Origin of the sequence: Psychrobacillus sp. NPDC058041 (assembly GCF_042885655.1) — a bacterium.
Classification (GTDB): Bacteria; Bacillota; Bacilli; order Bacillales_A; family Planococcaceae; genus Psychrobacillus.
On the sequence record NZ_JBHVRO010000001.1, the window covers coordinates 306,022 to 536,707 of the forward strand.

General features: G+C 35.2%; 213 protein-coding genes, 2 pseudogenes, 1 riboswitch and 1 other annotated feature (1 of these 217 cut by a window edge). Of the genes and pseudogenes, 179 read left to right on the top strand and 36 right to left on the bottom strand.

The annotated features are described in order from the left end of the window. From ACFVR1_RS01390 to ACFVR1_RS01545, 32 genes and pseudogenes are all read left to right on the top strand, one after another. Positions 1 to 348 (top strand): annotated as a pseudogene (locus ACFVR1_RS01390) (hypothetical protein); the annotation flags it as partial. Position 349: 1 nt separating this feature from the next. Continuing rightward, positions 350 to 1,705, top strand: coding sequence for a UDP-N-acetylmuramoyl-L-alanine--D-glutamate ligase (gene murD, locus ACFVR1_RS01395; protein ID WP_387579367.1), 1,356 nt, complete (start codon positions 350 to 352; stop codon positions 1,703 to 1,705). 46 nt (positions 1,706 to 1,751) lie between these two features. Next, entirely contained in the window at positions 1,752 to 2,819 is a 1,068-nt protein-coding gene (locus ACFVR1_RS01400) for an FtsW/RodA/SpoVE family cell cycle protein (protein ID WP_387579370.1), read from the top strand. A gap of 1 nt (position 2,820) precedes the next feature. Beyond that, the gene (locus ACFVR1_RS01405; RefSeq protein ID WP_387579372.1) at positions 2,821 to 3,618 is read left to right on the top strand and encodes a cell division protein FtsQ/DivIB; all 798 of its coding nucleotides are present in this window, start codon (positions 2,821 to 2,823) and stop codon (positions 3,616 to 3,618) included. After that, complete coding sequence (locus ACFVR1_RS01410) at positions 3,563 to 4,318, top strand: DUF881 domain-containing protein (RefSeq protein WP_387579374.1); 756 nt, start codon at positions 3,563 to 3,565, stop codon at positions 4,316 to 4,318. The genes ACFVR1_RS01405 and ACFVR1_RS01410 overlap by 56 nt, the downstream gene beginning before the upstream one ends. Before the next feature lie 22 nt (positions 4,319 to 4,340). After that, on the top strand, positions 4,341 to 5,063 hold the full coding sequence (locus ACFVR1_RS01415; RefSeq protein WP_387579377.1) for a DUF881 domain-containing protein: 723 nt from the start codon (positions 4,341 to 4,343) through the stop codon (positions 5,061 to 5,063). Position 5,064: 1 nt separating this feature from the next. Beyond that, on the top strand, positions 5,065 to 5,415 hold the full coding sequence (locus ACFVR1_RS01420; protein ID WP_387579379.1) for a small basic family protein: 351 nt from the start codon (positions 5,065 to 5,067) through the stop codon (positions 5,413 to 5,415). Between the two features lie 111 nt (positions 5,416 to 5,526). Beyond that, entirely contained in the window at positions 5,527 to 6,819 is a 1,293-nt protein-coding gene (gene ftsA, locus ACFVR1_RS01425) for a cell division protein FtsA (protein WP_387579382.1), read from the top strand. Between the two features lie 42 nt (positions 6,820 to 6,861). Further along, positions 6,862 to 8,013 (top strand): cell division protein FtsZ, encoded by a 1,152-nt coding sequence (gene ftsZ, locus ACFVR1_RS01430; RefSeq protein ID WP_387579385.1) that lies wholly within the window; start codon positions 6,862 to 6,864, stop codon positions 8,011 to 8,013. A gap of 276 nt (positions 8,014 to 8,289) precedes the next feature. Continuing rightward, positions 8,290 to 9,132, top strand: coding sequence for a sigma-E processing peptidase SpoIIGA (locus tag ACFVR1_RS01435; RefSeq protein ID WP_387579387.1), 843 nt, complete (start codon positions 8,290 to 8,292; stop codon positions 9,130 to 9,132). Then, the gene (gene sigE, locus ACFVR1_RS01440; RefSeq protein ID WP_387579389.1) at positions 9,132 to 9,839 is read left to right on the top strand and encodes an RNA polymerase sporulation sigma factor SigE; all 708 of its coding nucleotides are present in this window, start codon (positions 9,132 to 9,134) and stop codon (positions 9,837 to 9,839) included. The genes ACFVR1_RS01435 and sigE overlap by 1 nt, the downstream gene beginning before the upstream one ends. Positions 9,840 to 9,929: 90 nt before the next feature. Further along, entirely contained in the window at positions 9,930 to 10,718 is a 789-nt protein-coding gene (gene sigG / locus ACFVR1_RS01445) for an RNA polymerase sporulation sigma factor SigG (RefSeq protein ID WP_387579392.1), read from the top strand. Between the two features lie 83 nt (positions 10,719 to 10,801). Continuing rightward, positions 10,802 to 11,047, top strand: coding sequence for a YlmC/YmxH family sporulation protein (locus ACFVR1_RS01450; protein ID WP_387579394.1), 246 nt, complete (start codon positions 10,802 to 10,804; stop codon positions 11,045 to 11,047). Positions 11,048 to 11,117: 70 nt separating this feature from the next. After that, positions 11,118 to 11,810, top strand: a complete 693-nt coding sequence (locus ACFVR1_RS01455; protein WP_387579397.1) for a YggS family pyridoxal phosphate-dependent enzyme — start codon at positions 11,118 to 11,120, stop codon at positions 11,808 to 11,810. Further along, entirely contained in the window at positions 11,807 to 12,286 is a 480-nt protein-coding gene (locus ACFVR1_RS01460) for a cell division protein SepF (protein WP_387579400.1), read from the top strand. Before ACFVR1_RS01455 ends, ACFVR1_RS01460 begins: the two co-directional genes overlap by 4 nt. A gap of 19 nt (positions 12,287 to 12,305) precedes the next feature. Then, positions 12,306 to 12,566 carry a YggT family protein gene (locus tag ACFVR1_RS01465; RefSeq protein ID WP_387579402.1) on the top strand — a complete coding sequence of 87 codons (261 nt, stop codon included), beginning with the start codon at positions 12,306 to 12,308 and terminating at the stop codon, positions 12,564 to 12,566. A 367-nt stretch (positions 12,567 to 12,933) separates the two neighbouring features. Beyond that, on the top strand, positions 12,934 to 13,725 hold the full coding sequence (locus tag ACFVR1_RS01470) for a YlmH family RNA-binding protein (protein WP_387579405.1): 792 nt from the start codon (positions 12,934 to 12,936) through the stop codon (positions 13,723 to 13,725). A gap of 97 nt (positions 13,726 to 13,822) precedes the next feature. After that, on the top strand, positions 13,823 to 14,332 hold the full coding sequence (locus ACFVR1_RS01475; RefSeq protein WP_387579407.1) for a DivIVA domain-containing protein: 510 nt from the start codon (positions 13,823 to 13,825) through the stop codon (positions 14,330 to 14,332). A gap of 51 nt (positions 14,333 to 14,383) precedes the next feature. Then, positions 14,384 to 14,611: a binding site (T-box leader), on the top strand. Between the two features lie 266 nt (positions 14,612 to 14,877). Beyond that, positions 14,878 to 17,640: an isoleucine--tRNA ligase gene (gene ileS, locus ACFVR1_RS01480; protein ID WP_387579410.1), complete on the top strand. Its 2,763-nt coding sequence runs from the start codon at positions 14,878 to 14,880 to the stop codon at positions 17,638 to 17,640. Between the two features lie 303 nt (positions 17,641 to 17,943). Beyond that, on the top strand, positions 17,944 to 18,420 hold the full coding sequence (lspA, locus tag ACFVR1_RS01485) for a signal peptidase II (protein WP_387579412.1): 477 nt from the start codon (positions 17,944 to 17,946) through the stop codon (positions 18,418 to 18,420). Further along, complete coding sequence (locus ACFVR1_RS01490; protein WP_387579415.1) at positions 18,420 to 19,346, top strand: RluA family pseudouridine synthase; 927 nt, start codon at positions 18,420 to 18,422, stop codon at positions 19,344 to 19,346. The genes lspA and ACFVR1_RS01490 overlap by 1 nt, the downstream gene beginning before the upstream one ends. Before the next feature lie 198 nt (positions 19,347 to 19,544). Then, the gene (gene pyrR, locus ACFVR1_RS01495) at positions 19,545 to 20,084 is read left to right on the top strand and encodes a bifunctional pyr operon transcriptional regulator/uracil phosphoribosyltransferase PyrR (RefSeq protein WP_387579418.1); all 540 of its coding nucleotides are present in this window, start codon (positions 19,545 to 19,547) and stop codon (positions 20,082 to 20,084) included. Positions 20,085 to 20,114: 30 nt separating this feature from the next. Next, complete coding sequence (locus ACFVR1_RS01500) at positions 20,115 to 21,395, top strand: uracil-xanthine permease family protein (RefSeq protein ID WP_387579421.1); 1,281 nt, start codon at positions 20,115 to 20,117, stop codon at positions 21,393 to 21,395. A 157-nt stretch (positions 21,396 to 21,552) separates the two neighbouring features. Continuing rightward, positions 21,553 to 22,431: an aspartate carbamoyltransferase catalytic subunit gene (locus ACFVR1_RS01505; RefSeq protein WP_387579423.1), complete on the top strand. Its 879-nt coding sequence runs from the start codon at positions 21,553 to 21,555 to the stop codon at positions 22,429 to 22,431. A gap of 1 nt (position 22,432) precedes the next feature. After that, positions 22,433 to 23,713, top strand: a complete 1,281-nt coding sequence (locus ACFVR1_RS01510; RefSeq protein ID WP_387579426.1) for a dihydroorotase — start codon at positions 22,433 to 22,435, stop codon at positions 23,711 to 23,713. After that, on the top strand, positions 23,710 to 24,810 hold the full coding sequence (locus ACFVR1_RS01515; RefSeq protein ID WP_387579429.1) for a carbamoyl phosphate synthase small subunit: 1,101 nt from the start codon (positions 23,710 to 23,712) through the stop codon (positions 24,808 to 24,810). The genes ACFVR1_RS01510 and ACFVR1_RS01515 overlap by 4 nt, the downstream gene beginning before the upstream one ends. Next, the gene (gene carB, locus ACFVR1_RS01520; RefSeq protein ID WP_387579431.1) at positions 24,803 to 28,000 is read left to right on the top strand and encodes a carbamoyl-phosphate synthase large subunit; all 3,198 of its coding nucleotides are present in this window, start codon (positions 24,803 to 24,805) and stop codon (positions 27,998 to 28,000) included. Before ACFVR1_RS01515 ends, carB begins: the two co-directional genes overlap by 8 nt. Further along, complete coding sequence (locus ACFVR1_RS01525) at positions 27,997 to 28,773, top strand: dihydroorotate dehydrogenase electron transfer subunit (RefSeq protein WP_387579434.1); 777 nt, start codon at positions 27,997 to 27,999, stop codon at positions 28,771 to 28,773. The genes carB and ACFVR1_RS01525 overlap by 4 nt, the downstream gene beginning before the upstream one ends. Next, positions 28,770 to 29,684, top strand: coding sequence for a dihydroorotate dehydrogenase (locus ACFVR1_RS01530; protein WP_387579436.1), 915 nt, complete (start codon positions 28,770 to 28,772; stop codon positions 29,682 to 29,684). Before ACFVR1_RS01525 ends, ACFVR1_RS01530 begins: the two co-directional genes overlap by 4 nt. After that, the gene (gene pyrF, locus ACFVR1_RS01535) at positions 29,681 to 30,391 is read left to right on the top strand and encodes an orotidine-5'-phosphate decarboxylase (RefSeq protein ID WP_387579438.1); all 711 of its coding nucleotides are present in this window, start codon (positions 29,681 to 29,683) and stop codon (positions 30,389 to 30,391) included. Before ACFVR1_RS01530 ends, pyrF begins: the two co-directional genes overlap by 4 nt. Next, on the top strand, positions 30,388 to 31,020 hold the full coding sequence (pyrE, locus tag ACFVR1_RS01540) for an orotate phosphoribosyltransferase (protein WP_387579441.1): 633 nt from the start codon (positions 30,388 to 30,390) through the stop codon (positions 31,018 to 31,020). Before pyrF ends, pyrE begins: the two co-directional genes overlap by 4 nt. 234 nt (positions 31,021 to 31,254) lie before the next feature. Further along, entirely contained in the window at positions 31,255 to 32,061 is an 807-nt protein-coding gene (locus tag ACFVR1_RS01545; RefSeq protein WP_387579444.1) for a DODA-type extradiol aromatic ring-opening family dioxygenase, read from the top strand. A 148-nt stretch (positions 32,062 to 32,209) separates the two neighbouring features. Here the strand turns inward: ACFVR1_RS01545 and ACFVR1_RS01550 are convergent, their stop codons facing one another. Next, positions 32,210 to 32,530, bottom strand: coding sequence for a hypothetical protein (locus tag ACFVR1_RS01550; RefSeq protein ID WP_387579446.1), 321 nt, complete (start codon positions 32,528 to 32,530; stop codon positions 32,210 to 32,212). Between the two features lie 411 nt (positions 32,531 to 32,941). On the opposite strand from ACFVR1_RS01550, the gene ACFVR1_RS01555 reads away from it, so the two are divergent. Then, entirely contained in the window at positions 32,942 to 33,916 is a 975-nt protein-coding gene (locus ACFVR1_RS01555; protein ID WP_387579449.1) for an alpha/beta fold hydrolase, read from the top strand. A 64-nt stretch (positions 33,917 to 33,980) separates the two neighbouring features. Here ACFVR1_RS01555 and ACFVR1_RS01560 read toward each other — a convergent pair whose 3' ends face one another. Continuing rightward, positions 33,981 to 35,171: a coenzyme F420-0:L-glutamate ligase gene (locus ACFVR1_RS01560; protein ID WP_387579452.1), complete on the bottom strand. Its 1,191-nt coding sequence runs from the start codon at positions 35,169 to 35,171 to the stop codon at positions 33,981 to 33,983. Positions 35,172 to 35,291: 120 nt separating this feature from the next. Here ACFVR1_RS01560 and ACFVR1_RS01565 point away from each other — a divergent pair, with 120 nt between their 5' ends. The 5 genes from ACFVR1_RS01565 (at position 35,292) to tatC (ending at position 40,065) form a co-directional block, all read left to right on the top strand. Then, entirely contained in the window at positions 35,292 to 36,176 is an 885-nt protein-coding gene (locus ACFVR1_RS01565) for a LysR family transcriptional regulator (RefSeq protein ID WP_387579454.1), read from the top strand. A gap of 285 nt (positions 36,177 to 36,461) precedes the next feature. Next, entirely contained in the window at positions 36,462 to 37,226 is a 765-nt protein-coding gene (locus ACFVR1_RS01570) for a gluconate 2-dehydrogenase subunit 3 family protein (RefSeq protein ID WP_387579457.1), read from the top strand. 14 nt (positions 37,227 to 37,240) lie between these two features. After that, a complete protein-coding gene (locus ACFVR1_RS01575) occupies positions 37,241 to 38,953 on the top strand; it encodes a GMC family oxidoreductase (RefSeq protein WP_387579460.1) in 1,713 nt (570 codons plus the stop codon). Between the two features lie 17 nt (positions 38,954 to 38,970). After that, positions 38,971 to 39,177 carry a twin-arginine translocase TatA/TatE family subunit gene (gene tatA / locus ACFVR1_RS01580; protein WP_387579462.1) on the top strand — a complete coding sequence of 69 codons (207 nt, stop codon included), beginning with the start codon at positions 38,971 to 38,973 and terminating at the stop codon, positions 39,175 to 39,177. 15 nt (positions 39,178 to 39,192) lie between these two features. Beyond that, positions 39,193 to 40,065 carry a twin-arginine translocase subunit TatC gene (tatC, locus tag ACFVR1_RS01585; protein ID WP_387579465.1) on the top strand — a complete coding sequence of 291 codons (873 nt, stop codon included), beginning with the start codon at positions 39,193 to 39,195 and terminating at the stop codon, positions 40,063 to 40,065. 719 nt (positions 40,066 to 40,784) lie between these two features. Here the strand turns inward: tatC and ACFVR1_RS01590 are convergent. The 3 genes from ACFVR1_RS01590 to ACFVR1_RS01600 are packed head-to-tail and all read right to left on the bottom strand — an operon-like array spanning position 40,785 to position 43,185. Next, positions 40,785 to 41,045 (bottom strand): FeoB-associated Cys-rich membrane protein, encoded by a 261-nt coding sequence (locus ACFVR1_RS01590; protein WP_387579467.1) that lies wholly within the window; start codon positions 41,043 to 41,045, stop codon positions 40,785 to 40,787. Then, on the bottom strand, positions 40,955 to 42,961 hold the full coding sequence (gene feoB, locus ACFVR1_RS01595) for a ferrous iron transport protein B (protein WP_387579470.1): 2,007 nt from the start codon (positions 42,959 to 42,961) through the stop codon (positions 40,955 to 40,957). Before feoB ends, ACFVR1_RS01590 begins: the two co-directional genes overlap by 91 nt. Continuing rightward, a complete protein-coding gene (locus tag ACFVR1_RS01600) occupies positions 42,958 to 43,185 on the bottom strand; it encodes a FeoA family protein (RefSeq protein ID WP_387579472.1) in 228 nt (75 codons plus the stop codon). The genes feoB and ACFVR1_RS01600 overlap by 4 nt, the downstream gene beginning before the upstream one ends. Positions 43,186 to 43,395: 210 nt before the next feature. Here ACFVR1_RS01600 and ACFVR1_RS01605 point away from each other — a divergent pair, with 210 nt between their 5' ends. The 3 genes from ACFVR1_RS01605 (at position 43,396) to ACFVR1_RS01615 (ending at position 46,333) form a co-directional block, all read left to right on the top strand. Then, entirely contained in the window at positions 43,396 to 44,070 is a 675-nt protein-coding gene (locus ACFVR1_RS01605; RefSeq protein ID WP_387579475.1) for a response regulator transcription factor, read from the top strand. Further along, positions 44,060 to 45,400 carry a sensor histidine kinase gene (locus ACFVR1_RS01610; protein WP_387579478.1) on the top strand — a complete coding sequence of 447 codons (1,341 nt, stop codon included), beginning with the start codon at positions 44,060 to 44,062 and terminating at the stop codon, positions 45,398 to 45,400. Before ACFVR1_RS01605 ends, ACFVR1_RS01610 begins: the two co-directional genes overlap by 11 nt. A gap of 108 nt (positions 45,401 to 45,508) precedes the next feature. Next, positions 45,509 to 46,333 (top strand): COG4705 family protein, encoded by an 825-nt coding sequence (locus ACFVR1_RS01615; RefSeq protein WP_387579480.1) that lies wholly within the window; start codon positions 45,509 to 45,511, stop codon positions 46,331 to 46,333. 357 nt (positions 46,334 to 46,690) lie between these two features. On the opposite strand, the gene ACFVR1_RS01620 is transcribed toward ACFVR1_RS01615, so the two are convergent. From ACFVR1_RS01620 to ACFVR1_RS01630, 3 genes are all read right to left on the bottom strand, one after another. Further along, entirely contained in the window at positions 46,691 to 47,362 is a 672-nt protein-coding gene (locus ACFVR1_RS01620; RefSeq protein WP_387579483.1) for a DUF421 domain-containing protein, read from the bottom strand. Between the two features lie 370 nt (positions 47,363 to 47,732). After that, complete coding sequence (locus tag ACFVR1_RS01625; RefSeq protein ID WP_387579486.1) at positions 47,733 to 48,932, bottom strand: polysaccharide deacetylase family protein; 1,200 nt, start codon at positions 48,930 to 48,932, stop codon at positions 47,733 to 47,735. 38 nt (positions 48,933 to 48,970) lie between these two features. After that, positions 48,971 to 49,693: a hypothetical protein gene (locus tag ACFVR1_RS01630; protein ID WP_387579489.1), complete on the bottom strand. Its 723-nt coding sequence runs from the start codon at positions 49,691 to 49,693 to the stop codon at positions 48,971 to 48,973. A gap of 487 nt (positions 49,694 to 50,180) precedes the next feature. On the opposite strand from ACFVR1_RS01630, the gene hprK reads away from it, so the two are divergent. The 4 genes from hprK (at position 50,181) to ACFVR1_RS01650 (ending at position 54,963) form a co-directional block, all read left to right on the top strand. Further along, entirely contained in the window at positions 50,181 to 51,110 is a 930-nt protein-coding gene (hprK, locus tag ACFVR1_RS01635) for an HPr(Ser) kinase/phosphatase (RefSeq protein WP_387579491.1), read from the top strand. Positions 51,111 to 51,458: 348 nt separating this feature from the next. Beyond that, the gene (locus tag ACFVR1_RS01640; protein ID WP_387579494.1) at positions 51,459 to 53,210 is read left to right on the top strand and encodes an ABC transporter ATP-binding protein; all 1,752 of its coding nucleotides are present in this window, start codon (positions 51,459 to 51,461) and stop codon (positions 53,208 to 53,210) included. Between the two features lie 14 nt (positions 53,211 to 53,224). Further along, complete coding sequence (locus ACFVR1_RS01645) at positions 53,225 to 53,902, top strand: response regulator transcription factor (RefSeq protein WP_387579497.1); 678 nt, start codon at positions 53,225 to 53,227, stop codon at positions 53,900 to 53,902. Beyond that, positions 53,899 to 54,963 (top strand): sensor histidine kinase, encoded by a 1,065-nt coding sequence (locus tag ACFVR1_RS01650; protein WP_387579499.1) that lies wholly within the window; start codon positions 53,899 to 53,901, stop codon positions 54,961 to 54,963. Before ACFVR1_RS01645 ends, ACFVR1_RS01650 begins: the two co-directional genes overlap by 4 nt. Before the next feature lie 237 nt (positions 54,964 to 55,200). On the opposite strand, the gene ACFVR1_RS01655 is transcribed toward ACFVR1_RS01650, so the two are convergent. The 3 genes from ACFVR1_RS01655 to ACFVR1_RS01665 form a co-directional block, all read right to left on the bottom strand. Then, positions 55,201 to 56,547 (bottom strand): TldD/PmbA family protein, encoded by a 1,347-nt coding sequence (locus ACFVR1_RS01655; RefSeq protein ID WP_387579500.1) that lies wholly within the window; start codon positions 56,545 to 56,547, stop codon positions 55,201 to 55,203. A 3-nt stretch (positions 56,548 to 56,550) separates the two neighbouring features. Continuing rightward, entirely contained in the window at positions 56,551 to 57,939 is a 1,389-nt protein-coding gene (locus ACFVR1_RS01660) for a TldD/PmbA family protein (protein WP_387579502.1), read from the bottom strand. A gap of 398 nt (positions 57,940 to 58,337) precedes the next feature. Continuing rightward, a complete protein-coding gene (locus tag ACFVR1_RS01665; protein WP_387579505.1) occupies positions 58,338 to 58,766 on the bottom strand; it encodes a MarR family winged helix-turn-helix transcriptional regulator in 429 nt (142 codons plus the stop codon). A gap of 120 nt (positions 58,767 to 58,886) precedes the next feature. On the opposite strand from ACFVR1_RS01665, the gene ACFVR1_RS01670 reads away from it, so the two are divergent. From ACFVR1_RS01670 to ACFVR1_RS01680, 3 genes are all read left to right on the top strand, one after another. Beyond that, positions 58,887 to 59,474 (top strand): NAD(P)H-dependent oxidoreductase, encoded by a 588-nt coding sequence (locus ACFVR1_RS01670; RefSeq protein ID WP_387579508.1) that lies wholly within the window; start codon positions 58,887 to 58,889, stop codon positions 59,472 to 59,474. A gap of 101 nt (positions 59,475 to 59,575) precedes the next feature. After that, entirely contained in the window at positions 59,576 to 60,529 is a 954-nt protein-coding gene (locus ACFVR1_RS01675) for an MBL fold metallo-hydrolase (RefSeq protein ID WP_387579511.1), read from the top strand. 574 nt (positions 60,530 to 61,103) lie between these two features. Continuing rightward, the gene (locus ACFVR1_RS01680; RefSeq protein WP_387579514.1) at positions 61,104 to 62,291 is read left to right on the top strand and encodes a NupC/NupG family nucleoside CNT transporter; all 1,188 of its coding nucleotides are present in this window, start codon (positions 61,104 to 61,106) and stop codon (positions 62,289 to 62,291) included. A 121-nt stretch (positions 62,292 to 62,412) separates the two neighbouring features. On the opposite strand, the gene ACFVR1_RS01685 is transcribed toward ACFVR1_RS01680, so the two are convergent. Next, positions 62,413 to 63,132 carry a tryptophan-rich sensory protein gene (locus tag ACFVR1_RS01685; RefSeq protein ID WP_387579517.1) on the bottom strand — a complete coding sequence of 240 codons (720 nt, stop codon included), beginning with the start codon at positions 63,130 to 63,132 and terminating at the stop codon, positions 62,413 to 62,415. A gap of 115 nt (positions 63,133 to 63,247) precedes the next feature. Between ACFVR1_RS01685 and ACFVR1_RS01690 the strand changes: the two genes are divergently transcribed. The 6 genes from ACFVR1_RS01690 (at position 63,248) to ACFVR1_RS01715 (ending at position 69,193) form a co-directional block, all read left to right on the top strand. Continuing rightward, positions 63,248 to 64,615: a DUF1254 domain-containing protein gene (locus ACFVR1_RS01690; RefSeq protein ID WP_387579519.1), complete on the top strand. Its 1,368-nt coding sequence runs from the start codon at positions 63,248 to 63,250 to the stop codon at positions 64,613 to 64,615. A 206-nt stretch (positions 64,616 to 64,821) separates the two neighbouring features. Continuing rightward, positions 64,822 to 65,055, top strand: a complete 234-nt coding sequence (locus ACFVR1_RS01695) for a DUF5316 family protein (protein WP_387579522.1) — start codon at positions 64,822 to 64,824, stop codon at positions 65,053 to 65,055. A gap of 428 nt (positions 65,056 to 65,483) precedes the next feature. Then, positions 65,484 to 65,996: a GNAT family N-acetyltransferase gene (locus ACFVR1_RS01700; protein ID WP_387579525.1), complete on the top strand. Its 513-nt coding sequence runs from the start codon at positions 65,484 to 65,486 to the stop codon at positions 65,994 to 65,996. A 160-nt stretch (positions 65,997 to 66,156) separates the two neighbouring features. Further along, the gene (locus ACFVR1_RS01705; RefSeq protein ID WP_387579527.1) at positions 66,157 to 66,645 is read left to right on the top strand and encodes a DUF4358 domain-containing protein; all 489 of its coding nucleotides are present in this window, start codon (positions 66,157 to 66,159) and stop codon (positions 66,643 to 66,645) included. Positions 66,646 to 66,651: 6 nt separating this feature from the next. After that, positions 66,652 to 68,037: an MBOAT family O-acyltransferase gene (locus ACFVR1_RS01710; protein ID WP_387579530.1), complete on the top strand. Its 1,386-nt coding sequence runs from the start codon at positions 66,652 to 66,654 to the stop codon at positions 68,035 to 68,037. 13 nt (positions 68,038 to 68,050) lie between these two features. Continuing rightward, entirely contained in the window at positions 68,051 to 69,193 is a 1,143-nt protein-coding gene (locus ACFVR1_RS01715; protein ID WP_387579533.1) for a DHHW family protein, read from the top strand. A gap of 168 nt (positions 69,194 to 69,361) precedes the next feature. On the opposite strand, the gene ACFVR1_RS01720 is transcribed toward ACFVR1_RS01715, so the two are convergent. The 5 genes from ACFVR1_RS01720 to ACFVR1_RS01740 all read right to left on the bottom strand — a co-directional run bounded on the left by ACFVR1_RS01720 (position 69,362) and on the right by ACFVR1_RS01740 (position 73,463). Beyond that, positions 69,362 to 69,664: a YciI family protein gene (locus ACFVR1_RS01720; RefSeq protein ID WP_387579536.1), complete on the bottom strand. Its 303-nt coding sequence runs from the start codon at positions 69,662 to 69,664 to the stop codon at positions 69,362 to 69,364. A 570-nt stretch (positions 69,665 to 70,234) separates the two neighbouring features. Next, positions 70,235 to 70,996 (bottom strand): serine hydrolase, encoded by a 762-nt coding sequence (locus tag ACFVR1_RS01725; RefSeq protein WP_387579538.1) that lies wholly within the window; start codon positions 70,994 to 70,996, stop codon positions 70,235 to 70,237. Between the two features lie 179 nt (positions 70,997 to 71,175). Further along, entirely contained in the window at positions 71,176 to 72,054 is an 879-nt protein-coding gene (locus tag ACFVR1_RS01730) for a hypothetical protein (protein WP_387579540.1), read from the bottom strand. Positions 72,055 to 72,312: 258 nt separating this feature from the next. Beyond that, positions 72,313 to 72,585: an alpha/beta-type small acid-soluble spore protein gene (locus ACFVR1_RS01735; RefSeq protein WP_387579542.1), complete on the bottom strand. Its 273-nt coding sequence runs from the start codon at positions 72,583 to 72,585 to the stop codon at positions 72,313 to 72,315. A gap of 320 nt (positions 72,586 to 72,905) precedes the next feature. After that, positions 72,906 to 73,463, bottom strand: a complete 558-nt coding sequence (locus tag ACFVR1_RS01740) for a cysteine hydrolase family protein (protein ID WP_387579544.1) — start codon at positions 73,461 to 73,463, stop codon at positions 72,906 to 72,908. A 651-nt stretch (positions 73,464 to 74,114) separates the two neighbouring features. On the opposite strand from ACFVR1_RS01740, the gene ACFVR1_RS01745 reads away from it, so the two are divergent. From ACFVR1_RS01745 to splB, 3 genes are all read left to right on the top strand, one after another. Then, the gene (locus ACFVR1_RS01745) at positions 74,115 to 74,738 is read left to right on the top strand and encodes a DUF6944 family repetitive protein (RefSeq protein ID WP_387579547.1); all 624 of its coding nucleotides are present in this window, start codon (positions 74,115 to 74,117) and stop codon (positions 74,736 to 74,738) included. 149 nt (positions 74,739 to 74,887) lie between these two features. Beyond that, a complete protein-coding gene (locus tag ACFVR1_RS01750) occupies positions 74,888 to 75,112 on the top strand; it encodes a transcriptional regulator SplA domain-containing protein (RefSeq protein ID WP_387579550.1) in 225 nt (74 codons plus the stop codon). A gap of 14 nt (positions 75,113 to 75,126) precedes the next feature. After that, the gene (gene splB, locus ACFVR1_RS01755; protein ID WP_387579553.1) at positions 75,127 to 76,155 is read left to right on the top strand and encodes a spore photoproduct lyase; all 1,029 of its coding nucleotides are present in this window, start codon (positions 75,127 to 75,129) and stop codon (positions 76,153 to 76,155) included. A gap of 47 nt (positions 76,156 to 76,202) precedes the next feature. On the opposite strand, the gene ACFVR1_RS01760 is transcribed toward splB, so the two are convergent. Next, positions 76,203 to 76,679 (bottom strand): DUF4188 domain-containing protein, encoded by a 477-nt coding sequence (locus tag ACFVR1_RS01760; protein ID WP_387579556.1) that lies wholly within the window; start codon positions 76,677 to 76,679, stop codon positions 76,203 to 76,205. Between the two features lie 12 nt (positions 76,680 to 76,691). Next, complete coding sequence (gene pgeF / locus ACFVR1_RS01765) at positions 76,692 to 77,456, bottom strand: peptidoglycan editing factor PgeF (RefSeq protein WP_387579558.1); 765 nt, start codon at positions 77,454 to 77,456, stop codon at positions 76,692 to 76,694. A 200-nt stretch (positions 77,457 to 77,656) separates the two neighbouring features. Between pgeF and ACFVR1_RS01770 the strand changes: the two genes are divergently transcribed. Further along, positions 77,657 to 78,595, top strand: coding sequence for a Gfo/Idh/MocA family protein (locus ACFVR1_RS01770; protein ID WP_387579560.1), 939 nt, complete (start codon positions 77,657 to 77,659; stop codon positions 78,593 to 78,595). Positions 78,596 to 79,535: 940 nt separating this feature from the next. On the opposite strand, the gene ACFVR1_RS01775 is transcribed toward ACFVR1_RS01770, so the two are convergent. Next, entirely contained in the window at positions 79,536 to 79,667 is a 132-nt protein-coding gene (locus ACFVR1_RS01775; RefSeq protein ID WP_387579562.1) for a YjcZ family sporulation protein, read from the bottom strand. Positions 79,668 to 80,100: 433 nt separating this feature from the next. Between ACFVR1_RS01775 and ACFVR1_RS01780 the strand changes: the two genes are divergently transcribed. From ACFVR1_RS01780 to ACFVR1_RS01805, 6 genes are all read left to right on the top strand, one after another. After that, complete coding sequence (locus ACFVR1_RS01780) at positions 80,101 to 80,997, top strand: LysR family transcriptional regulator (protein WP_387579565.1); 897 nt, start codon at positions 80,101 to 80,103, stop codon at positions 80,995 to 80,997. An 89-nt stretch (positions 80,998 to 81,086) separates the two neighbouring features. Further along, complete coding sequence (locus tag ACFVR1_RS01785) at positions 81,087 to 81,923, top strand: YitT family protein (protein ID WP_387579568.1); 837 nt, start codon at positions 81,087 to 81,089, stop codon at positions 81,921 to 81,923. Positions 81,924 to 82,492: 569 nt separating this feature from the next. Beyond that, complete coding sequence (locus ACFVR1_RS01790) at positions 82,493 to 85,501, top strand: ATP-binding protein (RefSeq protein WP_387579571.1); 3,009 nt, start codon at positions 82,493 to 82,495, stop codon at positions 85,499 to 85,501. Then, entirely contained in the window at positions 85,502 to 86,593 is a 1,092-nt protein-coding gene (locus tag ACFVR1_RS01795) for a response regulator (RefSeq protein WP_387579574.1), read from the top strand. 141 nt (positions 86,594 to 86,734) lie between these two features. Then, entirely contained in the window at positions 86,735 to 89,296 is a 2,562-nt protein-coding gene (locus ACFVR1_RS01800; protein WP_387579577.1) for a DUF4073 domain-containing protein, read from the top strand. 88 nt (positions 89,297 to 89,384) lie between these two features. Then, positions 89,385 to 92,036 (top strand): hypothetical protein, encoded by a 2,652-nt coding sequence (locus ACFVR1_RS01805; RefSeq protein WP_387579580.1) that lies wholly within the window; start codon positions 89,385 to 89,387, stop codon positions 92,034 to 92,036. A 341-nt stretch (positions 92,037 to 92,377) separates the two neighbouring features. Here ACFVR1_RS01805 and ACFVR1_RS01810 read toward each other — a convergent pair whose 3' ends face one another. Then, on the bottom strand, positions 92,378 to 94,174 hold the full coding sequence (locus tag ACFVR1_RS01810) for a M28 family metallopeptidase (protein WP_387579582.1): 1,797 nt from the start codon (positions 94,172 to 94,174) through the stop codon (positions 92,378 to 92,380). Between the two features lie 613 nt (positions 94,175 to 94,787). Between ACFVR1_RS01810 and ACFVR1_RS01815 the strand changes: the two genes are divergently transcribed. Both ACFVR1_RS01815 and ACFVR1_RS01820 read left to right on the top strand, forming a co-directional pair. Continuing rightward, a complete protein-coding gene (locus tag ACFVR1_RS01815; protein WP_387579585.1) occupies positions 94,788 to 95,207 on the top strand; it encodes a hypothetical protein in 420 nt (139 codons plus the stop codon). A 181-nt stretch (positions 95,208 to 95,388) separates the two neighbouring features. Then, positions 95,389 to 95,610 (top strand): hypothetical protein, encoded by a 222-nt coding sequence (locus ACFVR1_RS01820; RefSeq protein ID WP_387579587.1) that lies wholly within the window; start codon positions 95,389 to 95,391, stop codon positions 95,608 to 95,610. 84 nt (positions 95,611 to 95,694) lie between these two features. Here the strand turns inward: ACFVR1_RS01820 and ACFVR1_RS01825 are convergent, their stop codons facing one another. After that, positions 95,695 to 96,771 carry a hypothetical protein gene (locus tag ACFVR1_RS01825; RefSeq protein ID WP_387579589.1) on the bottom strand — a complete coding sequence of 359 codons (1,077 nt, stop codon included), beginning with the start codon at positions 96,769 to 96,771 and terminating at the stop codon, positions 95,695 to 95,697. A gap of 297 nt (positions 96,772 to 97,068) precedes the next feature. On the opposite strand from ACFVR1_RS01825, the gene ACFVR1_RS01830 reads away from it, so the two are divergent. Next, a complete protein-coding gene (locus ACFVR1_RS01830; protein ID WP_387579592.1) occupies positions 97,069 to 98,652 on the top strand; it encodes a glycoside hydrolase family 10-like protein in 1,584 nt (527 codons plus the stop codon). A 132-nt stretch (positions 98,653 to 98,784) separates the two neighbouring features. Here the strand turns inward: ACFVR1_RS01830 and ACFVR1_RS01835 are convergent, their stop codons facing one another. Next, positions 98,785 to 99,984 carry a C40 family peptidase gene (locus tag ACFVR1_RS01835; protein ID WP_387579594.1) on the bottom strand — a complete coding sequence of 400 codons (1,200 nt, stop codon included), beginning with the start codon at positions 99,982 to 99,984 and terminating at the stop codon, positions 98,785 to 98,787. A 767-nt stretch (positions 99,985 to 100,751) separates the two neighbouring features. Between ACFVR1_RS01835 and ACFVR1_RS01840 the strand changes: the two genes are divergently transcribed. Continuing rightward, on the top strand, positions 100,752 to 102,485 hold the full coding sequence (locus ACFVR1_RS01840) for a methyl-accepting chemotaxis protein (protein WP_387579596.1): 1,734 nt from the start codon (positions 100,752 to 100,754) through the stop codon (positions 102,483 to 102,485). A 518-nt stretch (positions 102,486 to 103,003) separates the two neighbouring features. Beyond that, positions 103,004 to 103,816, top strand: a complete 813-nt coding sequence (locus tag ACFVR1_RS01845) for an alpha/beta hydrolase family protein (RefSeq protein ID WP_387579599.1) — start codon at positions 103,004 to 103,006, stop codon at positions 103,814 to 103,816. Between the two features lie 242 nt (positions 103,817 to 104,058). Here ACFVR1_RS01845 and ACFVR1_RS01850 read toward each other — a convergent pair. After that, positions 104,059 to 104,154: pseudogene (locus ACFVR1_RS01850) on the bottom strand (YjzC family protein); the annotation flags it as partial. A 228-nt stretch (positions 104,155 to 104,382) separates the two neighbouring features. Here ACFVR1_RS01850 and ACFVR1_RS01855 point away from each other — a divergent pair. The 11 genes from ACFVR1_RS01855 to ACFVR1_RS01905 all read left to right on the top strand — a co-directional run bounded on the left by ACFVR1_RS01855 (position 104,383) and on the right by ACFVR1_RS01905 (position 119,214). Next, the gene (locus ACFVR1_RS01855) at positions 104,383 to 104,970 is read left to right on the top strand and encodes a hypothetical protein (RefSeq protein ID WP_387579601.1); all 588 of its coding nucleotides are present in this window, start codon (positions 104,383 to 104,385) and stop codon (positions 104,968 to 104,970) included. A 17-nt stretch (positions 104,971 to 104,987) separates the two neighbouring features. Further along, complete coding sequence (locus ACFVR1_RS01860; protein WP_387579603.1) at positions 104,988 to 106,100, top strand: SPFH domain-containing protein; 1,113 nt, start codon at positions 104,988 to 104,990, stop codon at positions 106,098 to 106,100. Between the two features lie 421 nt (positions 106,101 to 106,521). Next, positions 106,522 to 106,827 (top strand): hypothetical protein, encoded by a 306-nt coding sequence (locus ACFVR1_RS01865; protein ID WP_387579605.1) that lies wholly within the window; start codon positions 106,522 to 106,524, stop codon positions 106,825 to 106,827. A gap of 558 nt (positions 106,828 to 107,385) precedes the next feature. Further along, a complete protein-coding gene (locus ACFVR1_RS01870) occupies positions 107,386 to 109,491 on the top strand; it encodes an AAA family ATPase (protein WP_387579607.1) in 2,106 nt (701 codons plus the stop codon). Further along, positions 109,478 to 110,524, top strand: a complete 1,047-nt coding sequence (locus tag ACFVR1_RS01875; protein ID WP_387579610.1) for a 5-methylcytosine restriction system specificity protein McrC — start codon at positions 109,478 to 109,480, stop codon at positions 110,522 to 110,524. Before ACFVR1_RS01870 ends, ACFVR1_RS01875 begins: the two co-directional genes overlap by 14 nt. Before the next feature lie 377 nt (positions 110,525 to 110,901). Continuing rightward, a riboswitch (purine riboswitch) is annotated at positions 110,902 to 111,003 on the top strand. 237 nt (positions 111,004 to 111,240) lie between these two features. Next, positions 111,241 to 112,176, top strand: coding sequence for a nucleoside hydrolase (locus ACFVR1_RS01880; RefSeq protein ID WP_387579612.1), 936 nt, complete (start codon positions 111,241 to 111,243; stop codon positions 112,174 to 112,176). A 251-nt stretch (positions 112,177 to 112,427) separates the two neighbouring features. Then, positions 112,428 to 113,684 carry a nucleoside permease gene (locus ACFVR1_RS01885; protein WP_387579615.1) on the top strand — a complete coding sequence of 419 codons (1,257 nt, stop codon included), beginning with the start codon at positions 112,428 to 112,430 and terminating at the stop codon, positions 113,682 to 113,684. Between the two features lie 585 nt (positions 113,685 to 114,269). Continuing rightward, on the top strand, positions 114,270 to 114,851 hold the full coding sequence (locus ACFVR1_RS01890; RefSeq protein ID WP_387579618.1) for a helix-turn-helix domain-containing protein: 582 nt from the start codon (positions 114,270 to 114,272) through the stop codon (positions 114,849 to 114,851). A gap of 39 nt (positions 114,852 to 114,890) precedes the next feature. Then, the gene (gene eutH, locus ACFVR1_RS01895; RefSeq protein WP_387579621.1) at positions 114,891 to 116,012 is read left to right on the top strand and encodes an ethanolamine utilization protein EutH; all 1,122 of its coding nucleotides are present in this window, start codon (positions 114,891 to 114,893) and stop codon (positions 116,010 to 116,012) included. After that, positions 115,996 to 117,774, top strand: a complete 1,779-nt coding sequence (locus ACFVR1_RS01900) for an aminopeptidase P family protein (protein ID WP_387579624.1) — start codon at positions 115,996 to 115,998, stop codon at positions 117,772 to 117,774. Before eutH ends, ACFVR1_RS01900 begins: the two co-directional genes overlap by 17 nt. Positions 117,775 to 118,572: 798 nt before the next feature. Next, positions 118,573 to 119,214 (top strand): GDSL-type esterase/lipase family protein, encoded by a 642-nt coding sequence (locus ACFVR1_RS01905; protein ID WP_387579626.1) that lies wholly within the window; start codon positions 118,573 to 118,575, stop codon positions 119,212 to 119,214. 431 nt (positions 119,215 to 119,645) lie between these two features. On the opposite strand, the gene ACFVR1_RS01910 is transcribed toward ACFVR1_RS01905, so the two are convergent. Together ACFVR1_RS01910 and ACFVR1_RS01915 are read right to left on the bottom strand one after the other, a co-directional pair. Further along, positions 119,646 to 120,488 (bottom strand): aldo/keto reductase, encoded by an 843-nt coding sequence (locus ACFVR1_RS01910; protein ID WP_387579629.1) that lies wholly within the window; start codon positions 120,486 to 120,488, stop codon positions 119,646 to 119,648. A 74-nt stretch (positions 120,489 to 120,562) separates the two neighbouring features. After that, the gene (locus ACFVR1_RS01915; protein ID WP_387579631.1) at positions 120,563 to 121,774 is read right to left on the bottom strand and encodes an MFS transporter; all 1,212 of its coding nucleotides are present in this window, start codon (positions 121,772 to 121,774) and stop codon (positions 120,563 to 120,565) included. A gap of 200 nt (positions 121,775 to 121,974) precedes the next feature. Here ACFVR1_RS01915 and ACFVR1_RS01920 point away from each other — a divergent pair, with 200 nt between their 5' ends. Beyond that, positions 121,975 to 122,346 (top strand): winged helix-turn-helix transcriptional regulator, encoded by a 372-nt coding sequence (locus ACFVR1_RS01920; RefSeq protein WP_387579634.1) that lies wholly within the window; start codon positions 121,975 to 121,977, stop codon positions 122,344 to 122,346. Positions 122,347 to 122,810: 464 nt separating this feature from the next. Here the strand turns inward: ACFVR1_RS01920 and ACFVR1_RS01925 are convergent, their stop codons facing one another. From ACFVR1_RS01925 to ACFVR1_RS01940, 4 genes are all read right to left on the bottom strand, one after another. Then, entirely contained in the window at positions 122,811 to 123,602 is a 792-nt protein-coding gene (locus ACFVR1_RS01925) for an ABC transporter permease (protein WP_387579636.1), read from the bottom strand. Continuing rightward, complete coding sequence (locus ACFVR1_RS01930) at positions 123,603 to 124,388, bottom strand: ABC transporter permease (protein ID WP_387579639.1); 786 nt, start codon at positions 124,386 to 124,388, stop codon at positions 123,603 to 123,605. 1 nt (position 124,389) lies between these two features. Further along, positions 124,390 to 125,364: an ABC transporter ATP-binding protein gene (locus tag ACFVR1_RS01935; RefSeq protein ID WP_387579642.1), complete on the bottom strand. Its 975-nt coding sequence runs from the start codon at positions 125,362 to 125,364 to the stop codon at positions 124,390 to 124,392. A 122-nt stretch (positions 125,365 to 125,486) separates the two neighbouring features. After that, the gene (locus ACFVR1_RS01940; protein ID WP_387579644.1) at positions 125,487 to 126,524 is read right to left on the bottom strand and encodes an ArsR/SmtB family transcription factor; all 1,038 of its coding nucleotides are present in this window, start codon (positions 126,522 to 126,524) and stop codon (positions 125,487 to 125,489) included. Between the two features lie 513 nt (positions 126,525 to 127,037). Between ACFVR1_RS01940 and ACFVR1_RS01945 the strand changes: the two genes are divergently transcribed. Next, the gene (locus ACFVR1_RS01945; RefSeq protein WP_387579646.1) at positions 127,038 to 128,147 is read left to right on the top strand and encodes a lactonase family protein; all 1,110 of its coding nucleotides are present in this window, start codon (positions 127,038 to 127,040) and stop codon (positions 128,145 to 128,147) included. A 194-nt stretch (positions 128,148 to 128,341) separates the two neighbouring features. Here ACFVR1_RS01945 and ACFVR1_RS01950 read toward each other — a convergent pair whose 3' ends face one another. The 3 genes from ACFVR1_RS01950 to ACFVR1_RS01960 all read right to left on the bottom strand — a co-directional run bounded on the left by ACFVR1_RS01950 (position 128,342) and on the right by ACFVR1_RS01960 (position 129,834). Next, a complete protein-coding gene (locus ACFVR1_RS01950; RefSeq protein WP_387579948.1) occupies positions 128,342 to 128,446 on the bottom strand; it encodes a diguanylate cyclase domain-containing protein in 105 nt (34 codons plus the stop codon). A gap of 415 nt (positions 128,447 to 128,861) precedes the next feature. Then, positions 128,862 to 129,332, bottom strand: coding sequence for a phage tail protein (locus ACFVR1_RS01955; protein ID WP_387579649.1), 471 nt, complete (start codon positions 129,330 to 129,332; stop codon positions 128,862 to 128,864). A 22-nt stretch (positions 129,333 to 129,354) separates the two neighbouring features. Further along, positions 129,355 to 129,834, bottom strand: coding sequence for a GyrI-like domain-containing protein (locus ACFVR1_RS01960; RefSeq protein WP_387579652.1), 480 nt, complete (start codon positions 129,832 to 129,834; stop codon positions 129,355 to 129,357). A gap of 110 nt (positions 129,835 to 129,944) precedes the next feature. Here ACFVR1_RS01960 and ACFVR1_RS01965 point away from each other — a divergent pair, with 110 nt between their 5' ends. From ACFVR1_RS01965 to aspA, 4 genes are all read left to right on the top strand, one after another. Then, positions 129,945 to 130,907 carry a helix-turn-helix transcriptional regulator gene (locus ACFVR1_RS01965; RefSeq protein WP_387579655.1) on the top strand — a complete coding sequence of 321 codons (963 nt, stop codon included), beginning with the start codon at positions 129,945 to 129,947 and terminating at the stop codon, positions 130,905 to 130,907. Between the two features lie 846 nt (positions 130,908 to 131,753). Continuing rightward, entirely contained in the window at positions 131,754 to 131,906 is a 153-nt protein-coding gene (locus tag ACFVR1_RS01970) for a hypothetical protein (protein WP_387579657.1), read from the top strand. Positions 131,907 to 132,460: 554 nt separating this feature from the next. Then, the gene (locus ACFVR1_RS01975) at positions 132,461 to 133,567 is read left to right on the top strand and encodes an HD-GYP domain-containing protein (RefSeq protein ID WP_387579659.1); all 1,107 of its coding nucleotides are present in this window, start codon (positions 132,461 to 132,463) and stop codon (positions 133,565 to 133,567) included. A 172-nt stretch (positions 133,568 to 133,739) separates the two neighbouring features. Beyond that, the gene (gene aspA, locus ACFVR1_RS01980) at positions 133,740 to 135,164 is read left to right on the top strand and encodes an aspartate ammonia-lyase (protein WP_387579662.1); all 1,425 of its coding nucleotides are present in this window, start codon (positions 133,740 to 133,742) and stop codon (positions 135,162 to 135,164) included. A 350-nt stretch (positions 135,165 to 135,514) separates the two neighbouring features. Here the strand turns inward: aspA and ACFVR1_RS01985 are convergent, their stop codons facing one another. Next, a complete protein-coding gene (locus ACFVR1_RS01985) occupies positions 135,515 to 137,200 on the bottom strand; it encodes an Rqc2 family fibronectin-binding protein (protein ID WP_387579665.1) in 1,686 nt (561 codons plus the stop codon). Positions 137,201 to 137,647: 447 nt separating this feature from the next. On the opposite strand from ACFVR1_RS01985, the gene gmk reads away from it, so the two are divergent. The 13 genes from gmk (at position 137,648) to spoVM (ending at position 150,485) form a co-directional block, all read left to right on the top strand. After that, positions 137,648 to 138,268 carry a guanylate kinase gene (gene gmk / locus ACFVR1_RS01990; protein ID WP_387579668.1) on the top strand — a complete coding sequence of 207 codons (621 nt, stop codon included), beginning with the start codon at positions 137,648 to 137,650 and terminating at the stop codon, positions 138,266 to 138,268. Continuing rightward, entirely contained in the window at positions 138,269 to 138,493 is a 225-nt protein-coding gene (gene rpoZ / locus ACFVR1_RS01995) for a DNA-directed RNA polymerase subunit omega (RefSeq protein WP_387579671.1), read from the top strand. It abuts the gene before it with no gap. A gap of 178 nt (positions 138,494 to 138,671) precedes the next feature. Continuing rightward, a complete protein-coding gene (coaBC, locus tag ACFVR1_RS02000) occupies positions 138,672 to 139,880 on the top strand; it encodes a bifunctional phosphopantothenoylcysteine decarboxylase/phosphopantothenate--cysteine ligase CoaBC (RefSeq protein WP_387579673.1) in 1,209 nt (402 codons plus the stop codon). Next, entirely contained in the window at positions 139,877 to 142,288 is a 2,412-nt protein-coding gene (gene priA / locus ACFVR1_RS02005) for a primosomal protein N' (RefSeq protein WP_387579676.1), read from the top strand. Before coaBC ends, priA begins: the two co-directional genes overlap by 4 nt. A 268-nt stretch (positions 142,289 to 142,556) precedes the next feature. Further along, the gene (gene def / locus ACFVR1_RS02010; RefSeq protein ID WP_387579679.1) at positions 142,557 to 143,045 is read left to right on the top strand and encodes a peptide deformylase; all 489 of its coding nucleotides are present in this window, start codon (positions 142,557 to 142,559) and stop codon (positions 143,043 to 143,045) included. Next, the gene (gene fmt, locus ACFVR1_RS02015) at positions 143,042 to 143,983 is read left to right on the top strand and encodes a methionyl-tRNA formyltransferase (protein WP_387579681.1); all 942 of its coding nucleotides are present in this window, start codon (positions 143,042 to 143,044) and stop codon (positions 143,981 to 143,983) included. Before def ends, fmt begins: the two co-directional genes overlap by 4 nt. Next, entirely contained in the window at positions 143,980 to 145,329 is a 1,350-nt protein-coding gene (rsmB, locus tag ACFVR1_RS02020) for a 16S rRNA (cytosine(967)-C(5))-methyltransferase RsmB (protein ID WP_387579684.1), read from the top strand. The genes fmt and rsmB overlap by 4 nt, the downstream gene beginning before the upstream one ends. 118 nt (positions 145,330 to 145,447) lie before the next feature. Further along, positions 145,448 to 146,185 (top strand): Stp1/IreP family PP2C-type Ser/Thr phosphatase, encoded by a 738-nt coding sequence (locus ACFVR1_RS02025; protein WP_387579686.1) that lies wholly within the window; start codon positions 145,448 to 145,450, stop codon positions 146,183 to 146,185. A 2-nt stretch (positions 146,186 to 146,187) separates the two neighbouring features. Further along, a complete protein-coding gene (gene pknB / locus ACFVR1_RS02030) occupies positions 146,188 to 148,158 on the top strand; it encodes a Stk1 family PASTA domain-containing Ser/Thr kinase (protein WP_387579688.1) in 1,971 nt (656 codons plus the stop codon). Between the two features lie 11 nt (positions 148,159 to 148,169). Then, a complete protein-coding gene (gene rsgA / locus ACFVR1_RS02035) occupies positions 148,170 to 149,051 on the top strand; it encodes a ribosome small subunit-dependent GTPase A (RefSeq protein WP_387579691.1) in 882 nt (293 codons plus the stop codon). Positions 149,052 to 149,053: 2 nt separating this feature from the next. Further along, the gene (gene rpe / locus ACFVR1_RS02040; RefSeq protein WP_387579694.1) at positions 149,054 to 149,722 is read left to right on the top strand and encodes a ribulose-phosphate 3-epimerase; all 669 of its coding nucleotides are present in this window, start codon (positions 149,054 to 149,056) and stop codon (positions 149,720 to 149,722) included. Then, positions 149,719 to 150,375: a thiamine diphosphokinase gene (locus tag ACFVR1_RS02045; protein ID WP_387579697.1), complete on the top strand. Its 657-nt coding sequence runs from the start codon at positions 149,719 to 149,721 to the stop codon at positions 150,373 to 150,375. Before rpe ends, ACFVR1_RS02045 begins: the two co-directional genes overlap by 4 nt. A 14-nt stretch (positions 150,376 to 150,389) precedes the next feature. Further along, on the top strand, positions 150,390 to 150,485 hold the full coding sequence (spoVM, locus tag ACFVR1_RS02050; RefSeq protein WP_387579700.1) for a stage V sporulation protein SpoVM: 96 nt from the start codon (positions 150,390 to 150,392) through the stop codon (positions 150,483 to 150,485). Positions 150,486 to 150,777: 292 nt separating this feature from the next. Here spoVM and rpmB read toward each other — a convergent pair whose 3' ends face one another. Continuing rightward, complete coding sequence (gene rpmB, locus ACFVR1_RS02055; protein WP_387579702.1) at positions 150,778 to 150,966, bottom strand: 50S ribosomal protein L28; 189 nt, start codon at positions 150,964 to 150,966, stop codon at positions 150,778 to 150,780. 427 nt (positions 150,967 to 151,393) lie between these two features. Here rpmB and ACFVR1_RS02060 point away from each other — a divergent pair, with 427 nt between their 5' ends. Beyond that, entirely contained in the window at positions 151,394 to 151,756 is a 363-nt protein-coding gene (locus tag ACFVR1_RS02060; protein ID WP_387579704.1) for an Asp23/Gls24 family envelope stress response protein, read from the top strand. Between the two features lie 16 nt (positions 151,757 to 151,772). After that, entirely contained in the window at positions 151,773 to 153,428 is a 1,656-nt protein-coding gene (locus ACFVR1_RS02065; RefSeq protein WP_387579707.1) for a DAK2 domain-containing protein, read from the top strand. A 226-nt stretch (positions 153,429 to 153,654) separates the two neighbouring features. Here the strand turns inward: ACFVR1_RS02065 and ACFVR1_RS02070 are convergent, their stop codons facing one another. After that, complete coding sequence (locus ACFVR1_RS02070) at positions 153,655 to 153,903, bottom strand: hypothetical protein (RefSeq protein WP_387579709.1); 249 nt, start codon at positions 153,901 to 153,903, stop codon at positions 153,655 to 153,657. A 135-nt stretch (positions 153,904 to 154,038) separates the two neighbouring features. Between ACFVR1_RS02070 and sdaAB the strand changes: the two genes are divergently transcribed. The 78 genes from sdaAB to nusA all read left to right on the top strand — a co-directional run. Next, entirely contained in the window at positions 154,039 to 154,701 is a 663-nt protein-coding gene (gene sdaAB, locus ACFVR1_RS02075) for an L-serine ammonia-lyase, iron-sulfur-dependent subunit beta (RefSeq protein ID WP_387579712.1), read from the top strand. Positions 154,702 to 154,713: 12 nt separating this feature from the next. Beyond that, the gene (gene sdaAA, locus ACFVR1_RS02080) at positions 154,714 to 155,613 is read left to right on the top strand and encodes an L-serine ammonia-lyase, iron-sulfur-dependent, subunit alpha (RefSeq protein ID WP_387579715.1); all 900 of its coding nucleotides are present in this window, start codon (positions 154,714 to 154,716) and stop codon (positions 155,611 to 155,613) included. After that, positions 155,603 to 157,651 (top strand): ATP-dependent DNA helicase RecG, encoded by a 2,049-nt coding sequence (gene recG / locus ACFVR1_RS02085; RefSeq protein WP_387579718.1) that lies wholly within the window; start codon positions 155,603 to 155,605, stop codon positions 157,649 to 157,651. The genes sdaAA and recG overlap by 11 nt, the downstream gene beginning before the upstream one ends. Positions 157,652 to 157,809: 158 nt before the next feature. Further along, entirely contained in the window at positions 157,810 to 158,376 is a 567-nt protein-coding gene (gene fapR / locus ACFVR1_RS02090) for a transcription factor FapR (RefSeq protein ID WP_387579721.1), read from the top strand. Between the two features lie 15 nt (positions 158,377 to 158,391). Then, positions 158,392 to 159,387 carry a phosphate acyltransferase PlsX gene (gene plsX, locus ACFVR1_RS02095; protein ID WP_387579723.1) on the top strand — a complete coding sequence of 332 codons (996 nt, stop codon included), beginning with the start codon at positions 158,392 to 158,394 and terminating at the stop codon, positions 159,385 to 159,387. After that, the gene (gene fabD, locus ACFVR1_RS02100; protein WP_387579725.1) at positions 159,380 to 160,330 is read left to right on the top strand and encodes an ACP S-malonyltransferase; all 951 of its coding nucleotides are present in this window, start codon (positions 159,380 to 159,382) and stop codon (positions 160,328 to 160,330) included. Before plsX ends, fabD begins: the two co-directional genes overlap by 8 nt. Next, positions 160,323 to 161,069, top strand: a complete 747-nt coding sequence (gene fabG / locus ACFVR1_RS02105; protein ID WP_387579728.1) for a 3-oxoacyl-[acyl-carrier-protein] reductase — start codon at positions 160,323 to 160,325, stop codon at positions 161,067 to 161,069. The genes fabD and fabG overlap by 8 nt, the downstream gene beginning before the upstream one ends. A 152-nt stretch (positions 161,070 to 161,221) precedes the next feature. Further along, on the top strand, positions 161,222 to 161,458 hold the full coding sequence (gene acpP, locus ACFVR1_RS02110) for an acyl carrier protein (protein ID WP_387579730.1): 237 nt from the start codon (positions 161,222 to 161,224) through the stop codon (positions 161,456 to 161,458). A gap of 257 nt (positions 161,459 to 161,715) precedes the next feature. Continuing rightward, the gene (gene rnc, locus ACFVR1_RS02115) at positions 161,716 to 162,474 is read left to right on the top strand and encodes a ribonuclease III (protein WP_387579733.1); all 759 of its coding nucleotides are present in this window, start codon (positions 161,716 to 161,718) and stop codon (positions 162,472 to 162,474) included. A gap of 2 nt (positions 162,475 to 162,476) precedes the next feature. Further along, positions 162,477 to 166,031, top strand: coding sequence for a chromosome segregation protein SMC (smc, locus tag ACFVR1_RS02120; RefSeq protein ID WP_387579736.1), 3,555 nt, complete (start codon positions 162,477 to 162,479; stop codon positions 166,029 to 166,031). A gap of 22 nt (positions 166,032 to 166,053) precedes the next feature. After that, complete coding sequence (ftsY, locus tag ACFVR1_RS02125; protein ID WP_387579738.1) at positions 166,054 to 167,076, top strand: signal recognition particle-docking protein FtsY; 1,023 nt, start codon at positions 166,054 to 166,056, stop codon at positions 167,074 to 167,076. A 196-nt stretch (positions 167,077 to 167,272) separates the two neighbouring features. Further along, positions 167,273 to 167,602 carry a putative DNA-binding protein gene (locus ACFVR1_RS02130; RefSeq protein WP_387579741.1) on the top strand — a complete coding sequence of 110 codons (330 nt, stop codon included), beginning with the start codon at positions 167,273 to 167,275 and terminating at the stop codon, positions 167,600 to 167,602. 12 nt (positions 167,603 to 167,614) lie between these two features. Next, positions 167,615 to 168,970 (top strand): signal recognition particle protein, encoded by a 1,356-nt coding sequence (gene ffh / locus ACFVR1_RS02135; RefSeq protein ID WP_387579743.1) that lies wholly within the window; start codon positions 167,615 to 167,617, stop codon positions 168,968 to 168,970. Between the two features lie 103 nt (positions 168,971 to 169,073). Then, the gene (gene rpsP, locus ACFVR1_RS02140; RefSeq protein WP_053590001.1) at positions 169,074 to 169,346 is read left to right on the top strand and encodes a 30S ribosomal protein S16; all 273 of its coding nucleotides are present in this window, start codon (positions 169,074 to 169,076) and stop codon (positions 169,344 to 169,346) included. 14 nt (positions 169,347 to 169,360) lie between these two features. Further along, entirely contained in the window at positions 169,361 to 169,594 is a 234-nt protein-coding gene (locus tag ACFVR1_RS02145; protein WP_387579746.1) for a KH domain-containing protein, read from the top strand. Between the two features lie 54 nt (positions 169,595 to 169,648). Then, positions 169,649 to 170,164, top strand: a complete 516-nt coding sequence (gene rimM / locus ACFVR1_RS02150) for a ribosome maturation factor RimM (RefSeq protein ID WP_387579748.1) — start codon at positions 169,649 to 169,651, stop codon at positions 170,162 to 170,164. Beyond that, positions 170,164 to 170,889 carry a tRNA (guanosine(37)-N1)-methyltransferase TrmD gene (gene trmD, locus ACFVR1_RS02155; protein WP_387579951.1) on the top strand — a complete coding sequence of 242 codons (726 nt, stop codon included), beginning with the start codon at positions 170,164 to 170,166 and terminating at the stop codon, positions 170,887 to 170,889. Before rimM ends, trmD begins: the two co-directional genes overlap by 1 nt. Before the next feature lie 142 nt (positions 170,890 to 171,031). Then, positions 171,032 to 171,376 carry a 50S ribosomal protein L19 gene (gene rplS, locus ACFVR1_RS02160; RefSeq protein WP_387579750.1) on the top strand — a complete coding sequence of 115 codons (345 nt, stop codon included), beginning with the start codon at positions 171,032 to 171,034 and terminating at the stop codon, positions 171,374 to 171,376. 877 nt (positions 171,377 to 172,253) lie between these two features. Continuing rightward, a complete protein-coding gene (gene lepB / locus ACFVR1_RS02165) occupies positions 172,254 to 172,817 on the top strand; it encodes a signal peptidase I (protein ID WP_387579752.1) in 564 nt (187 codons plus the stop codon). A gap of 84 nt (positions 172,818 to 172,901) precedes the next feature. After that, positions 172,902 to 173,750, top strand: a complete 849-nt coding sequence (gene ylqF / locus ACFVR1_RS02170) for a ribosome biogenesis GTPase YlqF (RefSeq protein WP_387579754.1) — start codon at positions 172,902 to 172,904, stop codon at positions 173,748 to 173,750. A gap of 103 nt (positions 173,751 to 173,853) precedes the next feature. Then, positions 173,854 to 174,621, top strand: a complete 768-nt coding sequence (locus ACFVR1_RS02175; protein ID WP_387579757.1) for a ribonuclease HII — start codon at positions 173,854 to 173,856, stop codon at positions 174,619 to 174,621. Positions 174,622 to 174,630: 9 nt separating this feature from the next. Next, positions 174,631 to 176,487: a hypothetical protein gene (locus tag ACFVR1_RS02180; RefSeq protein ID WP_387579760.1), complete on the top strand. Its 1,857-nt coding sequence runs from the start codon at positions 174,631 to 174,633 to the stop codon at positions 176,485 to 176,487. Beyond that, positions 176,484 to 176,780 carry an EscU/YscU/HrcU family type III secretion system export apparatus switch protein gene (locus ACFVR1_RS02185; RefSeq protein WP_387579762.1) on the top strand — a complete coding sequence of 99 codons (297 nt, stop codon included), beginning with the start codon at positions 176,484 to 176,486 and terminating at the stop codon, positions 176,778 to 176,780. Before ACFVR1_RS02180 ends, ACFVR1_RS02185 begins: the two co-directional genes overlap by 4 nt. Positions 176,781 to 177,271: 491 nt before the next feature. Then, positions 177,272 to 178,432 (top strand): ADP-forming succinate--CoA ligase subunit beta, encoded by a 1,161-nt coding sequence (sucC, locus tag ACFVR1_RS02190; RefSeq protein ID WP_387579764.1) that lies wholly within the window; start codon positions 177,272 to 177,274, stop codon positions 178,430 to 178,432. An 18-nt stretch (positions 178,433 to 178,450) separates the two neighbouring features. Beyond that, positions 178,451 to 179,353, top strand: a complete 903-nt coding sequence (gene sucD / locus ACFVR1_RS02195; protein ID WP_387579766.1) for a succinate--CoA ligase subunit alpha — start codon at positions 178,451 to 178,453, stop codon at positions 179,351 to 179,353. Positions 179,354 to 179,413: 60 nt separating this feature from the next. After that, positions 179,414 to 180,319, top strand: a complete 906-nt coding sequence (gene dprA / locus ACFVR1_RS02200) for a DNA-processing protein DprA (RefSeq protein WP_387579769.1) — start codon at positions 179,414 to 179,416, stop codon at positions 180,317 to 180,319. A gap of 103 nt (positions 180,320 to 180,422) precedes the next feature. Then, positions 180,423 to 182,498, top strand: a complete 2,076-nt coding sequence (gene topA, locus ACFVR1_RS02205) for a type I DNA topoisomerase (protein WP_387579772.1) — start codon at positions 180,423 to 180,425, stop codon at positions 182,496 to 182,498. A gap of 18 nt (positions 182,499 to 182,516) precedes the next feature. Then, the gene (gene trmFO, locus ACFVR1_RS02210) at positions 182,517 to 183,827 is read left to right on the top strand and encodes an FADH(2)-oxidizing methylenetetrahydrofolate--tRNA-(uracil(54)-C(5))-methyltransferase TrmFO (RefSeq protein ID WP_387579774.1); all 1,311 of its coding nucleotides are present in this window, start codon (positions 182,517 to 182,519) and stop codon (positions 183,825 to 183,827) included. Between the two features lie 72 nt (positions 183,828 to 183,899). Then, positions 183,900 to 184,793, top strand: a complete 894-nt coding sequence (gene xerC, locus ACFVR1_RS02215; protein ID WP_387579777.1) for a tyrosine recombinase XerC — start codon at positions 183,900 to 183,902, stop codon at positions 184,791 to 184,793. Positions 184,794 to 184,990: 197 nt separating this feature from the next. Continuing rightward, positions 184,991 to 185,545 carry an ATP-dependent protease subunit HslV gene (gene hslV / locus ACFVR1_RS02220; RefSeq protein WP_387579779.1) on the top strand — a complete coding sequence of 185 codons (555 nt, stop codon included), beginning with the start codon at positions 184,991 to 184,993 and terminating at the stop codon, positions 185,543 to 185,545. Further along, positions 185,542 to 186,936: an ATP-dependent protease ATPase subunit HslU gene (gene hslU, locus ACFVR1_RS02225; protein ID WP_387579781.1), complete on the top strand. Its 1,395-nt coding sequence runs from the start codon at positions 185,542 to 185,544 to the stop codon at positions 186,934 to 186,936. Before hslV ends, hslU begins: the two co-directional genes overlap by 4 nt. Before the next feature lie 82 nt (positions 186,937 to 187,018). Beyond that, positions 187,019 to 187,798, top strand: a complete 780-nt coding sequence (codY, locus tag ACFVR1_RS02230) for a GTP-sensing pleiotropic transcriptional regulator CodY (protein WP_387579783.1) — start codon at positions 187,019 to 187,021, stop codon at positions 187,796 to 187,798. A gap of 1,501 nt (positions 187,799 to 189,299) precedes the next feature. Then, positions 189,300 to 189,692: a flagellar basal body rod protein FlgB gene (flgB, locus tag ACFVR1_RS02235; RefSeq protein WP_387579785.1), complete on the top strand. Its 393-nt coding sequence runs from the start codon at positions 189,300 to 189,302 to the stop codon at positions 189,690 to 189,692. A gap of 2 nt (positions 189,693 to 189,694) precedes the next feature. Then, positions 189,695 to 190,156, top strand: coding sequence for a flagellar basal body rod protein FlgC (flgC, locus tag ACFVR1_RS02240; protein ID WP_387579787.1), 462 nt, complete (start codon positions 189,695 to 189,697; stop codon positions 190,154 to 190,156). A 24-nt stretch (positions 190,157 to 190,180) separates the two neighbouring features. Continuing rightward, positions 190,181 to 190,486, top strand: a complete 306-nt coding sequence (gene fliE / locus ACFVR1_RS02245) for a flagellar hook-basal body complex protein FliE (protein WP_387579790.1) — start codon at positions 190,181 to 190,183, stop codon at positions 190,484 to 190,486. A gap of 57 nt (positions 190,487 to 190,543) precedes the next feature. Beyond that, positions 190,544 to 192,133 carry a flagellar basal-body MS-ring/collar protein FliF gene (gene fliF, locus ACFVR1_RS02250; RefSeq protein WP_387579792.1) on the top strand — a complete coding sequence of 530 codons (1,590 nt, stop codon included), beginning with the start codon at positions 190,544 to 190,546 and terminating at the stop codon, positions 192,131 to 192,133. A 12-nt stretch (positions 192,134 to 192,145) separates the two neighbouring features. After that, positions 192,146 to 193,159 carry a flagellar motor switch protein FliG gene (fliG, locus tag ACFVR1_RS02255; protein ID WP_387579794.1) on the top strand — a complete coding sequence of 338 codons (1,014 nt, stop codon included), beginning with the start codon at positions 192,146 to 192,148 and terminating at the stop codon, positions 193,157 to 193,159. Continuing rightward, a complete protein-coding gene (gene fliH, locus ACFVR1_RS02260; protein ID WP_387579797.1) occupies positions 193,143 to 193,922 on the top strand; it encodes a flagellar assembly protein FliH in 780 nt (259 codons plus the stop codon). The genes fliG and fliH overlap by 17 nt, the downstream gene beginning before the upstream one ends. 5 nt (positions 193,923 to 193,927) lie before the next feature. Next, entirely contained in the window at positions 193,928 to 195,250 is a 1,323-nt protein-coding gene (fliI, locus tag ACFVR1_RS02265; protein WP_387579800.1) for a flagellar protein export ATPase FliI, read from the top strand. A 2-nt stretch (positions 195,251 to 195,252) separates the two neighbouring features. Next, positions 195,253 to 195,702 (top strand): flagellar export protein FliJ, encoded by a 450-nt coding sequence (gene fliJ / locus ACFVR1_RS02270; RefSeq protein WP_387579802.1) that lies wholly within the window; start codon positions 195,253 to 195,255, stop codon positions 195,700 to 195,702. Positions 195,703 to 195,710: 8 nt separating this feature from the next. Further along, a complete protein-coding gene (locus tag ACFVR1_RS02275) occupies positions 195,711 to 196,307 on the top strand; it encodes a MotE family protein (RefSeq protein WP_387579805.1) in 597 nt (198 codons plus the stop codon). A gap of 30 nt (positions 196,308 to 196,337) precedes the next feature. Beyond that, positions 196,338 to 197,546, top strand: a complete 1,209-nt coding sequence (locus tag ACFVR1_RS02280; protein ID WP_387579807.1) for a flagellar hook-length control protein FliK — start codon at positions 196,338 to 196,340, stop codon at positions 197,544 to 197,546. A gap of 3 nt (positions 197,547 to 197,549) precedes the next feature. Then, entirely contained in the window at positions 197,550 to 198,233 is a 684-nt protein-coding gene (gene flgD, locus ACFVR1_RS02285) for a flagellar hook assembly protein FlgD (protein WP_387579810.1), read from the top strand. A 19-nt stretch (positions 198,234 to 198,252) separates the two neighbouring features. Further along, positions 198,253 to 198,633 (top strand): TIGR02530 family flagellar biosynthesis protein, encoded by a 381-nt coding sequence (locus ACFVR1_RS02290; RefSeq protein ID WP_387579813.1) that lies wholly within the window; start codon positions 198,253 to 198,255, stop codon positions 198,631 to 198,633. Between the two features lie 93 nt (positions 198,634 to 198,726). Next, positions 198,727 to 199,659, top strand: coding sequence for a flagellar basal body rod protein FlgG (gene flgG / locus ACFVR1_RS02295; RefSeq protein ID WP_387579816.1), 933 nt, complete (start codon positions 198,727 to 198,729; stop codon positions 199,657 to 199,659). Positions 199,660 to 199,888: 229 nt separating this feature from the next. Beyond that, complete coding sequence (locus ACFVR1_RS02300; RefSeq protein WP_387579818.1) at positions 199,889 to 200,110, top strand: flagellar FlbD family protein; 222 nt, start codon at positions 199,889 to 199,891, stop codon at positions 200,108 to 200,110. Next, the gene (gene fliL / locus ACFVR1_RS02305) at positions 200,100 to 200,531 is read left to right on the top strand and encodes a flagellar basal body-associated protein FliL (protein WP_387579820.1); all 432 of its coding nucleotides are present in this window, start codon (positions 200,100 to 200,102) and stop codon (positions 200,529 to 200,531) included. The genes ACFVR1_RS02300 and fliL overlap by 11 nt, the downstream gene beginning before the upstream one ends. 29 nt (positions 200,532 to 200,560) lie before the next feature. Beyond that, positions 200,561 to 201,559, top strand: a complete 999-nt coding sequence (gene fliM, locus ACFVR1_RS02310) for a flagellar motor switch protein FliM (RefSeq protein WP_387579823.1) — start codon at positions 200,561 to 200,563, stop codon at positions 201,557 to 201,559. Then, a complete protein-coding gene (fliY, locus tag ACFVR1_RS02315; RefSeq protein WP_387579954.1) occupies positions 201,552 to 202,706 on the top strand; it encodes a flagellar motor switch phosphatase FliY in 1,155 nt (384 codons plus the stop codon). The genes fliM and fliY overlap by 8 nt, the downstream gene beginning before the upstream one ends. Positions 202,707 to 202,725: 19 nt before the next feature. Beyond that, complete coding sequence (locus ACFVR1_RS02320; protein WP_387579826.1) at positions 202,726 to 203,088, top strand: response regulator; 363 nt, start codon at positions 202,726 to 202,728, stop codon at positions 203,086 to 203,088. A 4-nt stretch (positions 203,089 to 203,092) separates the two neighbouring features. Then, the gene (locus ACFVR1_RS02325; protein ID WP_387579829.1) at positions 203,093 to 203,782 is read left to right on the top strand and encodes a flagellar biosynthetic protein FliO; all 690 of its coding nucleotides are present in this window, start codon (positions 203,093 to 203,095) and stop codon (positions 203,780 to 203,782) included. After that, positions 203,775 to 204,440, top strand: a complete 666-nt coding sequence (gene fliP / locus ACFVR1_RS02330) for a flagellar type III secretion system pore protein FliP (protein ID WP_387579832.1) — start codon at positions 203,775 to 203,777, stop codon at positions 204,438 to 204,440. The genes ACFVR1_RS02325 and fliP overlap by 8 nt, the downstream gene beginning before the upstream one ends. Positions 204,441 to 204,452: 12 nt before the next feature. Further along, positions 204,453 to 204,722 carry a flagellar biosynthesis protein FliQ gene (gene fliQ / locus ACFVR1_RS02335; RefSeq protein ID WP_151699484.1) on the top strand — a complete coding sequence of 90 codons (270 nt, stop codon included), beginning with the start codon at positions 204,453 to 204,455 and terminating at the stop codon, positions 204,720 to 204,722. A 4-nt stretch (positions 204,723 to 204,726) separates the two neighbouring features. Continuing rightward, entirely contained in the window at positions 204,727 to 205,503 is a 777-nt protein-coding gene (gene fliR, locus ACFVR1_RS02340) for a flagellar biosynthetic protein FliR (RefSeq protein ID WP_387579835.1), read from the top strand. A gap of 1 nt (position 205,504) precedes the next feature. Then, positions 205,505 to 206,590 carry a flagellar biosynthesis protein FlhB gene (gene flhB / locus ACFVR1_RS02345; RefSeq protein WP_387579837.1) on the top strand — a complete coding sequence of 362 codons (1,086 nt, stop codon included), beginning with the start codon at positions 205,505 to 205,507 and terminating at the stop codon, positions 206,588 to 206,590. Positions 206,591 to 206,614: 24 nt separating this feature from the next. After that, positions 206,615 to 208,648: a flagellar biosynthesis protein FlhA gene (flhA, locus tag ACFVR1_RS02350; protein WP_387579839.1), complete on the top strand. Its 2,034-nt coding sequence runs from the start codon at positions 206,615 to 206,617 to the stop codon at positions 208,646 to 208,648. After that, complete coding sequence (locus ACFVR1_RS02355; protein WP_387579841.1) at positions 208,645 to 209,751, top strand: flagellar biosynthesis protein FlhF; 1,107 nt, start codon at positions 208,645 to 208,647, stop codon at positions 209,749 to 209,751. The genes flhA and ACFVR1_RS02355 overlap by 4 nt, the downstream gene beginning before the upstream one ends. Then, positions 209,744 to 210,610 (top strand): MinD/ParA family protein, encoded by an 867-nt coding sequence (locus ACFVR1_RS02360; protein ID WP_387579844.1) that lies wholly within the window; start codon positions 209,744 to 209,746, stop codon positions 210,608 to 210,610. The genes ACFVR1_RS02355 and ACFVR1_RS02360 overlap by 8 nt, the downstream gene beginning before the upstream one ends. 4 nt (positions 210,611 to 210,614) lie before the next feature. Then, a complete protein-coding gene (locus ACFVR1_RS02365) occupies positions 210,615 to 211,721 on the top strand; it encodes a protein-glutamate methylesterase/protein-glutamine glutaminase (protein WP_387579847.1) in 1,107 nt (368 codons plus the stop codon). Between the two features lie 14 nt (positions 211,722 to 211,735). Further along, positions 211,736 to 213,790 (top strand): chemotaxis protein CheW, encoded by a 2,055-nt coding sequence (locus ACFVR1_RS02370; RefSeq protein WP_387579849.1) that lies wholly within the window; start codon positions 211,736 to 211,738, stop codon positions 213,788 to 213,790. 32 nt (positions 213,791 to 213,822) lie between these two features. Beyond that, a complete protein-coding gene (locus ACFVR1_RS02375; protein ID WP_387579852.1) occupies positions 213,823 to 214,278 on the top strand; it encodes a chemotaxis protein CheW in 456 nt (151 codons plus the stop codon). 3 nt (positions 214,279 to 214,281) lie between these two features. Beyond that, positions 214,282 to 214,911, top strand: coding sequence for a chemotaxis protein CheC (locus ACFVR1_RS02380; RefSeq protein WP_387579854.1), 630 nt, complete (start codon positions 214,282 to 214,284; stop codon positions 214,909 to 214,911). A 1-nt stretch (position 214,912) separates the two neighbouring features. Then, a complete protein-coding gene (locus tag ACFVR1_RS02385) occupies positions 214,913 to 215,410 on the top strand; it encodes a chemotaxis protein CheD (protein WP_387579856.1) in 498 nt (165 codons plus the stop codon). Further along, entirely contained in the window at positions 215,410 to 215,706 is a 297-nt protein-coding gene (locus ACFVR1_RS02390; RefSeq protein ID WP_387579860.1) for a hypothetical protein, read from the top strand. Before ACFVR1_RS02385 ends, ACFVR1_RS02390 begins: the two co-directional genes overlap by 1 nt. Positions 215,707 to 215,797: 91 nt before the next feature. Then, positions 215,798 to 216,571, top strand: a complete 774-nt coding sequence (locus ACFVR1_RS02395) for a FliA/WhiG family RNA polymerase sigma factor (protein ID WP_387579863.1) — start codon at positions 215,798 to 215,800, stop codon at positions 216,569 to 216,571. A 17-nt stretch (positions 216,572 to 216,588) separates the two neighbouring features. Next, positions 216,589 to 216,885, top strand: coding sequence for an RNA polymerase subunit sigma (locus tag ACFVR1_RS02400; RefSeq protein WP_387579865.1), 297 nt, complete (start codon positions 216,589 to 216,591; stop codon positions 216,883 to 216,885). A gap of 8 nt (positions 216,886 to 216,893) precedes the next feature. Then, complete coding sequence (locus tag ACFVR1_RS02405) at positions 216,894 to 217,361, top strand: DUF6115 domain-containing protein (RefSeq protein ID WP_387579870.1); 468 nt, start codon at positions 216,894 to 216,896, stop codon at positions 217,359 to 217,361. A 152-nt stretch (positions 217,362 to 217,513) separates the two neighbouring features. Then, entirely contained in the window at positions 217,514 to 218,236 is a 723-nt protein-coding gene (rpsB, locus tag ACFVR1_RS02410) for a 30S ribosomal protein S2 (RefSeq protein ID WP_387579872.1), read from the top strand. Between the two features lie 90 nt (positions 218,237 to 218,326). Further along, positions 218,327 to 219,211, top strand: coding sequence for a translation elongation factor Ts (gene tsf, locus ACFVR1_RS02415; RefSeq protein ID WP_387579874.1), 885 nt, complete (start codon positions 218,327 to 218,329; stop codon positions 219,209 to 219,211). Positions 219,212 to 219,322: 111 nt separating this feature from the next. Continuing rightward, positions 219,323 to 220,048 carry a UMP kinase gene (pyrH, locus tag ACFVR1_RS02420; RefSeq protein WP_387579877.1) on the top strand — a complete coding sequence of 242 codons (726 nt, stop codon included), beginning with the start codon at positions 219,323 to 219,325 and terminating at the stop codon, positions 220,046 to 220,048. Then, positions 220,048 to 220,605 (top strand): ribosome recycling factor, encoded by a 558-nt coding sequence (frr, locus tag ACFVR1_RS02425; protein WP_387579880.1) that lies wholly within the window; start codon positions 220,048 to 220,050, stop codon positions 220,603 to 220,605. Before pyrH ends, frr begins: the two co-directional genes overlap by 1 nt. Before the next feature lie 436 nt (positions 220,606 to 221,041). Then, the gene (locus tag ACFVR1_RS02430; RefSeq protein WP_387579882.1) at positions 221,042 to 221,836 is read left to right on the top strand and encodes an undecaprenyl pyrophosphate synthase; all 795 of its coding nucleotides are present in this window, start codon (positions 221,042 to 221,044) and stop codon (positions 221,834 to 221,836) included. Continuing rightward, positions 221,833 to 222,624: a phosphatidate cytidylyltransferase gene (locus tag ACFVR1_RS02435; RefSeq protein ID WP_387579884.1), complete on the top strand. Its 792-nt coding sequence runs from the start codon at positions 221,833 to 221,835 to the stop codon at positions 222,622 to 222,624. The genes ACFVR1_RS02430 and ACFVR1_RS02435 overlap by 4 nt, the downstream gene beginning before the upstream one ends. A 17-nt stretch (positions 222,625 to 222,641) precedes the next feature. After that, entirely contained in the window at positions 222,642 to 223,790 is a 1,149-nt protein-coding gene (locus ACFVR1_RS02440; RefSeq protein ID WP_387579886.1) for a 1-deoxy-D-xylulose-5-phosphate reductoisomerase, read from the top strand. Positions 223,791 to 224,003: 213 nt separating this feature from the next. Further along, positions 224,004 to 225,263: an RIP metalloprotease RseP gene (rseP, locus tag ACFVR1_RS02445; RefSeq protein ID WP_387579889.1), complete on the top strand. Its 1,260-nt coding sequence runs from the start codon at positions 224,004 to 224,006 to the stop codon at positions 225,261 to 225,263. Between the two features lie 81 nt (positions 225,264 to 225,344). Then, entirely contained in the window at positions 225,345 to 229,664 is a 4,320-nt protein-coding gene (locus ACFVR1_RS02450; RefSeq protein ID WP_387579891.1) for a PolC-type DNA polymerase III, read from the top strand. Positions 229,665 to 230,041: 377 nt separating this feature from the next. After that, positions 230,042 to 230,521 carry a ribosome maturation factor RimP gene (gene rimP, locus ACFVR1_RS02455; protein WP_387579893.1) on the top strand — a complete coding sequence of 160 codons (480 nt, stop codon included), beginning with the start codon at positions 230,042 to 230,044 and terminating at the stop codon, positions 230,519 to 230,521. 22 nt (positions 230,522 to 230,543) lie between these two features. Then, a protein-coding gene (nusA, locus tag ACFVR1_RS02460; RefSeq protein ID WP_387579895.1) for a transcription termination factor NusA crosses the window boundary here: on the top strand, positions 230,544 to 230,686 show its 5' end (the start). 988 nt of this gene lie beyond the right edge of the window; the window shows 143 of its 1,131 coding nt (coding positions 1-143); it begins with the start codon at positions 230,544 to 230,546; the stop codon falls past the right edge of the window.

Sequence of the window (230,686 nt, forward strand, 5' to 3'; positions counted from 1 at the left end):
TTTCTCAAAAATGCTATCTATTTCTTGTTTCGCATTTTGTAATGCAGAATCATTATTATCGACTAGGTCCCTTTTCGAACGACAAGATGACGGGCATTAGCAATGGTGTCAATCCTTGTTAAGCAAGAGCTTATCCTACTATTGGTAGGTAGCATTTTTGTTATTGAAACATTGTCTGTTATTCTACAAGTTATTAGTTTTAAAACAACAGGCAAGCGCATTTTTAAAATGAGTCCTATCCATCATCATTTTGAGCTTTCTGGATGGTCTGAAAGAAAAGTAGTAACAGTATTTTGGGCAATTGGCTTTATCTCGGCAATGATTGTTGTATTCTTGGAGGTTTTATAAAATGAAGCAATTACCATTAGTCTATCATAAGAAAATTCTTGTATTAGGTCTCGCAAAAAGTGGTACAGCTGCTGCAGAGATTTTACATGAATTAGGTGCATTTGTAACAGTGAATGACTCAAAACCTTTTGAACAAAATGAGAATGCTCAATATTTACTTTCAAAAGGGATGACTGTTATTTGTGGTAGTCATCCAGAAAACCTTTTAGACGAGGGTTTTAGTCTTATAGTAAAGAATCCAGGTATACCATACAAGAATCCAGTTATAGCAGAAGCTATAAAAAGAGGCATTCCTGTTTGGACGGAAGTCGAGCTAGCATATCGTATTAGTGATGCACCGATGATTGGAATAACTGGTTCCAATGGGAAAACAACCACAACTACATTAATATTTGAAATGCTAGAAGTAGGAAGGAAGCAACCACTGATAGCTGGTAATATTGGTACAGCTGCAAGTGCTGTAGCATCAAAAGCAACAGAAGAGAATACTATTGTAACGGAATTATCCTCCTTTCAGTTAATGGGTACAGTAGAACTTAAACCAAAAGTTGCCGTTTTGATGAATTTATATGAGGCGCATTTAGATTATCATACCGATTTTAAAGAATATACAGATGCAAAATTTAATGTTACGAAAAAACAGGATGCATCCGACTGGTTTATATACAATGGCGAACAAAAAAATGTGACAGATTATGCATCTAAAAGTAAAGCACGTAAGGTTCCTTTTTACGTAAGTGGAAAAATGAAAGAGGGCATAAGTGCCGATGATTTATATGTATATTGGAACGGTGAAAAGCTATTTGAACGATCCATTATTGCACTTCGTGGAAAACATAATTTAGAAAATGTATTAGCTGCGACGGCTGCTGCCCTTATATTTGATTGTTCCATTGAAAATATTAAAGAAGTCCTCTCCACTTTTCATGGAGTAAAACATCGTACTCAATTTGTTCGTGAGTGGAAAAATAGAAAGTTCTATAATGATTCTAAGGCAACAAATGCACTGGCAACGAAAAGTGCTTTAGAAGGTTTTTCGGAGCAAGTTATTCTAATTGCTGGCGGTGTGGATAGGGGCCATTCTTTTGATGAATTAATCCCGCATTTACAAAATGTGAAGGCTTTAATTCACTATGGTGAAACAACAAAACGCTTACAGGAATTTGGAGAAAAACAATCAATTCCTTCTGTTGTATCAGTAAATACCCTAAAAGAAGCTATTGAAGAAGCTGTAAAAATATCGAAAGAAGGGGACATAGTTTTACTGTCTCCAGCATGTGCAAGTTGGGATCAATATGAAAGCTTTGAGATTCGTGGTGATGAATTTATAGAGCAAGTGTTAGATTTAAACGAATAACGAAGGGATGAAGTAATCGAAAGTAGATAAAAGAATAATCTTATTTTTGACGTCTGTACTTTTCCTATCCATTATAGGTATTCTTTTTGTTCATTCTGCCGGTTCATACTGGAGTGAAGTGCATTATAAGGATCAATTGCCATTTGCTTTTAAACAAGCCAGCTATTTAGTTGTCGGCATTTTTGGAGCCTTTTTTATAAGAAATAAAAGCTTTGTAAGACTGCCTATATTTTGGATGGGGACGTACGTACTATCTATCTTATTTTTAATAGGTGTCTTGATCCCTGGAATAGGAGTTGTGCGTAATGGCTCGCAAAGCTGGATTTCACTAGGTATTATGAACTTTCAGCCAGCAGAACTAGCCAAGATTGCAGTATTAGGGATGCTCTCTTTTTCACTGTCGAATGAAAAAAAGACGAAGCTAAAACTGTATACACAGACTGCTGTAATATTATTACTACCAATTTCACTTATAATGCTACAACCAGATTTTGGTTCTGCTTTTGTTTTAATTGTTGCATCATTTATATTGCTATTTGCGGCAGGTTTGCCTTTGAAGTTTTTCATTACGATTGGAATGACAGGAATCATTGCTCTAATCGGATTAATCGCTTCTGCACCATACCGTCTTGCTCGAATTCAATCATACCTGGATCCATGGAAAGACCCTTTAGGAACAGGGTTTCAAGCAATTCAATCGTTACTTGCTGTAGGACCTGCGGGTTTGTTTGGATTCGGATACGGGAATAGTAGGCAAAAGTTCTTATACTTGCCAGAGCCGCAAAATGACTTTATTTTCTCGATTTTACTAGAAGAAACAGGTTTTATCGGTGGTTTCATCATTATTTCTGCGTTTATTGTGTTTTTTACAACCGGCTTTTCTCTGGCTTCTCGAGTGAAAACAAGATCTTCTCAATTAACGATAATAGGATTTACTTCTTTACTAGCTATACAGACGTTTTTAAATATGGGAGTTGTAACGGGTTTACTTCCTGTTACAGGAGTTACATTGCCATTTATTAGTTATGGTGGGTCTTCTTTAGTAACTACTTGGGGGATAATCGGAATCATATTAAATTTGGCAAATGATTCTACAAAAGAAGGGAGGCGGTAGAATGGAAAAAATCATAGATATTGAAGATAGAATACCCACTTTAAAAGAACGTAGGCGAAGAAGGACAAATAAAAAGTTTTCCATTCTACTTTTTCTCTTTGTCACAACTTTACTTGTAGTACTTTATTTTCAATCTAGCTATAGTCAAATTCAAACGATCAAAGTTTTTGGGGCAGTTCTTGTACCAAAAGAACAGTACATAAAGCAAAGTACTTTAAATTTAGGGGATTCGATGTGGAGCTTTAGAGAAAATCATATTTCTAAGTTGCTAGAACAAAACGAATGGATAGCTTCTGCAGAAGTTCATCGAAATTGGTTAACGGGAGTAAATATACAAGTCAAGGAATATAAAAAAATTGGATATGAAGAAAATGGGAATCGTCTTGACATAATTTTAGAAAATGGAAAAAAGATTGAAACAGATGGACAACTTGTTCCAATGGATGGACCAATTTTATCGGGATTTGAAGATGAGAAAATTAGACTGCGACTCTTAAAAGAATTGAAAAGTCTAAACTCAGAAGTATTAATGACAATTTCACAAATCAATTATACTCCTTCTGAGAATGATGCTTATTCTATCCAAGTATTCATGAATGATGGTAATGAAGTACAAGCAATCATTCCATCCTTCTCTAAAAAAATGAATTTTTATCCATCCATTGTGGCACAGCTTAACCCAGATGTTAAAGGAATTATTGATTTAGAAGTTGGATCTTATTTTCAACCATTTAAAGATATGAATGAAAAAGTTGGCGAAGAGGAGGCGACGGAGATTGAAGAAGAGCAAACTCCTTAGAATTCCTTCCAGAGGTCTAGTATTAATTTCATTAGTTAGTTTAGTCTTGGGATTTATACTCGCTTACTCTTATAGTATTTCCTCAGCAAATAAAGAACAGAATTCTTCAAACTCGGAAGGATTTAACGAACAAGAAAAATATAAAAAAGAATTGATTCACCAAAAAGAGAGAAACAAAGAGCTAACGGAAGAAATAAATGCAAAACAGCAAGATATTAGAAAGTATGAAAAATCATTTGCTAGTAGTGAAACAAGTGTAGAGGAGTTAGTGAAAGAAGCTGAAATGCTGCGATTATTAATTGGCGATATACCTTCCCAGGGAAAAGGGGTATCAGTTTCTTTACAGGATGGTGCATATAATCCTTCACAAGAAAATCCCAATGACTATATTGTTCATGAAAGTCATCTATTTAAGGTTATTAATGAGCTGAAAATATCGGGTGCAGAAGCTATTTCTATAAATGGCCAAAGGCTTCATGCGAATTCTTATATCCGTTGTACCGGTCCGGTTATTACAGTTGATGGAAAAACCTTTCCCGCTCCTTTTACAGTTGAAGCAGTTGGTGATCCAAATGTATTACTAGCTTCTGTTAATCTTAGTGGAGGAGTAGTAGATCAATTAACAAGCGATAATATTGTAGTTACAGTTGAAGAAAAAGGGAGAATAGCAATGCCTGCTTTAAGGGACGAGAAGAACTAAACAAAGTGAAGGAGGCCGAATAATGAAAAAAACCGTCTATATTCGGTTTACATTAATTTTGTTAATTGTTGGGTTTATGCTAGCAGTCCAATATAATACTGTTCAAAATCCAGAGACACGGGATACGAGAGACATTTGGGCAATTCGACAAGAGCTAGCTAAAGAAACAGAATTACACTCAGAGTTATTGTCTGAAGTGCGTGGCCTCGACCAAACCCTTGGTAAATATGAGAATATGGTAAATGAAAGTCCAGAAATCGCTTTAAAAGACACAGTAAAGCTTTTAAAAAAAGAAATTGGCTTAGAAGATTTTAATGGACCTGGTCTCACGATAAAGGTCGAACCATCTTTAGAAAGTATTGCTGTGGGACAACCTATCGAAGGAATAACTCCAGACTTACTTGTCCGATTAATTAACGAAATAAATCGATTCAAAGCTAAAGCAATTGAAGTGGATGGGAAAAGAATGATTTATTCATCAGCAATTAGAGATGTTAATGGCAAAACAACTGTTAATAATCTTGCTATTAAAAAAGCACCATTTTTAATAAGAATAGGCACATCCACCTTCGAGGATGCTAAAAAAATGTATAATCAACTAGAAGCTTCGTCTATTGGAGATGATTTTTACATTGATAATTTAAAATTAGATATTGGACAACCTGAAAATAATATTAAAATAGCCGCATATGATCAATCGATCAGTAAACAATTTTTATTAGAAATTCCAGGGGGAGAAAAATGAGATGTGGTTACCTTTATTAGGTCTAATACTTGGAATTTCTTTGGGTCTCTTAACAGATATTCAAATTCCTGAATTATATGAAAGTTATTTATCTATAGCTGTATTGGCCGCGTTAGATACTTTGTTTGGCGGTATTCGAGCACAATTACAACATGTATATAATGATAAAGTATTTGTCTCAGGATTTTTCTTTAATATAGCTTTAGCAGCCGCTTTAGCATTTTTAGGAGTACATCTAGGAGTAGATTTATATTTAGCCGCAATTTTTGCTTTTGGAGTTCGTTTATTTCAAAATATAGCAGTAATTCGTCGATTGTTATTAACTAAATGGTCCGAAAGAAAAAATGAATAGGAAGTTTTGAGTAAAGCAATGAAAAATTAACTATTTGTTTAGAAAATTTTAGACTTTATACGTTTTTTACAATAGAATAATAAATAAAGAGTAATTAGGAGGTGCCACGGGTTGAATCAATCAGAATTATACGTTTCATTAGATATTGGGTCGTCTTCGATAAAAGTATTAATCGGAGAAATGAGTGAAGACTCGCTGCATGTAATAGGTGTAGGAAATGTTAAATCAAATGGTATCCGGAAAGGATCTATTGTCGATATAGACGCAACAGTACAGTCCATTAAGAAAGCCGTGAGTGAGGCAGAACGAATGATCGGGATGTCTATTCATGAAATTGTACTTGGTATCCCAGCCAATCTAGCAAACATACAGAACGTTAAAGGTGTAGTAGCCGTTAATAGGGAAGATCGTGAAATTACAGATACAGATTTAGATAGAGTCATAGAATCTGCACAAGTAATGTCTATTCCTCCTGAACGAGAGCTTATCAATATTGCTCCAAAGCAGTTTATCGTTGATCATTTAGATGAAATCAAAGATCCACGAGGAATGATTGGAACTCGACTTGAATTGGACGGAATTATGATGACTACATCGAAAACAATTTTACATAATGTGTTAAGATGTGTGGAACGTGCAGGACTTCAAATTAGAGAAATCTATTTACAACCACTAGCTGGTGGTCATTTCGCACTTACCGAAGATGAAAAAAACCATGGTACCGCTTATATTGATATAGGTGGAGGATCAACAACGATTGCTATATTCAGCGAGGGCCATTTAATCAATACTTCTGTAATCCCTGTAGGAGGCGAACATATTACAAAGGACTTATCAATCGTATTGAAAACACCTACTGAACAAGCAGAAATGATTAAACTTAAATATGGACATGCCTTCTACGATGATGCATCTGATGATGAACTTTTCGAAGTTCCTGTTATTGGTGCAGACATGAAAGAACAATATTCTCAGCGATATATTGCCGAAATAATTGGCGTTCGATTAGAAGAACTATTTGAACTAGTTTTAGAAGAGTTTTATCGTATGGGTCTTCAAGACTTACCAGGTGGAGTTGTAATTACTGGAGGAGTTGCCAAACTAGAAGGTATTGGACAACTTGCAAGACATATATTACAAACGAGAGTTCGCTTATATACGCCTGATTATATTGGAGTACGTGAACCTCAGTATACGACAGCTGTCGGTCTTATAAGATATGCCTATAAAGAAGACCTTTTTTATGGTAAAATTGGAAGCAGCCATGCTTTATCACAAATGGCGCCAAGTGAGGCCGTTTCTATACCTAAGAAACAAAAACAAGCTTCTCAAACTTCAAATAATGAAAACAAAGAAAGTGCAATGACAAAAGCTAAAAAGTTTTTCGACAAGTTTTTTGAATAAAAATACATTTAACATAGTTGAAAGAATATAGGAGGCAATATCATGCTAGAATTTGAAACGAACGAAGACCAACTAGCCATCATCAAAGTTATTGGAGTTGGTGGCGGCGGAAATAACGCAGTAAATCGGATGATCGAACATGGAGTTCAAGGCGTGGATTTTATTGCAGTTAATACAGATGCTCAAGCACTTAATATGTCCAAAGCAGAAGTAAAACTTCAAATAGGTGGAAAACTAACTAGAGGGCTTGGAGCAGGTGCAAATCCAGAGGTTGGTAAAAAAGCAGCCGAGGAAAGCAAAGAACAAATCGAAGAAGCTTTAAGAGGAGCTGATATGGTTTTCGTTACTGCTGGTATGGGCGGTGGAACAGGAACAGGAGCAGCTCCTGTTATTGCACAAATTGCGCGTGATATTGGTGCACTTACAGTTGGAGTTGTAACTCGTCCATTTACATTCGAAGGTCGCAAACGTTCAACACAAGCAATTGGTGGTATTGGAATGATGAAGGAAGCTGTAGATACACTGATTGTTATTCCAAACGATCGTCTTCTTGAAATTGTTGACAAAAATACACCAATGCTCGAAGCATTTAGAGAAGCAGATAATGTACTACGTCAAGGGGTTCAAGGTATCTCAGATCTTATCGCAGTACCTGGACTTATCAACTTAGACTTTGCTGACGTAAAAACAATTATGTCAAACAAAGGTGCTGCACTTATGGGTATCGGAATCTCTGGTGGAGATAATCGCGCTGCAGAAGCCGCGAAAAAAGCAATTTCAAGTCCACTTCTTGAAACATCGATTGATGGTGCAACTGGTGTGCTTATGAATATTACAGGTGGTTCAAATTTAAGTTTATTTGAAGTTCAAGAAGCAGCAGATATCGTTGCATCCGCTTCAGATGAAGAAGTAAACATGATTTTCGGTTCCGTTATTAACGATAATTTAAAAGATGAAATTATTGTTACTGTAATTGCAACAGGTTTTAATGAAGAATTAATTACGCAAAATAAACCAAGAAACGCTGGTTTTGGAGCAGCAAGAGCACAACAAGCAGCTACAACTCCAATACGTGAGCAACGAAAAGAAGAGCAACAACCTATCCAAGAGCGTCCAACTTCACACACACATCACCAACAAGAGGATGCCTTAGATATTCCGACTTTCTTAAGAAATCGTCAAAGAAGAAACTAATACTGTTTAGAAAGCAATCACCAATTTGGTGATTGCTTTTTTTGTAGAAAGTAAATAATTTTTTATCTAGCTGATGAGCGAAGATGATCGGATGATACTGAAACCTAAATTGATGACACTTTTCAAATGCTATTCTTCATAAGCTATTTTCTAAAGAAGACCTAAACTAAAAAAACCTTATGCAATTAATGTCGTAAAAAAAGAATCAATTGGTATGCTCATTTGACAATTTTCTTACAAAATGCATGTTACGATTTAGTCAAAAGGAGGGAAGCTATGTACGCAGAAGTAATGATTGCAACCAATACTTTTTTTAATTATACCGTATTAGCATTTGCAAATAGAATTGGCTGGATTGAAAATAAAAAAAGATATTTGTTTCTTGCTGCTTTGGTTGCAGGAATTTTAACCGTTACATTTTCCAACTATTTCATTACTGTTTTTTTATCATTCTTTTTAATGATTGGAATAGCATTTTGGCGTAAAAGAAATCAAATCATTAAAGCCATTTCGTTAACATTACTAGCAAGTCTTTTTGCTGGAGGATTATTAACTGCAATTTCTTCTTTCTATCGTAATAGTAGCTATCTCTTCATGTTGATCAATTTTGCTTTAATAGTTACTGGAGGCTTGTATTTATTAACGAAACATTTACTGAATATTAATATTGCTCAAACAGAAAGAGGGCTATTGTATTCTTCTAGTGTCACGTTATTCGGCAAAGCAAAAGAACTTACTCTTTTTATTGACTCAGGTAATGTTTGCAAAGAGCCACTTTCAAATGATCCGGTTCATTTTGTTGCTGCTGAAGTGTTACAAGAGATACTTCCCGAAACTCTGTTTCGAGCGATTAGCGATTGGGAATTTGATCGAAAAGTAGGTTTGGATAATCTGCCAAAAGAGTTCGTAACTAAATTGAGATTAATACCTATTGCAACGATTCAACAAGAAAAAACGTGGGTAATCGGGATAAAATACGAGAATTGGAAAGTAGACGGACAGGATTTGCCAAAAGGATATATTGTTATGACAAAGCTACGTGATAAATTTCCACATGGAGTTGAAGGAATATTACATAGCTCAGCATATTACCATCTAAAGAAAAGGAGTTTAGGATGATGATATTAAAATTTTTTCGTAGATTTTATTTTTGGTTCCTCTCTTTAAGAAGAAGTGGAGTACATTATATTGGCGGTAATGAATCGTTGCCTAAACCATTATCCAGAGATGAAGAGAGAGAAATGCTTCTTGCTTTTATGGATGGAAATGAATATGCGAGAGATGTATTAATTGAGCGAAATTTAAGACTTGTAGTATATATTGCAAGGAGATTCGACCAAACTAATACGAATATAGAAGATTTAATAAGTATTGGCTCAATCGGACTTATTAAAGCAGTAGAGACATTTAATTTGGATAAGGGAATAAAACTTGCAACGTATGCTTCAAGATGTATTGAAAATGAGATTTTAATGCATTTACGCAAAACGAATCGAATGAAATCAGAGGTATCTTTTGATGAACCATTAAATTCTGATTCAGATGGAAATGAACTTCTCTTGTCAGATATTTTAGGGACAAGTGAAGACTTAATTATTGAAGATGTAGAAAAGAAATTAGAACGGCAGCATGTTTTTGAAGCAATTAATTTACTTGGTAATCGAGAAAAGTATATTATGCAATGTCGTTTTGGACTGAATGGAAAGGAAGAAATGACTCAAAAAGAAGTGGCAGATCATCTAGGAATATCACAATCGTATATTTCTCGTTTAGAGAAAAAAATAATTTTAGATTTAAAAGAGCTGTTAAATGAACCAATTGCATAATGGGTGAAATTGGATGCCGCACCTTCCGAATAAAGTTCAACCTACCGGACAAACTGATTAAGAACAATTAAAAAGTCCGGAGGAAGATCTATGACGAGAACAAAAGTAGAATTATGCGGCATTGATACATCTAAGCTTCCTTTACTTTCCCACGAACAAATGAAGGCACTCTTTATCCGTTTACAAGCAGGAGAAGATTCAGTAAAAGATGAACTGGTCATGTGTAACCTACGATTAGTATTAAGTCTTGTTCAACGATTTGCATATCGAGGTGAACAAGCAGATGACTTATTTCAAGTCGGGTGTATAGGGCTTATCAAGTCAATTGAAAACTTCGATTTAAAGCATAATGTTCGGTTTTCAACATATGCTGTTCCTATGATAATTGGTGAAATAAAAAGGCATTTAAGAGACCATCACTCCGTACGAGTTTCTAGATCATTAAGAGATATTGCATATAAAGCGATGAAAGCAAAAGAACAATATATTAACGAACATTTGCAGGAACCGACTTTGGAAGATCTCTCCAAAGTATTAGAAATACCTGTGGAAGATATATTATTGTCATTAGATGCTATACAAGACCCTGTTTCCTTACAAGAACCCATTTTTAGCGATGGAGGAGATGCTATCTATATGATGGATCAATTATGTGATAATGATGTATCGGAAGAGCAATGGGTTACTTATTTTACAGTGAAAGAAACTTTTCAAAAATTAGATAACAGGCAAAAGAAGATATTGACAAAACGTATTTACTATGGGGCTACTCAAACAGAAATTGCGATGGACCTAGGATTATCACAAGCACAAATATCGAGACTTGAAAAAAGTGCTCTATCTATTATTCAAGGTCAGTTGAACCCAAAAGAATCTTAATACTAGTATTTCGCTTTTTCTTAAAAGAAAAAGCGTTTTTTTTTTATTTTTCATTCATATAATAAGATAAAGGGGGAGTTGGGTTGAAATTTTCTGATGCGCAACAAAAAGAAGTAATTGAAGCGAATAGTGGCCAATTACTAGGATATATAGTTGACGCGGAAATTGATAAAGAAACAGGTTTCATCCTATCGTTCATAGTAGAAGCGCAAGGAGCATATCCAAATTTTTTTAACAAAAAGAATGAAACGAAAAAAATTGCTGTTCAAAATATATCGATAATTGGTAAAGATGTAATAATTGTATCAAAAAATATGTTACTAGATTGATTCATAATTGATAAAACGGTATATCATTGATACAATAAACAAAAACAATTGATGAAAAGTTGGTTTTTACATGACAAATGTTCAACAAAATTTAGAAAAGATAATTGATAATATGGAAGCTGCTAGTTTACATAGTAATCGAAACCTTTCAGATGTGACTATTATTGCTGTTACTAAAGAAGTTTCTGTAGAAAGAACTGAACAGGTAATTCAAGCTGGAGTGAAACATCTAGGTGAGAACCGTCCTGAAGGACTAAAAAATAAATTAGATGCCATTAAAGAAAATGTCAAATGGCATTACATAGGAACTTTGCAAACAAGAAAAGTAAAATCGGTCATTAATAATATAGATTTTTTACATTCATTAGATCGAATAAGTTTGGCGGAGGAAATAGAAAAAAGAGCTACTTCGGTTAAGGATTGCTTTGTACAAGTGAATGTAGCTGAAGAAGAATCCAAACATGGTTTAGCAATGGATGATGTAGAATCTTTTATAAAAGAACTAGAAAGTTATTCCCGAATACGAGTAATAGGTTTAATGACAATGGCTCCAAATACTGAGGATGAGTCAGTTATTAGAAAGGTCTTTCATAACTTAAGACAACTACAGGAGAAAATTTCTAAACAAAGCTTTGCACATGCACCTTGTACGGAATTATCAATGGGTATGTCAGGTGACTATGAGATTGCTATAGAAGAAGGCGCAACATATGTTAGAATAGGTACAGCTTTAGTCGGTAAAGAGAGGGAGGAAACTAAATGAGTATGAAAGACTGGATGAAAAATTTCTTCTACTTGGAAGAAGATGAAGAAACTTCAACAGATCAGCAACTAAGAACTCAACAACAAAAGCCAGTGGAAAGTAATATAAAACAGCAGCCGGTTAGACCCTCCACTAAAGAAAGAAAATATAACGCAGCACCTAAAGAAACAGCCGCAACTAATCTTGTAAGTCTTCAAAATGTACAAAAGTCATCTAAAGTGATTCTAATCGAACCACGCGTGTATGCAGAAGCTCAAGATATCTCCGAACATTTAAAAAGCAAAAAGGCTGTTATAGTAAATTTACAACGCATTGATAAAGAACAAGGAATAAGAATCATCGACTTTTTAAGTGGGACAGTGTACGCTTTAGGAGGAGACATACAACGGATAGGTACGGATATTTTCCTGTGCGCACCAGATTCTGTTGAAGTGGCAGGCGCAATATCGGATTATTATTATAACGACCTAGATTGAAAGAGGAGTAAATAATATCATGACCTTAGTATTATTCTTGTTAAGTAAACTTGTACAATATTATACCTATGCATTATTCATATATATATTCATGTCTTGGGTACCAAGTATTCAACAATCGAGTTTTGGACGTGTGTTAGGAAGAATATGCGAACCATATTTAGAACCTTTTAGAAAGATTATTCCTCCAATCGGTATGATTGATATTTCTCCAATTGTTGCAATTTTTGTATTAAATATTGCACTTAGAGGGATAATATCATTAATATACTTTTTCTAAAAGCTTAGATTCATCTCAGTGCACTTTTGGATTAATAGATAGAGAAAAAATGTGAGATTTATGCCTAACCACACGATCATAGTGATGAAAAACTCGGTAGTTCGTTTGATAAAAGCGTGTATCTTTTTCCTTGTTCTATTTTTAATCCTTTATAAAAAAATGTAGTCAACTCCCTCATTCTGTGAGGTCTTAAGGTGTTGACAAAGTCATTTTTGGTGGTATCACTTCTGACTGTCTTGAAAACGCTTGCCAGTCAAGTTCGTTTTTTCTTGCACGGGAGAAAGCAATGAAGAATTCGAGCGTTTGTCAACAGTCTGAAACCTCACTTCTGTGAGGTTTTTTACTATATTCGAGAGGGAATATTATAATGGAAAATGTATTACAGCATTTTAGAAAAGAAGAGCAGCCATTCATTGAACAAGTAATGAATATTATGCGTGAAGTAGAAGATCGATATGCTCCGAAGTTAACTGATTTTTTAGATCCTAGGCAGCAATTTATTGTAGATTCTATACGAAGACAATACGGAGATATTGAATCTGCTACAGATGGAGCATTGGAGGATGTAGAACGAAAGAGAGTTCTTTTATATCCTTCGTATTATATACCTACCAATGAAGACTTTGCTATGACCGTTGTCGAGGTTCATTACCCAAATAAGTTTGTTACATTACGTCATAAGGATGTATTAGGTTCTATGATGTCCTTAGGAATTGATCGCAGTAAATTTGGAGATATTCGTGTCGAAGACGGTGCAATTCAATTTGTTGTTGCAACCGAAGTAATAGATTATGTCAGAGCAAATTTTGTTGGGATTGGAAAAGTAAAAGTTCATATTGAAATAGTTGAAGACCGATTAAATTATTTTCCACAGCGAGAGGAATGGACATCAGAATCTCTAACAGTAAGTTCCTTAAGGTTAGATAGTGTTATTTCAGCTATCTTTAATATTTCTCGCCAAAAGTCTTCTGCCCTCATTCAAAGTGGTAAAGTAAAAGTGAACTGGTCTGAAAAAGATCAAATTTCCATGGAACTTCAAGAATCAGATTTAATATCTATTAGAGGTTTAGGTAGAGTAAAAATATTAATGATTGAAGGAAGAACAAAAAAAGACAAAATTAGACTACAAATAGGTCGATTAGAACAAAAAATTAAATAATCAATAAATATATTCGAATTTTGATGTATTCGCTAGCTCCTAAATGTATAATAGAAGATAAGAATGCTAGGAAAGTAAAGTAAAGGAGATGGAATATATGCCATTAACACCACTTGATATACATAACAAGGAATTCGGTAAAGGATTCAGAGGGTACAATGAGGATGAAGTTAATGAATTCTTAGATCAAATTATGAAAGATCTTGAAATTCTATTAAAAGAAAAAAAAGAACTGGAAACAAAACTTAAATCATCAAGCGAAAGAGTTGGGCATTTTACATCGATTGAAGAAACTTTACATAAATCTATCGTTGTAGCACAGGAAGCAGCAGAAGAAGTCCGCCGCAACTCTCAAAAAGAAGCAAAGCTGATTGTAAAAGAGGCAGAAAAAAATGCCGACCGAATTGTGAATGAAGCACTTACAAAAGCTAGAAGAATAGCACTTGAAATTGAAGAACTGAAAAAGCAATCTAAAGTTTTTAGGAATCGTTTCAAAATGCTTATCGAGGCACAATTAGACTTGATTAATACCGATGACTGGAATCATTTAATGGAATATGATGTAGATACAACAGAAATAGATCGCATTTCTATAACAGAGGACTAATACATTCTTGACTGATGCACTTACTTTTCCTATAATAATTTCATATCATATAATTATGCGTTGATAAAGACGTCTAAATGAGTTTAGAAATAGCGACTTGAGGATGGTGGAAGCTCAAGCAACAAAACTTTTTAGATTATCACTTTGGAGCAAAGACACTGAACTTTAAGAATGTTGCTAAGTGTTTTCGGTTTATGCCCCGTTATGGCATACTAAGAGGCGATTTTTTGTAAATCGCAAGTAGGGTGGTACCGCGAGCAATAACTTCTCGTCCCTTTTTGGGATGAGGAGTTTTTTTATTTTATCAAGTATGTGGAATATCGGCGCTCGCCCACGGAAAGCATACTAATTTTCGTGATTAACGAAAATATCGTTTAACAGAGCCAATTGATAAAATTGAAGCTTGCTGTGAAGCGGAAGCAAATGTTTTCTGCGGAGCTGAACTAAAGTGAAGCGGAAGCAAATGTTTTCTGCGGAGCTGAACGAAAGTGAAGCGGAAGCAAATAAGCCTAGGTGTATTGATTAAATTAAGGAGGAATTATTAGATGGAGTACAAAGACACGTTATTAATGCCAAAAACAGATTTCCCAATGCGTGGAAATTTACCAGTGAAGGAATTAGATGTTCAAGAAAAATGGAATGAAATGGACATATATAGAAAAGTACAAGAAAGAACAGCAGGACGTCCTTTCTTCGTATTACATGATGGCCCTCCTTATGCAAATGGTGATCTGCATATGGGACACGCATTAAACAAAGTTTTAAAAGATATGATTGTTCGATATAAATCAATGAGTGGTTTCAATGCCCCTTATGTTCCAGGCTGGGATACACATGGTTTACCGATTGAACAAGCACTTACAAATAAAGGAGTAAAACGCAAAGAAATGTCTTTAGCAGAGTTCAGAAAGCTTTGTGAAGAATATGCGTATGAACAAATTAATAACCAACGCTCTCAATTTAAGCGTCTAGGTGTGCGAGGAGATTGGGAAAATCCATATGTAACGCTAACTCCAGCTTTTGAATCTCGTCAAATCGAGGTTTTCGGTGCAATGGCGAAAAAAGGATACATTTATAAGGGTCTAAAACCGGTCTATTGGTCACCTTCAAGTGAATCTGCACTTGCTGAAGCAGAAATTGAATACCAAGATAAAAAGTCACCTTCTATCTATGTTAGCTTTGCTATAACAGAGGGAAAAGGTGTTCTTGAAGAGGGTACAAAAATAATTATTTGGACGACAACTCCTTGGACAATTCCAGCTAACTTGGCTATCTCATTGCATCCAAATGTAGAATATGCTGTAGTTAGTGCAAAAGCTTCTAAATTTGTGGTGGCAAAAGATTTAGTGGAATCTGTAGCTACAGAGCTTGGTTGGGAAGAATACTCGATAGAACGTACTGTAGTCGGGAAAGATATGGATCGACTTGTTGCCAAACATCCTTTATATGATCGAGATTCGCTTGTTATACTTGGAGAGCATGTTACAACTGAATCAGGGACAGGATGTGTTCACACAGCTCCTGGACATGGGGAAGATGACTTCTACGTTGGTAAAGCTTATGGACTAGATGTACTTTGCCCAGTAGATGATCGTGGAGTAATGACTTCAGAAGCACCAGGATTCGAAGGATTATTCTATGACACAGCAAACAAAGCAATCACAGAAGCGCTTGATGAAGTAGGGGCTCTTGAAAAACTTACATTCTTTACACATTCATATCCACATGATTGGCGTACAAAAAAACCAGTTATTTATCGTGCAACTGCACAATGGTTTGCATCAATTGAATCATTTAGAGATGAGTTATTACAAGCAATCCGTGATACATCCTTCACACCGGCTTGGGGTGAAACTAGACTTTTTAACATGATCCGCGATCGTGGAGACTGGTGTATTTCTCGTCAGCGTGTATGGGGAGTTCCTATTCCAGTATTTTACGCGGAGGATGGGGAACCAATTCTGACAGAAGAAACAATTTCTCATGTATCAAAGTTATTCCGTGAAAATGGTTCTAATATTTGGTTCCAAAAAGAAGCAAAAGAATTATTACCAGAAGGATTTACTCATCCTAGAAGTCCAAATGGTATCTTTACGAAGGAAACTGATATTATGGACGTTTGGTTTGATTCTGGTTCAACACATCAAGGTGTGTTAGAAGAACGTGATGATTTAGTTTTCCCAGCAGATTTGTATTTAGAAGGTTCTGACCAATATCGTGGTTGGTTTAACTCTTCCTTAATCACAAGCACTGCAATGTTTGGGCACGCTCCGTACAAAGGTTTACTAAGTCATGGATTTACGTTAGATGGAAATGGACGTAAAATGAGTAAATCACTTGGAAACGTTATCGTACCTGCCAAAGTTATTAACCAACTTGGAGCAGATATCGTTCGATTATGGGTTGCTTCTGTGGATTATACTGCTGACGTACGTGTATCTGATGCTATATTTAAACAAGTATCTGAAGTATATCGTAAAATTCGTAATACATTCCGATTCTTGCACGGTAATGTTAGTGATTTCCATCCTGTTAATGACCGTGTCGAATTTAAAGATCTTCGTGAAGTAGATCAATATATGTACATGAAATTACAAGAAGTTATTAAAACAGTAGAAGCAGCATATGAGCGTTATGATTTTGCAAGCGTTTATCATATTGTTAATAATTTTGTTTCGAGCGAGCTAAGTTCCTTCTACTTAGATATTGCAAAAGATGTTGTATATATTTATGGACAAGATCATACAGATCGTCGTGCTATGCAAACGGTAATGTATGATACACTTCTCGCATTATTGAAGTTGATGACACCGATTTTACCTCATACTACAGATGAGCTATGGGCTTATTTAGAAAATGAAACAGAAGAAAGCATTCAGCTTACAGATATGCCAGAAGCTGTCGAGTATCCGGAGTTCGAAGCATTGTCTGCTAAATGGGATAAAATTATGGAATTACGTGATGATGTGTTAAAAGCACTTGAGGAAGCTCGAAATGCAAAAACAATCGGTAAATCATTAGAAGCAAAAGTAACATTGTTTGTAAAAGATGAATTTAAACCGTTGTTTGACACAGATGCTATTGATTTTGCTCAATTATTCATTGTTTCTCAATTTACACTTGGTGGTGTTAAACAAGATGCACCAGAAAATAGTTTAGCTCTTGAAAATGCTTCCGTATTAGTTGAAAAAGCTAATGGTGAGAAATGTGAGCGTTGCTGGACAATTTCTGAAACAGTTGGAGCGAATGAAAAACATTCAACTTTATGTACTCGCTGTGCGGATGTAATAGAAAAACATTATATCTAATTTAGTGAATGTGGTCCGAATTAAGTAGGGCCACATTTTTTGTTCCTGCTCTTTTACTTAGGATTACTTTGTATGGTAAACTAGTGTAGATTCTGATAACTATTTTTAGTAGGGTTTCAAACACTCGAATAAATATTGTTACTGCCTTTGGAAGAAGTCAAAGATTATTTTGAGGAATATATTGAGCGAACTCATGTCTGCTTGATGAATGCCAGTTAGTCATAATCGAAGCTATTAGGCTAGTTTCCTTAACTCATCTTGACGAAGATACGCCAAGGTGAATTTGATATTGGGGGAAATAATGTGTGGAAATTTTATGGACTTGCTGCATTTGTTATTGCGCTTGATCAGTGGACAAAATGGCTGATTGTAAAAAATATGGTTCTTCATGACCGAATCTCTATATTAGATCCTTATTTTGAATTACTTTCTCATCGAAATCGTGGTGCCGCATGGGGAATGTTACAAGGACAAATGGGTTTATTTACAATAATCACGATTATCGTAATTATTGCGATTATTTATTATTTTCATAAAGAAGCTAAAGGAAAGCCAATGTTTCAGGTTGGTTTAATGTTGTTACTAGGTGGAGCGATTGGGAATTTTATCGATCGTGTTTGGAGAAACGAAGTAGTTGATTTTGTCCATGTGTTAATACCAATTATTAATTATGATTTCCCTATTTTTAATATCGCTGATGCTTCATTAACAATAGGTGTTGTAATTATTATATTATTCATTTTAAAAGAAGAACGAGCTGGAAAGAAAAAGGTGAAGTAATGGAAGATTTAACTTTTATAATAGAAAAAGAACAAGCAAAAGAGCGTATTGATAAAGCTATTGCATCTTATGAAACAGAATGGTCACGTACACAGATTCAAAACTTTATAAAAGAAGGACATGTACTCGTAAATAACGAAGCAGCCAAATCAAATTATAAAGTGAAGGAAGGCGACGTTATTGTCGTTGCACCTCCCGAAGCAATTGAGCTTGATATTGTTGCGGAGGACCTGAATTTAGAAGTTGTATATGAAGATGAAGATGTGCTTGTTGTTTATAAGCCACGTGGAATGGTTGTTCATCCAGCACCAGGACATATTAGTGGTACGCTTGTAAATGGTCTAATGCATCAAATAAAAGATTTATCCGGTATCAATGGCGTTATGCGTCCTGGGATTGTGCACAGGATTGATAAAGATACAACGGGATTATTAATGGTTGCGAAAAATGACGTAGCTCATGTTTCGTTAGTTGATCAATTAGTGAAGAAAACAGTTACTCGAAAATATATTGCCCTCGTGCATGGTCGTATTCCACATGATAAAGGGACAATTGATGCACCTATCGGTAGAGATAAAAAGGAACGACAAAGTATGGCAGTAGTGGACAATGGTAAACATGCTGTTACACATTTTCGGGTATTAGAACGTTTTGATAAATTTACATTGGTCGAGTGCCAATTAGAAACTGGAAGAACACATCAAATTCGTGTGCATATGAAGTATATTGGTTATCCTCTAGCAGGAGATCCAAAGTACGGACCAAAGAAGACAATCGATTTTAATGGTCAAGTTTTACATGCTGGATTACTAGGATTTATTCAACCTAAAACTGGTGAATATTTAGAGTTTTCTTATCCACTTCCAGAGGATTTCTCAAATTTATTACAAGATTTAAGAAAACAATCATTGATTAAAGAAGATTAATGCTTTATACTAATTTCAAATGAATAGTTTCACCTTTAATAACGGTCCAGAGAGGCTGAGAAGGTACATGTGAAAGTGATTAACACTAGAAGTTTGCGGACTTTTTTGGTGTAATTACTATAATTTATTGCGCACATACAACCTCTTGGGCATCTCTGCTCAAGAGGTTTTTTATTTTGTCAATATAGGAGGGAAATAATGGCGGAGAAAGCTAGTATTTTAGATGAACAATCAATTAATAGAGCACTCACACGAATTGCACACGAAATTATTGAACGCAACAAAGGAATTGAGGAATGTATATTAGTTGGAATAAAAACTAGAGGTGCTTTTTTAGCAGAGAGATTAGCGAAGAAAATTGAAATTATTGAAGGTAAAGCTATTAAAACGGGAGAGCTTGATATTACGCTATATAGGGATGATTTATCTCTAAAAAATGACTCAAATGAGCCACTCGTCCAACAAGTAGATATTACGCATGATGTAACAAATAAAAAAGTTATTTTAGTAGATGATGTGTTATACACGGGAAGAACGGTTCGCGCAGCTATGGATGCTGTTATGGATTTAGGTAGGCCAGCTCAAATTCAACTTGCTGTTTTAATAGATAGAGGACACCGAGAGTTGCCGATAAGAGCGGATTATGTTGGAAAAAATATTCCAACATCAAGCAATGAACGTATTGTTGTAAAAGTAATAGAAACAGATGAAATGGATGCAGTTACAATTTTTGAATAAGAAATCTTTTGGAAAAGGTAGGAATAATCCATGTCAAATGCAGTTTTAGATGTTCATGAAAAGCCATCAGGTGGCCAGTTAATTACATTAAGCTTCCAGCATATGTTTGCGATGTTCGGCTCCACTATACTAGTTCCACAGTTAGTCGGATTAAGTCCAGCAATTGCTTTACTTACAAGTGGTATTGCAACAATTTTCTTCTTAATGATTACAAAGTTTCAAGTACCCGCATATTTGGGTTCATCCTTTGCTTTTATTGCTCCAATTATATTAGCTACAAAAGTAGGTGGTGTTGGTAGTGCAATGATAGGCGGAATGTTCGTCGGTATCACTTACGGTATTGTTGCACTCATTATTTGGAAGAGTGGTTATAAGTGGATTATGAAGCTATTACCACCGATCGTTGTAGGTCCGGTTATTATGGTAATTGGTCTTGGTATTGCTGGTGTAGCGGTTGATATGGCAATGAATGTAGATGGTGTCTATAACTTTAAGCACTTCTCAGCAGCTCTAGTAACTTTATTCACTGCAATCTTCTGTACAATTTACTTTAAAAATATTCTAAGTACAATGCCGATCTTAATCGGTTTAATCGTTGGTTACATATACTCTGCAGCAATCGGAATAATAGATTACACAGCAGTAAGTAAACATGATTGGATTGAAATCCCACCATTCTTAATTCCCGGTGTAGATTATGATTTCGTTATTACTTCAAAATTACTATTAGTCATGGTGCCAATTGTTATCGTAACAATCTCTGAGCATATCGGACATCAATTAGTACTTGGGAAAGTAGTAAATCGTGATTTTATTAAAGAGCCTGGTTTACATCGTTCTTTATTAGGTGATGGTTTCGGTACATTTATCAGTTCTTTAATCGGTGGTCCTCCAAAAACAACATACGGTGAAAACATTGGTGTGTTAGCTATTACTCGCGTATATAGTGTATATGTAATTTTTGGTGCTGCAGTAGTCGCAATTGCAATTTCATTTTTAGGGAAAGTGATGGCAGTCATCGCTACTATCCCAACAGCAGTACTTGGTGGAGTGTCCATTCTCCTTTTCGGAATAATCGCATCAAGTGGTCTTCGTATGTTAGTTGAAAACAATATTGACTTTGGAAATAATCGTAATTTAGTAATTGCTTCAGTTATATTAGTAATCGGAATCGGCGGAGCAAAGTTTGTTGTATCTGAATCATTAAGTATCGAAGGTATGGCTTTAGCCGCAATCATTGGGGTTATATTAAACCTAGTATTGCCAGGAAGAAAAGATGGAAAAATAGCAGGTATGGATCAAACTGAATAAATGACCTTTTAAATAGTTGTCCAGAGAGTCAACGAAAGGTTCGGCAAGATGAGTAAATGGTACTTAGAAAAGTAACCTTTACTTGTGCATGCAAAAAACGGACCTTTTCGAGAATTATCGATAAGGTCCATTTTTTTGCAGAAAGAGGGGGATATAGATGAAAAACTTAGTATCAATGAAAGATTTATCTGTAGAACAAATAATGGCTATTTTAAAACAAGCACAATTATTCCAAGAGGGTGCGAGTTCGCAATTAGAACAAAATTATACAATGGCGAATATGTTCTTTGAACCTAGCACTCGAACTAAAATGAGCTTTGAAATGGCAGAAAGAAAGTTAAATTTAAATGTACTCCCCTTCGAAGCTGGATTTTCCAGTACATTAAAAGGCGAAACACTATATGACACCGTGAAAGTTTTAGAATCAATCGGAATAGATGCATTAGTGATAAGACATGAACAAAATAACTATTTTGAATCGCTGATTGGAAAAGTAAAACCTGCCATCATTAATGGCGGTGACGGAACAGGAAATCATCCAACTCAAAGCCTCCTTGATATTTATACAATATGGCAAGAGTTTGGAACGTTAGAAAATATAGTGATAAGTATTGTTGGTGATATTGGACATAGCCGTGTTGCAAGATCCAATGCCGATGCACTTACAAGACTTGGAGCGAAAGTACATTTTGTATGTCCTCCTAAATGGCAAGGGGAGTTTGAAGCAAATAACGACTTTGACGAAGTAATTGATGCGAGTGACGTCATTATGATGTTAAGAGTTCAACATGAAAGACATGATGGAGTATCTACCTTCTCAAAGGCAGAATATCACAATGCCTTTGGATTGACAGAAGAAAGAGAAAAAAGAATGAAGGATAATGCAATTATCATGCATCCTGGTCCTTTTAATAGAGACGTTGAAATTGCGAGCGAATTAATAGAATGCGATCGTTCAAGAATTTTCAAGCAAATGGAAAATGGTGTTTACATCCGTATGGCAATCATTGAAATGATTTTGAAAGGGAGAGAATAGAATGACAAAAATTATTCATAACGTTCAAATAGTTAACAATGTAGGAGAACTTGAGATTACTTCCGTTGTCATACAAGAAGGAAAAATTACTAAAATTGATGCGAATGCATCAGTAGTTGGAGCACAGGCAATTGACGGGAAAGGAATGCTTCTTTCTCCAGGATTTATTGATGTGCACGTACATTTACGCGAGCCAGGTGGCGAACAAAAAGAAACAATCGAAACTGGAACAAAAGCTGCAGCAAAAGGTGGATATACGACAATCTGTGCAATGCCAAATACAAGACCGGTACCCGATACAGCTGAAAATTTCTCCCATGTTTTAGATTTAATAAAGGAAAATGCACTTATTCGAGTACTTCCATATGCATCGATTACAATTCGCCAAGCTGGAAAAGAAAGAACAAATATTGAAGCGCTAAAACAATTAGGGGCATTTGCTCTAACAGATGATGGGGTAGGAGTACAAGCTGCCGGCACTATGTTAGAAGCAATGGAAGAAGCAGCAAAACTTAGTATACCAGTTGTTGCTCATTGTGAAGACAATACGTTAATTTATGGTGGTGTAATGCATAAGGGAAAAAGAAACGAGGAGCTTGGTTTAAAGGGTATCCCTTCTGTTTCAGAATCAGTACATATTGCCCGAGATATTTTACTCGCAGAAGCTGCTGGAGCTCATTACCATGTTTGTCATGTAAGTACGAAAGAATCTGTCCGTGTAATACGAGATGCAAAAAAAGCAGGAATACATGTAACAGCAGAGGTAAGTCCCCATCACTTATTGCTTTGTGAAGATGATATACCATCCAATGATGCAAACTGGAAAATGAATCCTCCGCTCAGAGGAAAAGAAGATATGCTTGCTTTACGTGAAGGATTATTAGACGGAACTTTAGATTTCATTGCAACGGATCATGCGCCACATACAGAGGAAGAAAAAGCAACAGGATTTGAAAAGGCACCATTTGGAATTGTCGGTTTAGAAACAGCGTTCCCACTTTTATATACACACTTCGTGAAAAGTGGTAAGTGGACTTTAAAACAACTATTAGAATATTTAACGACTAAACCATCTGAAGTTTTCGGATTTGAATTTGGAAAATTAGAAATCGGAGCACCGGCAGACCTAGTTTTAATTGATTTAGAAAAAGAACAAGCAATCGAAAAAGGAGCATTTTTATCAAAAGGTAAAAACACACCATTTAACGGTTGGGTTTGCTCAGGCTGGCCGCAAGTTACCATTTATAACGGAGAAATCGTATGGCAGGAGGAAAAAGCATGAAAACGAGATATTTAATATTAGAAGACGGCACTGTATTTAAGGGTAATGCATTTGGAAGTGAAGAAGGAACAATCGGTGAGGTTATCTTCACTACCGCAATGACCGGCTATCAGGAATCGATCTCGGACCCTTCCAACTGTGGTCAAATATTAACGTTTACGTATCCAATGGTGGGTAACTATGGGGTGAATCCTGATGATTTTGAAGCAATTCAAATTGGTCTATCTGGAGTAATTGTAAGAGAGCTTGCGGAGCAACCTTCTAATTTCAGAAGTACTAGTACATTAAGTGAATTTTTAGAAGCAAAAAATGTACCTGGAATTGAAGGAATTGATACGAGAAAGTTAACACGTATTATACGCAAACACGGATCTTTAAAAGGTCGACTTACAAAAGCTGGAGAAGAAGTGAATGTGGATGAAGCAATCGAAACATTGAAAGCTACCGAAATTGCAAAAAACGTAGTTGAACAGGTTTCCATCACTCGTCCATATCCAAGTCCTGGGCGCGGAAAAAGAGTTGTACTTGTAGACTTTGGTATGAAGCACGGTATTTTAAGAGAATTAAATAAGCGTGATTGTGATATCATCGTCGTACCTTATAATACATCAGCAAAAGATATTTTAGGAATGGTCCCAGATGGTGTAATGCTTTCAAATGGACCAGGAGATCCAACAGATATCCCAGAAGTAGTAGAAATGGTCAAAGGAATTATCGGAAAGGTTCCGATTTTTGGGGTATGTCTTGGTCATCAGCTTATTTCACTAGCAAGTGGTGCTAAATCTTTTAAGTTGAAATTTGGCCATCGTGGAGGCAATCATCCAGTGAAGGATTTAACTACTGGGAGAACAGAACTAACTTCTCAAAATCATGGATATGCAATTGATGCAGATTCCATTGCAAATACAGACTTGGAAATTACACATATTGCTTTAAATGACGGTACTGTGGAAGGGGTACGACATAAGAAATTCCCTGTATTTTGTGTTCAATTCCATCCAGAGGGGTCTTCAGGTCCAGAAGATTCTACCCACTTATTTGATCAGTTTATCGAATTAATGATGCTAGAAAGCAAAAAGGAGAATTCACATGCCTAAACGTAAAGATATAGAAACAATATTAGTAATTGGTTCAGGTCCGATTATCATAGGTCAAGCTGCTGAATTTGATTATGCTGGTACGCAAGCATGTATTTCATTAAGAGAAGAAGGATATCGCGTCATTCTTGTGAACTCTAATCCCGCAACGATTATGACTGATACTGAAATCGCAGATAAAGTATATATTGAACCAATCACATTACCATTCGTGAGTAAGATTATTCGAAAAGAACGTCCAGATGCCATTCTACCAACCCTAGGTGGGCAAACTGGCTTGAATATGGCGATTGCCCTTGATGAATCAGGTATATTAGATGAATTAGGAATCGAAATTTTAGGTACGAAACTAGAAGCAATTCATAAGGCAGAGGATCGTGATTTATTTCGAACATTAATGAACGAATTAGGTGAACCCGTCCCGGAAAGTGATATCATTCATAATTTGGATGAAGCGAAAGTTTTTGTTGAACGAATTGGATATCCTGTAATCGTGCGACCTGCTTTCACACTTGGAGGAACTGGCGGTGGTATTTGCCACAACGATACAGAATTAGTGGAAATCGTTACAAGTGGTTTAAAATACAGTCCTGTAACCCAGTGTTTACTTGAAAAATCCATTGCAGGCTTTAAGGAAATTGAATACGAGGTAATGAGAGATTCTGCGGATAACGCAATCGTAGTATGTAATATGGAAAACGTTGATGCAGTTGGTATTCATACTGGTGACTCTATTGTTGTTGCACCAACTCAAACATTATCTGATCGTGAAAACCAAATGCTTCGAAATGTTTCCCTTAAAATAATTCGTGCGTTAAAAATTGAAGGTGGTTGTAATGTGCAATTAGCACTCGATCCACATAGCTTCAACTATTATATTATCGAAGTTAACCCACGTGTAAGCCGATCTTCAGCGCTTGCATCTAAAGCAACTGGTTATCCAATTGCTAAACTTGCAGCGAAAATAGCAGTAGGTTTAACGCTAGATGAAATGATGAACCCTGTAACAGAAAAAACTTATGCATGCTTTGAGCCAGCACTAGACTATATTGTTGCTAAAATTCCAAGATGGCCATTTGATAAATTTGAATCTGCCAAACGTAATCTGGGCACTCAAATGAAAGCAACTGGTGAGGTAATGTCTTTAGGACGAACATTCGAAGAAGCTATACTAAAATCAGTGCGATCCCTTGAAACTGGACATTTCCATTTAGAAATGAAAAACAGTGAGTCTATAACGGATGAATGGATGAAAAAGCGTATTCGCCGCGCAGGAGATGAGCGTTTATTCTTCATAGGAGAAGCGCTTCGTCGCGGTGTATCAGTGGAGCAAATTCACGAATGGAGCCAAATAGATGTATTTTTCTTAAACAAACTTCAAAACATCGTTCAATTCGAGAAAGTAATCCAATCAAATCCATTTGACCGGGATGTATTATACAAAGCGAAACGAATGGGCTTTGCAGACAAAACAATTGCAAAATATTGGGATGTAAAAGAAATCGACGTATATAATTTGAAGAAAGAACACGGAATAGTACCAGTGTACAAAATGGTAGATACTTGTGCAGGAGAGTTTGAATCAGAAACTCCTTATTTTTATGGAACATATGAAGAAGAAAATGAATCTATCCGAACAGATAAAGAAAGTGTCATCGTGTTAGGCTCTGGTCCAATTCGTATTGGCCAAGGGGTGGAATTTGACTATGCAACGGTGCATTCTGTTTGGGCGATTAAAGAAGCGGGATATGAAGCGATTATTATCAATAATAATCCAGAGACAGTTTCAACAGATTTCTCTATCTCGGACAAATTATACTTCGAACCATTAACTATAGAAGACGTTATGCATATTATAGATTTGGAGCAGCCAAAAGGGGTAGTTGTCCAGTTTGGTGGACAAACTGCAATAAATCTAGCGGAAGCGCTAGAAGAAAGAGGAGTAAAAATTCTAGGTACAACTCTAGAAGATATTGACCGTGCTGAAAATCGTAACAAGTTTGAAGCTGCTCTTCACGAAATAGGTATTCCTCAACCACTTGGAAAAACTGCAGTTTCAGTAGAAGAAGCAGTAGTGATTGCTGAAGAAATTGGGTACCCAGTATTAGTAAGACCATCTTACGTACTTGGCGGTCGTGCAATGCAAATCGTCTATAACGAGGATGAAATTAAACATTATATGGAACATGCAGTAGAAGCAAGTCCTGAAAAACCCGTGTTAATCGACCGTTACTTAACTGGAACAGAAGTGGAAGTTGATGCAATTTGTGATGGTGAAAATGTATTAATTCCAGGAATTATGGAGCATATTGAACGCGCAGGAGTTCACTCTGGAGACTCAATCGCAGTATATCCACCACAAAAATTATCGCAAAAACATATCGATATTTTAGTGGATTACACAACTCGTCTCGCGAAAGGTTTAAAAATTGTTGGGTTGATGAACATTCAATATGTCATTTCAAAAGATGAAGTATACGTGATTGAAGTAAACCCACGCTCCAGCCGTACAGTTCCATTCTTGAGTAAGATTACGTCGATTCCAATGGCGAATATTGCAACAAAAGCAGTATTAGGGCAATCGATAATAGAACAAGGATACACACCAGGACTTGCTCCAAATAGTCCAGGTGTATATGTAAAAGTTCCTGTCTTCAGTTTTGCAAAATTACGCAGAGTAGATATTACGCTTGGACCAGAAATGAAATCTACTGGGGAAGTAATGGGGAAAGATATTACCTTAGAAAAAGCTTTGTATAAAGGTCTAGTAGCTGCAGGAATGGAAATTAAAGATCATGGTTCCGTTTTAATGACTATTTCAGATAAAGATAAGGAAGAAGCAACGGAGATAGCAAAACGATTCAATAACATTGGCTTCCGCATCATTGCTACACAAGGAACGGCAGAAGCAATTCAAAAAGTTGGTATCCCAGTTGACGTCGTTGATAAAATTGGATCTAAAGGAACTACCTTGTTAGAAGTTATTCAAAAAGGAAATGCCCAATTTGTTATTAACACTCTAACAAAAGGCATGCAACCGGAACGAGACGGCTTCCGTATCAGAAGAGAGTCTGTGGAAAATGGCATTCCATGTTTAACTTCTTTAGATACTGCTGAGGCGATGCTACGAGTGATTGAATCCATGACTTTTTCTACAGAGACGATGAAACATCAGGAGGTTCGTGCATGATTAGACAAGGACAAATGCAAGTAGTGAAACAGAGTGAAATTGCTACGAACATTTTTGAACTAACATTAAATGGACAGCATGTACTCGATATGAATCAGCCTGGGCAATTTGTCCATATACGTGTGTCTGATCAAATGGAACCTTTACTAAGAAGACCAATTAGTATTTCCTCTATTAATAAAGAAACATTGGAATTTACAATGATTTACCGTGCAGATGGAAGAGGAACAACCCTCCTATCTGAAAAAAAACTAGGGGACCAAGTAGATGTACTTGGACCCCTTGGTAACGGTTTTCCTATTGATAGAGTAGAGGCTGGCCAAAAAGCTCTTCTCGTTGGGGGAGGAATTGGAGTACCACCATTATATGAGCTTTCGAAGAGACTTGTTGGAAAAGGAGTAAAGCCAATTCACGTTCTAGGCTTTCAATCGAAAGATGTTGTCTTTTACGAAAAGCAATTTAATGAACTAGGTGAAACGGTCATTGTAACAGCAGATGGCAGTTATGGTCATGCAGGATTTGTTACAAGTGTGTTAGAAAATTTGGAAGAAGATTTCTCTGTATATTATAGCTGTGGTCCAACACCAATGCTTACAGCACTTGAAAAAATGTATCCGGAAAAAGAAGGATATTTATCTTTTGAACAACGAATGGGTTGTGGAATTGGTGCTTGCTTTGCGTGTGTTTGTGAAACAACAAAAAGTACAGAAGCTGATTATGTGAAAGTGTGTTCAGATGGTCCAGTTTTCAAGTCAGGAGTGGTTCGCGTATGAATAGATTAGCAGTTGAATTGCCAGGACTTTCATTGAAAAACCCAATTATGCCAGCTTCCGGTTGTTTTGGATTTGGGAAAGAGTATGCACAATTGTATGAATTGTCTAAGCTTGGAGCGATTATGATTAAAGCAACAACGCTTGAGACAAGACTAGGAAATCCAACTCCACGAGTGGCTGAAACACCTGCTGGAATGCTAAATGCCATTGGGTTACAAAATCCAGGGCTTTCAAAAGTGATGCAAAATGAACTTCCATGGTTAGAGCAATTTGATGTACCAATAATTGCAAATGTTGCTGGCACATTAACGGAAGATTATGTTGCTGTTGCAGAGGCAATTTCAAAAGCACCTAATGTACATGCTCTTGAGTTAAATATCTCGTGTCCAAATGTGAAGCAAGGTGGAATTACTTTTGGTACAGATTCAATAGTTGCAGAAGAATTAACTAAAGCTGTTAAGGCAGTTTCTTCCGTCCCTGTTTATGTAAAGTTATCACCAAATGTTACTAACGTAAATGACATTGCAAAAGCAGTAGAAGCAGGTGGAGCTGATGGTATTACGATGATTAATACATTACTTGGTATGCGATTAGATACGAAAACAGGGAGACCTGTCATTGCAAATATTACTGGCGGATTATCCGGTCCAGCTATTAAACCAGTTGCTCTTCGAATGGTATACGATGTTGCAAAACAAGTATCGATTCCAATTATCGGAATGGGCGGAATCTCTACAATCGATGATGTAATAGATTTCCTATCAGCAGGTGCTAGTGCAGTAGCAGTGGGAACTGCAAACTTTGTTGATCCATTTATATGTCCGAATTTAATTGATCAGCTGCCAAAAAGATTAGATGAACTTGGAATTAACACTGTGTCAGATTTAGTTGGAAGGAGCCATCGATTATGAAAAACAGTCCAATTATCGCATTAGATTTTGCTTCTTCAGAAGATGTATATCAATTTTTATCACCATTCGAACAGTCACTATTTGTAAAAGTTGGTATGGAGCTTTATTTACAAGAAGGGCCTTCTATTGTTTATAAACTGAAAGAAATGGGACATGATGTATTCCTTGATTTGAAATTGCATGATATACCAAATACGGTAGGTCAAGCGATGAAAGGGTTAGCACGGTTAGGAGCAGACTTAGTAAATGTGCATGCAGCTGGTGGAAAAGAAATGATGATTGCTGCTAAAGAAGGTTTAGAAGCAGGAACAGCAGCTGGCAAGAAAAGACCTTCTATTATTGCTGTAACACAACTAACATCTACCTCCGAACAACAAATGCAAAAAGAACAACTTATTCATAAGACGATTGAAGAGTCCGTCATTCACTATGCAAATTTAGCAAAAAGTGCTCGCTTAGACGGAGTCGTTTGCTCGGTACTAGAAGCGAAAAAAATTGCGGAAGTATGTGGTAATGAATTCTTACGTGTAACTCCAGGAATTCGATTAGCAGAAGGAGATGCACACGATCAAGTCCGAGTTGCTACTCCAGTAAACGCTAGGAAACTAGGCTCATCTCATATTGTCGTAGGTCGTGCAATCACAAAAGCCGAAAATCCAGTTCAAGCTTATGAAAATATTTTAAAAATGTGGGAGGAACACGCATGACTTTAGAAAATAAAATAGCAAAAGCTCTACTTCAAGTAGGAGCGGTTGAATTAAAACCAAATGATCTTTTCACATGGGCTTCCGGTATTAAATCACCAATTTACTGTGATAATAGAATTACGATGTCATCTCCTGCCATTCGTAAAGAAATTGCACAAGGATTAGCAGAAGCAATCGAGAAAAACTTTCCAGGTACAGAAGCTGTAGCAGGAACTGCAACAGCAGGAATTCCACACGCTGCATGGGTAAGTGATGTACTAGAACTGCCAATGATGTATGTTCGTTCGAAAGCCAAAGAACATGGTCGTGGCAATCAAATCGAAGGTAAGGTTATCGCTGGACAAAAAGTAGTTGTTATTGAAGATTTAATTTCTACTGGCGGAAGCAGTTTGATTGCAGTAGAAGCACTTCAAAAAGAAGGATTAGAAGTACTTGGCGTAGTGAGCATATTTACATACGGACTTCCAAAAGCTGAAGAGTCATTCAAAGAAGCGGGCATCTCATTTGTGAGCTTAACGAATTACGATGCTTTAACGAATGCAGCAAAAGAGGTAGGAACAATTACAGAAGCAGATCTTCCAATGCTATCTAAATGGCATAATGATTTGAAAGAAGGATTATTGAAATAATAGATGAGAAAAGGCATTCACTAGTCAACAAGTGAATGTCTTTTTTAAAAGATAAGAAAGTATATGGTGTATCATCCGGTGAACCCAATATTTAGATTTTCTGAGAAACTCAGAAGTTTTCTTTGAGCACCTATAGCGTTATTAGATTATTTTTAAACATTTAAAGGAATATACATATAATTTGGCGAAGGAAAGTAGTAGTTTCAAATAGTTTATTTTGAGGAGAGTGTACAATTGAATCCATTTGTTTTTGCATGTATTTCGCCTCATGGAGGGGAATTAATACCAGAATTAAAGGGAAGCAATCCTAACAGAATGTCGGCAACACGCAACAGTTTGATAAGGATAGGCGAAGGGATGGAGAAGGCTAAGCCAGATGTTCTAATTGTTCTTACTCCACATGGTACTCGAATTAATGGTCAATTTTCAATTTCAGACTCTGAAAGAATGGAGGGAACAGTTGAAGAGAATGATTCCTCGTTTATGATGATGAGGGGTGTTGATAGACATCTTGCAAAGTGCATTTCGGAGGAGGCTACTTTAGCAGGAATTCCAACAGGTACTATAAACTACGGAACTGCATCAGGACCAATCTCATGCTTACCTTTAGACTGGGGAGCGATTGTACCTCTTCGATTTATGCCAAATGTTCCAATCGTAGTCATTACTCCTTCTAGAGATATTTCCTATGAAACGCATTTGGAGTTTGGTAAAGTACTAGGAAAAGTTGTCCATGCATCAAAAAAGAGGATAGGGCTAATTGCAAGTTGTGACTGGTCACATGCACATGATGAAGCAGGTCCATATGGATATGATCCTGCAGCAAAAATGTTAGATGAAGATGTTGTAACATTGATGAAACAAAACCAACTTGAAAAAATGGTTGAGTTTGATGCTGACTTTGTAGAAGCGGCAAAACCGGACGGTATTTGGCAAACTCTAATTTTAGCAGGTGCTATACCGCAAGAAGAACGTAAGATAGAATTTTTATCATATGAGGCTCCGACATATTTTGGATTGATATGTGCCATAATAATTTGATGTTTTAATACACAATTCGAATATGTATTGGTAACCCTTATTTTTATTGGTATAACTGTATTTGTACATTAAATACTCCTTTTGCAAAAAGAGCCTGGAAATCCTTGCTCTTTTTATTTTTCTATTTACAACCTTCTCATAGTAACTTTTAGAAATAACTTCTGTAATAATAAAGCACTGCTGCAATTGCTATGATGGTGTAAGCCAAGGATGTAAAGAAAGCAATATTAGGTGAAAACTCAAACTTTTGGCTCTCCATTCTAATACCTGTGGAACCTTGAATGGACATATGCAAGTGGCGAGAACCAAAACCACCCTTAGAAGTAAAAAACCTAATAATAATGGTAACTGCTAATCCGATAAAAAATGAATAGTCCAAGAATTTTGTATGTGTGAAAAACGATATTCCAAAACTCAAACTTAATAGTACTAATAAAGTTATAACGATGTTTATTAATCTTCGTTTCATATTGACTAGTTCTCCTTTTTGATTCTAGTAATTTATCTAAATATATATACGGATAAATACACAATTAGTTTCGCGAATATTCTGTTCTTTTGTTCAACTTATCTGTCCAAGTTGTTGAATGTAAAAATAAACCTTCCTTTGCAAAGGTCGCCTCATTTATGCTTATACTACTTTAATGTGTTATTACAAAATGGAACCCACTACGCTCCCATTGTTTATACAATGATTGTCTGCAACTCGCCGCTCCCTCGAACTTCTTTTTCTATCTTCATCTAAAAAAACAACGATCATACTTAAGACACATAAAATTACTGTTTCGAGATTGCCAAGAGCATTTTAGGGTAATATATGAAGACATTGAATAAAATAAGATATAATCGGTATTTTATACATAGCAAAAGGGGAAATAACATGTTTAGACGTAAAACAGCTCGCATCAAAACTGAAAATGGTATTGCTGAACTTAAAGCAATTGCAATAGGTGGTGTGCAGCAGTGGATTTCTATTAGAGGAGAAGATAAAAGGATGCCAGTCTTGCTCTTTTTACATGGGGGTCCAGGAACAAGTCAGATGGCACTTATTGGTGATTATCAGGAGGAGTTAGAAAAACATTTCATCGTTGTCAACTGGGATCAAAGGGGAGCAGGTTTGTCCTATACAAAACAAGTCACCAAAGAATCAATGACAATTAAGCAATTTTTAAATGACACTATTGAATTAACCAACTATTTGAGAAAAGAGTTCCAGCAGGAGAAAATATATATAGTAGGGCACTCATGGGGAACAATATTAGGATTACTCGCGATAAACGAACATCCTGAATTATATCATCATTATTTTGGGGTATCTCAAGTATTAAGTATGAGCAAGGTAGAAGAACTCTCCTATCGATTGATATTAGAAAAAGCAAGAAAACACAATCATCGGAAAGCAATTATCCAGCTAACAGAGATGGGAAAACCACCTTGGACTAGCTTGAAATACAATAGAATCCACCAAAAGTATTTAGAAATATTTAAAAGTGGAATTTCTCGTGATGGAATACTGTTGAAAACCTTTGTGAAAAAAATGTTCAAAAGCAGTGAATATACATTTTTAGATATGATTCGTTTCATTAAAGGGCAATATTTTAGCAATAAAAATCTTATGGATGAAGTGAGAAGTCTAGATTTAAGTGAAATAATCCGAATTGTGAAAGTTCCAATTACGCTTATGGTAGGAAGACATGATTTAACTACACCCGCTGAACCAACGAAAATTTGGTTTGATTTACTTCAAGCGAAAGATAAAGAATGGGTTTGGTTTGAGCATTCCGCTCACTCTCCACTGTTTGAGGAGAATCAAAAGTTCATTGATTTAGTATTAGCAAAAGCAGGAAGTCAATAGAAGAAAATGAATGAAATTGTCAAAAAAATAAGCAATGCTCGTATTAACAAGCATTGCTTACTTATTATTTCGTATAGTTATCAAAATACCCTTGTATAAAGATAATAGGTGTTCCTTTATCTCCACTTCCAGAAGTTAAATCAGATAGAGAGCCGATTAAATCTGTAAGCTTTCTAGGTGTTGTTCCTTGTGCTTCCATTGCTCCAACAAGGTCTTCATTTTTATTCGTAATGTATTGCGCCACTGCTTGTTGAAGTTCTTCGCCTCTTAAATGAGCAAAGTTATTATCAGCTAGATATTTTAATTTTATTTCATTTGGTGTGCCATCAAGACCAGCTGTATATGCTGGTGAAACTACAGGATCTGCAAGTTCCCAAATTTTCCCTACAGGATCTTTGAATGCTCCATCTCCATAAATCATCACTTCTATATTTTTGCCTGTTTTTTCTTTTAACATCTGCTGAATATTATCTACGATAGGTTGACAATTACGTGGGAAAAGTTTCACACTATCTTCAGTAGATTTATTTGAACCTAATAGACCGTATGCTTCATTAAATCCACTGCCATCAATTGACTCTGATAATATGTTATCAAGGCTGAAGATTTTATCTCCACCATTTGCTTTTAATATTCTCTTCGTTCTAAATCTTGTATGTATATCACATGTAAGAACGTTTTTTGTATAATCTAAAATAGTTTTAGGGTTATTGGAGAATATAACTTCACATTCCACACCATATTCTTCAATTAGTGATTTATAATAATCGATATAGTCAACACCAGTGAATGGATGATTGTTATATCCAAAATGATCACGGAATTGTTTTTCTGTTAACACATCTGTCCAAGGATTAACTCCTTTTTCATCAAGCATATCTAAATCCACTAAGTGATTACCAACTTCATCAGATGGATAGCTAAGCATTAAAACGATTTTTTTAGCGCCTTTTGCAATACCACGTAGACAAATTGCAAAACGATTACGACTTAAAATAGGGAAAATGACGCCAATTGTATCTTCTCCGAATTTAGCGCTCACGTCTTTCGCAATATTATCAATTGTAGCGTAATTCCCTTGCGCACGAGCAACGATTGACTCAGTTACTGTAACGATGTTTTGATCTTGAAAATGGAAACCTTCTACTTCTGCTGCTTTTAATACGCTATCTACTACGATTTCTTCAATTTTGTCTCCTTGATTGATGATTGGACAACGAAGACCTCTTACAACTGTTCCAACTACTCTTTCCAATATAATCGCTCCTTACAAGCTTAAAAGTGTATATATATTTCGTAACTACTTGTACTATACATTGTTTTAGTGGTATAAGTAAAATGAATATACATAATGGTGGGTATAAGGAGAGCTTATATGATAAGTAAATTAGATTTGTATAAAGTATTTTGTAAGGTAGGTAAAAGTGAAAGTTTTTCTAAGGCCGCAAAAGAGCTCTATATGACACAGCCTGCTGTCAGTCAAGCAATCATGCAATTAGAAAGAGAACTAGATATACGTCTCTTTAATAGAACACCTAAAGGAGTATCTTTAACCAATGAAGGGAAACTATTATTTGAGTATGCTAATTCTGCATTAAATTTAATCCATGTAGGAGAAGAGAAAATTTTAGAGTCTAAGAATTTAACTACGGGTGAATTAACGATAGGAGTAGGGGATACGATATCAAAATACTTTCTTCTACCATATTTAGAAGCATTTCATAACAAGTATCCTAATATAAAATTCAAGATTGTGAACGGTACTACATTAGAGTTGTGTGCTATCTTAAAATCCGGAACTGTAGATATTGCTATCTGTAATTTTCCCATTGATGACCCAACATTAGAACTAATTCCGTGTATTGAAGTTCAAGACATTTTTGTTTGCGGAGAAAAATATAAACATTTTTTATCATGGCCAATAAAATTAGATGAATTAGTTAAACTTCCATTAATTTTATTAGAACAAAAATCAATTTCTAGAAAATATGTCGATGAATATTTATTAGATAGAGGCATTAAAATCGCACCGGAATTTGAATTAGGCTCTCATGACCTTTTGTTGGAATTTGCTAAAATAAATTTAGGGATAGCATGTGTGACGAAAGAATTTTCTCAAGATTATCTAAATAAAGGATTACTATATGAAGTAAAAATGGTAGAAGAAATACCGAGTAGAAATATTGGTGTGTGTTTTTTGAAAAGTGTTTCTCTATCCCCAGCTTCCACGAAATTTGTAGAAATAATAGAAAATAAATAGCTATGACAATAAAATCTTATGACATTAATATGAAAAAGCTTGAACTGGTTACCTTTCAAAATGGTACTAGTTCAAGTTTTTTTTAGACTATCTACTTGATAAACACATATTTTTCAACATCTATTTCTCTAACTTCATAAAAGCGAATCAGTAAAATGAATCTTTTCTTTCTTTTGAAATTGCAATAGAGAAAATTATTCCAGTGATTCTGTTTTATTGAATAAAAAAAATAAAAAAAGAACATGCTTGGTTCAGATGGGATTACCTACTAAAGGAGGAATGAATATGGCAGTTAATAAAAACGGATTATCACGGCGCGACTTTCTGAAGACGACAGGTATTGCCACAGGTGCTCTTGTTGGTGGGGGGATTATTGGTGGCCTTGTCGGGTACAACGTCAACAAGCCAGGAGGGAAAGTTGAACATACCGAGACGCACGGTGGCGGTGGTGGAAACGCTGCAACACAAGATATAAACCGAGGATTAATGTTTTTCACAAATCAAAACGAATTCCATGTACTTTCACAGGCAGTAGAAAGAATTTTTCCAGAAGATGATCTTGGTCCAGGTGCGATTGGTTTAGGAGTTCCTTATTTTATAGATAACCAGTTAGCTGGAAATTACGGAAGCAATGCAAAAGAGTATATGCAAGGACCTTTTTTTCCTGGTGAACCTACACAAGGCTATCAAAGTCGATTAACACGTGCACAAATATTTAGACAAGGAATTGCAAAAATGGATGAAGAAGCACAAAAACGATTTAAAAAAGGATTTGGTGAATTGGATGGGAAGCAAATGGATCAAATTTTAACTTCTTTCCAAAAAAATGAAATAAATATGAAAGGTGTTACATCGCAGTTTTTCTTTAAACTCCTTCGCTCATCAACGCTTGAAGGCGCCTACGCAGATCCAATATATAACGGCAATGTGAATATGGATGGATGGCGCATGAAGGGATTTCCGGGTCATCAAATGGCGTATATTAATGTAATTGAAGATGAGAAGTATCAAAAAATTGAACCACAATCGATTAGTAGCATGCAGCACTAAGGAGGGAAATATGAATGGCAAAGACATTAAATAAAGTGGACGTTGTTACAGTTGGTGTCGGATGGGCTGGAGGTATCATCGGTGCTGAATGTGCAAAGGCTGGCTTGAAAGTGCTTGGTCTTGAAAGAGGAAAGAAAAGAGGTACAGAGGACTTTTTGTTAGTGCACGATGAGTATCGTTATGCTATAAGATATGATTTGATGCAGGATTTGTCCAAAGAGACGATTACGTTTAGAAACACTCGAAAACAAAGAGCTCTTCCGATGAGACAAATGGGATCGTTTCTATTAGGTGAAGGTCTTGGTGGGTCGGGTACGCATTGGAATGGAATGACATATCGTTTCCTTCCTTATGATTTTCAAATAAAAACACAAACAGAAAAGAAATACGGAAAGAATAAGTTACCTCCGGAGTATCTAATACAAGATTGGGGGATAACTTATGACGAGTTGGAACCTTATTTTGACAAATTTGAAAAGACAGCAGGAATATCAGGGGATGATAAAAACCCGTTTGCGGGAAAACGTACCTCTGCTTTTCCAACACCTCCAATGAAACGAACACCAATATTAAAAAAATTTGAAGCAGCGGCAACAAAACTTGGGTATCACCCTTTTATGGTCCCTTCTGCAAATTTGTCAGAGGCTTACGTAAATCCTGATGGCTCATCAATTGCTCAATGCCAATATTGTGGTTTTTGTGAAAGATTTGGTTGCGAGTATGGTGCTAAATCATCTCCTGAAGTTACTGTTATACCGACTGCTATGAAAACAGGTAAATATGATGTTCAATTTCATGCGAATGTTATCGAAATAATGAAATCAGGAAACAAAGTAACTGGCGTAAAATATGTAGATACTCAAACTGGCGAAGAATTTATCCAGCCAGCAGATGTTGTTGTATTAACTAGTTATGTCCTGAATAATGCTAAGCTTTTGATGGTTTCAAAAATTGGAGAGCAATATAATCCGGACACTGGGAAAGGTACACTTGGGAAAAATTATGGATACCAAATTGAACCAGGTACTTCTGGGTTTTTTGATGAACAAATGAACGTATTTATGGGTGCAGGTGCTTTAGGAATGACAATAGACGATTTTAATGGTGATAACTTCGATCATTCTAACCTTGATTTTATTCACGGAGCAAGTATATCCCTCACGCAATCTGGGAGTCGTCCTATATTAACAAATCCAGTTCCATCAGATGTTCCGGTATGGGGTGCAGAATTTAAAAAAGCATCTATCGAAAATTACTCTCGAACATTATCTGTTTTTGGACAAGGGGCATCAATGCCTCACAAAGAAAACTATATGACTCTAGATTCAAGTTACAAAGATGTTTATGGTGTTCCTCTTCTTCAGTTGACATACAACTTTACTGAACAAGACCGTAAACTTCATGAATACATTACGAAAAGAACAGCAGAAATAATGAAGGATATGGGTGCTAAAAAGGTGGAAGCTGGAAGTCCCATTACTAATTATGATATCGTTCCGTATCAATCGACGCATAATACAGGTGGAACGATAATGGGTGCTAGTCCAGACAATAGTGTTGTGAATAATTATTTACAACACTGGGATGCCGAAAACCTTTTTGTAGTTGGTGCTGGTAACTTTGCACACAATGGTGGTTATAACCCAACTGCAACTGTTGGGGCACTTGCATATCGCGCTGCTGAAGGTATTGTGAAGTACAGAAAAAGTGGAGGTTCGCTCGTTTAATTAGAAAAGGAGGCATTTTGATGGGTTTATCAAGTATCGGTATACCTGGTTTAATCATTATATTGGTTATTATTTTAGTATTATTCGGCCCAAGGAAACTCCCCGAAATTGGATCAGCTGTAGGTAAAACACTCGCTGAATTTAAGAAATCAACTCGGGAGATCATGGAAGATGAAACAGTCACTAAGAACATAGAGAAAATTGAGAAGAAAGAGATTGAATAGATAGCAGGTGATGAAATGGATCCATACGGAGATCATAATCGTAAAATCTTAAGTCCTCTAGATAAAGTTATAGAGGAACAGGGAGAAACACTTAAAATAGATGTATTAAAAGATAATGACTTTCAACCAAAGGATATAATAGATACAAAGGTGCCAGTGATTGATTTTAACGTCACGTCCCTTGTTGAGCATCTTACGGATTTAAGAAAACAGCTTATTAAAGGATCTGCTGTGTTTCTAGTATTTTTCTTAGCCGTATTTGCATCCATTAATTTATGGTTCCCTTACGTCACACGTGGTCATCAGTTAATGATTCTAGGTCCACTGGAAGTCGTTAAATTTTATATGTCCATTTCAGTGGCATTAGCATTTGGATTGTCCTTGCCTTTTCTTTGTCATTTTCTATGGCAATTTGTGAAGCCTGGTTTAAATGAAAGGGAAAGTCGTTTTCTTAGTTTTTTTTCTCCTATTATGCTACTGCTATTTATAGGTGGAGTATCATTTGGATACTTTATTGTTAACCCACTTAGTTATCACTTTCTTGTCTCCCTTGGAGCTATGAATTTTACAATTATGGTGTCCGCTCAAGAATATGTTAAATTTTTGCTGATGACAACAATGCCTATTGGTATAATTTTTGAATTGCCAATTGTTACGCTATTTTTAGCGACGATTGGATTGTTAACTGCAGAGTCGATGAGAAAAGTGAGGAAATGGTCGTATCTTGCTATCGGTATTATTTCAGCTTTAATTACACCTCCAGATTTTGTGAGTCAGCTAATCGTATTGATACCAATGGCTTTGCTTTATGAAGCAAGTATTCATGTGGTTATTTATGCGGAAAAAAGAAGTATTACTACAAAACAAAAAACCGAAACCCAACAATAGGGTTTCGGTTTCAAACTGTAGACAAACGCTAAAGTATTTTGCTTTTAAAAAATACTTTCTTTCCGCTGGGAGCAATGAGCCACCTCCAACTCTATCGCTTAAGGATATTGAAAAAATGATCATCCGATTCCCCAAAAGAATAAGAAAGTATATATATTTTTCTGCCATGAACAGGTTGATCTCCGCTGCAGGCGGACGCTTTCCAGGGGGCAAGCATCAAGCCGCTTCGGGCCAACACGACGTTGGTCACAAAGGCGTTGCCACACGATGTGGCGCTCTTAGCCTTTGAACAATTGAACGCTCAGTCCAGGGTCTTGATTTGCTTGCTAATCCCCTAGGAGTCGCCGCCTTCCGCTCCAATCAATAGGGCAAGTGGAAGTAAAGAAAAATAGGCAGTGTCGATTGATAAAGAAGCGATGCCGCGGACGAAATTGTATCTTCGTCCGCTTTTAAAAGAGTAGGACAGGATATTATCTTTAATTATCCAAACCAAAAGCACCTTGACTTTAAATAATTCAAGAGGGCGACGGACAAACATCCACCGCAAGATGACCAAAAAAATGGATTGTGAAGTGACTGCGTCACTTCACAATCCATAATTCTAACGGTAATAGTGTAGCCAATGTTTTGTCCAAAACACGTTGGAATTGGCAAAAGACATGTTGCTCTTAAATCGCAGTTGCCATTTTCTTATTCTAAAAGATACTTCTCAAACCATTTTACTTATTTGTTGAACAGGAAGTTGAACATTTTTCGCTTAATGCACAACCTGCACATTTGCCCATTTTGCTTTTTTTAACAAAACGCATGAGTGTAAAAATAGCATAGCCGAAAATGAGTACGCCAAGAATGACGCTTACTAACATTTTGTTTTCCTTCTTTCTGATTATTAGAATCCTAGAAGACGCCCACCTTGATAAATGATGATTGATACAATATAGGCAATGATTAGTGCATAAATAATGGAAAACCAAGTCCATTTCGTTGAACCTGTTTCTTTTTTAATTGCTGCAACAGTTGCTAAACATGGAACATACAGCAATATGAATGCTAAAAAACTGTAGGCAGAAAGTGGAGAAAAGAAATCAGCCATAACGCCTTGTAATGTATGCATGTCAGGAGCAACGTAAATAATGTTCATGGTTGAAACGACAACTTCTTTTGCAAGAAAACCGGTTAATAACGCCGCTCCTGCTTGCCAGTTCCCAAATCCAATCGGATCAAGAATTGGAGCAATTGCGCCACCGATTAGAGCTAGAAAACTTTTATCCATTGGAACATTTAATCCGTGAGGTCCAGAATACGTTAATAACCAAATCACAACGGATCCACCAAAAATAAATGTACCAGCTTTGCGTATAAATCCTTTTCCTTTTTCCCATGTACTTTGTAATAAAGTCTTAAGTTGCGGGATTCTATAAGGTGGTAGTTCAATAACAAAAAACGAACTTGCTTGTTTTAATATAGTAGCTGAGAAAATCTTTGCTAATGTTAATGCTAGAATAATACCTAACAAATATAGTGACAACACAATTAATGCTTGATTATGCTTAAAAAAGGCACCGACGAACAAACTATATACAGTTAATCGGGCAGAACAAGACATAAGCGGTGTTAAAATAATAGTGAGTAGTCTTTCTTTAGGTTGCTCAATGGTTCTTGCAGCCATAATTCCAGGTACATTGCATCCAAACCCTATAATCATCGGAATGAATGCTTTACCATTTAGTCCTATGCTCTCCATTATTTTATCCATAACCATAGCAACTCGAGCCATATACCCTGAATCCTCAATGAACGAAATGAGAAAGAAAAGCATAAAGATTTGCGGGACAAAAACAATAACTCCTCCAACACCTGCTACAATTCCTTGGAGAATTAACGCTCGAATAAAGTCGGTTGCTCCTACCACGTTAAGTAAGCTATTCAATGTATCTGTAAGTGGTCCGGTTATAAAATAGTCTAAACCATCTGAGAGTGGCGTTCCTGCCCAATCAAAAGTTAGTTTAAAGATGAGATACGAAAATAGTAAAAAGATTGGTAGTCCGAGCACTTTATTTGTCACTATACGATCAATTCGATCAGTAAGTGTCGTTTCATTTTGTTTGGTTTGAAGCATACAGCAAATTAATAACGATTGAATATAGTTACCACGAATTACACGAATATGATGAGCAATTGAAGTTGCTTTTGTTTCTGTCTGAATATCTCTTTCCGTCTTATTAAACAATTCATTCAAAGTCGAAACAGAAATATATTTCGTAAGTAAATCTCGAACCAAGTTGTTTCCTTCAAAAAACTGAATGGCTAACCATCTGCTTGGTGGTAATTCTTGATTTGTTGGAATCAACGAAATTACTTGCTCAATCGCTTCTTCAAGTGTTCTTCCATAATCAATATCAAGTGGGGATTGTTGTGAGACTGATGAAGAAAGCATGGTAGCCAGTTCATCACAACCTACACCTGAACGCGCGATAATTGGAGCTACCTGACAACCGAGTCGCTCTGATAAGAGACGGACGTCAATTTCCATACCTCTTGCTTTCGCAACATCTATCATATTTAATCCTATAGTGAGCGGTTTTCCATATTCTAAAAGTTGCAAAGTTAAATATAAATTTCGTTCTAATTGGGAAGCATCCACAATGTTTAATATCATAGAAACATCATCATAAAGAAGATAGTTAGTAGCAACACCTTCGTCTTTAGATAATGGATTAAGTGAGTAAACGCCTGGTAAGTCAACTAAGTTTCCTAAATTATTTTTTAAGACACCGACTTTTTTTTCAACTGTCACTCCTGTCCAGTTTCCCACATATTCATAGGAGCCTGTGAGTCTGTTGAATAAGGAAGTTTTTCCTGTGTTCGGGTTACCAGCCAATGCAACTGTGTTCATACACTCTCCACCCGAATCATTTTAGCTTCACGTCGGCGAATTCCTATTAATTGTCCTTTTGCTTCAATTGCAATTGGACCTCCTAACGGTAATATTCGTTTAATCATTACAACAGTACCCTGCATAATTCCTAAATCTAATAAACGACGCTGAACAAGTTCATTCATATGATTAGTATTCGTAATACGTACTCTTTCACCTGCGTGTATGTCTGTTAAAAGCATTCCATTCACCTCTATTAGGATGACAATATAAATCATTTTTACTTTACAAGTATATGAGAATGATAATCACTTGTAAATACTTAAAATTGCGGTTAATATCAACTGTCTTTTCAACAGAATTTTGTGTATATTATCATTATATAAACTATAGTTGCGTTAAAAATAGATGAGAATCTAGTTGGAAAAATTCTTGAAGACAGGTGGACGATCATGAAGATTCTATTGGCAGAAGACGATCATCGTTTAGGCAAGTTGTTAGAACATATGCTAAAAAGAAAAGAAGGATACACGGTGGAATGGTATACGAATGGAAGAGAAGCGTATGAATATGCTATAGAATCTCATTATGATGTATTAATTTTAGATTGGATGTTACCTGAATTGGATGGAATAACGGTTTGCCAAAGATTAAGACAAAATGGATATATAGGCGCGATTTTAATCTTAACAGCGAAAGACGATGTGCTAGATCGAGTAAAAGGTCTCGACTCTGGCGCTGACGATTACCTAACAAAACCATTTGAGTTTGAAGAACTCTTTGCGAGAATCCGTGTTCTTTCCAGAAGAAACTATGCTCCCATACAAGAGGATGTGGTTATTTTTGGTGATTTAACTATTGATCGGACCAAACATACTTTACACCGAAATGGGATCGAAATATCTTTAACTCCAAAAGAGTTCCAATTACTAGATTTATTAATTCGGAATAAAGGAAAGGTTTTAACTCGAGAAGTAATTCTCGACCGAGTATGGGGTTATAATGCAGAGGTTACAAGCAATTCGGTGGATGCTTATATCAGACTTCTTCGAAAAAAAGTGGACCAAGAAGGCGAAAAAACAATTATTTGTAATATTCGAGGAGTAGGATATTCCGTTGAAACATAATGTAAATGTATTTTCTACAACTAGAAAAAATTTAGCCCAATATAACAGTAGGATGCTAATTGTATTTTTATTACTTTTTAATATTGTGATTAGTATTTTTCTTTTTATCAATATGTACAATGAACAAAAAGTAACGATGTTCGATATAGCCAAACAAGAGATAAAAGAGTTACAAACGGATGGTAAGGAATTATCAAGTGTTCTAAATCAGAATACTGGAACAGAATCTAACAGTACTAAAACGCAAGGAGTATTCCTAACCTATTTTCTAAAATCAAATAATGAATTAGTGATAATTGATGAGTTTTCAATAAAAATGAGAGCTCTTTTTTTAAAAACGGTGGAGAATTGGAAACCCTCTGACATGGAGGCTAAATATCAAAAGATACAACTTTCCAAAAATAACTCTATATATCTTCTTATCGTTTCACAAAATGTTTATGAAAAGGGTAGCCTAAAAGGAACTATTTATATCGGAAAGGATATTACTTTTTTAAGAAATATGTTTATCCATTTTTTGTTGATCCTTCTTGGAATATCTCTCATCTTTTTTGTCATTGCTCTTATAGTAGGACAAGCTATGACAAAACGAGCGATGGAACCAATACTAAAAACCTATAATCTACAATCAGAATTCATTGCGGATGCTTCCCATGAGTTAAGGACACCCTTAAGTGTTTTAAAGTCTGGTTTAGAAGTTATTGAATATGAAGAGGGCAATAAATTTTCATCATTTTCTAAAAGTATATTATCTGATTTAAAAGAAGAAATAAGAAGCACAACACAACTAGTAAGTAATTTATTATTTTTAATACGGTCAGATTCAAGGGAACAATCGTCTGTAGCTGAGGAGTTTGACTTGCAAGAGTTAATGCAACAAATTTTAAGGTCATTCCATCATTTGTCTGAAACTAAGAAGATATTATTGGATTTACAAATATTAACTCCACAAATTCTGTTTACTGATAGAGAAAAATTAAAGCAATTGCTGTACATCCTTTTTGATAATGCAATAAAGTACACACCAAGTGGAGGAAAGATAAGCATCTCCTATGAACTGAAGACAGATTATCAAAATGAAAAGCTATATATAGTTGTTAGCGACAATGGTATTGGTATTCCTTTAGAACAGCAAGAGCGTATATTTGACCGTTTTTACCGTGTCGATAAAAGTCGTTCACGTCAAAGTGGTAGTTCAGGTCTTGGATTACCTATTGGTAAATCTATTGTAGAATCATTAAATGGCACTATTAATGTTACGAGCGATTTGAATAAAGGAAGCGAGTTTACAATAACAATACCACTTACAAAAGCAATTAGTAGAGATTGAAAAAATGTTTAACATTCAAAAAAAACCATTAATTTTCATTTGTTTTTCATTCTTGTATTTTATAGTTTTCTCTAGGGAATAATATTAAAAAATGAGGAGGATTAATAAATGGGGAATTATAGAAACGATCAAGCAGCTGTTTCTAGGGAAGTCTTAAATTCAAAATCACAAGGTAGACAATTGTTAAATAAGGTTCCGGTAATCATAACAATCTATTTCTGGATTATAAAAATCATGGCGACCACGGTGGGAGAGACGGCAGCAGACTTTATAAACGAAAAGTTTAACTTAGGCCTTACTATCACTACCCTTATAATGAGCGTACTTTTGATCATTACTTTGTTCTTTCAGTTCAAAGCTAGTAAGTACGTACCAAGTTTATACTGGTTAACGGTTGTATTAATCAGTGTGGTTGGTACGCTAGGTTCCGATAATTTAGTTGATAATTTAGGAATACCTCTTGTTACAACTACCATCATCTTTACAATAGCAGTGCTAATCAGTTTTGCGATTTGGTATGCTAGTGAGAAAACGTTGTCCATACATTCAATCTACACGACTAAGCGAGAAGTTTTTTACTGGGTTGCTATCCTGTTCACCTTTGCTTTGGGGACTTCTGCGGGTGACCTTATAGCAGAAGGGCTAAACATTGGCTACTTGAATTCAGCTATTATGTTCGCTGTATTGATAGGTTTAGTAGTTATTGCTTACTATCGTTTTAAAATGAACGCAGTGTTGGCATTTTGGATCGCCTACATCTTAACTCGTCCATTTGGTGCTTCTCTTGGTGACTTCTTATCACAATCTCACCATGCAGGTGGTCTAGGCTTAGGAACAATGGGGACAAGTATAATCTTTCTGCTAATAATTTTGGGCTTGGTGATTTACTTAACAAAGTCAAAAATTGATAATCCGATCCATGCAGATGAGTAAAAATCAAAAGTCAAATACGAACTACTAGCCGATGTCGTATTATGGACATCGGTGAGGCCACGCATTAACGCAGTGACGGCACTGAAAAAGTCCATATTATTCAACTTTGCTAGTCCAATTATTAAGAAAATCGTTGAAACGGCTCCCTTTCCGCGGGTGTTGTTTCAGCCTCCTCGCTTCGCTGTGGGGTCTTCAACTAACGCTATTCCCGCAGGAGTGTCGCCTTTTTCAACGATTTTCTAGAAATAAAAAGTAGAGTGTGGATTGTTGGATCCCCTCTACTTTTTTAGTTTTTTAGACTGCCTCATCTAGCTTTTTTCATTTATAAGGACCAGGCGTCTTTTTGTCCGGTTTTTCTTAATAAGTTTTAATAAAAAAACCTTCCGTTTTCGACCATTCGCAATAAGCAATTCTTTTTGTATTAGTATAACCAAGTTGTGAAAGCTTGGTTAATAACCAGACGCGATCTTTTCCAGCCACATTCAATATATCATCTTTTATCTTTCCATCATCTACAAATAGTAAGGATGGTTCTTGATCGTCTTTCTTTAAGTGAATATCTTCATTTGTTACTGGGTCATAACGAGAGTACTTATTGATAGTTATATCACCGCCAGGCTCCAAATATAAATCCCGTACTTCACGAATGGAAAATATACCTTGCTTCCGAAGTGCCGAACGAAGTTGTTCCATTTCAAGATGATGTTTATTAAACTTATTCATGTCAAGTTTTCCATCACTTATCAGTTTTACTGGCTCACCTTTTAATAATATACGGATAGGATCCCAATACTTTGTCGCTATTTCAATTAATAATATTAATATTGCCCAAACTGAGATGGCAGCTAAAAAATGGGTGATTTGTACATTCTGGTCAAATAAACTTTCTTCAAGAACACCTCCAATAACAAGAGTATAGATAAAATCATATGGTGTGAGTTGGGCAAGTTCTTTTTTGCCAAGAAGACGAATGACAATTAAAAGAGCCGTAAGACCAACAATAAGTTTCACTATTGTATCCATATACATTCGTGTACTCCTCCGTTCGGAATTGATACAAGAATATACCCCGTTCTTAGTAGAAATAAGCATTATTGTTTATGTATGCGATGGTCGACATATCTTCTGACACTAAAGAAAATCCATTTGTTTTTTCATAACAAATGGATTCAGGTTGAAGACAAAGTCATATTTGATTGGTATTTCAACAAACTGTTTGAAACGCTTATCAATCGAGTCGGACCAACATAAGGAGGGAAGCGAATAGAACTAAAGTTCATGAGCTTACAACCTAGTGCAAACGTTTTTGTCTGCGACTAGCTTCCGCAGGAACAAGACGAAGAATGCGAGCGTTTGTAAACAATCTGAATCCTTTGGATCTTCAAAATAAATGGGTTTTCTAATATAAAGTTACGATTTCTAAATCTTGATCCTTTAAGTATTCAATTATCTTAGGTAATACATCTACAACTACTTGTGATTCATGAAGGAGGATAATAGATCCAGATGTTTTAGATTCTTGTATATATTTAAAGATTTCATCAGAATCTTGGCTTTTCCAATCTTCTGTGTCTGTATTCCAAAGTACTATCTTGTTATGTGTTTCGTTCATTAATTTCATTGTTAGGTCATTTTTAGAGCCATAAGGTGGTCTAAAAAGAACCACTTCTTCTTGAGTAATTTCCTCTATCAATTGATTAGTATGTAAAAGTTCCTCTTTTTGCATTTCATAGGATATTCTTTTAAAATCTGGATGAGTCATAGAATGTCCACCAATAGAATATCCATGTGATTGGACATATTGAACGGATTCAGGGAATTTTTTTACATTACTTCCAATGAAGAAGAAAGTACCGCCAACCTGGTAATCCATTAATATATCAGTAATTTCTTTTGAAAATTTTGATGGCCCATCATCGAAAGTAAGTGCTACTTTTCCTTTAGGAATACTAAAGGTTACAGGGTCTTCAAGTTTAACAAATGGGGAAATTACTTCATTATCTACAAAGTCATTAGCAGAATCAGTTTCAACTCTGTCATCTATACTTGCTATTAGATTTTCTTTGTCTGAAATTACTTTTGCATTTCCAGTAGCTTCTCCTCTATTAAGAAGAGAAGTGCTTAGGACAATAATGAATACTATGCTTATCAAGGCTACAATCTTCCAAGTAAAATTACGACTAACTTGGTTATAACTTGTTTGGTCTGTTTCTGAAAAAGTAACTGAATCTGGAGCATCTTTCAAGACCTTAAAATCATTTATATAAGTTATATCTTCGTTGTACTTTAAAGCATTTAATCCACTTATATAAGCCTCTGAGCATGAAAAATAAATTCTACTACTTTGATCCCTGTACGTCCTTGTTATAAAACTTGTATATTTGTTTGTTGTGGAATCTCCAATGCTCTGAAAGGATAACCGATATTTATACAGTCCACCAAGCTCTGTAACTGTTCTTAGATTTTCTGCAGTATCACTGTCGATTTCCCATAGTAAATCTATTTCCTGCTTAGATAATACTCTTATTCGTAAAAAAGATTGATTGGTTGTGGTATCGATTGATATTAGTTCTAGTAGTTTCCCTTGATAGCCTGACATAGTTGTCTCCTTTCTCTTCTAGTGAAAAGAAAAAAATTTTATTCTTTGTTAGTCAAAGCTTTTGAAGAGAAAGAAAAAGACATTCTATCAGTAAAATCATTAATTGTTTGCATCAACTCGGATTTTTCTTCTAGTATTTTTGCATATTGTTGTGCAGACTTTTGATTTTCAATTTCAAGTTCTCTCATTTTTTCTTCGAGTTCTCTTATGCTAAGTAGGTTTTGATATTGAATATTATTCGATTCCTCTTTAAGCAAATTATATTTATTAATTTGTTTATCTAGTTGGTTGGAAACTTTTTCAAAGTCATTACTTGAGTTATTTTGATAGTCTTTATAATCTTCCAAAAGTTGTTCATATACCATTTGCTTATTAGTTAGATTGCCTTCGAGTAATCGTATCTCTTTATGGTTATCTTGAATAATTTGTTCTTTCTTCACTAATTCTTGTTTTATGCGAGTAATTGTTTCATTTGCTATTTGCAACTGATCTTCAAGACCTTCCTTCTTATAAAGAATGAGTTGCCTGTCGTGTAGTAGGTTTTCTAAAGAAACTATCAAATCTAATGATACTTTGTCTTGATTTTCTTTAGAAAGTATGTATTTATCAGTTGTATAATGCTGGTCTTGATGCACAAGCTCGTTCTCTTCTATGGCAATAACGCTTTCTTCCTCGTAATTGTTAGTGTGAGAAAATTGATTTTGATTCGAACGGACGCTTTTAAACCAATTTATTGATTTATTCTTGTTATCCTTAGTCATAGTTCCATCTCCTAAATAATTTATGTGTTAAAACTACTATCAAATGATGAAGATAAAAAAAGAGTGATACAAAAGTAATTATTTTTTTGGTTAAAAATAAGTTTCAAAAATACTAGATTCTTAATTCTATTGTATGATTAAGTAGAATAATGTCAACATAATCCTGTTAAAACGATTAATTTATTAATAAGCTATTTCTGGTTACAAAGGATATTTTAAGTATAAATAGTCTTAAAAAGTTTTAATTAACTCATTTGATAATTGGACTATAATTGATTAATTGTCGCAATTGCTCCCGCTATTGTAAGAACATTTCTTCTGTTTATACGAAACAAGATGAAAGTTCGAAACACTTATTATTTAAACGTCGTAGATTAATTGGTGAACTTTTTGTAAAAATTACTAATAGGTACTTGCACGGAATACATTATTGAGGTAGCATTACAAATAATTTATGGTGTAATCGAGAAGGCGAGTGGAAGTAAATATGAAAATAGTAACAGTAGAGGATATTGTCCGTAGGTTTTCTTTTGAGGTACTAACAGGAAATGATCAACTAGAACGATCATTAAAGAAAACAAAGGTACGTCGACCAGGGCTTGAATTTATGGATAAATTCGATTTCATTGCGACAGAGCATGTGCAGATTTTAGGAAAGAACGAAATTAATTACTTGCACACACTTTCAGAAGAAGAATGTAAGCTTCGCATTGGAAATATTGTTCAATATGATCCTCCGTGCATTGTTATAACATCAAACCAAGAAGAACCACTAGGATTAATAGATTACTGTGTGGAAAAGAAAATCCCTATATTACGTACACATGACTCAATGAGTGAAGTATGTGAGAAGTTGGATGCTTTTGTAGTGAAAGCGATGGCACCTGAAAGTGCGATTCATGGAGTGTGTGTAAATGTTTCGGGTATTGGGATTCTGTTAAGAGGCAAATCTGGAGTTGGAAAAAGTGAAACTGCACATACTTTGATTGGTAGAGGGCACCGACTGGTGGCGGATGATATTGTTGTCTTAAAAAAGTTAAGTCCCCAAACATTACTTGGATCACATAATGATAAGAACAAAGAATTTCTGGCGTTGCGAAGTATTGGATTATTGAATGTTGTTCGCCTCTACGGAAGAGCAGCTTTTCAGGAAGAAACACGAATAGCACTTGATATTGAATTAACCAAATGGGAGCATAATGCATTAAATAATGAGCTAGAGTTAGAATCAAAGTTTACGGAATATATGGGCGTTCAAATTCCTCATATACAAATCCAATTACAGCCTGGTCGTGATGTTGCAGGCTTAATAGAAGCAGCGGCAAATAACTGGTACTTGAAGCAGCAAGGGTATAGTGCCGCAGAGGATTTTGTGAAACGACTAGAACAAGACTTTGATAATTCTAAATCTAACTAAATTATAACAATAGAGAAGACTTCCACAATTAAGCTTTTTAAGAATACGAGAGTTTCTCATAGGCAGTGTAAAATAAATAATAGAAAAAACATGTGCAAATAGTCTATATGTCAGATTTTTAGGCAAAAGGTTTCGGGAGTATATAAACTCTCGAGACCTTTTGTTTTTTATTTATTTTTCGCAATGATTGTTTGGGAAATAACGGAAGAAATTTTTTGAGTTCCATTTTTCTTGCTTTAATAATGAACAAATCTACTTGATTTTATCTCATTTCATATTCAGTTCATAAAGGCATGTTAAAGTAACTTTTGTAAGCTTGCAAAGTTGTATCAAGGAGGAACATGAACTATGAAAGAAACAATAAACGAAAGTAAAAGAGTAAACTGGCGACAGTTTTTTCAACTAATAAAAGATACTGACCCACCGAAGCTTTTATTAATAATTGCACTTTGTATGAGTTTTGCAACAACAGGAGTAGGATTTGTCGTTCCGTTATTCACGAAAGAATTAGTGGACGGTTTTTCAATAGAGTCACTCAATTATTGGCAAATTATTTTGTTAGTAATCGCATTTATCGCACAGGCAGTTGCGAGCGGACTTTCGATATATTTATTAAACCGGGTTGGGCACCATGTAGTAGCTAGTTTGAGAGATCGATTATGGCGAAAACTACTGCATTTACCAATAGCTTATTATGATAATAATGATACGGGCGAGACATTAAGTCGAGTAACTAATGACACAGCTGTTGTGAAAGAACTTATTACTGAACATCTCGCCAATTGTTTAACGGGTATTATTGCAATTATCGGATCCGTTACAATTCTATTATTTTTAGATTGGAAAATGACGTTAGTGATGTTAATTGCTGTTCCTATTGCAATGGTTATTTTAATGTCACTTGGTAAACGTATGTTTGTTATTTCAAAAGGAATGCAAGATGAAACTGCAAAATTTACAGCTGTGCTGAATCAAGTATTACCAGAAACACGTTTAGTAAAAGCATCAAATGCAGAGGAACTGGAATATAGTCGCGGAAAAAAAGGCATTAAAAATCTTTTCAAATTTGGATTGAAAGAAGCGAAAATACATGCTCTAATAACACCTTTGATATCTTTTGTTTTAATGATAGTACTCGTTGCTATTATTGGATATGGTGGTGTTCGAGTCTCTTCTGGAGAACTTACAGCTGGTGACATGGTTGCTTTTATTTTATATTTAATACAAATTATTATTCCAATGACTCAACTAACGATGTTCTTTACTCAGTTGCAAAAAGCAATGGGAGCAACTGAACGAATTAGTACGGTACTTGAGCATATGGAAGAAGATGTTCATATGGGTAAAGAGTTAGAGTTAGTTTCGGAACCGATTCATGTGAAGCATGTAGATTTTGCATATGGTAATGAACTTATATTATCTGACATTGATTTTACAATTGAACCTGGTAAAGTAACTGCAATTGTTGGACCAAGTGGTGGTGGGAAGACAACTACATTTTCACTGTTAGAACGTTTTTATCAACCTACAAAAGGAACTATTTCACTTGGAGATACATCGATTGATACGTTTTCTTTACATTCATGGAGAAGTAATATCGGATATGTCGCTCAGGAAAGTGCTCTTCTTTCTGGAACGGTACGTGATAATATTTGTTATGGAATTGAAAGAGAAGTGAGCGATGAAGAACTTGAACGGGTTGCTAAGATGGCGTATGCCGATCAATTTATTCTAGCACTGCCTCAAAAGTTTGAAACAGAAGTAGGAGAACGAGGGATTAAGCTTTCTGGTGGACAACGACAACGTATTGCAATCGCACGGGCATTACTACGTGATCCTCAAATTTTAATGCTTGATGAAGCAACTTCTAGTCTCGATAGTAAATCGGAAATCTATGTTCAAAAAGCATTGGATAATTTGATGAAAGGAAGAACGACACTTGTTATTGCGCATCGACTATCTACTATTGTAGATGCAGACAATATTTTATTTATGGAAAAGGGACATATTACAGGAAGTGGAACGCATAATACTCTATTTCAATCCCATGAAATGTACAGAGAGTTTGCAAAACAACAATTACGTATTCAAGAAGAGTGAGGTGGAATATTGGTATGACAAAACTATTAGTGGTGGATGATGATAGTCATATTAGAGAGCTGGTAAAAGTATTTTTAGAAAATGAGGGTCTAGATATACTGGAAGCAGTGGACGGTGTAGATGCAATGTCCAAGCTCGATTCAGAAAAAATAGATATGGTCATTATGGATATTATGATGCCGAATATGGATGGGTGGGAATTATGCAGGGAAGTCCGAAAGTTTTACAATGACTTGCCAATTCTTATGTTAACTGCAAAAGGAGAAACTGCTCAAAAAGTAAAGGGTTTTAATCTTGGTACAGATGATTATCTTGTTAAGCCATTTGAACCTGCAGAATTAATTGTTCGAGTCAAATCCATTCTAAAAAGGTATCGTATTTCTTTGTCTCAAACAGTGGAAGTTGGTAATGTTCGGATGAATCGTAATACGTATGAGTTAGAGTATATGGGAGAAAACAGTACACTTCGATTAAAGGAATTTGACTTATTATTTACTTTGGCAAGTTACCAAGGAAAAACATTCTCACGTGAACAATTAATAGAAGAAATTTGGGGATTTGATTATGAGGGGGATGAACGAACAGTAGATGTTCATATAAAAAGGTTACGTGAACGATTCCCTAAAGAAAATAGCGGATTTTCCATAAGAACCATTCGGGGTCTTGGATATCGTTTGGAGTTGGGTTCATGAAGAAAAGGAAGTTCATTGGAAAGATTCTATCTGTGATTTCACTTTTTCTTATAGCTACTATCATTTTTGCGTTCCTTTCTTTTCATCTAACCTCTTTTCTTTATGATTGGATAGGGAAGTATCCTCAAGGATATTGGCAACAACTTATTACAGTAATAGGTGTAATATTTTTCTTTTGGTGTACGGCTGTCATTATTTTTTTATTTGGTTCCAAGAGACAGCGGGTTTATTGGGATACGATTGTAGCTGCTTTACGACAAATTGCAACTGGAGATTTTAATGTAAAATTAGACCTTAAAGCAAATGGAGAAGATCAATTTGGACAGTTGATTAGCGGGATAAACAATATGGCTGTAGAATTAGGAGAAATGGAGAAAATGCGTCAAGAATTTATTTCCAATGTTTCGCATGAAATCCAATCTCCGCTTACATCTATTAACGGATTTGCAAAAGCATTGAAAAACATTGACTTGACGGATGAGAAACGGCTTCATTATTTAACAATTATTGAGATGGAAAGTGATCGATTGTCCAAAATCAGTGACAATTTATTAAAGCTAACATCTTTGGAATCACAGCATCATCCTTTTGAACCGAAGCAATATAGGCTCGATAAACAGTTGCGAAGCGTTGTCCTAGCTTGTGAACCAAGATGGTTAGAGAAAAATATTGAAATGGACATTCAATTTGATACCATTTCAATAGAAGCAGATGAAGATCTGATGAATCAGGTATGGATGAACATACTTATTAATAGTATAAAGTTTACACCAAATGAAGGTACGATTAGCCTTCGTTTATGGAAACAAGAGGATGCGGTGAGTATTTCCATCACTGATACTGGAATAGGAATAACGGAAGAAGATCAAATGCATATTTTTGAACGGTTCTTCAAATCTGACCAATCGAGAACGATATCAAATGGAGGAAGTGGTTTAGGTCTTTCTATTGTGAAGAAGATTGTAGAAATGCATCACGGCACCATCTCTGTCCAAAGTAAGCTTGGGGTGAAAACTACATTTCTTACAACGTTGCCTTTACAGCGAGGTGAAGTATTCTAAAAATAACTTATTTAAGCAGACTGAACTGTTTTTGTTGAGGTTATTCATGTTTTCTATGGTGAACAAATAAGGGTGGAAGGAAAGTCATACCGGTCTAGCCCATGTCATTAAATTTATTTTGTAACATTTCTTATTTGAATAAACGAAAGAAGAAAAATGTACACTACTAAAATTACTTAGTAATGTACATTCTTTTGAAATTATGTCCAATATTGTAAACAAGTCAATAACTTTTCTTTAATCAACTGTAACGGAAAGTTCTTTTACTCGCAAAGAGGGTGAACCGAAACCACCTGGAAGGAAATGTAGATCTGCACCTACTTCTTCAATATCTTTCATATAGTCGAAGAAGTTACCGGCGATTGTCATTTGTTTAACAGGTGATGAAATTTTGCCGTCTTTTATATGAAAACCCTTTGCAGCAAGGGAGAAATCTCCAGAAATCGTATTCGTACCGGAATGAAGTCCTGATAACTCTGTAATGAGCACTCCTTCTGATACTGAAGAGATTAAGTTTTCCTTAGTCCTTTCTCCTTGCGCGATGTAAATGTTTTGCGGTGAGATGGAAAGAGTGCTTTTATAGGAAGTTTTATGTGCATGACCGGTAGTTTCTACTCCCTCAATTTTTGCAGTTTTTCGGTTATGAAGAAGCGTTTCAAGTTTGCCGTTTGATATGATAGCAAGTTTTTTTGTTGCTACCCCTTCTCCGTCAAAATTTGAACCTGCAACCGCATCTGGATGAAAAGGATCATCTAGCAGAGTGAAAATATCCGATGCGACTTTTAATCCCACTTTGCCTTTTAAAAGTGACTGATCCTTTTGTGTATTTTCAGCTGAAAAGATAGGTGTGTATGTTGCAAGTAATGATGCTGCAGCATCATATCGCATGATGATTGGGTATTTTCCAGCAGGAATTGATTTTTCACCGAGATTTGACAACGCTTCTTCAGCAGCTTCTTTCGCGATTTCGTCGGCATTTAGAGAGTTAAAATCACGTGTCATTTTGATGAAGTTTCCTGTCTTCATTTCTTCTCCGTATTTCACTACTGTGGATATGAAGATAATTAACCCATTCTTTTTTTCATCCAATAAAAGACCTTTATTGTTCGAAATTATTCTTTCACCGGAAAAATCTTGCAGTACACAATAATTAAGAGCGACAATTCGTGGATCATACTCCATTACTTTCTTTTCAATCGACTTAATAAGATCTATTTTCACCGGAATTTGGACATTTGCGAGTTCTTGACTGTAAAACTCGTGCCCAGTATACTCTTCTTTACTTCCTTCGAAAATATTAGTCCCATCATCCTCATCGAGTACATCTGCATTCGCTTTCGCATTATTGATTAAAAATAATACAGAATCATCATCAATTTTTTCCGTAAATGCATAACCCATTTTACCATTATACCGTCCTCGTAGACTGAAACCACCGTCCTCAGAAGTCTCGTAGCTATCAATTTCGCCTTTAAAAATCACGCATTGGAATGATTCGGTATGCTCGTAATACACTTCTGCTTCTTCGAAACCGGCCTCCATAGCCTTGCTGATTAGTTCTTGTTGAAATTCTGTGATATTCATCCTTTATTCCCCCTTTGTCCCACCGACTGTAATTTCACTTATCCTAATCATCGGCTGACCTACATTTACTGGTAGGCTTCCACTTAACGATCCACACATTCCAGCACCATGGCCAAGATTATTTCCTACTCGATCTACAAGTTGCAATGATTTAGCCCCATTACCAATAAGGGTGGCACCTCGAACAGGGCTACCAATTTTTCCATCCTTCACTAGATATGCTTCCATAACAGAAAAGTTGTAATCCCCTGTAGCTGGATCTACTGAGCCTCCACCCATATATTTTGCATATATTCCGTTTTCGGTGGAAGCAATAATTTCTTCAGGTTTTGATGTTCCAGGTGCAATATACGTATTTGTCATACGCGAAGTAGGATTAAAACGGTATGACTCGCGGCGTGAGGAACCAGTTGCTTCTGTATCCATACGACGAGCATTAAATTTATCAACAAGATAACCTTTCAAAATTCCATTTTCAATTAATACATTTTTACGTGTTTTTTCGCCTTCATCATCAATAGAAAGTGAACCCCATTCGTTTGGAAGTGTACCGTCATCAATGTATGTCACAATATCTGGTGCAACCTTCTCTCCAATACGATTCGCGAACACGGAATTATTTTTAGCAACAGAAGTCGCTTCAAGACCATGCCCACACGCTTCATGGAAAATAACTCCGCCAAATTCATTGTCTATTATTACAGGAAACTTTCCGCTCGGACATTCTTCCGCTCCGAGCATTGTAACTGCGATTCGTGCCGCCTCACCTGCGTAATGTTCGAGATTTAGGTTTTCGATAAATTCAAACCCAGCATGTGCACCTGGTCCATAAAAACCAGTTTGCATTTCAACTCCATCTGTTGCGATTGCTTGAATGGACAGTCTGCTGTGAACACGTGTGTCTTCTACGAATTTACCTTCCGAGTTGGCAATTAGAACATTCTGTTCTTCATCCATATAGCGAAGTTTAACTTGCTGGATGCGCTCATCATAACTTTTCGCAATATCATTAGCCTTTCTCATAATGGCAACTTTTCTAGCTTGTTCTACTGTTTGTGGCATTTGGTGAATATGGTGAATTGGAATAATCGTTTCTTTTTGGAGCGGATGAATGATGCCTTGCGCTCCTCCTTTAATTGCAAGTGCAGCACGTTTTGCAGCTAGTAATAAGCCTTCTTCGGAGAAATCAGTTGTATATGTGTAAATACTTTGGAGACCCGAAAAAATACGGATACCAATTCCAAATTCACGACCAGATATGCTTTTCTCTATTTTTCCACTTTGCAATTCCATAGTGCTTACATATTTATCTTCAATGAACACTTCTGAAAAATCGCCGCCAGTAAAAAGTGCGGCTTCCAACACGTTTTCAATTATAGATTGTTTAATCATATTTTCTTCCCCCTTATTCTAAAATTATAGCTTAATATTTTGTGGAATTCACTAAATAAACTGACTATTTCGTGATTTGTGTGAATTAGTCACTAAATATTTATATGAAACACTTATGAGAAATTATTAATAAAAGAAATTTTTTATTTTGTAATGAAAATGAGGAGAAGTAGAAAGATGAAAAAATAGATATGCGAATAGGAGGGAAAACTTAGGGACATTAGATACCAAACTAGGAGTAGTTTTTTCTGTAGTTTAGTAACAGAAGTAAAGTTATAGATTGAACAAAGTTCGATTATAAAAGGGATGTGATTAAATTAGAGAACCATAAAAAAGCTCAATCACATAAATTGTAATTGGGCTAATTTTCGACTATACAATCAACTAGGAAAGGATTACTAATAAAACAGTTTTGTCTGAAGTATATCAAGAGCGCGATCAATATCAATCAAGTCTTCTTGGGAAGCATTTCTTATTCTATTTAGGAAATGTAATTCTACAGTAGCAAAAGATTCGCTCATCATGGTTTCTCCTTCTTTAGAGAGACGAATGTAATGTTTTCGACGATCTTCCAAATCACTCAATTTTTCAATTAAATTTTTTTCACTTAATTTTTTCAACTCACGACTTGTATTGGACAAAGTGATATGCTGACAATCACTAATTTCACTAGGGGTCACAGGTTGACTAACAGTTATATATTCAAGAATTTTATATTGAACTGGTGTGATAGAATCTGATTTAGCATTCTGAGTTAATTCGTGTGTTACTCGATGAACAGAAGTTAGTAATGCAATACATTTGTTAAATAGAGCGTTTTTGTCCACACCTTTTCACCTCTTACTAATAAGATAACAAATATGTTATCAAAAAACAATTATCATTTGACAACTAAAAATGCAATGTTAATATTTAGTTATCAAATGATAATTAAAAGGAGAGGGAATATGAATACGCTTGTGATTTACACATACCCTAATCATAAAAGTTTAAATTATGCATTTTTACAAAAGGTAATTGAAGGAAGTTTGGAGAACCCTAATATTAATGAGGTGCAAGTATTAGATTTATATGAAGAGGGATTTAATCCAGTTCTAGTATTCAATGAGCATAAACGAAGACGTGATATGCATCGTGATCCTTATATCGAAAAATATAGAAAGCAAATTACCTGGGCTGATAAAATTGTGTTTGTATATCCAATTTGGTGGGGAAGGCCACCAGCTATGCTTATGGGATACATTGATCAATTATTTGCTGCTAATTTTGCTTACAAGGATAAGAAGGGGTTACTACCAGAAGGACTTTTGAAAGGAAAATCAGTAGTATGTATATCGACCATGAAGGGACCTACAAATTATCTGCGTTTTTGGTTGAATAATGCTCATCAAGTTTTAATGAAAAGAGCTCTACTTAATTTTGTAGGTATCAAAAAAGTAAAATTTTTTGAGTTCGGACATATGGAAAACGTAAATGGAAAACAAACAAAAAAACTAGAAAAAATCTATCATTATTTTAAAGAACTAAACCGCTAGCAATATTTTTTAATAGTAGGAGATTTCAAAGTCTCTCAGAAAATCTCAAAGGCAACTCATATTCATAAACTATCCATATCAAATGGTGGAGTAGAACGGAGATGGATAAGGTGACGACAGAAACTAAATATTTCACATTAAATAGGCTTGCTGAAGGAGTGTATGCAGCAATAGCAAAACCTGGTCAAGGAGCATGGAGCAATGCAGGTATTGTGGACCTTGGGGATGATTTGCTTGTTTTTGATTCATTTAGTACCCCGTCAGCAGCAAGCGAGTTAAAGAAACAAGCAGAAATGATTACTGGAAAAAAGGTGAAGTATCTTGTTAATAGCCATTACCATGGAGACCATGTTTTTGGGAATCAAATATTTAAAGATGTTACGATTATTTCTACTTCCTTAACGAATAAATGGTTCATGGAACAAAATACTATTCAAGATGTAGAGAAAGAGATAGAAGAAACAAAACAATATCTACTTAATCTAAGGAGTCAAATAGAAGCAACAGAAGACAATATATTAAAGAACAGTCTATTAAATCAATTTGGAGAAATGTCCAAAGTGTTAGAGGAACTGCCTCAGTTGAAAATGGTTTTGCCTACTGTTATTTTTGAAAAACATTTAGTCATTCAAGGTTCGAAACGAACAGTAGAATTACATTGCCTAGGTGGAGGGCACTCACCAAGCGATACATTTTTGTATTTACCTGATGAGAAGATTGCATTCATGGGGGATATCATTACAAAAGATCTTCATTTGCCAATTTATAATCCAGAAGACTTTTTGAGTATTTTGGAGAGTGTGAGGAAAATGGATATTAAAATAGTTGTACCTGGACATGGAGAGGTAGGGACATTAAAGCTATGTGTTATTTTAGTTAACTATTTGTCATATTTAATTGAAAAAGCTAAAGAAGCACATCAACATAACATTTCAATGAACGATTTCATATCAGAGTTTGTGGTTCCAATTGAATATGCCAACTGGAGTGGTGTAAATGGTATAAAACGTAACCTTACCGCGTTATATAATTATTACGTTAAAGGTAAAGGTTGATTTTGAGTGAAATAATATGAAGACAATTATTTTACATCTAACATACTTTAATAATATGTTCCGCTCTTAATTTGATAATTACTTTAAAATTTGAAAAAGATTGTGAAGAAATTTACTGAAATTAAAAGGGAATTTAGTTTAATAACAAATATCTAAAGAAAGTTAGTAAGATCAACCGGTATTTTCAGATAAAAAAATTTTGATGATGTTACTGTAAGAGCGATGGAATGAGTAAATCACATGCTGCAATAGAACGTACCAAACCGCATGTGAAATAAGAAAGTGGATATTAGAAAAGGAGATACAACAAAATTTCGCTTTCAAAAAGTCAACATAAAGGAGAAGTTTTTTTTTCAAATGTTTTCTTTTATATAGTTTCCGTACGTTAAGCAGTCTAATATATTTTAATAAAGACACCGCCAAAATCTAACTGATAAATGGCTGTGTCTTTTTTTATTAGTAATAGAAGAACTAACTTGAAATTTCTAAATTAACTAATATGTATTCATCATAAAGCTTTGGATATGCTATTTAAATATGCAATTAGAAACGGATGAATTGGAGAGAAAATAACATGACAGGAGTTTTTACAGCAATCTTATCAATTATTGTATTAACAGGCACGGCATTTTTCTTGTCCAATGACAAGAAAAACATTAACTATAGAGCAGTTGTAATACTATTTATAGCTCAGCTAATTACGGCTTATGCAATGCTTAATACGGCAATTGGTGGAAATATAGTAATAGCAGTTACGAACTTCTTCTCCAAGTTGATGGAATTTGGAAAAGAGGGTATAGCTTTTGTATTTGGAGGGTTTGTGTATACAAATGACTCGCCTGTATTCTTTATCTCTGTTCTACTGCTAATTGTATTTACCTCTACTCTACTTAGTGTACTGACATACCTAAGAGTTTTACCTCTTATGATAAAGTATCTTGGAGGTGCAATTTCAAAGATAACAGGACTACCAGTCATCGAATCTTTTTCAACTGTTGCATCCTCCATCTTTGGTGATACCGGAGCTTTACTTGCCGTTAAGACTCATATTCCTAAAATGAATAGAAATAGGTTATTTATTGCTACTACAGCATCCATGACAAGTGTATCTGCATCTATTGTCGGCGCGTATATGACAATGATTCCTCCTAAATATGTATTGATAGCTTTACCTCTTAATGTAATGTCAGGGTTATTACTGGCCTCTATGGTAGCTCCTGCTCAATACGTTGAAGGCGAACAGATTAAAGTGAAAGATATGATCCATGATGAGTCTCTTTTTGAGGCGATTGGCAATGGTGCTATTGATGGGATGAAAGTTGCTGGAATTGTGGGAGCTATGCTTATAGCTTACATCTCTTTAATTGCTATGATTAACTTTGTTCTTACAGCGACTATTGGAACTGATTTGACTACTATTTTGGGGTATATATTATCTCCAGTAGCTTGGTTGATGGGTGTTCCAGCAAACGAAATGATTCGAGCAGGAGGGATAATGGGAACCAAAATTATCTCAAATGAATTTGTGGCGATGTTGGGATTTAAAGAGATTATACCCAACATGTCTGCTAAGACAGTTGGAGTCGTATCCGCATTCCTAGTATCGTTTGCAAACTTTAGTACAATTGGAATCATCTTAGGAACAGTTAAGGCAATAGATGAAAAACAATCTGCAATGGTTGCGAAGTTTGGCCTTAAAATGTTATTTGTTGCTACAATGGCATCTGTGTTAACAGCTACAGTCGTTGGACTATTCATCTAAATGAGTACAGCCTCTCCTAGATTTAGGAGAGGTTGTATTTTTGGTGACATTGAAGGATGAAAATGCAACTTATGATAGTTAACGAAATAGACTATAGGGTGTTTCTTTTTTGTAATATATATTAATTTTCAGCTTTTACTTTTGAAATTGAAATGAATAAAACAAAGATACTAATAAGAATAATGTTACTCATTATGATCTTGTTTATTGCAACTTCTTGATTATTAATATAAATAGCTATGTAGGACCAAATAATGACAGTAGGGTATAAAATATCTCGATTAATAAGTATAAATACTACAGTAAGTAAGGATGCGAATAGGAGCATAACAACAGTCCATCCAAGCTCATCTATCCCTAAAAACGTGATAACATTATTACGAACAAAAAACGTAAATACATTTACAATACTCGCTATCGACACCCAACCCAAATAAATCGAGAATGGAATAAGATCAAAGAGTGCTTTATTTGCGTTTCGTTTAATTTTATTATAAATCCGAATTAGTGAGATCAATAATAGAAAAATAATAATGGTAGACATAAGAATCCTTTGTTGAGCAAATGCTAAAATCCACGCTCCGTTTAATATAAAATTTATAGGAATTAATAATTGATTTTCCCTATAAACACTCCCTTTTTTACCACGAACAAAAAAACCTTTTACAATCCAAATAAACAGTAAAAAATAAATAAGGAGCCAGATTGAAAAAGCATAATTTGCTGGTTGTATTAGTGGTATTTGCTCATTAGCAATATATCCTACACTTGATCTTTGGTAATAATTAATTACTAACATCACAATAAAAAAGAACAGATTAAGAATTGATATACGTATCAATGGATTCAGTATTCTTCCTCCTTTGTGAGCTTTTGGATTAAATGTTGCACAATAACTCTATTCTACATAAACTACAATGGCTTCTTTTAAGTATTATGGAGATAGGAGGAATCAAATGTACACCCCTTGTTCTAACAATATGTGGTTGCGCCCATTAATAGACTGGGAAAGGCAAATTGCTCTTTTTGCAATGGATGCATATGTGTATGGCTTTCCTCTTTTACTGATGGACTTAACGAGAAGGAAAGGTTTACTAAGCTTGGCACAGAAGAATAAATTTTATCACCAAAAGGAATTATCTACACCACAGTTTACCGAAGTGGTCAGACCTAATGTAGATACTCTATATTCTTCAGCATGGCTTAATCTGAATGATGGGCCTTTATTGTTGCAAATTCCGAACACAAATAATAGGTATTATCTCTTACCAATGCTAGATGCATATTCGAATGTCTTTGCTTCCATAGGTGCACGTACGACAGAGACTGCTGAACAACAATTCATTATTGTAGGGCCAAGATGGCACGGTTTCCTTCCTTTGAACACTCCTATCATTGCTGCTCCTACGAATACTGTTTGGATTACTGGAAGAACGCAAACAAATGGTCCACAGGACTACTCAGCAGTGCATGATATTCAAAACAAATATAAGTTAAGAAGGCTTTATCTTACCAAAAATATCAATCCACTTTCGGACAATGAAATTGTAATAAGTGATCAAACCCCGACAGAAATACTTGCTTCTATGGATGCACCTACGTTTTTCCAATTAATGATGAAACTTATGTATAAGAATCCTCCATACCCTGCTATTCAATCCTCGGACATAACTTTCAAGCTTTATACATTAGGACTTATTCCAACTAATGAATTTAATTTTTATAAGCTTCATCCAAGTATACAAAAGGCGTTGTCCAATGCTATTAGAAATGGACCAAACTATATCCAAGATTCTAGTAAACAATTTCTGAATAATATAAACATTAATGGATGGAGCATGCCGATAAATGATATCGGTTATTACGGATCGGATTATTGGAAAAGAGCTGTTGTTGCGATGAACTTATTTGGAGCAAATATCCCGCAGGATAGCGTTTACGCTTATAACTTTGTCGATAATAATAACCATTACTTAGATGGAAGGTTTAATTATAAAATCCGTTTTGATTCAAGTAATTTACCACCAACGAATGCTTTTTGGTCTATAACACTCTACAATTCCAATGGTTTCTTAGTCGAAAACCAATTAAATCGTTATGCAATTAGTCCACATTTAGGAAATTTAAAATGGAACGAAGACGGCTCCCTTCATTTATTTGTTCAACATACTTCTCCTGGAAGAGAAAAGGAGTCCAATTGGTTGCCATCACCCCTGGGTTCATACAATCTTTTACTGAGAATATATTGGCCAAAAACGAATGTACTAAATGGGCAATGGCATCCACCGATGGTTATACGTGGTGATTCTAATTTATTGAATTAAGCAGTAAAATCTAACGTATTTTCTTCAGATGTAGACTTTTCTATTTGTTCATAAATGAAATGATTTAATAGTTAGATAATTACGGACTTCATATGATAAAATTTATTTGAAATGGATTAATTTTCTAATGAAGTGGTGATAAGACTTAATATGGGGGGAGCTTGATGAATTAATTACTTATTGGGATTGGTATTTCATTCATTAGTATGATTGTTGCTCTAATTACAGGTGATTGGTCTTTACTCTATAAGATTACTGGAATTGTAGGAGCTGTTTGTTTAGGAATAGCAGGTTTGCTGTCAGGTTCGTTTGTAAGTGGAGATCAATTTGCAAGAAATTACAATTCTGACCGATTCAATCGAATTTCTAACGTGAGTAAGATACTAATGATTGGTGCGCCAAATATTATAACTGCAATTACTGTTCTCTATTTAAGATAAATGAATATTGGTCGCACTTTATAATAGAGTGGCGATTCAATCAATAGAAGAAGGTGAATAAATGAGATTAATATTACCGAAAGAATATAATAAGTTCTTTTATACTGTATTTCCCATTATTCTGATCTCGGTAGTTATCTATAACATATTCTATGATTGGAAATTACAATTGTATCATTTCTATATACTAGAAGATTTTGGGTCGCTCTTATTTGTCCTGTTCGTAAGTTTTTTTCAGAGCGCTTTATATACATTCTTTTTATGGATATTAATTATTTTCCTAAATAAATTGAAGGAAATGATGAAGTTAAATAGGAGAAAACTTTAAGGTCTATGTAAACTAATATCTGATTAACGAAGCTTTGGTAGATGGTTTTATCACTACTCTGCCAAAGCTGTAGATACTTATTTTTAAGGGAGTTAAGATAATGTATATCGAAACAGGAAGAGTATTAATACGCAAATTTGAATTAAAAGATTGGCAAGCTGTACATGAGTATACATCTGACATTAATGTGATGAAATATTTATCGGAAGGGGCTTTTTCTGAAAAAGATGTAGTGGAATTTATCAATAAAAACATCTTCGAAAATGCCGAGAAATTTCCCGTAGTATTAAAGGATGAAAATATTCTAATTGGTCATATCGCATTTCATAAATGGTCTGGTGAACATACATACGAGATTGGTTGGGTGTTTAACCCGAAATATTACAATAGAGGATATGCAACAGAAGCAGCATATGCTGTAATGAAATATGGATTTGAGAAAATGAAACTACATAGGATAATTGCAACATGCCAGCCTGAGAACACTCCATCATTTAGGATAATGGAGAAAATAGGAATGAGAAAAGAAGGTTACTTTAAGAAGTGTATACCAATGGGTAATCAGTGGTGGGACGAGTATTTTTACGCTATTTTAGAAGAGGAATGGAAGTAAGAGAAGTGGCATTTTTTCTTTCTAAGTAGATTGGAATGGGGAATATTTTTCAATTAGAAATATATTCAATTGGTTATTGGATTAATTTTGTAACATTACTAGACTTCATCCGTCTAAGTAATTTGAAGTACAGTAACCAGTAAAAGGAGAATACATAGAAATGAAAAAAAGAATGATATTTCTAATGGTAACAATCGTAATAGGCTTAGTGATGATCGCAGGGTGTTCTAAAGATAAGCCATCTACAATCGAGTCGAAGTTAACTGCAAAAGAAATGGTAGATCAAATGGTGAAGGAAGTTGAACAACCTGCACTAATGGAATTGAAATCAGATCAAGTGAAGGATTTTTACAATCTAGACCCTGAGAAGCTTGAAGAATATTCGATTAGAATACCAATGATGAACGTGAAAACAAATGAAATAGCTATTTTGAAGGTGAAAGATGTTAAAGATGTTCCAGCTGTTGAATCAGCAGTAAAAGAAAGAGCGGAAAATGTGAAGAAGCAATTTGAGCATTATCTTCCTGATCAATATGAGAATGCAAAAAATTATAAACTCGTAACGAAAGGCAACTATGTGTTATTGGTCATTTCTGATAAAGCAGACGAGCTTGTCAAAGTTTACGATAATTTCTTCAATCAAAAATAAGCGGCTATGGTATTCAGTAGCCTTCTTTTTCTATTTTTGTTTCTACCGGCAGTTCTAATTTTATATTATTGTTCTCCAAGGCGGATTAGAAACCTAATTTTATTTTTAACGAGTCTTATCTTTTATGCTTGGGGAGAACCGATTTACATCATTATTATGTTAGTTTCCACTGTCACGGATTTTAGCTTTGGTTTGTTGCTTGATAGACCTAAGCTAACTCCTATAAAACGAAAGTGGATTGTCGCATTTTCTATTATCATTAATCTCGCATTGTTATCTTATTTTAAATACGCAGATTTTCTCATTGAAAATGTCAATATGTTGCTAGGTACGAAGATTCCTTTAACTGAACTTCCATTACCCATTGGGATATCATTTTACACGTTTCAATCTATGTCCTACATTATAGACGTGTATAGAGGAACAGCTAAAGCACAGCGGAATTGGATTGACTTTGGAACGTTTGTTGCATTGTTTCCTCAATTAGTTGCGGGACCTATCGTAAAATATAATACGATTGCAGAACAGCTTCACAAACGATTGGAAACTATCAAGATGTTCGCAGAGGGTGTTCGACGATTTACTATCGGTATGGCTAAGAAGGTGCTACTTGCCAACAATATCGGTTTACTTTGGCACACCATCTCAAACTCAAATCCAGATACGATGCCTGCTTTAACAGCTTGGCTTGGCATCATAGCATTTGCTTTCCAAATCTATTTTGATTTTAGCGGTTATTCGGACATGGCTATTGGGCTTGGCCTTATGTTTGGCTTTCGGTTTAATGAGAATTTCAACAAGCCATATATTGCAGAGAGTATTACCGACTTCTGGAGGAGATGGCATATCTCGCTCAGTAGTTGGTTTCGAGAATACGTCTATATTCCGCTTGGTGGCAACCGACGGGGACTAGCCATTCAAATGCGAAATATACTCATTGTTTGGTTTTTAACGGGATTTTGGCATGGAGCAAGTTGGAATTTCATATTTTGGGGATTGTATTTTGGCGTCATACTCGTTATAGAAAAGTGGTGGGGGTTAAAACTACTACTTTATCTACCACGTTGGGTAAGGCATCTTTATGCAATCATAATTATTCTAATCGGTTGGGTATTGTTCGCATTTGATGAGCCATCCTTAATCGTTCATTATTTTGGTGCGATGGCAGGATTCAATCACCAACCGCTTTGGAATAATGATACAGTTTACTTTTTTTATACGAACGGGCTTTTGCTCTTAGTTTTGATTATAGCCTCTTTACCTATAAAGAAATCGTCAAGAATGAATGAATTGTCTCTTTTTCATCTTGTTTGGTATGGATTTCTATTTTTTCTTTCCATCGGATATTTGGTAGATGCAACTTTTAACCCGTTTTTATATTTTCGTTTTTAGGGGGTAGAAAATCATGAAACAGTATGCAGAGCGATTATTGGTGTTTGGGTTTGTTGGAACGCTGTTTCTACTCTCTTTATTCTTTTTCATTTTGCCTCATCAACGATTCTCCGATTTAGAAAATAGATATTTACAAGGTGTACCACAACTAACCTGGGATACCTTATTGTCCAATAAATATTCTAAAGATGGGGAGCGTTTTGTAACGGACCATTTTCCTTTTAGGAACAAGTGGCTGTCGATAAAATCAGCGGCTGAAAAATATAGGCTACAGCAAGAGAATAACGGAATCTATTATGGGAAAGACGGGTATTTATTTGAAAAGTTTTTAGAACCTGATTATACAAAGATTCAGCAATATACAGACTCGGTAAATCAATTTTCAAGCAACCATCTGGAAGTGAATATAACTTTTATGCTTGCGCCGACCTCGATAGGTCTTTATCCTGAAAGGCTACCGTGGTTAGCGCCTACTTATTCTCAAAAGAAAGTCAATCAATTTATCGGTGATCACTTGCAGAACCGGTTAACATTTATTGATGGCTTTGATTTCCTCGGTCCCCATGCTTCTGAGTCGATTTATTATCGGACCGATCATCATTGGACGACATATGGAGCTTATTTGGCATATGTTGCTTATGCGGAGCAGAAAGGGTGGCATGCTCTTTCTCAGAAAGATTTTCTAATTCAAACAGTGAGTAATTCGTTTCTAGGGAGCTATCAGACAAGGAGTCAGTTTAGTGGGTTAACCCCCGATACCATCCAGGTCTATGTCCCTAGAAAACCAAGCCCTACAGATATATATTTAGCTGATACAAATCAAACGATGAAGAGCATGTATAATCCGAGTTTCCTTGCTAAGAAGGATCAATATTCCTATTTCCTTGGCGGTGTTCATGCATTAATGAAGCTTACAACCAAGCTTGAGTCGGCTCAGATCGACCAAGATAAAATGTTAGTTATTAAAGACTCTTATGCACATAGCGTAATTCCTTTCCTTACAAGACATGTACCAGAAATTCACGTTATTGACATTCGGTATTATAACGGCAGCATCTCAGAGTATATTTCTAAAAATGGGATAAAAAATGTTTTATTTTTATTTAACACATCTACTTTGGTAGGCGATACTTCTCTCTTGAAACTAAATAATTAGAAATAGGTTGATTCGGCAATAATTAGAATTTCAAACTTTCGAAATGCTCGTCACATGGAATTGGACATATGATAACAATTTATATGAAACCATAGGTTTACAAAAAAGGTTATCAAATAGGGCGGTGTATTGCCAATTTGATAACCTTTTTATTATTAATACATTAATTTATTTTTTGTATAAAGCAACTCTGTATGGAAATAATTGAGCTTCCATCATTCCATTTTTTACAGCAGGGTCATTATTCATAAGTTCAATAGCTTCTTCCTCAGTATCTACTTCTAAAATGACGATTCCCATTGGATCCGTGTTCAAAGTTCTACCTGCTAAAAGAAGCTTTCCTTCTTCTTGTAAAGTTTGTAATACTTCGAAATGATGTTGGATGATTGCATTTTCTTTTTCTGTCCAGTTAGTTTGATCTAACATAGAAGGGATGAGTTTAAGTTGGTATAAGAACTGTAATTTTTCCATTAGAAGTCTCCTTAAAAGTAATGTAATAAGGTTTTTCATTACTATTGTATCAAAAAATTAAATTAATAGTTTTATTTAAAGAGTATAGATATATATTAATGTGAGAAGGTTAAAAATTCAGTTTATTAATTAGATACCTCAAATGAAATAATAGAGTTTACTAAGATTGGGGATTGTGTTGGAGCAATCTGTAGGATGGTTGAATAATTTGTTGTATAGTTCTCCAATCATTAGTGTTGGTGTGTTATTTTCTATTATGACTCATTTTATGCAATTTAAATTAGTCAAAGATATGGTGAACCGACTATTTTAAGGGGAAAGTCTGAAGCAGACAAAGCGATGTCTGTAGCATTATCAGATTTGTGGGAACGAACAGTGAACTGCGACAGCTATCGCATTTGAGTAGAGGACGAGTAATTGGTGCATCAATACAAATTTGATGCACTAATTTCTTTTTTCCCTCAAATATTGTTTCCTACTTTTAAAAATGAAATGTGTGCCCAGATCTTATTACAACTAAAGGTATTCGCAGTAAATGATAGAGAAAAGAAACTAATCTTTTTATTATTTCTATTTTTCGTCCAGGTATTCTTCATAAAGTAATCTTATAGCATCCATAATTTTTTGGTCAGAAAACAAATTAACATTTCTTTTTGGTAAATTATTTGCCCCCAATACATACAAAAACGGGTTATGATTTAAATCTCCTAAAATACCAATTTCAACAACAACATTATCTAATCCACCCGACATATGATTTAATAAATGAGTAGGTATACCATCAATATCCCCTTTTTGTCTAACCAATCCTTTTATAATTGGAGCCCATAATTCAGGGTTTGCTTGGTAACCGTAATAGACTAATAACATTAATTCAAACATCTCACTCAAGTAACCATTGTTTTCTTTGTCACGTGGATTTTGAGTAATATTTATATTTAGAAAGTAGGACTTAACTTTTTTATTAACTTCTTCCCAGCCTCCACACATTTGTACTATTCTATCTGCTACAAAACTATCATGGCAGGCAATCATAATTTCAACTGCGTCTTGAAGTAAAAGAGTCTTCCTATGTTGAAAGTGAGGATAAAGTTCCTTACTATCTTCTTTCGGATTAAAACAAATGTCCTCAACAATGTCGTTCCAATTTAATAATTTCTCCTCAACCCATTTAGTAATACAAAAACCCACTGCTACTTTAGCTGCAGAAGCAAGCGGCACTAACAAGTTACTATTGTATTCAGTAACCTTTTTCCGTTTTTCGCTTGAGTAAATAATAATTCCTACATCACTTGAATCTATTTCTTTTAATTTTTCTATTACGTTCTGCACTATGAGCCTCCTATTAATTAATATTATTTAACGCATAGATAACTGTAAAACTCTATAATGTTATCCTAACATATGTTGTATTTGTTAGGGAAAAACAACTTTAAAAGTGTTTATATCTTAATTGGAATAAATAAGGGAAAAAAACATGCCATCGTAATTTCCGATGACATGTTTTACTGTTATTGTAGAATATTTGTTGTTGGTGCGTTTTTTTGAGCTGTTTTTGAAGATGCATTTATTACCGAAGCATCTACATTAGATTTATTTGCGGCACCGTCCATAAGTGGTTTCGTTGCATCTGCTTTTGGAGTGTTGTTCCCACTTGCCGAAGAAGCTTGCTTGTTCCCGCTATTTTTAGAAGCTGAAGCTGAAGCTGATTTCATAGTCCCGTTATTTGTACCATTTGACGTTCCGCTTGAAGTATTTTTCGTATTTCCATTCGTATTCGATGCTCCATTTGTTGCTGAGGCTTGTTGTGATCCGGTCAAGCCCGCTACATCGTTTACTATTTGACCAACTTGTGGTGAAATGGTTTGGGCGATGTTTCCAACTATTTGTGCTGTATTTCCGTTTGTCATTTGTTGTGCAGCATTACCAAAGGTCTGAGCGCCAGTCGCTCCAGCACCGCCGCTCATGCTTTGCGTACCAGCCATAGCATTTTGAGGTGCATCTTTTCCGTATATCATTTGTACGATTTTTCCGACCATTTGCATAATGTTTCCACTAGTTTGTCTATTGCCACTCGAAGCACTTTGTCCAGATTGAGACGCATTATTCATTGTAGCTCCAGCACCAGCTGATGCGCCTCGAGTAGCGTCTCCGCTCTTTATTTTTTGCATCATGTTACTATTCATTATTGATGCATTCATTGCTTTTCTTGGACAAAACTTTGTTGCGCCTTCCGCTGCTTTCATTGACCCTAACAAGACGAGCATTTGTCCACTTTTGCTTTTCGTATCACGCATAAGCCGTACTGTACCATATGCAGTCATTATTGATCCCAACATGAAACGAGTGTATGCACTTCTTGAGCTAATATTTTGTTGTGTTTGTGCCATCTTTATAGAACCTCCTGTCGAATTTTCAACTGCTGCGCCTAATACAACTATTGAGTAAAGACAACATATTAACACGGATGAAAGGGGAAAATTGGATTTTCCTTGAAACGAATTCTTTGTACAAGATTGGAAATACTTAAATAGAAATTATGATGTAATGGGCAATATTGAGCCACATGTTCATCTATTTCAGCTTTATAATCCCCAATTCAAGGTTGTTTATGCGTCTCAACCTAAATCGACTACGGAGTGGCTATATTATTTTTTTAACAATTGTTCTTGTGCCATTCTTATCATTTCTTTCACCATATTACCGCCTATCGGTCCGCCAATTTTTCCAGCATTTTCTGCGGTAATTTTGCCATTATATCCTTTATTTAATGGAATATTTAGTTCATCGGCAATTTCGTATTTTACATTATCAGGATTGTTAATATCCACATTGTAACCAATATCCTTCATCACTCTTGCCTTGAGTTTATCTAATTCTTCGCGAGCGGAAGGTACTAATATTTTATTTTTATTTGCCATATTTTTTCACTCCTTCTGTAATCATTCTTTGCTGAAAATGAAAATTTACTCATTTAAGTACTATGTAACAATTTCCAAAGGAAGGTGTTTTGTAATTTTTGGTTGTTTTTAGTAAATGGGGGTATTAAAAATCCTTTGCAGTAACTTTTGCAGTAGGTGCTGTGGGGATAAAAATTTTAAAAAGTATTGAATAAAAAAATCCCCTATAAAGGGAAGTTTAGTAGAGTGATAATATAATCGTCATTCTGCGAAATGGAAATACTAAGGGGTGATAAATAGTAAGGCGACACTTGACTAGTGCCGCCGCTTTTGGATTAATTTTACCTATAAGAGTCATGAATTGGACAAAATAAGTCTTCATCGGAATTTCTGACTACAGAAAAGTTTTCGACATTATAATGGCCATGAAGAGTACTATTATGATGCTCAATGATCTGTTCTGCACTTAAAACATTATTGTCCGTTGTAGAATGACCATTACCGACTAAGGTTACATCTAAGCCACTAATAGTAGCTGTTCTGACTGCACTATCTATGCAGTGTTGTGTTTTGCAGCCCATAATAATGACATGTTCAATCTGTTGCGTTTTTAAATGATTTAGAAGCCCTGTACCGTGAAATGAATTGGTAGCTGACTTATCAAAAATTTTTGCTTCCGTTGGGACATTGATTTCTCTGTGAACTTGAAAACCGTCACCTTTACCCTCAGCAACATCGAGATCCCTAACAAAAATAACTGGTACGTCTGCTTTCCTTGCTTTGTTAATCACTTCATTAATATTTCTAACAAGTTGTTCTTTGTTAAAAACCGCGCTTTCTTCTTGATTTCCTTCTATTAAATCTTGTTGAGCATCGATGATTAATAATGTTTGATTCAAATAAATTTCCCCTTTCAAAATGTGGGGAAACGCTAAACAGCTTTCTTAGTTAGACGTTATCCCCTTATAATTTCTCACAACAATATTTTTTGGGTTTGTCATAATATCTACCTCCTAAGCAAAGATTGTCTATGAATAATTAAAACATTTAGACTATAATATTTTATCATATTATTTTTATCTTTTAATAGAAAAGGTGAATGAAATAATATAAACGTTTATAGGAATAGGAGATAAAAGATATTAAGAAATCTATATTTCGATTTCGATATTGGACTCCCACCAAGATTAAAAAAACATTTTGATGAAATCACACTGGACTATTTTCCGGGAAATATTAATTTTTGAATTTTACATAAACAATTGCTTATGTATGTTATTATTCTCACTACTTTTTCTAGAACATCCATATATCACATTACGCATATTTGAAAAAAATTATTCGAGGTGATGTTAGTAATTGTCCTTATCACTAAGCGAGAGTTTGAGGCTCTAGCTAAGGAGAGAAGGTATATAACTAAGATAGTTGTCTTAACTATGATTGAAAATTCCTAAATACTTTAACAGAGCTCTATATAAGATGTACCACCAATAATGCATTTTCTTGAATAAGATATAGTAACTTCTTCTATGGAATGGTGGGGTGATGTAATGAAACATGGAGATGAGCTAATTTATTCTGGAGCATGGTTAATTTTAATTGGAGCAATTATCAGTGCCCTAGGAGTAACGAGAGAAGCTACTACAGAAAGTCTAATGGGTGCAAAGTTAGTTGGTCAGGGAAATGCCATCGGAGCTTTTGGAAATACCCTTCAAGCTTTAGGAAATACAGAATTATTTCAGGAAGATAAGGAGCAATTCCGAAATGACATCATTATAGGATGTTGGCTTCAAGCTGCAGGGAACTCTACAAATACAGTTGCAACAGAGATTGAAATTAACACTTCAGAGGAAGAAGGACATAGATTAAATGTCGTTGGGAGTGGTGTCCTAGGTCTTGGAGCGGCTTATGAGGCTGTGGGAGCTGCAGAGGGAAATTCACCAACAAAAAATCTTGAGGTAACTGGAAATAGCTTAATAGCTTTGGGAGCATTTTTAGATGCGGCTGGCAATGTTTTTTTATTAAAAAAACTGGAAACCTTAGGAGATAGATTGGCATTGATTGGTGGTTGGACGCAAGTCGCTGGGGCAAGTGTAAATGTTATTGCAATAACAAGTGCATCGAATATCGAAGAGACACACCAAAAAAATATGGAGTACTATTGGTACGAGTAGAATTCTTATTGAATAGTATAGCCAAAGCAATTAGTAGTATTTTGACAGATGAGTGTTTCACCATTTTTTGCGACTAATAAATTAAACTGCCAAGACATAATTTTCTAGTGCTTAGCCAAACTAATCAAAACTCTAAGGAGTGAGATGACGTGCATAGCGATTACAATGCGGGAGATATTGTGTATATTTTTTATCGAAATCCACATATCCAAAATGTAGCCAATATACAGGAAGCAGCTGTTGTAAATAACCCTGATAAGCCGAACGAATTAGCACTTTTTATTTATGAGACTTACTATCCTTTAACAAATGAGCTGGCGATATATACAAATGAAACAGATGCAGAACAGGCGTATCAACAGTATTTTCATTAAGAGGGAGGTAGGACATGAAAAAACCATTTACACCTCAACTTGTATATTTTGAACCCAAAGCGTTGGACTATCCCCTTGGCCAAGAACTAAAAGAAAAATTTGAAAAGATGGGTGTAGAAATTAGGTATACAACTTCCCATAATCAAGTTCGAGATCTTCCTGGGGAAAATGATTTTCAAAAATATCGAATTGCAAAGTCAACACTTGTAGTCGGAATTCGGAAAACTCTTAAGTTTGATACGTCCAAGCCTTCTGCTGAATATGCTATTCCATTTGCTACAGGTTGTATGGGGCATTGTCATTATTGCTACTTACAAACAACAATGGGAAGCAAGCCATACATTCGTACATATGTGAATGTGGATGAAATTCTAGAAGCTGCTGATCACTATATGGAGGACCGTGCGCCTGACATCACTCGATTTGAAGCATCTTGTACTTCTGATATTGTAGGAATTGATCATTTAACCCATACATTAAAAAAAGCAATCGAACACTTTGGTCAAAGCGAACTTGGTAGGTTGAGATTTGTAACAAAATTTCATTATGTCGATCATCTACTGGATGCCAAGCATAACGGAAAGACCAGATTTCGATTCAGTGTGAATGCAGATTATGTCATTAAAAACTTTGAACCTGGAACATCTCCTTTAGCCAATCGAATAGAAGCAGCAGGGAAAGTAGCGAGAGCTGGATATCCCCTTGGTTTTATCGTAGCTCCAATCTACCTCCATGAAGGGTGGGAGGAAGAGTACTATCATATGTTTAAACGTCTTGATGCGGAACTACCTATGGATGCAAGAGATGATATTACATTTGAATTCATTCAACACCGTTTTACGAAACCCGCTAAAAAAGTGATTGAAAAGAATTATCCGATGACTAAATTGGAATTGGATGAATCCGCAAGAAGATATAAATGGGGAAAGTATGGAATAGGTAAGTACATTTATCAAAAAGGGGAAGAAGAAGATATAAAAGAACATCTTTACGGCTATATGGAAAAATTTTTTCCTAATGCTAAACTAGAGTATTTTACGTAATTCGAACAAAAGCACATCAAGTTATGTAATTTGATGTGCTTTTGTTATCAATTTTTTGCTAGCCGTTTTCGAGCAGAGTTGCGTTCAGCTGTAATAGGTACATGTTTCATGGCTTTTCCCAAACCATATAGAGGCATATTTCCATACACCGTTTCGTAGTTTCCCTTTTTAAGATTATAGGTTTCGTGATAAATTCCGACTGCGTCATTGTTACCAATTTTTTTATTGAAATTTTTCCATGCTGCCAAATGTTTCTCGCCATTAGCATAGGAAAGCAAATCTTCAGTCGAACGCCAATATTGAATCATTACCGTGGTTCTAAGGCCAAAATAGCTTTCCATGGACAAAAATCCTAACGCTTCTTTGTTCATATATAGCTCTTTTATCATTCCAGGCATTGCATTAAATACCGGAAGCCACTTGTTCACGGCTAGTCGCTTGTTAATCCTCATCCCAATAATAAAAACTACAACATCTTCGTTATTCTCCGTTGTGTAACGCCCAGTGAAAATATGTTTAGCCATTCAATGCTCCTCTCAATCACTTTTTTTCATAATAAAACTCAGATGTCTTCCACTTTGTTTGTTTTGACGATAAGAGAATCCATCTGAGTTCAAATACGTACAGGTCGAATCAATTCTAATTCGATCAGAAGGGATGCCTGCTAACTCACATTGTTTTTTCACGGTTTGCTGATTGTCAATGTGATACTTGCGGGTTTGGTCATTGTAGTAAATAAAATCATCTGCATAGCCAAGAAGTTTGAATTTAACATACACATCTTCATCAACCTCAAATTTTTCCTGGCTCAGCGCAGTGCCAATCTGGACATACATATCGCTTGGATTGCAATGTTCGACTTGTTTTAAATGCTCAAATAGTTTCAAAGTAATTTCTTTAATAGTACCTTGCCATCCTGAATGAATTACGCCAATAAGGTCATTTACTTCACTGTAAAAAATTACTGGTACACAATCGGCAGTAAAGCTGCATAATAATAGATTTGGCTCATAAGTATACATGGCGTCTGTATCCTCAATCGCGGAATCCATTCGATCGGCACCTCTACCTTTGTCATCCAGAGTAACTCGATGAAAATTTGAGCTATGTGTTTGATTTGAGCAAACAAATGTGTCTAATCCAATGTTTAAGAAAGTAGCTAGTTTTTTGCGATTTTCTATTACATTTTCAATAGTTTCACAGACATGAAGAGCCATGTTATTATTTTCAGATTCCGTTTCATCTTTCATGGTTATTCCCGATAAAAATTTCTCGTTATTTAAGTATATGTTTGTTTTCATTTCATCACCTAATATTAATATATATTAGTGAAATGAGGGTGTATAGGTCAGTATAAGATTATGTGAGTAAATTTTTGAATAAAATAGAAAATTTAATAGAGGAACACAAATTATATATGGTAAAATTAGTTGAGGGATACCAGAATTTTTCTAAAGTGACTGGTTACATTTATATAAATACTTATGAGAGAGTGTGTGTTATGACTAAAACTACTTTTGCGTTAATTGGAACAGGTGTTGTTGGGGAGCGAATTATTAATCAAATTTTGGCTCATCCTAACTGCGAAATTGTGTCCGTTTATGATGAAAATAAAACAAGACTTAAGGAAATTTCAACTAAATATCAAATTACTGCTTCTGAAACGTTAGATGAGCTATTTAAATTACAACCTAATTGGGTTTATATTGGGACACCACCAGTAAGTCACGCTCCTTTGGCAGAACAAATAGCTGCACACGGTTTGAATATTCTTTCTGAAAAGCCACTTGCACATGATTCTCAAGATGGCATCCGTATGGTAAAAGCGGCATCTGAAGCTAAAGTTCATACCGCAATGCATTTTCCATTAATGTATAGTCCTATTGTACATAGTCTAAAAAAAGCAGTGACTACAGATTCACTTGGCGATATTGTTCGTATTGAGCTACAAACATACTTTCCACACTGGCCAAGAAAATGGCAACAAAATCCATGGATAGCCTCAAGAGAACAAGGAGGGTTCATAAGAGAAATATTTCCACATTATCTTCAAGTACTGTATCATCTATTTGGTGATTTTACTATATCTACACATGAGACGAACTATCCAAAAAATGAAGAACTATGTGAAACAGGTGTTACAGCTTTGGCTAAAACTGAAAGTGGTATACCAATTGTTTTAAATAGCTTGTCAGGTATTGGACAGGAAGAACTTCTAGAATTTAAGGTTTTTGGAACAAAAAAAGTTATGACAATCCGAAATTGGTCAGAACTTTGGGAAAGCGAAGCGGATCAAAAAGCTACTCAATATATTCCAAAAAGTAAGCAAGAAAGTCTTTTGGATGCATGCCATAGTTTAATAAATGGTAAGGAGTCACTAATCGTTTCGTTTGAAGAAGGTTTGAAGGTACAGAAATGGATAGATCAGTTGCTAAAATAGGAACTTTATAAAATTTATGAAAATGATCTTTAAAGAAGACTATATTTCATAGATTAATTTCAATTTCTAAGTAACTTGGTTGCGTATCTACAGATAGATTGAGAGCCAATGGGGTGACTTGGCCACCTCTATTGGCTCTATTTTTGACGTCTAACGATTACTATCCACATTTCTAGCCAGCGCAAAAAAGTTTTAAATCCGGTTTTTAAAGCAAGTACAATTTCAGGTCTAAAAGGTGACGGAAATTGGGAAGAAGAACAATAAAAGATAATTCACATGAGTTAGTGGAAAGGGTACTGCCAATGGTAGTGCTATTTTTTATGGTAGTAAAAAAATATACTGCCATGAACAGGCTGATTTCAGCTGCATGCGGACGCTTGCAAGTCGGGCAAGAATTAAGCCGAAAGCCGATTCCCTCGTTATTCTTTAGTCCTGGGTCTTGATTTACTTGTTAATCTCCAAGGAGTACCTAGGGCAATTGGATGTAGAGAAAAATAGGCAGTATCGATTGATAAAGAAGCGATGCCGCGGTGAAATTGTATCTTCGTCTACTTTTAAAAGAGTAGGACAGGATATTAGCTTTCATTATCCAAATTAAAAGAATCTTGATTTCAAATAACTAAAGAAGGCGACGGACAAGCATCCTCCGCAAGATGACCAAAAAAATGGATCGTGAAGTAACGAAGTCACTTCACGATCCATAACTATAACGGTAATATTGTAGCCAAAAGAACTCTGGAAAAGGTTATGCTTCGATTATTAGAGCAAGAATGAGGACGAAATGAATGGGGGAAGAATTACTGAAATCTTTGTTTGGAGAATCTAAATGCTAAGTGTAAGTACAAGGAAAAAAGAATATTACAAACAGTTCAAGGAAATAAGACAGGTATTTTGACCTGTCTTGAATGTACTTAAAATGTTGGTATTAACCATATTATTATTAACAATAACCGCCATATCCACCGCCATATCCATTAAATGCAGCGGCTGCAATAATTATTAAAAGTATAAACAGAACAATAATTAATGCGAATCCGTTCCCTGTACCATATCCACCAACTGTTCCACTCATATCGTACACCTCCTATATATGGGATAATACATTTTATGTTCATAAAAGATGTTCGTCTAATTCATTTGCTTAGTATTAAGAAAATAATTTATTTCACCTTGGGTGGGATGCCCTTCAGTTATAAATAGGGTATTCAAGTATTTACCTATTACAAGTGCATTTATCACGGTAATAGATTATTTGTACTAAAAAATTTTTCTGTAGAAAATTGATTATTTTGAGAAAGGGCTACCCCAAAAAATAAGACCACTTAAAATCATTTTTTAGTATATAGTCAACTAACCCTAATATTTTGAATGATATTAATTAGAATAATTCATTTCATTAATTTCGTTTAAGAGATTATAATATCCGTTGGAAGTAAATAATCTCGTCTTTCTGTTCTGATTCCTATACAATATGAGGAATATTACTCGTATAGGAGGAAATGAAAATGGAGCTTCGCAATCTAAAAACCTTTTTGGTAGTTGCCGAATTTGGAGGATTTACCCGGGCAGGCGAACAGTTGGGCTATACTCAGTCGACAGTAACTAATCATATTAGAGCGCTGGAGGAAGCTGTTGGGAACCGCCTCTTTGAACGCCTAGGAAAAACGGTTGTCTTAACAGATGCCGGCACACATTTAGCGTCGTACGCAAAGGAAATATTACAACTTTACCAGGAAGCAGTCGATTCTTCCCGGTTAAGCAAAGAGCCTTCAGGTACGGTCTTAATTGGTGCAAATGAATCCCTAATGGTATATAGGTTGCCAACTATCCTGTATGAGTTTAAGAGGATGTACCCGAATGTACATCTTATTTTGCAACCGTCTGAAAGCCAAGAACTTAACAATGAGCTAAAATCCGGGAAATTTGATTTGGCATTATTTACGAACCCTGAAAAACTAGGGCCAGATATTTTAACGACTGATTTAGTGAAAGAGACGTTAGTAATGATCGCCCCACCAGGTCACCATTTAAGTGACAAAACCGTTATCACTCCAGCCGATTTAGAGGGTGAAGTGTTGCTGTTGACGGAGTCTGGTAGTTATCGTGATTTGCTAGAAAGATGGATTAAAGAAGAGGGCATAGGATGTTCCCGAATCGCATTTTGGAACATCGAGGCCATTAAACAATCAGTAAAGTGTGGCTTAGGACTTTCTTATCTTCCATTGATGACGGTGAGGGATGAACTCGAGCGAGGAAGTTTAATAGCATTACCTTGGGTTCATAGCGAGGAATTTGTGACTACCCAACTTGCATATCACAAAGATAAGTGGCTTACGCCTGCAATGAATAAACTAATTGAAATAATCGAGAAACACGCAAAGAAATGGGAGTCGGAAGACTGACAGTATAGTACATAAAGTGGCGTTAGGCCGAATTGTGGCCGAACGCTCTATTTTTTGAGCGGTTCAACTTGTAGGAGGAATTACAATTTATGGCACCACAACGTTTCAAAGAAATATTATTAATCATCGTAGGTTCTTTATTGTTTGCGATCGGTATTAACTACTTTGCAATTCCATATCGTTTATCTGAAGGTGGCGTCATTGGGGTCACTGTAATTACATACTATTTATTCCACTGGTCTCCGGGTGTCGTGAACCTAATTATCAATGCTATCCTTTTGGTGATAGGCTATAAGTTTTTTGATAAAAAGACGATGATTTATACAGTACTCGGAATAATCTCTTCCTCATTTTTTCTGTTCATAACAGAGGACGTGGGACATCGATTGAATGGAGATACTTTGCTGGCTGCTCTATTCTCAGGCGTATTTGTAGGCCTTGGTCTAGGCCTAATGTTTAGGGCAGGTGGAACTTCAGGCGGATCGGCGATTCTAGCACGTTTAGCCAATCAATATTTAGGCTGGAGTTTAGGAAAAGGCGTCCTCGTCATTGATATTATCGTTATTGGGGGGTCGGTATTTATCATCGGCCAAGAAAAAGCCATGTACACACTTGTTGCCGTGTTCCTAGGATCAAAAGTAATTGATTATGTAATTGAAGGACTAAATAATCGGACAGCTGTGACTATCATTTCTGAACACTCAGAAGCAATACGTTCGTTTATCGTTAAAAACATGACACGAGGTGTTACCATTCTAGAAGGGCGCGGCGGCTATAGTCAGGATCAAAAAGAAGTACTCTATATTGTCATCAACCAACAGGAATTGGTTCAATTGAAACAAACCATAAGTAGCGTAGACGAACAAGCATTTGTCGTGGTACATGATGTCCGCGATGTATTAGGAAGCGGGTTTAGTGTAAGCTGATTTTTGGGAAATTATGATCATTTAATAAATGATGCTTTCAAACAAAGTGGCCCACAATGTCTATTAGGACTTGTGGGCTTTTTAAGTTTATTTGCTAGGTAAAGGTATTAAAACCCAAGTATACTTACTGTTTTAGAATTTCATGTGTTAATGAAATATATTATTCTACTCTAAGGGAGTAGTTTATTTTTTTGAGCATTTTTAATGGCCAAGTTAATGTCTTAGCACAAGAATTACAATATGAAAATGAAGCGAACATTGTTAACGAAAGTTAGATAAGTGAATCAAATTAGGGAGACAAAAGTTTATTTGAGATCCTACTTTAAATTCCTATTATCTGGTATTCAAACTGAATTCCTCCAATATAAAATCCATTATTAATGGAGGGTCTTTCTTTATGTGAAAAAAGTTTTTTAGAAAAAATCAAATGTAGTCATTTATATTATAAGACCTGGTTCATTTCAAAAAATATTGTACAATGCAGTTCTTCCACTTACAATCAATTTATCAAATAAGAAATTTTATTTAAAATGAGATTTAGAAATATATAAATATAAGGACATAACAACATGAAAAAAAACTATGTAAAAATTATTGTCATTATTGGAGTTTTACTTATAAGTGCATTCGCCTTGAATACCATCCTAGGAAAAGAAAAATCGGTTGCACCAAAAGTTGTGAATGGTGTTTTAGATTTAGGTAATTATGAGTTTAACGGAGCCGAACCAGTTGAAATGAATGGTGAATGGGAGTTTGTTCCTAATAAGCTGTTAAACTCTGAGGAATTTGATAAACAACAATCATCACTTGTTCAAGTCCCATCGCTATGGACGAAATACGAACTAGATGGTGAAGAGATACCCAAATATACTAGTGGTACCTATCGATTAAGAATCTTATTGAATGATCCGACAGAAGTGTTAGGGATAAAAACAACTAATATTCGTATGTCGAATGCTATTTATATAGATGGCAAGCTGTTAGGTAAAAGTGGAATTCCGGCAGAGAATTCTACTTACACACCTCATAATACCCCGTATGTCTCTTACTTTTCTCCTAACGAGGACGAGGTAGAATTGATCGTACATGTTGCTAATTTTGACTATGCATCAGGGGGAGGAATTTTAGGTTCTATTTTAATAGGTGATCAAAATAGTATAGGAAAACTTCGGGATAGTTCTCTTGCATATGACTGGATAACCATTGCCGCCTTTTCCACCATGTTCATATACTTTTTAGGTACTTATCTGCATGCAAGGATTGGAATGGAACAGCTTTTCTTTTCACTTTTTTGTTTTGCCAATGTCTTATATGCAATTTCTCATGGAGAGAAGGTATTTTTACAACTATTCCCATCGACACCTTATGCATTATTTGAAAGATTTCAATCCTTATCAAGTATTTGGATAGGTTTGTTTATGCTATGCTTTTTTCACACTTCTTTAAAACAACTTGCAAATAAAGGGATAGTGAAATTTCTCTATGTAGTGGGTATTTTGTTAACGGGATCTGCACTACTACCCGTCAAGATGAACTCAGGATTTCAAATCTATTATTCTCTTTATATATTTATCATTTTAGTGTATATCCTCTATTTACAAATTATTGCTATATCCAAAAAGGCTGTCGGTGCTTCTTATTTAATCTTTAGCACTATCACCATTTTCATCTATTTTACTGTCGGAACATTAAATGTTATGACAAATTATGCACTCAATATAATACCTCCTTTATTTCCTTTTATTTGTTTAACGATGCTCTCACTCTATATTTCTCATCGTTTCATGGATTCCTTCTTAAAAAAGGAAGAGTTGTCTAAGGCTCTATTACGAGTGGATAAGTTGAAGGATGAGTTTCTAGCAAAGACTTCTCATGAATTTCGCACTCCATTGCATGGAATTATTGCAATTTCTCAGTCTATGCTGGAGGACAGAAAATCTACATTAAAAGTAGAGGAAGAAGAAAAAATGGGGTTAATTGTAGGTACTGCTCAGCGTTTGTCTAATCTAGTAAATGATATTTTGGATTTTTCGAAACTGAAAGAAGGAGATTTAAGCGTCAACATTTCCCCAGTGGATTTATATGCTATTACACATGTCGTAGTGGAAACTTTTACATATATGATAGACAAAGATGTGAAGATTGTTAATCATATACAGCGGGGACAATTCGTAATGGCAGACGAGGAAAGACTTCGTCAAATTTTATATAATTTAATAGATAATGCTGTTAAGTATACGATTCGCGGGCAAGTGGAAATTAATTGCTACGAACAGGAAGAAAATTTAGTTATAGAAGTTATTGATACTGGCATTGGAGTTGCTCCGGAGAATTTAAAACACGTATTTGAGCCTTTTCGCCAATACAGCAATTCAAGTGGAGGAACTGGTCTAGGTTTAAGTGTTACGAAAGAGCTTGTTCATATTCAAGGAGGGACTATCACTGTAGATTCAACCGTTAATAAGGGAACTACCTTTTCTGTTACTTTGCCTAAAGCAACCAGTTTGAAAGAGGCAATGCAGCATCCTTTTTCTATTTCTATGCCTTATATCGTAGAAAATAAGGAAAGAAAAAAAGTGATTATTGCAGATGATGATCATGTGAATTTGAAAGTATTAATAGATATGCTTATGGCAGAGGACTATTTCATCATTGCGGTTGATAGTGGAAAGGCAGTTTTGGAGCAGATGAAAAAGCATACGGATGTAGATCTTGTAATTTTAGACATAATGATGCCAGAAGTTTCCGGGTATGAAGTTTGTCTACAATTGAGGAAGTCTTACTTACCATCTGAGCTGCCTATTTTAATGCTAACGGCTGCTGTTCGACCAGAAGATATGGTTGCAGCTTTTCAGTCGGGTGCGAATGATTTTTTACATAAACCATTCGATACATCGGAGTTAAAGACTAGAATAAGAAATTTATTATTAATGAAGGAATCGTCCGAAAATGCTGTGAAAATGGAGGTAGCTTTTTTACAGGCGCAAATTAAACCTCATTTTATTTACAATGTATTAAACTCGATTCTCTCCCTTAGTTATTTAGATTTGGATAAAGCACGTGCCATGATTACAGATTTCGCAAACTTCATGAGAGGAAGCTTTTCCTTTGAAAATACACATAGTTCAGTACCATTAGAAAAGGAACTTTCCCTTATTCAATCCTATGTGAATATACATCGCACTAGGTTTCCTGAGCAGCTAGTATGGCAGGTACAAATGGATGATTCACTCCATTGTCTTATTCCTCCATTACTACTGCAGCCTATCGTTGAAAATGCAATTGTTCATGGCTTAAAAATGAAGGATGGCCAAGGAACTGTCAGGCTCATAGTTAAAAGGGAAAATGACCGGATTGTCTTCCGAATAACAGATAATGGTCTAGGGATGTCTGAGCAACGACTACAACAAATTTGGAATGTAGAAAAGGAAAAAGGTCAAGGTGTTGGACTTCAAAATATAGAAAAACGTCTAAAATATTTTGAAGATGCATCCATTCAAATAACTAGTGAGGAACATAAAGGAACTACAGTGGAAATAAGATTCCCACTAATACAAAGTGAAAAGGGGGGACGTTAAATGTTAAAAGCCATTTTGGTGGATGATGAAATTTTATCAATCGAATTATTAGAAGCGATGCTAAAAGAAATTGGAGGAATCGAAATTATAGGCAAGTTTGCCAATCCATTAGAAGGGTTGGGAAGTTTTGAAGCACTGCAACCCGATATTCTATTTCTTGATATCGAGATGAAAGAGTTGAATGGAATAAAAGTGGCAGAAAAAATCGAGGAGATGACTTCACAAGTGGATGTCGTATTTGTTACGGCTTACGATGAATATGCGCTAGAAGCATTTAATGTCCATGCTGTTGACTACATTCTAAAGCCAATTGAAAAAAGACGTTTAGAAAAAACTGTTCGGAGAATTGGTCAGCGTAGAAAACTGCCAAATCCGCCTTCTAATCTTGCGCCATTACTTCATGCAAGTTTTCTTGGCGGCTTCCGAGTAGACCATCAAAATGAACCGATTAAGTGGAGGACAAAAAAGGTAAAAGAGTTTTGTGCATATCTCATCCATCAAGGTAAACCTGTACAACGGGAAATGATTATGGAAGAACTATGGCCAGAACGAACTGTAGATAAGGCAGCTGCAATGTTGCACACGAGTGTATATCATTTACGGAAAGAATTGAAAAGTCACGGGTTTCACGATTCAGTTAAATTTGTAGATGAGCGTTATTCTTTATCCATTGAGTTTAATAGTGACGTACAAGATCTCCAAAAGGTGTTAAATAAAACACAAAATAAAACCGAAGATGTAAAGAAGCTGATAGATTTATATAAGAACCATTATTTAGCCGAAGAATATTATGACTGGGCGATGGAAGAACGAGAACAGCTACAAAAAAAAGTCACACAGTTTTTAGAGAAGTTTATCGCAGCTAATAACATTGAAACAAAAACAGATAGTGTTATAAAAGAAGCCATTGAAAAGCTAATTGAAATCGATCCTTGGGAAGAAGGATACACAATCCAACTGGTTCAGTATTATATCCAACAAGGTAGTAATCGAACGGCAATACAAGTCTACAATAACTATAAAACGATTCTATGGCAACAGTTAGGAGTAAAGCCACAGAAAAAACTAGAAGATTTGATGAAAAGTATATAAAAATGACTGAATCCACCTAATTTCTATTAATAAGGTGGATTTTTTGTCGTTTACTGGCAGTATTGTTCAGAAAATGTCTAGTCTAAAGTGCTAGAATAACTATAGTAAAAATTACCCTATATAGGAGGACAAATGATATTGATGTTCAGAAATAGATTTTTAAAAATACTTTCTAGTTTTCTAGTTTTCTTATTAGTGTTTAACCTTTTTTCTTTTGCGGGAATGGTGAAACTTAATGCCTCTGCTAAATCTGATGATATAGCTGGAGTAACTGTAACTATTGGAGATGTTACGGTTGGAAAAGGACTAGTCGAAGAAATTCCAGTTACTATTAATACTCCTGTGTCAGGAATTGCAGCATATGGCTTAAAAATCAATTATGATTCGAATGTTCTAGAAGTGTTAGACATAATTCCAAATGACTCAATTGGTGATTATTTTGTTTCTAATACTAGTGAGCAAGAAGATAGGCTAGCAGTAGTATGGGTTGATATGACTGGAGGAGATTCTCCTATATCAACAGCAACAGAATTATTCAAGATAAAAGTAAAAGTAAAAAGCGATGCTGAATTAGGAAACAGTGCATTGACTATTGATAAAAATAATATAGAAAACTTTAACTTTTATGATTCGGAGTTACAAGACATTCAAGCTGATTTAGTGAATGGAAAGATAAATGTTGTTAATAGTTATAATGTGAAATTTGAAGTTGTTAATGGAAGTGAAGTAGACTCTCAAATTATTATGGAAAATGGAAAAGTGGGAAAACCTGCAAATCCAACAAGAGATGGTTATACATTCGCTGGATGGTATACAACTGAATCTTTTACAACAGAATTTGATTTTACTACCGTTATAAATGAACCGAAAATATTATATGCAAGATGGATTTCGGACTTACCGAATGCAAATATTAATCTAAGCAATTTAGAATTATCAGCTGGTTCGTTAAGCCCAACGTTCGCTATGGACACTGAAATCTATACAGTAAATGTAGAAAATAGCTTATCTAGCATAAAAGTTACTCCTACTGTTGCAGACAACAAGGCAACAGTAACAGTGAATGGTCTATTAGTTGAAAGTGGTAAAGCAAGTAGGGATATCAACTTAAATGTCGGGGAAAATAACATCACTATTGTAGTGACAGCAGAGGATGGAAGTACCAAGACATATGGGATTACAGTAATGAGAGCACCGGCACAAACAAGCCCAGTTGCCCCAAATGTAACGAAAGACGATTTAACAAACAAGCTACTTGGAGCAGACAGCACAATGGAATATTCGACAGACGGTGGCGGTATGTGGACGGGTTATGATCCGGACGATACCCCAACATTTAATGGAAACGTAACCGTTCAAATCCGAGTGAGAGCAAGCGGAAGTATACCAGCCGGAGCAATTACAACGTTAACATTTACAAAAAATCCAACTTCAAGCAGTGACAATAACAATGGAGGACAATCAACATCATCTTCTAACATAGAAAAAATTGTAGTCGACGTAGATGGAAAAAATGGAACTAATTTAACGAAAACACCAATAACACGTACAACAGATTCAAATGGTAAGGTGAAAGACCACGTTTCCATGTCCGAAGATATTGCCAAGGAAACAGTTCAAAAAGCGAAGCAACAAGGGACTGACACTGCACGAATTATCATTCCGGACACGAATGATAAGGTTTCCGAAGTAGTAGTAGAAATTCCGAAATCAGCTTTAAAACAATTGAATGATGGGCAGCTGAAATTAGAAATTGCAACAGATAATGCGATTATTTCGATACCAACTAAATCCTTATCCACGTTTAGTGAGGATCTATATTTCCGAGTTGTACCTATCAAAATGAAGGAACTACAAAAGCAAGTGGAAGAACGTGCAAAAAAAGAACAAGTAATTCAAGAAATCGCAAAAAATCAGAACGTTCAAATTATCGGGCGTCCAATGGAAATAGATACCAATATGCAAAGCAGAGAAGTTTCCATTTTGCTTCCTTTAAAAGAAGACTTACCAAAGGATTCAAAAGCACGAGATGAACTGTTAAAAAATCTCGTCATTTTTGTTGAACATAGTGATGGCACCAAGGAAGTAGTTAGAGGAAAGGTGGTTCCTTACAAAAACAACTCCGATTTGGGGCTAGAATTTACTATTTCTAAGTTCAGTACTTTCTCCATTGTATATATGGATGGTGCTAAAGCATTTTTTGATGGTAAAGTTTGTGGTTCTGACAAACTTCCAGCAAGTGCAATTGGCTGCCTAAGCATAAAAAAATCTTTACCTGTTTATGAACTTGTAAACAATCGACTGAAGAAAGTGGATAGTTTGAAAAAAGGACAAGCAGCTCCTGCATATGAAAATATTTCACCTATGCTTGGATTAGGCGGAGAAATTTGGGTAGAACGAACAAATTCTATTCGATATGAGACACCTTCTAGAACAATGCTAGACAAAAATTCCCTAACAGGATCGAGCCGAACAAAGCAAATATGGAAAGGCCTTGAGCTACATCCTGGACAAATCGGTAAAATTAAGGTTATGGAAGATACGGTCGTATGGGAAAAAATCAACAAAACTATAAAACTTGCACGAGTATTGAAAAAAGGCGAACAATACCGTGTATATCGAAACGTTCCTAGTTTGTATAGTATCGGAGATGGCAAATATATCGTGCAAAACGAACAAGTCATTCTGCAAAATGCTAAATAACATTTAAATTATATAGTGAAAAGTTCGTATCTATCGAACTTTTCATTTCATTTGAAATACGAAATTTTAAAAAGAAAGGATAAAAAGAATGAATAAAAAAATAATCAAACAAACTGTTGCTTCTGCCTTGCTCACTTCATTTATCTTCTCTTTTTCTACTATCACTTACGGTAAAGAGAATACTATCCAACAATCGATAGATACAGTTAAATTAGAGATGAAAAGAGCACCTCTCTATTATGTAGACTCAGCATTAAAGAACGTAATAGAACCAAGTAAAGATCTATACCCAGTACTGAACAATGTGAAAAAGCATTATAACGAAGTCAAGAAACTAATTGATTCATCTAATCTTTCTTCTAAAGAAAAGAAAGATAAGATAAAAGAATTAGATTCATTGTATGAAGAAAAAATAACGAAAGGATTAATCCCATATATAGACGCTTACAATTACGCTGTAAAATATTTAGACCCGATTTTAAAAGAAATGTTAGTTGCTCATGCAGCAGGGAACTTAGATGGTGTAGAGGAGGCATACCATAAATTATCGTACCAATTAGACTCCCGCACATCGATTTTGTATCGCTTCACAGGAAAAGCACCACGCGACCTAATATTAGAAAAATATAAAAAGCCATCTGATGCAAAACGAGAAGAACTACGAATTCCTGTTACGATCTATATGAAAAACAATGAGGTCTTAAGATTATGGAATGAGGGGAAAAAAGAAGAAGCAAGAAAAGTGATGGATGAGGTTTTAGCTCTTACTTCGAAAACCTCCAACAACGCTGGAACAAATTATTCCAATCTCTTATCAAAAGAAGTAAAGGAAGCAGAAGCACTCTTCGCTTCTAATCCAATACAACAGCCAGAAGTTCCAAGCAATCCGCCTACAAGTGGTGGAGGTAGCGAAACACCGTCTGAAAACTCAGCACAAAGAGCATTACGCTTAGCAAAAAGTAACTCTATTACAGAGTTGATGAATTATAAAAACGAAACAGACTACAGCCCGGAAAATTGGTTGAGCATTCAATCATTGAAAACTACCGGTACAAACGCGATTTCTACAGCGTTAACTACTACTGAGGTTGTCCAAGCATTAGCCAATGCAAAAGCGGATATCGATGCAGTAAAAACAATTGCGCAAGAGGAAGCAGACCAACAAAATGCATTAGCTTCTGCTAAAACATTAGCAATCAATGAGTTAACGAGTTACAAAAACGAAACAGACTACAGCCCGGAAAATTGGTTGATCATTCAATCATTGAAAACTACTGGTATGAATGCGATTTCGACATCGTTAACCACTGCTGAGGCTTTCCAAGCATTAGCCAATGCAAAAGCAGATATTGATGCAGTAAAAACAATTGCGCAAGAGGAATTAGACCAACAAAATGCATTAGCTTCTGCTAAAACATTAGCAATCAATGAGTTAACGAGTTACAAAAACGAAGCAGACTACAGCCCTGAAAATTGGTTGATCATTCAATCATTGAAAACAACAGGATCAAACGCAATTTCGACATCGTTAACTACTGCTGAGGTTGCCCAAGCATTAGCCAATGCAAAAGCGGATATTGATGCAGTAAAAACAATTGCGCAAGAGGAATTAGACCAACAAAATGCATTAGCTTCTGCTAAAACATTAGCAATCAATGAGTTAACTATTTACAAAAACGAAGCAGACTACAGCCCTGAAAATTGGTTGATTATTCAATCATTGAAAACTACCGGTATGAATGCGATTTCGACATCGTTAACTACTGCTGAGGCTGCCCAAGCATTAGCAAATGCAAAAGCAGATATTGATGCAGTAAAAACAATTGCGCAAGAGGAATTAGACCAACAAAATGCATTAGTTTCTGCTAAAACATTAGCAATCAATGAGTTAATGAATTATAAAAAAATAGCAGACTACAGTCCGATGAATTGGTTTATCATTCAATCAATGAAAACTACAGGTACGAACGCAATTTCGACAGCGTTAACTACTACTGAGGTTGCCCAAGCATTAGCCAATGCAAAAGCGGATATCGATGCAGTACAAACAATTGCGCAAGAACTACCAGTTGCTATTCTTGTGAATCAAACTGTAGCTCCAGGAGCAAGCGTTTCTTTTAGTAGTAGTAAGGCAGGAGTTGGCTATTTAGTAGACGCATCACTAGATTCGACAGATATAGATAGTGAAGAAAAATTAGAAGAATTGGTAAATAGAGGTTTAGCATCTAAAGCTTCCATTACCATCGCAAATGCAAATACTACAATAAATGCACCTGCTACTTATGGAGAATATAACTTAATTGTCGTGGATAATTTCGGAAACCTATCTACAAGAAATTTGAATAATATTGTAACAGTAGGAACCTTCATTCTTTCTGATAATAATGGAAGCCGCTATCCATATCAATTCAAGACAAATCAGCAATTTAGTAGCATTACACCTATGGTGATGGCAACGGAAAAAATAACAAACGCAACTTTAACGTTTAAATTTATTGGGGTACAAGTTCCTAAAGTAACTGATTATTATAATGAAAACAATAATGGATGGAAACAAGTCACATCAGGAAGAATTAATGGTAATATTGTTACATTTCAAAATGTTAATTTAGATGTTGGTGAATGGTTTATGATCGAAATTAGAAGTTTCATAGCTCCAAGCTTACCAGGAATGTATTTTATTGAGGTACAAGTCAATTCCAATCCTGTACAAAAGATGAAAATTAATATTACAGAATAATAATTTATTCCAGGGAAAGATGCGACTATACAACTTAGAATATTAATTAAATTGTATTTAGCACAAGATACTTATTTAGAAACTCCTTCATCAAGAAATTGAATGAGGTGAGTTTTTTCTTGGGCTTTCTAACAATTAAAAGATTATGAAACCAAAGTAGATTCCCGAAAAAATAGTGGCAATCATCATTCTTAACTCCTGTTAGCTGTTTTTACAAGTCAGGTATCGCCTTAGTGAAATCCAATCTACCAAGTAAATTTAATAGAGTTATGTCATTGATTATCAGCAAAATATAAAACACCTGTTGTAGACCAACAGGTGTTGTTTAGTATGAACTCTATTTAATTAGTCATTTTTATTATCTGTTGAATAGCTAGTTCGTGGTTGAACCCATTTATAAGGCTTTCAAGCTCATCTTTTGTATAGGTATCTAGTGCTTTTTGAACTTTCTCATCGTAGTTTTGAATCACTACACTGTACACTTCATTATTAACATTAATGATAGAAATAGCAGTGGTATATATTTTTTCTTTTGTCGATTCATTCGTATAGGAAAGTAATTTCCAATCCCCGACTTGTTCAATGTCTTTAGGATCTATTGCTATTCCAACTTCTCCACTAGAGAAGTTTATAAAATGTTTTTTATTCTCTTTTTGGACAGTAATAAGAGTAGAATGATATTCATAATCACTTTCTTTTAGCTTGTACACCTCACCAGTCTCCGTACTACTCGATAAAGTGTTGTAATATTCTGGATTTTTTAAACCATATTTAAATTGAGAGTCAACTAGATCATAAGAGATATCTGTAAATGTAGCTAGAATGTCTTCACTTTCTTTTTGAGTCATTTCACGATCCAAGTTTATAACCAATCTATCAACGCCGGAAGCAGAAACCTTTTTATATTCTCCAAAATTCATTCCATTTTTGTACATGTCTTCATCGAAATTGTTGTAGGATGTAACGTAATTATCGAGTTTTTCAAATTTGGTATTGTGATGATTATTTACAAAAGTTTGTACAAGTTCAATGGCTGCTTTCAGTGGCTTGCTGTCCGTATAGGCTGGAGTGTCTTCCGTCGTATGAATTTTATCAAACCTTTCTTGTGAAATGTTGATAGCCTGAAAGTTATTTCTTAGGAAGGATACATGATCGCTTGTCATAATTGCAAAATCCTCAAGAATACTTGTACTTTCTACTTCTTGATTGCCAGCAATCTCCTCAAACAATTCGTTTAGATTACTACTACTCGATGATTCTCCCACAAAACTAATGTTGCCTCCATCCTTGATACCGATGCAGTCTAAATTGATATTAATGATGGAATCATATTCGGAAGCAATTTCTTCTACAAAGGCAGCGCTTCCTATCAAGTTGTTTTCTTCCGCATTGAAAGCAACGAAGAGGATATCAGAGGAGAAGGGTTTAACCTTTGAGTTATCCTTAAGGATTTTAGCTAGATTCATCACTCCCGTTAGTCCTGTTGCATTATCTACACTCCCCAAGAAAATTGATTTACCTGCAGTACCAACGTGGTCAAAGTGAGCGGAGATGACAATTGCCTGTTTTCCAACGCTATCCCCATTACCTGGAATTTTGCCAACTACATTATGAGCGGTTATTTGTTCAAAAGGTGCTTTGTAATAGATTAGATGAATATAATCGATATCATTTTCATTCTTTTTTAAATAAGTATAAAAGGACTCAGAAATTTGGAAAGCTGAACTTTTTGAGCTATACTCGGTTAGTGTTTTTTTGAATGCATCTGTTTTTATAAATTGAATTCGTATATCATCCAAGGGCATGACTACTTCTTCTGTTACGATAATATGTTGATCACTTTCTATAGGGCTTATTTCTTTGTTAGGTTCCGCTAAAAGTATTGGGAGATCAACATTTATACCACTAGAAATTCTTTTCATCCAGTCTTCTCCGTATAAGAACTCTTTTGTTTCTCCATCTTTTAGATGAACTACTAGTTTTGTTTGTACTGCATCTGAATCCCAAAAAATCATAGGAAACGGCATGAAGTAATCTTGTGAGTGTAACGGCTCCAATCCGATTTTTTTAAATTCTTTCGCTATATCGTCTCTCGCTTTAAAGTTCCCCTTCGTCCCAGCTTCTCTTCCTTCATACATTTCTGACGACCAACGAGCAATGTCTGCATCCAGTTTATCTAGTGAAAATACCTCTACAGATCCATCCTGACAGCCACTTTAGATGATGGAGCTAATAAAAATTAGCAAATAGCATTTTACATACTTCAATTGATTTACCCCCTTATAACTCCCATCTTACAATAAAATGGAAAAACAATATACAGAATTTATATATTTTTAATAATTTTTAGGAATTAACAAAGCCTTTCTCACTTTATTTTTGCTGTAATCCAGCCAGGGATAACCCTATCAAAATGGTTATTTGTGAGGGAGCCGTAAATTTAAGGTAAAGGTTTTAGTGTTTTTTTCTTATGAATCGATTTCCTAATAAATATCAGTGATTTTAACGACTGTTGTGATAATTATCTTGATAAATATGCTAAGTAATTTAAAATTGGTTTAATTTTCTCTGATTTGGGTAAAGTTTGATATAGAGGTTAAACTCAACCATATGATGCATTCCCATTCAGGTCTTCTCCTATCATAAATCTGTAGGATGCAGTGTTTATTCTACAACGCAAAGAATATAGTAATGTAATGATTTCAGGTGACCCAAAGAACTAAAAGAATTTAAGGTGAAAGAGGTGGACAAATGAGCTTTAAGATTGGCATACTTATTTGTTTAATTTTAATGGGAGTCATAGCATGTATTACCTACTATCTAGGAAAAAAGGTATTCAATCGCCTAATTAAATATATTCCAGTCTTTTCTTTTGCTGTTGGTGTGCTTTTTCTATATATCAAACTCAACTTTATTTCCTATAAACCAAATTCTATAGACAACATTCTCGACATGATTGCAATTATTATCCTTATAATTTTATGCAGTATTGCTCTCGTAGAAGCAGTCATAGTTGATATTGTTGATAGTAGAAAATTATTTAGGGAAAGCTATATGGCTATCCGAAATGCAATAAAATTAGTAGATGTTAATAAAGCATTTAGATTTAAAATGCCGAGTGGTATTGTTAAAAAAGTTAAAGGTTTATATAGAGCCGATCAGATAAAATAATTAGATAAGCTATTCATGGAAGGCTATAAAAGCTTAAGTTTTTTGATGGATATAATACACATTCCGCTCATACATTATTTATGATTTGCTTTTCAGTTACAACAATATGTAGATAAAAACCTTGATTGGCTAACCGCTAATCAAGGTTTTTTAGAGATGGAATTACAAATATGTTACTTAATTGGATGCTAGATGTTTTCTGTTCAATAGAACTATTGGATTTCGTACAATTTCTAAAATTAGTGGGGATTCAGGGAAACTTGAAAAAGTATTTCCTTACTACGAACGATGGGCAGCTAATGAGAAGGGGATTAGCAAGAAAATTACAACTATTACAAATAACTCAGTATATATAATGGCGGCTATTCGTTATAAAACAGCAATAGTTAGTATTACACCTTAAAAATAGGCCATAAAAAAACTGCTGCGGCTCGTATATATACAAGTATTGCAGCAGTTTATTTGTTATTAACAATGCAAAAGAGATTTATTCAAATCCAATTAAATCGAGATATTTCCAGTTCCCATATTTATCCTTTTTTAATAGATAAGTTAGAGTATATTCAAAGCTTTCATTTTGTTCTGTTTCAACTTCATCAAGAATAACAACTGCCATACCATCAATGATATATTGAACTTCTACACCAAGAGTCTCATATTTTAATTCAAATTCATTAAATGTAGTTTCGAGGTCACCTTTTAGAGTCAAGTAATCCGGGTACTCTTCGCTATATAGACCAAAAAGTGATTCAACATCTTCTTTATTTGTGTATTCTGTTGATTTTTTAAAGAACTCGATTATTTCTTTTTCTTGTGCTAAGAAGTTCGAATCTTTTCTAATAATATCATAGTAGGTTGAATATAGGTCATAAGCAATTTCCTCGTTTTGAATTACATCAAGCATGTCTAAAAATTTAGCTACATTTACCTCTACTGTTTTTTGATTCGCTTTTTTAGCAATCAAGTTATCTAAATTATTTAAATGGATCTTTGTAGAAATTACATGTTTAGAAGATTGAAGAGCCTTTTCACCAGGCTTTTTATATTTTGTTAAAATTGCCTCACGTGTTGATTTTCCATAAACGTTATAAAGGATTTGGGCTTGTTTACGAATTTCAGTCGATAAATCATGGTATTTTTGTACTGTTAGATTGGATGTTGGCTTTGAAGCATATAAGTTGTTGTATTGGTTTGTTAAATCCACTATTTTCTTTCCAGAAGTAATTGCATCGATATATGAAGTAGTTCGGGCAAGATGAATGCCAACATTATCATGTAATCTTTTTTCGAATTTTGCCTTTTCTTTCCCGTTTAATTTCTCAATTTCATAATAAGCACTCCAGTAAGCATTTTTTGTTAGGTTAAAAACTTTCATATCTGGATATTTTATTTCCTTCGTAATTTCATACGAACTTTGCCACTTTAGAGCACCTGCATGTTGCTCTGCTGTTTTCAATAAAGATTCAACTTTAGAAGTCGAAGCAGCGTCGGCTTTGGTAAAAGGCACTAGTAAATTAGTGCCTATTATTACAACTGCCAATAAGATAGATAATAATTTCTTCATAATAGTCTCCCATTTTGGTAAATAGTCTTATATAAATATATTATGTATAAGCTTTTTTTAGTATATTATATAACAATATTCTCTGCTACTATTTATTGGTAAAAAACGTTAAAATTGTTTTGTCCCTGTGTTAGAAACAATTCAGAATTGTTTCTAACACAGGGAACACTCAATATATAGTGCATTTTTTCCAGGAGGTTAGTACCAATACATGATATAATTGGATAAAGAAGATACCCTTACCAAACAAATATGCTACAAAAGGAGGCACTGATAAGATTCTAGAAGGGAATTACAATGAAAAGGAAGTTATCTATGATGAAAAAAAATCTCTTTAAAACCATGTTATCAGTTGCCATATCACTCATATTACTCATTTCAATACTACCATTACCAGTTAAAGGAGAAAGCGTGATAACTCCTAAGAATGAAATGCGTGCAGCTTGGATTGCAACTGTACAAAATATTGATATGAAACCTGGAATGAATGTAGCTCAATATACTGCTTGGGTTCGGCAAACATTAGATCAATTGAAAGCCAATAAATTCAATGCAGTCATTTATCAGGTAAAACCAACAAATGATGCTTTATATCCCTCAAAGTTGGCGCCATGGTCATCCTATATAACAGGGGGGAAACAAGGAAAGAACCCTGGTTATGATCCTTTATTAATTATGCTTAATGAAGCGCACAATCGTGGCATGGAGCTACATGCATGGATCAACCCTTATCGAGTAACCATGCCGGGAGAATCATTAGCAAGTCTTGCTTCTAATAATGTAGCTCGCACAAATCCTAGCTGGGTAGTTAAATATGGGAAGCAATACTATTTGAACCCTGGTCTTCCTGAAGTGCAAAACTATTTAATTTCTACAGTCAAAGAATTAGTAGCTAATTATGATATTGATGCCGTTCATATGGATGATTATTTTTATCCTTATAAAATAAAAAATGAAGTTTTTCCTGATCAAGCAGCATTCAAAAAATATGGCACTTCTTTCAAAAAAGTGGACGATTGGCGCCGAGATAATGTAAACCAACTTGTCAAAAAAATATATTCATCTATTAAAACGACTAAATCAGATGTTCAATTTGGGATTTCACCATTTGGAGTGTGGCGTAACCAATCCACGGACCCTACTGGAAGTAACACACGGGCTAGCGTAACTAATTATGATGACTTATATGCAGACACAAGACAATGGATTAAAGACGGAAGTATTGATTATATTACGCCGCAAATCTACTGGTCTAAAACATTATCAGTTGCTAAATATTCAACTCTATTAGACTGGTGGAGTAATGAAGTAGAAACGTATGCTAACGTGCATCCCGTTAATCTATTTATTGGTGTAGCTGATTATAAAGTTGGTCTTGACTCCGATAAAGCATGGAAAAATAAAATGGAGTTACCAAATCAAGTGATTGCAAACAGGGCGAACAAAATTGCAATGGGGCAGATGCACTTTTCCTTAAGAAGTATTCAAAAAAATCTGCTTGGTTATGCAACAATTCTAAAGCAACAACTTTATAATTATACTGCTTTAACTCCAGCAACTTCATGGAACAACGCTGATCAACCATTGGAGCCAACATCAGTACAAGCTAACAAAGTTGCAAATGGGATGAAGTTAGTTATCCAAGATCAAAATAATATACAACCAAGAAAATATGTAATTTATCGTTTTGAAGGAAACGAAGTTGGATCGTATCAAAATCCAAGAAACATAGTAGATGTTGTCTATAATTCAAAAGGGAATACGGTATTTTTAGATATGAGTGCAAATCCAAACAAACAATATACATATGGAATTACTTCTTTATCAGCAACTGGTGTTGAGAGTATGGATGCATATGTTGTGGAAGTAGGGAGCAATTAGGCAATTGGGTTCCTCGCACCTAAATTAATAAAACAAGAGGCTGTCACTAAAAGTCATTTATTATGACTTTTGGGACAGCCCCTTTTGCTTGTGATAAATTAGTTTTTTTAAAATATGAATACCTTAAAGTAATTAGCTTAAACGACCATATCCTGTGAAGTGATTTTCCCAATATGCTCCGTCAATATCGCTAATTTGTACGAAATAACCGCTTGCAGCAATCATTTTATTATCGCCAATATAAATACCGATATGTGAAATCCCAGATTTATATGTATTGCTAAAGAATACTAAGTCTCCAATTTTTGGTGTAGATACAGGTGTAGATGCATTGTAGAACCCTGCAGCTGATAAACGAGAAGTTGAAACACCTGCTTTATTATAAACATAAGTAATAAATCCTGAGCAGTCAAAGCCACTTGTTGGTGATGCACCACTGAAAACATATTTTGCTCCTAAATATTGTTTTGCAATTGAAACAATATTATTACCTACTGATGAACTTGTAGATGTAGATGTTGAAGCTGATGTTGACGGTGACTTAGATGTTGTTGAGCCGCTAACAATTAATTTTTGTCCAACAGAGATTGCTGTAGAAGATAAATTATTTAATTCCATTATTGTTTTATACGATATTCCATATTGACTACCGATTTTAGATAATGAATCTCCTGATTTTACTGTATATGTAGTTGTATTACTTGTATTAGATGAATTCGATGCCGAATTTGTTGTTGAAGTCGTAGAACCTTTAACTACTAGTTTCTGTCCGATATGTATTAGAGTAGAAGATAAATTATTCCATTCCATTAATGTTTTAGATGAAACACCATACTGACTACCAATTTTAGATAGTGAATCACCTGATTTTACAGTATATGTAGATGTATTACTTGAAACAGTTGAATTCGATGTTGAATTTGTTGTTGAAGTTGTAGAACCTTTAACTATTAGTTTCTGTCCAATATGTATTAGAGTAGAAGATAAATTATTCCATTCCATTAATGTTTTAGATGAAACACCATATTGACTGCCAATTTTAGATAATGAATCACCTGATTTTACTATATATGTAGTTGTAGAACTCGGAGATGAAGTAGGAGATGTTTGGTTTTCACCGATAATTAATTGTTGTCCAGGAAAAATTAAAGTAGATGTTAATTTGTTTGTACTCATAATTGTTTTATATGAAATGTTATATGCTCTACCTATCTTATCTAATGAATCACCTGATTTTACTGTATATGTAGCTGCTGAGGCTTGTCCAACAGATGTTACTAAGACAGTTGTTCCTACAGTTAACGCTGCTAGCTTTGAAGCCAATTTATTCATAATATTATATTCTCCTTATTTCCTATTACTTGCAGATAATATAATATCATCGTGATATAACAACTTAGTATCAAAAATATAACAAATAAGTATCAAAAGTATAACAAAAAAGAAGGACCTGTAATATTTCAAAATTTATTAAATAATTTAATATTCTGTGACAAATAATTTATATATAACTCGCAATAGTTTTTGATTTGTGAGTTACAGGGGGAATACTCACTAAATACTAAACGAAATTTGAACAGCTGAATAATAATAAATGAATGAATTTACCTAGAATTGTCGTTAAAACTAGTGATTTCGACAAATATCGAGGAGTAACTTTTCGCATTGTCGATATTATTTGCTCAAGCCAGATTATGTATATTAGTAGCACTTCACCTAAGATGAAGTGTTTTTTGTTGTTTAGAATGTTGAACATTCTCGACATTATTCGTCAAATAATTACAAAATGATAAAAAATTAATTGACATAATGCAAAAGTATTAATAATATTTACTTAGTATAATGTTAAATTATTAATCGTAATAATTCTATAGTAATGCAATTGTGTGTAACAACTAGTAATTAATGTTCATTTTAGTTTAAAGGAAACAAGAAATCATCATACTCCGTTTGTCGAAAATTAAGCCGATATTTAATACTTCGAATTGGAGAATACAGGGATAATAGATATTGGTTTCTTACTTGGAGTGTTAATCTAAATACTCGTCTTATTACAATTATTGATATATAAAAAACTTTTAGGAAGGTGAATACTAAATATGAAATTTAAATTCTCAGTTGCAAAGAAATTATTTCTTGGTTTTCTTTCAATCTTAATTTTAATGGGTTCTTTAGGATGGCTATCTATTAATAAAATGAAGAATATTAATGAAAAATCAACAGAAATTGAGGAAAATTGGTTACCTGCAATAAACGCGATTGACGATATTAACTACCGAACAGAACACCTTATTGCATTAGAATATCGACTGACACTTGAACCTGATGCTCAGCAAATGGCTAAATTTGAAGTGGAAATGAATGAGAATATTCAAAAGATAAATGAAACATTAGGAATTTATGAAAAAACAATATTCCTTGATGAGGATCGTAAACACTTTAATGAATTAGTTATTAATTGGGAGAAATTTGAAAAATTACATCAATCATTCATTAAAATAGGTAGAAACATGGATATTATCGAAGGCGCTGGTTCAGAAAATGGAAATAAGCTTATTGAAATTATTAAACAATCAAAGGATATCACTAATAGTATGCAAGATGACTTAGATGTGTTAGTGAATATTAATATGGATAATAGCGTAAAAGCAAGTCAAGAAGGCAATCAAATGTATGCAAGTGGAAGAACACAAAGTATTCTTTTATTGATTATAGCTATATTGACTGGATTTTCGATCGCTTATATTGTGTCAAGAATGATCACAAAACCTTTGGAGAAAATAACTAAAAATGTAGAGCAAGTCGCTAGTGGGAACTTAACAGTAGGACCTGTCGATATTAAAAACAGAGATGAAATGGGTGATTTAGCAAAATCATTTAATCAAATGAATGTAAACTTAGCGAATTTAATAAGACAGGTAAGTTCAACTTCTGAAATGGTTGCAGCTTCATCAGAAGAGTTGTTAGCAAGTACTGAAGAAACCTCTAAAGCAACAGAACAAATTACGGATGCCATTCAAGAAGTGGCTAACGGATCTGAAAGACAAGTAAATCATACAGAACAAGCAGATCATGTGGTAACTGAAATTTCAAAAGGTATGGAGCAGGTAGCAGGCTCTATTCAAACAGTTAAGGATCTAAGCGTAAATACAAATCAAAAAGCTGAATCAGGAAATTTAGTGGTTATTGAGACAGTAGCACAAATGAATATTGTACATCAGCAGGTAACGAAAACTTCTACAATTGTAAACGAGCTTGGGAAAAGATCAAATGAAATAGGGAGTATTGTGGATTTAATTTCACAGATTTCCGCTCAGACGAATTTGCTTGCTTTAAACGCTGCGATTGAAGCAGCTAGAGCAGGAGAACACGGACGAGGCTTTGCAGTTGTAGCAGATGAAGTTCGCAAATTAGCTGAACAATCTGGGGAAGCAACAAAATCTATTCAAGAGCTGATTGAACAAATCCAAAACGAAATTAATCATGTTATACAATCGATGAATGAGGGAACTGAATCTGTAAACGAAGGCATTAAGAAAGTAACAGAAACGGGTCAATCATTTAAGGAAATTGTGGAAATGATAAATGGAATAACTGCCCAAACTCAAGAAGTTTCTTCCATTGTTGAAGATGTGAATGTTGGGACAGAGAAGATGGTTAATATGTTCTCGGAAATTGCAGTAATCTCTAAACAATCAGCAGGGAACACGCAACACGTTGCAGCATCTGCCGAAGAACAAAACGCCGCGATGGAAGAAATCACTGCTTCTTCCATTTCATTAAGCAAATTGGCAACTGATCTTCAGGAAACTGTTTCTAAATTCCAAATCTGATGTTCATTTTGAATAAAGATGCTAGGATCCAACAGGTTTCCGAATAGTTTTTGCTCGTAAGATAATAAAGTAAAAAAGCACACGATATTTCACATTTGAAATATCATGTGCTTTTAATATTGTCATAGAAATGGTAATAAGAACGTATTTTCAAGTTCGTTTGCTAATACACAGGAACCTGTTAGTTTCGTTACTATATTACTGGTAATTGAATGCAGGTTACATAAGGATAGGGAAAGGAGATAAAAATATGTTCCTATCTGAATCTATTTGTAAATGAGGTTTTGACCCTTTCATAAAAGCAGGACCACAAATAAAATAGGTATATTACAGCCTTAGGGCAAAGTTTTAGATACTAATGGTAAACGTTAAGTCTATAAAAGATATTTGTTGATATCTACTCGGTTCAAAATTGAGGTCTTCTTAATAAGTTTGTCGCGTTAGCGATTTTGCTTATAATAGATTACAATATAGATAGTTTTAATAATTTGAAAATTATAACAGATAGAGGGATAGCATTGGTAAATGTTAAACAAAAGAATCCAAGTATGTTAAAACTATTGAAAATTCCAAGTGGAGACGATGTCATCATTGGACGAATGTATATTGCGGAAGGTGAAGGTCCACATGCAACGGTTATACTACTTCATGGTTTTCCAGGGGTGATGATGAATCTTGATACTGCTTCCGACCTTCAACAAAAAGGCTGGAATGTATTAGTCATTAATTATCGTGGAGCATGGGGGAGTCAAGGTAGCTTTTCGTATACCCATTCTTTAGAAGATGTTCATGCAGCGCTTCATTACATCAAGCAAAATGAAGTTACCAAAGAAAACAGGATTGATTCTGAGAGGATTGCGTTAGTAGGACATAGTTTTGGTGGCTTTTTAGCTCTAAAAGTGGCTACTTTAGAACCATCCATAAAGGCTGTTGCATCGCTTTCAGGGGCAAACTTTGGTTTATTTGCAAAAATGGTAGAACAAGACCCTTCCTTTAAGGCTCAAATAACGGAAGTATTAAGAGAAGGCACTTATTTCCTAAAAGGTGCTTCTGTAGAATCGATTATGGAGGAAGTTCGTTTCCATCAAAATGAGTGGGATACCTTTTTACTCGCTCCTCTACTAACAGATCGAAAGCTTCTTTTAACCGCGGCTGTTTTGGATGAGGATATTCCAAAACTATATTTTCATGACCCACTAGTAAGTATACTTGAAAATGCTGGGGCGAAACATCTTCAATGTAAAGTTTTTGAAACCGACCATAACTATATCAATAAACGCAAAGAAATCGCACTCACACTAAACAAATGGTTATACGAAGCCCTAAACTAAAAAATATGTAATTTGTTAAGAATCCAGCATCAATAAGTTTTAAAAAGGTGATTCCTAATAAACAAATTACGATCGTCGTTTTAAGCTAGGAAATCATAAATGAAAACCTCATTTAGATTTTTTTCGGTGAACCGTACCATAAGTAAGTGCGGTTTTAAAAAGAACCACCTAAAATGTTGATTTGTCAGCATTTTAGGTGGTTTAAATTTTATTTATTATTGTTTCTTCCATTTATGTCCTTTTTATTGTGTTGGAGGAAGTTGGTCTCCTCTATCAATTTTAATAATACGAGGATTAGTTACAGCACCACCTCTAGGACCCGCTTTTTTGTATTTTCCTGGTGATTGACTAGAGACAGGACATTAATTTGTTATCTTTGACTTATGGTTATTTACTATTTATTAGCTATTAATATATAGTAAATGGTAAACAAATGGAATATAATATACCTATTATATTAATTCGTAGTAGCCTGATTAATCTTTAAAAAGGTTGAACTAGATTGATGCAATTTAAGGTAACTATTTCATTTAGTAATATAAAGCAGAAAGGTTAGAGGTTATGCTATGGTAAAATTTAATTTAATGCCGAATGAATCAATCATCCTTAAGAGTGAGAATGTAATGCACGGGGGAATGATTGCGGCTTATACGGATGAACTTATTCTTACAAATCAAAACATTATACATGTTAAAAAAGGAATGTTCGGAAATACAAAGAATGTAAAAAGATACCCTGTAAATCAAATCAAAATATTTAATGGGGAACCTCAAGCTATTTTAGGAAAACAGCGGAATGGTAGTCCACAACTTGAAATTTATTTCCTAAATGGACATGAATGTTTTGGATTTCAGTCTTTGACCAAAAAAGAGGTTGTTCAATGGATAAATGCCATTTGTAAGTTAGTAACGGGACATGAGTCAACCACTGTTCCTCCCGGTTTTGCAATTCCAGGAACCGAGTATCTTTCAGAAACAATTAAAGGAACTGTTGATACTTTCAAAAATACTTTTGGTATCAAATCTAAAAAAATAGATAATGGTGTTTCATCCGAAAAGGTAACTAAAAAGTGTATCTCTTGTTCTGCACCTCTTACTGGAAACAAAGGACAAACTATGCATTGCGAGTACTGTGATACAGATCAAGTATTATAAGAGGGAGGTACATTTATATGGGAATTATAAACGCATTTACTGGGGCTATTGTTGGCACTTTCGCGGATCAATGGAAAGATATTATTACTGCCGGAGTATTTGATGAACGCACAGCTATCGCACCTGGTATTCAGAAGTCCACAAATAACGGACGTGGGACAAATATGAATGGATCGAGTGGTATTATTTCTAATGGCTCAAAAATCTATGTGCCCGAGAAGACTGCTGCATTTATTTTTAGCGAGTCCGGAATTGAAGATATTATTACAGAAGCGGGCGGATATGAATATCGAAATGGTCAGAGCAGTATATTTAACGGTGACAGTATTGAACAATCCATCTTTAAGCAAGTTAAAGATCGCATAGGATATGGTGGTCTTTCTGCAGATGAGAAACAAATCGCATTTATAAATCTGCGCGAAATCAGAGATATTAAGTTTGGGACCCGCGGAGCCCAGGTCTATAATGACATGTATTACGGAACAGATCTCGAAATATTTGCATATGGGTCGTTTACAATTCAGATTAAAGATGTAGTTAGATTCATAAGAAACTTTGTGCCAGCGAATGTTACGTATTACTCTTTTGATGACGTCCAAGTAAGGTCACAAATTTTCTCAGATTTCCTGCAATCATTTACAGTAGTCTTAAACTCGCTTTCGAGCACATATAGAATTTCTCAGCTTCCGTCGCAGGCAAATGCTATTTCAAATATGATTGCTCATGATTCTGATAATGCGGGTACGTGGGGAGAGCGCTTTGGATTTGAAATCGTTAAGGTTTCCATTGAAAATATCGAATTTACAGATGATTCAAGAGAACTTGTGAAGCAATATTCTTCTCTCAAGATGAATCTTAAGGCCTATGACGATGTTTCTCAAAAGACATCCAACATTGCGGCACAACAGAAAATTGCACATGGTATTCAGGACAACGGTCTTGGTGATGCAGGTGGTATGATTTTCGGAATGAATACGGCCCAAGGATTAGGCACTAATGCAGAGCCGAAGAAAACAATGTCCTTTGATGAGCAGATTGAAACGCTTAGGAAATTGAAAGACCTTATGGACGCAGGAATTCTAACGGAAGAAGAGTTTAATACAAAAAAGAAAGAGATTATGGGACTATAATTCATAGAAAAACCTTTAAAAAAAATTGAAAAGATAAAAATAACCCCGAGAAATTCAGCAAATAGGAGGATTTTTCGGGGTTAAATTTGAACATATATTTACCTTACAAGAAGGTGAACAGATATAGGTTAGAAACTAAGGTGTGTGATAAGATTTTTATGGATATAGCTGAAACAGGGTTAAAATGGTCTCGCTATATCACAGTGAACCATACCACAAGTAAGTGAGGTTTTTCAAAAGATATTATTCCTTATAAAGGAGAATGTGATTGTCGCTTTTAAATGAACAATTAAACCGAGCGTTTGAGCAATATGATAAAGAATTATTGAATGAGACAGAAGTGTTATAGAATGGTTGTCATGAAAAAATTAGTGACACCAACTCAAATGAATATGTACAAGCTTTACATGGATTTGGGAATGTGAAAGCAGTGCTAAATAAACATGATTCAGCTCGAAGTTACTATAAAGAATTAATCAACATAGCTTTAAATAATGGTGAAAAGATGGATTACTGTATAGCTGTACATCAATTAGTAATGGTCGAGAGAATGGCTAACTGTTATGATGAAGCACTAAAATTGTTTCATTTAGAGGCAAAGTTACTTCATGAATATGATATTGAATCTCCCTTAACTTTGTTTGCAAATTGTTATAAACTAGTTTATGTAGCGTTGTTGACGGGAAATTTTGTATTAGCGGAACAGCTTATGAATCAATCATTTTAGTTTGCTTAAGAAGCGGAAGATTATGTTTGCATTGGTTATGCTTATCATAGATTTGGTAAGATTTATAATGCTAAAGGTGAAATACTTTTGGCGAAACAATCTTTTCAAAAGGCAAGAGAAGCATTTGAAAGAGCTAATGATGATTTAGTAGTACAAGAAATAGTTACCTTGTTGAAATAAATAATAGAATCCCACTAGAATTGTAAAAACTGCTCTAGTGGGATTTTTATTTGATTTAATTTCTAATAATTAAAACTATAATTTATGAATTACATAATATTTATAGGCTTCAATAGTACGTGTCTGTTTTTCAAAATCTTAAGAACTTGAGTGATATAGAGTCTCTAATTACTCATGTATTAGATTTTCTTAAAAGATCCCCTGCGTTTTCTGAATATCGACAATAAAAAAGGTAATATAAGGATTTCCTCAGAAACAATTTGTTTCGAGCATATTATCGTCTAGTATATGCTAGAGAACCAAAATGGAAATAAATGCATTTTTAGAGTAGTACAGTGTTATAATTTAAGGTAATAGATTATTTTTGGGAGGTACGCTATGAATGATGTTGTGAATACTCAAAAAGAAAAATATAAAGCTTGGGTTACGGAAAACTTAGGTGAAAAAACAGGTATGTGGTACACGCCATATCTTGAAAAACTTGGACACCTGTTAGAAAAGTTTGGATTAGGTAGCGGCTATAAGAAAAATTTCTTTGATTATCAATCATATTCAGAATATAAAAATATCTATCAACAAATGACGGAGCAAAGTGATGGGGATATTGAGAGATTAGTAACTGGTACAAGTACACCTCGATATCCAGAAAAGTTTGGTACGAAAAGAATTCAATTTAGAAAAGAATATGCGGAAGATGAATATAATCGCGGCGTAAGAAGTAAGCCTGATAATATAGGTGGGATACCTGACTGGGGCGTTTTAATGAGATCATATTTAATATTTTTATATTATGATGAAAATCCTACTTTAACTTATCCTAAAAAAGAGAAGAAAATTGCGAATCAAGAAGATGAAATTGATAACAGCATTAATTATTGGGTAATTTCACCAGGTGAAGACTCGAGATTATGGAATCAGTTCCACGCAGAAAATATGATTGCACTTGGTTGGGACTATTTAGGGGATATAAAAAATTATGATACAAAGGAAGTTGTTGAACGAAAAATAGCTGAGCAAAGAGCGGATGGGGTGCGCCCTGTCAATGACACAAAGGCTGTGTGGGATTTCTATCGTGAAATTCAAACAGGCGACGTTGTATATGTGAAAGAAGGAATTAAGAAAATCCTCGCACGCGGAGTTGTTACGGGAGCTTACTATTTCGATGATGATGCATCAGAGTATAAACATAGAAGGAAAGTAGATTGGCTTCAAGTTGGAAAGTGGGAACTACATCAGACTTTTGCTCAAAAAACTTTAACATGTATAAATCCTTACCCAAATTTTATTCAAGAAATTGATCAAGTAATGAATGAAGATTTTATTGATCCAAAAATTGCTGAAGTAAATGAATTTCGAAATTGGTTATCCAATCAAGTTACTGATACAGGCGTTAGCTTGAATGATAAAACAGTTACGCAAAAAGTAAGTGCGTTAAAGGATATAGAGCACCATTTTGATGCTTCAATTTTTGGTGAAACAGATATTGAGCAACTAAAACGGTTGAAAGATATCGTTGTATCAGATGAATCCTACAAAAAATATAAAGGCGTATCGAGAAGTTCAATTGACTACTACATTCGTTTTATTGAATCTAAGCCTACTGTACTAGAAAATGAATCCTTTACAATGGATGAATTTCTTTCGGATGTTTTTATCGAGAAGAAGGAGCTTGTACGGCTAATTTCTCTACTTGAAAATAAGAAGAATCTTATTTTGAAAGGTGCACCGGGAGTAGGGAAAACGTTTATTGCCAAACGTTTAGCGTATGTAATGATGGAAGAAAAAGATGAAACGCGTATCCAGATGGTTCAGTTCCACCAAAGCTATAGTTATGAAGACTTCATTGAAGGGTTCCGTCCGAAAGCTGAAGGAGATGGGTTTGAGCTGAAACAAGGTCCGTTTGTGAAGTTTGCTAGAAAAGCAGCACGAGATCCTGAACGAGACTACTTCTTTATTATTGATGAAATTAATCGAGGGAATATGAGTAAAATATTTGGGGAATTAATGATGCTTATCGAAGCGGATAAGCGAGGCGAGCAAATCAATCTCCTTTATTCTAATGATAAGTTTTCTGTGCCAACGAATTTATACATCATTGGAATGATGAATACGGCAGATAGAAGCTTAGCTTTATTAGACTACGCACTAAGAAGAAGATTTTCGTTTTTTGAAATTAAACCAGCGTTCCAAAATGAGACATTTAAGTCGTATGTAAACGAATTAAATAATCCAGAAGTTTTAAACCGTATCATTGATGAAATTAAAAGCTTAAATAATCAAATTGTTGAAGAGCTAGGAACAGGCTTTCAAATTGGGCATAGCTATTTTGTAGGTGATGCTTATAAAGTAGATACTGCAAATCGTGTAGAGGAAGTAATCGAATATGAAATTATTCCACAACTATTAGAGTATTGGTTTGATGATGAACAGAAGGCAAACAATTGGACTGAACGACTAAGAGGCTGTTACGATGGAGAGAAATAATAATATTCCAATTCGTAATATATACTATATGCTTTCCTATGCATATCAAACGTTAAATCTTTCCGAGTATAAAAAAATTGGAACAGAAGAGTTTGAGAACGTCAAAGAGCTTTACGCAGAAATTTTAACGATTGGTATACCTGTATTGATTCGCGGAGGATTAAGTAAAGATTATATAGGTGTTGAAGAGACTTCCAATGTAATTAAGGGAAAAATTGATATCAATTCTACTATAAAGAAAAATGCATTGGTAAATAAGAAAGTTGCAGTGGTTTATGATGAGTTCTCTGAAAATATATTGTTGAATCAAATTATTAAAGCTACACTTGCTTACCTATCGCGCTCAAATAAAATAAGTCAAAAATTGCGTAGATTGTTTTACGGTTTGCTGCCTTATTTTACAGAGGTATCAGATGTAGAGCTAGATTTGAAGCTATGGAAAAACGTTAGATATAACCGCCAAAACATTCGCTATCAATTTATTGTAGACGTGTGTAGATATCTTTATGAGCGGTTATTATTTGACGAAAGCTCTACATCTCAAATGATGAAAGAGGTTAAAGACGAACAAAGATTATCGTCTTTATATGAAAAGTTCATCTATGCATTTTTCAAACGTGAAACGAAATATAATGTATCCCATCCTCAAATTCAGTGGAGTGTTGATAATGAATTCACAGATGCATTACCGATTATGCAAACAGACCTTGTACTTCAAAAAAATAAAAAAACATTGATTGTGGATGCGAAATTTCATTCTGATAATATGATAGCAAGATTTGAAGGTGGAGCTGCAAAACAAAAATCCGGTAACCTTTATCAAATATTTACATATATAAATAATTGGAAAAAAGATCCAGATGAAACAGTTGCAGGTATGTTACTTTATGCGAAAACAACCGCATTAAATCAACCTAACCATATTTATCACATTAAAGGTAATCAAATTTTTATTGTAACTCTTGATTTACAACAAGATTTTAGCGGCATAAAGGAAAACTTATTAGCATATACCGATCAATTTTTTGCATAGTTTTATAAATTCGCTTTATCTATATACGAAATATCCCTCGAATCATCATTCGGGGGAATTTTTCTTAGCGATTACCTCATTTCATACAAATACCCTGACCTGTTTTATGATTAGTGAGACATCGATCCATTAAACATAAGTGCCTGTCCTGTCACCACCAGCATTATGTCGAATCCTTCGACATAAATATATCTTATATTTTGGAAGTCTATGTCTGATAGACAGTCCATATATGGGGCTAGGAACAAATATGGACATATAAAAGGTATATCGTTTAATATATTAAATTAATATATAAATATCAAACAATTGTTTAAATTAATAACAATTGTTTATTTTTTGTTGACGAGATCTTAAATCGTTGTTATGATACTTGTAAATTTAATGTAGAATTAAGTCGTATAATATTGGGGATATGGCCCAAAAGTTTCTACCAAGCCGCCGTAAAGGGCTTGACTACGAGGTGAGTTTTAATTGGAAGAGGGGGTCTCTTTCTTTTATTTACTTATGCCCTAGTCAACGCTCCGGTAGATATCGGAGCGTTTTTTATCGTTTAAGTAATATTTAATTCTAGATTTTATTATGCGAAGTGACACACCAAGCAAGTTTTATTCGCTTTTAATGTGTAATAAAGTATGCCCCATTCCAGCGCTTAGAAATCGTTGGATCGCTTCGTAAAGCAATAAATATATTCAATTTGAAAGGATTGAGAAAGAATGAAAAAGAAAATTTACTTTAATCATGATGGCGGCGTGGATGATCTTGTTTCTCTATTTTTATTACTACAAATGGATACCATTGAACTAACGGGTGTTTCCGTCATTCCAGCTGATTGTTATTTAGAACCTGCTATGTTTGCAAGTCGAAAAATCATTGATCGCTTTGGAAAAGGCAGTCTAGATGTAGCAGAGTCAAATTCTCGTGGAAAAAATCCATTTCCTAAAGATTGGCGTTTGCATGCTTTCTTTGTGGATGCCTTACCAATATTAAATGAATCTGGAAAGATTGTTACACCAGTAGCGGAGAAACCAGCACATCTTCATATGATAGAAGCAATTCACGCTTCAGATGAAAAAACTACTCTTTTATTCACCGGTCCACTTACTGATCTTGCTCGTGCACTAGATGAAGACCCTTCTATTGAAGAAAAAATTGATCGACTAGTATGGATGGGAGGCACATTTCGTGATGTAGGAAATGTAGAAGAGCCCGAACATGATGGGACAGCGGAATGGAATGTGTTTTGGGACCCAGAAGCAGCTGGTCGAGTATGGAAAAGTAGTATAGAAATTGATTTAGTAGCGCTTGAAAGCACTAACCAGGTACCTCTTACAGTAGATATACGTAATCGTTGGGCATCTGAACGTAAACACCTCGGTGTTGATTTTATTGGCCAATGTTATGCTATGTGCCCGCCATTGGTTCATTTTACAACAAACTCAACATATTTTTTATGGGATGTCTTAACAACAGCGTTTGTTGGTAATAGTGATCTTGTAAAAGTGAAAAGAATTAATAGTATCGTGCATACAGATGGGCCGAGTCAAGGTCGTACAGAAGAAAAAGACAATGGTCGCCCAGTAAATGTGGTTTATGATGTAAATTCTAATGCTTTCTTCGATTATATTACTGAATTATCTAAAAAAGCTTAAAGAACATTCGTGTTTTTGAACCATTGATCGTAGTACATTTAGAGAGAAGTTCTTAATGTATTACGATCAAAATAATTGATAGTATTTTTTAAAGAATAAATTATAGTGTGTATGAGTCAAATATCAATATAATAAAAAAATTCGCTGAATATTTAGACAATCAACATATGACTCTAATTTAATATTAAGATTTTAAAAAAAAGAGTTTAGAAAATTATGTTTCATCACAAAAAGCATTGTTGGAGGAAAAAATGACTATAAAATCACGACTTAAAATTATGATGTCTCTTCAGTTTTTTATTTGGGGATGTTGGCTTGTTACACTTGGCTCATATATGTTCAATACTTTGCATTTTTCCGGCACACAAGTTGGAGGTGTTTATAGCACAATAGGGCTTGCTTCTCTACTAATGCCAAGTCTTGTAGGTATTATTGCAGATCGTTGGATAAAGGCAAATAGATTATATGGAATTTGCCATTTCCTTGGAGCGATTTTCTTATTTTCAGCTGCAGGTATTTCGGAACCTAATCTTATGTTTTGGGCAATGCTTTTTAACGCAATGGTTTACATGCCGACGATTTCTTTATCTTATACGATTTCATATTTTTGCTTAGAAAAAGTAGGGCTTGATACAACGAAAGACTTTCCTTCTGTTCGTGTTTTTGGAACAATTAGTTTTATTCTTGCAATGTGGGTAATTAGTCTTGGTGGATTTGAGTTAAGCAACATCCAGCTTTACATGGCTGCGGGGGCTTCCGTGTTACTTGCACTTTATTCATTTACACTGCCAGATTGTCCAACATCAAATGTTAAAAAGGATAAGTCGTTAGTAAGTCTTTTAGGTCTAGATGCTTTCGTATTATTTAAGCAAAAAAGAATGGCTGTATTTTTCATATTTGCAATGCTGTTAGGTGCTGCATTGCAAATTAACCTTGCATTTGCTGACCCATTTTTACATGATTTTGCGTCAATCGCTAACTATAAAGATAGTCTTGTTGTTAAATATCCAGCCATTTTATTATCAATGGGACAAATTGCTGAAGTGTTCTTTATTCTTGCCATTCCTTTTTTTCTACGTAAATTTGGAATTAAAACGGTAATGTTGCTGAGTATGGTGGCGTGGACATTACGCTTTATTCTTTTCGCCTATGGCAATCCATCTAATGTAGGTGTCATCTTATTGCTATTATCAATGATTGTATATGGTGCTGCATTTGACTTCTTTAATATTTCCGGATCTATTTTTGTTGAAAAGGAAGTAGATCGTCGAATTCGTGGAAGTGCACAAGGCTTATTCATGACAATGGTCAATGGAATCGGTACCTATGTAGGAGCTGTTCTTAGTGGGAAACTGGTGGATTATTTTACAATTAACGGAGTGAAGGATTGGCAAAATATCTGGTTAGTTTTTGCAGTATATACATTCGTCCTTGCAATCGTTTTTGCTGTAAGTTTTAAATACAAGAATGACCGTGATGCAATTAAGAATGTAAATAATGTTGCTTAATCAATATTCTTTATCATTTTTGTTTCTGATTTGAAACGATATTTGGTTTGGAGTGTAATAAAAAATATTGGTGAAAATTGCATAAGAAACACAACCATTATTAAGCATATAGTCAGTATTTTTTATAGAAGTATCAACCTCATTTTGACTAGTTACGGTGAGCCGTATCACAAGAAATTGAGGTTATTTTTAAAAAGAATCATCCAAATTCAAATACTTCTTATTTGAGAAAATTAAATTTAGAAATTCGTTTTGATTTTTAAAATTTTTCCTCGTTTGAATATAGATATGCACCTCAAAAATCATAACCTAACCAGAAGACAGAGGTCAGTTGTATCTTTACTTTCCAGCGAGCTATGGTTACTTTAGTTGAGCAAGGAACAATAAGATAACACTTTTAACAATTTAGGCGCATAGATCTAATAGATCATGCGTCTTTTTTTGTGTTAGATGACTTTTCTTGAGAGAGTAAATGATAATGTTAAATAAATATTTTCATATTCATGAAATTATTTTCATTAAATGTTGTTTATCTCTATAATATGTATTATATTATTCATGAAAATGAAATTTAGGGGTGAAATTATGAATATTGGAATGGAAATAAAGAAATTGAGGACTGAAAAAGGTATTACTTTGAAAGAGTTAAGTGAAAAAAGTGAACTATCCGTTGGATTTATTTCTCAATTAGAAAGAGGACTTACTACCATAGCAGTTGATTCACTTGAAAAACTAGCTGATACTTTGGGGGTGCATTTAACACATTTTTTCGATTACCCACTTAAAAGGAAAGATATGGTTTTGAGAAGTTATGAACAAGAAATAATGGATTCAGTAGAAGGAGGTTTTATTAAGTATAGTTTAAGTACAGATTTGGAAAATAAACAACTTGTTCCAAGGCTTATAGAAATTCTTCCTCAAAAGAAAGATGAAGAAATATTATCCTATAAGCATGAGGGAGAAGAGTTCATTTATGTTTTAGAAGGTATATTAACAGTTTACATAAATGATAAGAGGCATGAAGTATATCCTGGTGACAGTGTTCATATGGAATCAAGTAATGCACACAATTGGGCTAATTACACTAATAAAAAGGTCAAGCTTATAGCTGTTAATACGCCTAATTATATTTACAATAGAGGATTTGATAATACAGATGCTGACTAGTAAAGACATTATACAAAGTTAAAGAAAGTGATAATAACAATGGATAAATTAATACTATATATAATTGGTTCTTTTTTTGTAATTGGAGCTATTGATTATATTACCGGAAATCATTTGAAACTGGGTGAGAAATTTGAGGAAGGCATAAAGACCATGGGGACTTTAGGGCTCGGTATGATAGGAATAATTTCTTTAGTTCCTATATTTACAAATTTTTTATCTGTTGTGATTATTCCAATCTGTAGCGTTTTTCATCTAGATCCTTCTATAGTACCAGCAGCATTTTTAGCTGTAGATATGGGTGGCTATCAAATGGCTAATAAGCTTGCATTGACAGAAGAAATCGGGGCATTTTCAGGAATTATCATTGCATCTACTCTAGGAGCCACAATCAGTTTTTCAATACCTGTCGCGTTAGGAATGCTTTCTAAAGAGGATGAAAAATATTTTTCTAAAGGTGTGTTGGTTGGAATTATTTCTATACCAATAGGATGTCTGGCAGCGGGCTTATGGCAAAAAATTAATATCGATATATTAGTTTTGAATCTGCTCCCTATATTTTTTTTCGCCATTATTTTAGGGGCAGGATTATTAAAAGTTCCACATGTTTTTATAAAAGTTTTTAATGTATTTGGAAAGCTTATAGTATGTTTGAGTACTGTTGGATTAATTTTACAAGGTATAAATGCGATATTTGGTGTAAGTCTTGTCTCAGGATTAGCACCACTTTCTGAATCTACTGTTATAGTAGTCAAGATCGCACTTGTTTTAGGTGGAGCATATCCCATGCTGGCACTTATTGATCGAATATTTAAAAATATTTTTGAAAAAATAGGGGAGAAGTTTGGAATTAATTCAGTGTCAGTAGCAGGCATTCTAGGAAGCTTAGCTAGTAATTTGTTGATATTTGGAACATATAAGGAAATGAATCCTAAAGGAAAAGTGATAAGTACTGCCTTTGGAGTAAGTGGAGCATTTGTATTTGGTGGTCAATTTGGATTTGTGTCAGGAGTAGCCCCAGAAATGTTAGGAGCGTTTATCATATCAAAGCTTACAGCCGGAATAATTAGTTTAGTACTAGCTGCATGGCTATATGATCGTGAAAATAAAGAATTTAGTCTTAAAAAAAATGGAGGTATTAGTAATGAATATCAAGAATAGAGTGGAAAAGTTAAGACAGCTAATGAAAGAAAATCAGATGGATGCTTATATAATTCCGAGTTTTGATGCACATCAGAGTGAATATGTAGCAGAATATTGGAAATGTAGACAATGGATATCAGGATTTACAGGGTCTGCAGGTACTGTAGTTATTACATTAGATGATGCAGGGTTATGGACAGATGGTAGATATTATATTCAAGCTGAAAAGCAGCTCGAGAGTTCAGGAATCAGATTATTTAGAATGATGGATCCAGGGGTACCATCTTATACAGAATGGCTAGCAGAAGTTCTTAAAGAAGGAAGCAATGTGGGCTTTGATGGAAATGTTTTTTCAATTAATATGGTTAAAAAGATGGAAAAAGATCTAAAAGCAAAGAGAATCGTATTAAAAATGAATCAAGATTTAATTGGTGATCTGTGGGAAGATAGAGAGGACATTCCTAAAGGACCGATTTTTACTCATGAAGTAAAATATGCAGGCAAATCAAGAGTAGAAAAATTAAATGAAGTAAGAGAAGAGATGAAATTTAAAGGAGCAAATTATTATATTTTAACTTCCCTTGATGACATTGCATGGCTTTTGAATATAAGAGGGGCCGATGTGCCTAACAATCCAGTTGTAATAGCTAATGTAATCATAGAAGAACATAAATGTTATTTATTTATTGATTCTTGCAAGGTTTCCCCTTCGGTTAAATTAGAACTGGAGGCTGAAGGAATCGAATTAAAAGAGAATCATGAAATACAAACATTATTGGAAAATCTTTCAGGCGAAGATGCTGTTATTCTAGATACAAATAAAACTAATATCAGATTATATAATGCCATTAACAGCACAACAAAGAAAATTGAAAGCCCCAACATCACAACTAATTTAAAAGCTATTAAAAATGAAGTTGAAATTAAAAATTTTAAATGGTGTGAAATAAAAGACGGTTTAGCCATGGTGAAATTTATAAAATGGCTAAAAAATTCTGTTGATAAAGTAGAAATTACAGAGATTACTGCGGAAGAAAGATTAGAAGATTTCAGAAGGGAGCAGGAAGATTTTGTTGGACCTAGCTTTGATACGATAGCAGGTTATAAAGAACATGCTGCGCTGATGCATTATAAAGCAAATAAAGAAACGCAATATACTCTTAAGAATGAAGGTCTTTTTTTAATTGATTCAGGCGGACAGTATTATGATGGAACAACTGATATTACACGAACGATTGTTTTGGGAAATCTTACCGATGAACAAAAAAGAGATTTTACTTTGGTGTTAAAAGGATTTATTGCACTAAGCTCAGTTAAATATTTATACGGAGCAACAGGCTCTAACTTAGATGTTTTAGCAAGACAACCAATTTGGCAGTATGGTTTGGACTATAAATGCGGGACTGGACATGGGGTAGGTTTTTTCTTGAATGTTCATGAAGGACCACAAAGCTTAAGAAATGATAATAATAATATTATATTAGAAAAAGGCATGATTATTACGAATGAACCGGGAATATACCTCGAAGGTAAATATGGAATTCGAATTGAAAATATGATGTTAGTAGTTGAAGACGAGAAAACAGAGTTTGGTCAATTTATGAAGTTTGAAGCAATCACATATTGCCCTATTGATTTAGCCGGTATCAATAAAGATATGTTAACAGAGAGTGAACAGCAATGGTTAAACAATTACCATCAAGAGGTATACACAAAGCTAGCTCCTTATTTAAATGAAGAAGAGAGAGTATGGCTTAGAGAAGAAACTAGGGAAATATAAGTAGATATTGCCGATTACAAGTATGTGCCACAAAGAAGTGTGTCATATTGTAATTCATTAATCTAGCGCTTTAATGGAGCAATGAAATAGGCCAAATTAATCGGCTTTGAATTGAGAAAATAGGTTTTTTAATAATGGTTTGACTTTAATCTTTTTTATTCTCACTAAAGCAAGGAAATACGTCCATAGCTACTGGCAGGAAAAAAAACTCATTTATATATATTACGGTGAGCCGTATCATAAATAGGTGCGGTTATTTGGGGATAATTTGTACTCACACCTATCAAGAGTTATGAATGAAGGACATTCTGCTGTTTTCATAGAAAAGAGATTTATACTTCATAGCCATCCATATGGGTCAGTCCACTGTTGCTGTAACGTAACGGAGGACTGACCTTTTTTTAATTCTGTTAAGCTCCTCTAATTATGTTGCGACAGCAATTGTCGTTTCTTTTGTTACTTTAGGAAGATAAACTTTAATACTGCATTAACCAGCGGTCCCGTTGCACCACCAGCAGTGTTCTCAAGAAAGCTTGACGAATAATTGATGCTCAGTTATTCGTATTCTTAACAAAATCCCAAATCTTATTGATCGGTAATCCCACCTCAACCTAAAGCTTTCCGTTTGGCATTCATTTTCCTTCTTTCCATTTCAATATTAAGATCTTCATATTTGTATATGTTCCTTCCATCAAAGGGGGAGTTGTCCCTTATGCCAGGCCGAATGACAACCCATTAGTTTCGAATCGTAACTGATTTGAATACTATAAGATTACAACTAATCATTTGAGGTGAAATATGGATTTCAATCCTTTACGTTATCTGGCGATCGGTGATTCCCTTACTGTTGGTATCGGTGTTCCTTTTTTGGACCCAGGATTTGTTGAATATTATAGAGGCATGAGTCAGCAAAATTTAAAAAAGACTATTTTTTACCAAAAATACGCAAGGTCAGGTGCAACAACAGAGGATGTTTTAGCTATGCTCCATTTCCCGATTGTTACGAATGCTGTAAAGTGTGCAGATATTATCACGATAACGGCTGGGGGGGATGACTTAATAAATGCTGCTAAAGAATTTTTAATAAATAAAAACGAAGAAAGTGTATCCCATGCTATTAATCAATCCCAAAATAATTACTCAAAAATTTTAGAAAGAATCCGCCACCTAGACAAACAAGATAGATACATTTTACGGTTAACGAATTTATATAATCCATTTCCCGATATACCTATAGCAGATGAGGCAATTAAAGCGTTTAATTCATCGATTAACCGTTTTGGTCTGGAAATGAATGTTAAAGTAGCGGATCTCCATAGCGTATTTAAGGGGAATGAAAAAGCTTTATTGTCAAAAGGGGGGGTTCATCCTAATGGTGAGGGGTATTATCAAATGGCATTAGCATTAAGTAGACTCGGTTATTCCCCGTTAAAAGATTAAATATAATGCTGGTTTGTTTCATAACCATAAACAAATTATCCCTATAAATCATTTCCTCATTAATACATTATTAGGGAATTTTAATGTGCTATTGATATGTTATTTATATGTTAAACGAATAAAAACTCATTTTGATCCACTTATTGAACCGTATCATAAGTAAGTGAGATTTATAAAATCAAAGTGAAAGGAATACATTAGACGTTCACTTTGACAATTAAGAATTGTGCTTTAAAAAAATTATGCAAAGTTGGTAAGAAAACTGAAATACCAAGTTTAAGAATTCATGAACAAAGCTAATTTTGTACTAAAGTATATTTATCCATAAAAAACTACACCTCCAATTGATAGATGTGTCTAAAAATTGGGGTGCAGTTCATTTATTAGAGGAAAAGCGTCTGTTTTTTAATGATATCTGATGCCTTTTTTATTTAAAAATCAAAGTTGTCAGGGTCTGGTCCTACTCGATGATTTTGATTTAGCTCATCAATTTGCTGCATCTCTTCTTTTGTTAGTACGAAGTCGAATACTGTTGAGTTCTCAACAATTCGATTTTCCTTCGTGGATTTTGGGATGGTTACAACACCATTTTGTAAATCCCATCGTAAAATTATTTGGGCAATGGACTTGTTATACTTATTTGCAATTTCTTGTAATTCTAGATTATCTAATAATTGACCTTGCATTAAAGGTGACCAAGCTTCTAACTGAATTCCGTTTTCTTGACAAAAGAATTGAATTTCTTTCTGAGTTAAACGTGGATGGTATTCTACCTGGTTGACCATCGGTTTAATTTCAGCATCGTTCATTAAGTCCTCCAGATGGTGGACTTGGAAGTTACTTACCCCAATAGCCTTTACTCTTCCTTCTTTATAAAGAGTTTCTAATGCACGCCAAGCTTCCTTATATTTACCTTCTACTGGCCAGTGAATAAGGTATAAATCTAAATACTCAAGATCAAGTTTCTTTAGACTTGTTTCATAAGCTGCTATAGTTGATTCGTAACCTAAGTCAGAATTCCAAACTTTTGATGTTATAAATAATTCTTCTCTTGGGATATCCGCTTCATTTATCCCTTCTCGAATAGCTTGTCCAACTCCCTCTTCATTTTCATAAATAGCTGCTGTATCAATACTACGATACCCATTTTTAATTGCAAATTTAAGGGCATTAACTAGTTCAGGACCTTCCTCTACTTTAAAAACCCCAATTCCAAACCAAGGCATTTTTACACCATTATGCAAAGTAGTTGTATCTTGTATGTTTTTAATCATTATAAATAAACCTCCAAATTTTTATTATAAGAAATGAGATCGTTCTATATTTGGTGACTTCTCCTATTTATTGCTTAGGAAACCACCTCCTTCAATTTATCCCCTTTTAGGTCTTTTCGTTCAAGGGATGCACTCCAACCAGCAAGGATGGCGGCTATCAGTACCATGAGTGCTCCTACCCAAGAAGTGTGGATCAGTCCAATAGAGTCTGTGATAATACCACCTAAGTAGGATCCAATTGCAATTCCAGCGTTAAATGCAGCAATATTGATAGCCGAAGCCATGTCTACTCCAGTAGGTACAAATCGTTCTGCTAACATGACCACATACACTTGTAATCCCGGTACATTCATAAAAGCTAAAACCCCCATTAAGAAAATGGTAATCAATCCTGCTATTTTAAATGGTGCCGTAAACATAAGGATAAATAGTATCACCGCTTGTACTATAAACATGTAAAATAACGCTTTAATCGGATTATGATTAGCCAGCTTTCCACCTACCATGTTGCCAATAGCAATCGCAATACCATATACAAGAAGAATTACAGCAACTGTTCCTTCTTTATATCCTGTTATTTCCTGAAGTATGGGAGATAGAAAAGTAAAGACAACGAATGTTCCTCCATAACCTAAGGAAGTAATAATAAATAGAAGTAATAAGCGACCATTTGTCACTAATTTATACTGATCCCGAAACGTTGTACGAGTACCTTTTCGTAAACTAGATGGAATCAGGATACTATTCGCGATTAAGGCTAAAACTCCGATGACAATAATGATGATAAAGGCCATTCTCCAGCCAAATTGTTGTCCAATAAATGTTCCCAATGGTACACCTGTTACAGTGGCTACCGTGAGTCCTGAAAACATAATGGATATGGCACTAGCTCTTCGATTTTCTGGTACTAAATCTGCAGCGATGGTCGAACCAATGGACATAAAAACTCCATGTGAAAAGGCAGAAATAACACGAGCAACAAGTAATACACCGATGCTTGTCGCACTAGCTGCAATACTATTGCCTATAATAAAAATAACCATAATCCAAAGTAGTAATGATTTTCGTGACATACTAGAGGTAATAGATGTTAGAATCGGTGCCCCAAAAGTTACTCCTAATGCATATAAGGAAACTGTTAAGCCTGCTGTCGTAACAGATATTTGTAAATCATTCGCTATCAATGGTAATAGGCCAACACTGATAAATTCTGTTGTTCCTATTGCAAATGCACTGATAGCTAAAGCTAATAGAGCTAATGTGCTTTGTTTTTTATCTAAAGGCATTTTTCTCCTCCTTAATAATTTGGTAATGTATGAACGATCTTGTTTTAAGTAAACTAAAAAATAATTACATTAAAACTCGACCGATAAATGCTATTATGATACATATAAAATAAATAGAGAAGTACGCACTTAATAGTATTATAGGAACTTTAAAGTACTATAGGTACTTATAAGTTCCTATACATGAGGAGGAAATATATATGAAGAAAAAGAAATACAATATTTCAGTAGAAGCAACGTTGGAAGTGATAGGAGGAAAGTGGAAATGTGTGATTCTATGCCATTTAACAAATGGTAAGAAACGAACAAGTGAATTGAAACGTCTTATGCCAGATATTACACAGAAGATGTTAACCCAACAATTACGCGAATTAGAGGTAGATGGAGTCATTAATAGAATTGTTTATAATCAAGTTCCTCCAAAAGTGGAGTATGAGCTAAGTGAATATGGTTGGAGCTTACAAGGTATCTTAAATTCGCTATGTACATGGGGAGAAAAGCATATTATCAAAGTATATGGCGATACATTTGATGTCCTGGAAGAGAACGTTCTAAATGAACATCTAAAGTAATGAACAAGGGAATTAGAGAATATTTCTTTCCTATTCTGTATATAACACCCTTTCAGATGGCAGCTGTATCAGAATTGTTCCTTGCTTGCTATCCTTCTATGGTTTAGGAACGATCCTGATAAACATATGTTTTTGAAAAAATTGTTCTACCAATAGGAAAAACGTTAAGGGTATTAAAAAAGGCTGTTTTCTAAATGATTGTTGTTTTTGGATGGGGCAGAAGCCTGAATCAAGGGAAAAGAGCAAAAGCGGCAACTTTAATGGGTTTAACAAAAGATTATCAAAATAGCCCATCAAGCTACCCTGATAATCTTTTGTTATTTTTCATATGTCTAATCTTCTCTTTATCCAGAGTAACAAACAAGGTATTCTGCTAAATATAAATCACCAACTCCGGTTTCGCCAGGTTGGCTTCTTCACTTGCTTAAGCACCGTATAATCCAACGACACCGAAGCGGAAACATCTAGTTTAAATCCATCGTTCCTTTTACTCTCGATAAGTATTCTGCATGTTTTATAAATACAAAACTAATAACAAAGAAACAGCACCCTAACAAAAATTCTTCTCCCAATAGAGTTAATACAAGTGAATAATCTCCTTCATTTAGGATTGCCTTCGTTAACTGAACCCCTCTTGTCAATGGAATGAATTGCGAAAAATGGCCTAACCATTCAGGCATAATCGAATGCGGGTAGTTTGCACCACTCAATAATAACAAAATACTCGCTAGTAAATTGGACAATAAATGCATCGAAGGCGTCCAAAGACAAAAGCAACCAACAATTAACCCAAGTCCACATGCAGAAAAGATAGACACAGCCCATACGAATGACAAAGGTAAAAGAGCTTCAAAAGGAATGGAAACTTGGAAAATAATGATTCCAAATAAAAGCCCAAGTCCAGAAGTAATTAACCCATTCAAAACATGTGCAATAGATCTAGATAAGAATAGACCTGCTTTATTTACAGGGGACGTCATAACAAGTTGCAGTGTACCCATCCCTCTATCCGAAGTAATAACGGACATAATGCCAAAAACGGAATTCATGACACAAAGAAGAAGTGCGTTGGAACCAATATAACCAGAAAGACCTTCACCTTTGTATACATAGTTTACTAGAACAGAAAAAAATAAAAGCTGACTGAGTGGGTTTAACACCATTACAAGCAAATATACTTTTGGGTCTAACCAACCAAATAATGCTTTATATGATAATAAACTGTGGCGACCAAATCGCTCCAAACATTCTATCATTTAATACACCCCCAACTTTCCAAGAATTCTTGCTTTCTTTTCTACTGCTTTATAACAAAAAACGCCTAGTACCACGTAAATTATTGTTAGAAACAGTAAAACAATCAATGGTTTTCCGATTAATGAAAAAGTGGCATTTTCCATAGTTACTTCACGAAGCAACTCGATTGCCCACGTCGGAGGGAGAATATAAGAAATTGGTTTAACCCATATTGGCAAAATCGCAACAGGAAACATAAAACCGCAAATTAAATAAATAGGATACTCAATGAAGTTCATAAGCGCTTCCGCTTGTCGAGATAATGTAAATGCTAGTGACAGGAAAAAAGAAAAAACAGATAAAGCAAAAAATACAAAAATAAGAGAACCTATAAAAAATAAAGGATGGACGATAGAAACTTCAACTCTAAAAATGAGGACTAGGTAGATAAAAGATATAATCATCGAAAGTAATCCCCAAAGTGTATTCCCAATAATTTTTCCTACTAAAATGATGGAGAAGGAAGTAGGGGACACAAAAATAATTTCCAAAGTCCCGTAGTAACGTTCTCGATTCACATCGCTTGCAGATGAATAAACTATGGAAGACCAAAGTGCCATGAATCCAGAGCCGAGTACAACATATTGAAAGATCTTCTCCGGAGACTCAGAGCCATAAATAAAAAACGAAATTGTCGCAAGAAAGAGGGGGGATATCCAAATAATAAACTGAAACATAGGCCGCGCAATAGATAGTCCCATATGAACCTTTATTGTATGAAGTAATGCTCTTATAGTTGGATTCATGTCATTTTCCTCCTATAATGCTTACATATACATCCTCAAGAGAAGGTTTCATAATGGATAAATCCATTATTTCTTCATCCTCCATCAAATCATATATCAATGGAATAACCGCCTGCGGTTCATTTGTATGCAATCGAATGTTCGTGAAATAGTCTTGGTGTTCAATTTGGACATGGTGAATATTTGTGAGTGTTGCTAATAAATCTAATTTCTCGTCCTTAGCTCCAATAATTTTGCACTCAATAATAGATATTTGATCCGTTTTCTTTTTGAGATTTTGTGGGGTATCAATTGCAACAAGCTGCCCTTTATCAATAAAAGCAATACGGTCACAAAGCTCATCTGCTTCATACATATAGTGTGTAGTTAAGAGAATCGTTGTTCCGCTATCATTTAGTTGCCGTAAAATTTCTCTAAGTTTTCTTGCACTTACTGGATCAAGTCCTATAGAAGGTTCATCGAGAAATAAGATTTCTGGTTTATTAACTAGTCCCCTTGCAATTTGCAATCGCTGTTTCATCCCTTTTGAAAATGTCTCGACTTTTTGATTAGCGACGTCCTGTAAACCAACCAATGCTAGCAAATCATTAATTCTTTGCCTTTGTTCATGACGAGGTACTTTATATAAATCAGAAAAATAAGCTAAATTATCATAAGCAGATAATCTCCAATATAAGTTACGTTCTCCACCAAGTATGAAATTGATATGTGGTCGCAGCTGCATATGCTCTGTTACAGGATCAAGTCCCATGACAGAAACTTTTCCTGTCGTTGGTATTAACATCGTCGTTAAGATTTTAATCATAGTAGTTTTGCCAGCTCCATTTGGCCCAAGCAATCCGAAAATTTCTCCTTTATTAACAGAGAATGAAATTCCTTTTAAAGCCTCTACTTCCTTTTTCTTTTTACGAATTAAACCAACTTCTGTCTTGTAGCTTCTTTTTACATTCGAAACATCGATTATACAATTACTCATACAAAGCACCCCTCAATATTAGATGATTATCTTATAAGAAGACTATATTATAAGTGATGTAATTGTCAATCACATTTTTTATTGGAAATCAAAAAAGCCCAATCTGATTAAATCAGACTGGACTAAATGCCGGGGGATATAAATTTTTGGATTTCATTAAAAGTAGATTGCGTATGTTCCTGATTACTTGAAAAGTATTTAATCGTACCAACTTTCTCCTCTTTAACAAAGCCTGCTTTTTTTAAAATTTCCAAATGGTGTGAGACAGTTGCAGTAGTTATTCCTAAATATTCAGCGAGCTTCGCGCCATACTCCTTGTTGCTTGAAAGCATCCGTAATATTAAGAGTCGGTTATGATCAGAAAGAGCTTTCAATTGTAAAGACAAATCCACACTAGTCTCTCGATTATCAGATAATGGAGCAGCACATCCGTATAACACGATACAAATATCTGAATTGAAAATACGCATTCGATGAGGTGTAAAATAATACGAAGGAATAAAATAATACATTTTATAAAGACTTGTTCGTTTAAATGCTTTCCCCATGACGTACTGAGCTAAAGCCAGTGGTTCTAACGCAATGGATTTCAAATCAACGATTGCTTTATCTAGCAATTCTTTTCTTTTATTTATCGCTTGTTCTAAAACCTTCGAGTGAGTAACCTTAAACTGCAGTTTAGAAATTTGGTCACGATAAAACGCTATATTTGATATAAAATCAAAAATAAAATGACGTTTTTCTTCAGAATCCCACAGAATATGCTCATCAATAGAATGTAATAAAGAAGGTGTTTCCAGCAATTTTTCAATTTGTGTTAACGGAACTGCCTCTCCTAAAAAGTGATATACATAATCTTCGTCGCTCAAATTAGATACCTTTTCTTGAAACAAATCAACATCATAAAAGTAAGGACAAGGTAGAAGTAGATTTAAAATTTGTAAGAAGTCCCACTCTGTTTTCTCACGCCATTGACCAATAAAATCCTGTGAATCTTTCGATAACTCTTTTATTAACAGAGCATGATCCGATTTTGCATACTCATGCTGACTTGATTCTATTAACGAAGAAAGTAGAGCTATCCCTTCAACTAAAGGAGAAAAAAAGTGCTCTACAATCTCCTTACCATTCTTACTTTTTTCATCTATCTCTGAAGCCATAAAATCCCTCCACTAACCATCTCTTCCGTTCATTTGAATTATAAGATACTTATCTTATAAAAGAAAGAATAAAGATGAGAGGGGATTGCTGTAACAATGGCGAATATCGTTCAATAAATATGAAGACTTTGGCTCACTTTTATTTGTCCTTATTGTAAATATACTTGAAAGTGCGCTATATACATTCTTTTTATGGATACTTTTTAAGATATTTAACATATTCTGGATTCCGAAATGTTGAAAAGGGTCAAGTGAAAGGTACTAGATACATGTACAATGAATGGTTTTGGGATCTCGTTGAATTCTGAAGTGTGTCAGAACCTGGTACCCGACACTAATAAGGGGCTTTTGTTAACTGATGATTGATCGCTTTTGCGATCTTTTTTTGTTGAATTAACATTTCTGGTTAATCGGATGAAAGTCAACCTCTCGTTGTAAAATAATTTACATCAAGTTAGGGAATTGAAATGGCAAAAGAGTCATATAAAACTATGAAAGGAGGAGAGTGATAAAATGCAGATAATGAACAAGTATTATCGTACGAGTGTGAGTATGGTCTACATTATGACTAATAATGAAGTAATGAATGAAATCATTGCCTTTTACCGGGACGTGAATGGAATGCTCACTTTTGTCGGATCTTACCCGACACATGGTAGAGGTACTGGAACAAAGGAAGTATCCACTGCAACAGCAAACGATGGCGTTGATCCACTTGCTTCACAAGGTGCCCTAACTTTGTCCCGTGACGGACGTTTCCTACTTGCAGTTAACGCAGGAAGTCATAGTATCAGTAGTTTCATCATAACCGAAAGTGGAACACCTGTCCTTGTGGATGTTAAGCCATCAGGAGGTGCTCAGCCCAATAGTGTGAATATGTTTGGTACTCTTGTCTATGTTTCCAATGTAGGTAATGCTGCAAATAATTTTTCATCTAATATCACTGGATTTCACATCGATGATAACGGACGCATTACTCCTATTCCCGGATCCACCCAATCTCTCAGTACTTTTAATGCCCAACCGGCGCAGGTTCTATTTACTCCTGATGGCAGTAAAATCCTTGTATCCGAACTTACTTCAAGCCATCTAAGTGTATTCAATGTAAATAAAAATGGGACGGTTACAGGACCAATCGTAAATGATTCATATGGCCAAGGACCATTGGGCACTTATTTTCTATCCTCTGGAATACTATTAGTAACAGAAGCAGCTTCAAACGCGCTTTCTTCTTATTCATTGAGCACCGACGGGATCCTTCATGTGATTAGCGGCTCTGTACCAAACGGATATAAGACTGCTTGCTGGGTTGTACCAACTAAGGATGAGCGTTTTGCATTCATTACTAACACTTTAAGCGGCACTATCTCCACCTACCGAATCGATCCCAATGGTGCACTGTCGGTGGTACGGCATATTTCCAGTACTCCGCCAGGTATAGCACCAGGTCTGCCTATGGATGTTGGAGTGAGTAAAGATGGTAGGCATTTTTACACTCTTAACGGAAATCAGGGGACAGTATCAGTATTTAATATCCAAAATGAAGGTAGTCTAGTAAGATTGCAAATTGCTGCATGGACTAACTTTCCTTACTATGGATCGCAAGGTTTAGCTGTTCTTTGATTCTAATGGCTTTTCCATACTGGATGGAATAATAAAAGTGCGATGAGAAGTATCTATTTTGAAACCGCATTATGCTCGTCTATCTGGCTTCGAAAAATGCTATTTCGCCCGTTGCTCTTTGTAAAGAGCGTTGTCGCAAGTAGTGTATGAGGTTTCCAATTGCGTATACTAGTCTGATAGTACAATGAGAATGCCTATGCTAATGGAATTCTCGTAGTAAAGTCTTGGAGTATTTGGTCGTCAAAATAATAACCATATGTATCATTAATTGCTTTAAAACTGTTTATATCAAGAAGCAGCTAGGGTAGAGGTTGTACTATGTTGCAAATTCAATTTAAATTAATTGATATTAATGGAGTACCAGTTATTTCCTTACCTAAAAAGTTGGAATTAATAGCTTTTAGGAATCTAGTAATTGATTGACTAAAAGAAAAAGATAAGTTTTATCAGACTAGGAAGAAATTAAGTTGATAATCCTAAGATATTTAACATTAAATTGTAAAACCACTCCAAAAAAGGAGTGGCTTTCTCTTATATGTTAATGTATATTTTATGGTCAAACTCTACTTTGTGTTTAGATACATCAAGGAGAACCCTGTCGGTTTTTGCGAAAAAGTAAGAGCACACTCTAATTTGATGAAGAGGTGCAGTTCTATTATTTGAAGAATGACCAAATATTAAAAATGTCTAGATTCCTTCACTTGTTTTCCTACTTTAATATTCTCCTTTAATTACAAAGTACGAGCCCCGAATTGTTCCAGCTAGTTTAGACTTCTGCCTAGCAAACTTAAACTTTCCTTCTAGCTCCTTTGGTATCTCCATCTCTTCAGAAAGCTTAAAACCAACAGCTCGCTTCTTAGGGCCATCAACATCAACCGTATACATGACGTTGAGCACAAGACCATCCTCATAAATGACGTAGGCAAATTGGATATTTTCCACTTGGAAACGCGATGTTTCTAAAGGTTTGGCCGCAAACTCAATATCACGTTCTACTTTCAAAATTCGGTTCACATAATCAAGGGTCTCCTGGCTTTCGCTAGCTGGTATAACCGTAAATTCATGCTTGTATTTGTTCATAAAGTAACGGGCTTCATTAGCGCGTAAACCAGCAAGCGCTTCTGCTACGGGTGAAGACTCTAAACCAACCGTAGACACATTTTTAAAATCGACGATATAGGACATTTCCATCTCTCCTTTTATCACTTTATTTCCTAACAACAGGAATCCACATTTCACCATATACTAAGTCGTTTTGTTGCCCCATCTCAACCGTAGTATTTGGACCACCAACATAGGCAAAATCCTTTGCTTCTGGTAAGACTTGACCAAAGGCAATGCCAGCTAGCTTATTACTCAACTCATCAGCCGTATTCGCTTCCCCTTTAACAATAAGGTATTCCCCTTTAGGAAATTGGATTACTCTCGTTGCTTCTGGTATCGATGCTTCTGTCATGACACCAGCATAATGCATCATCTTATTATTCACTGCTTCGTTCACGGCAAAAACGTAATCATTTGTAGCTATGGATTTTAAAGTGTCAAGCGTTCCATCTTGGCTGACAGTCTGCCAAAAGTCTGCCTTTTCCTTGTTTATGCCAGCAAAGTCTGTGTAATCGCTCTTAAGCTCAGTTCCAATTCCTAAAACTGTAAAGCTGTCTTTTTCTCCTAGGATATAATCCGCCATATTCAAAACCTTCCTTTTTTTAAAATTAATCAAATGATTTGTCTTTTCACTTGATAGGTTTATAATAACCTTAAATTATGTCAAAAAATGATACTGTTTAGGAGATCACAATGAAAAAAGTTGAACGGATTAATATCATCATGCGGTATATCAACAACCGCTCCCATTTTACAATTTCTGAAATCATGCGAGAATTTAACATTTCTCGTTCGACAGCTATTAGAGATATCAGAGAAATTGAAGCCATGGGGATGCCACTTATCGCTGAAGTTGGAAGGGACGGGGGTTATTTTGTCATGAACAACTCTGTCCTGCCTACTGTTCGCTTTACCGATAATGAGATCAAAGCTCTTTTTATTGCCTTTATGGCCACAAGAAATAAACAACTACCTTATCTAAAAAGTCGTCAGTCTTTAGCTGAAAAATTACTAGGTCTCATCTCAGAAAACCAGCAAGATGACCTTGTTCTTTTAAATCAAATCTTGCTTTTTGAAGGGACCAACCCCAATAATCCCGACTTACTTGATCTGTCAGACTTACCCCAACCTATGTTAGAAAAACTCATCCAGATCCTTCTTTTGGATAGCAATTTATTGATTAGTATCACAGAAGAGAAGGTAACAAAGTCTTATTCAATTTATCTCTTGCACCTTTATCATGAAAAAGGCCATTGGCTGATTGAAGGCTTTGACTTAAAAGATGAAGAGAGGAAGATTTTTCCCGTCGACAATCTCACCAATGTTAAACCAAACCCTACGAACAAAGGATTAAGTAAGAAAAAGATTTTAGAAAAACTAAGCAAGCAGGAAGAAGTAATTAACCTTGTCCTTGAACTTGGTCCAAAGGCGATTGCTCAGTTCAAAAAATATCATCCTTTAAAAGTTTCAATTTCCTATACAAATCCTTACCAAACCACAGCCATTCTAAAGACTTTTATCAATGTTAATAATTCAGAAGAATTGGCCGAAATAACAAATTGGTTACTTTTCCTTGGTAGGGATATCAAGGTCAGGGGAGTGCCTGAAGAAGTCTTAGAAGGTTTGCAAGAGAGATTATGCTTATACTTCCCATAATTAGTGTCATCTAAAACACAAATAATTTTGAGATTGGCCAGTCGGAACTCGTTTTCGCACACCTAGAAAAGATAATTGTTTCCGAATGTTGAAAGTATTCCAAAGGGGTAATAATTGGAGTATCTCACCCACCATGAGGTGCATTATGTTGACGCATTGAATACTGGCCGATTAAGAAAGCGTGAATAGGAGGGAGCTTATTGCAAATTTATTAAATAGTAATAGATGGAAACATAGTAAATTACTACAAGTGTGGCGATAAAAACAATCGAATCATTGTATGTTTCCACGTACTTGCAAGTAATGGTTATTATTGATATTAAGAAATAGTTAGGAGTTAAGCAAAGAAATAAGAGGAAATTATAGATGTCTGCCAAATAAAAAAATATTGAGATAATAGAATTAGAACCTGGTACTATGGTGTCATGCGATATTAATTACTTGAAAAAGAAAGGACACAGACGTATACTAAAAGTAATAACCGAGTACATTAAAAAAGACCGTTTGATGTTGTAGCATCAAGCGGTCAAATATAATAGGCGGTTCCCTCAAGGGGATTGGCTGATTGATAGAATTAACCCATCTGAGCTCTAACTCAAGGATGGGTTATTTTTTATGGTTAAATGACAGAATCACTACGACCAATGTTGCAAAGGCTACTGCAAACATTAATGCTTCGAATACTGACACAGGCACCACCCCCTTTCGAACGGGAGTGAGCCAACCACCCTTGAGTACCTATCTATTATGTTTAAATTATATCACACATACGTTCTGTTTTGAACTCTACTTAAAGGTAAAAGTTCCCCGATATTTTTTAAACACTATAAAGAGTACTTTGGTACGTTGCATACAGTTGTCTATTCACCAAAAGATTTAAGCATCATAATTGGAGTTGGCGGGAACTGTAAACCAACGATGTTTTCTTTAAAAGAGTATATGGAGGGGGCATTAATTCTACCTAAATATATTAAAGGGACAATTAATCAATTTATATAAAAGGTCATATTACTTGTAGGTAAGTTAGTGCAATTAATTTTAAAAACATAAATAAAACCTCATTTTTGTACCAAAGTGAACCGTAAAACGACTAGGTTCTAGAATAATTTCGAATTATATTAGACGCTGGTAGATTTAACAAAACGTGAGTGGACAGTCGGTAATATTCAATTGGTTTCTAATATCTTATGACATATGACAAAAAATTAATTTAATAATTTTAAAATTAAGGAAGCACCTAATTTTCGATGCCTATTTTGGTATCTTAAACGAGGTGTTTTTTTGTACAAGGAGGAATGTGATGTTCAAATATGATTGACACGCAAGTCATAGTATTGAGACAGACCGTAATAATCTATAACCCTATGCTTTAATTGTTTGAATTCTCTTATAGGTATCTGTAATTTTAAACACTTCCGTATAATCACGACTATTCTCTTCTACCTGCATTTATACTATAATAGTACTATACATAGTTATTACCTTTTGTATGAGCATGACATCAACTATAAGTACAATTGACTCATTGTACTTAGAAAGGGGACGCTTGGAAAATGCGGTTAGTAAAAATTGATAAAGTGCAGCCAGGAATGAAACTAGGTAAACCGATATATAATGACAAAGGCAAAATTCTTCTAACAAAGGGCGCAGAACTAATTGATCGTATCATCCCTAAGTTGCAGAAATATAATGTTTCAACTGTTTACATAGAAGATGAGGTATCTGAAGGAATAGAGGTCATTGAGTCTATACCTGAAGAGTTACGTATAGAAGCCTTAAATACGATTACTGAAGGGTTCCAAACATTAATAGATTTAAGCGATTCAAAATCAAATCTTCAAGGGATGATGAAATCAGGTAGAGCAATACGAGGCTTTCAAAAAGTATTTAAGGATATACTGGCGTCACTAACAGACAATCAAAATGCATTGAATTTACTAGCTTCGACAAAAATACATGAAAATTATGTGTTCAATCATTCGTTAAACGTTTCTATATATGCTTGTCAGCTAGCTCTCGAAAATGGATTGCCCCTTAAGAATATCGAAGAAATCGGATTGGGAGCCATGTTACATGATTTAGGAAAAGTGTATATTCCGCTAGATCTATTAAATAAGCCGGGGGATTTAACGTTAGAGGAATATGCCCTAATCAAACAACATTGTAAAATGGGCTTCGATACACTACGTAAAATCCATGAAATCCCATTGCCAGTAGCTCACTGTGCATTGCAGCACCACGAAAGAATCGATGGAATGGGATATCCAAGAGGATTAAAGGAAGATGAAATTCATAAATATGCGAAAATCATCAGTGTTGCCGATGTCTTTGATGCCGTAACAAACCCAAGAGCATTTATGGCGGCTGTGTTGCCTCATAAAGGGCTTGAAATACTGTATGCCGGAAGTGGAACTCAATTCGACCCTGTTCAAGTCAACTTATTTAAAGGGTGTATCGCCATCTATCCACCAGGCTTAACCATAACATTAAACGATGGTCGGACAGGAATCGTCACTCAATATAATTATCAAGCCGCGGGGCGTCCCGAAATCCGCATTATTAGGAATGAAGAAAATGAAAATGTAATCCCATATGAAATTAATTTAGGAGCCAAGGAAAACCAAACCCTTGAAATTGTGATGGCGGACGCATTAATTTAAGTTTCAAAAAATAAACGAAGTAGTAAAATGAATTAACATCGTAAAACTTTAAATTTTTTATGTAGAAAATATGTAGTCGAATAATCTTGGATTATTATTAAATTGTGTTAATCTATTAACAGTTGAATAATATACTAAAATAAACGTTTTCTTAGAAATGGAGATTATGATAATGTTTACCACAGAGTTTCGTATGGAAAAAGATTTTTTAGGGGAAAAAGAAATTCCGAAAGATGCTTATTATGGTGTTCAAACCATGAGAGCAGTCGAAAACTTTCCGATTACGGGATATCGAATTCACCCGGAACTTATAAAATCTTTAGGTATTGTGAAAAAAGCTGCAGCATTAGCAAATATGGAAGTTGGCATGTTGGAGAAAGAAATCGGACAATTGATTATTCAAGCATGTGATGAAGTCATTGCTGGAAAATGGAATGACCAATTTATTGTCGATCCTATTCAAGGTGGTGCTGGAACATCAATTAATATGAATGCAAACGAAGTCATTGCAAATCGTGCCCTTGAGTTAATGGGAGAAGAAAAAGGGAATTATACACGCATTAGCCCTAATACCCATATTAATATGTCCCAATCAACAAATGATGCATTCCCAACGGCTACACATATCGCAGTTTTGTTCTTAATGGATCAATTACTCGAAGCTACTAAAACAATGCAAAAAGCATTTGTTTCGAAAGCAAAAGAATTTGAAGGTATTATTAAAATGGGGCGTACTCATCTTCAAGATGCCGTGCCAATCTTACTTAGTCAAGAATTTGAATCATATAGTCGTGTCATTTCACGTGACATTGATCGTATTTCACTCTCGAGACAACACTTATATGACATCAATATGGGTGCAACTGCCGTTGGTACAGGATTAAATGCGGATCCTTTATATATCGAATTAGTCGTTCGAAATCTTAGTGAATTCAGTGGCTTACCATTAAAATGTGCCGAACATTTAGTGGATGCTACTCAAAATACAGATTGTTATACGGAAGTATCTGCAAATTTAAAAGTTTGTATGATTAATATGTCAAAAATCGCAAATGACTTTCGCTTAATGGCTTCTGGACCACGTGATGGTTTATTTGAAATCAAATTACCTGCTCGTCAACCTGGGTCATCGATCATGCCTGGAAAAGTAAATCCCGTAATGGCTGAAGTCGTGAACCAAGTAGCTTTCCAAGTCATGGGGAATGATTTAACCATTTCTGCAGCTTCTGAAGCTGGCCAATTTGAACTAAATGTCATGGAACCGGTTCTATTTTATAATTTAATCCAATCCATTTCGATCATGAATAATGTATTTACAGTATTTACTGAAAAATGTTTAGTAGGCATTACGGCGAATAAAGAACGTTTAAGAGAATACGTTGAAAATAGTGTGGGAATTATCACTGCAGTAAATCCACATATCGGATACGAACTTGCAGCTCAAATTGCAAAAGAAGCCATTGCTACCGGAGCTTCTGTACGTGAACTTTGTATACAATCTGGCGCTTTAACGGCAGAACAATTAGATTTAATATTAGATCCATTTGAAATGACACATCCTGGTATTGCTGGTGGTAGAACACTTGTAAAGAGTTGATTGCAAAGTTTTAGTATGAAAGAGAAGTAAAATGAGTTTCTAATCAGATGATAATCGTGAAGCATTGGTGGACACATTTTCATTTGATAGAAAAATATCCTTAACGCCATATCAACATGATGAATTTAAAAAAGGCACTGAAGTGCATAGTGTCCAGGCACGCAAACTATTCAAAATAGTCTCTGTGCCTGGCACCATAAAACACTCTATTAAGTTAATCTTCAAATTTCAAATGGTGATAAAAGGAATAGTAAATTCTTTTTATCTATTATGTATTAATCATTTCTACTCCCAAAAATAAAACAAAAGATTATCAAAATAGCTATCAAGCTATTCTGATAATCTTTTTTTTATTTCTTCATCAGTCTAACCTTTTCCTCATCCGGAGTTACAAACACCGTTGTCTGCTCAAAATAAATAACGAACCCCGGCTTAGCCCCACTCGGCTTTTTCACTTGCTTAATTACAGTATAATCTACCGGCACCGAAGCAGATTCACGAGCCTTGCTAAAATAAGCTGCAAGATTAGCTGCTTCGAGCAGTGCCACTTCAGATGGATTATCCGAATGTATAACAACATGGGATCCTGGGATATCCTTGGTATGAAGCCATGTGTCCGATTTTTTTGCAAGTTTAAATGTAACGAAATCGTTTTGTTTATTATTTTTACCAACGGAAATTTCTGTGCCATCTGATGCAATGAATTTTTCAGGAGTTGGTTTCGTCGGTTTTTTCTTCTTTTTGGAAGCACGTGCTTTAAGTAAGCCTTGTTCCATTAGTTCTTCTCTAATTTCTTCGATGTCGGTTGGAGATGCTTGCATTACTTGTTGAAGAAGTAATTCGAAGTATGCAATATCATCCTTTGTTATTTCAAATTGCTGTTCGATTTTCAGTAAGGCAGTTTTTGCTTTTGTATAGCGACTAAAGTAAGCTTGTGCATTTTGAGTTGCTGATTTTCGATTATCTAATGGAATGGCAACTGTTTTGCCATCTTCATCGTAGTAGTTCACTAGCTCGACTTCTTTTAGCCCTTTTTCAATTGAATAAGAGTTTGCCATTAATAGTTCTCCGTACAATTGGAATGTATCTAGTTTTTCCGCTTGTTCAAAATCTTTTTGGAGTTTTTTCATTTTTAGCTTCAATTTGTTTAATTCATTCTGAAGCCATCTTTCTAAGTCTCCTGCTTGTTGTTTTACGCGGTCGCGTTCTGCTTTTGCAAAATACACTCGATCTAATAAATTTCCTAGCGTTTCTTCACTAAATTTGTCACCAGCTAGATGAGTTAATTCATTCGGCGAATAATACGTTTTTCCGCTAGATTCGACAATTTGTATCGCAGCTCCACCTTGTTCAAATTCCTGCATATACTTCTTGTAAATTTCGGCACGATTCGCATCGTTTTGGAATCGATGAAGTAATTCTTTTGCATGTAAAGGAGAGAAACCGGAAATTTGATCTACAATTTCTTTCGATTCATTAACTGATCGAATCACTTTCAACAGTTCCTCCGAATACTCTAAGGGATGGAGCTTGTTTTGAGTGGGAGGTGCGATATAAGGTTGACCAGGTAAAATAGTTCGATAGCTATTCATGGAAGGTGATAAATGCTTAATACTTTCCAAAATTAGATTACGAGTAGGGTCAACTAAAAGTAAGTTGCTATGACGGCCCATGATCTCCATATGAACTTCTCTTGTAATGTCATCTCCAATTTCATTTTTACTCTGAATTTCGAATATGAGAATTCGGTCAGTTTCATGTTGTCGAATAGAAGAAATGATTCCACCCTCCAAGTGCTTACGTAAAACCATGCAAAAAAGTGGTGGTTGTGCAGGATTGTCAATTGTTTCGTTTGTAATTTGCACGCGAGAATAAGAAGGATGTACAGAAAACAATAATTTATAGTTCTGTCCTTGTGCTCGAATTTGCATTAAAATTTCTTGCGCATTCGGTTGATGTATTTTCGAAATACGCCCTGTTATTAATTGCTGCAATTCAGTTTTCATTGATATTGTAAATAAACCATCAAAAGCCATAATAGTATCCTCTTTCAAAACATTATTTTAATCTGGCTCCAGATGCCAGTTTCTTATTTTAATTCACTTTTTCCTAAAAAATTGTACTACACTAGCGCCTTGCCAGTTTACTGAAAACTCTAAAATAGTATTTTTATTAGTAACTATTCGCTAAATTTTAACTTTATTTTAAAGGATTTAGCGCGGCGGCATGAGACTCCTGCGGGATCAGCGAGACAGACGAGACCCCGCACGTAGCGTAAGCGAAGGAGGAGGCTCGGCGCTCGCCCCGCGGAAAGCGAATGCCAGAGCGATAAATCCGAGTAGTACACGCATTAAATGAGACTAGATAATGCTTTTCTTATTATCTTATCATTTTAAAGGAAACTTGTGTTATAATCATTAAAGTATGTAAACTGTTATAAATGTACAGGCAAACGGAGTATGCATGTATTTGAAGGAGACGTTATGCGAAGAGAAAAAGGTATATTGATCGTTTTATCAGGCCCTTCTGGTGTCGGTAAAGGGACAGTGAGAAAAGAATTGTTTTCAGAGCCCGGAACAAATTATGAATATTCCATCTCTATGACGACTAGACTTCCTCGTGAAGGCGAAGTAGATGGAGTAGATTATTTCTTTAAGCAGAAAGAAGAGTTTGAACAGTTAATCGAACAAGGGAAATTATTAGAATATGCCTCATATGTAGGAAATTACTATGGTACTCCGATTGATTATGTGAATGAAACACTCGATTCTGGCAGAGACGTGTTTTTAGAAATAGAAGTTCAAGGAGCAAGTGTTGTACGTCAAAAAGCTCCAGAAGCACTTTATATTTTCTTAGCTCCCCCTAGCTTATCTGAACTAGAACAGCGACTTATAGGTAGAGGAACGGAAACAGAAGATGTGATCAATTCTAGAATTCAAGCCGCTAGGCAAGAATTAGAAATGATGCATCTATATGATTATGTAGTTGAAAATGATGAAGTTACAAAAGCGTGTGCAAAAATAAATGCCATTGTTGCTGCAGAACATTGTCGACGTGAACGAGTAGAAAAAAGATATTTAGCCATGTTGGAAGGGGAATTATAAATGTTATATCCATCAGTAGACTCATTAAAAAATAAAATCGATTCCAAATATTCGTTAGTAAGTGTAGCTTCTAAAAGAGCTAGACAGTTACAAGAAGAAGGCGGCGAGCGCTTAACTTCATATGTTTCAGCTAAACAAGTTGGGCGAGCATTAGAAGAAGTAGCGCAAGGTGAGCTTACAATCGAATCATCCAATGAAAATGCAATTTACGAAGACGAAGTATAATATGTAACTTCATTCAGAAGCGCGTACAAACGCTTGCTGAATAATGATAGTGCCTCTGGGAATTAAAGTTGATTTTATAAAGGGTTTATTCGCCATGGCAAATTTGATTATGAAGCAAACACCTCCCAAAGAATAAACATTTCTTTGGGAGGTTGTTATTTAGAGGGGAGAATTTTGGATGTTAACTTCTAAAAAGATTGTTGTTTGTGTAACAGGAGGAATTGCTGTTTATAAGGCGGTTGCCCTTGTAAGTAAACTTACACAAGCTGGAGCAGACGTAAAAGTAATTATGACGAAGTCTGCTATGGAATTTGTACAACCTTTAAGTTTTCAAGTTATGTCTCGAAACGATGTCTATTTTGATACATTTGATGAAAAAGATTCTAGTGTGATTGCGCATATTAATTTAGCAGACTGGGCGGATTTAATTATTGTTGCACCAGCTACAGCTAATGTGATTGGTAAACTTGCGAACGGAATTGCGGATGATATGGTGACTACCACTTTACTTGCAACAACTGCAGACGTTTGGATAGCACCTGCGATGAATGTACATATGTATGAAAATGCTGCGGTAATACGCAATATCGAACAACTTTCAAAAGACGGTTATTCATTTATCGAACCTTCTGAAGGTTTTTTGGCTTGTGGATATGTAGGGAAAGGTCGTTTAGAGGAACCAGAAAAAATTGTAAATCTGGTAGAGTCTCATTTTTCACCAAAAGAATTACCTTTACAAGGGCAAAAAGTTGTTGTGACGGCAGGTCCTACAAGAGAAAGAATTGATCCGGTACGCTTTTTAACAAACTTTTCTAGTGGAAAGATGGGTTATGCTATGGCGGAAGCCGCAGCCGAATTAGGTGCGGAAACGTATTTAATTTCAGGTCCCGTAAGTATAGATGCTCCTGCGAACGTTACGCTAATTCCTGTTGAAAGTGCTAAAGAGATGTTTGATGCTGTAATGGAACAATTTGATACATCTTCTATTGTCATTAAAACTGCGGCAGTCGCTGATTACAAACCGAAAGAAGTACATAGTCAAAAGATGAAGAAGCAGCAAGGAGATTCGACCATTGTTTTGGAGCGGACAAGCGATATTCTTGCAGAGCTAGGCAAAAGAAAAACGAAGCAATTATTAATCGGATTTGCTGCAGAAACAAATGATGTAGTTCATTACGCAAAAGGGAAATTGGAAAAGAAAAATGCAGATTATATAGTTGCAAATGATGTGACAGAAGAAGGATCTGGGTTTGGAACTGACACAAATTCCGTTACTTTAGTTGGGAAACCGGATGTAGAAATACATTTTCCTCATCTACCTAAAAAGGAGCTTGCACTTCAACTGCTTCAAACTATCCTAAAACTAGAAAAAGATGAACTGAAATGATTGTAGAAGTCATTGTTGATGTATCTGCTTATCCAATAGACCGACCATTTGACTATATAGTACCTGAGCACTTGGAAGCTCTAGTTGAACGGGGGAGCCGTGTTCACGTTCCTTTTGGTAATCGTAAAGTGCAAGGGTTTATAACGAACATAAAAGAACAGACTGACATTGACATTACGAAGTTAAAAGAAATTCAGTCTATTATTGATGTGGAGCCGGTTGTCACAGAAGAGCTCTTGGAATTATCGAAATGGCTAACGAAAAAAACATTATGCTATGAAATTGATGCACTTCAAGTCATGCTACCAGCTGCTTTACGTGCTACCTATAAGAAAAACATTAAATTAATCAATCCTTCCGAAATTGACGAAAACTTTCTAGCTTTGTTTGGCAAAAAAGAAGCTGTTTCTTACGATGTAATTGAAAAAGTTGGTTACTTGCGACAAATGAAAAAATACTTAACGCAAGGCGCTGTGCAATTAGAGACGGTGATTAAACAGCATGCGAAAGCGAAAACAATTGCAAAGTATCATGTCATAGCAGATAAAGAATTCATTCAAGAGCAATTAAGAAATCTAACGAAACAAGCAATCAAACAAAAGGAATTAATGGAATGGTTATTAATCCAAGAACAATCCTCCTTTACATTGGAAGAATTAAAAGAAACTGCTAACACAAATAATAATACGATTAAAGCATTGATAGAAAAAAATGTTTTAGAAAAAGACAAAGAAGAAATATATCGTGAAATCTCTTCGTTAGAATACGATGACAAGGACCAAAGATTCCAGCTGACAGATGAACAAACTGCGGCACTTGCTAAGATTAATTATGCCCAGGAACATGCAGAAAGCACAACATTTCTAATTCACGGTATAACTGGAAGTGGTAAGACAGAGATTTACTTAAATGCTATTGAAAATTCGATATTAAAAGGGAAGCAAGCAATTATGCTTGTTCCAGAAATTTCTTTAACTCCACAAATGACACGTCGATTCAAATTACGTTTTGGTGATGAAGTTGCTGTTATGCACAGTGGTTTATCGATCGGTGAAAAGTACGATGAATGGCGTAAAATTTGGCGTGGAGAAGTAAAAGTGGTAGTTGGCGCAAGATCCGCTATTTTTGCTCCATTTAAAGATCTTGGTTTAATTATTTTAGATGAAGAACATGAATCTACTTACAAACAAGAAGATACTCCAAGGTACCATGCCAGAGATGTTGCTATTTGGCGTAGTGGATTTCACAATTGCCCTGTCATACTAGGGAGTGCAACACCTTCTCTTGAATCGTATGCACGTGCATCTAAAGGTGTTTATACATTATTAACATTGAAAATGCGTGCGAAAGAGCAAGCATTGCCGACTGTCAACGTTGTCGATATGAGGGCGGAGTTGAAAAATGGAAATCGTTCCATGTTTAGTATAGATCTAGCTGAGGCGGTAAGAGAAAAACTTGATAAAAAAGAGCAGATTGTGTTGTTTTTAAATAAACGAGGATTTTCTTCTTTTGTCTTATGTCGAGACTGTGGAACAGTAGTGGAATGTAAACAATGCGATATTTCCCTTACGTATCACCGTGCTGGGGAACAGCTTAAATGTCATTACTGTGGGCATGAAGAGCCAGTCCCAACGAAGTGTCCGGAGTGTGCGAGTGATCATATTCGTTTCTTTGGAACGGGGACACAAAAAGTAGAGGAAGAAATTGCAAAACTATTTCCTTATGCAAGAGTGCTTCGAATGGATGTAGACACAACAAGAACAAAAGGATCGCATGAGCGAATTTTGAAGCAGTTCGGAGACGGTGAAGCAGATATTTTACTTGGCACGCAAATGATTGCGAAAGGATTAGACTTTCCAAATATTACGTTAGTAGGCGTTCTAAATGCAGATACCACTTTACATTTAGCAGATTTCCGTGCGGCCGAAAAAACGTTCCAATTGATGACACAAGTAAGTGGAAGAGCGGGTAGACATGATAAAGAAGGGAAAGTATATATTCAAACATATACTCCAGAGCATTATGCAATCGAGCTTTCGAAGGCTCAATTGTATGAACCTTTTTATCATAAAGAAATGCAAGTCCGAAAACAATATGAATATCCTCCATTTTATTATTTAACTTTAATCCAAGTAACACACGAAAACGTCATGATTGCGTCTGAATATGCAAGGCTTGCGACGGATTGGTTAAGAGCGAATTTATCAGAGCAGACAATGGTTGTCGGTCCAACATCAAGTGCTATTAGTAAGATACAAAATAGATATCGTTACCAATGTTTGATAAAATACAAAAAAGAGCCATTATTAATCGAAAAGTTACAGCAACTAATAAAAATATATCGTACAGAGTGGATAAAAAAAGGAATCATCTTATCAGTTGATCTAGATCCATCCACTATTTTATAACTTTATTCAACAAATAAAACAGCTGAATAATGGAACTCTGGCTAGAACGCCGCGTCCTGCGGCATCGCCTGAGTGACCAACATCCTGTTTGCCCTAGCCTCCGGCGGATGTCACAAATTTTGAAAGGAGTTAAGATAGGCAGTCTAAGTTCGCGATGTCCAGTCGCAACGACTGCATGACTTACATCCTGTATGCCTCTAGCTCGATTCAAAATTTGGATGCAATTACGGCGAGGCAAAATTGATTATGTTTGAAATGAGGAAAAGATATGGCAATACTACCAGTTATTACACATCCAAATGAATTACTTACGACAAAATGTAAAGAAGTAAAGGTTTTTGATGAAAAACTAGCATCGCTTTTAGATGATATGTACGACACGATGATTGCATCCGATGGAATTGGACTTGCAGCCCCACAAGTTGGAGAAACGATTCAAGTTGCTATCGTCGACCTGGGAGAAGGACAAGAAGTCATTGAAATGATTAATCCGGAAGTAGTTGAAATTAGCGGTTCTGAGATTGAAATAGAAGGTTGTTTAAGCTTTCCAGATATTTATGGGGAAGTAGAACGTCCTTTTTATGTAAAAGTTGAAGCACAAGATAGAGATGGTGCTTTATATGAATTAGAAGCAGAAGACTATGAAGCGAGAGCCATTTTACATGAAATAGATCATTTACACGGTGTTTTATTCACTTCAAAAATCATACGTTATGTAGACTTGGAAGAACTAGAGAATGAGGAGGATGAATCATGACAAATATTGTTTTCATGGGAACCCCTGCATTCTCTGCTCCAATATTAAGAATGCTTGTAGAAGAAGGATATAATGTGCTAGCAGTTGTAACTCAGCCAGATCGTCCAGTTGGAAGGAAAAAAGTATTAACTGCTCCTCCAGTAAAAGAAGAAGCTGTGAAACTCGGTCTACCAATAATCCAGCCAACAAAACTTAAAGGTTCCGAGGAGTTAAATGAAATTATTGCTTTAAAACCAAATTTAATCGTAACTGCCGCTTTTGGACAACTATTGCCAAAAGAGTTACTAGAGATACCAGAGCTTGGCTGTATTAATGTGCACGCATCCTTATTGCCAGCGTATCGTGGAGGTGCTCCGATTCATCAAGCAATTATCGATGGGCAAGGAAAAACAGGTGTAACGATTATGTATATGGAAGAAAAACTCGATGCAGGGGATATTATTTCACAAAGTGAAATCACTATTGGGCATTCAGATGATACTGGCATTCTGTTTGAAAAATTAAGTGAGGTCGGTTCGGATTTATTAAAAGAAACATTACCGTCCATCATTTCCAAAACAAATAACCGTGTGAAACAGGATGAATCTTTAGTAACGTATGCAAAAAATATTTCGCGTGAGAAAGAGAGAATCGATTGGAACAAATCTGCACTACAAATACACAACCAAATTCGTGGTTTACACCCATGGCCAGTTGCTTATACGACGCTAGATGAACAAACGGTTAAGATTTGGAAAGCAGATACAATTCAAGTGAATACAAAAGAACGACCAGGAACTGTAGTGAAAATAGAAACTGATTATATTGTTGTTCAAACAGGTTTTGAAGAAGCAATTAGAATAAATGAATTACAGCCAGCTGGAAAAAAGAAAATGTCCGCAGTAGATTATTTGCGCGGAGTAGGTTCGAAATTGCGAATAGGGGATACATTTGAATGACAAAGAAACCAGAAAAAATTTGGACAGGTAATGTTCGTGATGCAGCACTTACAATATTAATGGCAGTTGAAAAGCAACAAGCTTATAGCAATTTATTATTACATCAAACGATTCAAAAATATACTATTGAAGATAAAGACCGTGCATTATTAACTGAATTAACATACGGAACAATTCAATATAAAATGACTTTGGATTATTATTTACAGCCATTCATCAAAGGGAAACTAAATGATTGGGTTTTACAATTACTTCGTCTCTCTTTATATCAAATTCATTATTTATCACGTATCCCGGATCATGCCGCGGTGAATGAGGCAGTTAATATCGCTAAAAGAAGAGGCCATAAAGGAATTGCTGGAGCAGTAAACGGTATACTTCGCTCTATATTAAGAGAAGGTGTTCGCTCAACTGAAGAAATTAAAGATGAAGTAGAAAGACTTTCCATTGAAACTAGTCATCCACTTTGGATGGTGAAGCGATTCGTTTCAGAATATGGTTTTGAGACAACGGCAAAAATGTTGAAAGAAAATAATGAACCCCCGGTGACAACGCTTCGCGTAAATTTATTTAAACGAACGGTTGAACAAGTCCTTCATTTAATGACACAAGAAGGATATGTCGTTGCACAAAGCGAAACTATCCCAGAGTGTATTTATCTATACAATAGTCAAGCTGCCAAAACGACCGCATTTCAAAAAGGTTTCGTGACTATTCAAGATGAAAGCTCAATGATTCCTGCATATGCACTTCAAGCAGAACCAGGAATGGCTGTACTTGACATGTGTTCTGCTCCAGGTGGAAAAACCACTCATATAGCAGAAAAAATGAAAAATACAGGAAAGCTCATAGCGATGGATATCCATCAGCATAAACTAAAGTTAGTAAAGGAAAATGCTGAAAGACTAGGCTTTAGCTTTATCGAAACGGTAGAAATGGATGGTCGTAAAGCTACGGAAGCTTATCCTGAGCAATCTTTTGACCGTATTTTAGTTGATGCGCCATGTAGTGGTCTTGGTGTAATGAAGCGAAAACCTGATATAAAATACACGAAAAATGAAAAAGACTTTGCTTCTCTTAAACCAATTCAACTGAATTTATTGGAACAAGCTTATAAACTTTTAAAACAAGATGGTTTATTAGTTTATAGTACTTGTACCGTGGATCGAGAAGAAAATGAAGGGACTGCTAAATTATTTTTAGAAGCCCATCCTGATATGCAACTTCAAGAATTTCCAGACGTTATTAAAAAGATAAAAGAACAAGAGCAAGAAGGAATGCTTCAACTATTTCCACAGGATTTAAGAAGTGATGGTTTTTTTGTAGCGGTCTTTAGAAAAGTGTAAATAACTAGTCTTTTACGTCTTCTTTTGCTCTAGAGAAGAACTCGTGGGCTAGGCGATATAGTGAGACAATAACTGTGGCAAAGTTAAGTTATCTTTTCAAAAAGAGGTGAAGGATTAAATGGAGTTTGTTGTTAAAACGGATGTTGGTATGAAAAGGACAGTAAATGAAGATCGTGTTGATGTTTTTGTACGTTCAGATGGACGGATTTTAGCTGTGGTTGCAGATGGAATGGGCGGTCATAAAGCTGGTGATGTAGCAAGTGAAATTGCAATTTCGGAGTTTAAAAGATATTTCGCTGCGTATAACCCATCAGTTGTAAAAGCAAAGGACTGGTTAACTTATACATTTCAGTCAATTAATCAAGCAATTCTTAAACATTCTACCATTAATATAGGTTGTGAAGGAATGGGGACAACGTTAATTGCTGGATTATTTGATAAAAACAAAGGAATTATCGCGCATGTTGGGGATAGCAGAGTATATAAAGTATTCCCAAATGGTATTAAGCAAATTACGAGGGACCATTCCTATGTCAATATTTTAATCGATTCGGGTGAAATTAGTGAAGAACAAGCAAAGACACACCCACAAAAAAATGTTCTTATGAAAGCAGTTGGAACAGAACGGACGATTCACCCTGATTTTTACGAAGTAGAATTTCAACCAAATTCTTATTTTCTTTTTTGTACAGACGGTTTAAGTAATAAATTAAGTGAACCATTTATTCATACCATTCTATATTCGGATATGTCTCTCCAAGAAAAAGGGTTAACTCTTGTGGAAGAAGCAAATTTATCTGGTGGAGAAGATAATATTTCATTAATATTGCTTTCCAATAAAGAAGAGGAGGTGTAAGGATGTTAATTGGGAAAAGAATTAGTGGCAGATATAAGTTGCTTGACATGATTGGCGGCGGCGGGATGTCTAATGTTTATTTAGCACATGATATGATCTTAGACCGTGATGTTGCTATTAAAGTATTACGTTATGACTTTAACAATGAAGAAGAATTACGTCGCCGTTTTCAGCGTGAGGCATTATCTGCTACTAGCCTTACACACCCAAATATTGTGAGTATATATGATGTTGGTGAGGACGACGATATTCACTATATTGTGATGGAGTATGTTAAAGGGGAAACATTAAAACAATACATACAGAGTAATGCACCAATTTCTCCTTTAAAATCAGTTGCTATTATGGAACAATTGACATCTGCAATTGCAAATGCTCATAACAACCATATTATCCATCGGGATATTAAACCACAAAATATTCTATTGGATGAAGAAGGTAAGGTAAAAATAACTGATTTCGGTATTGCTATGGCATTAAGTGCGACCTCCTATACGCAAACAAACTCCGTGCTCGGAACTGTACATTATTTATCACCTGAGCAAGCGCGGGGTGGGACGGCAACGAATAGAACAGATATTTATGCATTAGGAATTGTTTTATTTGAGCTACTAACAGGACAACTTCCTTTCTCTGGAGAATCAGCTATTTCCATTGCCTTAAAACATTTACAAACGGAAACTCCGTCCATTCGGGCTATCATCCCTTCTATTCCACAAAGTTTGGAAAATGTTGTTTTAAAAGCAACAGCAAAAAATCCAAATGATCGATATCAATCGGCAGAGGAGATGGAGGCAGACTTATCTACTGCATTATCTCCGGAAAGAGCAGGAGAAAAGAAATTTGTGGTTAAGAAGGACGATGATGCCACAAAAGTTCTGCCAATTATCAAAGAACCTGTTTCTTTTGCGGAAGTATCTGAGACAAAAAAGATTCCTACAACTTCTACGCCGAAAGAAATGAAAGAAACAAAGAAAAAGAAAAACAGTAAAAAGAAGTTGATAGGTGGAGTTATTGCGGGAATTATTGTAATTGCATTATTGATTGTCTTTGTTTTTGCAGTTTTATTAAAGCCTAATAAAATGGAAGTTCCAAATGTAGTAAATTTAGAATTGGCTAAGGCCGTCGAACAATTAGAAGCAGATGGTTTTAAAGCAGGCGAACCAACACTTGAATTTTCGGAAGATGTAGAAGAAGGATTTGTCATAAGAACATCTCCAGAAGCGGGTAAACTTCGTGAAAGAGGAACGGAAATTATGTTGTTTGTGTCATCAGGTAAAGAATCCTCTAAACTTTCTGATTACACGGGAAGTAATATCGATCAAGTAAGAACATTGTTACAAAATCAAAACTTACGCATAGAGACAAAAGAAGTGTTTTCTTCTGAGCCAGTTGGGAACATTGTGGATCAAGACCCAGCAGCTGGAACAGAAATTATCCCATCTGAAACGACTTTAGTTTTTACCGTAAGTAAAGGACCAGACTTACGTACGGTAAATGATTTAACTGGTTATAATGAAAAAGCGTTAAGTGATTACGAGAAGACTTCCGGTTTTAAAATTAAAATAGCTGATAAGCAAAACTCTGATACAGTCCCAAAAGGAAATGTGATAAGTCAATTACCGTTTCCTAATAGCAAATTAGGGCCAGGAAGTACAATAGAAGTCGTAATATCCGATGGACCAAAACCTGCGCGAACAAAATTAGTCGTTAAAACGGTGTCTATTCCATATGAACCTGCAACGAATGAAGATGGAGTAGACGAATCAGAACAAAAAGAAAAAATTGTGCGCATTTATATACAAGATAAAACAAGATCCTTAGTGGAACCGGCTGAGGAATTCGTATTAAAAGAGCCAGTAGAAAAAATATTAAAGCTAGAAATAGTTGAAGGACAGAAAGCGGCATATCGTGTTATGGTCGATTCAACCGTAATCGCAGAAGAAACCATTGATTATAATGATGTAGAATAGGGAGGTATCGGATGCCAACAGGACAAATTAGAAAAGCATTGAGTGGATTCTATTACGTGTATGATAACGAGCAGTTAATCCAGTGCCGAGGACGCGGTGTATTTAGAAATAGAGGAGAATCGCCGCTTGTCGGTGACTTTGTGGATTATACAGTAGAAGGGGAGAATGACGGTACAATTACAGTCATTCATGAGCGGAAGAATAGCCTTATTCGCCCTCCTATCGCAAATATCGATCAAGCAATATTAGTTTTTTCCGTGAAGGAACCAGATTTCAATACGATATTATTGGACCGTTTTTTAGTCGTACTAGAGTCATTTCATATTGAACCAATTATTTGTTTAACAAAAAGTGATTTATTAGATGAAAAAGCGGAAGAAACCATTAAACAATATATAAAAGAATACGAAGAAATTGGTTATCAAGTGTTTATGACTTTTAAAGACGATCCACATTTTGATGACAAAATTACACCTTTATTAAAAGGAAAAACAACCGTGCTCGCGGGACAGTCTGGTGTTGGTAAATCGACGTTATTAAATACGATATTACCTTCCCTAAACTTAAAAACGGGAGTTATTTCGGATGCACTTGGTCGAGGCAAGCATACGACGAGACATGTTGAGCTAATAGAAGTTTGTGGTGGTTTGCTTGCTGATACACCAGGCTTTAGCTCATTTGAATTTGATTTAATGGAAAAAGAAGAGCTTTCCAGTTGTTTTCCTGAATTTGTAGAAATTCAAGATGAATGTAAATTCAGAGGCTGCATGCATGTAAATGAGCCGAAATGTGCTGTAAAAGATGCTATTGAGTTAGGAAAGATTAAAGATTATCGATATAAACATTACTTACAGTTTTTCAATGAAATACTGGATAGAAAGCCGAGGTACTAATTATGGTGAAAATTGCTCCATCTATTTTAGCTGCAAATTTTGCAAAGCTTGGAGAAGAAGTATTAGAAGTAGAAAAGGCAGGGGCAGAACTCATTCATATCGATGTAATGGATGGCCACTTTGTTCCAAATATTACAATGGGTCCGATTGTAGTGGAAGCATTAAGACCATTAACAAAACTTCCTTTAGATGTACATTTAATGATTGAGAACGCTGATAGATATATCGAAGCTTTTGCAAAAGCAGGTGCTGATTATATTACAGTTCATGTGGAGGCATGTCCTCACCTTCATCGCACAATTCAATTAATACGATCTTTTGGAGTTAAACCGGGAGTAGTTTTAAATCCACACACTCCAGTTGAATCGATTCAACATGTATTAGAGGATATAGATATGGTTCTATTCATGACGGTAAACCCTGGCTTTGGTGGTCAAAAATTTATTCATTCGGTATTACCGAAAGTAAAGCAATTAGCGGATATCGTGAAAGAAAGGAATTTATCCATTGAAATTGAAATTGATGGTGGTATAAATGAAGAAACGATAATCCCATGTGTAGAAGCTGGCGCTACGATCTTTGTAGCAGGCTCTGCGATTTATAACGCTCCTGATAAAGGAAAAGCTTTGCAAGCAATAAAAGATGCAGGGCTTAGCGCTACAACAAAATGAAAAGCGTCATTGTTTGTTCAGGAGCGCCAGTAGAGGAAGTTGTTGATTTTAAACAACTTCCTTTTTCTAAAGAAGAAACTGTATTTATCGGAGCTGATCGTGGAGCACTTCGTTTATTATCGAATGGAATTACTCCAAATGAAATCATCGGAGATTTTGATTCATTATTAGATGAAGAATTCGATTTTCTCAAACAGACTGTTGAAAAAATGACCATCTTGCAACCAGAGAAGGATGAAACGGACACGCATTTAGCTATACTTCGTGCCTTAACTTACAATCCAGAAGCAATAATTTTAACTGGTGTAACAGGGGGAAGGCTTGATCATTATGAAGCCGTTTTGCATGATGTGCTTATGTTTCAAAGAAATAATCCTAAGATCGTTTTTTATATACGTAACAAACAAAATATTATTCAATTTTTAATACCTGGAACTCATGAAATCAAGAAGGATAACTATTATAAATATATCTCCTTCTTCTCATTTGGAGAAACAGTTGAAGATATTTCACTACGTGATTTTTTATATGAGGTAACCGGAGAGAATATTTCGATAGGTAATGCGAAATTTACAAGTAATGAAGTAAGTGGACGAATTGGTACTATCTCTTTTACTGCTGGCATATGTTTAATGATAAGAAGCAGTGACTAAAAGGGAGGAATTGTGTGAAGGTCTACACATTTAGATTACCTAAATCAGTAAGTAGTCTTATGAGAGTTTGTATTCGCATATTTAGAAAAGAAGAAGTGAAGAAAGAATAAGAGTAGCTAATCATAGCTTTAAATTCTTATGCAGAAAAAACGATTGATACGAAACGAATACTATTACCGAACATAGAGCGAGGAGGGAAGTGAACAATTACTTCTTTCCATGCTTTTTCGGTTAGTCGGACAAAATAACACTTTATTATTGGGTAGAGGCAATTTTAGTCACTCTGACAATTTTTTGTTTATTTTAATATCTATATTTATAAAAGATAGTTAAGTATAATTCCCCAGATATGAAAAAATGCCAGGTCGACTATTGTCAACCTGGCATTAATTATGAGAACGATTAAACGCGCTCAACTTTTCCTGATTTCAAAGCTCTAGCAGAAACCCATACACGTTTAGGTTTACCGTTTACAAGAACACGGACCTTTTGAAGGTTTGCCCCCCACGTACGCTTGTTAGCGTTCATTGCGTGAGAACGAGCATTACCAGAACGAGCTTTACGCCCAGTGATTGCACATACTTTTGGCATTATATTTCCTCCTTTAAAAAAGAAGCTGAAAGTTTTTTTCAGTTCGATATTTCACATACTTTAATAATTTACCACAGACTTTTATTAAGTGCAAGGCTTATCAAGAAAAAAACCTTTACACACTAAAGGTTGAGCCAACTGTTCAGGCACAATATGCGAGTGGTTAAGGGAAGGATACTAAGATCAACAAATCTGTGATAACGGTTGATCGGCTCGCCCTGCGGAAAGCGAATGTATCCGAATAGAAAATCTCACATTAACTGTACTTTGTCATTAAAATGTCTCTATCTCTATTAATATTTCCTTAATCATCAATCTTCCCATATAATATACAGTGAAATAGTATTAAGTGTAAACGCTCTCTTTTATAATTTTAAAGGGTGTAGTACAATTATGGGTAGTCAAAAAGGACTTGGGAGGTTTCATTATGTCAATTGAATTGAAAAATGAATTCGGTCAAATTGATATATCACAAGATGCGATCGCACAAATTGTTGGCGGAGCAGCTATGGAATGCTACGGGATAGTTGGTATGGCATCAAAGCATCAAATAAGAGATGGTTTAACAGATATATTAAGAAAAGAAAATTTCACAAAAGGTGTAATTGTAAGACATGAAAGAGACGACTTACATATTGATATTTATATAATTGTTAGTTACGGTATAAAAATTTCAGAAATAGCTTATCAAGTGCAATCGAAAGTAAAATACACACTAAATAAATCTCTTGGTATGTCAGTGAAATCCGTAAACGTATATGTACAAGGGGTTCGCGTGACAAGCGTGTGAATGAGGAGAGAAAATAATGAAGTCAATTAATGGTATACAGTTTGCAGATATGGTCAAGATGGGTGCGCATCACCTTTTTCAAAATGCAGACTATGTAGATGCTTTGAATGTATTCCCTGTTCCTGATGGAGATACAGGTACAAATATGAATTTATCCATGTCATCTGGTGCAAAAGAAACAGCTGCACACACTGAAGAACATATTGGTAAAACAGCACAAGCATTATCGAAAGGTTTGCTAATGGGCGCAAGAGGTAATTCGGGAGTAATATTATCTCAATTATTCCGAGGATTTGGAAAGTCTGTTGAGCAGCAATCTACTTTAGATGCAAAGCAATTTGCACAGGCCTTAAATTACGGTGTAGAAACTGCTTATAAAGCAGTAATGAAGCCTGTTGAAGGAACAATTTTAACGGTTGCAAAAGATGCGGCAAAGAAAGCGGTAGAAGTTAGTGGAACAGAAGAAGATATTTGTTCACTAATGGAAAAAGTTTTAATTGAGGCAAAAGCATCTTTAAATCGAACTCCGGATTTATTACCCGTTCTCAAAGAAGTTGGTGTTGTGGACAGTGGAGGACAAGGACTAGTATTTGTTTATGAAGGCTTTTTAGCTAGTTTAAAAGGGGAAGAATTGCCTGAAAAAACTGTTAGTACTTCTATGGACGATCTAGTAAATGCTGAACATCATAAAAATGTTCAAGGATTTATGGATACGGCTGATATTGAGTTCGGATTTTGCACGGAATTTATGGTTCGTTTCGAAGAAGGTAAAAAAGCATTTGATGAAACAGCTTTTCGTAATGATTTAAGTGCATATGGCGATTCGCTACTAGTCATTTCAGATGATGAAATTGCCAAAATTCACATACACTCCGAAACTCCTGGTGAGGTATTAACGTATGGTCAACAATTTGGAGATTTAATAAAAATTAAAATAGAAAACATGCGCCAGCAACATACTGAAATTGTTGGAGAAGGCTATACGAAGGAAGTTCCAACTCAAAAAGCTGAGGTGCATCCTTACGCGGTTGTTACAGTTGCAATGGGAGAAGGAATATCAGAACTTCTAAAAAGCTTAGGTGCATCCGCTGTCATTGAAGGTGGACAAACGATGAATCCTTCTACTGAAGATATTGTAAAAGCAATCGAAGCAGTAGGTGCCGAGCGTGTATTAATCCTTCCTAATAATAAAAATATTATTATGGCAGCAGAACAAGCGGCGGAAGTTTTAGGTATTGAAGCAGCAGTTGTGCCAACCAAAACTCTTCCTCAAGGAATGGCAGCAATTTTAGCGTTTAATGCACAGGCTACTGTAGAAGAAAATAAAAAGAATATGACTGCAGCATATGCTCATGTTAAAACAGGGCAAGTAACTTTTGCAGTTCGTGATACGTCGATTGATGGTGTTGAAATTAAGAAGGATGATTTCATGGCACTTGCAGAAGGTAAAATTATTCTTTCTACTCCTTCTCGAGAAGAAGCTGCGACAAAACTTGCGCAATCTCTGATTGATGAGAATGCTGAAATTGTGACTATCATTTACGGAGAAGATGTTTCGGATGAAGAAGCTTCGAATTTTGCAGCATTTATTGAAGAACAATTTGAAGACGCTGAGATTGAATTGTATAACGGTAAACAACCTTTGTATCCATATATTTTATCTGTGGAATAATTGCAAGCCACGAGGGAATTTTCTCGTGGCTTTTTAAAAGAATATGTATACAAACTTCAGCCACGAACAGGTAGATTCTCGCTATAGGTGGACACTTTCCGCTCCAATCAATGAACTATTGTATTTTCCTTAGCTTACCAATAGGTCAAGTGGAAATAGAGAAAAAATAGGTTGATCCACGAATAAAGAAGCAGAGATTGCTAAACACATAGGACGCTATTTCCTTTTAAACAGTTGTTTTATCTCTTCTGACCAATCTATTCATTTCCAGTAGTGCACCAGTAGATTGAAGCGGAGGCGGCGACTTCTGCGGGAATAGCATGAGCGGAAGGCCCCGCAGGAACGCAGTGACGAGGAGACTGAAGCCATGCCCGCGAAAAGCGTCCGCCATAGCGGAAATCAACGACATTTCTAGGTTAATCTTTTTAAAAGGAATGGGCTTCTTTTTACCCGGTTTTTTAAAAAAATATTTCATTCTTTCATCTCTATTCATTTGTGCTTATGGAATAGCGAGATGCTTAGAACGATAAGTGTTATACAATCAATCTTTTGTTTAATAAGAGTATAAAGTGTAAAATAGAAGGTAAATACAAAATTGGGGGTCTAGGCAATGAAGTTCAAATCTGTTTTTGACATTATTGGACCTGTTATGATCGGACCATCTTCCTCGCACACTGCAGGAGCGGCTCGAATTGGGAGAGTAGCAAGGGATTTATTTGGAAAGCAACCAACTTGGGCTAGAATACATTTATATGGGTCTTTTGCAGAAACATATAAAGGTCATGGAACGGATGTTGCAATAATTGGTGGTTTGCTAGATTACGATACATTTGATGAACGTATTAAAACGGCTTTTGAGGATGCAAAAAAAGCGGGGCTTACTTTTGAATTTGTTCCCGAGACAGCACATACCGAACATCCTAATACAGCTCGTATTGTAATTGGTGATGGGGTTCAGGAAATGTCAATGGTTGGCATATCGATTGGTGGAGGGAAGACTGAGATAACGGAGTTAAATGGATTTCCACTTCGACTTTCAGGTAACTTAGCAGCGATTTTAGTAGTGCATGAAGACCGATCAGGTTGTATTGCAAACGTAGCCAATTGTTTAGCTAAATACGATATAAATATTGGGCATATGGAAGTTTCTCGAAAAGAAAAAGGAAATATGGCATTAATGATAATAGAAGTCGATCAAAATGTTGAGACTAATGTTTTAGAAGAAATAGCTGCTTTACCTAATATTACACAAGTAACAAGAATAGCGGACTAAGGGGGAAAAACAATGGAAGTTTTATTTCATAATGTTCGTGAATTAGTTGATTTAGCCAATAAAGAGCAAAAACTGATTTCAGAAATAATGATTGAACAAGAAATTATGATAACTGGTCGCTCAAGAGAAGAAATTATGACTCAAATGGATCGTAATTTGACTGTGATGGAAGAAGCTGTGGAAAAGGGATTAAAAGGTGTTCGTTCTACTTCTGGTTTGACAGGGGGAGACGCAGTACTTCTTCAAAATTATCTACAAAAAGGTAATACTTTATGTGGTGAATTGATGCTCGACGCTGTAAGCAAAGCGGTTGCTACGAATGAAGTAAATGCTGCAATGGGAACAATCTGTGCAACTCCAACTGCTGGTTCTGCGGGAGTAGTACCTGGGACTTTATTTGCAGTGAAAAATAAATTAAATCCAACGAGAGAACAGATGATTCGTTATTTGTTTAATGCAGGCGCATTCGGCTTTGTAGTGGCGAATAATGCATCTATTTCAGGAGCTGCAGGTGGTTGCCAAGCTGAAGTGGGTTCAGCAGCAGGTATGGCAGCAGCTGCAATCGTAGAAATGGCTGGTGGAACTCCAGAACAAAGCTCTCAAGCATTTGCAATTACGCTTAAAAACATGCTTGGTTTAGTTTGTGATCCTGTTGCTGGATTAGTGGAGGTTCCTTGTGTGAAACGAAACGCAATGGGTGCTTCAAACTCGTTAGTTGCTGCAGATATGGCACTTGCAGGAGTAACTAGTCGTATTCCTTGTGACGAAGTTATTGATGCAATGTATAAAATTGGTCAAACAATGCCAACTGCACTAAAAGAAACGGCGCGAGGCGGACTCGCTGCAACTCCTACTGGAAAATGGTTAGAAGCTAAAATTTTTGGCGGAGCAGTTGTAGGTAATGGAAACTAAAAAAGATGAGTTAGTTACTTCCTTAAAAGGAGTGGGAAGTGGTACAGCTAACGCATTACATGAATTAGGAATTGTCTCTTTAGAAGATTTAGTAATGACATTTCCTTATCGACATGAGGACTTTCGATTAAAAAATTTAGCAGAGACTGCACATAATGAAAGAGTAACGGTAGAAGGAAGGGTCGAAAGTGAACCTTCTCTTCTTTTTTTAGGGAAAAGTAAATCGAGATTACAAGTTCGTTTACTAGCAGGTCAGCATCTTATAAAAGCTGTATTTTTCAATCAAGCATATTTAAAAACTAAAATTATTCCAGGTTCTATCATTACAGTTACAGGAAAATGGGACCGTGGTAGACAAGTGATTAATGTTTCTACTTTTTCAGCGGGTCCAAAAACAGATCAACAGGATTTTGAACCAGTTTATTCACTAAAAGGTTCTATTAATCAAAAAACGTTCCGTAAATTTATGCGACAAGCATTAGATGAAGTGGATGGATATTTAATAGATCCTTTACCTGATTCAATAAGGCTCTCTTATAAATTGCCAACCATATCGGAAGCTTTAGAAGGAATCCATTTTCCACAAAATCTAGCACATTCTAAAAATGCTAGAAGACGTTTTGTATATGAGGAACTTCTAATTTTTCAGCTTAAGATGCAAGCTATCAAAAAAGTGCGGAAAGAACAAAATGTTGGAAACAATATTGCATTCAATAATGATTTAGTTAAAAAATTAATTGAATCGTTGCCGTATGAACTTACTCAAGCCCAAAAAAGAGTAGTGAATGAAATTTGTCGAGATATGAAAGAACCCCATCGAATGAATCGTTTGTTGCAGGGCGATGTAGGGTCAGGGAAAACAATCGTTGCAGCTATTTGTTTGTACGCTGCAATTACTGCTGGATTTCAAGGGGCTCTTATGGCACCAACTGAAATTCTAGCGGAGCAACATGCTAGTTCATTAGATGAATGGCTATCTCCTATCGGTATTCGAATCGCACTACTTACAGGTTCTACAAAAGTAAAGGCACGTCGAGCAGTATTAGAAAATTTAGAAGCAGGAAATATTGATTTGTTAATCGGTACGCATGCTTTGATTCAACCAGATATTACCTTTAAAAAACTAGGCTTAGTAATTACAGATGAACAACATCGATTTGGTGTAGAACAACGTAGAGTGCTGAAGGAAAAAGGGGAAGATCCGGATGTGTTATTCATGACGGCAACTCCGATACCTCGCACTTTAGCGATTACTGCCTTTGGTGAAATGGATGTATCGATTATTGACGAAATGCCTGCTGGACGGAAGAAAATAGATACACATTGGATGAAGCATGATCAACTCCACAAAATTATAGTGCGTCTGAGAAAAGAATTAGCGAATGGAAGACAAGCCTATATTATCTGTCCACTTATTGAGGAGTCTGAAAAACTGGATGTTCAAAATGCGGTAGATGTGTACAATATGATGTCCTCTGATTTGGGTGCGGAATACTCGGTAGGATTAATGCATGGTCGCCTTCATCCAGATGAAAAAGAGCAAGTGATGAGAGACTTTTCGGAAGGGAAAGTAAAAGTACTTGTTTCCACAACAGTTGTAGAAGTTGGAGTGAATGTACCAAATGCTACTTTTATGATTATCTTTGATGCAGAGCGTTTTGGACTTGCACAACTACACCAGTTAAGAGGACGTGTAGGTCGTGGAGAGCATCAGTCTTATTGTATATTGCTAGCAGACCCTAAGTCAGAAGAAGGAAAAGAACGAATGACTTCTATGACAGAAACAAATGATGGATTTGTTTTGGCAGAGAAAGATTTAGAATTACGAGGACCTGGTGATTTTTTCGGAAGAAAGCAAAGTGGTTTGCCTGAATTTAAAGTAGCGGATCTTGTTCATGATTATCGTGCGCTAAATACAGCAAAATTAGATGCGGAAAAGCTATTGAACTCGGACGAATTTTGGAATTCGAAAGAAATGGAAAGCCTTCGCACAATATTAATAAACTCCAAAGCATTAGACGGTGAACGAATAGATTAAGTTTGACTCTTAACAAATAAAATATTCTTCATTTATTCTGCGAATTCTCTTGAATAAAAAATAATATGTGAATGCAAGAATTTGAATCAATTCTTGCATTCTTTTTTTAATATTTATATACTGATATTAGTACCAAGTGCTAAAACGGTGGTGATTGGATGAAATATACAAAAAAAGAAAGACAAAAACTACTTTTAGATACATTAGATAAAACCCCTTTTATTACAGATGAACACTTAGCTGCAACTTTTAAAGTGAGTGTGCAGACGATTCGTCTAGATCGAATGGAGCTTTCCATTCCAGAATTACGTGAACGGATAAAATCTGTCGCTACCGATAGTTTTGGAGAAGAAGTGAAATCACTTCCAATTGATGAAGTAATAGGAGAAATTATCGACATTGATTTAGATAGACAAGCCATTTCATTATTGGATATTACTAAAGATCATGTGTTTGCGAGAAACGGAATTGCAAGGGGCCATCATTTATTTGCTCAGGCAAATTCATTAGCAGTTGCGGTAATAAATGATGAGCTTGCGCTTACAAGAAAATCTACGATTACATTTGTTAAACCCGTTAAGGCTGGCGACAGAATAATTGCGAAAGCAATAGTAATTTCAAATGACGTGGAAAAAAACACGACTCTCATTGAAGTAACAAGTAAAGTGGAAAATGACACTGTGTTTGTTGGTCAATTCAGCATGTATAGAGTGACAAATTCTTAAATAAGGTGATGACATATGAAAATTTCAATTGATGCAATGGGTGGAGACAATGCCCCACATGAAATAGTAAAAGGGGTATATCAAGCATTACAAGCATTTGATGATCTACATATTCAATTATATGGAGATAAAGAAAAACTATCTTCCGTAGTAACTGAACATGATCGATTAGAAGTGATACATACGGATGAGATTATTGAAGGAACAGATGAACCAGTACGTGCCGTCCGAAAAAAGAAAAATTCCTCCATGGTAAAAATGGCGGAAGCAGTGAAAAATGGAGAAGTTGATGCATGTGTTTCTGCTGGAAATACCGGTGCTTTAATGGCAGCTGGTTTATTTGTTGTTGGGCGTATAGATCAAGTAGATCGCCCTGCGCTTGCTCCAACTTTGCCTACTCTGGATGGCAAAGGTTTTGTTATGCTAGATTTAGGTGCAAATTCAGATGCGAAACCGGAACACTTAGCCCAGTTTGCAGTAATGGGTAGTGTCTATGCCGAGAAGGTTCGTGGTATTACAAAACCAAGAGTTGGATTGTTAAATATAGGTACGGAAGATAAAAAAGGAAATGAACTTACAAAAGAAGCATATGCATTATTAAAAGAAGCTCCAATAAATTTCGTTGGGAATGTGGAATCTAGAGATTTACTGACTGGTGTTGCAGATGTTGTTGTAACAGATGGATTTACTGGTAATATGGTATTGAAATCGATTGAAGGAACTGCATCTGGGATATTCACTTTATTAAAAGAGGCATTTAATACTTCAATGAAAACGAAGATATCTGCACTTTTAGTAAAAGACGAACTGCGAAGTTTGAAAAATAAATTAGACTATTCAGAATATGGCGGAGCAGGTTTATTTGGTTTAAAAGCTCCTGTCATAAAAGCGCATGGTTCGTCCAATGCTAATGCTATTTTTCATGCTATTCGACAAGCGAGAACAATGGTAGAATATGATGTTTGTGGAATTATACAAAGTACTTTACGAAAGGAATTATCTAATGACTAAAATTGCATTTATTTTCCCAGGACAAGGCTCACAATCAGTTGGAATGGGTCAACAACTTATTGAAAGTGACCATGATAGTAAAAAATTCTATGACCAAGCAGACCAAGTATTAGGATTTTCACTTTCTAACATTATGCTAGAAGGACCTGCGGAGGAATTGACAAAGACGTATAACGCACAACCTGCTTTACTGACGACAAGTACTATGATTGCAAAACAATTATTGGAAGCTGGAATTTCGCCAAATTATACAGCAGGTCATAGCTTAGGAGAATATTCAGCACTTGTTGCATCAAATGTTTTAAGTTTTGAAGATGCCGTTTTATTAGTTCACCAAAGAGGTTTATATATGAATGAAGCAGTACCAGCAGGTGAAGGGGCTATGGCGGCGATTTTAGGCTTAGATAAAGACACTTTAGTGGAAGTCACAAAGGAAGTCTCCGAAAGTGGGGAAACTGTGCAAGTAGCCAATTTAAATTGCCCGGGACAAATTGTTATTTCCGGAACAGCTTCTGGAGTGGAATTAGCATCTGCAAAAGCGAAAGAAGCAGGTGCGAAAAGAGCAATACCATTAGTTGTAAGTGGACCATTCCATTCTGAATTAATGAGACCTGCTGCACATAAATTAGATACTGCTATCTCAGCTCTTACATTACGAGACACTAAAACGCCTGTCATTTCAAATGTTACGGCACAACCGGTAACAGAAGCTTCAAATATGAAAAATTTACTAGTCGAGCAACTATATTCACCGGTACGATGGGAAGAATCTGTGCAGGAAATGATCAAGCTTGGTGTAACTATATTTATCGAATGTGGACCTGGAAAAGTACTTAGTGGATTAGTGAAAAAAATCGATCGTTCTGTTACTACTTATTGCGTCTTTGATGAGGAAACGTTGCAACAAGTAATTACTGAATTAGGGGATGTTAAGAATGGGTAAATTAGATGGTAAATCAGCAATCGTAACAGGTGCATCACGTGGAATAGGGAAAGATATAGCGCTTTACCTTGCAAAAGAAGGTGCGAAAGTTGCGGTTAACTATAGTGGAAGTAAAGATAAAGCTGAAGCAGTTGTAGAAGAAATTAAAGCTCTTGGTGGAGAGGCATTTGTGATACAAGCAAATGTAGATCAAGCAGAAGATGTTCAAAGTTTAGTTAGTGCAACGTTAGAGCAATTTGGATCGATTGATATTTTAGTAAACAACGCTGGAATTACGCGCGATAATCTACTTATGCGCATGAAAGAACAAGAATGGGACGATGTGTTAGACACAAACTTAAAAGGTGTTTTTCTTTGCACAAAAGCGGTAACTCGACAAATGATGAAGCAACGTCATGGGCGTATTATCAATATTACTTCTATTGTTGGTGTTTCTGGAAATGCAGGGCAGTCAAACTATGTTGCTGCAAAAGCAGGGGTAATTGGTTTAACTAAGTCAACAGCTTTGGAGTTAGCGAGCCGTAATATTACAGTGAATTCTGTCGCTCCCGGTTTTATTACAACAGATATGACTGATGCACTTCCAGAAGAAGTGAAAACACAAATGTTAAGTCAAATTCCACTTTCTAAGTTCGGTAATCCGGATGATATTGCAAAAGCGGTAGCGTTTTTAGCTTCAGATGATGCGAACTATATAACTGGTCAAACTCTACATGTTAATGGCGGCATGTATATGTAAATTCGACTGATGAGATAGCTTTGCATTCTTCATTGTAAGCCTAAAACTTTTATGATGTATCTGAATAACAAGCGTTTTCATTCAGTTTGAAAAGAAATGCTCTTTCCTTAAGGTGGAGTTTTTTGTATAATCATTGAGGGGAGGTGACAAATGTGTCAACAGTTTTAGAACGCGTTACAAAAGTAGTCGTGGATCGTCTAGGTGTAGATGAAAGCGAAGTAAAATTAGAAGCATCTTTCCGCGATGATTTAGGTGCAGACTCTCTTGATGTTGTTGAATTAGTTATGGAACTTGAAGATGAGTTCGATATGGAAATTTCAGATGAAGATGCTGAAAACATTTCAACTGTAGGTAGTGCAGTTAGCTATATTGAAAGCAAACAAGGCTAAGATCAAATACGCCTTGGCGTATTTGTATCAGGATTTTAAATCGAGCTTGCTAGATTCGAAATCCGTGACATCCGCCGTAGGCTTTAAATTTATTTAGGAGCGTTTTTACGCAATCCCAAATAAAATTAAATAGCGGAAGAGACGTTCTACTTATTCCTTGCGAATAGTGATAGAACGTCTCTATTTCTTTTTGCACAATGCTTTATAAACAGGTAAACTAAAGAGCATACATGTTAAGTTAGGAAGGCAGATTATTCATGAAAGTAAATCGTAAAAGTATACATCCGAAAAAAACAGTTTTCCCTGAAAGTGTAAAAGAACAATTTGTACAATTTCAACAATATTTCGACGTTCAATTTGATAACCCAACATTATTGTATCAAGCCTTTACGCATTCATCCTATGTGAATGAGCATCGACGGAAATTTTTTACCGATAATGAACGACTTGAATTTCTAGGTGACGCTGTTTTAGAATTGTCTGTTTCTCAATATTTATTTCAACAATACACGGGTATGAGTGAAGGAGAACTAACAAAACTCCGAGCGGCAATTGTTTGTGAGCCATCTCTTGTAATATTTGCTAATGAGTTAAACTTTGGGAAATATGTATTGCTTGGAAAAGGAGAAGAACTAACAGGTGGACGAGAAAGACCAGCTTTACTAGCGGACGTTTTTGAGGCATTTATCGGAGCTTTATACTTAGATCAGGGATTACAAACAGTCGTATTATTTTTAGAAAAGGTTGTATTCCCTAAAATCGAACTCGGTGCTTTTTCGCATGTGATGGATTATAAAAGTCAATTACAAGAAGTTATTCAGCAACAAAATAATGGCATGTTAAGTTATGAAATTGTCGAGGAAAAAGGACCAGCGCATAACCGTACTTTTGTTTCTCGGGTTATGTTAAACACAAGGGAACTTGGAATTGGTAAAGGACGATCAAAAAAAGAAGCAGAACAACACGCAGCAAGACTTGCAATACTTGCATTAAAGGATCATGAACGGGAGGAATAGATTTGTTCCTTAAACGATTAGAAATAATAGGGTTTAAATCATTTGCTGACCGAATTGGAATAGATTTTGTTCCAGGAGTTACTGCTGTAGTAGGACCTAACGGTAGTGGGAAAAGTAATGTAACAGATGCAATTCGATGGGTATTAGGGGAGCAATCTGCTAAATCTCTACGTGGTGCAAAAATGGAAGATGTTATTTTTGCAGGAAGCGATTCAAGAAAAGCATTAAATTTCGCAGAAGTTACGTTAATATTGGATAACACCGATCAACGGGTCGCACTTGATTTTGCAGAAATTAGTGTAACTAGAAGAGTATTTCGTTCGGGAGATAGTGAATATTTATTAAACAAGCAAACGTGTAGATTAAAAGATATCACAGATTTATTTATGGATTCTGGCCTTGGAAAAGAAGCTTTTTCTATCATTTCACAAGGTCGAGTAGATGAAATTTTAAATAGCCGACCTGAAGAAAGAAGAACTATTTTTGAGGAAACTGCTGGAGTTCTTAAATATAAACAACGTAAAAAGAAAGCAGAATTTAAACTTATAGAGACTGATGACAATTTAAATCGAGTGTTAGATATTTTACATGAATTAGATAGTCGGATGGAACCTCTTCAAATACAGTCATCGCTTGCTTCAGACTATTTAAGGATGTCCGAAGAGTTAAAAGACATTGAAATTGCAGTAATCGCGCATGATTTAAGACTATTTGTTCAGGAGAGCAAAGAATTACATACAAAATTGCAAGCACTTGACGTAACAAAAAAATCTCTATTGTTACAAATAAAAGAAATAGATACTCAAATTCTAACAAATAGAAAAGTAATGTCTGATGTAGATGAGAAATTGGATGTTGGGCAAAGTGAATTAGTAGAAGTAAGCTCCGAATTAGAACGTTTAGAAGGTAGAAAACTTTTACTTGCGGAGAAAAAGCAAAATGCGAGTCAACAAATTTCTCAGCTAAGAAAAGCTCTAACAGAAGAGCAAGAAAAACTTGAAACACTAGAAATCCAACTAAAAGAAAATAATGTATCTAAATCAGAAAAACAAGTTCTATTAAAAGAGCTTCGTTCAAAAAAGCTTCAAATTGATACAGTTTTAAGTAAATCTGCCTCGGAATTAGAAGAAGAGATAGACGATTTAAAAAGCACTTATATTGATTTGTTAAATGAAGAAGCTACCATGAAGAACGAAATGAAACATATGGAGCAGCAACTTCAATTTGAACTTGTTTCATCTGAAAAAATGATGGCAGATTATCGAGATATAAAAGAAGAATTAGAGAGGCTGACAACTCGTAAAAATGAATTAGATCAATTGCTTGCCACTTGTCAGAATGATTTAGAGCAAAAACTGCTCGATTACAAAACAAAACGTGAAGTAGCTGAACAGCTTGAGCAAGGATTTGATGAGCAACAAACAATGTTGCAAAAAGCGTATCAAATGAAACATCAAATGCAGGCTAGAAAAGACTCATTAGAAGAATTAGAATCCGAATTTTCAGGTTTTTTCCAAGGGGTAAAGGAAGTTTTAATTGCACGTGATAACAAAGAGTTGAGTGGAATTCATGGTGCGGTAGCAGAGTTAATTCATATTCCACATACTTATATGAATGCTATCGATACTGCTATTGGGCAACAGTCTCAGCATATAATCACAGATACTAGCCAAGACGCACGGGTGGCAATTGAATGGTTGAAAAAGAAAAGAGTTGGAAGAGCGACATTCCTCCCACTTCAAGTTATGAAATCTCGAAAATTAAATGAGCAAACTTTATCGATTATTAGCCAACATCCTTCTTTTGTGAATACAGCAGATAAACTTGTCAATTATAATGATGGCTATCAAATTATTGTGGAAAACCTACTCGGAAATATTATTATTGCAAAAGATTTAAAGGGTGCAAATGAGATGGCATCTCGCTTGCAATATAAATTCCGTTTTGTAACATTAGATGGTGATGTTGTGAATGCGGGCGGTTCATTAACAGGTGGATCTGTTAAGCAACAATCATCTTTGTTTACACGTAAAATTGAATTGGAACAGCTAAATGATAAATTAGTAGAATTAGAAAAATCAGTTTTACAAGCAGAAAAATCTGTTTCTTCCAAAAAACAAGAAGTACAAATGTTGAGAGTAAAGTTAGAAGAAACTAGGCTTGCTGGAGAGAATTTAAGAGGAGAAGAGCTTAAATTACTTTCTGAAACGAGAGAATGTACTGCAATTATTTCTAGACTCACAAATCAATTAATGGAATATGATGAAGAGAAGACTGAAAAAGTTAATTTACAATCGGACTTAGTTCGAAAAAAAGAAAAAACAACTTCTAGAAGTGCGGAGATAAAAGAAGCTTTGGCTTCTATTCAGAGTACGATTGATGAATTACAACAACTAAAAATGCAATCGATTGAAGAAAAAGACAAATTCCAAAATGAATTAGGTGAGTTATTATCTCAAATTGCAGTTGTTAACGAACAAGTTACGCAAGCAGAACGAGAAAAAAACCAATTCGTAAATATGGTAAAATCGAGTACTGAGAAAATAGATACATTACAAAAGGAAATAGCATGGTATGAGAATGACGATCAAGCAGGTCCGTCACCAGAAGAATTAACGAATATTATTGCTCAACATAAAATAACAAAAGATCAGTTAATCGAGCAAATTCAAGTAGCAAAAGCGAGTAGAGTAGAGATTGTTCAAAATATTAGTCTTGCAGAAAGTGCTTTAAAAGTACATCAACAACAAGCGGAAATTCTAACTAATGAAGAGCGCACTTTGGAAATAAAGCTAAGTAAATTAGAAGTTGAGATGAATACTTTACAAAATAACTTAGAAGAGACCTACGAGTTAACTTTAGAAGAAGCAGAGCGCGATTTTCCTTTTGAAATGGAAGAACAACTTGCACGTAAAAAAGTCACATTACTGAAACGCTCTATTGAGGAACTCGGTCCGATTAATCTGGGATCAATTCAAGAATTTGAGCAGGTTAGTGAACGCCATTCATTTTTAACAGAACAACGGGAAGACTTACTTTCTGCACAAGAAACATTACATGAAGTGATAAAAGAAATGGATGAAGAAATGACAATCCGTTTTGAAAACACATTTAATGAAATTCAAAGGCATTTTAAAGTAGTTTTCAGGGAACTTTTTGGTGGTGGTCAAGCAGATTTGGTTTTAACGGATCCGACTTCATTACTTGATACTGGGGTTGATATTATCGCACAACCCCCTGGGAAAAAGTTGCAAAACCTAACTCTTTTATCTGGAGGAGAGCGTGCACTAACCGCTATTGCTCTTTTGTTTGCTATACTTCATACACGCCCTGTGCCATTCTGTATTCTCGATGAGGTGGAAGCTGCACTAGACGAAGCAAATGTTACTCGTTATAGTAATTACTTGAAAAAATTCAGTCATAATACACAATTTATCGTGATTACTCATCGTAAGGGAACGATGGAGGGTGCAGATGTCTTATATGGTATTACTATGCAAGAATCGGGTATTTCTAAATTAGTTTCGGTTAAACTGGAAGAGGAATTAGTAACATAACGTGAAATAAAGGAGCTTAAATATGAGTTTTTTTAAGAAGTTTAAAGAAAAAATGCTTGGAACGAAGGAAGAAATCGAAGAGACAGTATCGATCACGAATAAATTCAAAGAAGGTTTAGCTAAAACAAGAAATCAATTTACTTCAAAAGTAAATGACCTTGTGGCTAAATATCGTAAAGTAGATGAAGATTTTTTTGAAGAATTGGAAGAAATATTGCTACAAGCAGATGTTGGTTTTGAAACAGTTTCAGAACTAATGGATTCATTACGTTTTGAAGTTCAACGCAAAAACATAAAAGATACAGCAAGCATTCAATCTGTTATTTCTGAAAAACTAGTGGAAATTTATGAAGCTGGAGAAGAAAATATAACAGAGCTTCAACTCGAGAAGGATGGATTATCCGTTATATTATTTGTTGGAGTAAATGGTGTAGGGAAAACGACCACTATAGGGAAACTTGCACATCGTCTAAAAAGTGAAGGTAAAAAAGTAATGCTTGCTGCAGGGGATACATTCCGTGCGGGTGCTATTGACCAACTTCAAGTTTGGGGCGATAGAGTAGGTGTAGAAGTGATTAAGCAAGCAGAAGGTTCAGATCCTGCCGCAGTAATGTACGACGCCATAAGAGCGGCAAAAACGAGGAACGCAGATGTGTTAATATGTGATACTGCTGGACGCCTACAAAACAAAGTAAACTTAATGAATGAGTTAGAAAAAATTCATCGTGTTATTTCACGTGAAATTCCGAATGCTCCTCACGAAGTTTTACTAGCGCTCGATGCTACAACGGGGCAAAATGCGCTTGTGCAAGCACAAACTTTCAAAGAAGCAACAAATGTTACAGGAATAGTGTTAACAAAGCTAGATGGCACTGCAAAAGGGGGTATAGTACTCGCTATTCGTACAAAGCTTCATATACCCGTGAAGTTTGTTGGGCTAGGTGAGCAAATGGATGATTTACAGCCGTTTGATTCAGAGAGGTATGTATACGGTCTTTTTGCAGAAGGACTGGAACTTGAAAGTGAAAACGAAACAGACAAGTAGTTTTACTTGACAGATACATTCTCTATTACTAAACTAGAGGATGACAATTATAAATGAGTGAGAATCCAAACGCTCAATGATTATTTTACTTCCGGTGGATGTAACAGACTTTGAAAGGATTGAATTGTGCATCCACAATTCAAAATCTGGACGCAGTTACGCCGAGGTGAAATTGAATTGGTAAGGAGAGATGGGAATGATTGAAAAAACAACTCGTATGAATTTTCTCTTCGATTTTTACCAAGCCTTATTAACAGATAAACAAAGAAGCTATATGCAGCTTTATTATTTAGATGATTTATCACTTGGAGAAATCGCGGAAGAATACGATATTTCTAGGCAAGCAGTTTATGATAATATTCGTCGTACAGAAGCAATGTTAGAAGAGTATGAGGAAAAACTTAATCTTTTTACTAAGTTTCAAAAACGACAAGATACAGTCGAGCAACTGTTGCTTTTAGCAAAGGATCAATCATCTGAAAAAACACTGATTCAACTCATTAATCAATTAAAAGAATGGGATTAGGAGGCGGCATGCATGGCATTTGAAGGATTAGCTGAGCGACTCCAAGGAACGCTTCAGAAAATCAAAGGTAAAGGGAAGATTTCTGAAGCAGACGTAAAAGAAATGATGAGAGACGTTCGATATGCGCTTCTTGAAGCGGACGTAAACTTGAAAGTAGTAAAAGAATTCGTCAAGAATGTTTCAGAACGTGCGGTTGGGCAAGATGTGATGAAGAGTTTAACTCCAGGTCAACAAGTCATTAAAATCGTAAAAGATGAACTTACAGTTTTAATGGGTGGAGAGCAAAGTCAAATATCTTTTTCAACGAGACCACCTACTGTTATTATGATGGTCGGATTACAAGGTGCTGGTAAAACGACAACTACTGGTAAACTTGCAAGTTTACTTCGAAAAAAATATAACAAGAAGCCATTACTCGTTGCTGCCGATATTTATCGTCCAGCAGCTGTTAAGCAACTTGAAACCTTAGGGAAGCAATTATCTTTACCTGTATTTTCTTTAGGTACTGATATTTCACCAGTGGAAATTGTGAAACAAGCGATAGATCATGCAAAAGAAGAGCATAATGATGTTGTCATCATTGACACCGCGGGTCGTCTTCATATTGACGAAACACTAATGCAAGAGTTAAAAGATATTCGCGCAATCAAAGAACCGGATGAAGTGTTTTTAGTAGTTGATGCAATGACGGGGCAAGATGCTGTCAATGTAGCGAATAATTTTAATGAAACAATAGGTATTACAGGTGTCGTTCTAACTAAACTTGATGGAGATACTCGAGGCGGGGCTGCTTTGTCGATTCGATCAGTTACTCAAAAGCCAATTAAGTTTGTTGGTATGGGTGAGAAGATGGATGCGTTGGAACCGTTCCATCCAGAACGAATGGCATCTCGTATTTTAGGAATGGGAGATATGATGTCTCTCATCGAAAAAGCTCAAGCGAATGTTGATGAAGAGAAAGCAAAGGAATTAGAAGAAAAATTCCGTACGCAGTCTTTTACATTTGATGACTTTTTGGAACAAATTAGTCAAGTGAAAAAAATGGGACCATTAGATGAAATTTTGAAAATGCTTCCAGGAGCAGGCAAAATTAAAGGATTGGAAAATGCGAAGGTCGATGAAAAACAAATGGATCGTGTAGAAGCGATTATTTACTCCATGACGACGCAAGAAAAAACAACGCCTGAAATTATTAATGGTCCAAGAAAAAAACGAATTGCAAAAGGATCTGGAACGACGATTCAAGACATCAACAGATTATTAAAACAATTCGAAGATATGAAAAAAATGATGAAACAGATGACAAACATGCAATCAAAGGGAAAGAAAAAGATGAAAATGCCTGGTTTAGACTCTCTTTTTAAATAAATTTCCCAGAAAAAAATAGGGTGTTAAGAAAAAACACTTTACAAACAAATAAAAGCTTGATAATATACTATCTTGTGTGAAACTATTCGGAGGTGCAATAAAAATGGCAGTTAAAATTCGTTTAAAACGTATGGGAGCAAAAAAATCTCCTTTCTATCGTATTGTAGTAGCAGACTCTCGCTCACCACGTGATGGTCGTCAAATTGAAACAGTAGGTACTTACAACCCACTTACTAAACCAGCTGAAGTTAAAATTAACGAAGAATTAGCGTTAAAATGGCTTCAAGACGGTGCGAAACCATCTGATACAGTACGTAACTTGTTCTCAGAACAAGGAATTATGGAAAAATTCCATAACGCAAAACTCGGCAAATAATCGGAGGGGACAATGTGAAGCAGCTGATCGAAGCAATCGTAAAACCATTAGTTGATTATCCAGATAAGGTTCAGATTGAAAAAGAAGAAAGCGTAAACCGTATAGTTTATAAGCTATCTGTTCATCCTGAAGATATGGGAAAAGTAATTGGCAAACAAGGACGGGTAGCGAAAGCGATTCGTACTATTGTTTACTCAGCAGCAGGCAGTCACCAAAAGAAAAAAACATATGTCGACATTCAAGATTAATGTACAAAAAGGGAGAACACTTTGTTCTTCCTTTTTTGATAGGGAGGTAACATTGTGGAATGGTATAATGTTGGTAAAATAGTGAATACACATGGCATTTGGGGAGAGGTTCGTGTTATATCTACGACTGACTTTCCTGATGAGCGCTATGAAGTAGGAAGTGAACTTGGGCTTTACAAAGCAGATGGTTCTAAACCGATTATCGTAAAAGTTGCAAGTCATCGAAAGCATAAGAACTTTGATTTATTAACATTCGAAGGGTATTCATTGCTAAAAGATGTAGAGGTTTTTAGAGATGCTATTTTAAAAGTATCTGAAAAGGATCTTTCCGACTTAGAAGAAAATGAATTTTACTTTCATGAAATAATTGGATGCACAGTTGAATCGTTAGATGGTGAAACCATAGGTAAAATAACTGAGATTATTCAAACAGGTGCGAATGATGTTTGGGCTGTTCAACCAGCAAAAGGGAAAACACATTACATTCCGTATATTGAAGATGTCGTTAAGTCAGTTGATATTGATAATAAAAAAATCATCATTGAAGTATTAGAAGGTTTGTTATCATGATGAACATTCACATTCTTTCGCTTTTTCCGGAAATGTTTGCAGGTGTATTTAATACTTCCATTTTGAAAAAAGCTCAGGAAAAGAATGAAGTATTACTAAATGTAGTAAATTTTCGAGACTTTTCTGGAAACAAACATCACCAGGTAGATGATTATCCTTATGGTGGCGGAGCAGGAATGGTATTAAAGCCAGAACCGCTCTTTAATGCAATTGATTCCCTTACTATAAACAAAGAACAAAAGAGACGCATCATTTTACTCTGTCCTCAAGGAGAGCGCTTCTCACAACAAAAAGCAGAAGAACTTGCAAAAGAAGAAGAGCTAATATTCATTTGCGGGCATTATGAAGGTTATGATGAACGCATTCGAGAACATCTTGTAACGGATGAAATTTCTTTAGGAGATTTTGTGTTAACAGGGGGAGAGCTTGCTGCAATGACGATTGTTGATAGTGTTGTGAGACTTTTGCCCAATGTTTTAGGGAATGCGGAATCACATGAAAAGGACTCATTTTCAACTGGTTTGCTGGAGCATCCACACTATACACGACCAGTAGAGTATCGAGGATACAAAGTGCCCGATGTATTATTATCTGGAAACCATGCGGCGATTGAAAAATGGAGAAGAGAACAGTCTTTGAAACGAACATTAAGTAGAAGACCGGAGCTTTTAGAACAAATCCAATTAAGTGATTTGGATAAAGAGATGATTAATAAATTGAAGTAGTTGAAACTTATTAAAATTTATTGCATATAGCAATGAGGTATGTTATATTCTACTATGTACTTCTATGTGAAGTGCGCATTTTGGGTGTTCCGCTGCAACAGTTAATGAGTGTAAGAGCATTCTATACAAGGAGAGAAAAATGATGCAAAACATTATTTCAGAAATCACAAAAGAACAATTACGTACGGATCTTCCTACATTCCGCCCAGGTGACACTGTTCGTGTACACGTTAAGGTTGTAGAGGGAACTCGTGAACGTATCCAAATGTACGAAGGTATTGTAATTAAACGTCGTGGAGGCGGAATTAGCGAAACTTTCACAGTTCGTAAAATTTCTTCTGGCGTTGGTGTTGAACGTACTTTCCCAGTACACACTCCAAAAATTGCAAACTTAGAAGTTATTCGTCGTGGTAAAGTTCGTCGTGCTAAATTGTACTACTTACGTGAACTACGCGGTAAAGCGGCTCGCATTAAAGAACGTCGCTAATAGTAAAAAAGCAAATGTTGTAGTAAAAGTGAAACCACTTTTGCTACAACATTTTTTTGTTAAAGAATAAGAAAGTATATTAATTTTTTATGCCATGAACAGGCTGTTTTCCGAATTATGAGGACGATTTCCTGGATACAAGCATAAAGTCGCTTCATTCGCCAAACTCGAGTTCTGGTTCGCAATTTGCTTACAACCTTTATTCAGTTTTCCTTTTATATCCAATGACTAAAGTACATATAATTTATTGGGTAGATGATTATAGTACATGGAACTTGATAAAGAAGCGCTGAGCGGACGAAATTGTATCTTCGTCCGCTTTTAAAGGAATGAGTAAGTATCTAATCTCTGTCATGTCTCTACCTATTTCAAGAGGGCAACGGACAAACATCCGCCACAAGATTACAAAAAAAAGAGTATCTGGAAGTGACGGGATCCTCCATAAAATTCTTCGTTAATGGTGTAGCCTATGTTTCGTACAAAGCACTCGGGAATTGGTGATGACCAGATGCACTTTATGAACGCTAGTGTTTTTCTATAAGCAAATGAAAGTCAGTTTATACTCATTTTCGTTGCAAGACTTCTTTTTACGGTACTTCTCATATAAAGTTAATTCTTTATATTGAAAATGGTTGCTTACACGATAAAATTGGTTGCTCTCCCATCAGAATTAGTTGCTTTCACATTTCAATTGGTTGCTCTAATACATTTTTTTCCTTTTATCGGTTGTTGCTCTTTCTATAAAAAGAGTCAATTATTTCGATTTTTTCACAAAATCGTTCGTAAATCATTACTAACAATAAAATTATTTCTTTTCTTTTTGCTTGAAATAGATTTTCCTTGTACAATAAAGAGAGTATATAAAGGGGGCAAGTTGATGGAACGAGTGAAGAAAGAAAAGAACGAGTTATGGGAATGGTCCAAAGCACTGTTAATTGCCTTTGGTATCGCAGCAATTATTCGTTTCTTTTTATTTACACCAATAGTAGTAGACGGTGAATCAATGATGCCGACTTTAAAAAACGGTGACCGGATGGTTGTGAATAAAATTGGTTACATGGTTGGTGAACCACATCGTTTTGATATAGTTGTATTTCATGCTCCAGAGCAAAAGAATTACATTAAACGTGTAATAGGACTTCCTGGAGATACTGTTGAATATAAAAATGATCAACTATATATAAACGGAAAACCAATTGCTGAACCATATTTAGATCAATATAAAAGCGAGATCACCGAAGGAACTTTAACGGGTGACTTCACTTTACAAGAGACTGCTGCCCAGGTGGATAAAATTCCAGAAGGTTATATTTTTGTTATGGGTGATAACCGATTATACAGTAAAGATAGTAGACTAATTGGTCTTGTTGCTATTGATGAAATTATTGGAAATACAAATCTTGTTTTCTGGCCATTTAAAGAAATTGGTTTTGTTAAATAGTAAATGCGAAGTTACCGGTAAACTTGAAAGTTAGAAAGTAGAAGAAAAAGATACTTTCTCATCCTTTAAAGGAGGAGATATTAGATGACAATACAGTGGTTTCCTGGTCATATGGCCAAAGCAAGAAGAGAAGTAACTGAGAATTTAAAACTGGTAGATATTATTTTTGAATTAGTAGATGCACGCTTACCGCTATCTTCTCGAAATCCCATGATTGATGAAGTTGTACATCAGAAAACAAGATTACTTATATTAAATAAGATGGATATGGCTGATGAAACGGAAACGAAAAAATGGATAGCCTATTTTGACTCAAAAGGGCTTCCTACAGTGGCGATAAACTCATTAGAAGGAAAAGGACTACAAGCTGTTTTTAAAGCCGCTAAAGAGCTTTTAAAGCCCAAATGGGATCGAATGAAAGAAAGAGGTATAAAACCACGAGCAATCCGAGCAATGATAGTTGGAATTCCAAACGTCGGAAAGTCAACACTTATTAATCGATTTGCTAAAAAAAATATAGCGAAGACTGGTAATACACCAGGCCTCACTAAAAGACAGCAATGGATAAAGGTCGAAAGAGAAATTGAACTACTAGATACTCCAGGTATTCTCTGGCCGAAATTCGAAGATCAACAAGTCGGATATAAACTAGCATTAACTGGAGCTATTAAAGATTCATTAATCAATATGGAGGACTTAGCAGTATATGGACTTCGATTTTTACAAGAGCATTATCCAAAGCGAATGGAAGAAAGATATCAAATAACAGAAGTTAGTGAAGACTTAGTAGTAACTTTCGATCATATTGGGAAGTTAAGAAGATGCTATTCTAACGGCGGTGAAATTGATTACGATCAAGTAGCAGAACTAATCGTAAGAGATGTTCGTAATCTTCATCTAGGTCGATTAACTTTTGATTTTGTAACAAAATAAAAGAAAATTTACCCTTTTTGCCAATTGGTGAAAAGGGTTTTCTCGATTTTTCAATATATATACCGATACATAAAGTAAGAGATAGAAAGTTGAAGTGAAGTAAATGAAAAGCTTAAAAGATATAAAAGAAAAACTAGAATCTACCCTTTCGTACGAACCATGGATGAAAGAACTAGAAGAGGATAGTAGAAGTGGGGCTATCAAATTATTAAATACATGGAAGAACAAGCAAAAGAAAATTGCAAAAGAATTATTAGAACATCAAGAGAAGTGCTTGTTTGACGCTAGTTATTGTCAAAACTCCACAGATTTAATAGCTGGTGTTGATGAAGCAGGGCGTGGTCCATTAGCTGGTCCAGTTGTTACAGCGGCAGTCATTTTAAACCAAAATACAGAACAACTTCTTGGATTAAATGACTCGAAACAGTTATCTAAAAAGAAACGAAACGAACTAGCTACTTTAATAAAAAATAATGCAGTGAGCTATTATATTCATTTTCAATCTGTGGAAAAAATAGATGAACTTAATATTTATGAGGCAACGAAACAGTCTATGACAGAGGCAGTATTAAACTTACACGAAAGCCCCTCAGTGGTTCTAGTCGATGCAATGGTGCTTCCGATTCAGATAAAAACGCATTCTATTATAAAAGGAGACGCTAATAGTTTGGCGATTGCAGCAGCATCTATATTAGCTAAAACCGCACGTGATGACTATATGGATCAATTACATGAAGAGTACCCCCAGTATTTATTCAACAAACATGCAGGGTATGGAACAAAAGAACATGTGGAAATGATCTATAAGTACGGTCCAACTATTCATCATAGGAAAACATTCGAACCGATTAAATCTTTATTAAAAAAATGAGGTGAATAAATGTCTTCAACATTTTTTTCTTCCATACAATCCAAAAATACACAGGTGATTTCAACCAATACTCAAGTATCCATGAAAGAAGGACAAGTTGTTCACGGAACCATTAAAAAATTGTTTCCCAATCAAACAGCAGAAGTCCAAATTGGCAATCAAAAAGTAATTGCAAAGCTTGAAACTCCACTAAAAGCTGGAGATGCTCATTTTTTTCAAGTGACGAATTCAGAGCCAGAACTCCAATTAAAAGTAGTATCAGGACCGCTAACTCAAGGAAATTCGCTTGCTCAACAAACCCAACAACTTTTACAAGCAATGAATCTATCAAAAACAACAGAAATGCAGGCAATTGTTCAGTTTTACTTAAAGGAACAATTGCCAATTTCGAAAGATATATTACTCCAAGTAGAACAATTATTAAAGCAGCTCCCTTCAAATGTGACAATGAAAGAAGGGTTAGAAGCAATTCGCAAGATGACCGATTTGAAATTTCCTTTAACTCTACAAATATTAGAATCTGTATTAAGTGGGAAATCTACTGATAGTTTACAAACACTTATCCAAGATTTCAAAGTTGCTCTACAACAAGATTTATCTGTCCCGTCCAATGTAAAAAACAATTTGCTTCAAACACTGCAAAAAATTGCTGATCCACTTGGAGAGCCAGCTGCAGGAGCGATAATAGGAAAACAGATAGAAATTTTACAAAATCCGCATTCTAACATGAGTACTAAGTTCTCTTTGTTACAAGCGTTAAAAGAAGCCGAAATCTTGCCATCTACAGCAACTTTGAATAATATTACTCCACCTTCAATTTCGGCGTCTTTACCGAATTCTGCGGGGGAGATAATGACTACTTTAAAACAAGCACCAGCCAATGAAAAAAATTTAATGTTTCTAAAACTAAGAGACTGGGTAAACACCCAATCTTTGTTAACAACAGAACAAAAAGACCAGATATTATCTTTGTTAAAAGATAATAGACAGCCTATACAAACTTCAATGGTGAATAATTCGTTAGTGCAAGTATTTGCAGAACAAAGTCAACAAGCGATATTCTCTAAAGATGTGAGTGGTCTTACTGCTAAGGAACACTTACTATCCTTACTAAGTAAAGGTGCAAACCAAGAAGTAATAAGTCAAACGCTACAACAAGTAATGACTTTAAGTAAAAATAGTGCACATCCATTTTTCTCAACATCTCTACAACAAGCAGAAGAGAAAGTACTTAATCAGCTAGATGGAAAAGCATTTGAGCATGCTATGAAAGAAGTACTAAAAAGTTTGGGATTTAGTTACGAAGCAAAGATTAACTTTCAAAATGAGGATGTAAGAAAACTTGCTGTAGAGTTAAAACCACAATTAGTGGAGTTAATTCAAAATGAAGTGATATCAGCTCCTATAAAAGATCATACAAATTTGCTATTAAATCGAATGAATGGGTTGCAAATATTATCAAATGAAAATGGCCCACAACATCAGTTGTTAATGCAAGTGCCATTAGAATTTCTTGGAAAGAAAATGGATGCAACACTTGAATGGAATGGAAGAATGAAAGAGGATGGCAAAATAGATTCGGATTTTGCGAGAGTTATGTTTTATTTGCAATTAGAAACTTTAGAAGAAACAGTGGTAGACATGCAAGTTCAAAATCGAGTTGTTACAATTTCCCTATATAATAATGATGATCGATTGCAACCAATTGCGAACATGTTGAAAGAATCTCTGAAGGAGGGACTTTTGACAGTGGGATATAAACTATCTGGGGTTTTTGTGAAGACATTTGAAGAGCAAAAAATATCCTCTTCACTAAACTCAAAATTACTTTCTAAAGAATCGCAAGGAGTAGATCTACGAATATGACAGATGAGAAGCACTCTAGAAAAGAAGCAGTTGCATTAACTTATAAACCAGGCGTAATAAATGCTCCGACAGTTGTAGCGAAAGGAAAAGGGAAGATTGCGGAAAATATTTTGCTTAAGGCAAAGGAAAATAATGTTCCAATTCAAGAGGACCCAACTTTGGTAGAACTTCTTGGGCAATTGGATATAAACCAATCTATACCGGAAGAGTTGTATCAAGCAGTGGCTGAAGTATTTTCATTTGTTTATAAATTGGATAAAGAAAAAAGTAAAAATACAACTTTTGTTGATTAATCAAAAGTCTCCAGTAAATTACTAGTTAAATAAAACACTAGGTACTCAGTTTATAATTGCTTTTGAATTGCTCTGAACTAAACGATCACTACACCATTATCGAGATTTCTGGATGCGGAGGGGTGCGACTTTGTCGCATCCCTCCGCATTTTTTTCTATTGAAGCTGTAGGGAAGAGATGGACAAATATCGGCAACAAGATTACCGAAAATGGCTTGGGTTATGATGTGATGATCATCTCGTCCAAAGCGAACCGAAACCGTAAAAGTGTAATATGAGGACTTTTAAGCTTCTCTTACAAGTATATTATGTAAGAAAGTAGTTTAATCTGTAGACGTGTAAAACACAAATTCCTTCTCTTAAATTCGACAAAATATCGGAATATTCGTTGTTTTGTAGAAATATTGTACTTTTGTAGACAAGATGTGCGCGTTTTATTACAATGATAAAGGTAGTAAATTACTGGACATAAGTTTGATTGGAGGATGTAAAATGAATATCCATGAATATCAAGGTAAACAACTCCTCAGACAATATGGCGTAGCAGTTTCTAACGGGATTGTGGCTTTCTCACCTGAAGAGGCAGTTAAAGCAGCAAAAGAGTTAGGCTCAAGCGTTATTGTTGTTAAAGCACAAATTCACGCAGGTGGTCGTGGTAAAGCTGGTGGGGTAAAAATCGCTAAAAATTTAGATGAGGTACGTGAATACGCGAAGGAACTTTTAGGTAAAGTGTTAGTTACACACCAAACAGGTCCAGAAGGTAAAGAAATTAAACGTTTACTTATCGAAGAAGGAAGCGACATTAAGAAAGAATATTATGTAGGTTTAGTTTTAGACCGAGCAACTTCTCGTGTAACTTTAATGGGCTCTGAAGAGGGCGGTATGGATATCGAAGAAGTAGCAGCAAATACTCCTGAGAAACTATTCTATGAAGAAATCGATCCAGTTGTAGGCTTAACAGGCTTCCAAGCTCGTCGTATGGCTTTTAACATGAATATTCCTGCTAAACTTGTTAACAAAGCAGCTAAGTTCATGCTTGGCTTATATCAAGTTTATAAAGAAAAAGATGCTTCTATCGTTGAAATTAATCCGTTAGTAGTAACTAACGATGACAACGTATTAGCACTTGATGCAAAATTCAACTTCGATGCAAATGCTTTATATCGTCATGCTGATATTCTTGAAATGCGTGATTTTGATGAAGAAGATCCAAAAGAAATCGAAGCTTCTAAATATGACTTAAGCTATATTTCTTTAGATGGAAATATCGGTTGTATGGTTAATGGAGCAGGATTAGCTATGGCTACAATGGATACAATTAGCTATTACGGCGGATCACCCGCAAACTTCCTTGACGTTGGGGGCGGTGCTACAGCTGAAAAAGTAACTGAAGCATTCAAAATCATCCTTTCTGACGTAAACGTAAAAGGTATTTTCGTTAATATCTTTGGTGGTATCATGAAATGTGACGTAATCGCAGAAGGTGTTATTATTGCTGCGAAAGAAGTAGGTCTTGCAGTGCCATTAGTAGTACGTTTAGAAGGTACAAATGTAGACTTAGGTAAAAAATTATTAAATGAATCTGGTTTAAATATTATCGCTGCTGACTCAATGGCAGACGGTGCTCAAAAAATCGTTAATCTTGTAGGATAAGAAAGGCAGGGACATAAAGTGGGCGTATATATTAATAAAGATACGAAAGTAATCGTTCAAGGAATTACGGGCTCAACTGCTCTTTTCCATACAAAACAAATGCTTGAATACGGTACTAAAATCGTTGCTGGGGTTACACCTGGTAAAGGTGGTACTGAAGTTGAAGGCGTTCCAGTTTTCAATACAGTACAAGACGCTGTAAAAGCAACTGGCGCAAACGTTTCTGTCATCTATGTACCAGCTCCTTTTGCTGCGGATGCAATTTTAGAAGCAGTAGATGCTGAACTAGATATGACAATCTGTATTACAGAACATATCCCAGTACTAGACATGGTTAACGTGAAACGTTACATGGAAGGTAAGAAAACTCGTTTAGTAGGACCTAACTGTCCAGGTGTTATTACTGCAGATGAATGTAAAATTGGTATTATGCCAGGATATATTCATACAAAAGGTCATGTAGGTGTTGTATCACGTTCTGGTACATTAACTTATGAAGCGGTTCATCAGTTAACACAAGCAGGTATTGGTCAAACAACTGCTGTAGGTATTGGTGGGGATCCAGTAAATGGAACTAACTTTATCGATGCTTTAACTGCTTTCAATGCAGATGAAGAAACTTATGCTGTAGTTATGATTGGTGAGATTGGTGGTACTGCTGAAGAAGAAGCAGCAGCATGGATTAAAGCTAATATGACAAAACCAGTAATTGGTTTCATCGGTGGTCAAACAGCTCCAGAAGGAAAACGTATGGGTCACGCTGGTGCAATTATCTCAGGTGGTCAAGGTACTGCTGAAGGTAAAATTAAAGCTATGAAAGATGCAGGAATGAAAGTTGCTGCTACACCATCTGTAATTGGTGAGACTTTAATTGAAGCAATTAAAGAAGCAGGTCTTTACGACGCTTGTAAAACACATTAATATAAGAGTACGGCACATCTATTGGTGTTGCCGTACTTTTTTATATAAAGGAGGGGCATATTGAATTATAAAGACGAACAATGGCTTAACCGGTTTTTAGCTCTACATTATGTATTTCCTGTTCCAATGAATAAACTCCAGCCTCTAATTGAATACAATCCCACATTAGCTCAGTTAGAAAAGATTCAATCTAATTTACTTTCTGGTATTCTCAATATTTCACAAAATCGTGCGTTACAGTTACAAGAAATGTATAAAAAATTTGTGGAAACCCCATTTCTTCAAATCTATGAAAAGCATCAAATAATCCCCATAATTTATACCGATCCCATGTATCCACTAAGTTTAAAAAATCTTTATGATCCTCCAGCGGTGCTATATGCAAAAGGAGATATTAAACTATTAAATATACAAAAAAGGCTTGCAATTATTGGTTCTCGTGAAGCAACTGACTATACCCGAGATAGTATAGAAAAAATTTTACCGCCTTTAATTGATAATAATTTTGTTATTATAAGTGGTCTTGCAAAAGGTGCGGACACTTTAGCGCATAAATTAACGATTAATCATGGAGGTAAGACAATTGCTGTATTAGGTACAGGATTATTCCATGTTTATCCAAAACAAAATGAAGAATTAGCAAAGATAATGTCAAAAAATCAATTATTATTAACTGAATATCCTCCATACATGACACCTAAAAAATGGAATTTCCCAATGAGAAATCGAATAATTAGTGGTTTATCTCAAGGAGTCTTAATAACAGAAGCGAAAGAAAAAAGTGGGACAGTTTCTACAATGGAACATGCTTTGGAAAATGGGAAAGAAGTATTTGCAATCCCAGGATCTATTCATTCGCCATTGTCGAAAGGACCTCATCTTCTCATATTAGAAGGGGCTAAGCCTATTTGGAACGGATATCAAATTCTTGAAGAATTATGTGAAAATGAACAAATAAACAAATAAATAAATGAAAAGCCTTGCAATTGTAAGAAATCTGTTATACATTTTGCAACAGGTATTTCTTTTGAAGCAAAATGCGAGTTACCCTCTATAAGGAGGCATATTTATGTCGGATTACTTAGTTATTGTGGAATCGCCTGCAAAGGCAAAAACAATTGAACGTTATCTTGGAAAAAAATATAAAGTGAAAGCATCCATCGGACATGTTATAGATTTACCGAGAAGTAAAATGGGTGTAGATGTCGAAAATGATTACGAACCAAAATATATTACAATTAGAGGAAAAGGGCCAGTTTTACAAGATTTGAAAAATGCTGCAAAAAAAGCGAAAAAAATCTATCTCGCAGCTGACCCCGACAGAGAAGGAGAAGCAATTGCTTGGCATCTGGCACACGCTTTAAAAGTTGATCTCGAATCTGATTGCCGAGTAGTTTTTAATGAAATTACAAAAGATGCTATATTAGAATCCTTTAAACATCCACGACCGATTAATATGGACTTAGTAGATGCCCAACAGGCAAGAAGAATATTAGATCGTTTGGTAGGTTATAATATTAGCCCTATTCTATGGAAGAAAGTGAAAAAAGGTCTTTCAGCTGGTAGAGTTCAATCTGTCGCTTTAAGATTAATAATCGATCGAGAAAATGAAATAAACAATTTCGTTCCAGAAGAATATTGGACAATTGAAGGTCAGTTTGAAAAAAACAAAAAAGCATTTGATGCGCTGTATTATGGCACAGAAAAAGATAAAGCAAAACTTTCAAACGAAAATGATGTAAAAGAAGTTATGAATGTTATAAAAGGCAAAAAGTTTGAAGTTACAAATGTAGTGAAAAAAGAAAGAAAGAGAAATCCAGCTTCATCTTTCACCACTTCTTCTCTTCAACAAGAAGCTGCCCGTAAACTTAACTTTCGCGCAAGAAAAACAATGATGCTAGCACAACAACTATATGAAGGTATTGATTTAGGGAAAAAAGAAGGAACTGTTGGTTTAATTACTTATATGCGTACAGATTCTACTAGAATCTCTGAATCTGCAAAAACAGATGCACATGAATTCATTAAAAATGAATATGGTGTGGAATATATAACGAGTAAGAAAGAAGAAAAACAATCCAAAAAAGCGCAAGATGCGCATGAAGCTATTAGACCAACAAGTATCTTGAGAACGCCAGAACAGTTAAAAAGTATACTTTCGAAAGATTTATTTCGTTTATACAAATTAATATGGGAGCGTTTTATCGCTAGTCAAATGGCTCCTGCAATATTAGATACAGTTGCGGTGGATTTGAAAAATGGAAAAGCCGTTTTCCGTGCTAACGGATCGCAAGTAAAGTTCCCTGGATTTATGAAATTATATGTGGAAGGTTCCGACGACCAAACAGATGACAAAGATAAGTTGTTACCTGTTTTAGAAGTTGGGGATAAAGTGAATGCACAATCCATTGAGCCAAAGCAACATTTTACTCAGCCACCACCAAGATATTCAGAGGCGAGATTAGTAAAAACGCTAGAAGAACTTGGTATAGGTAGACCATCAACGTACGCTCCAACGCTCGATACTATTCAAAAAAGAGGCTATGTTGCATTAGAAACAAAACGCTTTGTACCAACAGAGCTTGGGACGATTGTACATCAGCTTGTGTTAGAGTTTTTCCCGAATGTTTTGGACATCGAGTTTACAGCACAAATGGAAAAAGATTTGGATAGTATAGAAGAAGGGCAAGTTAAATGGGTTCAAGTAATCGATGGGTTTTATCAAGACTTTGCGAAACATGTGGAGCACGCAGATGCTGAGATGGAGAAAATCGTAATAAAAGATGAACCAACCGGAGAAGATTGTGAAAATTGTGGTTCTCCAATGGTTTATAAACTAGGACGATTTGGCAAGTTTATGGCTTGCAGTAATTTCCCTGAATGTAGGAATACGAAGGCAATAGTAAAAGAAATCGGTGTCCCATGTCCATCTTGTGGAGAAGGGCAGATTGTCGAGCGTAAAAGTAAAACAAAACGAATTTTTTACGGTTGCGATCGATATCCTACATGTGATTTTGTATCTTGGGATAAGCCGATAAATAGACCATGTCCAAAATGTAGTGAGATGCTAGTTGAAAAGAAATTGAAAAAAGGTATACAAATTCAATGTGTTTCTTGTGATTACAAAGAAGATCCACAGAGTTAAAAGAAAGAAGGATTTTAAATGACTGAAATAGTAAATGTGATTGGTGCTGGACTTGCAGGAAGTGAGGCTGCTTGGCAAATTGCAAAGCGGGGTATAAAAGTCCGTCTTTTTGAAATGCGACCTGTTAAACAAACACCAGCTCATCATACGGATAAATTTGCGGAGTTAGTTTGTTCTAATTCACTTCGTGCAAATAATTTAACAAACGCTGTGGGAGTTATTAAAGAAGAAATGCGTATGTTGGATTCACTTATTATTCAATCTGCAGACAATAGTTGTGTCCCTGCCGGTGGCGCATTAGCAGTTGACAGACATGATTTTGCTGGAAGAGTTACGGATACGATTCGAAATCATCCTTTAATCGAAATAGTAAATGAAGAAGTTACTGAAATTCCGGAAGGTATAACCGTTATTGCAACAGGACCTTTAACTTCACCTGCTTTAGCAGAAAAAGTGAAGGAATTAACTGGACAAGATTATTTGTACTTTTATGATGCTGCAGCTCCAATAGTAGAAAAAGACAGTATCGACATGGACAAAGTATACTTGAAATCGCGTTACGATAAAGGAGAAGCAGCATACTTAAACTGTCCAATGTCAGAAGAAGAGTTTAATCGTTTTTATGATGCTCTTGTAGAGGCAGAGGTTGTTCCATTAAAAGAATTTGAAAAAGAAATCTACTTCGAAGGATGTATGCCAGTTGAGGTAATGGCTGGGAGAGGTAGAAAAACGTTATTATTCGGGCCAATGAAACCAGTGGGTCTCGAAGATCCGAAAACAGGGAAGCGTCCATATGCAGTTGTGCAATTAAGACAAGATGATGCTGCAGGCACACTTTATAATATCGTTGGGTTTCAAACGCATTTAAAATGGGGACCACAAAAAGAAGTATTGCAACTAATTCCAGGATTAGAAAACGTTGAGATTGTTCGATATGGTGTTATGCATCGAAATACTTTTATTAATTCACCAACTGTATTACAGCCCACATATCAATTAAAAGCAAATCATCAAATTTTCTTTGCTGGACAAATGACTGGTGTGGAAGGTTATGTAGAATCTGCAGGTAGTGGTCTTCTTGCTGGTATTAACGCAGCTAAGCTTGCAAAAGGGGAAGAATTAATCGTATTACCTAGAGAAACAGCTCTTGGTAGTATGGCGAGATATATTACTGAAGCAGATCCAAAAAATTTCCAACCAATGAATATTAACTTTGGCTTGTTTCCAGAGCTTCAGCCAAAAGTTAGAGATAAAAAAGTGAGAACCGAGCAATTAGCTAATCGTGCACTAACAACAATTCAAAATTTTGTGAAAAATACATCGATTTAATTGCTTTAAGCCTCTAAAAATTGGTATACTTTTAGAGGCTTTTACTATGGAAATAGAATTGGAGTTGTTTGGATGATTGGATTAATTGAACTACACTCGTTTATTGATTATATTCAATTAGAGAAAAATTACTCAAATCTTACTGTCCATGAATATGAAAAAGATATTGAAAATTTTTTACTCTTTCTAGAAAAAGAAGGTGTAAGTCATTTAAATGACGTAGAATATGTCCATGCAAGATTATATGTAACAGCTCTTTATGAAAAAAAATTAGCGAGAACCTCTATTTCAAGAAAAATTTCTTCCATACGTTCTTTTTACAGATTTCTTCATAAAGAATACAATATTCGAGAAGAAGCTTTTCGGTCTTTGTATCATCCGAAAAAAGAGGAGCTTTTACCACATTTTTTTTATGAAGAAGAGATGGAACAACTTTTCGAAGGAAATAAAGGAACAGACCTACTGTCCATACGAAATATGGCCTTATTAGAACTATTATATGCTACTGGAATACGAGTAAGTGAACTTATTTCAATCGAAATGAGTCATATAGATAAGAGTTATGGGATTATTCGTGTTATGGGAAAAGGTAGAAAAGAGCGATATGTTCCTGTTGGAGATTATGCCTTATTAGCAGTCGAGGAATATGTGGAAAAAAGCAGACCAAAAATAATGAAGTCAACATCTCATCCATTTCTTTTTGTGAATAGTAGAGGCGATCATTTATCTGCAAGTGGTGTTAGACATATTCTAAACGAAATGATAAAAAAAGCTTCAATGCATACGACAATCTATCCTCATATGCTCAGACATACTTTTGCTACACATTTATTAAACAATGGTGCAGATTTAAGGAGTGTGCAAGAATTGTTAGGGCATTCCCATCTAACTTCTACACAAATTTATACACATGTTACAAAGGAACATTTAAGAAAAACGTATATGAATGCTCATCCTAGGGCATAACCTTTTCATAATGGCGAGTATGCATATGCTGAATCGAGGAATACTGGCTAAGATCGCTGTGTCCAGTGGTAATGGAATTGATTGCTAAAGCTCAGGAAATCCTAAAGTTTTTGTTAAGGAGTTTATCTAGATGCTCGATTCAAATATCTCGGCTCAAATACGCCAAGGTGAATTTGAAATAATGGAGGTAATGATATATGGCTGGAACTGGAATACATGCAACTACAATTTTTGCGGTAAGTCATAATGGAAGCCAAGCAATGGCAGGAGACGGACAGGTCACTTTAGGTAATCAGGTAGTGATGAAACATACTGCAAAAAAAGTTAGAAGGTTATTTAATGGTCAAGTAATAGCTGGTTTTGCTGGGTCTGTTGCGGATGCATTTACTTTATTTGAAATGTTTGAAGGGAAATTATTAGAGTATAATGGTAATCTTCAGCGTGCGTCTGTTGAGTTAGCAAAGCAATGGAGAGGGGATAAAATGCTACGTCAACTAGAAGCAATGCTTTTAGTAATGGACAAAAATAATTTATTGCTTGTTTCAGGAACTGGTGAAGTAATTGAGCCGGATGATGGTATACTTGCTATTGGCTCTGGAGGAAACTATGCATTGGCAGCAGGGCGAGCATTAAAGCAATATGCAGGGGAAAAAATGACGGCTGAAGAAATTGCGAAGGCGGCATTAACAACTGCTGCGGATATTTGTGTTTTTACAAATCATCAAATAATTGTGGAGGTATTGGGTGAATGAAAGAGAATAGCTTAACTCCAAAACAAATTACAGAGCATTTAAATAAATACATTGTTGGTCAAAATGCTGCAAAAAAAGCGGTAGCAGTTGCACTCCGTAATAGATATAGAAGACAATTGTTAGACGAAGATATGAAGAATGAAGTAATTCCTAAAAATATTTTAATGATTGGTCCAACAGGTGTAGGTAAAACAGAAATAGCTAGAAGAATCGCAAAGCTTACAAAAGCTCCTTTTGTAAAAGTGGAAGCAACTAAATTTACAGAAGTAGGATATGTAGGTAGAGACGTTGAATCGATGGTAAGAGACTTGGTAGAATCCGCTATTCGAATTGTGAAGGAAGAGAAAATGGAAGAAGTGAAGGAACAGGCATTACGGTTAGCGAATGATGCTATTGTAAAGCTTCTTGTTCCTTCATTAAAGAAAAAGAATGCTAATCAAAACCCTTTTGAAGCTTTATTTGGAGGAAAGTCAGAAGAAGATTCTTCAGAAACCGAAGATACAGAAGTACGATTGAAACGATCTCAAATAGCAGAAGATTTAAGAGACGGTAAATTAGAAAATGAAATTGTAACGGTAGAAGTTACAGAACAGGCTCCATCCATTTTTGATGCACTTCAGGGTGGTGGAATGGAAAGTATGGGTATGAATATGCAAGATGCGCTTTCTAGCTTAGTACCCAAGAAAAAGAAGAAAAGAAAAATGAAAGTAAAAGATGCACGGAAAGTATTAATACATGAAGAAGCGAGCAAACTAATTGATAATGATGAATTATCTCAAATTGCGATAGAGAAAACGGAGCAAACTGGAATAATATTTATTGATGAAATGGATAAGATTGCAAATCGAAGTGGAAGCAGTGCTTCTGCTGATGTTTCACGAGAAGGTGTTCAAAGAGATATTTTACCTATTGTTGAAGGATCAACAGTGAATACGAAATACGGAGCAGTAAAAACAGATTATATCTTGTTTATAGCAGCTGGTGCATTTCATATGTCTAAACCTTCTGATTTAATACCAGAACTTCAAGGTAGATTTCCGATTCGTGTAGAATTAGAAAAACTTACAAAAGATGATTTTGTAAGAATATTAAAAGAACCTCAACATTCTTTAACTAAACAATATGAAGCATTACTTCAAACAGAAGGCGTAACAATTTCATTTTCAGATGAATCAATTGAAAGAATTGGGGAAATAGCTTATGAAGTCAATCAAGAGACCGATAATATAGGAGCAAGACGACTTCATACGATTCTTGAGAAGATTTTAGAAGAGCTTTCGTTTGAAGCTTCTGAAATTTCACCTGCTCATATTCAAATTACTCCTGGATATATTGACCAAAAACTTGACAATATTGTGAAAAATAAAGACTTATCACAATTTATACTGTAATATTAAGTTTCTGCTATTCCAAAAACAATTAAAAACCTTTAGAATATTAAAATAAATATGAAAATTAATGGAGGATACAACAATGAATTTATTAGATAAAACAAGAAAGATTAACTCGATGCTTCAAGCATCAGCAGGGAAACCTGTTAACTTTAAAGAAATGGCATCAACATTAAGTGACGTAATCGAATGTAATGCTTTTATAGTAAGTCGTAAAGGTAAGCTCCTTGGGTATGAAGTACACCAACAAATTGAAAATGAACGTATGATTAAAATGATGGAAGAACGTCAATTCCCAGAAGACTATACCAAAAATTTATTCCACGTGAATGAAACATCTTCTAATTTAGATGTGTACAATCAACATACAGTATTCCCTGTAGAAAATCGTGAATTATTTAAAGAAGGTTTAACTACAATCGTTCCGATTATTGGTGGTGGTGAACGTCTAGGTACTTTAATCCTTGGTCGTTTAAAGCAAGAATTCCAAGATGATGATTTAATTCTGGGTGAATATGGTGCAACTGTTGTTGGTATGGAAATTTTACGCGAAAAATCAGAAGAAATTGAAGAGGAAGCAAGAAGTAAAGCGGTCGTTCAAATGGCGATTAATTCATTATCTTATAGTGAGTTAGAAGCAATTGAGCATATCTTTGAAGAATTAGATGGCAATGAAGGCTTACTAGTTGCTTCTAAAATTGCTGACCGTGTTGGTATTACTAGATCTGTAATCGTAAATGCATTACGTAAGCTTGAATCAGCTGGAGTAATTGAGTCTAGATCTCTAGGTATGAAAGGAACTTACATTAAAGTACTTAATGATAAATTCCTTGCAGAACTAGCTCAACTAAAAATGAAATAAATAACTAAAAATTTCTTATGCTTTTCGTAAGAGGTTTCAGACTGTAGGCTAACTCCAAAAAGGGTTTGCCTACAGTCTTTTTTTTGCAGAATAAGAGAGTATATAAATGTTTTATGCCATGAAAAGGTTGATTTCCGCTGAAGGTGGACGCTTTCTTACCACTAGTCAGGAGTAATTTCTATAAAAAGCAAATTAAAGATAGTAATCCATTCAACGAGTTGTTGCTTTCCGTTCCGGCGCTCGCTTTCTGCGGGCATGGCTTGAGCCATCTGCTATTCCCGCAGGAGTCGAGCACCTGCACTCCAAGCAACAATTAACGCTAAACAAGGGGACTTATCGATAATCACCTTTAAAACCCTCGAATAGACGCCTGTAGCTTCAAATATGATTTCAGGTGCTTGACCGTCCTGTGCTCTTAATAAATCGATTCTCTCTTTTAAGGATTGGAAACCAGATACTGTGTGTATTCACCTTCATATTCACAATGTTGATTGCGATCATACACAACTATTGTGCTTTTCCCCATACTTACATCGAAAGCAATTACATCGTTTATCCACCTTATTAGGTTGTTTTATAGAAGCCTTCAAAGTGCCTTATCGATTCCAATTTCTTATACACGATCTCATGGATCCAACGTAATGATCGTGCCATCCTGTAATCGATGTTAAATAAGAGATGCTATTGCTTGATGAAATTTTGAGCGTCCGGATAAAATATAGTTCTCTAACTTATGTTGATAGTACTTAAAAGAATAAAATAATACCGCGGATTTCCGTTTCAGGTGGACGCGTTCCGCGGGGTGAGCGATGAGCCTTCACCGCCGCTACGCTTCGTTGTGAAGGCTCATCTGTCTCACAGCGGAACAAAGGCTAAGAGCGCCACATCATGTGGAGACGCCTTCGTGACCAACATCCTGTTGGCCTCCGACTGGAGTCGCCACCTTCCACTACAATCCATTAAGTGAGTAGTACCTAACAAGAGGATTTAGCCCAGCTATCGCTAATAGGATAGAAATAGTTTAAGTATGTGTAGTGATCATGCCATCCTGTAATCGATGTTAAATAAGAGATGCTATTGTTTGGTGAAAATTTGAGCGTCCGGATAAAATATAGTTCTCTAACTAATATAGATTGAACTTAAAAAAATAAATTCTGAAGCCGTGCACACGAAAATCGTCCGCCGTAGCCAATATGCTACTCTTCTTGAAAGGACCGGGCGTCTTTTTGCCCGGTTTTCTTTTTTGCTAAAAGTAAGGCTTTTTTAGGAGACTCATAAATTCATTTTTTTGAAAATTCCTTCTAATTGGTATGTATGTATTACGAAAATTGACGTTTCGACATCGAATAAATAAAATTATCGAAAAAAAAGGAAAAATGTCCTATGAAATAATAAAAAAGAGAATAGACACTATGTTACATTTTCATTACAATTAAATTATTATGATTTTCATAGAATATTATTATAATTTAACCTTTATGAAATAGATGAGGTGTAAAGATTGGGAATTTTTGGAGGAACGATTTCGGATTTAGAACGTGGCTTAGATTTTTCAGCAGTTAAACATAAAGCAATTGCGCAAAATATCGCAAATGTCGACACGCCAAATTATAAAGCAAAAGGTGTTAATTTTAAGGATTTTTTAAGTGATGCAAAACAATCGACAATTTCTGCTTACCGTACGAATGAGAAGCATTTTAACTTTCAAGTGCAATCCAGTTCTCAAGGGGTTTATAAATATACTAATTTCAGATATAGCGAAAATGGTAACGGAGTAGATATGGATAAAGAACAAGCGAACTTGGCGACAAACCAAATTTATTATAATGCACTTGTTGATCGAATGAGCAGCAAGTTAAATACATTACAAACTGTCATTAAAGGAGGTCGCTAATTATGTCGATTTTTCACGGAATGAACACTACAGCATCAGCACTAACTGCTCAACGTCTGAGGATGGATGTAATCTCTTCTAATATGTCGAATGTAGATACTACTAGATCCAAGTTAGTGAATGGTGAGTGGCAAGCGTATAGAAGAAAAACTGTTACGTTACAACCTCTTGAAGGACAATTCTCTAGTTTTTTAAATGTAGCAATGGGTAAACAGAATAAAGAAGCAGTTGGCAATGGTGTAAAAGTTTCGAATATTAAAGAAGATATGGAAACTCCATTTAAGTTAGTTTATGATCCAACACATATTGATGCGAACGCAGAGGGCTATGTAGAAATGCCAAATGTAGATCCGTTAAGAGAAATGGTAGATTTAATCTCTGCAACTCGGTCATATGAAGCGAATGTAACCGTATTTAATGCCAATAAGGCTATGCTAACAAAGGCTCTAGAGATTGGTAAATAGAAATGAAAGAGGGTCAAGTAAATTATGGCAATAGAATCTATTTCGTTATTTAATCCTACTCAAATTACACAAACAACATCTACTCCTAAAACAAATTCGTTTGAGGCTCAACAGAGTTTTGGAGATTTTTTGAAAAGTGCAATTGAATCAGTCAACCAAGACCAAAAAGCTTCTGATGTATTAACAGAAAAGCTAATTCGTGGGGAAGATGTAGAGTTACATGACATTATGATTGCTTCACAAAAAGCAAGCATAACATTGAATACTACATTAGAAATTAGAAACAAAGTGGTTGAAGCATATCAAGAAATAATGCGTATGCCTGTATAAATCCTCGGTTATATATAGATATCGAGTAAAAATATTCACCATAGCCGGAGGATACTAATGAATGAGCGTATAAAAAAAATGACGACTGATGTTTCTACTTTTTGGAGAAGTAGGACAAAAACACAAAAAGGAACCATAGTCGGAAGTGCAATCGCCGTTATTCTTATAGCGGCAGTAATTACTTTCTTTTCGACAAAAACTGATTTTGTGCCTTTATATTCTGATGTAGCTCCTTCTGAAGTAGGAAGGATAAAAGAAACATTAGATTCACAAGGTGTTCAAAACAAAATTGCCCCTGGTGGAACATCTATTTTAGTGCCTTCCAATCAAGTTGATTCGTTGTTAGTGCAACTTGCTGCAGATGGGTATCCACAATCAGGAATGATAGATTATAGCTTCTTTTCTAAAAATGCTGGTTTCGGTATGACTGATAATGAGTTTAATGTGTTGAAATTAGCCTCAACTCAAACGGAACTTGCTAATTTGATCAAAGGTATTAAAGGGGTTAAAGATGCAAAAGTAATGATTTCTTTGCCAGAGGAGAGCGTTTTTCTATCCCAAAGCAATGGAAAAGCCAGCGCTTCAATTGTATTAAATACAGAACCTGGATATCAATTTACAGATGCACAAATTCAGTCGCTATATAACCTGGTTTCTAAGTCAGTTCCTAACTTATCGACTGAAGATATCGTCATTACAAATCAATATTTTGAATACTTCGATCTTCAAACGGCAAACTCCCATACAACAGGAGCAAACGCTGGTGATCAAATGGCTATTAAAAAGTCAATCGAACGGGATTTGCAAAGACAAGTACAAACAATGTTAAGTACTTTAATGGGACAAGATAAAGTAGTTGTATCTGTTACAACTGATATCGATTTCAAACAAGAAAACAGAGAAGAGAACTTAGTAGAACCAGTTGATGTTGAAAATATGGCTGGTATTCAAATTAGTGCACAACATATTTCTGAAACATTTACAGGTACTAATCCGGTTGCCGGTGGAACGCCTCAAGCGCAAGATGCAACGGATAACTTTACCAATTATGTATCAGGTTCTGATGCAAACGGTGACTATGAAAGAAAAGAAGATACTCTAAATAGTGACGTCAATCGCATTCGAAAAGAAATCGTAGAAAGTCCGTATAAAATTAGAGATATTGGAATCCAAGTAATGGTAGAACCTCCAAATCCAAAGGATATTTCGTCAATGCCTAATGGTGTACAAGGCGATATTGAACAAATTCTTGCAACCATTATTCGTACATCGATCGATAAAGGAGAAGCAGGAAATTTATCCGAACAACAATTGAAAGAGAAAATTGTTGTCTCTGTACAACCGTTTAACGGTAAGGCGAGCATGGTTACGGCAACTAGTCCTGTTATTCCATGGTGGGTTTACGTAATTGGTGGCATTCTATTAGTTGCAATTATTCTATTAGTTGTCTTTATTATTCGTTCTCGTAGAAACAACGAGGAAGAGTTAGAGATATTAGAAGAACAAAGAGAAGAACTGAAAATTGATGATATTAATGATGAAAAAGAAACAGAAGCTACATTAAGACGTAAACAACTTGAAAAAATGGCGAAAGATAAGCCAGAAGATTTCGCTAAATTGTTACGTACTTGGATAGCAGAGGATTGATGGGGGACGGCTATGGTGAAAAAGGATAAAGAACTTAGTGGTAAACAAAAAGCCGCGCTCTTATTAATTTCTCTCGGACCTGAAGTGTCTGCTTCTATTTATAAGCATCTAAATGAAGAAGAAATCGAGCGTTTAACATTAGAAATTTCAGGTGTAAAAAAAGTAGAACCTGAAATAAAAGAAGACATAATTGAAGAGTTTCATAATATTGCCTTGGCTCAAGATTATATTTCCCAAGGCGGAATAGGTTACGCCAAAACGGTTTTAGAAAAAGCACTTGGTACAGATCATGCACAAGCAATTATAAATCGCTTAACATCTTCGCTCCAAGTACGACCATTTGACTTTGCACGAAGAGCTGAACCGTCTCAATTATTTAATTTTATACAAAATGAACATCCTCAAACAATTGCGCTTATTTTATCTTATCTAGAAGCGCAACAAGCAGGTATTATTCTCTCGTCATTACCTCAAGAGGTACAAGCGGATATTGCCAAACGTATTGCAACAATGGATTCTACTTCTCCAGAAGTAATTAGTGAAATTGAATCTGTGTTAGAACGTAAGTTATCTTCGACTGTCACACAAGATTACACGGAGACAGGTGGGGTAGATGCAGTTGTTGAAGTGTTGAATGGTGTTGACCGAACAACTGAAAAAACAATTTTGGATGCATTAGAAATACAAGATCCAGAACTTGCAGAAGAAATTAAGAAAAGAATGTTTGTATTTGAAGATATTGTTACACTTGATAATCGCTCTATTCAAAGAGTTATTCGTGATTGTGAAAATGAAGACCTATTACTCTCAATGAAAGTGTCAAGTGAAGAAGTGAAAGATGTAATTTTCCGTAATATGTCAACAAGAATGGCGGATACATTTAAAGAAGAAATGGAAATAATGGGACCTGTAAGATTACGAGATGTTGAAGAAGCTCAGACTCGTATAGTTTCGGTCATTAGAAGATTGGAAGACGCAGGAGAAATAATCATCGCTCGTGGTGGAGGAGATGACATTATTGTCTAAGATTTTCCGAAGCGTTCATATGAACGAAGATAGTAAAAAAACAAGACCTATTCAAATAAAAGATCTCCAATTTACTGAAAAGATTGATGAGGACCGACCGCTTTCGATGGAATTGTTGCTGAAAGAAAGAGATCAATTAATTTTCGAAGCAGAACAGCATATAAATTCGAAAAAAGCAGAACTGGCAAATGATATAGAACAAAACAAGCAATACATTGATGATCAATTAAGAACGTGGGAAGAACAAAAATTAGCTTTTCAACAGGCAGCATATGATGAAGGGTTTAACCAAGGCCTGGAAGAAGGAAGAAGTAAAGCCCAAGCAGATATGTTGAATGCATTAACTACGGCGAATGAAACAATGCAAATTGCACATAAAAATGCATCCGACTATTTACAACACCAGGAACAAGTTATTTTAGAACTGGCCCTCCGTTCAGCGGAAAGGATCATTGGTACAAAACTGGAAGATGACGAAGAACTATTTTTATCGATTGTTAAAAGAGGTTTAAAAGAAGCTAGAGAAATGAAAGAGATAAAGCTTTATGTTTCTCCTTCTTACTTCACATTAGTATCAAGTAATCGGGAAGAACTCGCTTCCATTTTTCCGGTAGATGTTCCATTTATGATTTTTGTAGATGAAGATATGAACGCGACTGATTGTTATATAGAAACAAACCACGGAAGAATTGTAGTAAGTATTGATGAACAACTACATGAATTACGACTAAAGTTAGTTGATATTCTAGATAGTCTGGAGTGAATGTGATGAGGGCAATCGATTTAATTCAACAAATACCAACACTTACAACCTTTAAAAAATATGGGCGTGTGAATCGAGTTGTTGGATTAATGATTGAATCACAAGGACCAGAAAGTTCTATCGGAGATGTTTGTAAAATACACATTCATTCTTCGAAAAATGGGCATTCAGTAATACTTGCTGAAGTAGTCGGTTTTAAAGAAGAAATTGTTGTGTTAATGCCTTATACAAATATTAGAGAAATTTCAACAGGTTGTTTAGTGGAAGGTACAAATAGACCACTTGAAGTAAAAGTTGGTTCAGATTTAATCGGAAAAGTACTGGATTCAATGGGCAATCCTATTGATGGTTCCGTGTTACCTAAAGGATTAATGACAGTAGGTACTGAAAAAGATCCTCCTAATCCTTTAACAAGACCACCAATTTATGAACAAATTGAAGTTGGGGTCAAGGCTATTGATGGAATGTTAACAGTTGGAAAAGGACAACGCGTAGGGATTTTTGCGGGATCAGGTGTTGGAAAAAGTACTTTGCTTGGTATGATAGCTAGAAATACAAATGCAGATTTAAATGTTATAGCTCTTATTGGGGAACGTGGGAGAGAAGTTCGCGAATTTATCGAAAGAGATTTGGGTAAAGAAGGATTAGAGCGTTCTATAGTGATTGCCGCTACATCCGATCAACCAGCTTTAATGCGAATAAAAGGAGCTTTTACTGCTACAGCTATTGCCGAATATTTCCGCGATAAAGGATTGAACGTCATGCTTATGATGGACTCTGTAACAAGGGTTGCTATGGCACAGCGAGAAATAGGTTTAGCAGTAGGAGAACCTCCTGCTACTAGAGGATATACTCCATCAGTATTTTCGATATTACCGAAATTATTAGAACGTACTGGCACAAATGAACATGGGTCAATTACAGCTTTTTATACAGTTTTAGTTGATGGTGATGATATGAATGAACCAATAGCCGATACTGTTCGAGGTATTTTAGACGGTCATATCGTCCTTGATCGAGCGCTTGCCAATAAAGGTCAATATCCAGCCATTAATGTATTAAAAAGTATAAGTCGATTAATGAATCATATTTCAGATGAAAATCATATAAAAGCAGCGGAGCGTTTACGTGACTTGTATTTTACCTACAACAAGTCAGAAGACTTAATTAATATTGGGGCATATAAGCGAGGAACTTCTAAAGAAATAGATGAGGCCATACAATACGAGCCTTTAATAACATCTTTCCTGAAACAAGGATATTTAGACAAAGTATCTCTTAATTCAACTGTAAATGAACTAGTTAGTTTATCTAATGGTGGTGTTTAACGATGGTTGCATATCAATTTAAATTCGCCAAAGTATTAACAGTGCGTGAACAAGAAAAAACGGAGACTGAGTTAGCATACAAAGAATCTGTCATGGCATTTGAACAAGTAGCTACTGAATTATATGATCTTCTAAAGAAAAAAGAAAACACCTTAGATGACCAAAATAATCATTTAACACAAGGTTTATCTATTGATCATATTCACCACTTTTCAAACTATTTAGATGGATTGCAAAAAAGAATCGATAGAGTACAGAAGGAAGTTGTACAGGCCCGTTCCAAAATGAATTGGTTTGAAGAGAGACTTATAGAAAAGTCGCTAGAGGTTCGTAAGTTTGAAAAGATAAAAGAAAAAGACTATGAACTTTTTCGACAAGAACAACATAGACTTGAAACCATACAATTAGATGAGATTTCATCTTTAAAGTTTCAAAACAAAGAGATTAGGTGAGTAAAAGCATGGTTAAACGGAACAAATCAAGTAAAAGCATGGAGAAAGCAATTGATGATTCTAAAGGTATAAGCAAAGTGAAAATGTTTTTTTATTGGTTTATCATTCCCTTTTTATTTACTTTATTTATTCTCTTACTTGTTGCGCAACTAACAAATATTAATGTTTTTGAAAAAGCAAAAGAATTCACTGGTGCAGGACAACCACAAGTAGTTACAGATGATATAAAAACAGGTCGTTTAGAAAAAAAAGTTGTCTCACTACAAGCTGAAATTCAAGAAAGAGAAGCACAAATAGATAAATTACAAACAGAGTTAGACAATTCATCGAAATCAAATGAAAGTTTACTAATTGAACAACAAAGATTACTAGATGAAATTGAGAATCTAAAGCGTGAACAAACAAGCTCAAAGAAAGAATATTCTTCCATTGTTTCTACTTTTGAAAAAATGTCTGCTAAAACTGCAGCTCCAGTTCTTACAAAAATGAGCGATGCAGAGGCTTTACGAATTTTATCAAGCTTAAAACCTGATACTGTAGCACAAATTTTTGAAAAAATGACACCAGAATCAGCTGCAAAATATACAGAGTTAATGTCAAAGTAATAATTTTCCAATTAGAAGGGAGGTGAAATATTGAATATCGCAGCTACTATAAACATGGGTAATAATATAGCCGTTCAACCAAAAGAACAGCAGCAAATTCCTACACAAAACAATCAACAGTTTGGAAATGTTTTTGGACAGATTTTATTAAATCAGCAGACGCAGCAACCAGTTGCAAACGATTCCCAACAAAATCTTACACAAGAATTATCCTCTCTTTTGAATGCAGATTCATTGAATGAAGTTGAGACCTTATTGGGATCCAAAGAATTGACAGTGAATCCGAAACAACTAAAAGATTTACTAAATAAGCTTTTAGGAGAAAAAACGGAAACAAAAGATGATCTTACAGAATCAAATGTTTGGGATTTATTAGCTGGGATTAGTGAACAAGCGAGCCAACTTACTGATGCAATAGTTCAGTCTTTAAATGGATTAGGTACCGCTACTCCTGTTGAAGCAAAGGAAGCAGTACAATTACTAAAAGTTGTGCAATTGATTGGAAAGAAATCGGATTTGACATTAAATCAAGAATCTACATTATTTGATCTAAATCATTTAGTAGACGAGTTAAAAGAAGCAGTCTCTAAAAAAGGTTTAATTGCAAGTAATGAAATAGTTTCAAGTGAGCCAAAAATGTTCACTTTGGATCAAGCAATGAAGCCAGTTGTTCAACATGTAGTAGTAAAGCAAGTAACTTCTCAAACCGATACAATTATGGAGACAAAAGAAATTACTACTAATGTACAGGGTCAAGCATCAAATATAGTACAAACAAAAGTAGAAACCATTACAGTTACATTGCCTACAGAAAAACCTGCACAATCCGAAGAATTTGTGAAAGAGTTACAAAAAGTAATGAATCGTGTACAGTTTGGTCAAGCAGGTGGGGCGAACAGATTAGTTATTAAGCTTTATCCTGAACAGCTTGGAACGATTCGAATCGAGTTAATACAAAAAGATGGAATGCTTACAACTAAAATGCTGGCGTCAACAGCACTTGGAAAAGATATGTTAGATTCGCATTCGAATCAGTTAAGACAAGGGTTAGTAAACCAAAACATTCAAGTAGATAAACTTGAAATTACACAAGCGTTACAGGATTCAGTAAGACAAGAACGAAACCAAAATTTCCAAGATTCATTTAGACAACAACAACAAGAGAATCAGGAAAATAGTAATGACGATACAGAAGAGACTTCTACTTTCGGAGACTTTTTAAAAGAAATGGAGGTTTAGTAAATGGCTGACATGAATGCAATTACTAGTAATATGTACTTGTCTAATAAAGCTCCTAAAACTGTAACCACAGGAAATAGTACTTTAGGCAAAGATGCTTTCTTGAAAATTTTAATGACTCAATTACAAAACCAAGATCCGACAAAACCAATGGATGACTCACAGTTCATTGCACAAATGGCGCAGTTTTCTTCATTGGAGCAAATGACAAACTTAACAATGGCATTTGAAAAATATGCACAAGCTCAAGAGCAAACTCAAATGATTGAATATAGTAATTTTGTTGGAAAGCAAGTGAAGTGGCACGAATTGACGGATAAGTTAGATGAGAAAAAAAATCCAATAATCATTGAAGGTACTGGGACTATTACTTCTATTAAGTTTGAAAATGGAAATGTTAAATTTACTTTAGCGGATGGAAAAGTAATTACACCGGGGAATATTTCCGAAGTTATTTCCAGTGGTACAAGTTCTAATAGCTTAGTTGAAGCAAGCATGATGATCGGGAAGACAGTAACTTATATTCCTACAAGTACTGAAAACGGAGATGATGAAGATGCAGAAACTAAATCTGATTCAGCAGTTTCAGCACAAGTAGAATCTGTATCAAAAAAAGATGGAAAAGTTGTATTTAATCTAGTTGGTGGTGCATCCATTACAGCAGATCAAATTATTTCAATTAAATAAACGAGAACGGAGATATGCAATGGACAACATTTCTATTAATCGAGTCCCTCTGCAACCAAGTATCCGTCAACCGCTTACACCTAAACAAGTAGCTTCGCCTAAACAGTCGTTTTTAAAGCATTTACATGAAGCAACTGTAAAAACGGAACTAAAGGTAAGCAAACATGCTAATCAACGCCTAGCTGAAAGAAATATTCATATAACTGATGCAGAATGGCAATTGGTGAGCGAAAAGGTATCAGAAGCCCGCTCAAAGGGTGTAAATGACTCATTAGTATTGATGGATCAAGCAGCTTTAATCGTTAGCGCAAAAAATGCTACAGTGATTACTGCTATGGATCGCAAGGAAGCGAAAGATCAATTATTTACAAATATCGACGGCACTATTGTGTTGAACTAAAAACTATAGCAGGATATAGCAGGACCTTATTAGGATGCTATGTGCAGCGGACTGATTGAAGCTAGCACGCAAATCGAAGGGAGAAAAAATAATATGATTCGCTCAATGTACTCAGGAATTTCAGGCTTAAAAAACTTCCAAACAAAACTTGACGTAATAGGTAACAACATCGCAAATGTAAATACTTACGGATTTAAAAAAGGTCGTACTGTGTTTAAAGATTTAATCTCACAAACTATGTCAGGTGCTTCTGGTGCTTCACAAAGTCGTGGAGGTATTAATGCAAAGCAAATAGGCTTAGGATCTCAGTTATCTGCTATTGATACAATTCATTCCGGAGGTTCATTGCAATCTACCGGGAATACACTTGATCTAGCTATTTCAGGAGATGGATTCTTTATTGTTGCCGATGGAGATGCAAATCCACCAACTTCTTTTACTAATCCATCCTATACTCGTGCAGGAAATTTTTATATGGATTCAAATGGTTTTTTGGTTAATTCTGACGGAAAATATGTATATGGTTTTGCTGATTCTAATTCGATTAATCTAACGAGTGCGGATACAGATTTTGAATTAGCATCAGATGTTGATTCATTAACAACCACTCCAGATGGTGTTTTACCAACAGCGACAGGAAATGTAGCTAATACTCCTATTAGAATTCCAACAAATGCACAAAGTATGTCAATTTCTCAAAATGGTACCGTGACTTTTGTTGATTCTACTGGTGAGTTACGATATGCAGGTCAATTAGTATTGGCAAAGTTTCCAAATGCCGGTGGACTTCAGAAATCTGGTTCAAACTATTTTCAAGAGTCTCCGAACTCTGGAAAACCATTCTATTCAGTTGGTACTGAACAAGGTATGGGAACGGTAAATTCAGGTTTCCTTGAAATGTCGAACGTTGACCTTTCAGAAGAATTCACAGACATGATTGTTGCACAACGCGGATTTCAAGCGAACACTCGAATTATTACAACATCTGACCAAATTTTAGAAGAGCTTGTAAACTTAAAACGTTAATCTATTAACAATTGGCTATATACTATTTAATTGCTGTTTTTTATCCTTTTAATTGATTGTAGTGAAAGGCCGGCGACTCCAACGGGAATAGCATGAGCTGAAGCCATGCCCGCGGAAAGCGTCCGCCTGTAACGGAAATCAAGGATGAACGATAGCAATGCCAATCAATTAAAAATGTTTTTTGTAAGGGAGGGTTGGGCCGTTCCTTAATGGCCCGGCCCTTATGATTATGATTAAATTAACACGTTTAAATGGCAAAGAATTTTCGTTGAATGCATTATACATAGAAACGGTTGAATCTTTTCCGGATACTACGATAACGCTCACGAATGGTCATAAGTATGTTGCGTTAGAATCACGAGAAGAGGTAGCCGAACAAATCGCTCAGTTTTATAAAGAAATACATATTTTATCGAACCCCCATATAAGAGGTGAAGAACATGAAGAGTAAAAATAAACTTCTAACCATTATGCTAATTATTTTAGTTTGCATTACATTACTAGGTGTCGTTGCATTATTAATTATTACCCAGTTAAATAAAACGGATAAAGATGCAGCACCTACAATTGATCAAATTGTTGAATCTTCTATTGATATACCTGAAATTACAACAAATCTAGCAGGGAATAAATTCATTCGATTATCATTAAAAGTTCAAGCTGACAGTCCAAAAGCTGCAGAAGAATTAACAAAACGTGATTTCCAAATTAAAAATATTATTATCACGGAACTTTCCGAGATGACTCCACAAGATCTAGATGGAAAACAAGGAAAAACTGCATTTCAATCATCAATAAAAGCTAAAATAAACGAGTTAATGGATACTGGAGAAGTTCAACAAGTTTATATAACTTCTTATATTATTCAGTAAGATCATTTTTTTGAATGGAGGTGGGCAGATTGGCAGGAGATATATTATCTCAATCAGAAATTGATGCGTTGTTAAGCGCACTTTCAACTGGGGAAATGACCGCAGATGAGATGAAAAACGAGCAAGAATCTCGAAAAGTTAGAGTGTATGACTTTAAACGTGCGCTTCGTTTCTCCAAAGATCAGATTCGAAGTTTGACTCGAATTCATGAAAATTTTGCTCGATTATTAACTACATTTTTTTCTGCCCAATTAAGGACATATGTACAAATATCAGTAGTATCTGTTGATCAAATACCATTTGAAGAATTTATTCGCTCAGTACCTCATATGACTCTTATTAATGTCTTTGAAGTACCGCCACTTGAGGGAAATATATTAATGGAGATTAACCCGAATATTGCCTATACGATGTATGATTTATTAATGGGCGGAAAAGGGGATTCATATACGAAGACAGATAGTTTAACTGAAATTGAAACGAAAATTATGACCAACTTGTTTGAACGCTCATTTGATAATCTAAGGGAAGCTTGGGCAAACATAGCTGATATTGATCCAATATTGACCGAGCTCGAAGTTAATCCACAATTTTTACAAATGATATCTCCAAACGAAACTGTTGTAGTTATTTCATTTAATACGATTATCGGAGAAACAAGTGGAATGATAAATATTTGTATACCACATGTAGTATTAGAGCCAATTGTACCTAACTTATCTGTTCGTTATTGGATGCAAACAAATAAGAAAGAAGTATCTCCAGAACAATTAAGAGTGTTAGAGAAACGAGTTAAATCTGCTGAAATTCCTATAGTTGCTGAACTAGGTAGAACGGATATATCCATTGAAGATTTATTGTTTTTGCAGCTGGGTGATGTCATTCAATTGAATGCTAAAATTGAGGATCCTCTAATTATTCAAGTTGGGGAAATTCCTAAATTTAAAGCACAACCTGGTAAACTTAAAAAAAGGATGGCTGTACAAGTCATTGAAACTTTGAAAGGAGGAGAGGATGATGATGAGTGATGATATGCTCTCCCAAGAAGAAATTGAGGCCCTCCTTAGAGGAACTACAATAGAAGAAGATAAAAATACTAATGATGAAGAGATTAATGTTGAGGATTATTTAGATTCCTTTGCACAAGATACGCTTGGAGAAATTGGAAATATATCATTTGGTAGTTCTGCAACAGCCTTATCATCTCTTTTAGGTCAGAAAGTAGATATAACAACGCCAAATATTGATATGATTAATCGAGCTAGATTAAAAGAAGAGTTCCCACAGCCCTATGTAGCAGTACAAGTACAATACACTGCTGGACTTATTGGGATGAATTTACTTGTCATTAAGCAGTCAGATGCAGCGATTATTGCAGATTTAATGCTTGGTGGAGACGGAACAGACCCTAAACCAGAACTTAGTGAAATCCAATTAAGTGCTGTGCAAGAAGCAATGAATCAAATGATGGGGTCAGCAGCTACTTCCATGTCAACAGTATTCAATAAAAAAGTAGATATTTCACCTCCTTCTATAGATTTGATGAATTTAGAAATAGATGAAGGAACAAATGCCATTCCAAATGATGATTTATTGATAAAAATATCCTTCCGTCTAAAAGTTGGTGAATTAATTGATTCGAATATCATGCAATTATTACCGCTAGAGTTCGGATTGAAATTAGTTAAATCATTAATGGGAGAGGATGAAGAAGAGCAAATAGCTGCGACAATCATGGAAGAAAGAGTAGAAGTTAACCAAATTCCAGTTGCTCAGCAACAGCAGAAAAATGATGCTCCGCCTCAAACACAAATGCAAATGCAATTTACTCAACCACGTCCACAAGCACCACAAGTGGAGGTTCAACATGCACAATTTGCTAGTTTTGAAGCACCTAATCTATCACAAAATGAATCAAGAAATTTAAATTTACTACTTGATATACCACTTCAAGTAACAGTAGAATTAGGTCGTACTAAAAGAACTGTAAAAGATATTCTAGAACTTACTAGCGGATCCATAATTGAGCTAGATAAATTAGCAGGTGAGCCAGTTGATATTCTTGTGAACAACAGACATATCGCTAAGGGTGAAGTTGTTGTAATTGATGAGAATTTTGGAGTTCGAATTACAGATATTTTAAGTCAAGCAGAACGAATTCACAATTTAAGATAAGCAATGGAGGAGTCATAATATGTCGAAAAGAATTTTAATAGTAGATGATGCAGCATTCATGCGAATGATGATTAAAGATATTTTATCAAAAAATGGTTTTGAGGTAGTAGGAGAAGCAGGAGATGGCGCTCAAGCAGTTGAAAAATACGCTGAATTAAAGCCGGACTTAGTCACAATGGATATTACGATGCCTGAGATGGACGGAATCGCTGCTCTAAAAGCAATTAAAGCAAAAGATCCAAGTGCTACTATTATTATGTGTTCTGCAATGGGCCAACAAGCAATGGTAATTGATGCAATTCAAGCAGGAGCAAAAGACTTTATCGTCAAACCATTCCAAGCTGATCGAGTAATTGAAGCAATTTCAAAAGCAATAGGGTAATGAAATGATGAGGAAGTTTACCCTCGTTTATTGCATCATTTGTATATTGTTACTAATACCATACCAATTAGAGGTTCAAGCGGAAACTGATTCGAACGATACAATTTATGATACGTTTGAAAAGAAAAACAACGGTACAGTCAAAGACCCTACAACAGTAGTAGATCCAGATACTAGTAAAAGTGGAGATATACCTTCTAGTGGAATATCTATTACTGTTTGGGATTATGTAAAGATGATTTTTGCGCTATTATTTGTCATCTTACTGTTATATGGTCTATTGCGATTTGTGAATAGTAGAAATAAATCTTTTCAACAAAATCAACTTATTCAAAATTTAGGTGGAGTTGGACTTGGGCAAGGTAAATCTGTACAACTTTTACAAGCAGGTAACGCCTTATTGCTGGTAGGCATAGGAGAAGATATTACTTTAATAAAAGAAATTACAGATCCCGAGGAAATAGCTAAACTAACGAAGATTTACGAAGATAAGCAAGACATTGGAAAGACTGTACCTTATATATCAGAACTTTTTAGTCAATTCAAAGGTAATCTCACTTTGAAGAAAAATAGTAATGAAAATAAAGATCCTACATTTAACGAAACGTTCCAAAAGAGATTACAAGAAATCCAAAAAGACCGTAGTGATGTATTAAAGGATTGGAAGACAAAGGAGCGCGAAGAAAATGAATGATTTCGTCCAGTTTTTTTCGGACAGCGATCCGTCCAATGTTTCCACTTCTATCAAATTAATGCTATTGCTTACGGTTTTATCTTTGGCTCCTAGTATTTTAATATTAATGACTTCTTTTGCTAGAATTGTTATTATTCTTTCTTTTGTTCGAACAGCACTTGCTACACAGCAAATGCCGCCGAATCAAGTGATAGTAGGTTTATCTTTATTTTTAACTTTTTTCGTAATGGCACCTACATTTCAAGAAGTGAATGAAAAAGCACTTACTCCTCTCTTTGATGAGAAAATTACATTAGAAGAAGCATATGAAAATGCTAGTGGCCCGTTTAAGGAATTTATGAGCAAGCAAACAAGGCAAAAAGATTTGGAATTATTTTTACGTTATACAGAGGCGGAGCGACCAGAATCAATTGATGATATACCATTAACTGTAATGGTTCCTGCGTTTGCCTTAAGCGAAATTAAAACAGCATTTCAAATTGGATTTATGATATTTATTCCATTTTTAGTAATTGATATGATTGTTGCAAGTATTTTAATGTCTATGGGTATGATGATGCTACCACCAGTAATGATTTCTTTACCTTTTAAAATATTATTATTTGTGTTAGTAGATGGCTGGTATTTAGTAATGAAATCGATATTACAAAGTTTTTAGGAGCTGATAGTAATGAGTAATGAAATGGTAATTTCGATTGCAGAACAAGCTATTTGGGTCATACTTCTTACTTCAGGTCCTCTTCTTTTAATCGCATTGATAACCGGTCTTGCTGTAAGTATCTTTCAAGCAACAACGCAAATTCAAGAACAAACGCTTGCATTCGTTCCTAAAATTATTGCGGTTTTAGTAGCTATTGTTTTTTTTGGACCATGGATGCTATCGCATGTAACATCGTATGCATCGGATATCTTTGAAAATTTAATACGATATATTGGTTGATGCTATGAATGAAATTTTACCTAAACTAACTGTTTTATTGCTTGTTATAGCTCGTGTTTCTGCTTTTTTCGTGACGTTGCCTCTTTTTTCACATCGAACAATACCTGCAACACACCGTATTGCATTCGCGGTCGTTATTTCGTGGATGATGTATTATACGATGGATGTTGCGCCATTTGAGGTAAATGGAGATTACATATTATTAATAATAAAGGAAGTCATGGTTGGTTTATTCATAGGTCTGTTAGCTTATATTATCATGTCAGCTATTCAGATCGCTGGTGGATTTATTGATTTTCAGATGGGGTTTGCAATTGCTAATGTGATTGATCCTCAAACCGGTGCTCAAAGTCCATTAGTTGGGCAGTTTTTGAATACATTAGCTCTTTTATTGTTATTGGCATTGAATGGGCATCACTTATTATTAGATGGAATTTTTTACAGTTATCATTTTATTCCATTGGAGCTATCTTGGCCACATTTGGGGCAAGAGAATTACATTGAGTTTATTATGAAAACATTTGCTGGTGTTTTTGCAGTGGCATTTCAAATGTCGATTCCTATAGTTGCTACTCTCTTTTTAGTTGATATCGCTTTAGGGATTACTGCTAGAACAGTACCACAACTTAATATTTTTGTTGTTGGCTTTCCAATAAAGATAGGTGTTAGTTTTTTAGTGCTTTTTGTCATGATGGGAGTTTTGATGGCAGTTGTTCAGAAATTGTTTCAAATTATGGTAGTAAGTATGCGAGATTTAATGATTATTTTAGGTGGTGGCTAGTATGTTGAAACTCCGATTAGACTTACAGTTTTTTGCTGGAGAAAAAACAGAAAAAGCAACGCCTAAAAAACGACAGGATTCCCGAAAAAAAGGACAAGTATTAAAAAGTGCAGACGTTACAAGTGCAGTAGTGTTACTTTCCGTTTTTCTTTTTCTGTTTTTTAGTGCTAGTTTTTTACGAACAGAATTGTTTTCTTTTTTTAGTGTTACATTTACAAAATATATGTTAATCAAAACACTCACGATTGAGACTGTATTAGAAATATATAAAAGTTTACTTATGGAAATGGCAAAAATATTGCTGCCGATTATGGGAGTAGCAGTAGTTGCTGCCATAGCAGCTAACTTTTTTCAATTCGGACTGTTGTTTACGACTGAACCTTTGAAATTTGACTTAAAAAAAATTGATCCTATAAAAGGACTCAAAAGAATATTTTCTCTAAAAGCAGTTATTGAATTATTAAAATCTATACTAAAAATATCTTTTATCGGTTCGGTTACTACCCTTATTCTTTGGATGAATTTAGAGAAGGTATTATCTTTATCATTTAAGACTGCTTGGGACACACTCTCTACAGTTGGTTGGTTGACAGGCATGATGGGTATAGCCGCATCTTGTGTATTATTATTCATATCTGTATTGGATTTTTTTTATCAGCGTTTTGACTATGAAAAGAATCTAAAAATGTCGAAACAAGACATTAAAGATGAACATAAAAACTCTGATGGAGATCCTATAATCAAATCTCGTATAAGACAGCGTCAAAGAGAAATGGCTATGCGTAGAATGATGCAAGAAATTCCTACAGCAGACGTGGTAATTACAAACCCAACGCATTTTGCAATTGCTCTAAAATACGACGATGAATCTATGGATGCTCCTACAGTAGTGGCAAAAGGTGCAGATTTTGTGGCACAGAAGATCAAACTTATTGCTAAAGAAAATGATGTAATTATGGTTGAAAATCGTCCGCTTGCGAGGGCTATGTATGACCAAGTAGAGATTGGTCAACGAATTCCAGATGAATTTTTCAAAGCTGTTGCAGAAGTACTTGCTTATGTATATCGAATTAAACAAAAAATTTAAAGGTAAAGATTGAGGTGGAAGTACATGCAAGTCCGCGATATAACCGTATTAGCAGCTGTAATATCTGTTGTGGCAATGCTAGTAATACCTCTTCCTCATTGGTTAATAAGCTTTCTAATTATCATTAATATTACGATTGCTTTGTTAATATTGATGACCGCTATGAATATGCAAGAGGCCCTTCAATTTTCTGTTTTCCCTCCTTTATTACTAATAGTTACATTGTTTCGACTGGGTCTGAACGTATCCACTACGAGAGCAATATTATCGACAGGTGATGCAGGTAAAGTTGTAGAAACTTTCGGTACATTTGTAACAGGTGGAAATATATTAGTAGGTTTAGTTGTATTTGCTATATTAGTAATTATTCAGTTTATAGTAATTACTAAAGGAGCTGAACGAGTATCCGAAGTTGCTGCTCGGTTTACTTTAGATGCTATGCCAGGGAAACAAATGAGTATTGATGCTGATTTAAATGCAGGGATGATCTCTGAAAAGGAAGCAAGAGAAAGACGTGAAAAAGTAAGTGGCGAAGCAGATTTTTATGGTGCAATGGATGGTGCGACAAAGTTCGTAAAAGGGGATGCCATTGCTGGTATTATTATCGTACTTATCAATCTTGTAGTTGGTATTATCATTGGAGTAGTTCAATTAGGACTTCCTTTTGCTGAAGCAGCAGTACGCTTTTCTACACTAACTGTAGGAGACGGACTCGTTTCTCAAATTCCAGCCCTATTAATTTCAACAGCTACAGGGATTGTCGTAACGAGAGCCGCATCTAATGGAAATCTCGGTAGTGATATTACTAGTCAATTGTTCTCACAACCAAAATTACTTTACGTTGCAGCAGGAACTATTGCCTTACTTGGAATAGTTACACCAGTTGGCGTATTTATTACTTTCCCAATTGCAATCGCATTAGCTGCAGGGGCATATTTCATGAATAAATCAAGTAAAGAGGATCCAACTGAAATAGAAGAATTCGAAGAAGAGGTTACAACGGACAACATGAAAAGTCCAGAAAATGTTATTAATCTCCTCAATGTAGATCCAATTGAGTTTGAATTTGGATATGGTCTTATTCCTTTAGTAGATACTGCACAAGGTGGAGATTTACTTGACCGAGTTGTTATGATACGAAGACAGCTTGCATTGGAGTTAGGTATTGTCATTCCTGTTGTACGTATTCGCGATAATATACAATTACAACCAAATGAATACCGTATTAAAATTAAAGGAAATGAGATGGCAAGAGGCGAATTATTACTTGATCACTATTTAGCGATGAGTCCTGGAGATGATGATTCCATTGAAGGAATAGATACGATAGAACCTTCTTTTGGATTACCAGCAAAATGGATTACTGAAACAGTGAAAGAAGAAGCTGAGATTCTTGGCTATACTGTTGTTGATCCACCAAGTGTTGTTTCCACACATATGACTGAAATCATCCGAAATAATGCTCATGATTTATTGGGTCGACAGGAAACGAAACAGCTTATCGATCATATTAGAGAAACTTATCCTATACTTGTAGATGAATTAACTCCAACACCTCTTACAGTTGGGGAAATACAAAAAGTTTTAGGCAATTTACTAAAGGAACATGTATCTATTAGAAATCTGCCAATTATTTTTGAAACACTTGCAGATTATTCAAAAATGACTTCAGATGTCGATATATTAACTGAGTATACGAGACAATCATTAGCGAAACAAATTACGACACAATATGCAGGAAATAACCATGTATTAAAAGTCTTAACCGTTTCTGGCAGAGTTGAAAAATTGATAGCCGATAGTATACAGCAAACAGAACATGGAAACTATTTATCTATTGATCCAAATGATTCGCAAGCAATATTAGAATCGATGGCAAGAGAAATAGAACGAGCATCTTTAATGGAACAATCACCAATTATTTTATGCTCACCTGCTGTAAGAATGTATTTACGTCAAATGACAGAACGATATTTCCCTCAAGTTCCGATTCTTTCTTATAATGAATTAGAATCTTCCATTGAGGTACAAAGCGTTGGGGTGGTGAATGTAGAGTGAAAATGAAAAAATATACGGCAAGTACAATGCCTGAAGCTATGAAACTAATACGAAAAGAATTAGGGGAAGAAGCAGTTATTTTGAATTCAAAAGTTGCTTATTCGAAAGGTTTTTTAGGATTGTTCAAAAAGAAAACTATCGAAGTGCTAGCAGGTATTGATACGTTTGATCCTCCAACCGCTCCTGTCGAAAAAGCGACAGTCCAAATGGTTCATTCAAATAAGGCAACGGACGAAATAAAAAAAGAATTAGAAGACTTAAAACATATGGTGAAATCGATTCAACGTCCACAAATGGATGTTAATTATCCAGATGAACTAGGAGCTCTTATTCACTATTTGAAGGAACAAGAGTTAGCAGAAGAGCTTATCACAACAGTCGGTGATGAGCTTTTTATGCATATGAAAAAAAATGATTATACTATTGATTTGGAAAAACAAATTACAATAACAAAAGAATGCCTATCGTCATCCTTAGAACAAATTCCTTTTGGAGGACTCTCCTATACGAAGAAATATATTAACGTACTAGGTCCTACGGGCGTAGGAAAGACGACTACAATTGCAAAAATGGCTGCTAGGGCAGTTTTAGAAAAGAAGAAAAAGGTAGGATTTATTACAACGGATACATATAGAATTGCTGCAATTGAGCAATTAAAGACATATGCAGGGTTGCTTCAAGCACCAATCGAAATTGTTTACAATGAAAAAGATTTACAAGAAGCAATGAAAAACTTCGAATCATTGGATATTGTGTTTATTGATACTGCAGGTAGAAATTATAAAGAGCAGAAGTTTGTTGAAGACTTACAAAAGTTAATTGATCTAAAAGAGAACACCGAAACTTTTCTTGTTCTATCTACTACTTCTAAGCAAAAAGACATGGAAGTGATTATCGAACAGTTTACAGAATTCCCTATTGAGAAATATATTTTTACAAAACTAGATGAAACAAATTCTATTGGCTCAATTATCAATTTAATGGTTAAATATAAGAAGGGACTTGCTTACTATACGGATGGTCAAGAAGTCCCGGAAGATATAGTCGAGGCTAATCAAAATGAATTACTCAATATGTTATTAAAGGGGATTCGTTATGAGTGATCAAGCAGAAGAGTTAAGAATGCGGATGCTTAGGAGTCAGAACAAACTAGGTCGGTCTATTGCGGTTGTCAGCGGTAAAGGAGGCGTGGGGAAAAGTAATTTTTCCATGAACTTCACTACTATGTTGAGTTCATTAGGTAAAAAAGTTGTTCTAATTGATATGGATATTGGTATGGGGAACATTCATATTTTAATTGGAAAAACTGTTCCCTTTAATTTGAAAGATTATTTAGTAGGAGATGCTTCGATAGAAGAAGTGTTGTTTGATGGACCAAATAATCTTCATTATATCTCTGGCGGATCGGGCTTATCAGGTGTAATGGAATGGAACGAAGAAATGTTTGGAAGATTGGTAGAAGCATTTGAGTATATGCAAAAAAATTATGATTATATCGTATTTGATATGGGAGCTGGTGCAACCAGTCAAACATTGGATCTATTAGTTTCAGTCGATGATATTATCGTCATCACAACTGCAGAGCCAACCTCAATTACGGATGCCTATTCCATGATGAAGTATATTTTTTATAAAGATCCGGATAAGAACTTCTTTCTTTTGTGTAATAGAGCTTTTACCGAGGAGGAAGGGATAGAAACAACATCTAGATTAAAATTAGCGATGTCCAAATTTTTATCTAAAGAAATTGTTGTACTTGGCTCACTGCCAGAGGATCCAGCAGTTCGAAAAGCGGTGAGAGAACAAATTCCATTTTCATTATCATACCCCAATGCAGAAATAACGAAAAAGTTAAAAGAGATTGCCAGTAAATTTTCGGATTTAGACTTTGAAAAAGAAGATATACCTAGACAAAGTAAATTTATATCTCGATTAAAAAATCTCTTTGCGGGGAGGTCGTGAACTAGTGGAGCAGATACAAAAAAAGAAACTTCTCATAGTAGATGATTCTGCTTTTATGCGAAAACTAATTACGGATTTTTTTGCCGATAGTAAACTTATTGAAGTTGTAGGAATTGCTCGAAATGGAAAAGATGCTATTCAAAAAATAAAGTCTCTTCAACCAGATGTAGTGACGATGGATGTTGAAATGCCTGTAATGAACGGTTTAGATGCTTTAAAAGAAATCATGGCAAAAACACCAGTTGCAATTGTTATGCTCTCAAGTACAACTCAAAAAGGGACTGAAAGTACTCTCCTCGCGATGGAATATGGGGCTGTAGACTTTGTTGCAAAGCCAAGCGGTACAATCTCTTTAGATTTACATAAAATAAAAGAAGAATTAGTAGTAAAAGTTGAAAACGCAGCGAATGTATCGATTACAAAAATGAAAAGGCCACAGCTTGTAACCGAGAAATCTTTTATTTTTTCTGAAGTTTCTAAAGCTACAAAACCTAGTATTCCAATAACATCCAAACGGCAGAATTGGAATAAGCAAAAAAAGAAAATGGTGCTAATTGGTACTTCAACTGGTGGTCCTCGAGCACTTCAAGAAGTTATTACAAAGCTTCCTAAGAATATTCAAGCTCCAGTACTAATCGTGCAACATATGCCTGCTGGCTTTACAAAATCGCTAGCTGTAAGGCTGAATCAGTTATCTGAAATAGAAGTGAAAGAAGCCGAAAATGGAGATATTTTAAGAAATGGTTATGCTTATATTGCTCCAGGTGGTTATCATTTGCGCCTAAATAAAATGGGAAATGACTATACCATTGTTTTAGATAATATAGAACCTCCGAGAGCGGGACATAGACCATCTGTGGATGTGTTATTTGAAGATAATAGTAGGTATAACGATTTTGATAAAATAGCAGTCATTATGACAGGAATGGGCTCAGATGGTTCATCTGGACTCCGAAAGTTAGGAGAAAGCGGAAATGTTGTGGCTATTGCGGAATCCGCTAATACTTGCATTGTATATGGTATGCCAAAAGCTGCTATAGAAACTAACTTAGTGAACGAAGTAGTAGATTTAGAAAATATCACACAAGCAATTTTACAATACTTGCCTTAAAGGGGTGTTTATTCATGGATACAAATCAATATTTAGAAATGTTTATAGAAGAAAGTAAAGAACATTTGCAAGCTTGCAATGAACATTTATTGGAACTAGAGAAAAATCCATCAGACATTGCAATTGTAAATGAGGTTTTTCGTTCTGCTCATACATTAAAAGGTATGTCGGCTACTATGGGTTATGAAGATATAGCTAATTTAACACATAAAATGGAAAACGTTTTAGACTTAATTCGAAATAATAAATTACATGTGACTGCCGAATTATTAGATGTAGTTTTTATTGCGGTTGATCAATTAGAAGAAATGGTATTAGATATAGCGGCAGGTGGAAAAGGAAAGTTAGACGTAACAGATACAGTACAAAAATTACATGTGATTGAAACTGGTGAGGTAGTTCCAGTTGCAGCAACTACAGTTGAAACAATAGTAGAAACTGAAGTTACGCAAGAAAACTGGCTTTCATATGATGATTACGACCTTACAGTAATTCAGCAATCATTTGAACAAGATTATCAAACATATGAGATATCTGTACAACTTCGAGAAGATTGTCTTTTAAAGGCTGCCCGTGTATACATGGTATTTGAATTACTGGAAAAAATGGGAGAAGTTATTAAGTCTTCACCTTCTGTTGAAAAGCTTGAGGATGAACAGTTTGATAATACATTCTATATTGCTTTAGTAACATCAGAACCGAAAGATGATGTACAAAAGAAACTTCTAAAAGTTTCAGAAGTTACAGAAGTTAAAGTTAATTCTGTGACAATAGATCAGTTGAAAAACCGTCAAAATGATGCTCTAAACAAAGTTGAATCTCAAGAATTGGCAATACAAAAAGAAGAAACAGATAAAAGTGAAGAATCTAAATCTACACCTGCAGAAAAGTCAGGGTCAACTAAAGCCAATCAAACTGCAGGAAACAAGACGATTCGTGTCAATATTGAGCGATTAGATATATTGATGAATTTATTTGAAGAGTTAGTCATAGATCGAGGACGTCTTCAATCTATTTCAGAAGAACTTCATAATAGTGAGTTAGATGAGACTGTTGAACGGATGTCAAGAATTACTGGCGACCTTCAGAATATTATATTAAACATGCGAATGGTACCTGTCGAAACAGTATTTAATCGTTTTCCACGAATGGTGCGTCAACTAGCTAGAGATTTAAATAAAAAAATTAATCTTGAAGTAATTGGTGCCGATACTGAACTTGATCGAACAGTAATAGATGAAATAGGGGATCCACTTGTCCACCTAATTCGAAACTCATTAGATCATGGTGTGGAAAGCCCTGAAATTCGAAAAGCAAACGGTAAACCCGAAGAAGGTACTGTTGTGCTTAGAGCTTACCATAGCGGAAATCATGTCTTTATCGAAATTGAAGACGATGGAGCTGGCGTAAACCGTCAAAAAGTTCTTAAAAAGGCTATTTCAAAAGGACTTGTTACTGAAGAAGTAGCTTCAACATTGACCGACAAGCAAGTAGCAGAATTTATTTTATCTTCCGGTTTTTCTACTGCTGATGTAATTTCAGATGTTTCTGGTCGTGGAGTTGGTTTAGATGTTGTGAAAACAACGATTGAATCACTTGGAGGAACAATTGATATATCTTCAACAGAAGGAAAAGGTTCGTTGTTTTCAATTCAATTACCTTTAACTTTATCAATTATTTCTGTCATGTTAGTAGAGCTTAGTGAAGAGATCTATGCAATTCCGCTATCTTCTATTATTGAGACAGCCATTATTAGATCATCTGATATTTTAAATGCACACAATCAAAAAGTTATAGATTTCCGCGGAAAAGTAGTTCCATTAGTATTTTTAGAAGATGTATTCGATGTACCAAGAGAAAGTAATGAGGAAGAGTTCCACTCAGTTGTTCTTGTACGTAAAGGTGATAAACTAGCTGGATTAGTAGTTGACTCGTTTATTGGACAACAAGAAATTGTATTAAAATCACTTGGAGAATACTTATCAAGTGTGTTTGCAATTTCAGGAGCAACTATTTTAGGAAATGGTCAAGTAGCTCTAATTGTTGACTGCAATGCATTGATAATATAAGGGAAATACTCTTGGAAGGATGCGTAAACTATATGACAGAAGCCGTAGAACTTAAAAGTGTAAAAGTAGTAGTTTTTCAATTAGCAGAGAAAGAATATGTAATTCCTGTGAGTCAAGTGCAGGGTATAGAAAAATTAATTCATATTACACGTGTTCCAAAAACACCCTCTTATGTTAAAGGAGTGATTAACTTAAGAGGTGTAGTAACACCTATTATAGATTTAAAAAATCGTTTTGGGCTTGGTGAAAGTGAATTAAATGAGTCTTCGCGAATTATTATTATCACGTTAGAAAATATGAATGTTGGAGTTATTGTTGATTCTGCTAACGATGTATTAGATATTCCAACGGATGCTATTGAACCACAACCAGAAGTAGTTGGAGGATTAGAACAAGACTTTATCGCCGGTGTAGCAAAATTAGATCGTCGTTTGTTAATACTCCTTCATTTAAATCTAGTGTTAAATCCCGTAAAATCTGGTGTATAAGTTATGTATGAAAAAAGTATCACCTCGATGCATTTAGATGTTTTAAAAGAGATAGGGAACATTGGTGCTGCTCATGCTGCTACATCACTTTCTACTTTACTAAATAAAAAAATAGACATGAAAGTCCCTAAAGTAGAAATGGTTTCTTTTGATGAAATGATGGACCTAGCAGGAGGTCCTGATAGTGTTGTTGCAGGAATATACCTTCGCATTGAAGGAGATGTAACGGGAAGTATGTTTTTTGTTTTGCCTGTAGAACAAGCTAATCGTTTTATAAGAAGATTGGTTCAAGACGATCATTTTGATTTTCAAACGGGAGTCGTTTCTGAGATTGGTGTATCGGCTATGCAAGAACTAGGAAATATTCTTTCCGGTTCTTACTTATCCGCTCTTTCAGATTTCACTCAACTTAATATTTATCCTACCGTACCTGCACTAAGTGTAGATATGGTAGGAGCGATTATCAGTTTTGGATTAGTGGAGGTTTCTCACATAAGCGATTATGTTATTGTAATCGATACAGCTATAAACGAAGAAGATGTACCGAATGAAGAAAGCGTAAGAGGACACTTTTTCTTATTACCAGATCCTGAATCATTCGAAGCTATTTTTAATGCATTAGGAGTAAACTAATATGATTGCACAAGGACAAGTAGTTAAAGTGGGTATTGCGGATATGAATGTTGCAAGACCTCCCGATACAATTCGCACGTCGGGTCTAGGTTCATGTGTTGGTGTTGTACTTTATGATGAAAGATTAAAAATAGCTGGATTAATCCATGTAATGTTACCTGATTCTAGTTTAGGAAGATTAGAGAATATAAATATAGCTAAGTTTGCAGATACAGGAATTCCAGCAATGATTGAACAACTCAAATTAGAAGGTGCGCAGCCGTTTAAGTTACGAGCAAAAATAGCTGGAGGGGCACAAATGTTTCAATTTTCATCAAGCAGGGATACAATGCGAATTGGCCCAAGAAATGTAGAAGCAGTCAAAGAGCAATTAAAAAAATATACAATCCCGATTGTTTCCGAAGATACGGGTGGGAATAGTGGCAGAACAATTGAATTTGATCCGACCACTAGCATGCTACATATACGAACAGTGAACCAAGGAGTGAGAGAAATATAATGGCTGGAACGATTCTTTCAAACTTTTGGGCGGCTCTTTTAGCTTTTAGTATTTATTTTTTTTCAACTTATCCATTTCTTGATGCAAAAAATATATTATTTAATGCAAGTGTAATTGCAATTTTAATATTTTTGATTACATTCATAGCACGAGCTATTATATCCTTTGTAATGGAAAATCATTATGAGACAGAGGATCTTGCATTCATATTAAAGGATGAGGAAGAATCTGAAACAAATCTTTCTTCTGAAGAATATGCAAAAATTGTGAAATCTATGTTGAATGAAAACGAATGAGGAGAGTTCGAATATATTTCGACTCTCCTTTTGTTTGTTAATTTGATATAATTAGAGTATTAATTTGATATATTGGGAAAGGGGGATATTTGTGGTAAAACATAATTCGACAGAAGAACAGCTTCTATGGAAAAACTGGATTGAAAACAAAGATCCTGAGGCAGGAGATTCTTTAATCCGTCAATATACACCTCTCGTTACCTATCATGTACAACGTATTGGTGCAAGCATCCCTAAAAATATATCAAGAGATGAGTTAAAGAGTCTTGGAATGATGGGATTATTTGATGCACTCAATAAGTTTGATTATTCAAGAGACTTGAAGTTTGATACTTATGCTTCGTTCAGAGTAAGAGGAGCAATTATTGATGGCTTAAGAAAGGAAGACTGGCTTCCTAGATCATCACGAGAGAAAGCAAAAAAACTAGAATCAAGAATTGAAGAATTAGAACAAAGATTAATGAGACATGTAACAGCTGACGAAATTGCAGATTATGTAGAAATTCCTGTAGAAGAAGTATATCAAACAGTTCAGGAACATTTTTTTTCGAATGTATTGTCTATTGATGAACAACTTCAAGATAATGAAGAAATGGAAAACAAATCATTCGTAATCAGAGATGATTCACAGAAAACGCCAGAACAAAAAATGGTCAAACAAGAATTACTCCAAGACCTTGTCGAACAAATTAATATGCTCAATGAGAATGAACAACTAGTATTAAGTCTTTTTTATACCGAAGAGTTAACATTGACGGTGATAGGTGAAATGCTCAACTTATCCACATCGAGGATTTCACAAATACATTCTAAAGCATTATTTAAACTACGCAAATTATTAGCAAACGAGATGACGAATGTCTAAAGGGGAGAACAAATTATATGAGTTTAAAAGGTGTTGAACTCCAAATTGCAATTCCAAAAACATTCGATGCTGGTAAAGTTGCAGAACAACTTCATCAACAAAGTTCAGTAAATCAATCAAATGCTCAAGCTGCTTCGGATAGACAATTAGAAAAAAATAGAGAAACAGTAACTAAATCAAATAATGCGACAAGCTTAGACGATCATGAACACGAAAATGCAGAACATGATCGTAAAAAACGAGAGAAAAAAGAACAGGAAATGAAAGAAACAAAGCATCCTTTTAAAGGAAATTTTGTGGATTTTAGTGGGTAGGAGCAGTTATGACACCAATTATTTTAGTAATATTATTTTTACTTCAGTTAGTTAGTTTTTATTTGATTACTTTATTGTATGCCAAATTGAATAAATATAAAGATATGGAAAAAAAACAAGAACTAGTTTTAAAAGAAATAGATGATTCGTTCGGAGCTTATATTGCAGAAATGAAAGATGAAAATAATAGACTTATACAAGAGTTGAATAAATCGGAGAAAACATTTATAGCTTCTACACAAGAAGAGATAAAAGAAGAAACTCGTTCTTTTGAAATTCCAAAATCATTTGTATCTAAACAACTTGCAGCAAGTAGTTACTTAAAGACAGTAGCAACAACGGAGAAAAAGATACCTGTAACAATAAAAGAAAAGGTTCTTTTTTATAGTGAAGAAGGAAAAGATATAGATGAAATAGCAAAACTTTTGCAAATTGGAAAAACAGAAGTAGAGCTTTTCTTAAAATTTAAGGATTAAAATAGTTGAAAGATATAAATATGTATGGTATATTACAATACGGTATGAATACACACGCAGTTCGGATGGATTTAGCGGGTGCTCTAGATAATAGAGTAGCTAATGAAAAATGATGAATGCGGAAGACTAAACCAAATCAGGAGGAAATAATCATGTCAGTAATCTCTATGAAACAATTACTTGAGGCTGGTGTACACTTCGGTCACCAAACTCGCCGTTGGAATCCAAAAATGAAAAAATTCATTTTTGTTGAACGTAACGGAATCTACATCATCGATCTTCAAAAAACGGTTAAAAAATTAGAAGAAGCTTATGACTTCATGCGTCAAGTTGGTCAAGACGGTGGGAAAGTTCTATTCGTTGGAACTAAAAAACAAGCTCAAGAAGCTATTAAAGAAGAAGCTGAACGTTCTGGTAACTACTACATCAACCAACGTTGGTTAGGTGGTACTTTAACAAACTTTGGTACTATTCAAAAACGTGTAGCACGTCTAAAAGCTATTGAAAAAATGGAAGAAGACGGTACGTTTGATGTACTTCCTAAAAAAGAAGTTGTTCAACTTAAAAAACAACATGAACGTCTTGTAAAATTCTTAGGCGGTATTCGTGATATGAAAGCTATTCCGGACGTAATGTTTGTAGTTGACCCTCGCAAAGAGCGTATTGCTGTAGCAGAAGCTCGCAAACTAAACATTCCATTAGTAGGAATTGTTGATACAAACTGTGATCCAGATGAAATCGACTATGTAATTCCTGCAAATGATGATGCAATTCGCGCAGTAAAATTATTAACTGCTAAAATGGCGGATGCATTACTTGAAGCAAGACAAGGTGAAGACGAAGAAGTAACTCCAGCTGAAGTTGCTGCTGAGTAAGACACATGTAAGTAACAGGTGATAAGCGGCCAAACCACTTATCACCTTTTTTTGAGAAAATGATTTTATATGTACTAGGAGGAATTTAAAATGGCAGTTACAGCACAAATGGTAAAAGAATTGCGTGAAAAAACTGGCGCAGGTATGATGGATTGTAAAAAAGCTTTAGTAGAAACTGACGGTAATTTAGAAGCAGCAATCGACTTTTTACGTGAAAAAGGTCTTTCTTCTGCAGCTAAAAAAGCAGATCGTATTGCTGCTGAAGGTACTACTTATATCCAAGTTGAAGGAAACAAAGCTATCTTATTAGAAATGAATGCTGAAACAGATTTCGTATCAAAAAACGAAGAGTTCCAACAATTAGTAAAAAAAGTTGCTTCTCATTTATTAGCAACTGAACCAACTTCAGTAGAAGAAGCTCTAGCTTCTACAATCGAAGAAGGAATTACAGTTGAAAACTTAATTTCTAATGCAATTGCTAAAATTGGAGAAAAAATTACACTTCGCCGTTTTGTTGTTGAAACAAAAACAGATGCTGATGCATTTGGTCCATACTTACACATGGGTGGACGTATTGGTGTTCTTACAGTTCTTGAAGGATCAACTGATTCAAACGCAGCGAAAGATGTTGCAATGCATATTGCTGCTTTAAATCCTGCTTTTATTTCACGTGACGAAGTATCTGCTGAACAAGTGGAACATGAGCGTAAAATATTAACAGAACAAGCTTTAAATGAAGGCAAACCAGAAAATATTGTTGCAAAAATGGTAGAAGGCCGTCTTGGTAAATATTTTGAAGATGTTTGTCTACTTGACCAATCTTTCGTTAAAAACCCAGATCAAAAAGTACGCGTTTTTGTTGAATCAACTGGCGGTAACTTAAAATCATTTACTCGTTATGCGGTTGGTGAAGGAATTGAAAAACGTGAAGACAACTTTGCGGAAGAAGTAATGAGCCAAGTTAAAGGTAACTAATAAAAAAGAATGAAAATTTGTCCTATCAAATTTTCGCTAAATAAACAAGAACAACTAGGGAACACGAAATTTGTGTTCCCTATTTTTCAAGAAAAGAGACGGAGGATACCTATGAGTACACCACAATACAAAAGAATCGTTTTAAAACTAAGTGGCGAAGCGTTAGCTGGAGAACAAGGTTTTGGGCTATCACCGGAAATTATTAAATCTGTGGCGGAACAAGTGAAAGAAGTAGTAGAACTTGGAGTTGAAGTTGCAGTAGTAGTAGGTGGAGGCAATATTTGGCGAGGTAAAGTCGGTAGTGAAATGGGAATGGACCGAGCTACAGCTGATTATATGGGAATGCTTGCTACAGTTATGAATTCCCTTGCTTTGCAGGATTCATTGGAAAAAGCAGGCATCGAAACTCGTGTGCAAACTTCCATTGAAATGCGACAAGTTGCAGAACCATACATACGTAGAAAAGCAATTCGTCATTTAGAAAAGAAACGAGTAGTGATTTTTGCAGCTGGTACAGGAAATCCATACTTCTCAACAGATACAACGGCAGCACTTAGAGCTGCTGAAATAGAAGCAGACGTAATTCTGATGGCTAAAAATAATGTAGATGGGGTTTATTCTGCAGATCCTAAAATTGATAATACAGCAGTAAAATATGATGAACTTTCGTTTATTGAAGTGATTCAACAAGGGTTACAGGTGATGGATTCTACTGCGTCTACTTTATGTATGGACAATGATATCGCACTTATTGTATTCTCAATTATGGAAAAAGGAAATATTAAAAAGGCTGTTCTAGGTGAAACTATTGGTACAGTCGTTAGGAGGAATTCATAATGCCGAAACAAGTAGTTGAACAAACAAAAGATAAAATGTCTAAAACGATTTCAGTTTATAGTAGAGAGTTATCAACAATTCGTGCAGGTCGTGCTAGCGCATCTTTGCTTGATAAAATTTCTGTAGATTATTATGGTGCACCAACTCCAATCAATCAAATGGCTGGTATAGCAATTCCTGAAGCACGTTTAATTACTATCCAACCTTATGATAAAACAATTCTTGGAGACATTGAAAAAGCTATCATGAAATCAGATTTAGGCATTACTCCAACAAATGACGGTTCCCTTATACGTATTGCTATACCTGCACTTACGGAAGAACGTCGTAAAGAATTAGTTAAGCAAGTGAAAAAAGAAGCTGAAGAAGCAAAGATTAATATTCGTAACGTTCGCCGTGATGGCAATGATGATCTGAAGAAACTAGAGAAATCTGGTGCAATTACGGAAGATGACTTAAGAAGCTATACAGAAGAAATTCAAAAGCTTACGGATTCAAATATTGAAAAAATCGATGTAATTACAAAAGAAAAAGAAAAAGAGATTATGGAAGTTTAACTCTTTCCTATCAAAGCCGAAACGATAATTACTCGTAGGTAAATCTATCTTAGATCGTGGTAACTAACTAAGATCACTACATGCGGAAGTTTGTAGTAATAGAACCTTTGCGGTAATGTCCGAGCAAGGAACGAACATCCTCATGACAAAAGCTTCAGGTGATTATCACGGGTTTTAAGGAAGTCAATCGTGCAGCCGCGATTCATATCCGGACGTGAGATGTAATTTGATGAATTGAACTTTTCACAAGTAAGAGGCGTCCTTTTAGTGGGACGTCTTTTTACATTCATGAGAAAATAATAATTATTATATAATGATTTTATTTAATCATCTTGAAAGCCTTGCGCTTTTCCAAATTTCAATGAAGTAAAATTAGGTGAAATTTGATATGATAGGATATATATGTTCCGAGTTGGTTTAAAGTGGAGGATTCAGTATGCTAAAAAAACTTATTCGTAAGAATGAACAAACGATAAGTAATGATTTGTTTGAAAGAAAAAAGAAAGCTCAACAAGAAAAACTACCTAACCATGTCGCTATTATTATGGATGGAAATGGAAGATGGGCGAAAAAAAGATCCCTACCACGTATTGCTGGTCACTATGAAGGTATGAAAATAGTGAAAAAAATTACTCGTTTTGCAAATGAATTGGGTATTAAAACGTTAACTCTATATGCTTTTTCGACGGAAAATTGGAAAAGACCCAAGTTAGAGGTAGAATTCTTGATGAAATTACCAGAAGAGTTTTTAGGGACTTATTTACCTGAATTAATTGATCAAAACGTACGTGTGAACATGATGGGAAATATTGAATCATTACCTGAGCATACAAAAAAAGCAGTTAAAAATGCCATAGATCGAACTGCAAGCAATGATGGACTAATTCTGAATTTTGCTTTAAATTATGGAAGCAGGGATGAAATAATACAAGCGGTTCAGAAAATAGCAAGCGATGTACAGGAAGGAATTATTACTTCAGATATTATTTCGGAAGAGCTTTTAGATAGTTATTTAATGACGAAAGATTTAAGTGAACCCGATTTACTTATTCGAACAAGTGGTGAAGTGAGATTAAGTAATTTCATGCTTTGGCAGCTTGCTTATACCGAATTATGGTTTACTGATACTTTGTGGCCAGATTTTGATGAATCTTGTTTGCTTGATGCAATTGAAAGTTTTCAAACAAGAAATAGAAGATATGGCGGTCTTAAGGGGGAAGAGATCAATTGAAACAACGTATCATTACAGGTGCAGTAGCAGCCGCGTTCTTTTTACCTATCGTAATATTAGGTGGAACAGTTTTCAATATATTAATATATCTGATGGCAGCTATTGGATTATTTGAACTTTTAAGAATGAAAGGTATAAAAATATTTTCCTTTGTGGGTCTAATATCTATATTGCTTTTATTTGTTTTATTAATTCCTAATTCAATTGCAGATAATATATTGCAATTAAGTGGACATACAAAAATTGAATGGCTATTTGTAGCAATCTTCTTATTATTAATTTATTCAGTATTTGTTAAAAATCATTTTACATTTGATGATGCTGCATTCGCGATAATGGCCACTTTATATGTTGGAATTGGTTTTTATTATTTTATAGAAACAAGAGAAATTGGATTGACTTATGTAATATTCGCGTTAGTTGTAGTGTGGACAACAGATTCAGGTGCTTATTTTACTGGTAGAAAGTTAGGAAAACGAAAACTTTGGCCAGAAATATCTCCGAACAAAACCGTAGAAGGATTTATAGGAGGAATCATTTGGGCAATAATTGCTGCTCTCATACTACAATGGATAGCCCCATTTAGTTCTTCCTATTTAATATTAATCGGGATAACAATTGCTGCATCTATTTTTGGTCAGTTAGGTGACTTAGTAGAATCGGCTATAAAAAGACATTACGATGTAAAAGACTCTGGCAAAATACTGCCAGGACACGGTGGGATATTAGATCGCTTTGACAGTTTGCTTTTTGTCATTCCGTTATTGCACTTTTTACATTTTGTATAAGGAGAAGACATGAAATTATGACAAAAAGAATAAGTTTATTAGGAGCAACAGGTTCTATTGGAATACAAACATTGGATATAATTAAAGAACATCCAAATCAGTTTCAATTAGTTTCTTTCTCAGCAGGAAAAAATCTAGAAAAAACCAGAACGATTCTGAAGGATTTTCCAGTAGAAGTAGTTTCTGTTGCACTTGAAGAAGACGCTATTCAATTACAAAAGGAATTTCCTAAACTACAAGTTTTTTTTGGTGAAGAGGGTTTGATCCAAGTAGCTGCGAATACGAATGCAAATGTACTTGTGAATGCAGTTCTTGGAAGTGTTGGGCTAAAACCTACATTAGAAGCCATAAAAAAAGGTATAACGATTGCAATTGCAAATAAAGAAACACTTGTCACAGCAGGGCATCTAGTGATGCAAGCAGCAAAAGTGCATAATGTCCCAATATTACCTGTAGATAGCGAGCATTCTGCACTCTTCCAAGCAATGAATGGAGAACAAAAATCCCAAATCGCGAAGCTAATCATCACTGCATCAGGAGGAAGCTTCCGCGACCGAACAAGAGAAGAGCTAAAAAATGTAACTGTAAAAGACGCTCTTAATCATCCAAATTGGTCTATGGGTGCAAAAATAACCATAGATAGTGCAACAATGATGAACAAAGGGTTAGAAGTGATAGAAGCTCATGTATTATTTAATACACCCTATAATGATATTGAGGTTTTATTACATAGAGAGAGTATAATTCATTCCATGGTGGAGTTTAATGATACAAGCGTTATTGCCCAATTAGGCACACCGGATATGCGTGTTCCAATTCAATATGCACTTTCATATCCAGATCGATTGGAGCGCTCTAATGCTAAAAGATTGAATTTAGTAGAGATTGGCAAATTGCACTTTGAAGAAATGAATTATACAAGATATCATGCATTAAAGCTTGCTATCGAAGCAGGGAAAGCAGGAGGAACAATGACAACGGTACTTAATGCAGCAAATGAAGCAGCAGTGTCATTGTTTTTACAAGAAAAAATAGGTTTTTTAACTATTGATGAGCTTATAGAACGTGCGATGACTGAACATGTGAACATCTCCAGTCCAAATTTAGAAACGATCTTGCATGTTGACGCTGAAACAAGAAAAAACGTACAAAACATGATAAAATGAGTATGAATAAAGGACATGTTGTATTAACTTTACTTAACAAATGTCTTTCTGCGACGAGTCTGCGCAGGAGTACTTGTTCTCTACTAAGAATTGCTATAGTGTTTTAGTGCTTTTCTAAATAATCAAGAAAAAAATGGCGCATTGTTTGTTGCTTATGTTAATTGAAGCAATGCATCTAGGTCCAGTCGTAATTGATAATAAAGGTGGGGTATAATGGAAACGGCCATTGCGTTTATAATAATATTTGGTAGTATTGTTTTTTTTCATGAACTTGGACATTTTATCTTTGCTAAAAAAGCAGGAATTATGGTTAGAGAGTTTGCGATTGGAATGGGACCAAAAATTTTTGGTATGACAAAAGGAGAAACGATATATACACTTCGGTTATTACCTATAGGTGGATATGTGCGAATGGCTGGAGAAGATATGGACTCTATCGAACTTCAACCAGGATTTCGTTTAGGTATACATGTAAATAATGAGAATGAAATTGATCAAATTGTATTAAATCAAAATAAGCAATTTCCAGACATGCTTTTCTTAGAAGTTGAGAAATCTGATTTATCTAAAGAGATGTTTATTGAAGGATATGATGAAGAAGAACGTTCCGTGCGATATAAAATAGCTAGAAATGCTGTTATAAATGAAAATGGAAAAGAAACCTACATCGCACCATATGATCGTCAATTTGGTTCTAAAACGGTTGGTCAAAGATCAATGGCAATATTTGCAGGTCCACTTTTCAACTTTATATTATCATTTATCATTTTTTTATTATTAGGTTTGCTCCAAGGGGTACCAACATATGAACCCGTCATTACAACAGTTGTAGCAGATAGTCCTGCTGCACAAGCAGGAATGAAAGATGGAGACTTAGTAACTAAAATTAATGGAAATCCGATTTCAACTTGGGATGAATTGTCTGAGGAAGTCAAGGTTAGTCCAGATAAAAAAATGGATTTTACAGTTGATCGTAATGGGGAATCTTTAGAGTTTACGATGACTCCAAATGCTGTAGAATCTGGAAAAGAAAAAGTAGGGCAAATCGGGGTTCAATATGTCAGTCCTCTCGAAAAAAATCCAATCAAAGCAGTAGCTTTCGGTGCGGAACAAACGTATGATTGGACTAAACGTATATTTACATTACTAGGTTCTTTAATCACTGGTAAATTTTCAATCGATGATTTATCTGGTCCTGTAGGTATTTACAAGGCTACAGAAGAAGTTGCACAATATGGTGTATACAATTTAATGCATTGGGCTGCTATTTTAAGTATTAACTTAGGAATTATGAATTTATTACCACTGCCTGCACTTGATGGTGGTAGACTTTTATTTTTCTTATTTGAAGCAGTCAGAGGGAAACCGGTTGATAAGCAAAAAGAAGGTATGGTTCATTTTGTAGGTATCATGCTCTTAATGGTATTAATGGTAGTAGTAACTTGGAATGATATACAAAGGTTTTTCTTCTAGAGAAAAAACTACAAGAAGGGAAAGTTCGAGTTGAACTTTCCTTTCTTTTTCTGTTATAAGTAGTAAAGAGAGGGGTTCGTTATGATGCAAGATGGCAAAACAAGGATGCATATATTGTTACAACAACTGAATTTAACGGAAGATTTATTCGTTAAACATTTCGAAGATGCCTCTATTACAAGATTTACAGTACATAAAAAAATAAGACAATGGCATTTTCAAATTCATTGTTCTACAATTCTTCCAATTGATATATATAATGTTTTTCACCAACGATTAGTAGAAAGGTTTACTGGCATAGCAAGTGTGTATTTAACTATTGAAAGTGAAAGCACCGCTGTTTCGGATGTTCAAATAAAAGCATACTGGATGCCTGTAATGAAGGAATTAAGTGATATGGCTCCACCTCTTAAGGAATTGTTGCTTAAACAACAACCTGAGTGGAATGGTCAGATGATCCAACTTACATGTGGACATGAGCTTGAACTTCGAACATTTAAAAAGAAATATGTGGAGCAGTTAGCCGATACTTATGCGAAATTTGGTTTCCCAAAAATGGCAATAGATTTCAAACTAGTAGAAGATACACAAGCACTGGCTGAAGCACAGCTAGCTTTTTTGGAACAAAGGAAATTAGAAGAGGAAGAACTGGGGAAAAAAGCATTAGTAGATCTACAAAAAAGAGAGCAAGATCGGCAAGAAAGTGGGTCAGATGGAGCGGCAGATGGACCTTTCCAACTCGGAATCCCGCTTAAAAAAGAAGAGCCGATCATGGAAATCCGTCAAATTCAAGATGAAGAGCGCCGAGTAACTATTGAAGGATTTGTATTCGATGTAGAAGTAAAAGAATTACGAAGTGGAAGATCTCTTCTAACGGTGAAGATAACCGATTACACAGATTCAATACTGGTTAAAATGTTCTCACGTGATAAAGAAGACGCACAAATGATGGAACGATTGAAAAAAGGTATGTGGATTAAGGTAAGAGGATCTGTACAAAATGATACATTCGTTCGTGATTTGATCATTATGGCTCAAGATATGTGTGAGATAAATCCGGTAGTACGTTTAGACACAGCAGATCAAAAAAGAGTAGAATTGCATCTACATACACCAATGAGTCAAATGGATGCTGTTTCATCAGTTTCTGCTCTTGTATCTCAAGCAGCAAAATGGGGTCATAAAGCAATAGCCATTACAGATCATGCTAATGTTCAATCATTTCCGGAAGCATATGCAGCTGGCAAAAAGAACGGAATAAAAATTTTATATGGACTTGAAGCAAATCTAGTTCATGATGGAGTTCCAATTGCTTACGATGAACAGCATATTTTGCTGGATGATGCGACGTATATTGTATTCGATGTTGAGACGACTGGTTTATCTGCTACGTATGACAAAATTATCGAACTTGCAGCAGTCAAATTGCAAAATGGTAATATAATTGATAAGTTCGAGCGGTTTGTAAATCCCCATCATGCACTATCTGCAACAACTATTGAACTTACAGGTATTACAGATGATATGGTTCGTAATGCTCCAGAGATTGAATCGGTCATTAAAGATTTTTATGAATTCATTGGTGATGGAATAATAGTTGCACATAATGCCTCTTTCGATATGGGCTTTTTATATGAGGGTTATCGAAGATGTAGTATTGACCACTTTACACATCCAGTGATTGATACATTAGAGCTTGCAAGATTTTTACATCCGGAGTTAAAAACGCATCGTTTAGGTTCGTTAGCTAAAAAGTTTAATATTGAGTTAACACAAGCTCACCGAGCAATCTTTGATTGTGAAGCAACTGCATATTTACTTATGCATTTATTAAAGGAATCAGAAGAAAAAAATATTCATTACTTGGATGATTTTAATAAACATATCGGCGAAGGTGATTCTTATAAAAGAGCAAGACCGTCCCACTGTACAATTTTGGCAGTAAATGACGAAGGGTTAAAAAACTTATTTAAATTAGTATCACTTTCTCACACTTCTACTTTTTATAGAGTCCCTCGTATTACAAGATCGACTTTACAAAAGCATCGTGCTGGATTAATAATAGGTTCTGCCTGCGATAAAGGGGAAGTATTTGAAGGATTAATGCAAAAACCTTTAGAACAAGTGGAGGAAATTGCAAGGTTTTATGATTATTTAGAGATCCAACCAAAAGAAGCTTATTCACACCTACTGGAATTAGAGTTAGTGAGAGATGAATGGAACTTAGAAGATATTATTCGAAAAATGATTAAATTAGGGAAAAAATTAAATCTGCCAGTTGTAGCAACAGGAAATGTGCATTATTTACATGAAAATGATGCGATATTCAGAAAAATATTAGTGAACTCTCAAGGTGGTGCTAATCCTCTAAATCGCCATGAGCTACCTAAAGTACATTTCCGAACAACTAATGAAATGTTAGATGCTTTCTCTTTCTTAGGAGAAGAATTAGCTACTGAGATTGTTGTGACTAATCCACAAAAAATTGCTGACTCAATTGACGATATTAAACCAATTAAAGATGATTTATATACACCTAAAATTGAAGGTGCAGATGAAGAAGTTAGATCGTTAACATATGCTAAAGGAAGAGAAATCTATGGAGAAGATCTTCCGGAAATTGTAGAGGCCAGAATTGAAAAAGAATTAGCTTCTATTATTGGACATGGGTTTGCAGTTATTTACTTGATTTCACATAAACTAGTGAAGAAGTCTCTAGATGATGGATATTTAGTGGGGTCACGTGGTTCAGTTGGTTCTTCATTAGTTGCAACCTTAACGGAGATTACGGAAGTTAATCCATTACCTCCACATTATGTTTGTCCAAGTTGTAAGCATTCTGAGTTTTTTCAGGATGGCTCTGTAGGATCAGGGTTTGACTTGCCAAATAAAAACTGTGTGAAATGTGATACTCCTTATGTAAAAGATGGACAAGATATCCCTTTTGAAACATTCTTAGGTTTTAAGGGAGATAAAGTTCCAGATATAGACTTAAACTTTAGTGGTGAGTATCAGCCGACTGCACATAATTATACGAAAGAGCTTTTTGGAGAAGATTATGTATTCCGAGCAGGAACAATTGGAACTGTTGCAGAAAAAACTGCTTATGGGTATGTAAGAGGGTATACGAATGATAATAACTTAACATTACGTGGGGCGGAAATTGATCGATTAGTGCAAGGGTGTACTGGAGTAAAGAGAACAACAGGTCAGCATCCAGGGGGAATTATTGTAGTTCCTGACTATATGGATATCTTTGATTTTACGCCTATACAGTTCCCAGCAGATGCACAAGATTCTGAGTGGAAAACTACTCATTTTGACTTCCATTCGATACATGATAATTTATTGAAACTCGATATCCTTGGACATGATGATCCAACAGTTATTCGAATGCTTCAGGATCTATCGGGGATTGATCCAAAAACAATTCCAACAGATGACCCGGAAGTGATGAAAATATTTAGTGGCACAGAATCTCTTGGAGTAACAGAGGAACAAATCGATTGTAAAACAGGTACACTAGGTATTCCAGAGTTTGGTACTCGTTTTGTTCGTCAAATGTTGGAAGAAACCAAACCTTCGACATTCATGGAACTTGTTCAAATTTCGGGTCTTTCTCATGGAACTGATGTATGGCTTGGGAATGCGCAAGTACTTATTCAAGATGGAACATGTCAATTGTCGGATGTTATTGGATGTCGTGATGATATTATGGTTTATTTAATATATCAAGGTCTTGAACCATCGTTAGCGTTTAAGATAATGGAATCTGTTCGAAAAGGAAAAGGATTAAGTCCAGAGTTTGAGGCTGAGATGAAAAAAGAAGGCGTGCCAAATTGGTATATAGAATCTTGTAAAAAGATTAAATACATGTTCCCAAAAGCCCATGCGGCTGCTTATGTATTAATGGCTGTTCGAATTGCATATTTCAAGGTACATTTCCCAATTCTATATTATGCAGCATATTTAACAGTACGAGCATCAGATTTTGATTTAATTTCCATGATTAATGGTTCACATACTATTCGTGCAAAACTAGATGAAATCAATGCAAAAGGTTTAGATGCCTCGCCTAAAGAAAAGAGTTTAGCAACAGTATTAGAAATTGGACTTGAGATGTCAGAGCGCGGCATTAAAATGCAAAAAGTTGATCTTTATAAATCAAAAGCCAGTGAGTTTACAATTGAAGGAAATACTCTTATCCCACCTTTCAATGCAATACCAGGATTAGGAACAAACGTAGCATTACAAATTGTGAAAGCAAGACTTGATGGGGAGTTTCTGTCGAAAGAGGATTTACAGCAAAGAGGAAAAGTGTCGAAAACAATTATTGAATATATGGACCTAATGGGATGCTTGGAAGGTCTTCCAGATGCCAATCAGCTTTCCTTGTTTTAGGCTAAGAAGATAAAAGCGCTTTTACATGCAGGCGATATCCGTTAGAAGTTAATTGCCAATTCCCAGCGATGGCTGAGGAGCTGCTTCCTGGGCAAGTATAAAGAGAGTCATGTTTAACTTTGCTCAGGATGTGGCGAACTTTGAACACCTACCTTAACCACATTTGCTTGTCGTGGCTAAGCGATGCCTTCCGCATTTCTTCTCAATTTGCAAGAAAATCATTAGTATGGTAATATAAAACTACCAATGTTTCATAGTTCTGTGACGAAAGAGTGGGATTTCCCGCTCTTTTCTGTTGTTATCTAGGAATTATAAAAATTACACTCGTAGAAAATAATCTACAATCATAGAAAATCATTAATGAGTAGGAGGCTCTTATGAGTAATATCACTAGTAAAATTGAAGAGCTTGTAACGCCCATTTTACAAGAGTTAAATTTAGAACTTGTAGATATTGAATATGTGAAAGAAGGTCGCGACTGGTTTTTAAGAATCTATATTGATACACCATCTGGTGGAATAGATATTGAGCAATGTGCTCAAGTTAGTGAAAAGCTAAGTGAAAAATTGGATGTCGTGGATCCAATCACGGAGAATTATTTTTTAGAAGTTTCATCTCCAGGGGCTGAAAGGCCATTGAAAAAAGATGCAGACTTTCTACAAGCAATTGGAAAATATGTATATATTAAAACGTATGAACCGGTAAACGGTGCAAAAGAATTTGAAGGCACATTACTTTCTTATTCTGCCGAAGAGGGTGCTTTAATAGAAGTACGTGTGAAAACAAGAAGAATTAAAATTGAAATTGATAAAGAGAAAATTGCGCTTGCTCGTTTAGCAATTGATTTTTCTGCATAATGTATATTAAGGAGTGATAGCTATGAGTAGTGATTTATTAGATGCGCTTACTGCGCTCGAAAAACAAAAAGGAATTTCTAGAGATGTTTTAATAGAAGCAATTGAAGCTGCTTTAGTGACAGCGTATAAAAGAAACTTTAACCAAGCACAAAATGTTCGTGTAGA

Coding starts and splice junctions, on each gene's coding strand:
- pknB (WP_387579688.1), top strand. CDS start 146,188: ATGTTAATTGGGAAAAGAATTAGTGGCAGATATAAGTTGCTTGACATG.
- ACFVR1_RS01760 (WP_387579556.1), bottom strand. CDS start 76,679: ATGGCTAAACATATTTTCACTGGGCGTTACACAACGGAGAATAACGAA.
- ACFVR1_RS01600 (WP_387579472.1), bottom strand. CDS start 43,185: ATGCTTTTAACAGACATACACGCAGGTGAAAGAGTACGTATTACGAAT.
- ACFVR1_RS01655 (WP_387579500.1), bottom strand. CDS start 56,547: ATGAATATCACAGAATTTCAACAAGAACTAATCAGCAAGGCTATGGAG.
- ftsZ (WP_387579385.1), top strand. CDS start 6,862: ATGCTAGAATTTGAAACGAACGAAGACCAACTAGCCATCATCAAAGTT.
- ACFVR1_RS01860 (WP_387579603.1), top strand. CDS start 104,988: ATGGGAATTATAAACGCATTTACTGGGGCTATTGTTGGCACTTTCGCG.
- fliL (WP_387579820.1), top strand. CDS start 200,100: ATGAAGAGTAAAAATAAACTTCTAACCATTATGCTAATTATTTTAGTT.
- coaBC (WP_387579673.1), top strand. CDS start 138,672: ATGTTAACTTCTAAAAAGATTGTTGTTTGTGTAACAGGAGGAATTGCT.
- ACFVR1_RS01925 (WP_387579636.1), bottom strand. CDS start 123,602: ATGATAGAATGTTTGGAGCGATTTGGTCGCCACAGTTTATTATCATAT.
- ACFVR1_RS01505 (WP_387579423.1), top strand. CDS start 21,553: ATGAAAAACTTAGTATCAATGAAAGATTTATCTGTAGAACAAATAATG.
- ACFVR1_RS02275 (WP_387579805.1), top strand. CDS start 195,711: ATGGTTAAACGGAACAAATCAAGTAAAAGCATGGAGAAAGCAATTGAT.
- ACFVR1_RS01565 (WP_387579454.1), top strand. CDS start 35,292: ATGATAAGTAAATTAGATTTGTATAAAGTATTTTGTAAGGTAGGTAAA.
- flgD (WP_387579810.1), top strand. CDS start 197,550: ATGGCTGACATGAATGCAATTACTAGTAATATGTACTTGTCTAATAAA.
- topA (WP_387579772.1), top strand. CDS start 180,423: ATGTCGGATTACTTAGTTATTGTGGAATCGCCTGCAAAGGCAAAAACA.
- trmD (WP_387579951.1), top strand. CDS start 170,164: ATGAACATTCACATTCTTTCGCTTTTTCCGGAAATGTTTGCAGGTGTA.
- ACFVR1_RS02045 (WP_387579697.1), top strand. CDS start 149,719: ATGAAAAGCGTCATTGTTTGTTCAGGAGCGCCAGTAGAGGAAGTTGTT.
- ACFVR1_RS01905 (WP_387579626.1), top strand. CDS start 118,573: ATGGATTTCAATCCTTTACGTTATCTGGCGATCGGTGATTCCCTTACT.
- ACFVR1_RS02385 (WP_387579856.1), top strand. CDS start 214,913: ATGATTGCACAAGGACAAGTAGTTAAAGTGGGTATTGCGGATATGAAT.
- fmt (WP_387579681.1), top strand. CDS start 143,042: ATGACAAATATTGTTTTCATGGGAACCCCTGCATTCTCTGCTCCAATA.
- rimP (WP_387579893.1), top strand. CDS start 230,042: ATGAGTAATATCACTAGTAAAATTGAAGAGCTTGTAACGCCCATTTTA.
- ACFVR1_RS01945 (WP_387579646.1), top strand. CDS start 127,038: ATGCAGATAATGAACAAGTATTATCGTACGAGTGTGAGTATGGTCTAC.
- ACFVR1_RS01920 (WP_387579634.1), top strand. CDS start 121,975: ATGAAGAAAAAGAAATACAATATTTCAGTAGAAGCAACGTTGGAAGTG.
- fabG (WP_387579728.1), top strand. CDS start 160,323: ATGGGTAAATTAGATGGTAAATCAGCAATCGTAACAGGTGCATCACGT.
- pgeF (WP_387579558.1), bottom strand. CDS start 77,456: ATGAAAACAAACATATACTTAAATAACGAGAAATTTTTATCGGGAATA.
- ACFVR1_RS01720 (WP_387579536.1), bottom strand. CDS start 69,664: ATGGAAAAATTACAGTTCTTATACCAACTTAAACTCATCCCTTCTATG.
- ileS (WP_387579410.1), top strand. CDS start 14,878: ATGGAGTACAAAGACACGTTATTAATGCCAAAAACAGATTTCCCAATG.
- ACFVR1_RS02405 (WP_387579870.1), top strand. CDS start 216,894: ATGACACCAATTATTTTAGTAATATTATTTTTACTTCAGTTAGTTAGT.
- fliH (WP_387579797.1), top strand. CDS start 193,143: ATGACATTATTGTCTAAGATTTTCCGAAGCGTTCATATGAACGAAGAT.
- sdaAB (WP_387579712.1), top strand. CDS start 154,039: ATGAAGTTCAAATCTGTTTTTGACATTATTGGACCTGTTATGATCGGA.
- ACFVR1_RS01825 (WP_387579589.1), bottom strand. CDS start 96,771: ATGAAGAAATTATTATCTATCTTATTGGCAGTTGTAATAATAGGCACT.
- ACFVR1_RS01900 (WP_387579624.1), top strand. CDS start 115,996: ATGAATATCAAGAATAGAGTGGAAAAGTTAAGACAGCTAATGAAAGAA.
- ACFVR1_RS02060 (WP_387579704.1), top strand. CDS start 151,394: ATGTCAATTGAATTGAAAAATGAATTCGGTCAAATTGATATATCACAA.
- ACFVR1_RS01650 (WP_387579499.1), top strand. CDS start 53,899: ATGAAGAAAAGGAAGTTCATTGGAAAGATTCTATCTGTGATTTCACTT.
- ACFVR1_RS02360 (WP_387579844.1), top strand. CDS start 209,744: ATGAGTGATCAAGCAGAAGAGTTAAGAATGCGGATGCTTAGGAGTCAG.
- xerC (WP_387579777.1), top strand. CDS start 183,900: ATGATTGGATTAATTGAACTACACTCGTTTATTGATTATATTCAATTA.
- ACFVR1_RS01500 (WP_387579421.1), top strand. CDS start 20,115: ATGTCAAATGCAGTTTTAGATGTTCATGAAAAGCCATCAGGTGGCCAG.
- ACFVR1_RS02390 (WP_387579860.1), top strand. CDS start 215,410: ATGGCTGGAACGATTCTTTCAAACTTTTGGGCGGCTCTTTTAGCTTTT.
- rpmB (WP_387579702.1), bottom strand. CDS start 150,966: ATGCCAAAAGTATGTGCAATCACTGGGCGTAAAGCTCGTTCTGGTAAT.
- ACFVR1_RS01410 (WP_387579374.1), top strand. CDS start 3,563: ATGAAAAAGTTGGCGAAGAGGAGGCGACGGAGATTGAAGAAGAGCAAA.
- ACFVR1_RS01680 (WP_387579514.1), top strand. CDS start 61,104: ATGACAGGAGTTTTTACAGCAATCTTATCAATTATTGTATTAACAGGC.
- ACFVR1_RS01985 (WP_387579665.1), bottom strand. CDS start 137,200: ATGGCTTTTGATGGTTTATTTACAATATCAATGAAAACTGAATTGCAG.
- ACFVR1_RS01690 (WP_387579519.1), top strand. CDS start 63,248: ATGTACACCCCTTGTTCTAACAATATGTGGTTGCGCCCATTAATAGAC.
- ACFVR1_RS02070 (WP_387579709.1), bottom strand. CDS start 153,903: ATGAAATATTTTTTTAAAAAACCGGGTAAAAAGAAGCCCATTCCTTTT.
- ACFVR1_RS01910 (WP_387579629.1), bottom strand. CDS start 120,488: ATGATTAAAAACATACAAGATACAACTACTTTGCATAATGGTGTAAAA.
- ACFVR1_RS01975 (WP_387579659.1), top strand. CDS start 132,461: ATGCGGTTAGTAAAAATTGATAAAGTGCAGCCAGGAATGAAACTAGGT.
- fliR (WP_387579835.1), top strand. CDS start 204,727: ATGAATGAAATTTTACCTAAACTAACTGTTTTATTGCTTGTTATAGCT.
- ACFVR1_RS01775 (WP_387579562.1), bottom strand. CDS start 79,667: ATGAGTGGAACAGTTGGTGGATATGGTACAGGGAACGGATTCGCATTA.
- ACFVR1_RS01965 (WP_387579655.1), top strand. CDS start 129,945: ATGAAAAAAGTTGAACGGATTAATATCATCATGCGGTATATCAACAAC.
- ACFVR1_RS01780 (WP_387579565.1), top strand. CDS start 80,101: ATGGAGCTTCGCAATCTAAAAACCTTTTTGGTAGTTGCCGAATTTGGA.
- sigE (WP_387579389.1), top strand. CDS start 9,132: ATGATATTAAAATTTTTTCGTAGATTTTATTTTTGGTTCCTCTCTTTA.
- ylqF (WP_387579754.1), top strand. CDS start 172,902: ATGACAATACAGTGGTTTCCTGGTCATATGGCCAAAGCAAGAAGAGAA.
- ffh (WP_387579743.1), top strand. CDS start 167,615: ATGGCATTTGAAGGATTAGCTGAGCGACTCCAAGGAACGCTTCAGAAA.
- hslU (WP_387579781.1), top strand. CDS start 185,542: ATGAAAGAGAATAGCTTAACTCCAAAACAAATTACAGAGCATTTAAAT.
- fliY (WP_387579954.1), top strand. CDS start 201,552: ATGAGTGATGATATGCTCTCCCAAGAAGAAATTGAGGCCCTCCTTAGA.
- fliG (WP_387579794.1), top strand. CDS start 192,146: ATGGTGAAAAAGGATAAAGAACTTAGTGGTAAACAAAAAGCCGCGCTC.
- ACFVR1_RS02450 (WP_387579891.1), top strand. CDS start 225,345: ATGATGCAAGATGGCAAAACAAGGATGCATATATTGTTACAACAACTG.
- ACFVR1_RS02290 (WP_387579813.1), top strand. CDS start 198,253: ATGGACAACATTTCTATTAATCGAGTCCCTCTGCAACCAAGTATCCGT.
- ACFVR1_RS01660 (WP_387579502.1), bottom strand. CDS start 57,939: ATGATTAAACAATCTATAATTGAAAACGTGTTGGAAGCCGCACTTTTT.
- ACFVR1_RS02430 (WP_387579882.1), top strand. CDS start 221,042: ATGCTAAAAAAACTTATTCGTAAGAATGAACAAACGATAAGTAATGAT.
- ACFVR1_RS02025 (WP_387579686.1), top strand. CDS start 145,448: ATGGAGTTTGTTGTTAAAACGGATGTTGGTATGAAAAGGACAGTAAAT.
- ACFVR1_RS01555 (WP_387579449.1), top strand. CDS start 32,942: ATGTTTAGACGTAAAACAGCTCGCATCAAAACTGAAAATGGTATTGCT.
- sigG (WP_387579392.1), top strand. CDS start 9,930: ATGACGAGAACAAAAGTAGAATTATGCGGCATTGATACATCTAAGCTT.
- ftsY (WP_387579738.1), top strand. CDS start 166,054: ATGAGTTTTTTTAAGAAGTTTAAAGAAAAAATGCTTGGAACGAAGGAA.
- ACFVR1_RS01525 (WP_387579434.1), top strand. CDS start 27,997: ATGATTAGACAAGGACAAATGCAAGTAGTGAAACAGAGTGAAATTGCT.
- pyrR (WP_387579418.1), top strand. CDS start 19,545: ATGGCGGAGAAAGCTAGTATTTTAGATGAACAATCAATTAATAGAGCA.
- frr (WP_387579880.1), top strand. CDS start 220,048: ATGCCGAAACAAGTAGTTGAACAAACAAAAGATAAAATGTCTAAAACG.
- ACFVR1_RS01830 (WP_387579592.1), top strand. CDS start 97,069: ATGAAAAGGAAGTTATCTATGATGAAAAAAAATCTCTTTAAAACCATG.
- ACFVR1_RS01815 (WP_387579585.1), top strand. CDS start 94,788: ATGAGCTTTAAGATTGGCATACTTATTTGTTTAATTTTAATGGGAGTC.
- flgC (WP_387579787.1), top strand. CDS start 189,695: ATGTCGATTTTTCACGGAATGAACACTACAGCATCAGCACTAACTGCT.
- ACFVR1_RS02380 (WP_387579854.1), top strand. CDS start 214,282: ATGTATGAAAAAAGTATCACCTCGATGCATTTAGATGTTTTAAAAGAG.
- rplS (WP_387579750.1), top strand. CDS start 171,032: ATGCAAAACATTATTTCAGAAATCACAAAAGAACAATTACGTACGGAT.
- rnc (WP_387579733.1), top strand. CDS start 161,716: ATGAAAGTAAATCGTAAAAGTATACATCCGAAAAAAACAGTTTTCCCT.
- rsgA (WP_387579691.1), top strand. CDS start 148,170: ATGCCAACAGGACAAATTAGAAAAGCATTGAGTGGATTCTATTACGTG.
- ACFVR1_RS01645 (WP_387579497.1), top strand. CDS start 53,225: ATGACAAAACTATTAGTGGTGGATGATGATAGTCATATTAGAGAGCTG.
- ACFVR1_RS01620 (WP_387579483.1), bottom strand. CDS start 47,362: ATGTATATGGATACAATAGTGAAACTTATTGTTGGTCTTACGGCTCTT.
- ACFVR1_RS01625 (WP_387579486.1), bottom strand. CDS start 48,932: ATGTCAGGCTATCAAGGGAAACTACTAGAACTAATATCAATCGATACC.
- ACFVR1_RS02065 (WP_387579707.1), top strand. CDS start 151,773: ATGAAGTCAATTAATGGTATACAGTTTGCAGATATGGTCAAGATGGGT.
- feoB (WP_387579470.1), bottom strand. CDS start 42,961: ATGAACACAGTTGCATTGGCTGGTAACCCGAACACAGGAAAAACTTCC.
- ACFVR1_RS01405 (WP_387579372.1), top strand. CDS start 2,821: ATGGAAAAAATCATAGATATTGAAGATAGAATACCCACTTTAAAAGAA.
- ACFVR1_RS01615 (WP_387579480.1), top strand. CDS start 45,509: ATGGGGAATTATAGAAACGATCAAGCAGCTGTTTCTAGGGAAGTCTTA.
- ACFVR1_RS02180 (WP_387579760.1), top strand. CDS start 174,631: ATGTCTTCAACATTTTTTTCTTCCATACAATCCAAAAATACACAGGTG.
- ACFVR1_RS01590 (WP_387579467.1), bottom strand. CDS start 41,045: ATGGACTTGGTTTTCCATTATTTATGCACTAATCATTGCCTATATTGT.
- rsmB (WP_387579684.1), top strand. CDS start 143,980: ATGACAAAGAAACCAGAAAAAATTTGGACAGGTAATGTTCGTGATGCA.
- ACFVR1_RS01935 (WP_387579642.1), bottom strand. CDS start 125,364: ATGAGTAATTGTATAATCGATGTTTCGAATGTAAAAAGAAGCTACAAG.
- ACFVR1_RS01705 (WP_387579527.1), top strand. CDS start 66,157: ATGAAAAAAAGAATGATATTTCTAATGGTAACAATCGTAATAGGCTTA.
- ACFVR1_RS01735 (WP_387579542.1), bottom strand. CDS start 72,585: ATGGCAAATAAAAATAAAATATTAGTACCTTCCGCTCGCGAAGAATTA.
- fliE (WP_387579790.1), top strand. CDS start 190,181: ATGGCAATAGAATCTATTTCGTTATTTAATCCTACTCAAATTACACAA.
- def (WP_387579679.1), top strand. CDS start 142,557: ATGGCAATACTACCAGTTATTACACATCCAAATGAATTACTTACGACA.
- ACFVR1_RS01420 (WP_387579379.1), top strand. CDS start 5,065: ATGTGGTTACCTTTATTAGGTCTAATACTTGGAATTTCTTTGGGTCTC.
- fapR (WP_387579721.1), top strand. CDS start 157,810: ATGAAATATACAAAAAAAGAAAGACAAAAACTACTTTTAGATACATTA.
- ACFVR1_RS01805 (WP_387579580.1), top strand. CDS start 89,385: ATGAATAAAAAAATAATCAAACAAACTGTTGCTTCTGCCTTGCTCACT.
- rpoZ (WP_387579671.1), top strand. CDS start 138,269: ATGTTATATCCATCAGTAGACTCATTAAAAAATAAAATCGATTCCAAA.
- pyrH (WP_387579877.1), top strand. CDS start 219,323: ATGAGTACACCACAATACAAAAGAATCGTTTTAAAACTAAGTGGCGAA.
- plsX (WP_387579723.1), top strand. CDS start 158,392: ATGAAAATTTCAATTGATGCAATGGGTGGAGACAATGCCCCACATGAA.
- ACFVR1_RS01575 (WP_387579460.1), top strand. CDS start 37,241: ATGGCAAAGACATTAAATAAAGTGGACGTTGTTACAGTTGGTGTCGGA.
- rpe (WP_387579694.1), top strand. CDS start 149,054: ATGGTGAAAATTGCTCCATCTATTTTAGCTGCAAATTTTGCAAAGCTT.
- rpsP (WP_053590001.1), top strand. CDS start 169,074: ATGGCAGTTAAAATTCGTTTAAAACGTATGGGAGCAAAAAAATCTCCT.
- ACFVR1_RS01955 (WP_387579649.1), bottom strand. CDS start 129,332: ATGTCCTATATCGTCGATTTTAAAAATGTGTCTACGGTTGGTTTAGAG.
- fliF (WP_387579792.1), top strand. CDS start 190,544: ATGAATGAGCGTATAAAAAAAATGACGACTGATGTTTCTACTTTTTGG.
- ACFVR1_RS01465 (WP_387579402.1), top strand. CDS start 12,306: ATGACCTTAGTATTATTCTTGTTAAGTAAACTTGTACAATATTATACC.
- ACFVR1_RS02185 (WP_387579762.1), top strand. CDS start 176,484: ATGACAGATGAGAAGCACTCTAGAAAAGAAGCAGTTGCATTAACTTAT.
- ACFVR1_RS01790 (WP_387579571.1), top strand. CDS start 82,493: ATGAAAAAAAACTATGTAAAAATTATTGTCATTATTGGAGTTTTACTT.
- ACFVR1_RS01640 (WP_387579494.1), top strand. CDS start 51,459: ATGAAAGAAACAATAAACGAAAGTAAAAGAGTAAACTGGCGACAGTTT.
- ACFVR1_RS01785 (WP_387579568.1), top strand. CDS start 81,087: ATGGCACCACAACGTTTCAAAGAAATATTATTAATCATCGTAGGTTCT.
- eutH (WP_387579621.1), top strand. CDS start 114,891: ATGGATAAATTAATACTATATATAATTGGTTCTTTTTTTGTAATTGGA.
- hslV (WP_387579779.1), top strand. CDS start 184,991: ATGGCTGGAACTGGAATACATGCAACTACAATTTTTGCGGTAAGTCAT.
- flhB (WP_387579837.1), top strand. CDS start 205,505: ATGTTGAAACTCCGATTAGACTTACAGTTTTTTGCTGGAGAAAAAACA.
- ACFVR1_RS01855 (WP_387579601.1), top strand. CDS start 104,383: ATGGTAAAATTTAATTTAATGCCGAATGAATCAATCATCCTTAAGAGT.
- ACFVR1_RS02400 (WP_387579865.1), top strand. CDS start 216,589: ATGAGTTTAAAAGGTGTTGAACTCCAAATTGCAATTCCAAAAACATTC.
- ACFVR1_RS01455 (WP_387579397.1), top strand. CDS start 11,118: ATGACAAATGTTCAACAAAATTTAGAAAAGATAATTGATAATATGGAA.
- ACFVR1_RS01810 (WP_387579582.1), bottom strand. CDS start 94,174: ATGTATGAAGGAAGAGAAGCTGGGACGAAGGGGAACTTTAAAGCGAGA.
- gmk (WP_387579668.1), top strand. CDS start 137,648: ATGCGAAGAGAAAAAGGTATATTGATCGTTTTATCAGGCCCTTCTGGT.
- ACFVR1_RS01715 (WP_387579533.1), top strand. CDS start 68,051: ATGAAACAGTATGCAGAGCGATTATTGGTGTTTGGGTTTGTTGGAACG.
- ACFVR1_RS01700 (WP_387579525.1), top strand. CDS start 65,484: ATGTATATCGAAACAGGAAGAGTATTAATACGCAAATTTGAATTAAAA.
- sucC (WP_387579764.1), top strand. CDS start 177,272: ATGAATATCCATGAATATCAAGGTAAACAACTCCTCAGACAATATGGC.
- ACFVR1_RS01490 (WP_387579415.1), top strand. CDS start 18,420: ATGGAAGATTTAACTTTTATAATAGAAAAAGAACAAGCAAAAGAGCGT.
- ACFVR1_RS01510 (WP_387579426.1), top strand. CDS start 22,433: ATGACAAAAATTATTCATAACGTTCAAATAGTTAACAATGTAGGAGAA.
- fliJ (WP_387579802.1), top strand. CDS start 195,253: ATGGTTGCATATCAATTTAAATTCGCCAAAGTATTAACAGTGCGTGAA.
- hprK (WP_387579491.1), top strand. CDS start 50,181: ATGAAAATAGTAACAGTAGAGGATATTGTCCGTAGGTTTTCTTTTGAG.
- ACFVR1_RS01675 (WP_387579511.1), top strand. CDS start 59,576: ATGGATAAGGTGACGACAGAAACTAAATATTTCACATTAAATAGGCTT.
- pyrE (WP_387579441.1), top strand. CDS start 30,388: ATGACTTTAGAAAATAAAATAGCAAAAGCTCTACTTCAAGTAGGAGCG.
- ACFVR1_RS01435 (WP_387579387.1), top strand. CDS start 8,290: ATGTACGCAGAAGTAATGATTGCAACCAATACTTTTTTTAATTATACC.
- trmFO (WP_387579774.1), top strand. CDS start 182,517: ATGACTGAAATAGTAAATGTGATTGGTGCTGGACTTGCAGGAAGTGAG.
- ACFVR1_RS02300 (WP_387579818.1), top strand. CDS start 199,889: ATGATTAAATTAACACGTTTAAATGGCAAAGAATTTTCGTTGAATGCA.
- ACFVR1_RS02325 (WP_387579829.1), top strand. CDS start 203,093: ATGATGAGGAAGTTTACCCTCGTTTATTGCATCATTTGTATATTGTTA.
- flhA (WP_387579839.1), top strand. CDS start 206,615: ATGCAAGTCCGCGATATAACCGTATTAGCAGCTGTAATATCTGTTGTG.
- ACFVR1_RS02440 (WP_387579886.1), top strand. CDS start 222,642: ATGACAAAAAGAATAAGTTTATTAGGAGCAACAGGTTCTATTGGAATA.
- ACFVR1_RS01770 (WP_387579560.1), top strand. CDS start 77,657: ATGACTAAAACTACTTTTGCGTTAATTGGAACAGGTGTTGTTGGGGAG.
- recG (WP_387579718.1), top strand. CDS start 155,603: ATGGAAACTAAAAAAGATGAGTTAGTTACTTCCTTAAAAGGAGTGGGA.
- ACFVR1_RS01745 (WP_387579547.1), top strand. CDS start 74,115: ATGAAACATGGAGATGAGCTAATTTATTCTGGAGCATGGTTAATTTTA.
- ACFVR1_RS01730 (WP_387579540.1), bottom strand. CDS start 72,054: ATGGCACAAACACAACAAAATATTAGCTCAAGAAGTGCATACACTCGT.
- ACFVR1_RS01475 (WP_387579407.1), top strand. CDS start 13,823: ATGCCATTAACACCACTTGATATACATAACAAGGAATTCGGTAAAGGA.
- ACFVR1_RS01630 (WP_387579489.1), bottom strand. CDS start 49,693: ATGACTAAGGATAACAAGAATAAATCAATAAATTGGTTTAAAAGCGTC.
- ACFVR1_RS01570 (WP_387579457.1), top strand. CDS start 36,462: ATGGCAGTTAATAAAAACGGATTATCACGGCGCGACTTTCTGAAGACG.
- lepB (WP_387579752.1), top strand. CDS start 172,254: ATGGAACGAGTGAAGAAAGAAAAGAACGAGTTATGGGAATGGTCCAAA.
- ACFVR1_RS01795 (WP_387579574.1), top strand. CDS start 85,502: ATGTTAAAAGCCATTTTGGTGGATGATGAAATTTTATCAATCGAATTA.
- ACFVR1_RS01875 (WP_387579610.1), top strand. CDS start 109,478: ATGGAGAGAAATAATAATATTCCAATTCGTAATATATACTATATGCTT.
- aspA (WP_387579662.1), top strand. CDS start 133,740: ATGTTTACCACAGAGTTTCGTATGGAAAAAGATTTTTTAGGGGAAAAA.
- ACFVR1_RS01885 (WP_387579615.1), top strand. CDS start 112,428: ATGACTATAAAATCACGACTTAAAATTATGATGTCTCTTCAGTTTTTT.
- ACFVR1_RS01960 (WP_387579652.1), bottom strand. CDS start 129,834: ATGGCGGATTATATCCTAGGAGAAAAAGACAGCTTTACAGTTTTAGGA.
- ACFVR1_RS01800 (WP_387579577.1), top strand. CDS start 86,735: ATGTTCAGAAATAGATTTTTAAAAATACTTTCTAGTTTTCTAGTTTTC.
- tsf (WP_387579874.1), top strand. CDS start 218,327: ATGGCAGTTACAGCACAAATGGTAAAAGAATTGCGTGAAAAAACTGGC.
- ACFVR1_RS01470 (WP_387579405.1), top strand. CDS start 12,934: ATGGAAAATGTATTACAGCATTTTAGAAAAGAAGAGCAGCCATTCATT.
- flgG (WP_387579816.1), top strand. CDS start 198,727: ATGATTCGCTCAATGTACTCAGGAATTTCAGGCTTAAAAAACTTCCAA.
- ACFVR1_RS01530 (WP_387579436.1), top strand. CDS start 28,770: ATGAATAGATTAGCAGTTGAATTGCCAGGACTTTCATTGAAAAACCCA.
- ACFVR1_RS01670 (WP_387579508.1), top strand. CDS start 58,887: ATGAATACGCTTGTGATTTACACATACCCTAATCATAAAAGTTTAAAT.
- ACFVR1_RS02375 (WP_387579852.1), top strand. CDS start 213,823: ATGACAGAAGCCGTAGAACTTAAAAGTGTAAAAGTAGTAGTTTTTCAA.
- rpsB (WP_387579872.1), top strand. CDS start 217,514: ATGTCAGTAATCTCTATGAAACAATTACTTGAGGCTGGTGTACACTTC.
- tatC (WP_387579465.1), top strand. CDS start 39,193: ATGGATCCATACGGAGATCATAATCGTAAAATCTTAAGTCCTCTAGAT.
- rseP (WP_387579889.1), top strand. CDS start 224,004: ATGGAAACGGCCATTGCGTTTATAATAATATTTGGTAGTATTGTTTTT.
- ACFVR1_RS02175 (WP_387579757.1), top strand. CDS start 173,854: ATGAAAAGCTTAAAAGATATAAAAGAAAAACTAGAATCTACCCTTTCG.
- priA (WP_387579676.1), top strand. CDS start 139,877: ATGATTGTAGAAGTCATTGTTGATGTATCTGCTTATCCAATAGACCGA.
- murD (WP_387579367.1), top strand. CDS start 350: ATGAAGCAATTACCATTAGTCTATCATAAGAAAATTCTTGTATTAGGT.
- carB (WP_387579431.1), top strand. CDS start 24,803: ATGCCTAAACGTAAAGATATAGAAACAATATTAGTAATTGGTTCAGGT.
- ACFVR1_RS01515 (WP_387579429.1), top strand. CDS start 23,710: ATGAAAACGAGATATTTAATATTAGAAGACGGCACTGTATTTAAGGGT.
- ACFVR1_RS01880 (WP_387579612.1), top strand. CDS start 111,241: ATGAAAAAGAAAATTTACTTTAATCATGATGGCGGCGTGGATGATCTT.
- pyrF (WP_387579438.1), top strand. CDS start 29,681: ATGAAAAACAGTCCAATTATCGCATTAGATTTTGCTTCTTCAGAAGAT.
- sdaAA (WP_387579715.1), top strand. CDS start 154,714: ATGGAAGTTTTATTTCATAATGTTCGTGAATTAGTTGATTTAGCCAAT.
- fliQ (WP_151699484.1), top strand. CDS start 204,453: ATGAGTAATGAAATGGTAATTTCGATTGCAGAACAAGCTATTTGGGTC.
- codY (WP_387579783.1), top strand. CDS start 187,019: ATGAATTTATTAGATAAAACAAGAAAGATTAACTCGATGCTTCAAGCA.
- ACFVR1_RS02320 (WP_387579826.1), top strand. CDS start 202,726: ATGTCGAAAAGAATTTTAATAGTAGATGATGCAGCATTCATGCGAATG.
- ACFVR1_RS01840 (WP_387579596.1), top strand. CDS start 100,752: ATGAAATTTAAATTCTCAGTTGCAAAGAAATTATTTCTTGGTTTTCTT.
- ACFVR1_RS01915 (WP_387579631.1), bottom strand. CDS start 121,774: ATGCCTTTAGATAAAAAACAAAGCACATTAGCTCTATTAGCTTTAGCT.
- ACFVR1_RS01460 (WP_387579400.1), top strand. CDS start 11,807: ATGAGTATGAAAGACTGGATGAAAAATTTCTTCTACTTGGAAGAAGAT.
- ACFVR1_RS01605 (WP_387579475.1), top strand. CDS start 43,396: ATGAAGATTCTATTGGCAGAAGACGATCATCGTTTAGGCAAGTTGTTA.
- ACFVR1_RS01710 (WP_387579530.1), top strand. CDS start 66,652: ATGGTATTCAGTAGCCTTCTTTTTCTATTTTTGTTTCTACCGGCAGTT.
- ACFVR1_RS01835 (WP_387579594.1), bottom strand. CDS start 99,984: ATGAATAAATTGGCTTCAAAGCTAGCAGCGTTAACTGTAGGAACAACT.
- splB (WP_387579553.1), top strand. CDS start 75,127: ATGAAAAAACCATTTACACCTCAACTTGTATATTTTGAACCCAAAGCG.
- ACFVR1_RS01940 (WP_387579644.1), bottom strand. CDS start 126,524: ATGGCTTCAGAGATAGATGAAAAAAGTAAGAATGGTAAGGAGATTGTA.
- ACFVR1_RS01550 (WP_387579446.1), bottom strand. CDS start 32,530: ATGAAACGAAGATTAATAAACATCGTTATAACTTTATTAGTACTATTA.
- fliP (WP_387579832.1), top strand. CDS start 203,775: ATGAATGATTTCGTCCAGTTTTTTTCGGACAGCGATCCGTCCAATGTT.
- ACFVR1_RS01890 (WP_387579618.1), top strand. CDS start 114,270: ATGAATATTGGAATGGAAATAAAGAAATTGAGGACTGAAAAAGGTATT.
- ACFVR1_RS01695 (WP_387579522.1), top strand. CDS start 64,822: ATGATTGTTGCTCTAATTACAGGTGATTGGTCTTTACTCTATAAGATT.
- ACFVR1_RS01415 (WP_387579377.1), top strand. CDS start 4,341: ATGAAAAAAACCGTCTATATTCGGTTTACATTAATTTTGTTAATTGTT.
- fabD (WP_387579725.1), top strand. CDS start 159,380: ATGACTAAAATTGCATTTATTTTCCCAGGACAAGGCTCACAATCAGTT.
- fliI (WP_387579800.1), top strand. CDS start 193,928: ATGAGGGCAATCGATTTAATTCAACAAATACCAACACTTACAACCTTT.
- ACFVR1_RS02130 (WP_387579741.1), top strand. CDS start 167,273: ATGATTGAAAAAACAACTCGTATGAATTTTCTCTTCGATTTTTACCAA.
- ACFVR1_RS01870 (WP_387579607.1), top strand. CDS start 107,386: ATGAATGATGTTGTGAATACTCAAAAAGAAAAATATAAAGCTTGGGTT.
- ACFVR1_RS02370 (WP_387579849.1), top strand. CDS start 211,736: ATGGATACAAATCAATATTTAGAAATGTTTATAGAAGAAAGTAAAGAA.
- ACFVR1_RS01930 (WP_387579639.1), bottom strand. CDS start 124,388: ATGAATCCAACTATAAGAGCATTACTTCATACAATAAAGGTTCATATG.